231 protein-coding genes, 1 tRNA gene, 1 other RNA gene, 2 pseudogenes and 1 other annotated feature (2 of these 236 cut by a window edge) are annotated in these 230,686 nt (G+C 46.5%); of the genes and pseudogenes, 117 read left to right on the top strand and 118 right to left on the bottom strand.

Annotation, left to right across the window (positions count from 1 at the left end; genetic code table 11):
• From recN to glgA (H8Z76_RS04730), 7 genes are all read left to right on the top strand, one after another.
• A protein-coding gene (recN, locus tag H8Z76_RS04760) for a DNA repair protein RecN (RefSeq protein WP_186981801.1) crosses the window boundary here: on the top strand, positions 1–1,404 show its 3' portion. 273 nt of this gene lie to the left of the window's left edge; 1,404 of the gene's 1,677 nt are visible here — the last part of the coding sequence; its start codon lies off the left edge, out of view; it ends in the stop codon at positions 1,402–1,404.
• 79 nt (positions 1,405–1,483) lie between these two features.
• Positions 1,484–2,704 (top strand): SpoIVB peptidase, encoded by a 1,221-nt coding sequence (gene spoIVB / locus H8Z76_RS04755; RefSeq protein ID WP_186981800.1) that lies wholly within the window; start codon positions 1,484–1,486, stop codon positions 2,702–2,704.
• 20 nt (positions 2,705–2,724) lie between these two features.
• Positions 2,725–3,342: a hypothetical protein gene (locus H8Z76_RS04750; protein WP_186981799.1), complete on the top strand. Its 618-nt coding sequence runs from the start codon at positions 2,725–2,727 to the stop codon at positions 3,340–3,342.
• A 207-nt stretch (positions 3,343–3,549) separates the two neighbouring features.
• Positions 3,550–4,701, top strand: a complete 1,152-nt coding sequence (ytvI, locus tag H8Z76_RS04745) for a sporulation integral membrane protein YtvI (RefSeq protein ID WP_186981798.1) — start codon at positions 3,550–3,552, stop codon at positions 4,699–4,701.
• The gene (locus tag H8Z76_RS04740) at positions 4,685–5,101 is read left to right on the top strand and encodes a hypothetical protein (protein WP_022515060.1); all 417 of its coding nucleotides are present in this window, start codon (positions 4,685–4,687) and stop codon (positions 5,099–5,101) included. The genes ytvI and H8Z76_RS04740 overlap by 17 nt, the downstream gene beginning before the upstream one ends.
• Before the next feature lie 251 nt (positions 5,102–5,352).
• The gene (gene spo0A, locus H8Z76_RS04735; protein ID WP_022515061.1) at positions 5,353–6,150 is read left to right on the top strand and encodes a sporulation transcription factor Spo0A; all 798 of its coding nucleotides are present in this window, start codon (positions 5,353–5,355) and stop codon (positions 6,148–6,150) included.
• A gap of 91 nt (positions 6,151–6,241) precedes the next feature.
• The gene (glgA, locus tag H8Z76_RS04730; protein ID WP_186981797.1) at positions 6,242–7,699 is read left to right on the top strand and encodes a glycogen synthase GlgA; all 1,458 of its coding nucleotides are present in this window, start codon (positions 6,242–6,244) and stop codon (positions 7,697–7,699) included.
• A gap of 16 nt (positions 7,700–7,715) precedes the next feature.
• Here glgA (H8Z76_RS04730) and H8Z76_RS04725 read toward each other — a convergent pair whose 3' ends face one another.
• Positions 7,716–8,621, bottom strand: coding sequence for a DUF5688 family protein (locus H8Z76_RS04725; RefSeq protein ID WP_186981796.1), 906 nt, complete (start codon positions 8,619–8,621; stop codon positions 7,716–7,718).
• A 189-nt stretch (positions 8,622–8,810) separates the two neighbouring features.
• Here H8Z76_RS04725 and H8Z76_RS04720 point away from each other — a divergent pair, with 189 nt between their 5' ends.
• Positions 8,811–9,239 (top strand): hypothetical protein, encoded by a 429-nt coding sequence (locus tag H8Z76_RS04720; protein WP_186981795.1) that lies wholly within the window; start codon positions 8,811–8,813, stop codon positions 9,237–9,239.
• Between the two features lie 47 nt (positions 9,240–9,286).
• Here H8Z76_RS04720 and codY read toward each other — a convergent pair whose 3' ends face one another.
• Positions 9,287–10,063: a GTP-sensing pleiotropic transcriptional regulator CodY gene (gene codY / locus H8Z76_RS04715; protein WP_186981794.1), complete on the bottom strand. Its 777-nt coding sequence runs from the start codon at positions 10,061–10,063 to the stop codon at positions 9,287–9,289.
• 212 nt (positions 10,064–10,275) lie between these two features.
• Positions 10,276–10,348, bottom strand: a tRNA-Thr gene (locus H8Z76_RS04710).
• A 143-nt stretch (positions 10,349–10,491) separates the two neighbouring features.
• On the opposite strand from H8Z76_RS04710, the gene H8Z76_RS04705 reads away from it, so the two are divergent.
• Positions 10,492–10,875 carry a hypothetical protein gene (locus H8Z76_RS04705; protein WP_186981793.1) on the top strand — a complete coding sequence of 128 codons (384 nt, stop codon included), beginning with the start codon at positions 10,492–10,494 and terminating at the stop codon, positions 10,873–10,875.
• An 87-nt stretch (positions 10,876–10,962) separates the two neighbouring features.
• Here H8Z76_RS04705 and H8Z76_RS04700 read toward each other — a convergent pair whose 3' ends face one another.
• Positions 10,963–11,118, bottom strand: a complete 156-nt coding sequence (locus H8Z76_RS04700) for a hypothetical protein (RefSeq protein WP_022515066.1) — start codon at positions 11,116–11,118, stop codon at positions 10,963–10,965.
• Between the two features lie 278 nt (positions 11,119–11,396).
• Here H8Z76_RS04700 and H8Z76_RS04695 point away from each other — a divergent pair, with 278 nt between their 5' ends.
• The 7 genes from H8Z76_RS04695 to H8Z76_RS04665 all read left to right on the top strand — a co-directional run bounded on the left by H8Z76_RS04695 (position 11,397) and on the right by H8Z76_RS04665 (position 22,086).
• The gene (locus H8Z76_RS04695) at positions 11,397–12,476 is read left to right on the top strand and encodes a YibE/F family protein (protein WP_186981792.1); all 1,080 of its coding nucleotides are present in this window, start codon (positions 11,397–11,399) and stop codon (positions 12,474–12,476) included.
• The gene (locus H8Z76_RS04690) at positions 12,473–13,225 is read left to right on the top strand and encodes a YibE/F family protein (protein ID WP_186981791.1); all 753 of its coding nucleotides are present in this window, start codon (positions 12,473–12,475) and stop codon (positions 13,223–13,225) included. Before H8Z76_RS04695 ends, H8Z76_RS04690 begins: the two co-directional genes overlap by 4 nt.
• A gap of 20 nt (positions 13,226–13,245) precedes the next feature.
• Complete coding sequence (locus H8Z76_RS04685) at positions 13,246–15,105, top strand: HelD family protein (RefSeq protein WP_186981790.1); 1,860 nt, start codon at positions 13,246–13,248, stop codon at positions 15,103–15,105.
• Between the two features lie 109 nt (positions 15,106–15,214).
• Entirely contained in the window at positions 15,215–16,963 is a 1,749-nt protein-coding gene (locus tag H8Z76_RS04680) for a glycoside hydrolase family 13 protein (RefSeq protein WP_186981789.1), read from the top strand.
• A 63-nt stretch (positions 16,964–17,026) separates the two neighbouring features.
• A complete protein-coding gene (locus tag H8Z76_RS04675; RefSeq protein WP_186981788.1) occupies positions 17,027–18,895 on the top strand; it encodes an OPT family oligopeptide transporter in 1,869 nt (622 codons plus the stop codon).
• 191 nt (positions 18,896–19,086) lie between these two features.
• On the top strand, positions 19,087–21,228 hold the full coding sequence (locus H8Z76_RS04670; protein ID WP_186981787.1) for a PTS transporter subunit IIABC: 2,142 nt from the start codon (positions 19,087–19,089) through the stop codon (positions 21,226–21,228).
• A 27-nt stretch (positions 21,229–21,255) separates the two neighbouring features.
• Positions 21,256–22,086 (top strand): PRD domain-containing protein, encoded by an 831-nt coding sequence (locus H8Z76_RS04665; protein WP_186981786.1) that lies wholly within the window; start codon positions 21,256–21,258, stop codon positions 22,084–22,086.
• Positions 22,087–22,133: 47 nt separating this feature from the next.
• Here the strand turns inward: H8Z76_RS04665 and H8Z76_RS04660 are convergent, their stop codons facing one another.
• From H8Z76_RS04660 to H8Z76_RS04650, 3 genes and pseudogenes are all read right to left on the bottom strand, one after another.
• Positions 22,134–22,334, bottom strand: a complete 201-nt coding sequence (locus H8Z76_RS04660) for a DUF1858 domain-containing protein (protein WP_022515074.1) — start codon at positions 22,332–22,334, stop codon at positions 22,134–22,136.
• 61 nt (positions 22,335–22,395) lie between these two features.
• Positions 22,396–23,193 carry an ABC transporter permease gene (locus H8Z76_RS04655; protein ID WP_186981785.1) on the bottom strand — a complete coding sequence of 266 codons (798 nt, stop codon included), beginning with the start codon at positions 23,191–23,193 and terminating at the stop codon, positions 22,396–22,398.
• Between the two features lie 255 nt (positions 23,194–23,448).
• Positions 23,449–23,953: pseudogene (locus H8Z76_RS04650) on the bottom strand (ATP-binding cassette domain-containing protein); the annotation flags it as partial.
• 132 nt (positions 23,954–24,085) lie between these two features.
• Between H8Z76_RS04650 and H8Z76_RS04645 the strand changes: the two are divergent.
• From H8Z76_RS04645 to H8Z76_RS04575, 15 genes are all read left to right on the top strand, one after another.
• Positions 24,086–24,742 (top strand): epoxyqueuosine reductase QueH, encoded by a 657-nt coding sequence (locus tag H8Z76_RS04645; protein ID WP_147619688.1) that lies wholly within the window; start codon positions 24,086–24,088, stop codon positions 24,740–24,742.
• A gap of 1 nt (position 24,743) precedes the next feature.
• Entirely contained in the window at positions 24,744–26,171 is a 1,428-nt protein-coding gene (gene argH, locus H8Z76_RS04640; RefSeq protein ID WP_022515078.1) for an argininosuccinate lyase, read from the top strand.
• Between the two features lie 170 nt (positions 26,172–26,341).
• Positions 26,342–27,433 carry an aspartate-semialdehyde dehydrogenase gene (asd, locus tag H8Z76_RS04635; protein ID WP_147619686.1) on the top strand — a complete coding sequence of 364 codons (1,092 nt, stop codon included), beginning with the start codon at positions 26,342–26,344 and terminating at the stop codon, positions 27,431–27,433.
• Between the two features lie 373 nt (positions 27,434–27,806).
• A complete protein-coding gene (gene metK / locus H8Z76_RS04630; RefSeq protein WP_186981783.1) occupies positions 27,807–29,009 on the top strand; it encodes a methionine adenosyltransferase in 1,203 nt (400 codons plus the stop codon).
• Complete coding sequence (locus H8Z76_RS04625) at positions 29,000–30,250, top strand: radical SAM protein (protein WP_186981782.1); 1,251 nt, start codon at positions 29,000–29,002, stop codon at positions 30,248–30,250. The genes metK and H8Z76_RS04625 overlap by 10 nt, the downstream gene beginning before the upstream one ends.
• A gap of 11 nt (positions 30,251–30,261) precedes the next feature.
• The gene (locus H8Z76_RS04620) at positions 30,262–30,750 is read left to right on the top strand and encodes a hypothetical protein (protein WP_186981781.1); all 489 of its coding nucleotides are present in this window, start codon (positions 30,262–30,264) and stop codon (positions 30,748–30,750) included.
• On the top strand, positions 30,743–31,726 hold the full coding sequence (locus H8Z76_RS04615) for an ABC transporter substrate-binding protein (protein ID WP_186981780.1): 984 nt from the start codon (positions 30,743–30,745) through the stop codon (positions 31,724–31,726). Before H8Z76_RS04620 ends, H8Z76_RS04615 begins: the two co-directional genes overlap by 8 nt.
• On the top strand, positions 31,723–32,022 hold the full coding sequence (locus tag H8Z76_RS04610) for a hypothetical protein (protein ID WP_186981779.1): 300 nt from the start codon (positions 31,723–31,725) through the stop codon (positions 32,020–32,022). Before H8Z76_RS04615 ends, H8Z76_RS04610 begins: the two co-directional genes overlap by 4 nt.
• Positions 32,023–32,056: 34 nt before the next feature.
• Positions 32,057–32,836, top strand: coding sequence for an ABC transporter ATP-binding protein (locus H8Z76_RS04605; RefSeq protein ID WP_186981778.1), 780 nt, complete (start codon positions 32,057–32,059; stop codon positions 32,834–32,836).
• A gap of 151 nt (positions 32,837–32,987) precedes the next feature.
• Complete coding sequence (gene topB / locus H8Z76_RS04600) at positions 32,988–36,428, top strand: DNA topoisomerase III (protein ID WP_186981777.1); 3,441 nt, start codon at positions 32,988–32,990, stop codon at positions 36,426–36,428.
• Between the two features lie 48 nt (positions 36,429–36,476).
• Positions 36,477–37,145: an LbetaH domain-containing protein gene (locus H8Z76_RS04595; protein WP_147619674.1), complete on the top strand. Its 669-nt coding sequence runs from the start codon at positions 36,477–36,479 to the stop codon at positions 37,143–37,145.
• A gap of 167 nt (positions 37,146–37,312) precedes the next feature.
• Complete coding sequence (locus H8Z76_RS04590; RefSeq protein WP_147619672.1) at positions 37,313–38,005, top strand: iron-sulfur cluster assembly scaffold protein; 693 nt, start codon at positions 37,313–37,315, stop codon at positions 38,003–38,005.
• Positions 38,006–38,026: 21 nt separating this feature from the next.
• Positions 38,027–39,037 carry a GGGtGRT protein gene (locus tag H8Z76_RS04585; protein ID WP_147619670.1) on the top strand — a complete coding sequence of 337 codons (1,011 nt, stop codon included), beginning with the start codon at positions 38,027–38,029 and terminating at the stop codon, positions 39,035–39,037.
• Positions 39,038–39,225: 188 nt separating this feature from the next.
• Positions 39,226–39,363: a hypothetical protein gene (locus H8Z76_RS04580; RefSeq protein ID WP_186981776.1), complete on the top strand. Its 138-nt coding sequence runs from the start codon at positions 39,226–39,228 to the stop codon at positions 39,361–39,363.
• Positions 39,347–39,487 (top strand): hypothetical protein, encoded by a 141-nt coding sequence (locus H8Z76_RS04575; RefSeq protein WP_186981775.1) that lies wholly within the window; start codon positions 39,347–39,349, stop codon positions 39,485–39,487. Before H8Z76_RS04580 ends, H8Z76_RS04575 begins: the two co-directional genes overlap by 17 nt.
• A 2-nt stretch (positions 39,488–39,489) precedes the next feature.
• On the opposite strand, the gene H8Z76_RS04570 is transcribed toward H8Z76_RS04575, so the two are convergent.
• Positions 39,490–40,767: a sensor histidine kinase gene (locus H8Z76_RS04570; RefSeq protein WP_186981774.1), complete on the bottom strand. Its 1,278-nt coding sequence runs from the start codon at positions 40,765–40,767 to the stop codon at positions 39,490–39,492.
• Entirely contained in the window at positions 40,764–41,477 is a 714-nt protein-coding gene (locus tag H8Z76_RS04565; protein WP_186981773.1) for a LytR/AlgR family response regulator transcription factor, read from the bottom strand. The genes H8Z76_RS04570 and H8Z76_RS04565 overlap by 4 nt, the downstream gene beginning before the upstream one ends.
• A gap of 409 nt (positions 41,478–41,886) precedes the next feature.
• Here H8Z76_RS04565 and H8Z76_RS04560 point away from each other — a divergent pair, with 409 nt between their 5' ends.
• The 4 genes from H8Z76_RS04560 (at position 41,887) to ilvC (ending at position 46,389) form a co-directional block, all read left to right on the top strand.
• Positions 41,887–42,861 carry a CPBP family intramembrane glutamic endopeptidase gene (locus H8Z76_RS04560; protein ID WP_186981772.1) on the top strand — a complete coding sequence of 325 codons (975 nt, stop codon included), beginning with the start codon at positions 41,887–41,889 and terminating at the stop codon, positions 42,859–42,861.
• An 80-nt stretch (positions 42,862–42,941) separates the two neighbouring features.
• Positions 42,942–44,672, top strand: a complete 1,731-nt coding sequence (locus H8Z76_RS04555) for an N-acetylmuramoyl-L-alanine amidase family protein (RefSeq protein WP_186981771.1) — start codon at positions 42,942–42,944, stop codon at positions 44,670–44,672.
• Positions 44,673–44,844: 172 nt separating this feature from the next.
• On the top strand, positions 44,845–45,345 hold the full coding sequence (gene ilvN / locus H8Z76_RS04550) for an acetolactate synthase small subunit (protein WP_022516342.1): 501 nt from the start codon (positions 44,845–44,847) through the stop codon (positions 45,343–45,345).
• A 21-nt stretch (positions 45,346–45,366) separates the two neighbouring features.
• Positions 45,367–46,389 carry a ketol-acid reductoisomerase gene (ilvC, locus tag H8Z76_RS04545; RefSeq protein WP_022516341.1) on the top strand — a complete coding sequence of 341 codons (1,023 nt, stop codon included), beginning with the start codon at positions 45,367–45,369 and terminating at the stop codon, positions 46,387–46,389.
• A gap of 125 nt (positions 46,390–46,514) precedes the next feature.
• Here the strand turns inward: ilvC and H8Z76_RS04540 are convergent, their stop codons facing one another.
• Entirely contained in the window at positions 46,515–47,420 is a 906-nt protein-coding gene (locus H8Z76_RS04540; protein ID WP_022516340.1) for a LysR family transcriptional regulator, read from the bottom strand.
• Positions 47,421–47,606: 186 nt separating this feature from the next.
• Here H8Z76_RS04540 and leuC point away from each other — a divergent pair, with 186 nt between their 5' ends.
• The gene (gene leuC / locus H8Z76_RS04535; RefSeq protein ID WP_022516339.1) at positions 47,607–48,863 is read left to right on the top strand and encodes a 3-isopropylmalate dehydratase large subunit; all 1,257 of its coding nucleotides are present in this window, start codon (positions 47,607–47,609) and stop codon (positions 48,861–48,863) included.
• An 18-nt stretch (positions 48,864–48,881) separates the two neighbouring features.
• Positions 48,882–49,370, top strand: a complete 489-nt coding sequence (leuD, locus tag H8Z76_RS04530) for a 3-isopropylmalate dehydratase small subunit (protein ID WP_022516338.1) — start codon at positions 48,882–48,884, stop codon at positions 49,368–49,370.
• A gap of 51 nt (positions 49,371–49,421) precedes the next feature.
• Here leuD and H8Z76_RS04525 read toward each other — a convergent pair whose 3' ends face one another.
• Complete coding sequence (locus H8Z76_RS04525; protein WP_022516337.1) at positions 49,422–50,219, bottom strand: hypothetical protein; 798 nt, start codon at positions 50,217–50,219, stop codon at positions 49,422–49,424.
• Positions 50,220–50,367: 148 nt separating this feature from the next.
• On the opposite strand from H8Z76_RS04525, the gene thrC reads away from it, so the two are divergent.
• Positions 50,368–51,861: a threonine synthase gene (thrC, locus tag H8Z76_RS04520; protein WP_022516336.1), complete on the top strand. Its 1,494-nt coding sequence runs from the start codon at positions 50,368–50,370 to the stop codon at positions 51,859–51,861.
• A gap of 194 nt (positions 51,862–52,055) precedes the next feature.
• On the opposite strand, the gene H8Z76_RS04515 is transcribed toward thrC, so the two are convergent.
• On the bottom strand, positions 52,056–52,940 hold the full coding sequence (locus tag H8Z76_RS04515; RefSeq protein ID WP_022516335.1) for a hypothetical protein: 885 nt from the start codon (positions 52,938–52,940) through the stop codon (positions 52,056–52,058).
• Between the two features lie 3 nt (positions 52,941–52,943).
• Positions 52,944–53,321 (bottom strand): response regulator, encoded by a 378-nt coding sequence (locus H8Z76_RS04510; RefSeq protein WP_022516334.1) that lies wholly within the window; start codon positions 53,319–53,321, stop codon positions 52,944–52,946.
• Between the two features lie 169 nt (positions 53,322–53,490).
• Here H8Z76_RS04510 and H8Z76_RS04505 point away from each other — a divergent pair, with 169 nt between their 5' ends.
• The 9 genes and pseudogenes from H8Z76_RS04505 to queA form a co-directional block, all read left to right on the top strand.
• Positions 53,491–53,835, top strand: coding sequence for a hypothetical protein (locus tag H8Z76_RS04505; RefSeq protein WP_186981770.1), 345 nt, complete (start codon positions 53,491–53,493; stop codon positions 53,833–53,835).
• Between the two features lie 65 nt (positions 53,836–53,900).
• Positions 53,901–54,557 (top strand): deoxyribose-phosphate aldolase, encoded by a 657-nt coding sequence (deoC, locus tag H8Z76_RS04500; RefSeq protein WP_147618024.1) that lies wholly within the window; start codon positions 53,901–53,903, stop codon positions 54,555–54,557.
• The gene (locus H8Z76_RS04495) at positions 54,557–54,973 is read left to right on the top strand and encodes a cytidine deaminase (protein ID WP_207723096.1); all 417 of its coding nucleotides are present in this window, start codon (positions 54,557–54,559) and stop codon (positions 54,971–54,973) included. Before deoC ends, H8Z76_RS04495 begins: the two co-directional genes overlap by 1 nt.
• A 74-nt stretch (positions 54,974–55,047) precedes the next feature.
• A non-coding RNA gene (gene ssrS, locus H8Z76_RS04490) (6S RNA) lies at positions 55,048–55,229 on the top strand.
• A gap of 167 nt (positions 55,230–55,396) precedes the next feature.
• A complete protein-coding gene (locus H8Z76_RS04485) occupies positions 55,397–57,640 on the top strand; it encodes a SpoIID/LytB domain-containing protein (RefSeq protein ID WP_186981769.1) in 2,244 nt (747 codons plus the stop codon).
• Between the two features lie 4 nt (positions 57,641–57,644).
• Positions 57,645–58,499: a YihY/virulence factor BrkB family protein gene (locus tag H8Z76_RS04480; RefSeq protein WP_022516329.1), complete on the top strand. Its 855-nt coding sequence runs from the start codon at positions 57,645–57,647 to the stop codon at positions 58,497–58,499.
• 37 nt (positions 58,500–58,536) lie between these two features.
• Positions 58,537–58,759, top strand: a binding site (T-box leader).
• Positions 58,760–58,910: 151 nt separating this feature from the next.
• Complete coding sequence (gene pheS / locus H8Z76_RS04475) at positions 58,911–59,930, top strand: phenylalanine--tRNA ligase subunit alpha (RefSeq protein WP_022516328.1); 1,020 nt, start codon at positions 58,911–58,913, stop codon at positions 59,928–59,930.
• Between the two features lie 270 nt (positions 59,931–60,200).
• The gene (pheT, locus tag H8Z76_RS04470) at positions 60,201–62,621 is read left to right on the top strand and encodes a phenylalanine--tRNA ligase subunit beta (protein ID WP_186981768.1); all 2,421 of its coding nucleotides are present in this window, start codon (positions 60,201–60,203) and stop codon (positions 62,619–62,621) included.
• Between the two features lie 17 nt (positions 62,622–62,638).
• Positions 62,639–63,658: pseudogene (gene queA / locus H8Z76_RS04465) on the top strand (tRNA preQ1(34) S-adenosylmethionine ribosyltransferase-isomerase QueA); the annotation flags it as partial.
• A 283-nt stretch (positions 63,659–63,941) separates the two neighbouring features.
• On the opposite strand, the gene aroA reads toward queA, so the two are convergent.
• Genes aroA through aroF form a run of 3 tightly spaced genes read right to left on the bottom strand, consistent with a single transcriptional unit; the run spans position 63,942 to position 67,357 of the window.
• Positions 63,942–65,216, bottom strand: coding sequence for a 3-phosphoshikimate 1-carboxyvinyltransferase (gene aroA, locus H8Z76_RS04460; RefSeq protein ID WP_186981767.1), 1,275 nt, complete (start codon positions 65,214–65,216; stop codon positions 63,942–63,944).
• 30 nt (positions 65,217–65,246) lie between these two features.
• Positions 65,247–66,344, bottom strand: a complete 1,098-nt coding sequence (locus H8Z76_RS04455) for a prephenate dehydrogenase (RefSeq protein WP_186981766.1) — start codon at positions 66,342–66,344, stop codon at positions 65,247–65,249.
• Entirely contained in the window at positions 66,344–67,357 is a 1,014-nt protein-coding gene (gene aroF, locus H8Z76_RS04450) for a 3-deoxy-7-phosphoheptulonate synthase (RefSeq protein WP_022516323.1), read from the bottom strand. The genes H8Z76_RS04455 and aroF overlap by 1 nt, the downstream gene beginning before the upstream one ends.
• Before the next feature lie 316 nt (positions 67,358–67,673).
• Here aroF and H8Z76_RS04445 point away from each other — a divergent pair, with 316 nt between their 5' ends.
• The 3 genes from H8Z76_RS04445 to leuS all read left to right on the top strand — a co-directional run bounded on the left by H8Z76_RS04445 (position 67,674) and on the right by leuS (position 73,664).
• On the top strand, positions 67,674–69,764 hold the full coding sequence (locus tag H8Z76_RS04445; protein WP_147618029.1) for an elongation factor G: 2,091 nt from the start codon (positions 67,674–67,676) through the stop codon (positions 69,762–69,764).
• A gap of 39 nt (positions 69,765–69,803) precedes the next feature.
• Positions 69,804–71,111, top strand: coding sequence for an InlB B-repeat-containing protein (locus tag H8Z76_RS04440; protein WP_186981765.1), 1,308 nt, complete (start codon positions 69,804–69,806; stop codon positions 71,109–71,111).
• A gap of 141 nt (positions 71,112–71,252) precedes the next feature.
• On the top strand, positions 71,253–73,664 hold the full coding sequence (gene leuS, locus H8Z76_RS04435) for a leucine--tRNA ligase (RefSeq protein WP_186981764.1): 2,412 nt from the start codon (positions 71,253–71,255) through the stop codon (positions 73,662–73,664).
• 58 nt (positions 73,665–73,722) lie between these two features.
• Here leuS and H8Z76_RS04430 read toward each other — a convergent pair whose 3' ends face one another.
• The 3 genes from H8Z76_RS04430 to H8Z76_RS04420 form a co-directional block, all read right to left on the bottom strand.
• Complete coding sequence (locus tag H8Z76_RS04430; protein ID WP_022516317.1) at positions 73,723–74,022, bottom strand: hypothetical protein; 300 nt, start codon at positions 74,020–74,022, stop codon at positions 73,723–73,725.
• A 28-nt stretch (positions 74,023–74,050) separates the two neighbouring features.
• Complete coding sequence (locus H8Z76_RS04425; RefSeq protein ID WP_147618031.1) at positions 74,051–74,323, bottom strand: hypothetical protein; 273 nt, start codon at positions 74,321–74,323, stop codon at positions 74,051–74,053.
• 303 nt (positions 74,324–74,626) lie between these two features.
• Positions 74,627–74,866, bottom strand: a complete 240-nt coding sequence (locus tag H8Z76_RS04420) for a hypothetical protein (RefSeq protein ID WP_022516314.1) — start codon at positions 74,864–74,866, stop codon at positions 74,627–74,629.
• A gap of 256 nt (positions 74,867–75,122) precedes the next feature.
• Here H8Z76_RS04420 and H8Z76_RS04415 point away from each other — a divergent pair, with 256 nt between their 5' ends.
• From H8Z76_RS04415 to H8Z76_RS04325, 19 genes are all read left to right on the top strand, one after another.
• The gene (locus H8Z76_RS04415; protein WP_186981763.1) at positions 75,123–76,505 is read left to right on the top strand and encodes a beta/alpha barrel domain-containing protein; all 1,383 of its coding nucleotides are present in this window, start codon (positions 75,123–75,125) and stop codon (positions 76,503–76,505) included.
• 17 nt (positions 76,506–76,522) lie between these two features.
• Positions 76,523–77,185: a GntR family transcriptional regulator gene (locus H8Z76_RS04410; RefSeq protein ID WP_022516312.1), complete on the top strand. Its 663-nt coding sequence runs from the start codon at positions 76,523–76,525 to the stop codon at positions 77,183–77,185.
• 21 nt (positions 77,186–77,206) lie between these two features.
• Positions 77,207–78,418, top strand: a complete 1,212-nt coding sequence (locus H8Z76_RS04405) for an NADP-dependent isocitrate dehydrogenase (RefSeq protein WP_022516311.1) — start codon at positions 77,207–77,209, stop codon at positions 78,416–78,418.
• A gap of 31 nt (positions 78,419–78,449) precedes the next feature.
• Positions 78,450–80,372, top strand: a complete 1,923-nt coding sequence (abc-f, locus tag H8Z76_RS04400) for a ribosomal protection-like ABC-F family protein (RefSeq protein ID WP_186981762.1) — start codon at positions 78,450–78,452, stop codon at positions 80,370–80,372.
• A gap of 102 nt (positions 80,373–80,474) precedes the next feature.
• Positions 80,475–81,116, top strand: coding sequence for a redox-sensing transcriptional repressor Rex (locus H8Z76_RS04395; protein ID WP_147618033.1), 642 nt, complete (start codon positions 80,475–80,477; stop codon positions 81,114–81,116).
• Positions 81,117–81,137: 21 nt separating this feature from the next.
• Positions 81,138–81,779: a hypothetical protein gene (locus H8Z76_RS04390; RefSeq protein WP_186981761.1), complete on the top strand. Its 642-nt coding sequence runs from the start codon at positions 81,138–81,140 to the stop codon at positions 81,777–81,779.
• Positions 81,780–81,831: 52 nt separating this feature from the next.
• Complete coding sequence (locus tag H8Z76_RS04385; protein ID WP_186981760.1) at positions 81,832–83,328, top strand: NAD(P)H-hydrate dehydratase; 1,497 nt, start codon at positions 81,832–81,834, stop codon at positions 83,326–83,328.
• A 24-nt stretch (positions 83,329–83,352) separates the two neighbouring features.
• Entirely contained in the window at positions 83,353–84,522 is a 1,170-nt protein-coding gene (alr, locus tag H8Z76_RS04380) for an alanine racemase (protein WP_186981759.1), read from the top strand.
• An 81-nt stretch (positions 84,523–84,603) separates the two neighbouring features.
• The gene (locus H8Z76_RS04375; RefSeq protein WP_147618181.1) at positions 84,604–84,951 is read left to right on the top strand and encodes a type II toxin-antitoxin system PemK/MazF family toxin; all 348 of its coding nucleotides are present in this window, start codon (positions 84,604–84,606) and stop codon (positions 84,949–84,951) included.
• Positions 84,952–85,025: 74 nt separating this feature from the next.
• On the top strand, positions 85,026–85,952 hold the full coding sequence (locus H8Z76_RS04370) for a hemolysin family protein (RefSeq protein ID WP_022516304.1): 927 nt from the start codon (positions 85,026–85,028) through the stop codon (positions 85,950–85,952).
• Positions 85,953–85,992: 40 nt separating this feature from the next.
• Positions 85,993–86,721 (top strand): YebC/PmpR family DNA-binding transcriptional regulator, encoded by a 729-nt coding sequence (locus tag H8Z76_RS04365; RefSeq protein ID WP_147618038.1) that lies wholly within the window; start codon positions 85,993–85,995, stop codon positions 86,719–86,721.
• 228 nt (positions 86,722–86,949) lie between these two features.
• Positions 86,950–87,708 carry a CFI-box-CTERM domain-containing protein gene (locus H8Z76_RS04360; protein ID WP_186981758.1) on the top strand — a complete coding sequence of 253 codons (759 nt, stop codon included), beginning with the start codon at positions 86,950–86,952 and terminating at the stop codon, positions 87,706–87,708.
• 15 nt (positions 87,709–87,723) lie between these two features.
• A complete protein-coding gene (locus tag H8Z76_RS04355) occupies positions 87,724–89,007 on the top strand; it encodes an O-acetylhomoserine aminocarboxypropyltransferase/cysteine synthase family protein (protein WP_186981757.1) in 1,284 nt (427 codons plus the stop codon).
• Positions 89,008–89,030: 23 nt separating this feature from the next.
• On the top strand, positions 89,031–90,482 hold the full coding sequence (glgA, locus tag H8Z76_RS04350; RefSeq protein ID WP_186981756.1) for a glycogen synthase GlgA: 1,452 nt from the start codon (positions 89,031–89,033) through the stop codon (positions 90,480–90,482).
• A gap of 167 nt (positions 90,483–90,649) precedes the next feature.
• The gene (locus H8Z76_RS04345; RefSeq protein ID WP_186981755.1) at positions 90,650–91,402 is read left to right on the top strand and encodes a ClpP family protease; all 753 of its coding nucleotides are present in this window, start codon (positions 90,650–90,652) and stop codon (positions 91,400–91,402) included.
• Between the two features lie 105 nt (positions 91,403–91,507).
• Entirely contained in the window at positions 91,508–92,383 is an 876-nt protein-coding gene (locus H8Z76_RS04340) for an undecaprenyl-diphosphate phosphatase (RefSeq protein ID WP_186981754.1), read from the top strand.
• Positions 92,384–92,419: 36 nt separating this feature from the next.
• Entirely contained in the window at positions 92,420–95,092 is a 2,673-nt protein-coding gene (locus H8Z76_RS04335; protein ID WP_186981753.1) for an FtsK/SpoIIIE family DNA translocase, read from the top strand.
• Positions 95,093–95,105: 13 nt separating this feature from the next.
• The gene (gene folD / locus H8Z76_RS04330; protein ID WP_186981752.1) at positions 95,106–95,951 is read left to right on the top strand and encodes a bifunctional methylenetetrahydrofolate dehydrogenase/methenyltetrahydrofolate cyclohydrolase FolD; all 846 of its coding nucleotides are present in this window, start codon (positions 95,106–95,108) and stop codon (positions 95,949–95,951) included.
• Positions 95,952–95,969: 18 nt separating this feature from the next.
• Positions 95,970–97,193 carry a chitobiase/beta-hexosaminidase C-terminal domain-containing protein gene (locus H8Z76_RS04325; protein WP_186981751.1) on the top strand — a complete coding sequence of 408 codons (1,224 nt, stop codon included), beginning with the start codon at positions 95,970–95,972 and terminating at the stop codon, positions 97,191–97,193.
• On the opposite strand, the gene H8Z76_RS04320 is transcribed toward H8Z76_RS04325, so the two are convergent.
• Together H8Z76_RS04320 and H8Z76_RS04315 are read right to left on the bottom strand one after the other, a co-directional pair.
• Positions 97,187–97,756 carry a xanthine phosphoribosyltransferase gene (locus H8Z76_RS04320; RefSeq protein WP_022514467.1) on the bottom strand — a complete coding sequence of 190 codons (570 nt, stop codon included), beginning with the start codon at positions 97,754–97,756 and terminating at the stop codon, positions 97,187–97,189. The genes H8Z76_RS04325 and H8Z76_RS04320 overlap by 7 nt on opposite strands.
• An 82-nt stretch (positions 97,757–97,838) precedes the next feature.
• A complete protein-coding gene (locus H8Z76_RS04315; protein WP_186981750.1) occupies positions 97,839–98,504 on the bottom strand; it encodes a hypothetical protein in 666 nt (221 codons plus the stop codon).
• A gap of 137 nt (positions 98,505–98,641) precedes the next feature.
• Here H8Z76_RS04315 and rlmH point away from each other — a divergent pair, with 137 nt between their 5' ends.
• From rlmH to H8Z76_RS04170, 29 genes are all read left to right on the top strand, one after another.
• Complete coding sequence (gene rlmH / locus H8Z76_RS04310) at positions 98,642–99,124, top strand: 23S rRNA (pseudouridine(1915)-N(3))-methyltransferase RlmH (protein WP_022514465.1); 483 nt, start codon at positions 98,642–98,644, stop codon at positions 99,122–99,124.
• Positions 99,125–99,207: 83 nt separating this feature from the next.
• Positions 99,208–99,510, top strand: coding sequence for a Dabb family protein (locus H8Z76_RS04305; RefSeq protein ID WP_186981749.1), 303 nt, complete (start codon positions 99,208–99,210; stop codon positions 99,508–99,510).
• Between the two features lie 3 nt (positions 99,511–99,513).
• Positions 99,514–100,821, top strand: coding sequence for a pyrimidine-nucleoside phosphorylase (locus H8Z76_RS04300; RefSeq protein ID WP_186981748.1), 1,308 nt, complete (start codon positions 99,514–99,516; stop codon positions 100,819–100,821).
• A gap of 28 nt (positions 100,822–100,849) precedes the next feature.
• A complete protein-coding gene (locus H8Z76_RS04295) occupies positions 100,850–101,131 on the top strand; it encodes a YabP/YqfC family sporulation protein (RefSeq protein WP_022515959.1) in 282 nt (93 codons plus the stop codon).
• A 9-nt stretch (positions 101,132–101,140) separates the two neighbouring features.
• Positions 101,141–102,391 (top strand): sporulation protein YqfD, encoded by a 1,251-nt coding sequence (gene yqfD, locus H8Z76_RS04290; protein ID WP_186981747.1) that lies wholly within the window; start codon positions 101,141–101,143, stop codon positions 102,389–102,391.
• Positions 102,388–103,398 (top strand): PhoH family protein, encoded by a 1,011-nt coding sequence (locus tag H8Z76_RS04285; protein WP_022515961.1) that lies wholly within the window; start codon positions 102,388–102,390, stop codon positions 103,396–103,398. The genes yqfD and H8Z76_RS04285 overlap by 4 nt, the downstream gene beginning before the upstream one ends.
• Positions 103,399–104,583 (top strand): hypothetical protein, encoded by a 1,185-nt coding sequence (locus H8Z76_RS04280; protein WP_186981746.1) that lies wholly within the window; start codon positions 103,399–103,401, stop codon positions 104,581–104,583.
• Positions 104,580–105,074 carry an rRNA maturation RNase YbeY gene (ybeY, locus tag H8Z76_RS04275; protein ID WP_022515964.1) on the top strand — a complete coding sequence of 165 codons (495 nt, stop codon included), beginning with the start codon at positions 104,580–104,582 and terminating at the stop codon, positions 105,072–105,074. The genes H8Z76_RS04280 and ybeY overlap by 4 nt, the downstream gene beginning before the upstream one ends.
• A gap of 13 nt (positions 105,075–105,087) precedes the next feature.
• Positions 105,088–106,230 carry a DUF3048 domain-containing protein gene (locus H8Z76_RS04270; protein WP_186981745.1) on the top strand — a complete coding sequence of 381 codons (1,143 nt, stop codon included), beginning with the start codon at positions 105,088–105,090 and terminating at the stop codon, positions 106,228–106,230.
• A gap of 26 nt (positions 106,231–106,256) precedes the next feature.
• Positions 106,257–107,915: a putative polysaccharide biosynthesis protein gene (locus H8Z76_RS04265; protein WP_186981744.1), complete on the top strand. Its 1,659-nt coding sequence runs from the start codon at positions 106,257–106,259 to the stop codon at positions 107,913–107,915.
• A gap of 36 nt (positions 107,916–107,951) precedes the next feature.
• Entirely contained in the window at positions 107,952–108,374 is a 423-nt protein-coding gene (locus H8Z76_RS04260) for a hypothetical protein (RefSeq protein ID WP_186981743.1), read from the top strand.
• 142 nt (positions 108,375–108,516) lie between these two features.
• Positions 108,517–109,779: a BaiN/RdsA family NAD(P)/FAD-dependent oxidoreductase gene (locus tag H8Z76_RS04255; protein ID WP_279287669.1), complete on the top strand. Its 1,263-nt coding sequence runs from the start codon at positions 108,517–108,519 to the stop codon at positions 109,777–109,779.
• Positions 109,776–111,371 (top strand): NAD(P)/FAD-dependent oxidoreductase, encoded by a 1,596-nt coding sequence (locus H8Z76_RS04250; RefSeq protein ID WP_186981821.1) that lies wholly within the window; start codon positions 109,776–109,778, stop codon positions 111,369–111,371. Before H8Z76_RS04255 ends, H8Z76_RS04250 begins: the two co-directional genes overlap by 4 nt.
• Positions 111,372–111,416: 45 nt before the next feature.
• Positions 111,417–114,044 (top strand): DNA mismatch repair protein MutS, encoded by a 2,628-nt coding sequence (gene mutS / locus H8Z76_RS04245; RefSeq protein WP_186981820.1) that lies wholly within the window; start codon positions 111,417–111,419, stop codon positions 114,042–114,044.
• Between the two features lie 15 nt (positions 114,045–114,059).
• Positions 114,060–116,015, top strand: a complete 1,956-nt coding sequence (gene mutL / locus H8Z76_RS04240) for a DNA mismatch repair endonuclease MutL (RefSeq protein ID WP_186981742.1) — start codon at positions 114,060–114,062, stop codon at positions 116,013–116,015.
• An 11-nt stretch (positions 116,016–116,026) separates the two neighbouring features.
• Entirely contained in the window at positions 116,027–116,974 is a 948-nt protein-coding gene (gene miaA, locus H8Z76_RS04235) for a tRNA (adenosine(37)-N6)-dimethylallyltransferase MiaA (protein ID WP_022515973.1), read from the top strand.
• 10 nt (positions 116,975–116,984) lie between these two features.
• Positions 116,985–118,286, top strand: coding sequence for a methionine gamma-lyase family protein (locus tag H8Z76_RS04230; protein WP_147618049.1), 1,302 nt, complete (start codon positions 116,985–116,987; stop codon positions 118,284–118,286).
• Between the two features lie 47 nt (positions 118,287–118,333).
• Positions 118,334–119,032, top strand: a complete 699-nt coding sequence (gene radC / locus H8Z76_RS04225; protein WP_022514968.1) for a RadC family protein — start codon at positions 118,334–118,336, stop codon at positions 119,030–119,032.
• 16 nt (positions 119,033–119,048) lie between these two features.
• Positions 119,049–120,065: a rod shape-determining protein gene (locus tag H8Z76_RS04220; protein WP_022514967.1), complete on the top strand. Its 1,017-nt coding sequence runs from the start codon at positions 119,049–119,051 to the stop codon at positions 120,063–120,065.
• 21 nt (positions 120,066–120,086) lie between these two features.
• Entirely contained in the window at positions 120,087–120,959 is an 873-nt protein-coding gene (gene mreC, locus H8Z76_RS04215; protein WP_147618184.1) for a rod shape-determining protein MreC, read from the top strand.
• 35 nt (positions 120,960–120,994) lie between these two features.
• A complete protein-coding gene (mreD, locus tag H8Z76_RS04210; RefSeq protein ID WP_022514965.1) occupies positions 120,995–121,513 on the top strand; it encodes a rod shape-determining protein MreD in 519 nt (172 codons plus the stop codon).
• The gene (locus H8Z76_RS04205) at positions 121,506–124,364 is read left to right on the top strand and encodes a penicillin-binding transpeptidase domain-containing protein (RefSeq protein ID WP_022514964.1); all 2,859 of its coding nucleotides are present in this window, start codon (positions 121,506–121,508) and stop codon (positions 124,362–124,364) included. Before mreD ends, H8Z76_RS04205 begins: the two co-directional genes overlap by 8 nt.
• A gap of 14 nt (positions 124,365–124,378) precedes the next feature.
• Positions 124,379–125,062, top strand: coding sequence for a septum site-determining protein MinC (locus H8Z76_RS04200; protein WP_022514963.1), 684 nt, complete (start codon positions 124,379–124,381; stop codon positions 125,060–125,062).
• Between the two features lie 55 nt (positions 125,063–125,117).
• On the top strand, positions 125,118–125,912 hold the full coding sequence (gene minD, locus H8Z76_RS04195) for a septum site-determining protein MinD (RefSeq protein ID WP_022514962.1): 795 nt from the start codon (positions 125,118–125,120) through the stop codon (positions 125,910–125,912).
• 15 nt (positions 125,913–125,927) lie between these two features.
• Entirely contained in the window at positions 125,928–126,203 is a 276-nt protein-coding gene (minE, locus tag H8Z76_RS04190) for a cell division topological specificity factor MinE (RefSeq protein WP_022514961.1), read from the top strand.
• Positions 126,204–126,226: 23 nt separating this feature from the next.
• Positions 126,227–127,330 carry an FtsW/RodA/SpoVE family cell cycle protein gene (locus tag H8Z76_RS04185; protein ID WP_022514960.1) on the top strand — a complete coding sequence of 368 codons (1,104 nt, stop codon included), beginning with the start codon at positions 126,227–126,229 and terminating at the stop codon, positions 127,328–127,330.
• Between the two features lie 16 nt (positions 127,331–127,346).
• Positions 127,347–127,742, top strand: a complete 396-nt coding sequence (locus H8Z76_RS04180; RefSeq protein WP_022514959.1) for a methylglyoxal synthase — start codon at positions 127,347–127,349, stop codon at positions 127,740–127,742.
• Positions 127,726–128,718, top strand: a complete 993-nt coding sequence (locus H8Z76_RS04175; protein ID WP_330594948.1) for a D-alanyl-D-alanine carboxypeptidase family protein — start codon at positions 127,726–127,728, stop codon at positions 128,716–128,718. Before H8Z76_RS04180 ends, H8Z76_RS04175 begins: the two co-directional genes overlap by 17 nt.
• A gap of 57 nt (positions 128,719–128,775) precedes the next feature.
• Positions 128,776–129,195: a twitching motility protein PilT gene (locus H8Z76_RS04170; protein WP_186981741.1), complete on the top strand. Its 420-nt coding sequence runs from the start codon at positions 128,776–128,778 to the stop codon at positions 129,193–129,195.
• Positions 129,196–129,257: 62 nt separating this feature from the next.
• On the opposite strand, the gene H8Z76_RS04165 is transcribed toward H8Z76_RS04170, so the two are convergent.
• Complete coding sequence (locus H8Z76_RS04165; protein WP_022515761.1) at positions 129,258–129,470, bottom strand: DUF378 domain-containing protein; 213 nt, start codon at positions 129,468–129,470, stop codon at positions 129,258–129,260.
• Positions 129,471–129,593: 123 nt separating this feature from the next.
• On the opposite strand from H8Z76_RS04165, the gene H8Z76_RS04160 reads away from it, so the two are divergent.
• The 10 genes from H8Z76_RS04160 (at position 129,594) to H8Z76_RS04115 (ending at position 137,563) form a co-directional block, all read left to right on the top strand.
• Entirely contained in the window at positions 129,594–130,973 is a 1,380-nt protein-coding gene (locus tag H8Z76_RS04160; protein ID WP_022515762.1) for an HlyD family efflux transporter periplasmic adaptor subunit, read from the top strand.
• Positions 130,974–130,985: 12 nt separating this feature from the next.
• Positions 130,986–131,684, top strand: a complete 699-nt coding sequence (locus H8Z76_RS04155) for a YggS family pyridoxal phosphate-dependent enzyme (RefSeq protein WP_022515763.1) — start codon at positions 130,986–130,988, stop codon at positions 131,682–131,684.
• 36 nt (positions 131,685–131,720) lie between these two features.
• The gene (locus H8Z76_RS04150) at positions 131,721–132,245 is read left to right on the top strand and encodes a cell division protein SepF (protein WP_022515764.1); all 525 of its coding nucleotides are present in this window, start codon (positions 131,721–131,723) and stop codon (positions 132,243–132,245) included.
• 5 nt (positions 132,246–132,250) lie between these two features.
• A complete protein-coding gene (locus tag H8Z76_RS04145) occupies positions 132,251–133,006 on the top strand; it encodes a YlmH family RNA-binding protein (RefSeq protein WP_186981740.1) in 756 nt (251 codons plus the stop codon).
• 15 nt (positions 133,007–133,021) lie between these two features.
• A complete protein-coding gene (gene lspA, locus H8Z76_RS04140) occupies positions 133,022–133,534 on the top strand; it encodes a signal peptidase II (RefSeq protein ID WP_243240418.1) in 513 nt (170 codons plus the stop codon).
• 10 nt (positions 133,535–133,544) lie between these two features.
• Positions 133,545–134,456 carry an RluA family pseudouridine synthase gene (locus H8Z76_RS04135; protein WP_186981739.1) on the top strand — a complete coding sequence of 304 codons (912 nt, stop codon included), beginning with the start codon at positions 133,545–133,547 and terminating at the stop codon, positions 134,454–134,456.
• 94 nt (positions 134,457–134,550) lie between these two features.
• Entirely contained in the window at positions 134,551–135,186 is a 636-nt protein-coding gene (locus H8Z76_RS04130) for a cytidylate kinase-like family protein (protein WP_022515769.1), read from the top strand.
• A gap of 182 nt (positions 135,187–135,368) precedes the next feature.
• A complete protein-coding gene (locus H8Z76_RS04125; protein ID WP_186981738.1) occupies positions 135,369–135,761 on the top strand; it encodes a serine/threonine protein phosphatase in 393 nt (130 codons plus the stop codon).
• A gap of 169 nt (positions 135,762–135,930) precedes the next feature.
• Positions 135,931–137,019: a tyrosine-type recombinase/integrase gene (locus H8Z76_RS04120; RefSeq protein ID WP_186981737.1), complete on the top strand. Its 1,089-nt coding sequence runs from the start codon at positions 135,931–135,933 to the stop codon at positions 137,017–137,019.
• Positions 137,020–137,083: 64 nt separating this feature from the next.
• Positions 137,084–137,563 carry an S-ribosylhomocysteine lyase gene (locus H8Z76_RS04115; protein WP_022515772.1) on the top strand — a complete coding sequence of 160 codons (480 nt, stop codon included), beginning with the start codon at positions 137,084–137,086 and terminating at the stop codon, positions 137,561–137,563.
• A gap of 77 nt (positions 137,564–137,640) precedes the next feature.
• On the opposite strand, the gene H8Z76_RS04110 is transcribed toward H8Z76_RS04115, so the two are convergent.
• Entirely contained in the window at positions 137,641–138,585 is a 945-nt protein-coding gene (locus H8Z76_RS04110; protein ID WP_147618061.1) for an L-lactate dehydrogenase, read from the bottom strand.
• A gap of 166 nt (positions 138,586–138,751) precedes the next feature.
• Positions 138,752–139,198 (bottom strand): D-aminoacyl-tRNA deacylase, encoded by a 447-nt coding sequence (dtd, locus tag H8Z76_RS04105; RefSeq protein ID WP_186981736.1) that lies wholly within the window; start codon positions 139,196–139,198, stop codon positions 138,752–138,754.
• A gap of 150 nt (positions 139,199–139,348) precedes the next feature.
• Between dtd and H8Z76_RS04100 the strand changes: the two genes are divergently transcribed.
• On the top strand, positions 139,349–140,074 hold the full coding sequence (locus H8Z76_RS04100) for a tRNA 2-thiocytidine biosynthesis TtcA family protein (RefSeq protein ID WP_186981735.1): 726 nt from the start codon (positions 139,349–139,351) through the stop codon (positions 140,072–140,074).
• 6 nt (positions 140,075–140,080) lie between these two features.
• Here the strand turns inward: H8Z76_RS04100 and H8Z76_RS04095 are convergent, their stop codons facing one another.
• Both H8Z76_RS04095 and H8Z76_RS04090 read right to left on the bottom strand, forming a co-directional pair.
• Positions 140,081–140,818, bottom strand: a complete 738-nt coding sequence (locus H8Z76_RS04095; protein ID WP_186981734.1) for a lysophospholipid acyltransferase family protein — start codon at positions 140,816–140,818, stop codon at positions 140,081–140,083.
• Between the two features lie 97 nt (positions 140,819–140,915).
• The gene (locus tag H8Z76_RS04090; RefSeq protein ID WP_022515776.1) at positions 140,916–141,248 is read right to left on the bottom strand and encodes a LysM peptidoglycan-binding domain-containing protein; all 333 of its coding nucleotides are present in this window, start codon (positions 141,246–141,248) and stop codon (positions 140,916–140,918) included.
• A gap of 196 nt (positions 141,249–141,444) precedes the next feature.
• On the opposite strand from H8Z76_RS04090, the gene lexA reads away from it, so the two are divergent.
• Positions 141,445–142,062: a transcriptional repressor LexA gene (gene lexA / locus H8Z76_RS04085; RefSeq protein ID WP_022515777.1), complete on the top strand. Its 618-nt coding sequence runs from the start codon at positions 141,445–141,447 to the stop codon at positions 142,060–142,062.
• A 78-nt stretch (positions 142,063–142,140) separates the two neighbouring features.
• Here lexA and rsfS read toward each other — a convergent pair whose 3' ends face one another.
• The 26 genes from rsfS to H8Z76_RS03955 all read right to left on the bottom strand — a co-directional run bounded on the left by rsfS (position 142,141) and on the right by H8Z76_RS03955 (position 165,293).
• Positions 142,141–142,491, bottom strand: coding sequence for a ribosome silencing factor (rsfS, locus tag H8Z76_RS04080; RefSeq protein WP_022515778.1), 351 nt, complete (start codon positions 142,489–142,491; stop codon positions 142,141–142,143).
• A gap of 81 nt (positions 142,492–142,572) precedes the next feature.
• Positions 142,573–143,157, bottom strand: coding sequence for a bis(5'-nucleosyl)-tetraphosphatase (symmetrical) YqeK (gene yqeK, locus H8Z76_RS04075; RefSeq protein WP_022515779.1), 585 nt, complete (start codon positions 143,155–143,157; stop codon positions 142,573–142,575).
• Positions 143,158–143,165: 8 nt separating this feature from the next.
• Complete coding sequence (nadD, locus tag H8Z76_RS04070; protein ID WP_186981733.1) at positions 143,166–143,801, bottom strand: nicotinate-nucleotide adenylyltransferase; 636 nt, start codon at positions 143,799–143,801, stop codon at positions 143,166–143,168.
• 17 nt (positions 143,802–143,818) lie between these two features.
• Entirely contained in the window at positions 143,819–144,106 is a 288-nt protein-coding gene (gene yhbY, locus H8Z76_RS04065; RefSeq protein ID WP_022515781.1) for a ribosome assembly RNA-binding protein YhbY, read from the bottom strand.
• Between the two features lie 25 nt (positions 144,107–144,131).
• Positions 144,132–145,418, bottom strand: coding sequence for a GTPase ObgE (gene obgE / locus H8Z76_RS04060; RefSeq protein WP_186981732.1), 1,287 nt, complete (start codon positions 145,416–145,418; stop codon positions 144,132–144,134).
• A gap of 87 nt (positions 145,419–145,505) precedes the next feature.
• A complete protein-coding gene (gene rpmA, locus H8Z76_RS04055) occupies positions 145,506–145,796 on the bottom strand; it encodes a 50S ribosomal protein L27 (RefSeq protein ID WP_147618066.1) in 291 nt (96 codons plus the stop codon).
• Positions 145,797–145,799: 3 nt separating this feature from the next.
• The gene (locus H8Z76_RS04050; protein WP_022515783.1) at positions 145,800–146,129 is read right to left on the bottom strand and encodes a ribosomal-processing cysteine protease Prp; all 330 of its coding nucleotides are present in this window, start codon (positions 146,127–146,129) and stop codon (positions 145,800–145,802) included.
• A gap of 17 nt (positions 146,130–146,146) precedes the next feature.
• Entirely contained in the window at positions 146,147–146,455 is a 309-nt protein-coding gene (gene rplU / locus H8Z76_RS04045) for a 50S ribosomal protein L21 (protein ID WP_022515784.1), read from the bottom strand.
• Positions 146,456–146,558: 103 nt separating this feature from the next.
• Positions 146,559–147,824, bottom strand: a complete 1,266-nt coding sequence (locus tag H8Z76_RS04040) for a ribonuclease E/G (protein WP_243240417.1) — start codon at positions 147,822–147,824, stop codon at positions 146,559–146,561.
• Positions 147,825–147,858: 34 nt separating this feature from the next.
• The gene (locus tag H8Z76_RS04035) at positions 147,859–148,590 is read right to left on the bottom strand and encodes a TIGR03936 family radical SAM-associated protein (protein ID WP_186981731.1); all 732 of its coding nucleotides are present in this window, start codon (positions 148,588–148,590) and stop codon (positions 147,859–147,861) included.
• Positions 148,574–150,442 (bottom strand): TIGR03960 family B12-binding radical SAM protein, encoded by a 1,869-nt coding sequence (locus H8Z76_RS04030; RefSeq protein ID WP_186981730.1) that lies wholly within the window; start codon positions 150,440–150,442, stop codon positions 148,574–148,576. The genes H8Z76_RS04035 and H8Z76_RS04030 overlap by 17 nt, the downstream gene beginning before the upstream one ends.
• Before the next feature lie 8 nt (positions 150,443–150,450).
• Positions 150,451–150,744, bottom strand: a complete 294-nt coding sequence (locus tag H8Z76_RS04025) for a hypothetical protein (RefSeq protein ID WP_022515788.1) — start codon at positions 150,742–150,744, stop codon at positions 150,451–150,453.
• Positions 150,745–150,890: 146 nt separating this feature from the next.
• Complete coding sequence (locus tag H8Z76_RS04020; RefSeq protein ID WP_186981729.1) at positions 150,891–152,246, bottom strand: citrate/2-methylcitrate synthase; 1,356 nt, start codon at positions 152,244–152,246, stop codon at positions 150,891–150,893.
• Between the two features lie 36 nt (positions 152,247–152,282).
• Complete coding sequence (locus H8Z76_RS04015) at positions 152,283–152,723, bottom strand: MarR family winged helix-turn-helix transcriptional regulator (protein ID WP_022515790.1); 441 nt, start codon at positions 152,721–152,723, stop codon at positions 152,283–152,285.
• 126 nt (positions 152,724–152,849) lie between these two features.
• Positions 152,850–154,130, bottom strand: coding sequence for a bifunctional phosphoribosyl-AMP cyclohydrolase/phosphoribosyl-ATP diphosphatase HisIE (gene hisIE, locus H8Z76_RS04010; protein WP_022515791.1), 1,281 nt, complete (start codon positions 154,128–154,130; stop codon positions 152,850–152,852).
• A 14-nt stretch (positions 154,131–154,144) separates the two neighbouring features.
• Positions 154,145–154,732: an imidazoleglycerol-phosphate dehydratase HisB gene (gene hisB, locus H8Z76_RS04005; RefSeq protein ID WP_022515792.1), complete on the bottom strand. Its 588-nt coding sequence runs from the start codon at positions 154,730–154,732 to the stop codon at positions 154,145–154,147.
• 11 nt (positions 154,733–154,743) lie between these two features.
• Positions 154,744–156,045: a histidinol dehydrogenase gene (gene hisD, locus H8Z76_RS04000; protein ID WP_186981728.1), complete on the bottom strand. Its 1,302-nt coding sequence runs from the start codon at positions 156,043–156,045 to the stop codon at positions 154,744–154,746.
• A gap of 22 nt (positions 156,046–156,067) precedes the next feature.
• Complete coding sequence (gene hisG, locus H8Z76_RS03995; RefSeq protein ID WP_022515794.1) at positions 156,068–156,721, bottom strand: ATP phosphoribosyltransferase; 654 nt, start codon at positions 156,719–156,721, stop codon at positions 156,068–156,070.
• 3 nt (positions 156,722–156,724) lie between these two features.
• Positions 156,725–157,918: an ATP phosphoribosyltransferase regulatory subunit gene (gene hisZ, locus H8Z76_RS03990; protein WP_022515795.1), complete on the bottom strand. Its 1,194-nt coding sequence runs from the start codon at positions 157,916–157,918 to the stop codon at positions 156,725–156,727.
• Between the two features lie 111 nt (positions 157,919–158,029).
• The gene (locus tag H8Z76_RS03985) at positions 158,030–158,563 is read right to left on the bottom strand and encodes a Holliday junction resolvase RecU (protein WP_147618072.1); all 534 of its coding nucleotides are present in this window, start codon (positions 158,561–158,563) and stop codon (positions 158,030–158,032) included.
• A gap of 73 nt (positions 158,564–158,636) precedes the next feature.
• Positions 158,637–160,079: an ATP-binding protein gene (locus H8Z76_RS03980; protein WP_243240415.1), complete on the bottom strand. Its 1,443-nt coding sequence runs from the start codon at positions 160,077–160,079 to the stop codon at positions 158,637–158,639.
• Between the two features lie 39 nt (positions 160,080–160,118).
• On the bottom strand, positions 160,119–161,105 hold the full coding sequence (locus H8Z76_RS03975; protein ID WP_186981727.1) for an RluA family pseudouridine synthase: 987 nt from the start codon (positions 161,103–161,105) through the stop codon (positions 160,119–160,121).
• Positions 161,106–161,123: 18 nt separating this feature from the next.
• The gene (locus H8Z76_RS03970) at positions 161,124–163,079 is read right to left on the bottom strand and encodes a YgiQ family radical SAM protein (RefSeq protein WP_186981726.1); all 1,956 of its coding nucleotides are present in this window, start codon (positions 163,077–163,079) and stop codon (positions 161,124–161,126) included.
• Positions 163,072–163,746 carry an HAD family hydrolase gene (locus tag H8Z76_RS03965; protein WP_022515847.1) on the bottom strand — a complete coding sequence of 225 codons (675 nt, stop codon included), beginning with the start codon at positions 163,744–163,746 and terminating at the stop codon, positions 163,072–163,074. Before H8Z76_RS03965 ends, H8Z76_RS03970 begins: the two co-directional genes overlap by 8 nt.
• The gene (locus H8Z76_RS03960; protein WP_186981725.1) at positions 163,740–164,465 is read right to left on the bottom strand and encodes a pseudouridine synthase; all 726 of its coding nucleotides are present in this window, start codon (positions 164,463–164,465) and stop codon (positions 163,740–163,742) included. Before H8Z76_RS03960 ends, H8Z76_RS03965 begins: the two co-directional genes overlap by 7 nt.
• Before the next feature lie 9 nt (positions 164,466–164,474).
• Entirely contained in the window at positions 164,475–165,293 is an 819-nt protein-coding gene (locus H8Z76_RS03955) for a M23 family metallopeptidase (RefSeq protein ID WP_186981724.1), read from the bottom strand.
• 47 nt (positions 165,294–165,340) lie between these two features.
• Here H8Z76_RS03955 and H8Z76_RS03950 point away from each other — a divergent pair, with 47 nt between their 5' ends.
• Entirely contained in the window at positions 165,341–166,267 is a 927-nt protein-coding gene (locus tag H8Z76_RS03950; RefSeq protein WP_186981723.1) for a hypothetical protein, read from the top strand.
• 1 nt (position 166,268) lies between these two features.
• On the opposite strand, the gene H8Z76_RS03945 is transcribed toward H8Z76_RS03950, so the two are convergent.
• The 16 genes from H8Z76_RS03945 to H8Z76_RS03870 all read right to left on the bottom strand — a co-directional run bounded on the left by H8Z76_RS03945 (position 166,269) and on the right by H8Z76_RS03870 (position 177,750).
• The gene (locus H8Z76_RS03945) at positions 166,269–166,901 is read right to left on the bottom strand and encodes a hypothetical protein (RefSeq protein WP_022515851.1); all 633 of its coding nucleotides are present in this window, start codon (positions 166,899–166,901) and stop codon (positions 166,269–166,271) included.
• Positions 166,902–166,916: 15 nt separating this feature from the next.
• Positions 166,917–167,402, bottom strand: coding sequence for a pantetheine-phosphate adenylyltransferase (gene coaD / locus H8Z76_RS03940; RefSeq protein ID WP_022515852.1), 486 nt, complete (start codon positions 167,400–167,402; stop codon positions 166,917–166,919).
• A gap of 4 nt (positions 167,403–167,406) precedes the next feature.
• Positions 167,407–167,961 carry a 16S rRNA (guanine(966)-N(2))-methyltransferase RsmD gene (gene rsmD / locus H8Z76_RS03935; RefSeq protein ID WP_022515853.1) on the bottom strand — a complete coding sequence of 185 codons (555 nt, stop codon included), beginning with the start codon at positions 167,959–167,961 and terminating at the stop codon, positions 167,407–167,409.
• The gene (locus H8Z76_RS03930; protein WP_147618078.1) at positions 167,958–168,446 is read right to left on the bottom strand and encodes a CinA family protein; all 489 of its coding nucleotides are present in this window, start codon (positions 168,444–168,446) and stop codon (positions 167,958–167,960) included. The genes rsmD and H8Z76_RS03930 overlap by 4 nt, the downstream gene beginning before the upstream one ends.
• A 2-nt stretch (positions 168,447–168,448) precedes the next feature.
• Positions 168,449–168,991: a CDP-diacylglycerol--glycerol-3-phosphate 3-phosphatidyltransferase gene (gene pgsA / locus H8Z76_RS03925; protein ID WP_022515855.1), complete on the bottom strand. Its 543-nt coding sequence runs from the start codon at positions 168,989–168,991 to the stop codon at positions 168,449–168,451.
• A gap of 1 nt (position 168,992) precedes the next feature.
• Positions 168,993–170,315, bottom strand: coding sequence for a 30S ribosomal protein S12 methylthiotransferase RimO (rimO, locus tag H8Z76_RS03920; RefSeq protein WP_022515856.1), 1,323 nt, complete (start codon positions 170,313–170,315; stop codon positions 168,993–168,995).
• A gap of 61 nt (positions 170,316–170,376) precedes the next feature.
• Positions 170,377–170,622, bottom strand: a complete 246-nt coding sequence (gene rpoZ / locus H8Z76_RS03915) for a DNA-directed RNA polymerase subunit omega (RefSeq protein WP_022515857.1) — start codon at positions 170,620–170,622, stop codon at positions 170,377–170,379.
• A 4-nt stretch (positions 170,623–170,626) separates the two neighbouring features.
• Positions 170,627–171,250, bottom strand: coding sequence for a guanylate kinase (gmk, locus tag H8Z76_RS03910; RefSeq protein WP_186981722.1), 624 nt, complete (start codon positions 171,248–171,250; stop codon positions 170,627–170,629).
• Between the two features lie 3 nt (positions 171,251–171,253).
• Entirely contained in the window at positions 171,254–171,511 is a 258-nt protein-coding gene (locus tag H8Z76_RS03905) for a DUF370 domain-containing protein (protein WP_022515859.1), read from the bottom strand.
• Positions 171,512–171,520: 9 nt separating this feature from the next.
• A complete protein-coding gene (locus H8Z76_RS03900) occupies positions 171,521–172,399 on the bottom strand; it encodes a YicC/YloC family endoribonuclease (protein WP_186981721.1) in 879 nt (292 codons plus the stop codon).
• A gap of 80 nt (positions 172,400–172,479) precedes the next feature.
• Positions 172,480–173,304 (bottom strand): HAD family hydrolase, encoded by an 825-nt coding sequence (locus H8Z76_RS03895; protein ID WP_186981720.1) that lies wholly within the window; start codon positions 173,302–173,304, stop codon positions 172,480–172,482.
• 31 nt (positions 173,305–173,335) lie between these two features.
• Positions 173,336–174,949 carry a phosphoenolpyruvate--protein phosphotransferase gene (ptsP, locus tag H8Z76_RS03890; RefSeq protein WP_186981719.1) on the bottom strand — a complete coding sequence of 538 codons (1,614 nt, stop codon included), beginning with the start codon at positions 174,947–174,949 and terminating at the stop codon, positions 173,336–173,338.
• 17 nt (positions 174,950–174,966) lie between these two features.
• Positions 174,967–175,224 carry an HPr family phosphocarrier protein gene (locus tag H8Z76_RS03885; protein ID WP_147618081.1) on the bottom strand — a complete coding sequence of 86 codons (258 nt, stop codon included), beginning with the start codon at positions 175,222–175,224 and terminating at the stop codon, positions 174,967–174,969.
• A 33-nt stretch (positions 175,225–175,257) separates the two neighbouring features.
• Complete coding sequence (locus tag H8Z76_RS03880; protein ID WP_186981718.1) at positions 175,258–176,010, bottom strand: glucose PTS transporter subunit IIA; 753 nt, start codon at positions 176,008–176,010, stop codon at positions 175,258–175,260.
• Between the two features lie 142 nt (positions 176,011–176,152).
• Positions 176,153–176,992, bottom strand: coding sequence for a BglG family transcription antiterminator LicT (gene licT / locus H8Z76_RS03875; RefSeq protein ID WP_186981717.1), 840 nt, complete (start codon positions 176,990–176,992; stop codon positions 176,153–176,155).
• A 290-nt stretch (positions 176,993–177,282) separates the two neighbouring features.
• Positions 177,283–177,750, bottom strand: a complete 468-nt coding sequence (locus H8Z76_RS03870) for an acyl-CoA thioesterase (RefSeq protein WP_186981716.1) — start codon at positions 177,748–177,750, stop codon at positions 177,283–177,285.
• Between the two features lie 156 nt (positions 177,751–177,906).
• Between H8Z76_RS03870 and H8Z76_RS03865 the strand changes: the two genes are divergently transcribed.
• Both H8Z76_RS03865 and H8Z76_RS03860 read left to right on the top strand, forming a co-directional pair.
• Positions 177,907–179,643, top strand: coding sequence for an Rqc2 family fibronectin-binding protein (locus H8Z76_RS03865; protein ID WP_186981715.1), 1,737 nt, complete (start codon positions 177,907–177,909; stop codon positions 179,641–179,643).
• A 111-nt stretch (positions 179,644–179,754) separates the two neighbouring features.
• The gene (locus H8Z76_RS03860; RefSeq protein WP_186981714.1) at positions 179,755–179,958 is read left to right on the top strand and encodes an alpha/beta-type small acid-soluble spore protein; all 204 of its coding nucleotides are present in this window, start codon (positions 179,755–179,757) and stop codon (positions 179,956–179,958) included.
• A 76-nt stretch (positions 179,959–180,034) separates the two neighbouring features.
• Here H8Z76_RS03860 and recG read toward each other — a convergent pair whose 3' ends face one another.
• Genes recG through H8Z76_RS03845 form a run of 3 tightly spaced genes read right to left on the bottom strand, consistent with a single transcriptional unit; the run spans position 180,035 to position 184,189 of the window.
• Entirely contained in the window at positions 180,035–182,092 is a 2,058-nt protein-coding gene (recG, locus tag H8Z76_RS03855; protein ID WP_186981713.1) for an ATP-dependent DNA helicase RecG, read from the bottom strand.
• 13 nt (positions 182,093–182,105) lie between these two features.
• Positions 182,106–183,815 (bottom strand): DAK2 domain-containing protein, encoded by a 1,710-nt coding sequence (locus tag H8Z76_RS03850; RefSeq protein ID WP_022514847.1) that lies wholly within the window; start codon positions 183,813–183,815, stop codon positions 182,106–182,108.
• Between the two features lie 14 nt (positions 183,816–183,829).
• A complete protein-coding gene (locus H8Z76_RS03845; RefSeq protein WP_022514846.1) occupies positions 183,830–184,189 on the bottom strand; it encodes an Asp23/Gls24 family envelope stress response protein in 360 nt (119 codons plus the stop codon).
• A 220-nt stretch (positions 184,190–184,409) separates the two neighbouring features.
• On the opposite strand from H8Z76_RS03845, the gene rpmB reads away from it, so the two are divergent.
• Positions 184,410–184,595 carry a 50S ribosomal protein L28 gene (gene rpmB, locus H8Z76_RS03840; RefSeq protein ID WP_147618086.1) on the top strand — a complete coding sequence of 62 codons (186 nt, stop codon included), beginning with the start codon at positions 184,410–184,412 and terminating at the stop codon, positions 184,593–184,595.
• A 67-nt stretch (positions 184,596–184,662) separates the two neighbouring features.
• Here the strand turns inward: rpmB and H8Z76_RS03835 are convergent, their stop codons facing one another.
• The 18 genes from H8Z76_RS03835 to proB form a co-directional block, all read right to left on the bottom strand.
• Positions 184,663–184,800: a hypothetical protein gene (locus H8Z76_RS03835; protein ID WP_186981712.1), complete on the bottom strand. Its 138-nt coding sequence runs from the start codon at positions 184,798–184,800 to the stop codon at positions 184,663–184,665.
• 67 nt (positions 184,801–184,867) lie between these two features.
• Positions 184,868–185,329, bottom strand: a complete 462-nt coding sequence (locus H8Z76_RS03830) for a GerW family sporulation protein (protein ID WP_022514845.1) — start codon at positions 185,327–185,329, stop codon at positions 184,868–184,870.
• A gap of 26 nt (positions 185,330–185,355) precedes the next feature.
• On the bottom strand, positions 185,356–186,219 hold the full coding sequence (locus H8Z76_RS03825) for a DUF2953 domain-containing protein (RefSeq protein WP_186981711.1): 864 nt from the start codon (positions 186,217–186,219) through the stop codon (positions 185,356–185,358).
• Positions 186,201–186,554, bottom strand: coding sequence for a hypothetical protein (locus H8Z76_RS03820; protein ID WP_022514843.1), 354 nt, complete (start codon positions 186,552–186,554; stop codon positions 186,201–186,203). Before H8Z76_RS03820 ends, H8Z76_RS03825 begins: the two co-directional genes overlap by 19 nt.
• A 28-nt stretch (positions 186,555–186,582) precedes the next feature.
• Entirely contained in the window at positions 186,583–187,035 is a 453-nt protein-coding gene (locus H8Z76_RS03815; protein WP_022514842.1) for an NUDIX hydrolase, read from the bottom strand.
• Positions 187,036–187,133: 98 nt separating this feature from the next.
• Positions 187,134–188,624 carry a peptidoglycan D,D-transpeptidase FtsI family protein gene (locus tag H8Z76_RS03810; RefSeq protein ID WP_186981710.1) on the bottom strand — a complete coding sequence of 497 codons (1,491 nt, stop codon included), beginning with the start codon at positions 188,622–188,624 and terminating at the stop codon, positions 187,134–187,136.
• Positions 188,536–189,936 (bottom strand): FtsW/RodA/SpoVE family cell cycle protein, encoded by a 1,401-nt coding sequence (locus H8Z76_RS03805; protein WP_186981709.1) that lies wholly within the window; start codon positions 189,934–189,936, stop codon positions 188,536–188,538. Before H8Z76_RS03805 ends, H8Z76_RS03810 begins: the two co-directional genes overlap by 89 nt.
• 5 nt (positions 189,937–189,941) lie before the next feature.
• Positions 189,942–192,158 (bottom strand): U32 family peptidase, encoded by a 2,217-nt coding sequence (locus H8Z76_RS03800; RefSeq protein ID WP_186981708.1) that lies wholly within the window; start codon positions 192,156–192,158, stop codon positions 189,942–189,944.
• A 59-nt stretch (positions 192,159–192,217) separates the two neighbouring features.
• Complete coding sequence (zapA, locus tag H8Z76_RS03795; RefSeq protein WP_186981707.1) at positions 192,218–192,649, bottom strand: cell division protein ZapA; 432 nt, start codon at positions 192,647–192,649, stop codon at positions 192,218–192,220.
• A 65-nt stretch (positions 192,650–192,714) separates the two neighbouring features.
• The gene (ruvB, locus tag H8Z76_RS03790) at positions 192,715–193,707 is read right to left on the bottom strand and encodes a Holliday junction branch migration DNA helicase RuvB (protein ID WP_022514359.1); all 993 of its coding nucleotides are present in this window, start codon (positions 193,705–193,707) and stop codon (positions 192,715–192,717) included.
• Between the two features lie 12 nt (positions 193,708–193,719).
• Positions 193,720–194,340, bottom strand: coding sequence for a Holliday junction branch migration protein RuvA (ruvA, locus tag H8Z76_RS03785; protein ID WP_147618094.1), 621 nt, complete (start codon positions 194,338–194,340; stop codon positions 193,720–193,722).
• Between the two features lie 12 nt (positions 194,341–194,352).
• On the bottom strand, positions 194,353–194,850 hold the full coding sequence (locus tag H8Z76_RS03780; RefSeq protein WP_186981706.1) for a Gx transporter family protein: 498 nt from the start codon (positions 194,848–194,850) through the stop codon (positions 194,353–194,355).
• A gap of 5 nt (positions 194,851–194,855) precedes the next feature.
• Positions 194,856–195,242 (bottom strand): NusG domain II-containing protein, encoded by a 387-nt coding sequence (locus H8Z76_RS03775; RefSeq protein ID WP_186981705.1) that lies wholly within the window; start codon positions 195,240–195,242, stop codon positions 194,856–194,858.
• Positions 195,235–196,674, bottom strand: coding sequence for a tRNA (N6-isopentenyl adenosine(37)-C2)-methylthiotransferase MiaB (gene miaB, locus H8Z76_RS03770; RefSeq protein WP_022514355.1), 1,440 nt, complete (start codon positions 196,672–196,674; stop codon positions 195,235–195,237). The genes H8Z76_RS03775 and miaB overlap by 8 nt, the downstream gene beginning before the upstream one ends.
• Before the next feature lie 19 nt (positions 196,675–196,693).
• Positions 196,694–197,947 carry a glutamate-5-semialdehyde dehydrogenase gene (locus H8Z76_RS03765; RefSeq protein ID WP_186981704.1) on the bottom strand — a complete coding sequence of 418 codons (1,254 nt, stop codon included), beginning with the start codon at positions 197,945–197,947 and terminating at the stop codon, positions 196,694–196,696.
• A gap of 4 nt (positions 197,948–197,951) precedes the next feature.
• Positions 197,952–198,509 (bottom strand): 5-formyltetrahydrofolate cyclo-ligase, encoded by a 558-nt coding sequence (locus H8Z76_RS03760; RefSeq protein ID WP_186981703.1) that lies wholly within the window; start codon positions 198,507–198,509, stop codon positions 197,952–197,954.
• Positions 198,487–198,708, bottom strand: a complete 222-nt coding sequence (locus H8Z76_RS03755) for a DUF896 domain-containing protein (protein WP_147618189.1) — start codon at positions 198,706–198,708, stop codon at positions 198,487–198,489. Before H8Z76_RS03755 ends, H8Z76_RS03760 begins: the two co-directional genes overlap by 23 nt.
• Before the next feature lie 7 nt (positions 198,709–198,715).
• The gene (gene proB / locus H8Z76_RS03750; RefSeq protein WP_186981702.1) at positions 198,716–199,564 is read right to left on the bottom strand and encodes a glutamate 5-kinase; all 849 of its coding nucleotides are present in this window, start codon (positions 199,562–199,564) and stop codon (positions 198,716–198,718) included.
• 166 nt (positions 199,565–199,730) lie between these two features.
• Here proB and H8Z76_RS03745 point away from each other — a divergent pair, with 166 nt between their 5' ends.
• On the top strand, positions 199,731–200,753 hold the full coding sequence (locus H8Z76_RS03745) for an FAD:protein FMN transferase (protein WP_022514350.1): 1,023 nt from the start codon (positions 199,731–199,733) through the stop codon (positions 200,751–200,753).
• A gap of 61 nt (positions 200,754–200,814) precedes the next feature.
• Here H8Z76_RS03745 and H8Z76_RS03740 read toward each other — a convergent pair whose 3' ends face one another.
• The 7 genes from H8Z76_RS03740 to rsxC form a co-directional block, all read right to left on the bottom strand.
• Entirely contained in the window at positions 200,815–201,051 is a 237-nt protein-coding gene (locus H8Z76_RS03740) for an HPr family phosphocarrier protein (protein ID WP_147618098.1), read from the bottom strand.
• 293 nt (positions 201,052–201,344) lie between these two features.
• On the bottom strand, positions 201,345–202,136 hold the full coding sequence (gene rnfB / locus H8Z76_RS03735; protein ID WP_022514348.1) for an RnfABCDGE type electron transport complex subunit B: 792 nt from the start codon (positions 202,134–202,136) through the stop codon (positions 201,345–201,347).
• 13 nt (positions 202,137–202,149) lie between these two features.
• On the bottom strand, positions 202,150–202,725 hold the full coding sequence (gene rsxA / locus H8Z76_RS03730) for an electron transport complex subunit RsxA (protein WP_022514347.1): 576 nt from the start codon (positions 202,723–202,725) through the stop codon (positions 202,150–202,152).
• Positions 202,726–202,739: 14 nt separating this feature from the next.
• Positions 202,740–203,435 carry an electron transport complex subunit RsxE gene (rsxE, locus tag H8Z76_RS03725; RefSeq protein WP_022514346.1) on the bottom strand — a complete coding sequence of 232 codons (696 nt, stop codon included), beginning with the start codon at positions 203,433–203,435 and terminating at the stop codon, positions 202,740–202,742.
• Positions 203,435–204,043, bottom strand: coding sequence for an RnfABCDGE type electron transport complex subunit G (locus H8Z76_RS03720; RefSeq protein WP_186981701.1), 609 nt, complete (start codon positions 204,041–204,043; stop codon positions 203,435–203,437). The genes rsxE and H8Z76_RS03720 overlap by 1 nt, the downstream gene beginning before the upstream one ends.
• Entirely contained in the window at positions 204,036–204,977 is a 942-nt protein-coding gene (locus tag H8Z76_RS03715) for an RnfABCDGE type electron transport complex subunit D (RefSeq protein ID WP_022514344.1), read from the bottom strand. Before H8Z76_RS03715 ends, H8Z76_RS03720 begins: the two co-directional genes overlap by 8 nt.
• Before the next feature lie 30 nt (positions 204,978–205,007).
• Positions 205,008–206,327 (bottom strand): electron transport complex subunit RsxC, encoded by a 1,320-nt coding sequence (gene rsxC, locus H8Z76_RS03710; protein WP_147618099.1) that lies wholly within the window; start codon positions 206,325–206,327, stop codon positions 205,008–205,010.
• A 191-nt stretch (positions 206,328–206,518) separates the two neighbouring features.
• Here rsxC and H8Z76_RS03705 point away from each other — a divergent pair, with 191 nt between their 5' ends.
• Positions 206,519–207,616, top strand: coding sequence for a ribonuclease H-like domain-containing protein (locus H8Z76_RS03705; protein WP_186981700.1), 1,098 nt, complete (start codon positions 206,519–206,521; stop codon positions 207,614–207,616).
• A gap of 201 nt (positions 207,617–207,817) precedes the next feature.
• Here H8Z76_RS03705 and H8Z76_RS03700 read toward each other — a convergent pair whose 3' ends face one another.
• From H8Z76_RS03700 to H8Z76_RS03620, 17 genes are all read right to left on the bottom strand, one after another.
• A complete protein-coding gene (locus H8Z76_RS03700) occupies positions 207,818–208,594 on the bottom strand; it encodes a CheR family methyltransferase (protein WP_022516230.1) in 777 nt (258 codons plus the stop codon).
• A 31-nt stretch (positions 208,595–208,625) separates the two neighbouring features.
• Complete coding sequence (gene rpsA, locus H8Z76_RS03695; protein WP_147618101.1) at positions 208,626–209,708, bottom strand: 30S ribosomal protein S1; 1,083 nt, start codon at positions 209,706–209,708, stop codon at positions 208,626–208,628.
• Positions 209,689–210,546: a 4-hydroxy-3-methylbut-2-enyl diphosphate reductase gene (gene ispH / locus H8Z76_RS03690; protein WP_147618102.1), complete on the bottom strand. Its 858-nt coding sequence runs from the start codon at positions 210,544–210,546 to the stop codon at positions 209,689–209,691. The genes rpsA and ispH overlap by 20 nt, the downstream gene beginning before the upstream one ends.
• Entirely contained in the window at positions 210,543–211,214 is a 672-nt protein-coding gene (gene cmk, locus H8Z76_RS03685; RefSeq protein ID WP_022516234.1) for a (d)CMP kinase, read from the bottom strand. The genes ispH and cmk overlap by 4 nt, the downstream gene beginning before the upstream one ends.
• 23 nt (positions 211,215–211,237) lie before the next feature.
• Positions 211,238–212,479, bottom strand: coding sequence for a BaiN/RdsA family NAD(P)/FAD-dependent oxidoreductase (locus H8Z76_RS03680; protein ID WP_147618103.1), 1,242 nt, complete (start codon positions 212,477–212,479; stop codon positions 211,238–211,240).
• Positions 212,472–213,398: a MurR/RpiR family transcriptional regulator gene (locus H8Z76_RS03675; protein WP_147618104.1), complete on the bottom strand. Its 927-nt coding sequence runs from the start codon at positions 213,396–213,398 to the stop codon at positions 212,472–212,474. The genes H8Z76_RS03680 and H8Z76_RS03675 overlap by 8 nt, the downstream gene beginning before the upstream one ends.
• 81 nt (positions 213,399–213,479) lie before the next feature.
• Positions 213,480–214,139, bottom strand: a complete 660-nt coding sequence (locus tag H8Z76_RS03670) for a PilZ domain-containing protein (protein ID WP_022516237.1) — start codon at positions 214,137–214,139, stop codon at positions 213,480–213,482.
• 58 nt (positions 214,140–214,197) lie between these two features.
• On the bottom strand, positions 214,198–215,103 hold the full coding sequence (gene pfkB, locus H8Z76_RS03665; RefSeq protein WP_022516238.1) for a 1-phosphofructokinase: 906 nt from the start codon (positions 215,101–215,103) through the stop codon (positions 214,198–214,200).
• A 90-nt stretch (positions 215,104–215,193) separates the two neighbouring features.
• On the bottom strand, positions 215,194–216,612 hold the full coding sequence (locus tag H8Z76_RS03660; protein ID WP_022516239.1) for an oxaloacetate decarboxylase subunit alpha: 1,419 nt from the start codon (positions 216,610–216,612) through the stop codon (positions 215,194–215,196).
• 15 nt (positions 216,613–216,627) lie between these two features.
• A complete protein-coding gene (locus H8Z76_RS03655) occupies positions 216,628–217,779 on the bottom strand; it encodes a sodium ion-translocating decarboxylase subunit beta (RefSeq protein ID WP_022516240.1) in 1,152 nt (383 codons plus the stop codon).
• Positions 217,780–217,795: 16 nt separating this feature from the next.
• Positions 217,796–218,158, bottom strand: a complete 363-nt coding sequence (locus H8Z76_RS03650; RefSeq protein WP_186981699.1) for a biotin/lipoyl-containing protein — start codon at positions 218,156–218,158, stop codon at positions 217,796–217,798.
• A 22-nt stretch (positions 218,159–218,180) separates the two neighbouring features.
• A complete protein-coding gene (locus tag H8Z76_RS03645) occupies positions 218,181–218,897 on the bottom strand; it encodes an OadG family protein (RefSeq protein ID WP_186981698.1) in 717 nt (238 codons plus the stop codon).
• 13 nt (positions 218,898–218,910) lie between these two features.
• Positions 218,911–220,347 carry an acyl-CoA carboxylase subunit beta gene (locus tag H8Z76_RS03640; protein WP_186981697.1) on the bottom strand — a complete coding sequence of 479 codons (1,437 nt, stop codon included), beginning with the start codon at positions 220,345–220,347 and terminating at the stop codon, positions 218,911–218,913.
• Between the two features lie 104 nt (positions 220,348–220,451).
• Complete coding sequence (locus tag H8Z76_RS03635; RefSeq protein WP_243240412.1) at positions 220,452–221,693, bottom strand: D-alanyl-D-alanine carboxypeptidase family protein; 1,242 nt, start codon at positions 221,691–221,693, stop codon at positions 220,452–220,454.
• A 52-nt stretch (positions 221,694–221,745) separates the two neighbouring features.
• On the bottom strand, positions 221,746–222,315 hold the full coding sequence (gene scpB / locus H8Z76_RS03630; protein WP_022516245.1) for an SMC-Scp complex subunit ScpB: 570 nt from the start codon (positions 222,313–222,315) through the stop codon (positions 221,746–221,748).
• A 16-nt stretch (positions 222,316–222,331) separates the two neighbouring features.
• On the bottom strand, positions 222,332–223,084 hold the full coding sequence (locus H8Z76_RS03625; protein WP_022516246.1) for a segregation and condensation protein A: 753 nt from the start codon (positions 223,082–223,084) through the stop codon (positions 222,332–222,334).
• Positions 223,085–223,139: 55 nt separating this feature from the next.
• On the bottom strand, positions 223,140–223,994 hold the full coding sequence (locus tag H8Z76_RS03620; protein ID WP_186981696.1) for a metallophosphoesterase: 855 nt from the start codon (positions 223,992–223,994) through the stop codon (positions 223,140–223,142).
• 140 nt (positions 223,995–224,134) lie between these two features.
• Here H8Z76_RS03620 and H8Z76_RS03615 point away from each other — a divergent pair, with 140 nt between their 5' ends.
• Complete coding sequence (locus tag H8Z76_RS03615; protein WP_186981695.1) at positions 224,135–225,298, top strand: D-alanyl-D-alanine carboxypeptidase family protein; 1,164 nt, start codon at positions 224,135–224,137, stop codon at positions 225,296–225,298.
• On the opposite strand, the gene H8Z76_RS03610 is transcribed toward H8Z76_RS03615, so the two are convergent.
• From H8Z76_RS03610 to H8Z76_RS03590, 5 genes are all read right to left on the bottom strand, one after another.
• A complete protein-coding gene (locus tag H8Z76_RS03610) occupies positions 225,295–226,203 on the bottom strand; it encodes a S8 family peptidase (protein ID WP_147618109.1) in 909 nt (302 codons plus the stop codon). The genes H8Z76_RS03615 and H8Z76_RS03610 overlap by 4 nt on opposite strands.
• Positions 226,204–226,334: 131 nt before the next feature.
• Positions 226,335–228,446 carry a polyribonucleotide nucleotidyltransferase gene (locus H8Z76_RS03605; RefSeq protein WP_186981694.1) on the bottom strand — a complete coding sequence of 704 codons (2,112 nt, stop codon included), beginning with the start codon at positions 228,444–228,446 and terminating at the stop codon, positions 226,335–226,337.
• 192 nt (positions 228,447–228,638) lie between these two features.
• Positions 228,639–228,905, bottom strand: coding sequence for a 30S ribosomal protein S15 (rpsO, locus tag H8Z76_RS03600; RefSeq protein WP_022516495.1), 267 nt, complete (start codon positions 228,903–228,905; stop codon positions 228,639–228,641).
• 151 nt (positions 228,906–229,056) lie between these two features.
• Entirely contained in the window at positions 229,057–230,244 is a 1,188-nt protein-coding gene (locus H8Z76_RS03595) for a C40 family peptidase (protein ID WP_243240411.1), read from the bottom strand.
• A gap of 113 nt (positions 230,245–230,357) precedes the next feature.
• A protein-coding gene (locus H8Z76_RS03590; RefSeq protein WP_186981693.1) for a bifunctional riboflavin kinase/FAD synthetase crosses the window boundary here: on the bottom strand, positions 230,358–230,686 show its 3' portion. It continues 604 nt past the right edge of the window; only the last 329 of its 933 coding nucleotides appear in the window; the start codon falls outside the window, past its right edge; it ends in the stop codon at positions 230,358–230,360.

Below are 230,686 nucleotides of genomic sequence, written 5' to 3'. Positions count from 1 at the left end.
ATCATGAGCAGAAAGATCACCGGAGGGCGCAGTGTCGCGAGGATCAACGGGGAGACGGTCCCGGCGTCAAAGGTGAAAGAGGCGGCGGCACTGCTTATTGATATTCACGGACAGCATGAGCATCAGTCGCTCCTGTCTAAGAAAAAACATCTTGAGATCCTGGATGATTACGCAAAGACCGAACTTCAGTTGCCGAAGGAAACGTTAAAAAAAGATTACCGGACATACCGGGCAATCGAGGAGGAACTGGAGCAGAATTCCATGGATGAGGAGCAGAGACTGCGGGAACTCTCATTTCTGGAGTATGAGTGGCAGGAGATCGATGAGGCGGATCTGACGGCAGGTGAAGATGAGACCTTAGAGAGTGAATATAAGAAATTCGCCAATGGCAAAAAGATCGTAGAGGCATTAAGTCATGCGTATGAATATACCAAGGGCGGTGCGGATGGCGCATCGGATCTGATCTCCCGCTCGTTAAGAGAATTGTCTGCGGTTTCGGATTTTGACCGGACCGTACAGGGATTTTCGGAAGAACTGCTTGAGATCGATAACCTGCTCAGTGATTTTAACCGGGAGATCTCGGATTATCTGCAGGAGGCGGATTTTGATGAGGAGCATTTCTTTGAGACAGAAAAACGTCTGGATCTCATCAATCACTTAAAGTCCAAATATGGCGATTCGGTAGAACAGATCCTGGAAGGACAGAAAAAGCGGGAAGAGAAGATCGAACAGTTAAAGGATCATGATGCTTATGTTGCAAAGCTGCGGGCAGAGCAGAAAAAGGCGCAGGAAGTATTTCAGGCAGACTGCGCGAAGGTATCAAAGATACGAAAGAAATATGCGAAGAAGCTGACCGAAGAAGTACAAAAAGCACTGATCGATCTGAATTTCCTAGATGTCCGTTTTACCATGGAATTCAAAGAAGCGGAGAATCCAAATGCAAACGGCATGGATGATGCGGAGTTTTTGATCTCCACCAATCCGGGAGAGCCGCTAAAACCGCTCTCAAAAGTTGCTTCCGGTGGGGAACTTTCGAGGATCATGCTCGCAATGAAAGCGGTACTTGCCAAAAACGATTCCATCGGTACGCTGATCTTTGATGAGATCGATGCCGGAATCAGCGGACGGACCGCGCAGATGGTATCGGAAAAAATGAATGTGATCGGAAAAAGCCACCAGGTTATCTGCATTACGCATCTGCCGCAGATCGCGGCGATGGCGGATGTGCATTTCCTGATCGAAAAATCCGTAGTCGGAGAAAACACCGTTTCAAGGATCCGCCCGCTGGAAAAAGAGGAGAGCGTTGTGGAATTGGCGCGGATGATCGGCGGCGTGGCAATTACAGACACGGTACTGAAAAGCGCGCGGGAAATGAAAGAGCTGGCATTGCATGAAAAAAAGTAAAATCCACATACTAAAAGAAGATATGAAGATTCATATCTTCTTTTTTTTGAGAAAATACAGCTGGATAGGATGTGGATTTATGCTTGCGAGAATACAAAAGGGAATACAAAAAATTGCGGAGGCAGGACTTTTCGCGCTGATTTTTTTTGCATGGTATTCACTGGAAAATGAAATTCCGGGTGAGATCAACGTGATCGCCGGAGAGGAAGGGCAGTTTAATTTCGATGTTCCGGTCACGTTTACCGTGGAGGATGAGGTACAGGATGTTTTTGACAATATGGCACCGGTGACAGAAGGGAATCCTTCGGAATATACCATGACCTGTAAACTTTTTGGTGTCATACCGGTAAAACAGGTAGACGTACATGTTGTGGAGGAAGAACAGGTAATTCCCGGCGGACTGCCGATCGGAATATATGTAAAGACAGATGGCATTCTTGTGATCGGAACCGGGAGCATATCCGGGGCGGATGGCATAAGCCATGAACCTGCTGCGGCGCTGTTAAAAAGCGGGGACTATATCTGTTCCGTCAATGGAGAAGCGGTTTCCGATAAAAAGGAGCTTACCAGACGGATCAATGACTGCGGGGCGGAGAAACTGGATCTTGGGATACGAAGAAAGGACGAGCAGATCGATGTCTTTGTGACACCGGTACTTTCGGAGGATGGTGCCTATAAGCTTGGGATCTGGGTGCGTGATGATCTTGCGGGCATCGGGACCATGACATATCTGACAGATGAGCTTTTCTATGGAGCGCTGGGACATGGGGTAAATGACGCGGATACCAGCTCTCTGCTGACGATGCGCGCAGGTTCTTTATATCAGACAGACATTGTGGACATTGTAAAAGGAGAGCACGGAACGCCGGGAGAACTGACCGGTGTCATCAATTACCGGAAGGAGTATTACCTTGGAAATATCGATAACAATTCGGAGGTAGGCATTCACGGAAAGTTAGATCAGATTCCGGTGCAGCTTGCGGATGTACCCGCGGTTCTGGTCGGACACAAACAGGAAATCGGGGTCGGAAGGGCGGATATCATTTGTGAACTGAATGGAAAGCGGAAAAATTATGAGATCGAGATCACCGAGGTAAATTACAGTGAAACCAAAGAAAAGCGGGAGATTGTTTTTGAGGTGACCGATCCGGAGCTTTTAGCGACCACCGGAGGAATCGTACAGGGGATGAGCGGGGCACCGATTTTGCAGAACGGGAAAGTGATCGGTGCGGTGACGCATGTATATATCAATAATCCAACAAAAGGATATGGTATTTTTATCGAGGAGATGTTAAAATAGAAAAATATGGGGGAACAGCCATGATAGACAAAATTGACGGGGGAAGCCCGTATGATTATCCGAAAATAACAAATAAACGGTCTGCCGGAATCCACGCCTATGACGCGGCCTGGCAGAATGCAATTTCGGAAAAGGAAAAGCAGGAGGATCCGGGCGTGATCCTGGATATCGGCGCAAACCGTGAAAAAAAGCAGCCGGAAAAGGAACAGCCGCAGAGCCAAAAAGACCGGACGGAGACATCCGGTGGTGGATTTACCTGGGAACAGTTAAAAGCATCGGTGCGTTCCATGATTTCCTTTTTGAAAGAGACCTGGCGGACTATCTGGGAAGATGCGCCGGCAGAAGAAAAAAAGGATCCGGTGGAAACAACGGATGACGCGGAACAGATCGCGGCGCAGAATGAAGCGTGGGCAGATGAACGGATCGAGGAAGCGGAAAAGCAGGTACAGATGCAGGCTGTTTTAAAGAGCCGGAATCTCGATTCACTGGCGGCAATCTTAAGCGAAAACGGGAAAAAACATCTTGCGAAAAATACGACCCTGCTCACCACTTATGACCGGCGGGGAAGGATCGTGGCTATCGATGAAGCGGAGCGTGAGCGGATCCTGCACGGAGATAAGAATTTTATTAAGCTCTGATGATTGACAGGGATAAAAATCCTGTGTTATGATGAAACAAATACGAGGGAGTAGTTCATAGTGTAAAGCTATTATGCATGTCGTCATCACGTTGCAAAACCGGGATGCATACTGAAATAAGAACGAGACTTTTATTGCATTTTTTTGATGCAGTAAAAGTCTCGCTTTTTATCTGAAAATAATGGATAAGACAAAATGGAGGGAATCATGAAAGAAATTTACAAAAAAGCACTTGTCAATGTACTGTTTACTGTTTTCGTGGCAGCGCTGTTAATCGTTTTAATTCCAAAGATCTGGATCTATTTTCTGCCGTTTCTCATTGCCTGGCTGATCGCCGCCTGTGCATGTCCGATCGTGCATTTTCTGGAAAAGAAGATCCGCCTGAAGCGGAAAATGGGATCGGTCCTTGTGATCATCGCGGTAATTGCCGCGATCGTACTTTTGTTTTACGGGCTCATTGCGACACTGCTGCATCAGCTGCTCGGATGGATGGAGAGTCTGCCGGATCTGATGGAACAGATCAGTGATGTGATGCAGGCGTTGACCGGTCAGCTTGCGCAGTGGGGAATCTTAGAGGATGCGAATCTTTCCAATATCACAGAAAAATTTGGGAATCAGATCGTTTCCGCAATATCCGGGCTTGCGGATGGAGGAAGCAAAGTCGCGTTTTCGGCGGTCAGCGGGCTGACCAAGCAGGTGCCCATGGTGATGATCGGTCTGTTTGTGTGCCTGATCTCATCGTACTTTTTTGTGGCGGAGAAAAATGAAAATGAAGCGTTTTTAAAACAGGTGATCCCGGAATCCATACAGAAAAACTTTAAAGTATTGACCGGGAGCTCAAAAAAAGCAGTTGGCGGATACATACGGGCGCAGGTGAAGATCGAGCTGTGGATCTATCTGGTGCTTGTGATCGGCCTGTTTATTCTCCGGGTGGACTATGTGCTCGTCGTGTCTTTCATCATTGCTTTTTTGGATTTCCTGCCGATTCTCGGGGCTGGTATTGTCATGATACCGTGGGCAGTGATCGCGTTTCTCTGCGCGGACTACCGGAGAGCAGTGGGACTTTTGATCGTCTGGGGAGCAACGCAGCTGCTGCGTCAGGTGATCCAGCCGAAATATGTCGGAGAATCGATCGGCATAAGACCGCTTCCGACGCTGATCCTGCTTTATTTTGGATACTGCATTGCCGGTATGGCAGGACTGATCCTTGCCATTCCGGTCGGATATGTTTTGTTAAATCTTTATCAGGCTGGCTTGTTTAATACCCCGATCGAGAGTGTGAAGATCCTGATCCGGGGATTTAATGATTATCGAAAAATTGATCAAGGAGAGAAAAAAGAAAATGAAAAAGATAATTGATACGCTGTATCGTTTTACACATGTATTAGAACTGATCATGGGACTGTTTGTGTTGGCGGCCATTCTCATGGAGGGGATCGCGGTCATTCAGGAATTTGGGATTTTCTGGACGGGAAGAATGGAACACGGCGCGTTTATGGAATTTTTGGAGCTGGTATTAAATCTCGTAGTGGGTGTGGAATTTTTAAAGATGCTGCTGCGTCCGAGCACCGATACGATCTTAGAGGTGCTCATGTTCGTGATCGCAAGACATATGGTCGTAAAAACGACGACATCTTTTGAGGATCTGCTCTCGGTACTCAGTGTGGCAGTACTGCTTCTGATCCGAAAATACGCCGGCGGACCGCTTTTTGCGGCAAAAAAAGATAAAGATCCGGTAAGAGAAGAAAAAAGCGAATAGGATATGCAAAAAAGCAGACAGAAATTAACGACAGGATTTGACAGATTTCGTCTGCTTATTTTGTATATTTTTTTAGTAAGGGGAACAGAATCGGCGCAGGCGGACAAAATGAACGAAAAACCCGAAAAATCCGACATATGATGTCGGAAATTGAGGAAACATTTTTGTTGAACAGCCAGTTTTGGGCGCTTATAATACAAATAGTTTCGTTTTATGAGATTTTATTATCTTAAACAGCAGGAGGGGCAAAGATGGAGAAACTAAAAATAGCAATCGCAGATGATAATGAGAGAATGGTACGATTACTTGGAAAAATTGTGGAGAGTGACGACGAATTAAATGTGGTCGGCACTGCGAAAGACGGGGAAGAAGCATATGAGATCATAAAGAACAAACAGCCGGATGTTGTCCTGCTTGACATTGTAATGCCAAAGCTGGACGGGCTCGGTGTAATGGATAAAGTGAACAAGGATACAACATTGAAAAAAAGACCGGCGTTTATCATGATCAGCGCGATCGGTCAGGAGAAGATCACGGAAGACGCGTTTGATCTCGGGGCGGACTATTTTATCATGAAGCCGTTTGATAATGAGATGGTGTTAAACCGCATCCGGCATATCAAAGACAAAAACCGGCATGGAACAGAGATAAAAAAAGTAAATGCCTATGAGAAAAAGGAGGAATATGTAGAGCGGAATCTGGAAGCGGATGTCACGAACATTATTCACGAGATCGGAGTTCCGGCGCACATCAAGGGATATCAGTATCTGCGCGAGGCCATCATTATGTCGGTCAATGATATTGAGATGCTGAATTCGATCACAAAGATCCTTTATCCGACGATCGCGAAGAAATATCAGACAACGCCGAGCCGCGTAGAGCGTGCGATCCGCCACGCGATCGAGGTCGCATGGAGCCGTGGAAAGATGGATACGATCGATGAACTGTTTGGCTATACGATCAATAACGGGAAGGGAAAACCGACAAATTCAGAATTTATCGCACTGATCGCCGATAAAATCAGATTAGAGTATAAAGTCCGGCAATAAACAGTGATTTGAATGGAAAACTGCTTTAAAAATAAAATGGAATCAGTTATAATATTTTTGAAAGAAAGATTCGGGAAGGACTGAGGCTTTTATGACGAAAATATTATTTGCTGCTTCCGAGGCAGTCCCGTTCATCAAGACCGGCGGACTTGCAGATGTCGTGGGTTCCCTGCCGAAATATCTGGACAAGGATAACTACGACGTGCGTGTGATCGTTCCGAGATACACCTGCATGGATGATAATTTAAAAAAGATCCTGCGTTTCCATTCACATTTTTATGTGTCACTGGGATGGCGCAGGCAGTATGCAGGGATTCTGACGGTACAGTATGAAAATGTGATCTACTATTTTGTAGATAATGAGTATTATTTTTCAGGAGACAGGCCTTATAACAATATCTACGAGGATGTGGAGAAATTCGCGTTCTTTTCGCGGGCGGTACTGGATGCGCTTCCGGTTATCAATTTCTGCCCGGATATCATACATTGCCATGACTGGCAGACCGGGCTGATACCGGTCTATCTGAAAAATCTGTATGATGATCAGCTTTTTTACAAGAATATAAAAACAATTTTCAGTATCCATAATATGAAATTCCAGGGGCGCTGGAAGTTAAATGCCGCAGTTGACACCACCGGACTTCCGGAGGAGCTTTTCCGCCCGGGGATCGGAGGACTCGAAGCGTATGGCGAGGTGAACTATTTAAAGGGAGGGATCCTTTTTTCCGATATCGTAACGACGGTAAGTCCGACCTACGCAAATGAGATCCAGACACCTGCAGGCGGAGAGGGGCTGGATGGACTGATGCGGATGCGGAGCGGTTCCCTCTATGGAATCTTAAACGGAATCGATTATGAACTTTATGATCCCGCAACAGATCCCCATATGGCAAAACATTTCGGGACACTGGACTTTGTGCCGGGAAAGAAAGCCAATAAGGCGGCGCTCCAGGAGATGCTTCATCTGCCAAAGCGCGAGGATGTTTTTTTGATCAGCATGGTTTCGCGGCTGACCAATCAAAAGGGCTTTGACTTGGTCGCGTATGATCTGGAGGAGATCCTTGGTAAAGATCCGGTTCAGATCGTGGTACTTGGCACCGGGGAGGAAAAATACGAAAAAATGCTGCGCTATTTTGCGAACCGCTACCCGGACAAACTTGTGGTGAGCACGGATTATGCAGAGGCGCTTGCGCATAAGATATATGCTTCCAGCGATGCCTTCTTAATGCCGTCGCTGTTTGAACCGTGTGGACTGAGCCAGCTCATGAGCATGCGCTATGGAACCGTTCCGATGGTACGGGAAACAGGCGGCTTGAAAGATACCGTGGAAGCATATAATGAATATGAAAATACCGGAAATGGATTTTCGTTCTGCAATTTTAACGCGCAGGAGATGGCGGACATGATACATTATGCGATGCATGTTTATTTTGATGACAGAACGCATTGGAATGAGATGGCAGTCCGCTGTATGGAGATGGATTACTCCTGGGCAAATTCCGCAAAAGAATATGGAAAGATTTATGAACAGTTATCCGGGATGAGATGATTGGAAGATGATCCTGTCACATACGGATGGATCCCGAACTTCTGGAAAAGTAATAGACATGATCTGAGAGGATTTCTTCCGGGCTTACCTGTGTGTCGTTTACTTCCTGTACCATCTGGGACAGCTCCTGATAAGAGGTATCAGAGGTGGCAGGGATCAGAATGACTTCATGGATACTGCTCGGCAGGATATAAAGATCACAGCAGAGTCTGTCAGCAAAGTGCTCAAGAAGATGTTCATAGAGGATGCAGCTTGCGCCGTTTAATTTGTTCTGGTTCGTCAGAACATACATCGGACAGATCGCGGCATCCTCTTTTTTTATATCCGGATCGGAGAGGGTGGAATGCGCCGGTGCCAGAAGCTCTTCCATCAGGTCATTCATGTTGCGGAGATCATAGGAGAGGAGCCTTGGCGTGTTTTCTTTTGCCGCATCAAAAAGCTGTGTCGGGGAAATGTTCCAGAAACGGAGATGATCTTTGCGGATCAGGATCGTGGCACTTCCGGAAGGGGAAGAGGATACCAGACAATAAAAGACGATGGCAAGATCGAGATAGCGGAAGTGAGGCAGATCAGCAAGCAGATGCCGGTTCCTTTCATAGTGGATGAGTTTGTAGGCAATATGTGGCCTGACGTTTGCGTAATTGGTGAAAAAAGAGGTGTCGATCTTTCCCCGGGGTTTGTTGGACTGATAGGTATGGAGAATTGTATCCAGAATAGAAGAAAATTCCACGCCGTTTTGATAGGTTTCATAGAAATAGTTCAGATAGATCGTCGGCGAAAGATTGGTGCCGCCTTCCATAATGGTGAGACCATCCAGCTGCACGTTGTTGTTTTTTACAACGGACTGAATGGAAAGAGATGCGAGCGGAATCCTGGCTTTCATACCGGCAAGGATCTGCTCCTTAAAAGTGTCATAGGTCATAGAAGTCCCCCTTTAAAATAATATTTTGCGGCCGCCGGCAGCAGCCTGCGGATATAATGTATCATATCTGTTTCGCGGAAACAATGAAGAAAGTATAAAAAAATTATGATATTATTTTAAATTGCCAATCACGGACAAGTATAGTATAGTAGAACAGACATCATTTATTAGACAGGGGTTGAGATTGAAATGTCAGAATATGTTTTATATGTGCTCGCAGGACTGATCGTGTTGCTGATCGCGTTCCTTTTACTGCGGCTGATCCTGCAGCTTGTATTTATACGCCAGTGCCCGGATTGCGGGAGAACGGTTTCTCTGATAAAAACAAAAGAATGTCCCAGATGCGGACATGATTTCAGGTCACAGAGTGATCCGAAATTCCGGCTTACCGTGGTACTTTTTGTGGCGGCGATCCTTGGGATCGGAGCGTTTGATGTGTATTCTTTCCAGACAAAGACGAAAGCGTATCAGGCAGACAATCCGTATATGAGCGTCTCGCATATTACAAGAGAGGCGTTGGATGAAGCCGAAACAGAAGAAATGCAAACGGAGGAAGTCCAGACCGAAGAAGCAGGAGCAATAGAAATGCCGCTTCCGGAGGCGGCTCCTGTCGAGTGATAAAAAAAGTGCCTGTCTGATTCCTCAGACAGGCGCTTTTGCTTTTTTTACTGTTTTTTTAACCGGATCTGTTTTAATTCATCAAATATGGCAGGATTTAAAATCTTGATATAGGTTCCTTTCATGCCGGAGGAACGGGATTCTATGATACCGGCACTTTCAAACTTGCGCAGCGCGTTGACGATCACGGAACGGGTAATCCCTACACGGTCAGCAATACGGCTTGCGACAAGAATACCTTCCTCGCCCTGCAGCTCATCAAAAATATGGATGATCGCTTCAAGCTCGGAAAAAGAGAGGGTATTGATCGCAGATTTTACATTCTGGATATTGCGTTCCTCATCTTCGTTTTCTTCAAAAACAGAACGCATCATTTCAAGTCCGACCACGGTCGAACCGTACTCACACAGAATGATATCGTCGATATCGTAAGGATTCTGGTTGCGGTAGATAAACAGCGTGCCGAATCTCTTTTCCGCGATATCGATCGGAACGATGACCGCAGAGTAGTTGTTGATGTTGGTCTCAAATCCAAGAGTCTCTAGATTGACATTTTCCTTTGTGGATAAGATGCCAAGAAGACGTTCGTTTAACAGAGGATCGATGAAACCGCCAATATCATCAACGATCAGCTCCTGGAGCTCATCGGTTCCCTTACACTGGCTGGTGCCCAGAATCTTTCCTTTTTTACTGATGACAAGAATATTGGAATCCAAAATATCGGTCATAACTTTACAGATGTCATTGAATACAACTTTGGAAGAGTTGTTATTATGCAGAAAACTATTGATCTTCCGCGTTTTATCAAGCAGTTGTATGCTCATAGTCAGCCTCCTTTTCCGACAAACACACTGTCGAATTCCTAAATTTTAGCATGAAATTGAAAAATAATCAAGTCATATCAGGGAAATTGCAGAAAAGTAACAAAAAAATGCGACAATTATATGAATTGTACCACACAGAGACGGGATGCACGCGGTCATTTTCCTCGTTGCCATAACAAAAAAAGCAGATACCTGATAGATATCTGCCCAAAAGCTGGAAATCGGACTCGAACCGACGACCTGCTGATTACGAATCAGCTGCTCTACCAACTGAGCCATTCCAGCCTGTCACTCACATGCGACATATGCTATTATATATAAAAACAAAAAAGAATGCAATGTTTTTTTGAAAAAAGTTGTTCTTTTTTTGGGAACTTGATATAATGCAATCATGTGACAGAGGTATATACAAAAGGAGACAGCATACTATGAACCAGAATACAGGAAAAGACGAGATAAAAGAGTTTATGACGGGGGCGGAAAACAAAAGAAAGCGGCAGAACCGGAAGAAGAGAAGACGCAGCTCAGAGCAGTACACCGTTGCGGTTGCGGGACTGATCCTTATGGCAGTGATCTTTGTGGTAGTTGGGATCTTTGCGTGCGGGGTGTCGGTCGTTCCGGTCTGCATTCTGGCACTGCTAGAAGTGATTCTGGCGAGATGTTTTTATGATCTGCCGATCTTCGTGCATCTTTTGATCGTGGCGGCACAGATCATCGCCGGCGTGATCGGAGGAGGGGCGCTGTTCGGACTGATGGCGGCATTGCTTTATTTTGTGGCAGTGATCGTCCGCTGTTATATTTATCGTACCTGAGACAAAATGGCCTTGGATGAAAAGGAGACTAAAAAAGAAGGGACACATGCGTTTTAAATGTCTGCATGTGTCCCTTCTTTTCTGCGGTCAGGCTTTTGCCTGTGGTGTAAGTGAGGCTGTGAGCTGACGCAGCTCTTCTTTTAACTTTTCGGTCAGTGTTTTGTCGTCTTTTGCAGCCTGACTCTGTAAGATCTCCTGGATCATGCTGATACGACGGCTTTTGGAATTGTAACAGATCATCATGACAGATCGCCTCCTAGTAATGAAAATATAACACGAATTTTAGAACTACTCTCTAAGAAAATAATAACTTCTTTTTGTGGATGATACAAGAGAAAAGTCTGAAAAAGACAGATAAAATAATTGATTTTTTCTTATAAATAAAGAAAAATACATAAATGCAAGTTAATAATAAAAAATATCATGAAACGGGTAAACAATCCGGAGAGAACAAAAGGTTCCTCGGATTTGCCGGATGTGATATAATAAAAACAGAGAAAACAACAGGAGGTGTGACATCTATGAAGAAACTATATTTTTCACTGATCTATCTGGCAGTCAGTGTGATGTTACTGATCGGTCTGGCACATGATGCTTTCCTATATAAAGAGACCGTCGTAAAGATCAGGCAGGCAGAGACCGTGGTGTCGGAAGAAAAAGACGGAACGATGTATGAGCAGACGCTAGAGGCGCAGATCTTAAACGGAGCGCATAAGGGACAGACGATCACATTAAAGAATCTTTATTCCAGATCACTGACGGTCGATGAAAAGTATAAAAAGGGAGATCGGGTATTTGTGACACTTACCGGGGAAGCGGATGAACTGGAAGGCAAGATCACCGGACTGAAGCGGGACAGCTATGTACTGGCAGTGCTGCTGTTATTCGTCTATCTTTTGTGCATGATGGCGGGGAAAAAGGGGATTGCGGCCATCCTTTCTGCCGGAGTGAATATCCTGTTGTTTTACCTGGCGTTGTGCCAGTATGAAAAGGGGACGTATGTGCTTCCGGTCACGATCCTTGTGATGATCCTGTTTGCGGTGTGCTCGCTTCTTATCGTTTCCGGCTGGAACAGGGTGACTGCGGCAGCAGTGCTTGCCACACTCCTTACCGTTGCGGCGGCAGGCGTGTTTTATTTTTTGGTACTGAAGCTTGCGGGTGACCCGGAGTATTTTATGATGGAATATACGGAATATCTGAATAATACCAGCCAGTTCGGCATGCTGTTTTTTGCCCAGGTACTGATCGGCGGGCTTGGCGCGGTGATGGATGTCGCGATCTCGATCACAGCGACAGCCGGAGAACTGGTTTATGTGAATCCGGGGATCACGAAGGAGAGTCTTTATGACGGGATCCGCCATGTGGCAGATGATATTATGGGAACGATGATCAATGTTTTGCTTTTATCTTATTTTTGCGGTTCGATCCCGCTGATACTGATCAAGATGATCAATCATTACGGATTTACGGAAATCTTCAAATTTCATATTCCATTTGAACTGATCCAGTTTCTGATGGGATCGATCGCCATCCTGATCTCGATCCCGATCAGTCTTGCGGTTTCGGTTCGGCTCTTAAAGGGAAAGGAGGAGTTGGCATGATCTTGATTCTTGGAGCAGTATTTGTGATCCTTTTTGTCTTTTTGGGCGGAGACCGGGGACTTCGTTCCCTTGGCGCGCTGCTTATCAATGTCGTGGTATTTTTACTTGACATCAAGGCACTTGAGCATGGATTTCCGGCATATCTGGTGACCCTTATCACCGTTTCGCTCATGAGCGTGACGATCCTGTTTGTGCAGAATGGCTATAATCTGAAGACAAGGGCAACGCTTGTATCCCTCGCTGTGGTGACGGTGTTTATCTTTTTCCTTGCGCTTTTGGTTGCGCATGGTGCCAAGATCAGCGGCTATAATGAGTTAAATATGTATGAGGATGAGACGGCAATGCTGGCAGGGCATGTGAGCATCAATATGACGGCGGCTGCGGTGGCGATGGTGATCGTCGGGATCGTCGGAGCGGTCATCGATGTGGCGATCGCGGTTTCAAGCGCGGTCTATGAAGTGAAATGCAAAAACCCGGAACTGACGGAACGCGAGCTTCTGGCATCCGGTTTCCGGATGGGCGGAAATATTTTAGGAACTACGGTAAATACACTCCTGTTTGCGGGGCTTGGAGAATCGCTTCTCATGTATCTGGAAATGAAAGAGCTGCACTACACGTTTGGACAGTTATTAAATTCCAAGGCATTTTTCCAGATGCTGTTTCCGGTGATGATGAGTGCGGTCGGATGTGTCTGCATTGTCCCGGTTGCAGCATGGATCATGGGGAATTTTGTGAAAAAATATCAGTAACGGATAAGACGGAGGAATCTATGCAAAAAGAGGAAAGAGAACAGGAACTCGCCTATTTCGATCATACGGAGCAAAAGATCAAAGAGCAGGTAAAAGCGCTTCGGACCGTGATCGAGGAGGGAAATAAAAAGATCAAAGAGCAAAAGCAGTTTGTCTGGGACAACTCGGCGGACATGGATGAGGAGGAACTGCTTGAAAATAAAAATTCGCTGGAACAGGATGTCCTTCTGTTGGAATTTTACGGGAAAAATCTGGCGGCGCTGGAACGGCTGGAACAGACGCCTTACTTTGGTAAGGTGGGATTTACCTATGAGGAAAACGGGGAACATCTTCCGGTGTATATCGGCGTGAACGGATTTCGTCCGAAGGAGAGGAAACTTCCGCTGGTCTATGACTGGAGAGCACCGATCTCATCCCTTTACTATGCATATGAGAAAGGACCGGCAAAGTATCAGGCACCGGAGGGAACTTTCCAGGGGGTCATCGATGAGAAGAAGCAGTTTCAGATCAGAGAGGGAAAGATGCAGTATATGCTGGATACAGACCTTAGGATCGATGATGATGTGCTTCAAAGGGAACTCGGTGAGAACCATGGCAGCAAGATGAAACAGATCGCGGCAACGATCCAGAAAGAGCAAAATGAGATCATAAGAAACGCGGCGGAGGAGACGCTTGTCATTGACGGCTGCGCGGGAAGTGGAAAGACGGTGATCGCGCTGCACCGGATCGCATGGCTTTTGTATAACCACAGGGAACGGCTGAATACGCAGAATGTGATGATCCTTTCACCGAATGCTTTCTTTTCGGATTATATTGCGGAGGTACTGCCGGAGCTTGGTGAGGACAACTGTATCGAAAAGGAATTTGATGACCTTCTGGCAGATATGCTTTTCGTGGAAGATCCTTATGAGTTTAAGGGGGATCAGATCCATGCGGTGCTCGATGCGAAGAACATGGAGGCGGAGCGCGTACGGCGGATCCGTTATAAGTCGTCGATCTCATATTTTAAGTGTCTGGATGCCTATTTAAAACAGCGTCCGAAGATCAGCATGGGAGAAGAGAGACCGTTACATGTCTATCTGCGCTTCCTGCGGGAACTTGAAAAAGAATTGCCGCAGATGGCAGTTTATCAGAACGACAGGAAAGAGATCTGCTATGAGGATATTCTGGCGGTATTTTACATACAGGTACGCTGCTTTGGCGGAAGCTTTCCGCAGATCCGGCATCTGGTCATTGATGAAATGCAGGATTACAACGTATTCCAGTTTGCGGTTTTAAAAAGGCTGTTTGCGTGTCCGAAGACGATCCTTGGCGATAAGAACCAGGTGCTTTTAAGCGAAAAACCGACATTCCTTGGCTATATGTTAAGTCATGTTTTCCCGGAAGCAAAACTGCTTTCTTTAACAAAAAGCTACCGGTCCACAAAAGAGATCACAGAGTTTTGCAGCCATATCATCGGAGATACCGGGATCGTCCCGTTTGAGCGGGAAGGAAAAGAACCGGTGGTAAAAAAAGAGCGGAGCAGGGCGGCAGTCCTTTCGGATGTGCAGAATGCGGTGGCGGAACTTGATATGACAAAATACCGGACGGCAGCAGTTTTGTGCCGGAATGAAGTGGAAGCGCTCTTTGTCTATGACAGCTTGAAAAAAGACCTTCCGGTCACACTGATCAAAGAAACGACAACGGTCTACTGTGAAGGGATCCTCGTGATGCCGGCATACTTCGCGAAGGGACTGGAATTCGATGCGGTCGTTGTCTGCGATATGGGACGGGAAACAGAAAATCCGATCACGAGACAGGAATTTTACATCGCATGTACAAGAGCGTTGCATGAGCTTTTTGTTTTCCACAAGGGAAGCTTTGATGCGTATCTCAAATAATTGATTTTGATAGGATTGTACCAGTATAAAAAATAAAATGATTAGAAAAATGCCTTCTTTTTTCCTACAATATAAAAGAACGATGCAGGAAGAATGGAGGTATTTTTTTATGGAATATGGATTGATTTCACACCGCGCGGCATTAAACGAATGTTATGCGCTTGACAAAGATCATCTTGAAATAGAAATAAAGACAGGATATGAGGTGACAGAGGTGCTGCTCTGCTTTGGAGATCCTTTTTCCGCCGGTATCCTCGGAGGAGCTGAAGAATGGAGCGGAGAGACGGTGCCGATGAAGCCGGGCAGGGAACTGGAATATCAAAAGATCTGGGAGATCTCGGTAAAACCAGATTACAAGCGTTGTAAATATTATTTTGAGATCCATGCCGGTGAGGAATGTGTCTATTTCTTTGAGGATGGCGTTTATACGAAAGAGCGGATGGAAATTCCGGGAAGAAAGGAACAGTGTTTCATTTTCCCATGGATGAATCCTGCGGATATCAATGAAGTGCCTGACTGGGTGGAAGATACGGTGTGGTATCAGATCTTTCCGGATCGCTTCTGTAACGGGGATGCGAAAAGAGATCCGTGGTACGCTAAAGAATGGAAATGTGAAAAGACCGAGTATCTGGATGTCTATGGCGGGGATCTGCGCGGGATCCGAAAAAAGCTTTCCTATATCAAAGAGCTTGGGATCACCGGGATCTATCTGACACCGATCTTTGCCTCAGATTCCAATCATAAGTATAATACGTCAGATTACTATAAGATCGATCCGGCATTCGGGGATGAGGAGGAGTTAAAAGCCCTCGTGAAAGAAGCGCATGACATGGGAATCCGCATTATGCTGGACGCAGTGTTCAATCACTGCGGGGAACAGTTCGCACCGTGGCAGGACGTGGTAGAAAACGGCCCGGAGTCGGAATATTACGACTGGTTTTTCATCAATCAGTGGCCGCTTGACACGAAAAAGCATGACACAAGAGATGGCAGATATTACTCTTTTGCGTTTGCGGGCGGAATGCCGAAATTAAACACCAACCATCCGGGTGTGATCGCTTATTTTAAGGATCTTTGCAGCTACTGGCTCCGGGAGTGGGACATTGACGGGATCCGCTTTGACGTTGGAAACGAGGTTTCCCATCTGTTCTTAAAGGAACTGCGAAAGGTATTAAAAAAGATCAAACCGGAGGTGTTTCTTTTAGGAGAGATCTGGCATGACGCGATCGCGTGGTTAGGTGGAGACGAATACGATTCGGTGATGAACTATCCACTGGTGGAGAGCATCCATGACTTTTTTAATGATGAGAACCGGACAGCCGGACAATTTTCACACAGTGTCAACCGCTGTTATTCGCTCTATATGAAGCAGACGAACCGTGTGCTGTTTAACCTGTTGGATTCTCACGATACCGAACGGCTGTTTACGCGTGTCGGATCGCTTGGCAGGTTTTACGGGCAGCTTGCGCTGTTATTTACCATGGAGGGAAGTCCCTGCATTTATTATGGCACGGAAATAGCGATGGAAGGCGGATTCGATCCGGATTGCAGACGCTGTATGCCATGGAATGAGATAGAAAGCGGAACGTATGATGAGCGGATCAACGCAGTCCGGACACTGATCCGGCTGCGGAAAACAAAGAAAGCTTGTAAAAGCGAAAAGATCATATGGCAGAATACGGGGCATGCGCGCGTGATCGGCTACCGGAAAGAGATGGAGGGTGAACCGGCGGTTGAAGTGAGACTGAACGCATCGAAGGAAAAAGTAAAACTTCCGGAATGCCGGGAGATGCTCTTTTCCTATGGCGTGGAAAACGGCTGGCTCATGCCGGACGGAGTATGCATTTTTTCTGTATAGGGCAGTACCAAAATGCGCATATTAAGTAAAAAAGGAAATATGCGGCATGGAGGAAAATGCAGGATGAACGAAAAAAGAAAAAAAGGCGGGAAAAGTGAACTTACCGGAACGGCGATTGCGATCGGAGTACTGCTCGCTGTGATTTTTGGAGGAGCCAACGCGTATCTCGGACTTCGCGTCGGAATGACGGTATCCGCGTCCATTCCGGCAGCAGTGGTCTCTATGGGGATCATCCGCGTTGTATTAAGACGCGATTCCGTGCTGGAAAACAATATGGTGCAGACGATCGGTTCAGCGGGAGAGTCCGTGGCGGCGGGCGCGATCTTTACATTGCCGGCGCTCTTTATGTGGGCATCCGAAACGGGAAGTGAGCCGCCTTCTTTTTTTGAGATCGCATTGATTGCACTGATCGGCGGAGTGATCGGAGTGCTTTTTATGATACCGCTGCGCTCGGCGCTGATCGTAAAAGAGCATAAGACACTGCCGTATCCGGAGGGAAAAGCATGCGCGGAGGTGTTGATGGCAGGTGAGGAGGGCGGCGCGAAAGCGGGAACCGTTTTTGGAGGTCTCGGACTTTCTGCGCTGTATAAGCTGATCGCGGACGGCTTCCGGCTGTTCCCGAGTGAAGTGGATTTCTCCTGGAAAAAATATAAGGGAGCCGGTATTGGAATGGATGTCCTGCCGGCACTTCTCGGCGTCGGGTACATCTGCGGACCGAAGGTGACGTCGTATCTGATGGCGGGCGGCACGCTGGCATGGTTTGTACTGATGCCGCTAATTGTGCTGTTTGGCGGAAATATGATCCTTTATCCTGCGGACATTTCGGTCGGGCAGCTTTTCTTGGAACAGGGAACCTGGGGCATCTGGAGAACCTATATCCGTTATATCGGTGCGGGTGCGGTTGCGGCAGGAGGGATCATCAGTCTTTTGAAAACATTTCCTCTTATTATAAGAACATTTGGTGAGGCAGTCCGGATGTACGGAAAACGTGAAAAAGAAGGAGAGCAGAATGAAGATCTTCCCATGGCAGTCGTGTTTGGCGGGATCCTTGTTGTGGTCATTCTCATGTGGGTGATCCCGGTGATCCCAGTGACACTTCCGGGAGCGCTTCTCATTGTTGTGTTCGGTTTCTTTTTTGCGACCGTGTCTTCGCGTATGGTGGGGCTGGTTGGAAGTTCCAATAATCCGGTTTCGGGAATGGCGATCGCGACCCTGCTTTTTTCTACGATGCTTTTGAAATTTTTCGGGAAAACCGGTATGGCAGGTATGACGGCGGCGATCACGATCGGGTCGGTGATCTGTATCATTGCAGCCCTTGCGGGTGACACCTCACAGGATCTAAAGACCGGATTTCTGGTTGGCGCAACGCCGAAAAAACAGCAGATCGGAGAGATGTTCGGGATCCTTGCGGCAGCACTCGCAACGGGCGGCGTGCTCTATCTGCTGAATGCGGCGTGGGGCTACGGCTCTGCGGAACTTCCGGCGCCACAGGCAACGCTGATGAAAATGGTTGTAGAAGGGGTGATGGAAGGAAATCTTCCGTGGACTCTGGTGTTTTGCGGTGTGTTCCTTGCGATCATCGTGGAGATCTTACAGATCCCGGTTCTGCCGTTTGCGGTTGGGCTGTATCTTCCGGTACATCTGAGTACACCGATGATGGCAGGAGGTCTGATCCGGTGGTACTGCGAGCGGAAAAAGCGGGATACCGGAAGAGGCATTCTTTATGCATCCGGTCTGATCGCGGGAGAAGGACTGATCGGGATTCTGCTTGCGGTGCTCGCCATTATCCCGGCGGGAGGGGGAAGCGTCGCGGATACCATCGATCTGTCCGGGACGATAACACTCGGAAACTGGGGCGCGCTTCTTGTGTTCGCGCTGTTTTCCGTTACACTCTGGCGCGTGACTGCCGGAAAAAAGAAAGAGCAAAAATAACTGGACAAATGCAAATATGGGTGTTATACTATATGCATAGTATGTTACTGGTCAGCAGGCATTAACTATACATAAATAATTTAGGTGTTTATGTATGTTAGTGCCTTTTTTGTTATATAGAATGAACGAAAAATGCACACACTAGAAGCAAGGGCATACATAAAATGCCGAGAAGGAGTGTGTATAGAACTATGAAAGACAAAATTTTTGGAGTGCTTCAAAGAGTCGGAAGATCATTTATGCTTCCGATCGCAATTCTGCCGGTAGCAGGTCTGCTGCTTGGCATTGGTGGATCGTTTACAAATGAAACGATGCTCCAGACTTACGGACTTTTAAAGGCAATGGGTCCGGGAACTATCCCGTACATGATCTTTACGGTCATGAATGACGCGGGAAATATCGTGTTTGCCAACCTGCCTATCCTGTTTGCGATGGGCGTCGCGATCGGTATGGCAAAAAAGGAAAAAGAAGTTGCGGCATTATCCGCGGTGATCGCATTTTTCATCATGCATGCGTCGATCAGTGCCATGATCACGATCAATGGCGGAACTGAGAGCATGTTAAGCGGTGCGACAGCGGATGTCTGCGGGATCACATCCTTACAGATGGGTGTATTCGGTGGTATCATTGTAGGACTTGGTGTTGCAGCACTGCACAACCGGTTTTATAAGATCGAACTGCCGCAGGTGCTTTCGTTCTTCGGTGAAACCAGATTTGTGCCGATCATCTCAGCACTGACTTATACAGTAGTTGGTATTTTGATGTTCTTCGCATGGCCGCCGATCCAGAAAGGGATTTACAGTGTTGGTAATCTGGTACTGGAATCCGGATACGCCGGAACCTGGGTATACGGTTTCATGGAAAGAGCACTGATCCCGTTTGGACTTCATCATGTATTTTATCTTCCGTTCTGGCAGACCGGTGTCGGCGGAACAATGGAAGTTGGCGGAAAGCTGATCGAAGGTGCGCAGAACATCTTCTTTGCACAGCTTGCTGATCCGAGTGTAGAGCATTTTGCAGTTTCAGCAACCAGATTCATGTCCGGTAAATTCCCGCTCATGATCTTCGGACTTCCGGGAGCAGCACTTGCGATGTACCGCACCGCAAAACCGGAAAAGAGAAAAGCAGTCGCAGGTCTGTTGCTTTCTGCGGCACTTACTTCCATGCTCACCGGTATCACAGAGCCGATCGAGTTTACGTTCTTATTTGTAGCTCCGGTATTATACATCATCCACTGTGTATTTGCAGGTCTTGCATATATGCTGATGCATGTATTTAATGTTGGTGTCGGAATGACATTCTCAGGCGGTCTGATCGATATGTTCCTGTTTGGTATCCTTCAGGGAAACAAAAAAACCAGCTGGATATGGATTGTGATTGTCGGAATCGGTTATTTTGTGGTATACTATTTCCTGTTTTCCTTCCTGATCAAGAAATTCAATTTCAAGACACCGGGACGTGAGGATAACGACGACGAAGTAAAATTATATACAAGAAAAGACGTAGAAGCAAAGAAAAACGGTGGAAAAGCTGCGGATGGCGCACATGTGGAGGGTGAACTTTCCGCACAGATCTGCGCAGGACTTGGCGGAAAGAAAAATATTTCCGATGTGGACTGCTGCGCGACCCGTCTGCGCTGTACCGTATTTGAGGCGGCAAAGGTAAATGATGCATTGTTAAAAGCGACCGGAGCAAGCGGTGTGATCCATAAGGGACAGGGTGTCCAGATCATTTACGGACCGAAGGTTACCGTGATCAAATCGAACCTTGAGGATTATCTAGAACATGCGCCGGAAGAAGAAGTCACATTTGACGTGTCCGATGTGGAAGAACCACAGCAGGAAAACACAGTAGAAAACAGAAAAAAGAAGGCATCTTATGTGATCGCAAGCCCGTTTGACGGTATCGCGGGTGACATCACGACCGCACCGGATGAAGGATTTGCAGGAAAAATGATGGGTGACGGGGCAGCAGTGGAACCGACCGATCCGGTAGTCAAAGCACCGGCAGACGGCGAGATCAGCTTTATTTTCCCGACACATCACGCGATCGGATTTGTGACAGCAGACGGTATGGAGATGCTTTTACACATCGGTATCGACACCGTGAAATTAAACGGAGAGGGCTTTAAGATACTGGTAGAAGAAGGCGCGAAGGTGAAAAAGGGCGATGCGCTCATGAAGATCGATCTGGACTATGTGAAATCGCATGCGCCATCACTGGTTTCTCCGATCCTTTGCACCGATTTAAAGGAAAATGAAAAAGTAAGATTATTAAAAACAGGGGCGGTAAAAGCAGGAGAGGATCTTTTTGCGGTAGATATCTACGAATAAAGAAAAGCCGTCTGGAGGGGGAAGAATATGTACCGAGTGACCAAAGCACTCAATCATAACGCAGTGCTGGCGATTATGGATAAGAGCAGCAGGGAATACCTGCTGCTCGGAAAAGGGATCGGATTCGGCAGAAAGGTAAGCGAATATATCGAGCCGACGGAGGACTGCCGGATTTATTCGCTGAGCAGTGATTCCGAGCGTGGAAGCGCAAGGGAACTGCTTCGCGAGATAGAACCGAAGTATCTGGAGATCGCCGATGCGATTTTAGACAGTGCGAAACAGGAATTTGGAAAGGTTGACCGGGGCATATTATTCCCACTTGCGGATCATATTGCGTTCGCGGCAAGAAGGATCCGGAACGGAGAGCAGATCAGCAATCCGTTAAATCAGGATATCCAGGTGTTGTTTTATAAAGAGTATAAAGTTGCCACTCTGGCAAGAAAACTGTTGGAGGAGGCAGACGGGATTCTGCTGGATGAAGATGAGATCGGCTATATCGCGCTTCATGTACATTCGTCCATCTGTGATGAGAAAGTGTCCGGTGCGATGCAGATCGCGGCGGCGGTGCGGGAATGTATTTCCCTGATCGAGGCAGATGTCGGAAAAAATATTGATGTGCAGACCATCTCCTATAACCGTATGATGAACCATATCAAATATATGGCGGCGCGGGCGATGACGGGAGAAGTCTTAAAGCTGGATCTGAATGAGTATATGGAGCAGAAATTTCCTGCGTCATTTCAGATCGCGACAACCGTATGCAGACATCTGGAACAGCATTTAAATATCAAACTGGCGGATATCGAGATCGGCTATCTTGCCATGCATATCGAGCGCGTTTACGCGGATGAAAAATAAAAAAGAACTGCAGCGTTACGGCATTTTGCCGTGAAGCTGCAGTTCTTTTATGCTTCTAAAAATCCTATGATATCTTCGATCAGATCGTCTGCGTCCAAACCGTGTACATCTGCTGCCTGCTCGATCGTCTCTCTCTGGGAAGACGGACATCCGATGCAGTGCATGCCGATTCCGGTTAAAACATTAGCGATATCAGGATCAAGCTGTAATAATTCACCGATCGTGGTGTTTTTTGTTACCCGTTTCATATCTGTTGCCTCCTGTCTATGCTTGGTAGTATACAACAATTTTAGGAGGAGTGCAACGCGGTTACCGTCTTTTTAAATAGAATTTTTCGATGCCGCCGATCGCACCGTACAGAGCGGTTGCGATCACGCAGAGGATCAAAATGGAGAGGATCACCCAGTCGAGTTTGAAAACCTGGCTTCCGTATATGATCAGGTAGCCGAGCCCGCATTTTGCTGCAATAAATTCACCGATGATGACGCCGACCAGACACAGACCGATGTTGACCTTTAAAATGCCAAGAAGTCCGGGTATGTTATACGGGAGCACTACTTTAAACAGGATGTGTGCCCGGTTTCCGCCAAGTGTGCGCACCAGCTTGATCTTTTCCGGGTCGGTGTGGACAAAGCCGGTATACAGGCTTAATACGGAGCCAAAGATCGCGACAGACATTCCGGTTAAAATGATCGTTTTGTAATTGGCACCGAGCCATACGATCAAAAGCGGCGCGAGCGCGGATTTCGGCAGGCTGTTTAAGACGACCAGATAGGGCTCTAAAATCTTTGCGGCATTTTTGCTCCGCCACAACAAGATGGTGATGAGCAGTGTGAAAAAGATCACAAGCAGAAAACTAAGCAGTGTTTCAAATAATGTGATGCCGATATGAAAAAGCAGATCCTGCTGTTTTAACATGGAAAAAAAGCACTGGATCAGCCGGTGTGGACTGCTGAAAATAAATGAGTCGATCAGTCCGGTATCAGCCGAGAGCTCCCAGAAGGTGAAAAAGAGGATCAAAATCAGGATCCGGCTTACGAAAATCCGTACATTTTTTCGCTTTTCCCGGTTGATGTATGCGATTTGTGCTGCGGAAAGTTCATGCATGTTCAGTTAACTCCTTCCAGATCAGATTAAAATAAGTTTTAAATTCCGGTGTGTTCCGGCGTTCCAGCGGAGTGAGACCGGACGGAAACTGAACCGGGATGACGCGTTTTACCGTGGCGGGACGTCTGGTCAGGACAACGACCTGGCTGCCAAGGCTGACCGCTTCGGAAATGTCGTGTGTGACCAGGATCGCCGTCTTATGCTCTTTTTTAATGATGTTTCCGATATCATTTGCGGTATTTAAACGTGTCTGATAGTCCAGCGCGGAGAACGGTTCGTCTAAGAGCAGAAGCTCCGGTTTTAAGACCAGGGTACGGATCAGTGCCGCACGCTGGCGCATGCCGCCGGAAAGCTCGGAGGGCTTGGCATTCCGGAAATCAGAAAGACCATAGGTCTTTAACAGTGTCTGTGCGTATGCAAGGCTTTCCGGATTTTGTTTTTTCTGGATCTCAAGCCCGAGCAGAATATTTTTTTCGATCGTGCGCCACTCAAACAGCTGGTCTTTTTGCAGCATGTAGCCGATGGACGTAAGGTCCTTTCCGGAGAGCGGAATCCCGTCTATCTTGATCGATCCGTACTCCGGCCGGATCAGACCACAGAGCATGGAAAGAAGCGTGGATTTGCCACAGCCGCTTGGACCGACGATCGCGACAAAATCATTTCGGTTCACTGAAAAATTTATATGATGCAGAGCAGGCGTTTCTCCGCTTACGGTATGATAGGAAAAAGATACATCCTGAAATTCAATGAAAGTATTCATAGCCATTCCTCATTTACAAAAGAAAATAGTATCGGGTTATATTTTTATCTTATGCGAAAGAACAGAGATTGCTATTTCTTTTTAGATAAGGTAGAATATAAAGAATCGTATGTTATACAAAAAAGGTGAATTATGAATCAGAGAAATTATCAAAGGGAAATGGAGGGCGTGCTTCGGGAAAATCAGGAGCAAAACCGGATTCCCACGCTGCTTTTGCACAGTTGCTGCGCACCCTGTTCGAGTTATGTGCTCGAGTATCTTTCTGAATATTTTTTCATTACGGTCTATTACTACAATCCGAATATCTATCCGGATGAGGAGTACCGGAAACGTGTGGCGGAACAGCAGGAATTTATCCGGCGTTTCCCGATGAAACACGAAGTGAAATTTGTGGAGGGAAGATTCGACAAAGAGCGCTTTTATGAGATGGCGAAGGGCTTTGAGCAGGACAAAGAGGGCGGCGCACGCTGCATGGAGTGCTACAAGCTTAGGCTTGAGAGCACGGCAAAGCTTGCGAAGGAAAAGAAATTTGATTATTTTACCACGACGCTTTCCATCAGTCCTTTAAAAAATTCCGTAAAATTAAATGAGATCGGCGAGAGACTGGGCGCGGAGTATGGCATTCCGTATCTGGTGTCGGATTTCAAAAAAAAGAACGGCTATAAGCGTTCCGTAGAGATTTCAAAAGAATATGACATGTACCGCCAGTATTACTGCGGCTGTGTGTTTTCAAAAAAACAGCGCGATGAGGAGATCGCAGAAAAAAGAAAAGAAAGCGAGGAAAATTAGTATGGCACAGTTATGGGGAGGACGTTTCACAAAGGAGACCGATCAGCTGGTCTACAATTTCAATGCGTCCATTACATTTGATCAGAAATTTTACAGACAGGATATCGAGGGAAGCATGGCACATGTCTGCATGCTGGAAAAGCAGGGGATACTGACTGCGCAGGAGAAAGCAGACATTTTAAAGACGTTAAAGGAGATCCTCTCGGAGGTCGAGAGCGGAAAGCTTGAGATCTCCACAAAGTATGAGGACATTCACAGCTTTGTTGAGGCAAACCTGATCGACCGCCTTGGCGATACCGGAAAGAAGCTGCACACCGGACGCAGCAGAAACGACCAGGTTGCATTGGACATGCGCCTTTACACCAGAAAAGAGCTGTTAGAGACCGATGAACTCTTAAAAGAACTTTTAGAGACGATCTTAAAGATCATGGAAGAAAATCTGGACACGATTATGCCGGGCTTTACCCATTTGCAGAAGGCACAGCCGATCACGCTGGCACATCATATGGCGGCTTATTTTGAAATGTTTGGGCGCGACAGACAGCGCATGCATGACATCTATGAGCGTATGAATTACTGTCCGCTCGGAAGCGGTGCGCTTGCTGGAACGACATATCCGTTGGACCGTGAATATACAGCGGAGCTGCTCGGCTTTTACGGACCTACGTTAAACAGTATGGACGGTGTTTCAGACCGTGATTATCTGATCGAGTTTTTATCAGCGCTTTCCACGATCATGATGCATTTAAGCCGCTTTTCCGAGGAGATCATCATCTGGAATTCCAACGAATACCAGTTTGTGGAGATCGATGATGCGTACAGCACTGGAAGCAGTATCATGCCGCAGAAAAAGAACCCGGATATCGCTGAACTTGTCAGAGGAAAGACCGGCCGTGTCTATGGCGCACTGGTTTCTTTGCTTACCACGATGAAGGGAATCCCGCTTGCGTACAATAAGGACATGCAGGAAGACAAGGAGCTTTCTTTTGACGCGATGGATACGGCAAAGGGCTGTCTCGCGCTGTTCCGCGGCATGCTTGCCACAATGAAATTTAACAAAGACAGAATGCGTGAGAGCGCGAACCATGGATTTACGAACGCGACCGATGCGGCAGATTATCTGGTAAAACACGGAGTTCCGTTCCGCGACGCACATGGGATTGTCGGACGTATCGTTTTATACTGTCTGGACAAAAAAATCCCGATCGACGCGATGAGCCTTTCGGAATTAAAAGCGATCAGTCCGGTATTTGAGGAAGATATCTATGATGCGATCTCCATGGAGACCTGTGTCAACACCAGACTGACAATCGGTGCGCCCGGCGTGGATGCGATGAAGCAGACGATCGAAAAAGAAAAGGCATTTCTGGCAGATGACTGGCAGGATACCGTGAAAAAGGATTGGGAAGACAGGCTGCTTGCCAGATAAAATCCGAATTATTATGCAGAATTGACAAAGATTTGTATATTAAACATACAAATTTTGACTTGTTTTTTTCTCTGATATGTATTAGTATTACTTTAACGCAGACAAGTGTCCGCAACACAGAGACACTTAGAACGAAATACAGGAAAGAAAAATAGAGGAGATTAGTAGTAATGAGCGAGAAGTTAAAGGTAGGCATCCTTGGTGGAACTGGTATGGTCGGACAGAGATTTATTTCTCTTTTGGAGAATCATCCGTGGTTTGAGGTGACAACGATCGCAGCCAGCCCGAGAAGTGCAGGAAAGACATATGAAGAAGCAGTCGGCGGAAGATGGAAAATGGATACTCCGATGCCGGAAGCGGTAAAGAACATCGTTGTCATGAATGTAAACGAGGTAGAGAAGGTTGCTTCACAGGTTGACTTCGTATTCTCCGCTGTTGATATGACAAAAGAAGAGATCAAAAAGATCGAGGAAGATTATGCGAAGACTGAGACACCGGTCGTTTCCAACAACAGCGCGCACAGATGGACACCGGATGTGCCGATGGTGGTACCGGAAATCAACCCGGAGCATATGGATGTCATCAAATATCAGAGAGAAAGACTTGGCACAAAGCGCGGTTTCGTTGCAGTAAAGCCAAACTGCTCCATTCAGAGTTACGCGCCGGTTCTTACCGCATGGAAAGAATTCGAGCCGTATGAAGTGGTAGCGACTACTTATCAGGCGATCTCAGGAGCCGGTAAGACATTTAAAGACTGGCCGGAAATGCTTGGAAACATCATCCCGTACATCGGTGGTGAGGAAGAGAAATCAGAAAAAGAGCCGCTTCGTATCTGGGGTCACATCGATCCTGAGAAAAAAGCGATCGTTCCGGCAGAATCACCGGTCATCACCTGCCAGTGTATCCGTGTTCCGGTATTAAACGGACATACCGCAGCGGTATTCGTAAAATTCAAAAAGAACCCGACAAAAGAACAGCTGATCGCAGCACTGGAAAATTACAGTGGTGTTCCGCAGAAACTCGGACTTCCGAGCGCACCGAAGCAGTTTATTCGTTATATGGAAGAGGATAACCGTCCACAGGTAACCCTCGATGTTGACTACGAAAACGGTATGGGAATCAACGTTGGACGTCTGAGAGAGGATACCGTATATGACTGGAAATTCATCGGACTTTCCCATAACACAGTCCGTGGAGCAGCAGGTGGAGCGGTACTTTGTGCAGAGCTCTTAAAAGCACAGGGTTACATTACAAAGAAATAGGTCTTGCGCAATCAGTAACTGCTCCATGACGGGCAGTTCCCGATTACTTTATATCAATAAAAGAGATGCTCTCTTTCGGGCATACAGGTCAAAAATGACTTGTCTGTCGGAAAGAGGGCATCTCTTTTTGTGATGGTGACGGGAAAATGGATCTTATTTTTGTGCCGGAAACAGGGAAAAATGCGGCTGACATCGTTTTCACATATGCAAAAAAACAGGGAAGGAAAGTGAGGGCTTTGACTGGAAATTACAGGAAAAAAGCAAAATTTTAAGCAGGCACTGCAATCGGTTTCACGTTTTTGCGTTGTAAATGACCGCCCATAATTTTATAGTTTAGAAAAATCAAACAACAAAACAAAAAGGAGCAAAAATTATGGGAAAATTATTTACATCAGAATCAGTAACAGAAGGACATCCGGATAAGATCGCAGACCAGGTTTCCGATGCGATCTTGGACGCATTATTAAAAGAAGATCCGGATGCGCGTGTGGCGGCGGAGACGACAGTGGCAACCGGGCTTGCCCTGGTGGTCGGCGAGATCTCAACCAGAGCGTATGTGGATATTTCAAAGGTGGTGCGGGATACCATACGGGAGATCGGCTATGACCGGTCAGCAGGCGGATTTGATGCCGACTCGATCGCGGTATTGACCTCGATCGATGAACAGTCCGCGGATATCGCGCTTGGTGTGGATCAGGCGTATGAATCGAAGCAGGAAGGTGTAACGGAAGATTTTGGAACCGGAGCGGGAGATCAGGGCATTATTTTTGGATATGCAACAAATGAGACACCGGAATATCTGCCGCCTGCGATCTCTTTTGCGCACCGGCTGACGAGACAGCTCGCAAAGGTCAGAAAAGACGGAACGCTACCATATTTAAGACCGGATGGAAAGGCGCAGGTGACTGTGGAATTTGATGATGCGGATAAGGTAAAGCGGATTGATACGGTCGTGGTTTCCACGCAGCACAGCGAAGAAGTCACACAGGAAAGGATCCGGCAGGACATATTAAAATATGTCATTCACGAGGTACTTCCGGAAGAACTTTTCGATGAGAAAACGAAATATTACATAAATCCGACCGGACGCTTCGTGATCGGCGGCCCGCAGGGCGATGCGGGACTGACCGGAAGAAAGATCATCGTCGATACCTATGGTGGAACCGGCAGACATGGCGGCGGTGCATTTTCCGGAAAAGACGCGACGAAGGTTGACCGTTCCGCAGCTTATGCGGCGCGCTGGGTGGCAAAAAATCTGGTTGCGGCAGGGGCGGCGGATCAGATCGAGATTGAGCTTGCGTATGCTATCGGAGTGGCAAAGCCGGTATCCATTGCGGTCGATACGTTTGGAACCGGAAAGTTCACCGAAAAAAAGATCACGGAGGTCATTGAAAAAGTCTTTGATTTAAGACCAAAAGCGATCATAAGCGAACTCGATCTGAAACGTCCGATCTACCGGCAGACGGCGGCATATGGACATTTCGGAAGAACAGATATCGATCTTCCGTGGGAACGTCTGGATAAAGTGGAGGAGATCAAAAAGAATCTGGATGGAGGTGAGAGGGAATGGCAGTAGAGATCGACAAAGACTGGAGAAAAAAAGAAGAAAGCTACTGGGAGATCAAAAAGAAATATCCGACGGTGTCCCCATTTGTGATCACTCAGATCGATGTACAGCGCAGAGGCGTCGAGTACACGGACGCGGCACTGGATAAGGTGGATCCGGCGATACATCAGACCGACCCGTATGGGGAACGTCTGGCACCGGCATCGCTGCTTTTGCGGGATGGAACCAGTATCATAACGCATTTTGTTTTTTCGACCGCAAAGCGGACAAAAAACAGCAGGGAGCCATATCTGGTGGATGTGGTGGATGACCGGATCGTTCTCGTAGATGACGACCGGATCATAGATGAAGTGATCTACTGGGAAAAACCGAAATTTTATGATAAAAAGACCAGCTTTGGCACGCCGATGCAGGAAGTGGTGGATGCCAGACCCCAGAGGTTTTCTCTTTCCGTAAACAAATACTGCCACTTCTGGGATAAGCCGGGACAGGGCTGCAAGTACTGCGGGATCGGGGCAGCAGGCGCAAAGTACAAAGGATGTGCCAATGAACAGGTAAACAGTGAAGAGATCCGTGAGGTAATGCAGGAACTTAAAAAAGAAAAAGGGCGTTTTACCGGTGTGGTTTTAACCGGGGGAAGTATTTTAAGCGGAACCGAACTCTGTGAGGATGAACTGCAGGCTTATATCAATGCCTTACAGGCGGTCGGAACAGCGTTTACGACCAAAAAATTTCCGAGTCAGGTAAACAGTACGGCCCTGAACGAAAGACAGCTGACCCGTCTGTACGAGGAGACGGGACTTACCAGTTATACGACCGATCTGGAAGTGTTTGATGAGACGATCTACAAGTGGGTATGCCCGGGGAAAGCGGCGCACATTTCATTTGATGAGTGGAAGCGCCGGTTATACAAAGCGGTTGAAATATTTGGAAAGGGGCAGGTGAATACCGGGATCGTGAGCGGTGTGGAACTTGCGAAACCGAATGGCTTTGCGACGGAGGAAGAGGCATTAAAGGCAGATTTTGAACTTGCGGAAGAACTGGCTTCCCATGGTGTGGGGCTAAAGCATGATGTGTGGAACGTGGTGCCGAATTCCATCTTTTTTAAGCAGACCACGCCTTCCCTGGATTATTATGTGAAACTGACCAAAGGCTTTTATGAGATCATGCAAAAGTACGGCATCAATACGGAAATGGATAATTACAGAAAGTGCAGCATGCACGCGAGCATCAATCTGGACAGAATATAGGAGGTTTGGTCATGGCATTGCAGAAGGATATAGAAAAAATAGAAAAGCTGCTTGAAGAGAAAGAAACCATTTCTGTGATCAGCGCAGTTGGAAAAAATGGAAATCCCATCTCGCAGGTGGGCAGAAAACTTACCATGTGGGGAAAAGGAAGGATCGCTTATTATGAATTTCTCGAGAGCTCACAGATGCAGAAAAATCTTGTATACAGTATCTGGTTTGAAAAAGAAGTTTCACTCAGCCTGCTCGGAAAAAACGGTGAGATTTACCGAGTGAGCGCGAAACCGTATCAGGCACTGATTGCGGGACACCGGTTCGAGGAGGCGTATATCAATGTGCAGGAGGAATTTGGCGAAGAAACGGATCTCTCAACGGTCTGGCTGTTAGATGTGACAGCAGTAGAGGATGATACCTATGAAGCGGCGAGAGAAAAAGAGAAAAAAGAGCATCCGTATCTGATGCATATGGATCATATTTACCGGAAGGAGACGGCGTATGAATAAAAAACAAAAAAATCTGATATCAATATTCCTGATCGGAGCTGCCGTGCTTTCCATGCTGGCGGGCTGCGGGGAAAAGGCGGAAAATGAGCCGGAGCAGATCCGGGTCATGACACCGGGAAATTATCTTCCGATCATTATTGCGGATAAAAAGGGCTTTTTTAAAGAAGCCTTCGGGGAGAACGTAAATGTGGAAGTTACGGCTGCCGATTCCGGTTCGGCGATCATGGAAACCATGTCGTCCGGCGGCGTGGAGTTTGCCGCACTTGGAGATATGCCGGTTGTTCAGGCAAAAGCGAACGGACTGGACGTAAAAGTGATCTCAAGTCTGTTCCGTTCCACGAGCGGTTATCAGCTGATCGCAGCAAAAGATTCCGGAATAAAGAATATTTCGGATATCAGGGGAAAACGGGTCGCGGTGATGTCGGGAAGCACCAATCATAAACTGCTTTTAAAATATCTCGGTGCCGAGCATCTGACTGAAGATGATATCGATATTGTTTTCTTAAAGAACAAGGATCAGCTCGCGGCATTTGTCGGAAATACGGTGGATGCAGCAGTGACACAGGTGCCGACAAGTACGGCGATCGAGGCGGAGACCGGGGCATATGAGGTGGCGGATGCGGAAGGTTATGATGATATCCTTACGGTCATTGTCGGGGATGATGCCTATATGAAAGAACATCCGGAGCATGCAAGACAATTTTTACAGGCAGTTCTTGCGGCGACAGACTGGATCAAAGACAATGAGGAGGAAGCGTTTTCTATTGTGGCAGAGGAAATGGGGGACACCAGTGAGAATATAGCGCTTTATTATAATACGAGAACATTTGAATATAAGCTGGATGTCGGTGTATCAGACGCGCTTGACGATACCATATCCTATCTTTACGAACAGGGAACCATAAAAAACAGACCGGATGTGGCTGATCTTACCGATGCTTCGTATCTTGACGCGGTCAGAAAGGAACAGCCATGAGAAAACAGAAGAAAACAGACACCGTGATATTCTTTTTCGTACCGCTTGCAATACTTCTCCTGTGGCAGATCCTGGGGGATGGCGGCGCGGTCAGCGGTGCGGTCATGCCTGTCCCGACAAGGATCGCGGCAGAGATGCTTGCGGCTACCAAAGGCGTTGGCTATATGATCGAATACGCAAGGGAACTGTCGCAGCCCGAAAAACTGTTTGTGGGCTTACTGTCCATAAGCGTGATCGGGCTGGTTACCGACGCGGTCATTCTGGCAGTGCAGAAGCGCTTGATCGTCTGGAATTAGAAATAAATCATACAGGGAAAAGGACAACAGGCCTATGAAAGAGAGCGAAAATTTAGAGATTGAACATGTAAAGAAAATATTTCAGATCAAAGATGTTTCGTTTGAGGTGCTTACGGATATCGATCTGAAAATCCGTGCAGGAGAATTCATCAGTATCGTTGGGGCGAGCGGATGTGGAAAGAGTACGCTTGCGCGCATGATCGCCGGACTGGAAAAACCGACAGATGGTGAGATAAAAATCGGCGGAAAGCGGGTCGAGAAGCCGTCTGTCCATATCGGGATGGTATTTCAGGAAGCCAGGCTGTTTCCATGGCTTACCGTGGAAAAAAATATCGCGTTTGGAATCCATGAGAAACTTCCGGCGGAGGAAAAGAAAAAACTGGTCGCGGAACATATCAAAATGGTCGGACTGGAAAATTTTGAGAAGGCATTGCCCGGGCAGTTGTCCGGGGGCATGCAGCAGCGGGTCAGTATCGCAAGAGCACTGATCAATCATCCGGCGGTACTTTTGCTGGATGAGCCGTTCGGGGCTTTAGATGCGCTTACAAGGATCCATATGCAAAACGGCATACTGAAAATATGGGAGCAGGAAAAGACGACCATGATACTCATTACCCATGATATTGATGAAGCGATCTTTTTGAGTGACCGGATCTTCGTCATGGGCAAAAATCCGGGAGAGATCAAAAAGGAGATCCGGGTGGATCTGGCAAGACCGCGGGGAAGAAACAGCTATGATTTCGTGAATATCCGGAGAGCGATCTATCAGGAATTCTTTGAAAATTCAGAGGTTGAAATTGAATATTATCTGTAAACAAAAAGAACGGGAGTGCAGGAAAAAAGGCAAAAAGCCTGCCATACCTGTTCTTTTTTCGCTTTGTGGGATCCGGCGAAAAGATTTGCGGGAAAAATGGAATTGTGTTATGATTTCGTTATTGAATTTTTGGAAGAACTAAGGGAGAATTATGGGTAAAAAACTGATCATAACCGAGAAACCGTCCGTGGCACAGGATTTTGCGCGTGTGCTCGGTGTATCCGGAAGAAATAACGGCTATATTGAAAATCATGAGTTTGTCATTACCTGGTGTGTGGGTCATCTGGTGGAGATGGTCTATCCGGAGGAATATGACGAAAAATATAAAAAATGGAAGCTGGAGGATCTGCCGTTTCTGCCGCGTGAGTACAAATACGGTGTCATTGCGAATGTCAAAAAGCAGTATGAGATCGTAAACAATATGCTGCACCGTGAGGATATTGAAACGGTTTACTGGGCAGGCGACTCGGGAAAAGAAGGACAGACCATCGAGGAGAATATCAGAAATTACGGCGGCGTGCGCGAGGGAATGACGGAGCTGCGCGTCTGGATCGATTCCCAGACCGATGAGGAGATAAAGCGCGGGATCACGGAAGCAAAGAGCATGGATGCTTATAAAAATCTCGGAAAGTCCGGGATCATGCGTTCCATTGAGGATTACGCGATGGGCATAAATTTTTCCCGTGCGATGTCCGTCAAATACGGAAAGCTTTTAAATGATGCGGTCGGAACCGGACATTATGTGCCGATCGCGGTCGGCCGTGTGATGACCTGTGTGCTTGGCATGGTCGTGATCCGCGAGCGCGAGATCCGCAATTTTAAGGAGACACCGTTTTACCGTGTGATCGGAAACTTTACCGAAAAAGAGATCGAGGCGGAGTGGAAAAGTATTGCCGGTTCCCGGTATTTTGAAAATCCGCTTTTATATAAGGAAAACGGATTTAAAAAAGAGGAGGACGCCAAAAAACTGATCGGGGAGCTGGAAGGAAAAGAAGCGGTGGTAAAGACGATCGAATCGACGGTCAGCCGGAAAAGGGCACCGCTCTTATTTAATCTGGCGGAGCTTCAGGCGGAGTGCGCCAAGCTTTTTAAGATCAGCCCGGATGAGACATTAAAGGCGGCGCAGGAACTTTACGAGAAGAAGCTTACCACTTATCCGAGAACCGATGCGAGGGTGCTTACGACGGCGGTGGCAAAAGAGATCACCAAAAATCTGAATCGTCTGAAGTCGTATGAGCCGACCAAAGCGTACACCGAGCGTATTTTAAGCGAGGGGATGTACCGGAATCTGGCAAAGAGCCAGTATACAAATGACAGCAAGGTAACGGATCACTACGCGATCATTCCGACCGGACAGACCGGAAATCTCTCCTCGGTGACAGAACTGCAAAAAAGCGTATACGATCTGATCGTCCGCAGATTTTTGTCGGTATTTTATCCGCCGGCGGAATATCAGAATGTCAAGCTCGAAGTCGCAGTCGATACGGAGACGCTGTTTGCCTCAGCAAAGACTTTAAAATCCGCAGGGTATTTAGAGATCGCCGGGCGCAAAAAAGAGGATGAGGAAAACAAAGGATTGATCGAGCTTTCTGCTTCCCTGCAAAAAGGAGATGTGCTTCCGGTAAACGGTTATTCCATCAAAGAGGGAAAGACTTCCCCGCCGAAACGCTATACCTCGGGTTCCATGGTGCTTGCCATGGAAAATGCCGGTCAGCTGATCGAGGACGAGGAACTGCGTGAGCAGATCAAGGGCTCCGGGATCGGAACTTCCGCGACACGCGCGGAGATCATAAAAAAACTGGTACATATCGGGTATCTGAATCTGAATAAAAAGACACAGGTTCTGACACCGGAGCGCTTCGGAGAGATGGTGTTTGAAGTCGTGAGCCTTACCGTTCCGGCGCTTTTAAACCCAAAGATGACAGCGTCCTGGGAGAAAGGACTCGACGGGATCACGAACGGAACCGTGGCAGTGGAAGATTACCGGGAAAAGCTGGAAGAATTTATCCAAAAAGAGACCGTTGCGATCATAGACCGGGATCTGCTTTCCCAGATCGCCGGACGGATCAGCTCGTTTGCAGGCAAAAACGGCAGAGGGATTGGAGCGCGGAAGAAGCTGGGCGTGTCCTGTCCGGTCTGCGGCGGCGAGATCGAGACGACACCGTTTGGCTATGGATGCAGCAACTACAAAAAAGACGGAAGCGGCTGTAAATTTGCGATCGGTCAGATCGCCGGACGCGACTTATCGGAGGAAGAGGTAAAGGATCTTCTGGAAAAGGGACATACGGAGGTACTTTCCGGGTTCCAGTCCCAGAAGAAAAAGAAATTTTCCGCAGCGCTTCTTTTAAAGAAAGAGGACGATGGAAAAACATCCATTCAGTTTGATTTTTCCAAGAATGAGCCGACGGTTGTGGAGGGCGTCAGATGTCCGGTCTGTGGCGGAGCCATCCTGGAGCGCGGCTATGGCTTTTCCTGTGAGCATCATGGAAAAGACGGGGAAAACGGATGCAGCTTTTCGGTGGGACAGATCGCCGGGAAAGATCTGAACAAAGCGCAGCTTACGGAGCTTCTCACCGAGGGGATGACAAAGACGATCCGTGGCTTTAAATCAAAAAGCGGAAAGAAATTCGATGCCTGCTTAAAGCTTGAAAAGGATGAAAACGGAGTGACGCAGGTCAGATTTGATTTTGACCATGTGGAGGCAAAAAAAATAAAGGATGCGGTCTGTCCGCTCTGCGGGGGCGAGATCGTAAAGACACCGTTTGGATATGGCTGTGCCAATTATTCTTCCGCGGACGAGAACAGCTGCCGGTTCTCGATCGGGAAAATGGCGGGAAAAAATCTGACGGAAACGCAGGTGCGCGAGCTGTTAAAGGACGGACGCACATCGACGATCCGCGGATTTAAGTCGAAGACCGGCAACAGTTTTGACGCCCGCGTTACTTTCGCAAAAGAGGAAGACGGAAAGATCACGGGGCTTAAATTTGACTTTCAGGATGTGGAGCCAAAAAAAGTAGAAGGCGTGTTCTGTCCGCTCTGCGGCGGAGATATTGTGCATACGAAATTCGGGTTTGGCTGCGCAAATTACAGTAAGGCGGACGGAACCGGATGCAGATTCGCGATCGGGCAGATCGCGGGCGTGAAATTAAACGAAAGTCAGGTAAAAGAACTGCTTTTGCGCAAAAAAACAGGCGTGATCGAGGGCTTTATCGCAAAGACCGGTATGAAATTTGATGCGCCGTTAAAGCTTACAGAGGATGGAAGAGTCGCGTTTGATTTCCCGGAGAAACCACAGCCGGTTGAAACGGAAGTGGACTGTCCGAAGTGTGGAAAGCACCTGAAGCGTTCGCAGTGGTATTACGAATGTGACTGCGGGTTTAGGCTTCCATACCATGTGGCGCAGGTGGAACTTCCCGAGGAGACCATAAAAGAGCTGCTTACAACCGGAAAGACGAAAGCAAAAGTGAATGGATTTGTATCCAAAAGCGGAAATACCTTTGATACCTGTCTGAAATATGCGGATGAAAGGATCCGGTTTGATTTTGAAAATCCGGGCGAACCGCCACTTGTAAAAGAACCGGCGGCGGAGTAGAATGGGAACGAAAAGAATGAATTGATATCAATAGTACGAGGTGGAATAATGGAAAGAGCAAAAATTACCAGTTTATATGATCTGACACAGACGATCGCGGGGGAATACCTTGCGCGTTACACTTATCCGTGGGAGGCATTAAAGGGGATCGCGGATGTGATAAGAGAGATCGGACCGACATTGGATCCGGAAAGATTTGAACAGCGGGGCGAAGATATCTGGGTGGCAAAGAGCGCAAAGGTGGCGCCGACAGCCGCGTTAAACGGACCGCTCATTATCGATGAGGAAGCGGAGATCCGCCACTGCGCGTTTGTGCGTGGCAGCGCGATCGTCGGAAAAGGCTCGGTGGTCGGAAATTCGACCGAGTTAAAGAACGTTATCATTTTTAATTCGGTGCAGGTGCCGCATTACAATTACGTCGGCGACTCCATTCTCGGTTATAAATCCCATATGGGGGCGGGCTCCATCACCTCCAATGTAAAATCCGACAAAACCCTTGTAGTGGTAAAAGACGGTGAGGAACAGATCGCGACAGGACTGAAAAAATTCGGAGCCATGCTCGGCGATCATGTGGAAGTGGGATGCAATTCCGTGTTAAATCCGGGAACTGTGATCGGAAGAAACACCAATGTATATCCGCTCTCCATGGTGCGCGGTGTGATCCCGGCGGATTCCATCTATAAAAAACAGGGGGAAGTAGTAACAAAGGAGTGCTAGATCACGTTTGTGTCAGCAGCGCAGTTATTGTGAGTATGCACCGGGAAAAAAACATGAAATACTACTTGATGAATTGCAGAAAATGTGCGAAAATAAGTGCGGTATGTTAAATGTCTAACAAAGTTTAACAAAATACATCATTTTATATCTTTGAAAGGAGTCTTATAATGATTTACACTCAGGAAGTTGAAAACATGTGTCCGGTAGCTAAGGGCGCAAAACATGAACCAGCTCCAATCCCGGAAGAGGGAAAATGGGTTCATTCCAAAAAAATTGAAGATATTTCAGGTTTTACACATGGCGTAGGCTGGTGTGCACCACAGCAGGGTGCCTGCAAGCTTTCCTTAAATGTAAAAAACGGTGTGATCGAAGAAGCATTGGTTGAGACCATCGGATGTTCCGGTATGACACACTCTGCAGCTATGGCAGCAGAAATTTTACAGGGTAAGACCATTCTTGAAGCATTAAATACAGACCTTGTATGTGATGCGATCAATACAGCAATGAGAGAGTTATTCTTACAGATCGTTTACGGACGTACACAGAGTGCGTTCTCTGATGACGGACTTGCAGTTGGTGCAGGACTGGAAGATCTTGGTAAGGGACTTCGCTCTCAGGTTGGTACTATGTACGCAACCAAAGAAAAAGGTGTTCGTTATCTGGAAATGGCAGAAGGCTATGTAACAGGTATCGCACTGGATGCTGATAACGAAGTAATCGGATATCAGTTCGTTTCTCTTGGAAAAATGACTGACTTCATCAAAAAAGGTGATGACCCTAACACAGCTTGGGAAAAAGCTAAGGGACAGTATGGCCGTGTAGATGACGCAGTTAAGATCATCGACCCGAGACAAGAGTAGTAGGAAAGGAGAGAAACGACAATGGCTTTATTTGAATCATATGAAAGAAGAATTGACCAGATCAATTCTGTATTAAACAGTTATGGAATCAGCTCTATCGAAGAAGCTGAAAAGATTACAAAGGACGCTGGACTTGATGTATACGATCAGGTTAAGAAAATCCAGCCGATCTGTTTTGAAAACGCATGCTGGGCTTACACAGTAGGTGCTGCGATCGCAATCAAAAAAGGATGCAGAAGAGCAGCAGACGCAGCAGCAGCAATCGGTGAAGGACTTCAGTCTTTCTGTATCCCGGGTTCTGTTGCAGACCACAGAAAAGTAGGTCTTGGACATGGTAACCTTGGTAAGATGTTACTGGAAGAAGAGACAGAATGCTTCTGCTTCTTAGCAGGACATGAGTCTTTCGCAGCAGCAGAAGGTGCGATCGGTATCGCTGAGAAAGCAAACAAAGTTCGTCAGAAACCGCTTCGTGTTATCTTAAACGGTCTTGGAAAAGATGCTGCACAGATCATTTCCCGTATCAACGGATTTACATTTGTAGAGACACAGTATGACTACAAAGAAGCAAAATTAAACGTTGTATATGAGAAAGCATACTCAAACGGACTTCGTGCCACTGTAAAATGCTACGGTGCAGATGACGTTCAGGAAGGTGTTGCGATCATGCATCATGAAAACGTTGGTGTTTCCATCACAGGTAACTCAACCAACCCGACACGTTTCCAGCATCCGGTTGCAGGTACATACAAGAAAGAATGTATCGAACAGGGCAAGAAATACTTCTCCGTTGCTTCCGGCGGTGGTACAGGACGTACACTTCACCCGGACAACATGGCAGCAGGTCCTGCTTCCTACGGTATGACAGATACTATGGGACGTATGCACTCTGATGCACAGTTCGCAGGTTCTTCTTCTGTTCCGGCTCACGTAGAAATGATGGGTCTGATCGGAATGGGTAACAACCCGATGGTTGGTGCTACTGTTGCAGTTGCAGTATCTGTTGAGGAAGCTGCAAAGGCTGGTAAATTCTAAGCATTTACCGACAATAAAAACGTATTTTAATCGAACAGGGTTTGCGTACAGAAATGTATGCGGACTCTGTTTTTTTGAAAATATCCCTGCAGTTTTTACATATGGTAAGCAGCTGCAGCGATTCTTTTATGAGGGCTGGAAAGACCTTTTTGAAATCGGATGAAACAAAAACAGAAGGGACCGGTACGATGCTAGAATCGGTGGAGGAACTTTTAAACGCACCGGAGCAGCATCATCCAAAGGAGAACGCAAGATTATACGACCACACGATCGAATTGAAACATGTGACCTTTGTTAAAAGACGCGCCGGTGCTCATACTCGATGAGGCGACTGCCAATGTCGATCCGCAAAATGAGCAGCTGCTGATCCAGGCGATCGGGGAACCGGGAATCTATGCGGACTTTGTGAACGGGCGAAAGAGAGCGGATCACTGGAAGATCGCGGAATAACATCAGATCGTCAGTGAGAAACAAAGCCAGGTGTGACCGGCATCTGTTTCGTTGGACAAAAGAATCTCGCCGTGGTAATAATCGGTCATGCGCTTTAACTGGTGCAGACCGATGCCATGGCTTTTCTTTGTCTCTTTTTTGGTCGTGTATCCTTTTTGAAAGATCTTCGAGGAAAATTCCGGTGTGAGCTTCGGACCGATATTTTTGATCTGGAACAGAACCCTGTTGTCTCTGGAATCCAAAACGGCATAAACGGTGTCTCCCTCATTTGAGGCTTCGATCGCATTGTCGATCAGGACACCGAACATGGTAATGAGATCATATTCGGGCGTGTTGGTCTTTAAACAGTAATTCCGTATCTCCAGTTCAAACTTCTTTTTTAATATTTCCGCGCGCAGGATCTTGTGGTACAGGAAACCGGCGATCATTTTCATATTGATCTTTAAAAGTGCGACCGGGGCGTTCTGGCTGATCAGATAGTCCGTGTAATCGGTCAGCTCACGGGACAGCGTCTCATAATCATGGCAGGTGGCGGGAAGCATACGGATTGCCTGGATACTGTTGTTGTGCGCGTGCTGTGTCTCACGCACCTGGTCGATCAGCTGTTCCACGATCGGAAGATAGGAATGATACATTTCGATCTGCTGTTTCTGTTTGTGGATCTTTAGGGAGCCGTAAATAATGACGCCGTTGATGCATACGATAAGCAGGGATATCAAAAACAGAAAGAAAAAGTTGTGCAGAATATCCGCCGTAGACTGCTTGACATAATTTACGATACAAAAGATCAGAATAAAGCTGTTGCCGAGAAAAATTTTGGCGGTAACCCCGGCACTTACGATAAATTTGTAAATCAGTTCCAGACGTCCAAGCCGGTAATGGATGACGGAGATCAGAAGACAGAACGAATTTCCGAACAGCGGCATCAGGATGGAATCCTGCGGTATGCGGCAGAGCTGTATCAGCGGAATGGACAAAAGCTGAATGAACACGATCATAATATAGATGATCAGATAGATAAAAAGCTTGTTCAGCGGGCAGTCCTGAAAGATATACATGAAAGCGAAAAGCGAGCACGCAAAGATAATAAATACCGTAAAAAGAGCGTGATACGGAAGCAGCGTGGAAGCAGTCGAGAGCAGCAGCAGCGGAAAACAGGTGAGCACCCGTTTTAAATTCTTTTTTAAGTTGATGCTGTATATCCCGCATCCATGCAGATACAGACAGAGAAATTCAAGCAGCTGACAGAAGAAATTCCCTGATAGAAAGAAAATGATCATTTTTTCGTATACCTCTTTTCAAATTCGCTTTTGTAGGAACGCCCGACCGGAACGGATTCACTGCCGACACAGACAAAGCGGTTTGTCTTATCGTACTGGCTGGCGTGATCGAGATTGATAATATATTTTCTGTGACAGCGGAAAAACGGAAGCCCGAGTTTTTCCGTAAAAGCATCCAAAGTCATGGCACATGTCGTATAGACGCCGTCATTTGTGTGAACCTGGATCTGATGTCCGCAGGAACAAAGATAGAGAACTTCTGAGCCCTTCAGGCGGATATGGATGCCCTGCGTGTCAGAAAAGCTGACCTGCGGTTCGGGAAGATTTCCCGGAAAATGGATCTGATCCAGACAGTGGTAAAGCATCCCCCGGTCGTATGGCTTTAACAGATAGTCAAAGCAGTGTGTCTGATTCAGAGCCTCCAGGATCCGTTCCGGGATGGAGGTAAGGAAAATGATCGGCGTGTGGAGGTATTCCGGGTGCTGACGGATCTGTCTGGCGAGTTCCACACCGTCTTTGGTGTCCGTGCGGTCACAGGGGTTTAATTCTACATCCAGAAGAAAAAGCGAGATATCACTGTGTGAAAGGAGATCCAAGCCCTCCGCGTAACTGGAAGCGCATAAAAGATCATATGCCGGATTATATTCAGTTAAAAGGATCTTTAAAGCGTTTTGCTGGATCGGATCATCTTCTACGATGAGAACAGCCATAATGTCACCCCATTGATATGTAATAACTCCATTGTACAAAAAAGTTGGAGTTCCGTCAAATTTTGACAGAAAAAATTGCCGTTGGTGCATTGTTTCTTGCAGTTCAGGAGAAAAAGCGTGCGAATGCTTGCGGGAAAAGGTGTAAAATGTTATACAATATCTGAGGGAGATGTATTGGGAAAGGAAACTGACCGGATACAGAATGGGAGAATATGAAAAATTGAATTGGCTTTCGGGATATAGAAAAAGGATACCGTAGCAGGGGGGGGGCTGCGGTATTTTTTTGTGCTTTTTTACTCTGCAATAGCGAAAAATTTAAGAAATAATTCATAGATTCTTCATTGGCATTTCAGGAAATACACACAGGATTTTAATATATTTCCGGTAAAATCATCATTGGGTGATAATGATGAAAAAAATTTACGGATGGACAACAAACCTGTTTCGATATATTTATATCCTGCTTGTGGCGGTATGGCTTTGTTCGAGACTTTATGTCATGCGGCAGAGTCTTTTTGGAAAAACGGTGCTGATCCAGGTCGCATTTAGCCTGATCGTACCATTTCTGTACGCCATTCTGACCGGGCTGTTCTTAAAAGGAAAACGCATAGGAAAACTCAGACCGGCGGGGGCACAGAGAAATGGACGCATGACACTGATCCTTGGGATTCTGGCTGGAGTGCTGGTACTTTTTTGCGGGATTATGATACACAGACAGCCCGTTTTCCTGCCACGGACGACCGGAGAGATCCTAAACTGGATAAATGGACGGATGATGGCGCTTGGCATGCGTCCTGGGACATTTTTTATATTTGCGATCCCGTTTGCCGCCTGCCTTACCCAGAGAAAACTGGGAAAAGTCAGTGACCTGCGCGCGTTATTCCTTCTTATTTCAGCAGACGCGTTCGGTGTGGCGGCACTGCTTAGCGGTTATACCAAAGTATGTTCCTATGGATTTTTCGTGCTCTCGCTTTTGTTCGCACTCCAGTATGTCCGGATCTGCTATCGGGAGGCATATGGGGATGCCATATTCCGGGCACCGAAACAGAAAGAAAAACTACAGTGGATCAAAGCAGGAAAAAGGAAAAAAGGAAGATCAGGCACGGCAAGGGGAAAGAAACAGCCGGTCAGAAGAAAAAGAAGCGGGAAGAAGTTGAGCGCACCGCAGCCATTGCGGGAATTTGGGAATAAAAAGAGCAGAAGAGATACCGGAGCGGAAAGAAAAACGGATCGGCCGGTGGAAGAACAGAAAGCACCGGAGCAGGAGACCGGGATGGAGGATGAACTGATCAATATTGAACAGATGCTGGAACTGGAAGCGGAAAAAACGAGAGAAGAGATCCTCTCAGATTTTGACAGAGAAAATTCTGAAAAAAAGAAATGATTTCCTTTTACTATTGCAGGTGGTTTGTATTATAATAGACAAAGAGTAAAAAATTTGAAAAAACAGGTATGGACATATAAATGAGTGGCACAAATGGATATCAGAGCACAAAATTAAATAAGAACAGGGATGTGCGAAAGCGTTCCGGGATAAAAACGGATCTGACCGGTATGCAGCATCCGGGAGCGGCAGGACAGCATAGCAGAACTGCAAGTTCCGATGCGGCACAAAGACAGAGGAGCAGAACTGCAAGTTCCGATGTAGCGCAGAGACAAAAAAGAGCCGGCGATGGCAGGGAGCAGACAGAATACAGACGGTATGAGAACGGAAGCGGAAAGCGCACACAGATGCCGCGAGACAGCAGACGGGCACGGGAACGTTATCGCAGAAGACGGAGAAAAGTGCTGCTCATGCAGATCTCATTTCTTCTTATTTCAGTTGCGATTCTGACGGCACTGGCATTGCTGATCCGGCATACGATCGAAAAGAAAGAAGCGATGGAACCGGCTGCGGCGGCAGTTGAGGAAGAAATCAAAAATGTTCTGGCTGATGTGACAGACGACCGTGTCAGTGTGTCAAAATATTATGTATACGGCACGCATCTGAATCTGGAGGGAACGCTGACGGCGGAAAAGGAGATCCAGTCGATGGAACTGCTTCTTGTGGATGACGCGAAGGGCGTTTCGAGCGAAGAGACAGATGATACATCATCCTCTGCATCTGCGGTGGATGAGGCGGAGCGGATCTATACGCTGACAAAGACGATCGGTGAGGATGGAAGTTACGCGTTCCAGACCTCTGCAAATATCAATGATGGCGTTAATCTGGAAAATATTCCGGACGGTAACTACTGTATGCTGCTGCGGGCTGCCTATTCCGACGGTACGCATGCGTACTATTCATTGACTGATGCGTCGGGAGAACAGGCGATCACCTATTACACGCTGACCAAGGATAACAGCAACCAGAAGATACAGATGTCTTTTGCGCAGGATACGGATGGGACAAACTTAAATTATCTGGAAGTGAATGTGGCAAAATCGGCGCTTCCGGATGATGTCTATGATATCGTGATCGACGCCGGACATGGCGGAAAGGATACGGGAGCGAGCGGCAACGGATATACAGAGTCGGAACTGACGCTTCAGTATGCGAAGGCATTAAAAAGCGCACTGGAAGACAAGGGCTATAAGATCAAGCTGACCAGGGACGGCTCTGAGCCGGCGGATGAGAATATGGCATACACGATGTACGATGAAGACGGCAGAGTGAGCATTGCCTGCCGCTCCGGCGCAAAGTATTGTCTGTGTCTGCATTTGAACAGCAATGCGGAGAAACTGACGCGCGGCGGCGTACAGATCTACTGTTCCATACGGGGAAATGGTGATTTCGCGAAACTGGTTGCGGACGGTATTGTGGCGGACGCCGGAACTGGATATTCCAATATGCAGTCCGACCGTGTGACCGATGGTGTATACGCGGCTCCGTACAGCGAAAAAGGGATCAGCAAAAATGTGGCGACAGCGGAAAAATACGGTTATACGCCATATGATTATTCCGGCGTGGATTCCCTGTTTATGATCCGTGAGCTTGGAGGGATCGCGACCGGTGCGTTTGTGGATGGAAGAGATACCAGATATGGCAGCAACGAATACCGGAATTCCAATACCGGAGTCGAAACGCTTCTGATCGAGCTTGGATACATCAGTATCGATGAAGATCTGAAAAATATCATTTCCAATCAGAAGGGATATGTCAAAGGAATCGTCGATGCGGTGGAAACACAGGTTGAAAATCAGAAGACATCGTAAGCGAAAGGGAAAAACAGAACACAGATATGAATTTTTTGCCCTATAACCATAACTGAATGTTATAGGACAAAAATTTTATATTACTTTAATGCATTTTTGTATTGACAATTAAAGGAGATATGCTAGAATAATTTTAACGTGAGCAAGCGTAAAAAGTAAAGGATGGTTTTCGATGAGAAGACAGGTATTATCCATTTTGGTGGAGAACACTTCCGGTGTTCTAAGCCGTGTATCCGGGCTTTTCAGCCGCAGAGGATACAATGTAGACAGCATCACCGCAGGCGTGACGACAGATCCGCGTTATACCAGGATGACGATCGTTACTTCAGGTGATGAGCTTATTTTGGAACAGATAGAAAAACAGCTGGCGAAGCTGGAAGATGTGATCGATATCAAGCAGCTGCGGGACGGAGAGTCGGTGTGCCGTGAACTGATACTGGTGAAGGTACATGCGGGCGAGGAAGACCGTCAGGCAATCGTGTCGATCGCGAATATTTTCCGCGCAAAGGTTGTAGATGTAAGCCGGGATTCCATGGTGATCGAACTGACCGGAGGTCAGGGAAAGCTGGATGCTTTTTTGGAGCTGATGGCAGGCTATGAGATTCTCGAACTGGCAAGGACAGGTATTACCGGACTGACCAGAGGGTCGGCCGATGTTACTTATTTAGATTAACTTTTTTAGGAGGAATTAAAAATGGCAGCAAAGATTTTTTATCAGCAGGACTGTAACCTTTCCTTATTAGATGGAAAGACGATCGCTATCATTGGATATGGTAGCCAGGGACATGCACATGCATTGAATTTAAAGGATTCCGGATGCAATGTCATTATTGGACTTTATGAAGGAAGCAAATCATGGGCAAAGGCAGAAGCACAGGGATTTAAAGTATACACGGCTGCAGAAGCGGCAAAACAGGCTGACATCATCATGATCCTCATCAATGATGAAAAACAGGCTGATCTTTACAAAAACGAGATCGAACCGAATCTGGAAGCAGGAAATATGTTAATGTTCGCACATGGATTCAACATCCATTTCGGAACGATCGTACCGCCTAAGAACGTAGACGTTACCATGATCGCACCGAAGGGACCGGGACATACCGTTCGTTCTGAGTACCAGGCAGGAAAAGGTGTTCCATGTCTGATCGCTGTTGAGCAGGATGCAACCGGAAAGGCTCAGGATATCGCATTGGCATATGCACTTGGTATCGGCGGAGCAAGAGCAGGTGTTCTTGAAACTACATTCCGTACTGAGACAGAGACAGACCTTTTTGGTGAGCAGGCAGTTCTTTGCGGTGGTGTTTGCGCACTGATGCAGGCAGGTTTTGAAACCTTATGCGAAGCTGGATATGATCCGAGAAACGCATACTTTGAATGTATCCATGAAATGAAACTGATCGTAGACCTGATCTACCAGTCCGGTTTCGAAGGAATGAGATATTCTATCTCCAACACTGCTGAGTATGGTGATTACATTACCGGACCGAAGCTTATCACAGAAGAGACAAAGAAGACCATGAAGAAGATCCTTTCCGATATCCAGGATGGTACTTTTGCAAAAGACTTCTTATTGGATATGTCTCCGGCAGGACGTCAGGTTCACTTCAAAGCTATGAGAAAGAAAGCAGCAGAACATCCGTCAGAAGCAGTTGGTAAGGAAATCCGTAAATTATACAGCTGGAACAACGAAGAAGATAAGCTGATCAATAACTAAAAAATACATATACGCAATAAGAAATCCCTGATCGGTTTTGCGATCAGGGATTTTGTGTAATAGCGAGAGAAAAATGGATGCCGTGCCTGCGCAGACATCCATTTGACGGATAAAAGCAGAAACTTTTAAGAATGCAAAAGCTCGTGGGATTTGTAGAAATCCACAAAAAGCTCTAACGATTTTGATGGCTTGACCGATTTCTTATAGGCAAAACCGACTTCACGTTTGTGGATCGGAAAGCCGAGCGGGATTTCGATCAGAGAGCCGTCCGCAAGCTCTTTTTTTACAAATTCACGGATGACGCAGGCAACACCAACGCTGATCTTGGCAAACTCGATCAGAAGATCCATGGAGGAGATATCGATCGAGTCCTGAACCACAATGTGGTTTTCCTGGAGGTAATCGTCGATATACTGTCTGGTCATGTTGTTTTTATCAAGCAGCATGATCGTGGAGCTCTGCAGGATGCGGTCTTCCTTGACACCTCTTGCTTTTAAGTTGCGCAGATAGTCTTTGGTTGCCACAAAAATATCCTTGATCTCGGCGAGATAATAAAAATCAATGTTTTTTAAACTTTCCGGCTTTCCGATCAGTCCGACATCGATCTTGTTTTCTTCCAACAGCTTTAAGGTGTCATTGGTAGACTGACAGGTGATGGAGATGTTGATGTGCGGATACAGCTTGATGAATTCTTTCAGATAGGGAAGCAGCATGTATTTACAAAGCGTGGAACTGACACCGATCTTTAAATGGCCGACCCCAAGCTCGATGGAATTGCGCAGACGGTCTTCGCCAAGCGCGAGCGTCTCAAACGCGACTTTGACATGGGAGTAGAGCAGTTCGCCCTCCTCGGTCAAACTGACCCCTCGGGAACTGCGCCGGAAAAGTTCACAGTTCATGCTTTCTTCCAGCTTCTGGATCGATTTGCTGATCGCAGGCTGGCTGATATAGAGTTCTTTGGCGGCTTTTGAGATATTGCCGGTTTTCGCGACCGTGTAAAAGATACGGTAGCAGGATAGACTTTGAATCATAAAAAAAACATCCTTTCGTAAAGCAAAATTCATTGGATAAGTATGGCATATGCCATAACCGGTATGCATGATAAACATATTTATTATGTATTACTATTATATCACTACTTATGTTAGAATAGCAACAAAAGATAAAATATTCTTGATTGCTCACGTTATATTTTAAAGTGTAGGAGGAAAATTGAAATGGGAATGACGATGACACAGAAAATTCTTGCGGCGCACGCAGGACTTGACTCAGTCTGTGCGGGACAGCTGATCGAGGCGGATCTGGATCTGGTGCTCGGAAATGATATCACATCTCCGGTCGCAATTCATGAAATGGATAAAATGAAGGTGGATGGCGTTTTTCATAAGGATAAGATCGCGCTGGTTTTGGATCATTTTGTTCCGAATAAAGATATCAAGTCGGCAGAACACTGCAAATGCGTGCGTGAGTTTGCCTGTAAGCATGATATTACCAATTATTTTGATGTTGGAGAGATGGGGATCGAGCATGCGCTGCTTCCGGAAAAAGGACTTACCGTTGCCGGTGATGTGATTATCGGAGCGGATTCACATACCTGTACCTATGGGGCGCTCGGAGCATTTTCCACCGGTGTGGGAAGTACGGATATGGCAGCCGGTATGGCGACCGGAAAAGCATGGTTTAAGGTTCCGTCCGCGATCCGTGTAAATATCACCGGAAAGCCGGGCAAATGGGTCAGCGGAAAAGACGTGATCTTACATCTGATCGGAATGATCGGTGTGGACGGCGCACTGTACCGTTCCTTGGAGTTTGTCGGAGACGGAATTAAAAACTTAAACATGGATGACCGTTTCACGATCGCGAATATGGCGATCGAGGCAGGAGCAAAAAACGGAATCTTCCCGGTGGACGAGATTGCGGAAGCATATATGAAAGAACACAGCAAACGCCCGTATCAGGTATATGAGGCAGATGCGGACGCAGAGTATGATGAGGAATATACGATTGATCTTAGTACATTAAAATCAACCGTATCATTCCCGCATCTTCCGGAAAATACACATACCATCGATGAAGTCGGGGATATCAGGATTGATCAGGTCGTGATCGGTTCCTGTACAAACGGACGTCTGGAAGACTTAAAGACTGCGGCTGAGATCTTAAAGGGCAAAAAAGTGGCAAAGGGACTTCGTGTCATCGTGATCCCGGCAACACAGCAGATCTATCTGGATGCAATGGCAGCCGGATATATCCGTACCTTTATCGAGGCGGGAGCGGTGGTAAGCACACCGACCTGCGGACCATGCCTTGGAGGATACATGGGAATCCTTGCGGCAGGGGAACGCTGCGTATCCACCACAAACCGTAACTTTGTCGGAAGAATGGGACATGTTGATTCCGAAGTTTATCTTGCGAGCCCGGCTGTGGCGGCGGCAAGTGCGCTGACCGGAAAAATTTCCGCACCAGTTGATTGATAGGAGGTAAGTAGATAGATGAAAGCACATGGAGACGTATTTAAATTTGGAGATAACGTGGATACCGATGTCATTATTCCTGCGCGGTATTTAAATTCTTCCGAGCCAAAAGAACTGGCGGCTCACTGCATGGAAGATATCGATAAGGATTTTGTGAAAAAAGTAAAAAAAGGCGATCTGATCGTTGCAAATAAAAACTTTGGCTGCGGTTCTTCCAGAGAACATGCGCCGATCGCGATCAAGGCTGCTGGGGTAAGCTGTGTGATCGCGGAGACTTTCGCACGTATTTTTTACCGGAATGCGATCAATATCGGACTGCCGATCATTGAATGCAAGGAAGCGGCAGAAAATATTGACGCGGGAGACGAAGTGGAAGTTGATTTTGACAGCGGCATGATCTATGACAAGACCAAAGGAACCTCCTATCAGGGGCAGGCGTTCCCGGAGTTTATGCAAAAGATCATTAAAGCTGAGGGACTGATCAACTACATCAATCAGAAAAACTAAAGAAAAAAGCTGCCAAAAAGGAGGAATCCTTTTGACAGCTTTTTCACTGTTTTATGAAAAAGAGGCAAGATAAGTGAGGTATTTTTCCGGCAAAACCAGGTCTGCATAAAGTTCCGCGTACTGGCTTGGCGAGAGAAAATCGATGTAATTGACCGGAAATTCCCGGTGAATCCCCGCATCTTTTGCGAGATCGCATGCCTTGTTATATGCGATGGCGGCGAGATAGTCGCTTTCATAGGTGCCGAGAGAAAAGTATCCGTTGATATGTATCTTCGCCTGATAAGAGATCTTTCCGCCTGCCTGCAGCATATTCACACCGGCGTAGGGGTTGATGATCATGATATTGGAATACCGGTAATCGGAGAAATCTTCATTTACGAACCGGAAATCTTTTCCGGGAACCCCGTGGCTTTTGATGCCGTAGCGGGAAAGAATATTATACTGCATCCCATAATCGCTTACGAACAGATGACCGCCACGTTTCTGGATCCGATGGCTGGAATAATAAAACAGATCATCGATATCGAACTTTAAGATCAGTGTGGGCGAAAGAAAATATTCAAAATAATTTCTGCGCAGGTAGATCGGTGTCTTGATGTAGACCCCGTTATCCCGGAAATTCATAAGGGTGACCGTCTTGTCGAAAGATAAAACACCACGGTGCGCAAGTGCGTGCTCGAAAGAGACCGACGGATCCCGCAAAAGGGCGTCGGCTTTCTGATAAGCCTGGTTTGCGGTATCTTCGGACGCGTAACTGCCGAGACTGATATGCTTGTTCTGATAGGTGATGCTGGAACGGTAATAGATGGTTCCGTCTTTTTTTGTCGCGGTATAAACGCCTGGGAGCATAAGGTTAAAGTTCCTCCTTGGTAGTATCTTTGGTTATTATTATACCACACATTTTAGGTTTTTGGATTGACAGAAGAAAAGCCTTTATTTATAATGAAAAACAGTACGAATATTTAGAATAATACTTAGGAAAGAAGAGGATGAGAGAATGGATTTAATTTATTCAAGTACACGAAATGCAAAGGAAAAGGTAACTGCTTCCCAGGCTATCTTAAAGGGACTTGCAGATGACGGCGGATTATTCGTGCCGGATCGTATCCCTTCTTTGGATGTGACGATAGATGAACTTGCTGATATGAATTATCAGGAGACTGCATACGCGGTCATGAAACAGTTTTTAACAGATTTTACCGAGGAAGAGTTAAAGGACTGCATTCAGAAAGCATATGACAGCAAATTCGATACAAAAGAGATCGCTCCGCTTGTAGAATCAGACGGCGCCTATTATTTAGAGCTGTTCCACGGCCCGACGATCGCTTTTAAGGATATGGCATTATCCATTCTGCCTCATCTGCTGATCACAGCGGCACGCAAGAATCAGGTAAAGAACGATATCGTGATCCTGACAGCGACTTCCGGAGATACCGGTAAGGCAGCGCTTGCAGGTTTCGCGGATGTCAAGGGTACCAAGATCATCGTATTTTATCCGAAGAACGGTGTGAGCCCGATCCAGGAAAAACAGATGGTGACACAGAAGGGTGACAATACCTATGTAGTCGGCATTCATGGAAACTTTGATCAGGCACAGACCGGTGTGAAAAAGATGTTCCAGGATAAGGAACTTGCCGCGCAGATGGATGCTGCGGGCTTCCAGTTCTCATCCGCAAACTCTATCAATATCGGACGTCTGGTTCCTCAGATCGCTTATTATGTATATGCATACGCAAAACTGTACAAAAAAGGTGAGATCGCAAAGGATGAAAAGATCAATGTGGTAGTACCGACCGGAAACTTCGGAAATATTCTCGCTGCGTTCTATGCAAAGAATATGGGACTTCCGATCGCAAAACTGATCTGCGCATCCAATGAAAATAAAGTACTGTTTGATTTCTTCCGCACCGGAACTTATGATAAGAACCGTGAGTTCATGCTGACATCTTCTCCGTCCATGGACATTCTGATTTCAAGCAACCTGGAGCGTCTGATCTACCGTATCGCCGGAAATGACGCGGCAAAGAATAAAGAGCTGATGACTGCACTGACTTCTGACGGCGCTTATGCGATCACAGAAGAAATGAAAGAACAGCTTGCTGATTTCTACGGAAATTATACAAGTGAAGCGGAGACAGCAAAAGTGATCTGTGACCTGTATGACAAGACCGGATATGTGATTGATACCCATACCGCAGTAGCAGCTGGTGTTTATAAGAAATACAAAGAAGAGACCAAAGACACAGAGACAAAGACGGTGATTGCTTCCACAGCCAGTCCGTTCAAATTTACCAGAAGCGTTATGGATGCGATTGATAAGGAAAAATACGATTCCATGACAGATTTCGAGCTGGTAGATGAGCTGAGCCGCATCGGACATGTCGCAGTACCGAAGGCGATCGAAGAGATCCGTACCGCGAAAGTGTTACATGATACTGTATGCGAAGTGGCTGAAATGCCGGAAGTTGTAAAGAAGTTCCTTGCAATTTAATAAAAGGTGAGCGTTGAAACAGAGACGAAATACGCTTTGCGCATTCCGCTCTGATCAGCGGCCGTCAAATGGACGCTCGTACAAGCACCGTGTCCATTTTCCTCGTCGCCATTACAAAAGATAACCCCTGTGATTCCAAAGAAGCGGAATCACAGGGGTTTCGTTTACGTCTCTATTTTTATTTAAAATCTGTGTTAGAAAGAAAACAGAAAATTTATCGTTCCAAACGGATAAATGACCGGAAACAGATAGGCGTTCTGGCTGAGAGAGAGTACGTCGTAATGATGGATTTCCGGTGGATCCAGTGTCAGTTCGATTGAAAAATCATTGGAAAGATTTACGTTGTAAAGTCCGTTGTGCAGGTTCAAGAAATCCTCCAGTGAAGCTTTTACATATTCATCAAAGTCCTCAAACTGCTCGTCTACATAGCGGGAAGCAAAAGCAACCGCGGTGTTCGGATCGATATCAAGCGCAGAAGTCATAGAGAGTGTATCATTGTGTGTCTTCTGGCTGATGCAGTAGTTGGTCGGATATTCCGGACAAGGGATCGGATTTAACGTGGTAAAATCCTCGCCGATAAAACGAACCAGATTGTTGAACAGGAGATAGAGGTAATGGATCGCCTTGTCTGCCTGCGGATGGTTGGAAAAACTGCAGTAGTTTTTCAGCATATTCGTGACAACTTCTTTTTTCTCGGTTGCCATATCAAGGTCGTAGATCTCATATTCCGACTGATAGTCCACAATCAGGTTCTCAAAATCTGTGTTGGTCAGAATGCCCTGTTCGATCAGGATCTGTCCCAGAAGAAGATAGTCCGGTTTTTGCATCTTTAACAGGCTGTTTACCTGTTCCTCGGTCATATAACCGCCCTGTACGGCGAGTTCACCGAAGCGTTTGTCTTCATGGGTCTGCATGATGATAATGTTGTCAGCCTCGCTGGCAGTCATATAGCCGGCGTGGATGGCAAGAGTTCCGAGTTTTATGTGCGTGGTAGATTCTTCCTTGATCGCATTGATGAGCTGTTCTGAAGTGACAACTCCGCGGCTGAGAAGAAAATTACCGAAAAATTGTGTATACATAACTTATCTCCCTTCAAATTTTACGGAAAGAATCGATTTTATCTGATCCGTATTCAGAGGCTTCTGGATGAAATCTCGTGCGCCTGCCTCAATCGCGTTTCGAAGCTGAGTCTGGGTACCAACCGAAGATACAATGATGATATATGCATCCGGATCAATTCTGCAAATTTCAGAAACAGCGGAAATACCGTCCTTCTGTGGCATAACAATATCTAAGAATACGATATCCGGTTTTTCAGCTTTAAATTTTTCAATTGCTTCCTGCCCATTTGCAGCTTCGAAAAAATGCTTGCCGCCAAATGTAGTCAAAACGTCTTTTAACTGTTTTCTCGCAAGAATAGAATCGTCTCCGATTAAAATTTTAGCATCTTCAAGTTTCATGTAGATATCTCCTTCAAATATAGTCAAAATACTTTCTGATATGTAAGTATTTTACAATAAAATCAGAAAAGTTTCAATCTTTATATCGAAATAAAAATAAGATTGCAACCCATGGTGACAGAGATTATAATAGAATTCGAAATGTGAGAGAAGAGAGGGCGGAAGAAATATGGAAGGAATCAATGTCGGATTGCTGCTTGATGTTTTTCTGATCGTGTTTGGCGGGTACCTGGTCTACGTAGCACGAAACATGAAAAAAACAGGAAAACCGGGAAACATGCTGTTAGATGCGGAGGAGCTTGCCAGATGCCGTGACAGCAGAAAAATGGCAGAAGAAGTGGCGCGTTATATGCTTCCGTTCGGGGCAGAGACGGTTCTCTGCGGGATAGCCGGTACCGTCAATATGATTTTTTATAAGAGCAACCGGTTAAATACCGTGATATTATTTGCATTTTTGATCGTGTGCCTGTGGTTTGTCACAAAATTCCGGCATATCAGGGAAAAATTTCTATAAAGAAACCGCTGGAAAAGAGAATGGAAATATTATAGAATAGTAAAACAGGCGAAAGGAGATTGGAAATGAACAAAGAAGAATTATACCGTTATGTGGATCATACAGCTTTAAAGGCATTTACTACCTGGGAGGAGATCGAGAAACTCTGCGACGAAGCGGTTTCTTATCATATGGCATCCGTGTGTATCCCAAGCTGTTACATTAAGCGGGTACATGATAAATATGGGGACAAACTGCCGGTCTGTACGGTAGTGGGATTCCCGCTTGGAAACTGCAACACCGAGAGCAAGGTGGCGGAGACCAGACAGGCACTTGCAGATGGAGCTTCGGAGATCGATATGGTCATCAATATCGGGGATGTAAAAAACGGAGCATACGATAAAGTAGAACAGGAGATCGCACTGTTAAAGAAGACCGTCGGCGATAAAGTGTTAAAGGTCATCATTGAGACCTGTTACCTGACGAAAGAGGAAAAGATCGCGATGTGCCATGCCGTAACAGAGGCAAAGGCAGATTTCATCAAGACTTCTACCGGATTCGGAACGGGCGGAGCAACGTTTGAAGATGTTGCGCTGATGGCAGAGCATATTGGAAAGGATGTAAAGATCAAGGCTGCGGGCGGTGTGCGCTCCAAAGAAGATATGGAACGTTACATTGCGCTTGGATGCAGCAGGATCGGAACAAGTTCGGCGATCAAGATGTTAGAAGGAAGCGAAGCATAATGAACAATTCTGTGATATCGCGTGAAACGCTGATCGAGGAAGCGTATGAGGCAAAAAAGAATGCCTATGTTCCGTATTCCAATTTTCCGGTCGGAGCTGCGCTTCTGACAGAAGATGGAAAGATCTACCGTGGCTGCAATATTGAAAATGCGGCATACACGCCGACAAACTGCGCGGAACGTACCGCTTTTTTTAAGGCAGTATCGGAGGGAGAACGGAGATTTCGTGCCATTGCGGTGGCTGGAAATACCGGAGATTATCTGTTCCCATGCGGAGTATGCAGACAGGTTATGATGGAATTCTGTGATGAGGCTTTTGAGATCATTGTCGCACGGGACAAAAGTGATTATAAGGTCTTTACGCTTGCGGAGCTGTTCCCGGGAAGTTTTTCTGCGGATGATTTGAAAAAAATATAAAAGGAAGCAGAAATTCCCACGAATTTCTGGTTGCGAAAATACACATATTAAAGTATAATAAGAGCAACAAAAGACAATGCCTGGGATGTGCGATACCCCTGCTTTTTTGAACCTACATTTACTTTTATGGGACTCTTATATTACTGACCGGATGTCAGGCCGCCTCGTATCAGTGGAAGGCAGAACGTCAGCTGCGGATACCCACCTAGCGTTCGCTAGGAGTCAAAATTGCAGGAAACGGCATTTTGGGTTTTTGAAAAAACATAAGAAAAAGCAATCAAGAGACACAAATGATGGCATAAAGTACGAAAGAGATCATATAGATTACAAAAGAAGTTGTACAAAAGATAACTTACACAGGATAAAAGAAGCTGCTTGTCATAAAGCAGCTTCTTTTCATGTAATGTGGGTGTGAGGAGTTTTATGGGAAGAATAGGGAATATCGGGCGAAATGGCAGAGTGGACGCAAAAAAGGTGAAACTTTGCATACTTTTGGCAGGATGTGCGTTTTTACTGCTTGCCGTGTTAAAGACAGAATACAAAGAGAGAGATCTGAGTCAGTGGAATGATGCGTATCTTGGAGCAGATGAGGCAATACAGATGCTCACTTTTTCGGGCTACGAAAAGAGTGAGTGGGAAGAACTTCTGGATATGAAGCAGGACCGTGAACTGAAATTCGTGGATGTGAAAAAAATACTGGAACATCTTGGAGCCACGGAGTATGTTACATATCAGAAAGAAGGGGATGCGAAAGCAATCGATCGTAAGACGTGGTATGACATTTACGATCAGCTTCTGGAGCTTTTGGATACAAATCAGAAGGTGAACTGCACGCCATGCCTGATTTTGAAGAAAGACAGCAAAGAACAGCAGGTACAGACGCAGGATGGAAGTTATTCTTATCTGGTGCCGGATGACTTCCTGGAGGAAACGGAAGGATATCTCTGTTATCTCTACGAAAATACGATCATCGGGCTGAAACGGGAGAAAGGGCTTGAGGTTGTTCTGCCCAATGTATATTTCGAAGGCGTTTCACAACAAAAGGCGTCGGTAGTTTTTGGCGGTCAGACCTATGAATTCCCGTTAGAAGAAGCGGGGGAAGATCTTTCTGGTACAGTCTGTGATATGCACTTTAGGGACGGAGAGATCTTTAAAATAGACAGAAAGCAGGAGACGATCACCGGAAATCTTCTGACGGTGGATGAACAGAAAATCGAGATCGATGGCTATGGCCCATTGAAACGGGCGAAAGTGCTGCCGGTCTATAAGACATATGGAACCATAGAGCAGAAGGATGTTTCGGATATCGTGATCGGAAATATGAATGTCACCTATGTTGTGGCGGGGGATGAGGTGTGCGCGATCCTGTTAAATCAGCCGGCGAATCTTTCCAATATCCGTGTCCTGCTCTTAGACGGGGACGGAACCGTTTACCGGGACGGCGTGTGGATCACCTGTGACGGAGAATACCAGGTCGTTTACGGTGAGAATACGGCGGCTTACGGCGGAGGAACACTCTTTGACGCCGCGTCATGTCTTACGGAGGCGGGGGATGGCTATGTGCGTATCGATGCCGTGAATGGAAATGAGATGTATCTTGCGGATGCGTCCGGCAGCCGGATCTCCTACGGATATGAGGGCGGTTTTGAGGTGCGCCGCTATGCGGAGGGCTTTGTGGTGATCAATGATGTGCCGATCGAAAATTACCTCTACCAGGTGGTGACGAGTGAGATGCCGGCCAATTATCAGCCGGAGGCATTGAAGGCACAGGCGGTCTGCGCGAGAAGCTATGCCTACCGTCAGCTTTTGCAGAGTGAGTATGCGCAGTACGGAGCGCATGTGGATGACAGTACCAATTATCAGGTGTACAACCGGCAGGAACATACTGACATTGCAAGAACCGTAGTAGATGACACCTGCGGGGAAGTCATGACCTGCGGCGGGGAGATCATAGAAGCGTTCTATTTTTCCACGTCCTGTGGCATGACGCAGGATGACTGTGTGTGGAATAATGTGATCGCGGATGATTATCCGTTCCTCAAAGTGACACGGGTATCCGCCGATCAGACGCCGCTTGCGCTTTCGGATGAAGCGGCCTTTTATCAGTATATTACAGGCATCGATGATTCCTGCTTTGATGTGAGCAGCCATTTTTTCCGCTGGAGTACGACCGCGAAACTGACGGATGAGCGCATGGAGCAGGCAAGACAGGTGCTTGCGGTGCGAAAAGAGATCAAGCCGGAAAATATTCTGCTCTATGACAGCAGTGGAAATCCGACGGATACAGTGTCCGGACTTGGAAAACTGTTTTCCATGCAGATCAAAGCAAGAGGAAACGGGGGCGCGGTGTTAGATCTGGTGCTGACCTACGAAAACGGAACCGCGGAAGTGCTTTCCGAATATAATATACGCAAAGTGCTCGGTTGTCTGGTGGATGATGTGCATCTTCTCGACGGGACAACACAGAAGATGGCGATTCTTCCAAGTGCCTGCTTTACCTTTTCGTATGATGAAACAACAGGAACATATACCATATACGGAGGCGGTTACGGTCACGGCGTCGGTATGAGCCAGAACGGAGCGGAAGGAATGGCAGAGCTTGGATACAGCTATAAAGATATCTTAAACTTCTTTTTTAAGGATATCGAAATTGAACCGAAAGGATAAAAACATGATTTGGAGTATCATAAAAAATGTACAGTATTTTCTGAAAAAGGCGCGGGATGATCATATCAACGCGTTTGCGGCGCAGACGGCATTTTTCATCATTCTGTCGTTCATACCGTTTATGATGGTGTTCAGCTCCATGTTAAGGTATACACCGATCACGGAAGCGATGCTGTTAGAAGGGATCACACGAACCATGCCGGACTATATCGCTCCGCTTATCCTGACGGTGGTAGATGAAGTTTACGGAAATTCGATGGGACTTATCTCGGTGACGGCAGTGGCGGCGATCTGGTCGGCCGCGAAAGGGATCCAGTATCTTTCGGACGGACTCAATTCCGTAAACGGGGTGGATGAGACGAGAAACTGGCTCGTGCTGCGCATCCGGGCGATCTTTTATACGTTTATATTTCTGATCCTGATCCTGGTCATGTTACTGATCCTGGTGTTCGGAAGTTCGGTAAAGCGGATGGTGGTGCAGTATGTTCCGGTTACGGAAGAGATCGCGAATAAGCTTTACCCGTTCCGCTTTCTGATCATTATCTTTACGTTGATCGCAATGTTTGCGATGGTATATAAAGCGCTGCCGAACAACAAACCGGCACTCTGGGCACAGCTTCCGGGTGCGGCGATCAGTGCAGTGGCATGGTATGTCTTTTCGCTTGGACTTTCGATCTATGTGAAATATTTTAACGGATTTTCGATGTATGGAAGTCTGACGACGATCGCGCTTTTGATGCTGTGGCTTTATTTTTGTATCTACATTTTCCTGCTCTGTGGAGAGGTGAATGCTCTTTACGGTAGATATTTTTCCGCATGGGTCCGTATGCGCAGGGAGCGGAGAGCGAAAAGGGGTTGAAGTTTCTTTTTTCATGTGATACACTAAAATATGTATGAAAAAGGCTTGGAAGGAGACCACGTAGTCTGCTAAACATTCGACAGAGAGGGAATATCACTGGCTGGAAGTATTCCCGGGATCAGGTGGCAGATGAATTTCACTCTGGAGCCGTGCCGTTGAACCTTGCAGTAGGCGGTGCCGTGTCGTGCGCGTTAAGCATATGCTAAGAGTCTGAGTATTCAGGAAAAAGGGTGGTAACGCGGAGCATCTTCGTCCCTAGCGGGGTGAAGCGTGCTCCGCTTTTTGTAATGGCGATAAGGAAAATGGACGCCGTGGCTGCATGACCGTACATTTGAGATCGCCGATCAGAGAGAAATGCGTAAAGCGCATTTCATTGCTGTATGGCAGAGAAAAGAAAAAAGGAGAACTATTATGAAAGAAAAACTTCAAAAGATTAGAGAAGAAGCGATTCGCCAGATCGAAGGATCCGATGAACTGGGCAAGTTAAATGATGTGCGTGTCGCATTCCTTGGAAAAAAAGGAGAACTGACCGCAGTATTAAAAGGTATGAAGGACGTAAGCCCGGAAGAACGTCCGGCTGTAGGACAGCTGGTAAATGAAACCAGAGAGAGCATTGAAAAGAAACTGGAAGAGACCAGAAAGAGATTGGAAGAAAAGGAACTGGAACTTCGTCTGAAGCATGAAGTGATCGATGTGACACTGCCGTCCAAAAAGAATCTGGTCGGACACAGACATCCGAATACCATTGCGCTTGAAGAAGTAGAACGCATTTTTACCGGTATGGGATATGAAGTTGTCGAGGGACCGGAAGTAGAATATGATTACTATAACTTTGAAGCGTTAAATATTCCGGCAAATCATCCGGCAAAAGATGAGCAGGATACCTTCTATATCAATGACAAGATCCTGCTGCGTACCCAGACTTCTCCGGTTCAGGTGCGTATGATGGAACAGAAGAAACTGCCGATCCGTATGATCGCGCCGGGAAGAGTATTCCGTGCGGATGAAGTGGATGCGACACATTCACCGTCTTTCCATCAGATCGAGGGAATGGTCATTGACAAACATATTACATTTGCGGATTTAAAGGGAACCCTGCAGGAGTTCGCAAGACAGCTGTTTGGCGCGGATACAAAAGTAAAATTCCGTCCGCATCATTTCCCGTTCACCGAGCCGAGTGCCGAGATGGATGTGACCTGCTTTAAATGCGGCGGAAAAGGATGCCGTTTCTGCAAAGGAGAGGGATGGATCGAGATCCTGGGCTGTGGTATGGTACATCCGAAAGTCCTGCGCATGAGCGGAATAGATCCGGAAGAATATTCCGGCTTTGCGTTTGGTGTCGGTCTGGAGCGAATTACATTATTAAAATACGAGATCGATGACATGCGTCTTCTTTACGAAAACGACGACCGCTTCTTAAAACAATTTTAGCGAGCAACGAGCAGGGCAGACCCGCAGCGTATTTTGAAAACCGGCGCAGATTTATCTGCAGGCGTTTTCAAAATGCGCTGTGGGAAGGGTTGTCCGGCGACTGCCGGACAACCCCGGAAGATTTCAAAGAAAGATTCCGGGGACTGCGCGAAGGATAGAAGAGCAGGAAGATTTCGAAGAAAGATTCCGGGGGCTGCCTGAAAGGTGGAAGAGCAGGAAGATTTCGAAGAAAGATTCCGAAAGAAATAGAAAAACAAGGAGAGAACCAAAATGAATACATCATTAAAATGGATCAAAGATTTAGTGCCGGGACTTGACTGTACCGCACAGGAATATATGGATGCCATGACATTATCCGGCTCAAAGGTAGAAGGATACACCAGACTGGATGAAAATCTGGAAAAGATTGTGGTTGGCCAGATTAAAAAGATTGAAAAACACCCGGATGCGGACAAACTGATCATCTGCCAGGTGGATATCGGACAGGGAGAGCCAATCCAGATCGTGACCGGAGCACCGAATGTCAGAGAAGGGGACAAGGTGCCGGTTGTCTTAGACGGCGGACGTGTTGCCGGCGGACATGACGGAAGCGTGACCGAAGGCGGGATCAAGATCAAAAAAGGCAAACTGCGTGGCGTGGAATCCAACGGCATGATGTGCTCGATCGAAGAACTCGGATCCAACCGTGATATGTATCCGAAAGCACCGGTAGAGGGAATTTATATTTTCGATGACACCGCAGTTGTCGGCGCAGATGCAGTAAAGGAACTCGGACTGGATGATGTTGTCGTTGAATATGAGATTACATCCAACCGTGTGGACTGCTTTTCCATGCTTGGAATCGCAAGAGAAGCGGCAGCAACCTTTGGAAAAGAATTTGTACCGCCGGTTGTGGAGAAAACCGGAAACAGCGAAGATGTCAATGATTACATCAAAGTTACGGTAAAGGATTCGGATCTTTGTTCCCGTTATACCGCAAGAGTGGTAAAAAATATCAAGATCGCTCCGTCACCGGAATGGATGCAGCGCAGACTTGCGGCACAGGGCATCCGTCCGATCAATAATATCGTAGACATCACAAACTATGTCATGGAAGAGTATGGACAGCCGATGCATGCCTATGATCTGGATAAGATCGAGGGAAAAGAGATCGTAGTGCGCCGTGCCGAGAAGGACGAAAAGTTCGTGACCCTCGACGGACAGGAACGCACGCTGGATGATTCCGTGCTGATGATCTGTGATGGCAAAAAGGCCATCGGCATGGCAGGTATCATGGGAGGAGAAAATTCCATGATCACGGATGATGTAACAACCATGCTTTTTGAGGCGGCATGCTTTGACGGAACCAATATCCGTCTTTCCGGAAAGAAAGTCGGAATGCGTACCGATGCGTCTGCAAAATTTGAAAAAGGACTGGATCCGAACCTTGCGATGGAAGCAATGGACCGTGCGTGCCAGCTCATCGAGGAACTGGGTGCCGGTGAAGTGGTAGGCGGAGCAGTTGACATTTATCCGGTCAAAAAAGAAGGCACAAGGATCCCGTTTGAACCGGAAAAATATAATCGTCTGCTTGGTACGGATATCGCACCGGAGACGATGCTTTCCTATTTCAAAAAGATCGATCTGGGTTATGATGAGAGCACCAACGAAGTGCTGGCTCCGTCCTGGAGACAGGATCTCGCGTGTGACGCGGATCTGGCAGAGGAAGTGGCAAGATTCTTTGGATATGCCAACATTCCGATGACACTGCCGAGTGGCGAAGCAACGACAGGAAAACTTCCGTTCAAGCTCCGCATTGAGAGCATGGCGAGAGAGATTGCGGAATTCTGCGGATTTTCCCAGGGAATGACCTATTCATTTGAAAGCCCTAAGGTATTTGATAAGCTGTTATTACCGGAAGACTCCAAACTGCGTCAGACCGTAACGATCGCGAACCCGTTAGGAGAGGATTTCAGTATCATGCGCACAAGTTCTTTAAACGGTATGCTGACATCCCTTTCTACCAACTATAACCGCAGAAACAAAAATGTACGTCTCTACGAGCTTGGAAATATCTATCTTCCGAAGCAGGTTCCGGTTACGGAACTGCCGGATGAACGGATGCAGTTTACACTTGGTATGTACGGAGACGGTGATTTCTATACCATGAAGGGCGTCATCGAAGAATTCCTGTACAAAGTAGGAATGAGAAAGAAACCGGAGTATGACCCGAATGCAGGCAGACCGTATCTCCATCCGGGACGTCAGGCAAATGTTATTTATGATGGAACAGTCATCGGTTATCTCGGGGAAGTACATCCGACCGTAGCGGCAAACTACAATATGAAAGACCGTGTTTATATCGCGGTGATCGATATGCCGGAGATCGTAAGCCGTGCAACATTTGACCGCAAATACGAGGGAATCGCAAAATTCCCGGCAGCTACCCGTGACATCAGTATGCTGGTTCCGAAGGAGATCCTTGCCGGAGACATCGAAAAGGTATTTGATGAAAAGGGCGGAAAGAACCTGGAAAGCTATCAGCTGTTTGATATTTATGAAGGAGCACAGATCCGGGGTGGTTATAAATCAGTTGCATATTCTCTGGTATTCCGTGCAAAAGACCGGAATCTTGAGGAAGCAGACATTTCCGGTGCAATGGATAAGATCCTGAAAGCTCTGGAAAATATGGGCATCGAGCTTAGAAAATAAAGAAAGAGTAAGGGAACATGGACGTAAAGGAATTTGATTATGATCTTCCGAAGGAACTGATCGCGCAGGATCCTCTGGAAGACCGTTCCGGTTCCCGGCTTCTTGTGTTAAAAAAGAAACCGGGAGAAATGGAACACCGTATTTTTAAGGATATCAAAGAGTACTTAAAGCCGGGGGACTGTCTGGTGATCAACAATACCAAGGTAATTCCCGCAAGGCTTTATGGTGTGAAAGAAGGAACTGAGGCAAAGATCGAGATTCTGCTTTTGAAGCGCCGGGAAAATGATATCTGGGAAACACTGGTAAAGCCTGGAAAAAAGGCAAAGCCGGGTACAAAAATATCTTTTGGAGACGGAATCCTGACCGGAGAAGTTATTGATATCGTAGAAGAGGGAAACCGTCTGATTCAGTTTCATTATGAGGGGATTTTTGAAGAGATCTTAGACCGGCTCGGACAGATGCCGCTGCCGCCTTACATCACTCATCAGCTCAAAGACCGCAACCGTTACCAGACTGTGTATGCAAAGTATGACGGATCTGCGGCTGCACCGACAGCGGGGCTTCATTTCACGAAGGAACTGCTTGCGGAAATAAAAGAGATGGGGATAGAGATCGCGGAGGTGACGCTTCATGTCGGTCTTGGTACTTTTCGGCCGGTCAAGGAGGATGATGTGCTGGAGCATCATATGCACTCTGAATTTTACCGGATCGAGCAGAAAGAGGCAGATAAGATCAACCGTGCGAAAAGAGAGGGACATCGCGTGATCGCGGTTGGAACGACCAGCACACGGACGATGGAAGCAGCAGCGGATGAGCAGGGCTTTCTTACCGAAAAGAGTGGCTGGACGGAGATTTTTATTTATCCGGGCTATCGTTACAAAGTGATCGACGGACTTATCACAAACTTCCATCTGCCGGAGTCGACGCTTGTCATGCTTGTCGCTGCACTGACCGGGCGTGAGAACATTTTAAATGCTTACCGTGTGGCGGTAAAGGAAAAATATCGTTTCTTCAGTTTTGGTGATGCCATGTTTCTGGAAAACCGGGAACTTTTGTACAATCCGGACGCAACATACAATTCCTGTTTCTTTGATGAACAGGGAGAACTCTGTGTACCGGAAGAAGAGTATGAAAAAGCAGCAGCGGATTATAAAAAGCAGAAGCTTGTTGATACGAAGGCCGCGTGGGATGCTTATCATAAACCGGAATGGAGTTATGACAGATCCAAAGCGTGGTGTGAAGAACACTCGGCAAATCATAGATTTTAAAAAAAGAGCAGTTTCCTTTTTGGGAAGCTGCTCTTTTTAGCGATAAGAAAAATTATAACCGGTTTAAGTCGTGATAAAATTCCGGATAGGAAATATTGACACATTCTCCGTCTTCAATCTCACAACTTCCGCCACAGGCGAGTGCCGCAACCGCAAAAGACATGGCAATGCGGTGATCCAGATGGGAATGGATCTGTGCCGGATGAAGCGCACGACCGCCGCGAATGATCATTCCGTCTTCGGCAGGGGTGACATCACCGCCCATAGCCAGCAGATTTTCGGTAACAGTATCGATACGGTTGGATTCCTTGACTTTTAATTCTGCCGCGTCACGGATCGTGGTCGTACCGTCGGCAAAGGCAGCCATGACGGCGATGACCGGAAGCTCATCGATCAGTGTCGGGATGATCTCCCCTTCGATCGTGGTTCCGTGCAGGGAAGAAGTGCGCACAAGAAGATCGCAGACCGGCTCGCCGGAGACCGTACGGCAGTTTAATCGTTCGATATTGCCGCCCATAGCGTCCGCTACCCGTAAAATACCGTCTCTGGTCGGATTGATGCCGACATTTTTGATCAATACTTCAGAATTCGGTACGATGAGTCCTGCGGCAATGAAATAGGCAGCAGAAGAGATGTCTCCCGGGACTTCGATCTTCTGACCGCTTAAAACCGGCTCAGGCTGGATGGATGCGGTAGTTCCATGGGAGGAAATATCCGCGCCGAAAGCTGAGAGCATAAGCTCGGTATGATTCCGGGAAAGCACCGGTTCGGTAACAGAAGTTTCGCCATCTGCATAAAGACCTGCCAGAAGTACACAGGATTTTACCTGCGCGGAGGCAACCGGGGAATCGTAGTGGATCCCTTTTAATTTTTTTCCGTGGATCGTAAGCGGCGCACAGCCGTTTCCGTTTTCGTTCGTGATATCTGCGCCCATCCGGGTGAGTGGGGTAATGATCCGGTTCATCGGACGGGATTCAATGGAAGCATCTCCGTCCAAAACAGAAGAAAAGTCCTGACCGGCGAGGATCCCGGAGATCAGTCTGGTTGTTGTTCCGCTGTTTCCGACATCGAGTGTCTGCGCCGGCGCTGTAAGGCCATGCAGTCCTTTTCCGTGAATGCGGATCGTATCGTGGTCACGCTCTATCGCGATTCCCATATTCTGAAAACAGGCGATCGTAGAGAGGCAGTCGGCACCCTCTAAAAAATGGGTTACCTCTGTCATGCCATCTGAGATAGAACCGAACATAATAGAACGGTGTGAGATGGATTTGTCACCTGGGATCGTTACTTCTCCGTGAAGGGAAGATTTTGCGTGGATTTCTATCATATCAGTGTATCCTTTCCATTCGATAAAACATTAACGTTCGTAAACAGTATAATGATATTTTTTTAACAGGTCAATGGCTGTGTTTAAGGCGTCCTGTTCATACATCTCAATATGGAGAACGCCGTTTTCAAATTCCCTGTTATGGAGAATGCCAATATTTTTGATACTCAAATTGTTGCTTGCGAGGATCGTTGCGATCGTGGCAATACCGCCTGCCTCGTCGATCAGGTCACAGTAAAATTCGTATACTTTTTTGATCGGGCCGGATTTTGCGATCGTAATGGAATCGCGGTAATCTTTGGCGGCGGAAAAGAAATCGAAGATCTTTTCGGTATCCTTATTTTCAACCAGAGCGCGTATATCCCCAAGAGCATCTGTGTAGCGGTCGATCAGCTTTAAGATCTGATCCCGGTTGGAAAGACAGATATGCTGCCACATGACAGGAGAAGAGGATGCGATTCTTGTAATATCACGAAAACCGCCCGCCGCGATCGTTTTCATCGTCTCATCGTCATTATCGATCGAAGAGATAAGATTGACGAGTGTGGCGGCAATGACGTGCGGCAGATGACTGATGGACGCGGTCGCGTAATCGTGTTCCTCGTAGCCGAGGATCAGCGTCTGCGCACCGAGTGACGCAATGTACTGCTGAAAAGCGTGCAGCGTATCCGGCGCAGTCTTTGCCGTCGGGGTCAGGATATAATATGCGTTTTCCAAAAGATAGGAAGTGGCGTTTGCGTATCCGGTCTTTTCCGAACCGGTCATGGGATGTCCGCCGATAAAAACGTCTTCCATATCAAGTTCACAGACTGCACGGTGAATGTCGCCCTTGACACTTCCGACATCCGTGATAATGCAGCCCTTCTTTATGACAGACTTCAACTGCTTCAAGTAAATGAGATTCTGTTTGACCGGACAGCATAAAAAGATCAGATCGCAGTCCGAAAAATCGGAGACAGGAAGCAGCTCATCATTTTTTATTGTGTGATCTGCATATGCTTCCGCGACCGTGGAGCGATGTCCTGCGGTCGCGATCATTTCTGTGTCCGGATAAATACGTTTGATGGTCTTTGCAATGGAGCCGCCGATCAGGCCGAGTCCGATAAAACCGATCTTCGAAAACTCCATTACAGTGTCCTCCCGGCGAGTTTCGCGTATGGACGGATGTGTTCCATAACAGAGTCAAACTGTTCAAAAGTAAGAGACTGCGGACCATCGGAAAGCGCGTGAGCCGGATCATTGTGAACTTCGATCATAAGTCCGTCCGCACCGCAGGCAACAGCTGCCTTCGCAAGCGGCTCTACATAGGAGCGCACACCGGTGGCATGGCTAGGATCTACGATGACCGGAAGATGGGTGCGTTCTTTTAATACGCATACCGCGCTCAGATCCAGTGTGTTTCTGGTGGATGTCTCGTAAGTACGGATACCGCGTTCGCAGAGCGCAACATTCTGGCTTCCGGAAGCCATGATGTACTCAGCAGCATTCAGCCATTCATCGATGGTGGCAGAGAGACCGCGTTTTAAGAGAACCGGAAGACCGGTTTTTCCGACTTCTTTTAACAGTTCGAAATTCTGCATATTTCTTGCGCCGACCTGAAGCATGCTGACATATTTTACTGCAGATTCTACTGCATGCGCGCTTGTAACTTCACAGATCGTTGCAAGACCGGTCTCATCGGAAGCGGTCTTCATGTATCTTAAACCTTCTTCCTCAAGTCCCTGGAAAGAGTACGGGGAAGTACGCGGTTTGTATGCGCCTCCACGCAGAATGGTGGCACCGGCTTTTTTTACCGCTCTTGCGATGCACAGTAACTGTTCTTCTGTTTCAACGGCACATGGGCCGGACATGATCGTGAGGTTGTCCGGACCGATAAAAGTATTCTTCACTGCAAAGGATGTCGGTTCCGGATGGAATTTCTTGTTTGCGAGTTTGTAGCTTTCGGTGATCGGAACGACCTTCTGAACAGAGTTCTCGGCTGCGATCGCGTCAACATCGAGCTTTGTCTTGTCACCGATCACACCGACGATCGTAACTTCCTCGCCGACGGAGAGATGGGTCTTTAATCCTGCATTTTCAATTTTTGCGACAATCTTTGTGACATCGTCTTTTGCTGCATCCTGTTTCATTACAATAATCATGATATATATACTCCTTTAACATTTCGTAGTCTTTTGTCAGTTACTACTATACGGATTTTTATTTCGTAAGTCAACACTTTAAAGTGAAAAAGTATTGCGCTTGACGTTTACAGATTGTTCATAATGTAGCAATACGGAGGAAAGAAATAAGTAGTATTCTACATAATAGATAGAGAAAAATTATTCACCAAAAAATAAAATTAGATATTTTGCATAATTATATTGAAAAAGTATCTGGAATTTAGTAAAATATACACATAAAATAAATGATAGAGATGGATATCATATATCATGAAATATGTGGGAGGTATTTACTATGAATGTTTACACAACGGACAAAATCAGAAACGTAGTTTTACTTGGACACGGCGGATGCGGAAAAACAAGTCTGGTAGAAGCGATGGCGTATCTTTCCGGAAAAATTACCAGAATGGGAAAAGTTGAGGATGGGAATACCATAAGTGATTATGATAAAGAAGAGATCAACAGACTTTTTTCGATCAATACATCGATTGTTCCGATTTTATGGGAAGACAATAAGATTAATATTTTAGATACACCCGGATATTTCGATTTTATCGGAGAGACGGAGGAAGCAGTCAGCGTCGCGGATGCCGCGATCATTGTTGTATCCGGAAAAGCCGGGATCGAGGTCGGCACCAGAAGGGCATGGGAGATCTGTGAAAAATACAGACTGCCCCGGATGTTTTTCGTAACGGATATGGATATTGACAGCGCAAGCTTCAGACAGGTAGTGGAAGATCTGCAGCAACTCTACGGAAAACGTATTGCACCGTTCCACCTGCCGATCCGAGAAAATGAAAAATTTGTCGGTTATGTCAATGTTGTGACAAAAACGGCAAACCGCTGGAATGAAAAGGGCGATGTACTGGAATTCGAGGTTCCGGATTATTCCATGGCAAATCTGGATATCTGCCGCGACGCGCTGATGGAAGCGGTTGCGGAGACCAGCGAGGAATTTATGGATCGCTATTTTAATGGTGAGGAATTCTCGGAAGACGAGATCCGGCAGGCACTCCGTGTCAATGTTTCGGACGGAAGCATTGTTCCGATCTCCATGGGATCGAACCTTCTGGCACAGGGTATGTATACACTGTTAGACGACATCATAAAATATCTGCCGAGCCCGGATAAACGGGTCTGCACCGGAATCAATGTAAAGAACAATGAAGTTTACAATGCGGATTATGATTTCGCGAAACCGAAATCAGCGTATGTGTTTAAAACGATCGCGGATCCGTTCATCGGAAAATATTCTCTGATAAAAGTAAATTCCGGTGTGTTAAAACCGGATGATGTGCTCTATAACCACCACAAAGACGCGGATGAAAAGATCGGCAAGCTGTATGTGATGAACGGCAGTAAGCCGGAAGAGGTAAAGGAGCTGCATGCAGGAGATATCGGAGCACTGGCGAAACTTACGGTTACGGCAACGACGGATTCCCTTTCTACCCGCGCAAATCCGGTAGTATATTTAAGAACCAGCATTTCAACGCCGTATACGGCAAAACGTTATCTGGCGAAAAACAAAGGGGATGAAGATAAGATCTCCCAGTCACTCCAGAAACTGATGGCGGAGGATCTGACGTTAAAGGCAGTCAATGACAGCGAGAACGGACAGACGCTTTTATATGGAATGGGAGATCAGCATTTAGAGATCGTAGCTGCAAAACTCAAAAACCGTTACAAAGTGGAGATCGAACTGAAACGGCCGAGAGTTGCGTTCCGTGAAACGATCTTAAAGAAAGCGGATGTGGAATACAAATATAAAAAGCAGTCCGGAGGACATGGCCAGTACGGACATGTAAAGATGACCTTTGAACCGTCCGGCAACCTCTCGGAGGCATATGAGTTCTCACAGACCGTAGTCGGAGGAGCGGTACCGAAAAATTATTTCCCGGCTGTGGAAAAGGGAATCGAGGAAGCGGTTAAAAAAGGACCTCTTGCAGCTTACCCGGTAGTCGGGGTCAAAGCGGTACTGTATGATGGCTCCTACCATCCGGTAGACTCTTCGGAGATGGCATTTAAGGTTGCGGCAGGCCAGGCGTTCAAAAAGGGCTTTATGGAGGCGTCTCCGGTTCTGTTAGAGCCGATCGCCACATTAAAAGTGGTTGTGCCGGAGATCTTCACCGGAGATATCATGGGAGATCTGAATAAACGCAGGGCAAGAGTGGTTGGAATGAATCCGAAGGAGGATGAAAAACAGGAGATCGTAGCGGAGATCCCGTATATGGAACTGTATGGATACAATACCGATTTACGTTCCATGACCGGAGGACGCGGAGATTACTCCTATGAATTCGCAAGATATGAGAAAGCACCGGCGGATGTACAGCAAAAAGAAGTAGAGGAAAGAGCAGGAAAGGCAGAAACAATGGAATCATAAAACAAGTTCCGGCATCATAGGAAAGGCAGGCGCATGGATATGAAAAAAGAAAGATCTTTATTCGCAGTATTTCTGATCATGGTATTTTTACTTGAAGCGGCAGACACTGTCCAGGCATGTGACGTGACACCGTCCGTTGCTTTCGGGGAAGACTATGGGATTGAAATCTGCACCGATGGAAATGCGTCTGCCGAAGATGGAACTTACCGGGTAAACTACATATTAAACGGCGGAGTCAACATCTGGATGAACCCGGATTTCTACGAGGAAGAAGATCTGCCGATCACACTGCATGTACCGGCGCGAAGCGGTTACAATTTCGCAGGCTGGTATCTGGAAAGCAATTACCGGACAAAAGTGACACAGCTGACCGAAGATACCCTCGGAGATGTGACACTGTTCGCGAAATGGACCAGAACGATCGATGATGAGAGCAGTGTGCAGATGTATTCCTATAATACCGGATCTTCCATAAGCGGTACGGATCGTGAGTTAAAAAACTGCGAATATTCTTTTTTACAGCAGATCGAAATTCCGGGAATGCCGTCAACCAGAGAGGAAGACTGGATCAGTAACCGTATTTCCGACACGAACCAGTGTCCGCAGGGCATCTGTATGACCGATGATTACGTTATGGTGACAGCGTACAGCGTTGGAAAAAAAGAAGTGGGATCGTTACATGTGTTTGACCGGGAGACCGGAGAATATCTCGTCACTCTCGGCATGAAAAAGGAAAGCCATCTGGGGGGTATCACATTCGACGGAAACAGCCTGTGGGTATGCCATTCCGACAATCAGACCTTAGAGCGGATCCCGTATGGATTCGTCAAACGTCTGGCAGACCAGAAGCTCCAGTCGTGTGTGGATTGCAGTGACTCGATCACAGCATATAAAGTGGCAAACCGCCCGTCCTGCATCACTTATTATGACGGAAGACTTTATGTCGCGACGGAAACGCGTTTCTTTAATTCCAAAATGATCGCTTACCAGTTTGACGGCGAAAAATTACAGCAGAAGGAAGAATACCGGATCCCGAACAAAGTGCAGGGGGTTGCGTTTGATGAGGATGGAACGGTGTTTATGAGCACTTCCCATGGCAGAACAAAATCCTCTTATTTAAAGGTATATGATTCACTTCGCACCATGGACGAAAAACCTACAAAGCCGTATGTCAAGGTGGAAATGCCACCGTGTTCCGAGGAGATTGAGATCGCGGACGGAAACATTTATGTATTGTTTGAATCTGCCGGAGGAAAGTATTTTGAAGGAACGGACGGAAACGGAACGAGTATTTCACCGATTGACAAGATTCTTGCGATAAACGCAAGCTCTTTCTTGACAAATTGATTCGGTGTGATAAAATTTGAAAGGTGTACATGGATTGTCATGTACACCTTTTGTGTGAGTATTTCCTGACGGCAGAAAAGAGTGCTGCTGCCAGAAAAAAGAAATATACAAATTCCGAAAAAATGCAGGAGGAAGTTAAAAATGGCAGAACCTTATAACCACAGAGCGGTGGAACAAAAATGGCGTAAGATCTGGGAAGAACATCCGGTCAACGTCAATGATGGCAAAAAGCCGAAATATTATTGTCTGGATATGTTCCCGTATCCGTCCGGAAACGGATTACATGTCGGACACTGGAGAGGATATGTGATCTCTGATGTGTGGAGTCGTTACAAGCTCTTACACGGATATTATGTGATTCATCCGATGGGATGGGATGCCTTCGGTCTTCCGGCAGAAAATTACGCGATCAAGATGGGCGAACATCCGTCGAAATCCACAGCGGACAATATCGCGAACATCAAGCGTCAGATCAAGGAGATCGCGGCAGTTTACGACTGGGATATGGAAGTAAATACCACAGATCCGAATTTCTATAAATGGACACAGTGGATCTTTGTACAGATGTTCAAAAAGGGACTTGCCTATGAGAAGGAAATGCCGATCAACTGGTGCCCGTCCTGTAAGACCGGTCTTGCAAATGAAGAAGTTGTAAACGGAAAATGCGAACGCTGCGGCGCGGATGTTACCAAGAAAAATTTAAAACAGTGGATGCTCAAGATCACAGCATACGCGGATCGTCTGCTTGCAGATCTTGACAAGCTTGACTGGCCGGAGAAAGTAAAGAAGATGCAGACTGACTGGATCGGAAAATCTCACGGCGCAGAGGTTGATTTTAAAGTAGACGGAACCGACAAAAAGATCACGGTCTACACGACAAGACCGGATACCCTGCATGGCTGTACCTTTATGGTTATGGCACCGGAGCATGCAATGGCAAAAGATCTGGCAACGGATGAGACGAGAAAAGCGGTTGAGGATTATATCTATGAGACTTCCTTAAAGTCTTCCGTAGACCGCTTACAGGGCAAGGAAAAGACCGGTGTGTTCACAGGCTCCTATGCGATCAACCCGATCAACGGAAAGAAGATCCCAATCTATCTTGCAAACTATGTACTTGCGGATTACGGTACCGGCGCGGTAATGTGTGTACCGGCGCATGATGACCGTGACTTTGAATTCGCGACAAAATATAATATTCCGATTATTCCGGTTATTTCAAAAGACGGAAATGCAATGGAAAATATGACAGAAGCGTACACAGATGCTTCCGGTATCATGATCAATTCCGGTGACTGGAACGGCATGGAATCAGCGGTACTGAAAAAAGAAGCACCGATGATGATCGAGAAGATGGGCATCGGAAAGGCAACAACCAACTACAAGCTGCGTGACTGGGTATTCTCCAGACAGCGTTACTGGGGAGAACCCATCCCGATCGTACACTGCCCGGACTGTGGTTGCGTGCCGGTACCGGAAGAAGAGCTTCCGCTGCTTTTGCCGGATGTAAAATCCTATGAACCGACCGGAACCGGAGAATCACCGCTTGCGGCGATCGATGAGTGGGTAAATACGACCTGTCCGAAATGTGGAAAGCCGGCGAAACGTGAGACCAATACCATGCCTCAGTGGGCTGGATCTTCCTGGTATTTCCTGCGTTATGTAGACAACAAGAACGATAAGGAACTGGTTTCCAGAGAAAAAGCGGACAAGTATCTGCCGGTTGACATGTACATCGGTGGTGTGGAACATGCGGTACTGCATCTTCTGTACTCCAGATTCTACACAAAATTCCTGTGTGACATCGGAGTGATCGATTTTGATGAACCGTTTATCAAACTCTTCAATCAGGGTATGATCACCGGAAAGAACGGAATCAAAATGAGCAAGTCCAAGGGAAATGTCATTTCCCCGGATGATCTGGTCAGAGATTACGGCTGTGACGCGTTAAGACTGTATGAGCTTTTCGTTGGACCGCCGGAACTCGATTCCGAATGGGATGACAGAGGTATCGATGGTGTATACCGTTTCATTACCCGTTTCTGGAAGCTTGTGATGGAACAGAAAGATGCCGGAGTCGAAGAGACAAAGGAACTGGTAAAGATCCGTCACCGTATGGTTTACGATATCACAACCCGTCTGGAGAGCTTCAGTTTGAATACCGTTATTTCCGGTTTCATGGAATATAACAACAAGCTCATCGATATGGCGAAAAACGGCGGCGTAGATAGAGAAACTTTAGAGACCTATGTAATTTTACTTGCTCCGTTCGCACCGCATATCGCAGAAGAACTGTGGAGCCAGCTCGGTCATACGGATTCCGTATTCCATACTTCCTGGCCGGCATATGATGAAGCGGCAATGGAAGATGATGAAGTTGAGATCGCGGTTCAGATCAACGGAAAGACCAAAGCGACCGTTACACTTGCAAAGGATGTGGCGAAAGATGAGGCGCTTGCGGCAGGAAAGGCTGCACTGGGCGACAAACTGACCGGAAATATCATAAAAGAAATTTATGTACCGGGCAAGATCATCAATATCGTAGCGAAATAAAAATAAAAGATAAAAGAGCTGTGGAAATGCGAGACTTATTTTCACAGCTCTTTTTCTGTCAGCGTTTCTTCATCTGCTGCATCATTAGGAACTGCTGCGCCATTTTTAACATTTTGTCGGTGCGCGTGGCTTCTTCCTTTGACATATTCTGCTTTAACACTTCGATCAAAAGAGAGCTTTCTTCTTTGGAAAAGGAAATGTTTTTTCCCTTTGCCGTCTGGATCGCCTGCATAAGGCTCTGCGCGGCGGAGTTCGCGTTGTTTCCGTGATCCGCCATCGCGAATTCGATCAGAAACTGCTTTTTTTCTTCGGAGAGCTGCTGAAACTGTGGCAGCATGGTGAGAAATGAGATATCCATAATTGATTTCCTTTCTGATAGATCTGTTTTAGTTGAAGAGCACCTCGTAAGTGGAGAGCATCTGGATCATATTGAGTGCCATATCGATGTTCTCCTGCTCTTTGGGTGTGCAGTAGCCACGAATGTCAGCGAGCATCTGCGATATCCGCTCCTGTGGGTCGGTGGAGGAGCATACCTGCATGGAGGGAGCTTTTCCGTTAAACAGAGAAGCTGTTTTCTGCAGTTCCATAAATTTTATCATGAGCGCGAACATACGCTGCTGACCGGGCATGAGATAGGGAATCATTGTCTTGAAGATCATAAGTTCCCTGCTTTGCAGCTCCCGGTCGAAAGGAGTAAAGGTAGATTCATTTTCCATAAAGTTGTCTTGGACCATCCTTTTTTGTTTTATTCTATGAGACAGATGGAATGCCTATGCCCAAAACCGGAAGACGGCATATAATAAAAAAGGAGGGAAAAATATGAAAAAACTTGTGATCGAAGGCAATGATGTCTATGAAATAGATGAGGAGTGCATCCGGCAGAAGCAGAAAGAGAAAGAAAGTGGAAAGGAAAAAGAGGACTTGAAATAAGCCCTCTTTTTCCTGCTTTAAGACTGACCGGATCAGCAGCCGAAGCCACAGCCGTTTCCGTTGCCACATCCGCCACAGCAGAAGAGCAAAAGGATGATCCAGATGCAGCTGTTGTTTCCACCACAGCTGTCGTTTCCGCAACCGCCGAAGCCATTGCCATTACCACAGCAGCAGAAGAGTAAAATCAGGATAATGAGCCAGGAACAGTTGTTTCCATTGCCACATCCGCTTTCACATCCACATCCACAGTTTGTTGCTGCTAAATCACTCATATTGTAACCTCCAGGTTTTGATTTACAATTCATCATATGTGGGCTGCTTGTATGTGTTTCCGGTACCAAATGCAAAAATAGAAAACTTTTCGGGTGACGGAAGAATATGCGCCAAAACAGTCGGAAAAACCGGAGAAAAATAAATAAACATACACACAACGTGCATAAAAATAAAATAATTCAAATCTCGTATTGACAAATACAAGTATAATTGTATACAATAATACAAGAAGCAAAGGCAAAGGAGATTGTTGATATGAGAGAAGTTGTAATGAACGATAAGACGAATCTGCTTCAGTTAGAGGAGCATTTTTACCAGCTTGCAGACGTAACAGAGCCGAATACATTCCGAAATCTGTTTCCATATACGGAGATTCCGAAGATTGCATTCAATGACCGTATTGTGCCGCATAATATGCCGGAGGAGATCTGGATCACGGACACAACCTTCCGTGACGGACAGCAGTCGAGAGCACCGTATACGACAGAGCAGATCGTGACGATTTACGATTATCTCCATAAACTTGGCGGACCGAAAGGAAAGATCCGTCAGAGTGAGTTTTTCCTTTACAGTAAAAAAGACCGCGACGCGGTATATAAATGTCTGGAACGCGGATATAAGTTCCCGGAAGTTACAAGCTGGATCCGCGCGAGCAAACAGGATTTCCAGTTGGTAAAAGATCTCGGACTGCGTGAGACCGGTATCCTGGTCAGCTGCTCGGATTATCATATTTTCTATAAGATGAAGATGACGAGACGCGAAGTTATGAACCTGTACTTGAGTGTCATCCGTGAATGTCTGGAGACCGGGATCAGCCCACGCTGCCATCTGGAGGACATCACGCGTTCGGATATCTATGGTTTTGTGATCCCGTTCTGTCTGGAACTCATGAAACTGATGGATGAGTATAAGATCCCGATCAAGGTGCGTGTCTGTGACACGATGGGATATGGCGTGAATTTCCCGGGTGCCGTGATACCGAGAAGTATCCCGGGCATCATTTACGGACTTACCACACATGCCGGTGTGCCGAGCGAACTGATCGAATTCCACGGACACAATGATTTCTATAAGGCAGTCAACAACTCGACGACTGCATGGCTGTATGGCGCGTCCGGCGTCAACTGCGCACTGTTTGGAATCGGTGAGCGTACCGGAAATACACCGCTTGAGGCAATGGTATTTGAGTATGCGCAGCTGCGTGGAACGCTGGATGGCATGGACACCACGGTCATCACAGAACTTGCGGAGTATTATGAAAAAGAACTGAATTACCATATCCCGGATCGTACGCCGTTTGTCGGAAAGAATTTCAATGTCACAAGAGCCGGCATTCATGCGGATGGCCTGTTAAAGAATGAGGAGATCTACAATATTTTCGATACCGAAAAATTCCTAAACCGTCCGGCACTGGTATCGGTATCCAATACCTCCGGACTTGCTGGAATCGCACACTGGATCAATTCCTACTATCGTCTGAGCAAGGACAGATGGGTGGATAAGAATTCCGAGCTGGTAAAGATGATCAAAGAATGGGTAGATAAGCAGTATGAAGAAGGCCGTGTAACTGTTCTTACAGACAATGAACTTGTAGTTGAGATTACGGACTGCTGCAAGAAGCTGGGTATTGTATTATAAAAAAGGGAGGCTATGATGTGGCTGATGACAGATACTCTTTGAGTACCAAAGTATTTCATACGATAAGAGAGGACATATTATCAGGAAAATACCGCTATAATGAGGAGTTAAAGGAAAAGACGATCGGGGATGAATTAGGTGTCAGCCGTACGCCGGTGCGGGAAGCGCTGCGCCAGCTGGAACTGGAAGGACTGGTAACGATCATTCCAAACAAGGGAGCCTATGTGGTCGGAATTTCCAAAGAGGATATCCAGGATATCTATGAGATCCGTTCGAGGCTGGAAGGGCTGTGCGCGAAGTGGGCATGCAGCCATATCACGAAAGAACAGCTGGATGAACTGGAGGAAAACATCTATCTCTCGGAATTTCATGCGGGAAAAGAGGGGCATGCGGAGCAGATCTTAGAGCTGGATAATAAGTTTCATGAGATCTTATACGAGGCATCTGAAAGCCCGGTATTAAAACATACGCTGTCAGATTTTCACCATTATGTGCAGCGGGTGCGCAAGATCACGCTGGCAGATCCGAAACGGGCGGTCGCGTCCAATGAGGAGCACCGCAAGATCGTTGAGGCATTAAAGGCGAAGGACAGCAAAAAAGCGGAGGAACTTGCAACGATCCATATGATGAACACGATCCAGAACATGGATCAGTATGGATGGGATAATTTATTAAAATAAAAAATATTGGAGGAAGCGAACATGGAAAAAATCAAGATGAGCACACCGTTGGTAGAGATGGATGGAGATGAAATGACCAGAATTCTCTGGCAGATGATCAAGGATGAATTACTTCTTCCGTTCATTGATTTAAAGACGGAATACTATGACCTTGGACTGGAACACAGAAACGAGACAAACGATCAGGTCACCGTGGATTCAGCCAATGCCACAAAGAAATACGGCGTTGCGGTAAAATGTGCGACCATCACACCGAATGCGGCGCGTATGACCGAATATAACTTAAAAGAAATGTGGAAGAGCCCGAACGGAACGATCCGTGCCATCCTTGACGGAACCGTATTTCGCGCTCCGATTCAGGTAAAAGGCATTGAGCCGTGTGTAAAGAACTGGAAAAAGCCGATCACGATCGCGAGACATGCGTATGGTGATGTATATAAAAACGTGGAAATGAAAGTGCCGGGTGCAGGTGTTGCGGAACTGGTGTTTACTGCGGAAGATGGAACCGTGACAAGAGAGACCATCCATGAATTTAAAGGACCGGGCGTGATCCAGGGTCAGCATAACTTAGACGGCTCGATCGAGAGCTTTGCAAGAAGCTGCTTTAAGTACGCGCTCGATACCAAACAGGATCTGTGGTTTGCAACCAAAGATACTATCTCTAAAAAATACGATCATACGTTTAAGGATATTTTCGCGGATGTTTTTGAAAAAGAGTTTAAAGCCAAATTTGATGAGGCTGGAATTGAGTATTTCTATACACTGATCGATGACGCGGTTGCCCGTGTTATGAAATCAGAGGGGGGATTTATCTGGGCTTGCAAGAACTATGACGGAGATGTCATGAGCGATATGATCTCCTCCGCGTGCGGCTCACTTGCCATGATGACTTCCGTACTGGTTTCCCCGCAGGGCTACTATGAATATGAAGCGGCACACGGAACGGTTCAGCGTCATTATTACAAACATTTAAAAGGTGAGGAAACATCCACAAACTCCGTTGCCACCATTTTTGCATGGAGTGGAGCACTCAGAAAGCGCGGAGAATTGGATCAGATCCCGGAACTTGTGAATTTTGCAGATAAACTGGAAAAGGCTTGCCTTACCACCATTGAATCTGGTAAAATGACAAAGGATCTGGCACTGATCACCTCATTGCAGGATCCGACCGTATTAAACAGCGAGAATTTTATTAAAGCAATAAGAGAAACATTAGAGGCATCCCTTTCCTAACTGGAAGGGATGTCCCTTTTAGGAGGAAATTATGATCTTAGCCTGTCAGAATATCAGTAAATCCTTTGGGACAGACGAAATAATAAAAAACGCGTCTTTTCATATCGAGGAAAATGAAAAGGCGGCGATCGTCGGGATCAACGGCGCCGGAAAATCAACCATGTTAAAGATCATCATGCAGGAGATCGATGCGGATGAGGGAACGGTGACGGTTGCGAAGGGAAAGACGATCGGTTATCTGGCACAGCATCAGGAACAGGATTCGGACAAAACGATCTACGAGGAAGTGCTTTCCGTCAAACAGCCGGTGATCGAGATGGAAAAACGCCTGCGGGCGATGGAAGATGCCATGAATGGCTGTGACGCGGATGAGATGGAAAAACTGCTTGCCGATTATAATAAACTGAACCATGAATTTGAACTGCAGGAAGGCTATGCGTATAAAAGTGAAGTAACGGGCGTCTTAAAGGGACTCGGCTTTGGAGAGGAAGATTTTGACAAGAAAATGTCGGAACTTTCCGGCGGACAGAAGACCAGAGTCGCTTTGGGACGTCTTTTGGTGACAAAACCGGATATCATTCTCCTCGATGAGCCGACCAACCACCTGGATATGAATTCAATCGCATGGCTGGAAACCTATCTGATGAATTATAAAGGGGCAGTCATCATCGTATCGCATGACCGGTATTTCCTTGACCGGGTCGTGACAAAGGTGATCGAGGTGTTCCAGCACCGGGTTTCGGTCTTCCTTGGAAATTATTCCGACTACGCCGTAAAAAAGAAAAGCGCCAGAGAGGCACTGCTGCGGCAGTATTACAATCAGCAGCGTGAGATCAAACATCAGGAAGAAGTGATCACAAAATTAAAATCCTTCAACCGTGAAAAATCCATCAAGCGGGCGGAAAGCCGTGAAAAAATGCTCGATAAGATGGAACGCCTGGAAAAACCGGTCGAAGACAACACGGATATCCACATTACATTAGAGCCGAATATCGTAAGTGGAAATGACGTGATGAAAGTGGAAGGACTGGCAAAGCAGTTTGACGGCAATTACCTGTTTTCCGGAATCGATTTTGAAATCAAGCGCGGAGAGCGTGTGGCGCTGATCGGCAATAACGGAACCGGAAAGACGACGATGTTAAAGATCATAAACGGTCTGATCGCGCCGGATGGCGGAGAAGTACGGCTTGGAACCAATGTTCACATCGGCTATTACGATCAGGAGCACCATGTCCTTCATATGGAAAAGACACTGGTGGAGGAGATCTCGGATGATTATCCGTATCTGAACAATACGCAGATCCGCAATGTCCTTGCCGCTTTCCTTTTTACCGGGGATGATGTGTTTAAGCGGATCGGTGACCTGAGCGGTGGAGAACGCGGACGGGTGTCCCTTGCGAAGCTGATGCTCTCGGAAGCCAATTTCCTGATCCTCGATGAGCCGACCAACCATCTGGATATCACATCAAAGGAGATTCTGGAATCTGCACTGAATCAATATACCGGAACCGTGTTTTTCGTATCGCATGACCGTTATTTTATCAATCAGACCGCAACGCGTGTCCTGGATCTTACGGGAAAAACAGTGATCAATTACATTGGAAATTACGATTACTATCTGGAAAAGCGTGAGGAACAGACGGCGTTCCATGTAACTGCCGGGCAGGCGGAAGCGCGTGTGCCGGAAAAAACAAGTGCCGTGAAAATGGACTGGGAACAGCAGAAAAAAGAGCAGGCAAGGATCCGCAAACAGGAAAATGCAATCAAAAAAGTAGAGGCGGACATTGAAGCAAAAGAACAGGCAATCGCAGAGATCGATGAGAAGCTGGCAGATCCGGCAATCGCAACCAATTCGGCAAAATTAAATGAACTTGGCAGCCTGCGCGCAAAGGAGCAGGAGGCTTTGGATGAACTGTACGAGCAATGGGAGACATTGTCCTCAGAGCTCGGATAAACAAATTGTGAAAAAATTGTCGTTAAATTTTTGACACATTGACAGTCCGACCGGAAAAACATATAATAAGTACATCAATGGAATGACCAGTCAGGGGGTACTATCGTGGGAAAAGAGATTTCACAGGCAGTAATTCGCAGAATGCCGCGATATTACAGATATTTGGGAGAACTGCTCGATGAAGGCGTGGAACGTATTTCTTCCAATGAGTTGAGTTCCAGGATGCAGGTCACCGCTTCCCAGATCCGGCAGGATCTGAACAATTTTGGCGGTTTTGGACAGCAGGGCTATGGCTATAACGTGAAATATCTTTACGAAGAAATCGGAAAGATACTGGGATTGAATGAAAAACACAATATCATTGTGATCGGTGCCGGAAATCTGGGTCAGGCACTGGCAAATTATGTAAAATTTGAAAAACTCGGTTTTGTGATCATCGGACTGTTTGACGTAAACCCGGCATTAAAGGGCACGCTGGTCCGTGGGATCGAAGTGCGTATGTTAGATGAACTGGCAGATTTTGTGAAAGATCACAAGGTGGATATTGCGACGCTTACCATGCCGAAAGAGGCTGCGGATTCGGTGGCGGATCTGGTAGTCAGCCTTGGCATCCATGCAATATGGAACTTCGCGCATGTGGATCTTCAGGTGCTGGATGAGAATGTTGTAGTAGAGAATGTACATCTCTCCGATAGCCTGATGCAGTTGTCTTATAACATTGTAAAGAGTCATACGAAAGAATAAAACATAAGGTGCAAAAGATATATGGGGGACAAAAAAGAATTTAAAGAAGCATTGTCCGGCAAAAAAGTGCCGTTACTTACCCTGGATCAGAAGTGGCATCAGTTGTTTGAACGAAACGGAAAACCTATCCGGGTACAGAGGCTTGAGGATAAGATCAAGGGGCTGTTGACGAAACAGGCGCGGGCAAATCAGAAATATCAGGATCTGAAAAAATTAAAAAATACGCTGATGGACAATATCGTTTTGAATATGAAGGGAACGGAAGAAAATCAGGGAGATACGGTATCGGCAAAACGACTGGAGGAGGATCGCAGGCTGATCGATGAGATCAACGGAAAGATTGCGGCCTGCGAAAAGGAGCTGGACGAGATCCCTGAAAAAATAGACGAACTGAACCGTACCCTGATGTTGGAGACGATGGATTATTGTTACCGCGAGATGAAAAGCAATGCGGAGCAGATCAAATTTTTGTCAGACTGGCTTGCAAGAACAAGGCGGGAGATCAAAAAGAATGTCGTGATCAAGCAGAACAGGGAGATCATGAACCGGCAGCTTTATGCGTATATGCATGATATCTTCGGTGCGGACGTGATCGATATCTTTGATCTGAAATACCACAGTCCGGGGGGAGATTTTGACGATGACCCGGAAGAAAAAGAATGATCGATGGAGACGCTTCGCCGGAGGGCGGGGCGTTTTTTAAAGAGGTGACAGGATGGAATACCTTGTAAACGCGCGGGAAATGAAAAACTGCGACAAAAATACGATTGAATTTTATAAGATGTCATCTGACGTGCTGATGGAGCGGGCGGCGCTTGCGGTTGTGAAAAAGATCAGACAGCAGGGGTATGACACGACACAGGTGCTTGTGGTATGCGGGACCGGAAATAATGGCGGCGACGGAGTAGCCGTTGCGCGCATTCTGTATGAACAGGGCGTTTCGACGCGTATCCTGCTTGCAGACGCGTCACACGCATATTCGGATGGCATGAAAAACCAGCTTGCCATAGCAGAAAACTATGGAGTCCCGATACTGACGGAATGGGAAGAAGCTGCGGATACACTGATCGTTGACGCAATCTTCGGGATCGGGCTTTCGAGACAGATCGAGGGAAAGACGGCAGATCTGATCCGGAAGATAAATGAAAAAAATGTGCCGGTTGTCGCGGTGGACATTGCGTCCGGGATCTCTGCGGACAATGGAGCGGTACTTGGCTGCGCCGTGAAAGCGGATATGACGGTCACATTCGCGTTTAAAAAGTTAGGGCAGCTGTTATATCCGGGAGCAGACTATACCGGAAAGCTTTTTGTATGTGATATCGGGATCACAAAAAAGAGCTGGTTAGAGAAAAAGCCCTCTTATTTCGCACTGGAAAAAGAGGATTTAAAGAATCTTCCGAAACGCGAAAACAGATCCAATAAAGGAAGTTATGGAAAGGTGCTTCTGATTGCAGGATCCTCGGATATGGGAGGAGCGGCGGTCTTCGCGTCTGCGGCGGCGTATGCGTCGGGCTGCGGACTGGTCAAAGTAGTTACCGCGGAGGAAAACCGCACGGCACTGCTTACCAAAGTCCCGGAGGCAATCCTTTCCACCTATGCGGGAAAGAAGCTTGACCGGAATGAACTGATAACGTCTGTGAAATGGGCAGATGTGGTTGCGATCGGCCCCGGGATCGGGACAGATACCGTGGCACGGGAAATGGTAAAGACCGTGCTTGAGGTGGCTGCCGTCCCGATCGTTATGGATGCGGATGCCTTAAACATCCTTTCGGAAGATATCAATGTCCTGTTAAGACCACACACCGAGCTTATCGTGACACCGCATCCGGGCGAAATGGCAAGGCTTGCCTGCGCGTCGGTATCGTATGTCAAAGATAACCTGATCGCGCAGGCGGAGGAATTTGCGCGCGCGTACAATGTCATATGCGTGTTAAAGGACGCGAGGACGGTATGTGCCATTCCCTATGGAAAGACATATTTAAATCTGACCGGGAACCATGGCATGGCGACGGCGGGAAGCGGGGATGTGCTCTGCGGACTGATCGCCGGGCTTACGGCACAGGGGATACAGCCGGAATCGGCGGCACCGCTTGGTGTCTGTATCCACGGGCTTGCAGGGGATATCATGGCAAAAAAGACCGGGTATCACGGCCTGATGGCGGGTGATCTGCCGGCAGGAATCAAAAAAGTAATGAAAAAATTCGAAATATAAGAAATGAAATCGAGGATGAGAAAAGTGAAAATGTATAGCAGAGTATATGCAAAAATTGATCTGGATGCGATCCACCACAATATGGAAGCCATGCACGCGTTATTGAAAGAAGATACTAAGATATTTGCCGTGATCAAGACGGACGGCTACGGACATGGCGCGGTTCCGATCGCAAAAGAAATAGAATCCCTTGATTATCTGTTCGGTTATTGTACGGCAACCGTGGAAGAGGCACTGATCCTGCGCAATCACGGGATCAAAAAGCCGATTCTGATCTTAGGATATACTTTCCCGGAGGAATATGAGGACATCGTGAAAAATGATCTGCGTCCGGCGGTATTTACGCTTGAAATGGCACAGGAATTATCGGACGTTGCCGGGCGGCTTGGCAAAGACGTCTATGTACACATCAAGGCGGATACCGGCATGAGCCGGATCGGTTTGCAGGTAAACGAAGAAAGCGCAAAGACCGTTGCAAAGATCGCGGCAATGCCGCATATGATAATGGAGGGGATCTTTACGCATTTCGCAAGAGCGGATGAGCGGGATAAGACCTCCGCACATCACCAGATGGATGAGTTCAACCGTATGATCGAGCTGTGCAAAAAAGAGGGCGTTACCTTTTCCTACCATCACTGTTCAAACAGCGCAGGTATCGTAGATATGCCGGAAGCGAATATGGATATCGTGCGCGCGGGCATTACGCTCTACGGACTCTGGCCGTCCGATGAGGTGGAAAAAGAACGCATTGATCTGCAGCCGGTTCTCTCCTTAAAGAGCCATGTCGCGTTCATCAAAAAGCTGGAAGCGGGACGCGAGATCAGCTACGGCGGGATCTACACGACAAAAGCGGAGCGCGTGATCGCAACGATCCCGGTTGGCTACGGGGACGGATATGCCAGAGGACTTTCCAATAAGGGAGAGGTGCTGATCCACGGACAGAGAGCAAAGATCTGCGGCAGAGTCTGTATGGATCAGTTTATGGTGGATGTGACGGATATCCCGCAGATTCAGGCGGGGGATGAAGTCACTCTGGTCGGAACAGACGGAACGGATGAGATCACCCTGGAGGAACTCGGAGATCTTTCGGGACGTTTTAATTATGAGTTCGCTTGCTGCCTTGGCAAACGTATTCCGCGCGTATTTTATAAGGATGGAAAGATCCTGGCGCAGAAGGATTATTTTGAAGAATAAATAAAAACACACAAGAATCTGTATACGCTCGATAAAATTGGAAATACTGCTAGTATAACCTGATATTATGGAGTGATGAAAATAATGATTCGACGTGGAGATATCTATTACGCAGATTTAAGACCGGTGGTCGGTTCGGAACAGGGCGGGATAAGACCGGTTCTGATCGTCCAGAATGATATGGGAAATAAGCACAGCCCGACCGTGATCTGTGCTGCGATCACATCGCAGATGCACAAGGCGAAGCTGCCAACGCATGTGGAGCTGGACTGCCATAAATGTGAGATCGTCAAAGATTCCGTGGTTTTGCTGGAACAGCTTCGCACGATCGACAAGCGGCGGCTGAAGGATAAAGTATGTCATCTGGACAACGAAATTTTATTTAAAGTGGATAAGGCACTGGAGATCAGTCTGGAGCTTTATACATAGATTCCTTGACTTATATGCCATAAAATGGTATATTTCAGATGTTTGTATACAAAATTGATAAAGGAGTACAGGAGATGGACGATGGCGCGAATCCCCATTTGGGAATAATCGGTCGTATAGTAAAATTTTTAAAAGAAATGTGGCACAGACTCCCGTTTGTGCAGAAAGAAGATGTGACAGAGGAAGAGATCATTTCCATGGTCAATGAAGGCCATGAGCAGGGCGTGCTTTTGGAAAGCGAAGCCGAGATGATCCATAACATCTTTGAGTTTGATGAAAAAGAAGCAAAGGATATCATGACGCACCGGAAAAACATTGCGGCACTGGATGATAAGGCAACACTGGAAGATGCCATTCATTTTATCGTGGAAAGCCGCTTTTCCCGGTGCCCGGTATATCAGGAGAGCATTGACAATATTGTCGGTATCTTACATATCAAAGAAGCGCTTGCTTTCAGCCTGAATGCTTCGCTGTACCACACACCGATCTCGGAGATCAAAGGACTGGTGCGCGAGGTGCATTTTATCCCGGAGACGCGAAACATTAATGCGCTGTTCCGTGAAATGCAGTCGGCGAAAAACCATATGGTTGTTGTCGTGGACGAATACGGACAGACGGCAGGTATTGTGGCAATGGAGGATATTTTAGAGGAGATCGTCGGAAATATCCTGGATGAACATGATGAAGAAGATATCATGATCGAAAAACAGGCGGATGGCACTTATCTTATGAACGGCATGGCGCCGCTTGAAGATGTGGCGGAAACACTGGGTCTGGAACTGGATACCGATGATTACGATACCTTAAACGGATTTCTCATTTCACTGATCGACAAGATCCCCGGGGATGATGAGGTATTTGGCGTGAAATACGGCGGATATGAGTTTGAGGTAAAACAGGTGGAAGATAAGATGATAAAATCTGTAAAAGTGCGCCGCCTGCCGGATGCAGAGGCGGATACGGATACTTCTTGTCAGCAGAACGAAAAGATGATAGAATAGTATAATACAGGAATAAATTATTAGAAAAGAGGAATTATATATGTCAGGACATTCCAAGTTTGCCAATATCAAACATAAGAAAGAGAAAAATGATGCGGCAAAAGGAAAAATCTTTACCATAATTGGAAGGGAGATCGCGATCGCGGTAAAAGAAGGCGGATCGGATCCGGCGAATAACAGCAAACTGCGTGATGTCATCGCAAAGGCAAAAGCAAACAATATGCCGAATGATACCATTGACAGAGGAATCAAAAAGGCAGCGGGAAGTGCGGATGCCGTAAACTACGAGACAGTTACATACGAAGGTTATGGACCGAGCGGTACGGCAATTATCGTAAAAGCACTGACGGACAATAAAAACCGTACAGCAGCGAATGTAAGAAACGCATTTACCAAGGGTCAGGGAAGCATTGGTACACAGGGCTGCGTTTCCTATATGTTCGATGAGAAAGGGCAGATCATCATCGCCAAAGAAGAATGCGATATGGACGCGGATGATCTTATGATGCTCGCACTGGATGCCGGAGCAGATGATTTTAACGAAGAGGACGAGGATTACGAGATCCTCACTGCGCCGGATGCATTCAGCCAGGTACGCGAGACACTGGAAAAAGAGAATATTCCAATGGCAAATGCAGAGGTTACGATGCTGCCACAGACCTATGTGGAACTTTCCGATGAAAAAGATCTTACCAATATTCAGAGAATCCTTGATCTTCTGGATGAAGATGATGATGTTCAGGAAGTATATCATAACTGGGATGAATAAAAAGTACCCGCACCCGGTATCGGGATAGATTCCTGATACGGGTGCTTTCTTGAATCATAGGAAATTCCTTCCTATGATTCAAAAACGCTCAGCGGGGATGCGCAGCTCGCGGAGATGAAGTTTATGTTGAACATACCGCTCGCGCGCGAAAGTGTGCGGTAAGCGCACACTTTATTTATTTTAGGGGGATAAAACAGATATTGTTTATCTTCTGGAGGCTTTTCATACATGGATGAAACAATTACCGGCTTTATGGATGCACTGCATGCCGTGGAAGATCCGATAAAAAATTTTAAAAAGAACACTTACGAGGCACAGTTCCGTCAGTTTGAAAAAGAACACGGAGTCTGTTTTAAAGATCTGGAGCAAAGCGTATTATCCGGCGAAGACGGCGGAACGCGAAAGCTTTCACAGATGGCGGAAATGATCGCAGAGAAAGTGGCGGAGGAGCTGCGCGCGCTTGCCAAAGAACGGTTTCGCCAAAACCGTCTGATGGATTACAATATGGTGCTCGTAACCTATTATTTCCCGGCGGCACTTGATCTGATGCCGCAGAGTGGAACGCAGTTTGTGGATCATATGATCCTGGCGTGGAAAGAGCAGTTCCCGCAGACCGATTTAAAGCCTGCGACCTTTGAGGAGATCAATGCCGGATTCCGGCAGCGCTACTGTTATATTACAACGGCAGTCTGTAAGAGCCTTGGCAAGACGGACGAGTGCTATGAGTTAAACCTGCTGCGGAATTACCGGGATGATTATCTGAGCAGACAGAAAAATGGAAAAGAACTGATCCGCCGCTATTATGATATCGCACCGACGATCGTGAAAAGGATCAACCGGAGAGAAGACTGCGCGGTGATCTATCAGGATATCTGGCAGACATACTTAAAACCATGTATTGCATATATTGAGCATGGAAAAAAGAAGGAATGTATGGATCTGTATACGAATATGGTATATGATCTGCAGGAAAAATATTTCATGTGACCAAAGGAGAAGAAAATGGGAGACAATTACAGTATTGAGACAAAATGTATCCAGTCAGGCTGGAAGCCAAAGAAGGGGGAGCCGCGGATCCTTCCAATCTATCAGAGTACAACGTTTAAATATGATACCAGTGATCAGATGGGCAGACTGTTTGATCTGGAAGAGGAAGGATATTTTTACACAAGACTGCAGAATCCGACCAACGATGCGGTCGCTGAAAAGATCGCGGAACTTGAGGGCGGCGTTGCCGCAATGCTGACATCTTCCGGACAGGCAGCCAATTATTACGCGATCTTTAATATCTGTGAGGCGGGAGATCATATCGTTGTCTCCAATTCTGTTTACGGAGGCACGTTCAATCTGTATGGCACGACGTTAAAAAAACAGGGGATTGAATGTACCTTTGTCAATCCGGATGATCCGTATGAGACGCTGTGTGAGGCATTTCGGCCGAACACCAAAGCGGTATTTGCGGAAACGATCTCGAATCCGTCACTGGTTGTACTTGATATCGAAAAATTCGCGCGGCTCGCGCATGAGCATGGCGTTCCGCTGATCGTTGACAATACGTTCGCAACTCCGATCAACTGCCGCCCGTTTACCTGGGGCGCGGATATCGTAACACATTCCACGACAAAGTATATGGACGGACATGCAATGACTGTGGGCGGCTGTATCGTTGACAGCGGAAATTTTGACTGGATGGCGCACAAAGACAAATTCCCGGGACTTACGACGCCGGATGAATCCTATCACGGCATCGTTTATGCGGAAAAATTCGGAAAGAAAGCGTACATAACAAAGGCAACCGCCCAGCTGATGCGTGACCTCGGATCGATCCCGTCTCCGATGAATGCGTTCCTCTTAAATGTGGGTCTGGAGACACTGCATCTGCGTGTGCCGAGACACTGCGAGAACGCGACAAGAGTTGCGGAGTTTTTAAACGCGCATGAGAAAGTTGCGTGGGTAAATTATGCAGGGTTAGAAGATAACAAATACCATACGCTTGCGCAGAAATATATGCCGAACGGAACCTGCGGAGTTATTTCTTTTGGTTTAAAGGGCGGCAGAGAAGTAGCGGTTCGTTTTATGGATCATTTGAAACTGGTTGCGATCGTGACGCATGTGGCGGACGCAAGAACCTGCGTGTTAAATCCGGCGAGCCATACTCACCGTCAGATGACAGACGAACAGTTAAAAGAAGCGGGAATCGAACCGGATCTGATCCGTCTTTCCGTCGGAATCGAAAACGCGGATGATATCATTGCGGATTTAAGCCAGGCAATGGAAACGGTATAACAAGATAAAGGGGGAAGCGTTCTATGAAAAAAATATTATTTGCCGCATCAGAGTGTGTGCCATTTATCAAAACAGGGGGGCTGGCAGATGTCTGCGGAGCACTGCCGAAAACATTTGACAAAAAGGAATGGGATATCCGGGTGGTAATCCCGAATTATACCTGTATCCCATGGGACTTCCGCAGCCAGTTTTCGTATGTGACACATTTTTATATGAGCTGTGGATCCTATATCCGGGACAAATATGTCGGAGTGCTGGAATATGAGCTGGATGGGATCACTTATTATTTCATCGATAACGAAGAATATTTTAACTGCCAGGTTCCTTACGGAGATATCCGTTACGATATCGAGAAATTCTGCTTCTTTGACAAAGCAGTGCTTTCCATGCTTCCGCTGATCGGCTTTCAGCCGGATATCGTACACTGCCATGACTGGCAGACCGGACTGATCCCGGTTTTCCTGAAAAACGAGTTTATGGGTGATCCGTTTTTCTGGAGCATGAAGTCGATCCTTACCATTCACAACCTGAAATTCCAGGGCGTGTGGGATATTGAGACATTAGAAGGCTGCACCGGTTTCCCGAAAGATCTTTTCACACCGGACAAACTGGAATACAAAAAGAACGGAAATATGTTAAAAGGCGGTCTGGTTTACGCGGATTATATCACCACAGTGAGTGATTCCTATGCGATAGAGATTCAGTCTCCGGAGTACGGAGAGGGATTAAACGGTCTTCTTTACGCGCGCAGACTGGATATGCAGGGAATTGTAAACGGAATCGATTATGACGTTTACAATCCGCGCACGGACGGAAAGCTCTATGTCAACTATGATGCATCGGATTTCCGGAAGAAGAAATGGCAGAATAAGACGAAACTGCAGCAGGAACTCGGACTTACCGTGGACAAGAAGAAATATATGATCGGACTGATCTCAAGACTGACCGATCAGAAGGGATTAGATCTGATCCGTTATGTCATGGATCGGGTTACGGACGAATTTACACAGTTCGTAGTGATCGGAACCGGAGATCCGCAGTATGAAAACATGTTTCGTTCCTACGCATGGAAATATGGAGACCGCATTTCCGCGAATATCTGTTATTCCGATGACCTTGCGCATAAGCTGTATGCGGCGGCAGACGCGTTCCTCATGCCTTCGCGTTTTGAGCCGTGCGGACTGACACAACTGATCTCGTTCCGCTATGGAACCGTTCCGATCGTCCGCGAAACCGGCGGCCTGCGGGATACCGTAAGGGCATACAATGAGTATGAAAACAGTGGAGACGGATTTTCCTTCCGCAATTACAACGGCGAGGAAATGCTTAACATCATCAATTACTCCAAACATATCTATTTTGACAAGAAAAAACAATGGAACCAGATGGTGGACCGCGGAATGGCAAATGACTATTCCTGGAACCGCTCGAGAGGACGCTACGAAGAGATCTACGATTATCTGATCAACCGTTAGTCTGTCGTATAATTTTAGAAAAAATGGAAAAGACTAGAAGTATCATGCTTCTGGTCTTTTTTTATTTATCATGACAGTGGGAGAAATGGAACCGCGCCTGCATGGGTATCCATTTGACGGCTGCGGATTGGAAGCGGGAAAAATTAAAATAGCAGGAGGAAATTTTCATGGACGATCAGAGCTGTCACAGAACAACGAAAACGGAAAAGACAAAAACCACACCGGAAGAAAGGCTTAAGGAGGAGGCGGCAAAAGAGGAAAAAATAAAGGAAAGCGGTCAGCTGGAGCTTACGAATAACCAGGAAGACCATATTTTATACCTGCTTTCGATCATCGGAGAGATTGAGGGACATGAGAGCCTTTCCTCGAACGCGAAAACGACCAAGTATGAGCATGTGCTGCCAAAGCTTGCGGAGATCGAGGATTCCAGGCGGATCGAGGGCGTACTCATCATTTTGAATACCGTCGGCGGAGATGTGGAATCCGGTCTCGCGATCGCGGAGATGATCGCTTCCCTCAGCAAACCGACCGTGTCGCTGGTGCTTGGCGGCAGTCATTCGATCGGAGTGCCGCTTGCGGTTTCAACCGACTATTCCTTTATTGTTCCATCCGGAACAATGGTCATTCATCCGGTGCGAATGAGCGGGACGGTGATCGGAGCGCAGCCGACCTACGATTATTTTAAACAGATGCAGGACCGCATTCTGCATTTTATCGCGTCACACAGCCGGGCGAAAGAGGAAAGGCTTGAAGAAATGATGATGAACACCGGTATGCTCACCAAGGATCTCGGCACGATACTGATCGGGGAACGCGCGGTGGAAGAGGGGCTGATCAATGCGGTCGGCGGCATCAAAGAGGCGTTTTTCAAGCTGCATGAACTGGTGGAAGATAAAGAAAGTTTTAAGAAAAGGAGCTGATGACAAATTTTTGGAAATATGCTAATATAGATTAGTATGGAAAAAAATATGCGGAAATTCAATAGATAAAAATAATGGAAATACGGATAAGAGGAGGCTTTCAATATGTCGTTATTGGAATCGATTTTAATGGGAATCATTCAGGGAGTGACGGAGTTCCTTCCGGTCAGCAGTTCCGGTCATCTTGCGATCTTTAAGGCGTTATTTCATATAGAAGAACCGGGAATGTTGTTTGACGTGCTGCTGCATATCGGTACACTGGTCGCGGTGTTCATTGTATATTTTAAGGATCTGTGGCGGATGATCGCAGAATTCTTTTTGATGCTGCGGGATTTCTTCTGCAATGTTGGGATCTTTTTCAAGAATCATTTCGGGAAGGAAAAGGATGCTTATATCCGACTGGTGTCGAATGGTTATCGGAAAATGGATCTTCTCATCATTGTGGCTACGATACCGACCGGAATCATCGGGATCGTGAATTCGGATTTCGTTGAAATGGCATCGGAACTGTTGATCGTACCGGGAATCTGTCTGATCATCACAGGTATACTGCTTTTGATTGCGGATCATACCAAAGGAGGCAGCAAGACCCCGAAGACGGTGACTTATTCCAACGCGTTTATTGTCGGGATCTGTCAGGGAATTGCGACGCTGCCGGGACTTTCCCGTTCCGGAACTACGATCACGGCGTGTCTTGTCAGCGGTTTTAACCGTAAATTCGCAGTGAAATTTTCCTTTATTTTATCCATACCGGCCATTTTAGGCTCCCTGGTCTTTGAATTAAAGGACATTGACCTGTCGCTCATCACATCTGCGGATATGGTGAATTATCTGGTAGGCATGGTGGTAGCGGGTGTCGTAGGCTTTATCTGTATTAAGATGATGCTTCTTGTCGTTCGCGAAAAGAAATTTACCGCATTTGCGATCTACTGTTTCATCATCGGGGCGATCTCGGTTGGAACCTATTTCTATATGGCATAAAAAATAATCACGAAAATAATTGGAGGCAGATAAGATATGGCATCGGGAACCGGAAAAAGATCAACAAAGCGGAAGAGTCCCGGACGCAGGAATAACAGGAGTAAAAAGAAACAGCAGGAAGCGTTTCGAAATGAAGTCATTTTATGGATCGCACTCGCGGTCGCAATCATTTTGTTCGTGAGCAACCTCGGCTTTGGCGGCGTGGTAGGCGGCATGGTCAGTGACTTCTTTTTCGGAGTGTTCGGGCTGTTGTCCTATATTGTCCCTATTCTGCTGTTTGTGGGGACAGCGTTTCTTATTTCAAATAAGAAAAACCAGATTGCAGGCATTAAGTTCTTTTCGGGCATTATGCTTGCTGTCTTTTTGTGCCTTTTTTTCCAGCTGGTTCTGGACAGGGAGGATGTATATTCAGCAAAGGCAGCGTTTGTTTACGCGAGAGCCAATAAGTCCGGCGGCGGATTTATCGGAGGCCTGTTAGAGGCATTGCTCTGCCCGAACATCGGACTGATCGGTACATATGTGGCAGACATCGCGGTTTTGATCATAAGTTTTGTCCTGCTCACGGAAAAATCGCTGCTGTCTCCGATGAAAAAAAGCGGACAGGTTATATATGACAGTGCGAGAGAAGATGCGGCAAGACGCCGCGAACTGCATGAGCGGAGACGGGAAGAACAAAAAGAACGGAGAGAGGAAAAGGCACGCCGTATGGATAAAAAGGCGGTCGGTGTTGCCGTGGATACCAGAGTGCTTCCGAAAAAGGCGGCAGCTGTCTCCGATGAAGTAAATGAGATCCGCATGGATGATTATCCGGATTTCCCGGAGGTAAAAGAAGAGGAGCGTATCCCACTGGTATCGGCACAGAAAGCGGAAAGCGATCAGATGCAGGAACTGATCCGGAGAGCGGAAGCGGATGCTGTAGCGCCGGCAGAAGATGTCTTTTCGCATATGACGATCTCATATGAAGAACCGGCAGAGGAAAGATTGGAAGATCCGGTTCCTGACAGTGATTTTATGCAGGAGATCCGCCCGGAATTTGCCGATGCATTTCCGGAGGAAGAGATGCCGCAGGAGCCTTTTGTGCCGGAACAGATAAAAGCGGAGCCGGAGCCTGTTTATGCGGAAGAACCAGCTGCATCCGTTGAGCACAAAAATCCGAAACAGTCCGCGGAAGAGATCAACGAGAATATAGAAAAGATCGAGCAGGAGATCCAGGCGAAACCGGTCGAGAAAAAGTATGTATTTCCGCCGGTATCACTGTTAAAATACGGCGACAAGAATGCTTCGGGAGATTCCAAAGCATATTTGCAGGAAACAGCGATGAAGTTACAGCAGACGCTTAAAAATTTCGGCGTCAATGTAACAATCACAAATGTAAGCTGTGGGCCAACCGTTACCAGATATGAACTTCAGCCGGAGATGGGCGTGAAGGTAAGTAAGATCGTAAACCTTTCCGATGACATCAAGTTAAACCTGGCGGCGGCGGATATCCGTATCGAGGCGCCGATCCCTGGAAAAGCGGCGATCGGTATCGAGGTTCCGAACAAAAAGAGCGTTCCGGTTATGTTCCGGGAGCTGATCGAATCTCAGGAATTTGTAGAGAATAAATCAGCGATCGCGTTTGCGGCGGGTAAGGACATCGGTGGAAAAGTCATCGTCACGGATATTGCGAAGATGCCGCATCTTCTGATCGCCGGTGCGACCGGTTCCGGTAAATCGGTTTGTATCAACACGATCATTATGAGTATTTTGTACAAAGCGCACCCGGATGATGTCAAACTGATCATGATCGATCCGAAGGTGGTAGAGCTGAGTGTCTACAATGGCATTCCGCACCTGCTGATCCCCGTCGTCACAGATCCGAAAAAAGCTGCCGGGGCGTTACACTGGGCGGTTACGGAAATGACCGAGCGTTATCAGAAATTTGCGCAGTACAATGTGCGTGACATCAAAGGCTACAATCAGAAGGTGGAAGGAATTTCCGATATCGAGGATGAGACCAAGCCGCAGAAGATGCCGCAGATCGTGATCATCGTGGACGAGCTTGCGGATCTTATGATGGTTGCGCCGGGTGATGTGGAGGACGCGATCTGCCGTCTGGCACAGCTTGCGCGTGCGGCTGGTATCCATCTGGTCATTGCGACACAGCGTCCGTCGGTCAATGTCATTACCGGTCTGATCAAGGCGAACATGCCTTCGCGTATTGCGTTCTCGGTGACTTCCGGGGTGGATTCCAGAACGATCTTGGATATGAACGGGGCGGAAAAACTGCTTGGAAAAGGCGATATGCTGTTTTATCCGCAGGGGTATCCAAAGCCGATCCGTGCGCAGGGCGCGTTTGTGTCGGATCGTGAGGTTTCCGATGTTGTTTCGTTTTTGACGGAAAATAATGGGGCGGGTGGTGCGTATGACACCAGCATTGAAGAAAAGATGAATTCCGCAAGTGAGAATCCGACCGGCACCATTGATTCCGGTATGCCATCGGATGACAGAGACAGTTATTTTGTGGATGCTGCAAAACTTCTGGTAGATAAGGAAAAGGGATCAATCGGAATGTTACAGCGTTATTTTAAAGTCGGCTTTAACCGTGCGGCACGCATTATGGATCAGCTGGAAGAAGCGGGAATTGTGGGACCTGAGGAGGGAACCAAACCGCGTAAAGTGCTGATGACGGAAGAAGAACTGGCGAATTACATAGAGGAATGTTTATAAGGGAGGAAAAGGAATGGCAAAGTTAATTGATGGAAAGAGGATCTCGGCAGAGATCAAAGACGAGTTGAAGCGCGAGGTCGCGGAATGGAAAGAGAAAGGAAAAGAAGCGGCGCTTGCAGTGATCCAGGTGGGGAATGATCCTGCGTCCAGCGTTTATGTGCGGAATAAAAAACGCGCCTGCGAATATATTGGAATAGGATCTTTAAACTATGAGCTTCCGGAGGAGACAACAGAGGCAGAGCTGTTAGATCTGATTGCGGAACTCAATGCGAAAAAGGAAGTGAGCGGTATTTTAGTACAGCTTCCACTGCCGAAACATATGGATGAAGACAAAGTGATCCGTGCCATTGACCCGGCAAAGGACGTCGATGGTTTCCATCCGCAGAATGTGGGTGCGCTTGTGATCGGACAAAAAGGATTTGTTTCCTGCACACCGGCAGGGATCATCGAGCTGCTTAAAAGAAACGATATTGAGATCGATGGAAAGCACTGTGTGGTAGTTGGCAGAAGTAATATCGTAGGAAAGCCGATGGCGCTTCTGATGTTACGGGAAAACGCAACGGTCACCGTTACCCATTCCCATACCACAAACTTAAAAGAGATCTGCAAACAGGCGGATATCTTAATTGTCGCGATCGGAAAAAATCAGTTTATTACCGCAGATTATGTAAAAGAGGGCGCGGTAGTCATTGATGTCGGAATCCACCGGGATGAAAACAACAAACTTTCCGGAGACGTGAAATTTGATGAGGTAGAACCGCTTGCGTCTGCGATCACGCCGGTTCCGGGAGGCGTCGGCCCGATGACGATCGCAATGCTTATGAACAACTGTGTAGAAACTATGCGTTATACGATATAAAAAGAAGGATGCCTGAATATGAAATGTGCAAAATGTGGAGCTGAAATCAAAGAAGGCTGTCTGTATTGTTCGGTATGTGGTCATGAAGTACAGATCGTTCCGGATTATAATGTACTGGAAGAAGAATTACTGGCGGATATCCTGGATCAGGAAAGCCGAAAAAAAGCAAAACCGGAGGACGCGTCCGCAGAGCGTGAGCGCGTGAAACGACAGCCAAAACCGGTACGCGTGGAACATGTGGCACACGGGGAACATAATGAACACAATGGAAAACAGCAGAAGAAGAAAAGCCGGCTGGCACTGATCGTTGGAATTTCATCTACGGGAGCAGCAGTTGCACTGATCGTCATGTTTGCGCTTATGTCATATAATAACAAACATTCGTTTACTTATCAGTATAATCAGGGACTTGCGGCGGAAGCGACCGGAGATCATGCGCAGGCGTTAGACTATTTTATCAGGGCAGAGGAAATGGAGCCGGATAATTTAGATGTAAAATTCGAGATTGCGGATATCTATCTTTCCATGGATCAGAAAAGCAGGGCGATCACCGTATTAGAGGGGATCATAGCGACAGATGACTCGAATAAGAAAGCGTACAAGGAGCTGATCGGATTGTATGAAGAGGATTCGGATTATGATGCGATCATGGCACTGTATCAGACCGCGGACAGCGACAGTGTCCGCTCGCTGTTTTCAGATTATCTGGTGTCGGAACCGAAGTTCGGGAAAAAGTCCGGGAATTACGAAGAGAGCATAAAAGTCTCAATCACGGCAGAGGATCAGGCAAAGATCTATTATACCATGGATGGAACATCTCCGGAAAAGTACGGAAAACTCTACAGTGAACCGATCGTTTTAAAAGAAGAAGGGGATTATGAGATACAGGCGGTATGCGAAAATGAGAAGGGATTTTCCAGTGACGTGGTGACCGCAGAGTATACGATCACCTACACGGCACCGGACCGTCCGACACTGCTGCCGGAAGGCGGTACCTATGAAGGGGAAGGCCAGATGATCACGATCCAGGTTCCTGCCGGATGTAATGCATATTATATCTGGAATAACGCGGAAGACGATTCTTCCTGGGGACGGAGTGAAGTGACTTCACGATGTACCATGTATATCGAACCGATTCCGATGGCGCCTGGAAACAATGTCCTTGAAGTGTTCACAGTCAGTCCGAACGGAAAGATCAGCAGTCCGGTAAGACAAAATTATATCTATAACGTAAATCAATAGAACTCGATGAGATCCTTCTCAAGTCTGGCAATGCGCGCGAGCGCGTAAACGTCGATTCCCTGGGCTTCCAGTTTCTGACGGCCGGGCTGGAAGGATTTTTCGATCAGGACACCGAGACCTGCGATGGTCGCATTTGCCTTGTGGAGCAGGCGGATCGCGCCGGTAGCGGCTTCGCCGTTTGCAAGGAAGTCATCAATGATCAGGACATGGTCAGCTTCACTGATAAAATCCTGGGATAACGTCAGTTCGTAGCTGGTACCTTTGGTGTAGGAAGTTACGACGGTCTGAAACAGGTTTTCGTTTAAAACTTTGGATGGCTCCTTTTTTAAAATGATCATCGGAACGCCCAGTGCCTTGGCAGTCATAAGTGCCGGCGCAATTCCGGAGCTTTCGATCGTTACCACCTTGGTAACACCACTGTCTTTAAAATGGGATGCAAGTTCTGCGCCAAGCTGTTCCATCAGCATGGGATCTACCTGATGGTTGATAAAACTGTCTACCTTTAAAATATTTTCGTTTACGGCTTTTCCCTCAGCGAGAATTTTTTCTTCTAATAATTTCACTCTAATCACCTCATATGGTTTGTAGTCAAACAGGCAGCGCAGTCTGGAAGATCACAGATGCACTGTGCATTGCTTATATTCATTATATCATGTCAGGAAATAAACTGGTATAGATTTTTTCAATCAGATCCTCCATATAATCCTCGGCAAGACCGGGATGATCTTCGGACAGGATACGCTTGATCTGTTCGTAGCGGTAAAAATACAGCTGCTCATTTTCCATTGCTCCGGCGTCGGAAATGGAAGCGTCGATGGAAGCCGCCGTATGGCCGTCGAGAAAGGAGGTGAGAATTTCGTTCGTCAGCGTTTCCTCGCTGTCTGCCTCGCCGGAAAGCCCCTTCATTTTCCGGAAGGACTGCACACCGATAAATAAAAAGAAGAGAAAAAGACCACCCATTACGATCGCCATGATCACACGCATATAGGCAGCCATATGTAATGGAATGATGTCGAGCGCGATCAGTATCATGGCAAGAATGCCGAGTACCCCGACAAAAAGAAAGGTGTAGGCAGAAGATTTCATCTCTTCATACTGGCTTCGCTTGTCGATATACCGTGTACTGCCTTCTTTTGGGTTTAACGTGCTTTTGCTTTCCTCTACGGCTTTGATGTGCGAGAGTTTTTCTCTGGTTTCACCGGAAAGGTCATCGTAGGATGTGGCTGGAAGCTCTTCCACAAGATCAACGCCGCAGTCCGCACATTTGGTTATGCCGTCAATATATTCTGTTTTACATTTGGGACACCACATAAATCGTTACCTCACTTATTTTTGTTTTGTACATCATTATACGGGATTTCGCGGCGGATGACAAGAAGGGGCGGGCATGATATACTTAAAACAGACGTGCGCGGATGCGCATGGATGATTTGAATTCTGGAGGGATTATGAAGATCACACTGCTTGTTGTCGGAAAAATAAAAGAAAAGTTTTATGTAGAGGCGATTGAGGAATATAAAAAAAGACTGAGCCGCTACTGCAAAATAGAGATCATTGAGAGTGCGGATGAAAAGACACCGGATCATGCCAGCGAGGTACAGGAAGAACAGATCCGGCAAAAAGAGGATGAACGGATCGTGAAATATTTAACGGAAACAGACGCGTACCGGATCATTCTGGCGATCGACGGAAAAATGCTGGATTCCGTGGAACTTTCGGAAAAAATCGAAAAACTCGGGGTTTCCGGAAAGAGCCATATCGTATTTGTGATCGGCGGGTCGCTCGGACTTTGCAGGGAGGTACAGCGTCTGGCGGACTATAAACTCAGTTTTTCCAAAATGACATTTCCGCACCAGCTGATGCGGATCATTTTACTGGAACAGATCTACCGCAGCTATCGCATTTTAAATCACGAACCGTATCATAAATGACTGCTTTTTTGAATAAATAAATGTGCTATAATAAAACTATGCCTGTATACAGGAAAGAAAAAGAAACAGGAGGATTTTTAAATATGGTACATCATATTGTTATGTGGAAATTTAAAGAAGAGATCAAAGAGGAACAGAAGGCGCAGTTAAAGCAGGACATGGCGAAGAACTTAAAGAGTCTGGTCGGAAAAGTTCCGGGACTTCTGACAGCGGAATTTGTTGAGGAACCGATCCCGTCCAGCACGCATGATATGGCGCTTGTGACAACGTATGAAAAGGCGGGAGATATCGCAATCTACGCAAAGCACCCGGAGCATGTGAAGGTAGCGGACACTTATGTGAGACCGTATGTGACGGAACGCGCATGTCTGGATTATGAGGACTAGCATATGCGGATGTATGATCTGATCGATAAGAAGAAAAACGGCGGAGCACTTTCGGCGGAGGAGATCCGCTTTATGGTGCAGGGATTTACCTGCGGGAATATCCCGGATTATCAGATGTCTGCCATGCTTATGGCGATCTGTTTTTCCGGAATGGATGAAACAGAAACCTTAGAGCTCACCCTTGCCATGAAAGACAGCGGCGACACGCTGGATCTTAGCGGGATAAAGGGAGTAAAAGTGGACAAACACAGCACCGGAGGGGTCGGGGATAAGACATCGCTTGTCCTGACGCCGATGGTGGCGGCGCTCGGTGTTCCGGTAGCAAAAATGTCCGGCCGCGGGCTCGGACATACCGGAGGGACGATCGATAAGCTGGAATGCTTTCCGGGCTTTTGTACCGCGCTCCCGGAAGAAAAATTCATGGAAAATGTCAACCGCATCGGGATCGCCATTGCCGGTCAGACAGCAAATCTGGCGCCGGCGGATAAAAAGCTTTACGCACTCCGTGATGTGACCGCGACCGTGGCACAGAGATCTTTGATCGCAAGCAGTATCATGAGCAAAAAGCTGGCATCCGGCAGCGATGCGATCGTGCTTGACGTAAAGACCGGAAACGGGGCATTCATGAAACAGGAAGCGGATGCAGCCGCACTGGCGGAGACGATGGTAAAGATCGGAAATATGGCAGGAAAAAAGACGGCTGCGATCATCACGGACATGGAACAGCCGCTCGGAAATGCCGTTGGAAATTCCCTGGAAGTGATCGAGGCATTGCAGGCGCTTCGCGGAGAAGGACCGGATGACCTTATGGAGGTGACCTACGCGCTTGGCGCGCAGATGCTTTTATTTGCGGGTGTCACAGAGGATCGCGCCCATGCGGTGAAACTCTTAAAGCAAACGATCACATCCGGAAGCGCGCTGCATAAATTTGCCGAATTTGTCAAAGCGCAGGGTGGTGATCCGGAGGATGTCATGATACCGGGAAGGCTTCCGGTCGCCTCAGAGAAAATAGAGGCCAAAGCTGCCGCAGACGGATTTGTCACGGATATCCTGGCAGAACAGATCGGCGTTGCCTGCATGACCTTAGGCGGCGGAAGAGAGACTAAAGAAAGCGCGATCGATCTTTCGGTTGGTATTTGTTTAAAGAAAAAGATCGGAGCCCCGGTTTCACGCGGAGATGTGATCGCGGAAATTTACGCGAATGACAAAACGCGGGGAGCCGATGCAAAAAAACTGGTAGAGGATGCTTACCGCTATGGAGAGATTGCGCCGGAGAAGCGTCAGATGATCCGGAAAATTATTACCGAATAGGATGTGCGTATCTGTCATATAGTATGATATGGGAAAATTAAAACGGCATCCGGTGGGAAGACAGCTTGTGGAGACGCTTGAACTGCCACGGGATCTTTTCTTTGGCTCGGTCATCTTAACGGTGACCGGACAGGAAGAGATCATCGTGGAAAATTACAAAGGGATTCTGGAATACACGAGGGAATCCATACGGCTTCAGACCAAGACCTGCAGACTGTTTCTCAGCGGAAAAAATTTAAAGATTGTCTATTACACGAATGATGAGATGAAAATAACAGGATTTTTAGAACAAATAACGTATGAACCATAGGGGGCTATTTTGTTATTATCGATCATCAAGTTCTTTCGTGGTTTTGTCTGTGTAAGATTGAGCGGATACGCGCCGGAGCGCTTTTTGAACCTGTGCGGAAACCGCGACATTGTCATATGGAATCTGGAACGGGACGGAGACGACTACGAGTTTTATATCAGTGTGCAGGCATTCCGGACACTGCGGCCGATCGCGAAAAAGACACGGACAAAACTGGTGGTAAAAAAACGTTTTGGTTTTCCGTTCTGGCTGCACCGTTACCGCAGGCGGAAACTGTTTTTTGGCGGGATACTGCTTTTCTTTTTGATCCTCATTCTTTTGTCACAGTTTATCTGGAATATCGAGATCAACGGAAATTCCTATATCACGGATGAAACCGTTCTTGCCTATTTAAAAGAGCAGGATCTTTCTTTTGGTACGCCCAAAAAGAAAATCGATGCGGAAAAGCTTGAGGAAAGCTTTCGTATGGCATTTGATGACGTGATCTGGACTTCGGTAAAAATAAGCGGAACCAAAATGACCATCGATCTGCAGGAAAATATAAAGAATAAAGAGAGAGAACGCCCGAACGACGGAAAAGCGTATGATATCATCGCAGAGAAAGACGCGGTGATCGATACGGTGATCACGAGACAGGGCGCGCCGCAGATCACGGCGGGAACGCAGGTCAAAAAGGGAGATGTCCTAATCCTCGGCAGGCTTGAGATCTTAGGAGACGGCGGCGAGGTGACAAACTATCAGTACTGCGTTTCGGATGCGGACATCACAGGCGTCACAACCTATCCGTATGAGGACAGCTTCCCGCTGGCGTACGAAAAGAAAGTTCCGACCGGAAATGTCAAAAAGCAGTACGCCATCAGCGCGTTCGGCTATTATCTTTTCATTCCTTCCTTGTCACACGGATATGAACATGCGGAAAAATATACCTCGGAATACCAGATACATATCTGTTCCGATTTTTATCTGCCGTTTTATTTTGAGACAAATGAATATCGGGAATATGTGCCGGAAGATGGGATTTATAAAGAATCGGAAGCAAAAGAACTTGCGGCGTCACATCTTTTGACATATTTGGAAAAATTAAGAGAAAAAGATGTTCAAATCATACAAAAAAATGTTATGATAGAAATAGATGAAAAAAATTGCCGGGCAAGCGGGAATATAACCGTGAAAGAAAAGATCGGAACGTACGCGCCGACCGAGGTGCTTGCGGTACCTGCGCCTGAAATACCGGCAGACGAAGGGATTAACACACAATGAGTCTGACAGAAATGACACTTAATGTACCAGTAGAACATATGGCAAATGTGTTTGGACAGTTTGATTCTTATATCAAAAAAATTGAGCGGGCGTTAAATGTAACGATCGTGATCCGGGATGGAACCATGAAATTTCTTGGAGAGGACGCAAACATCAAGAGCGCCGCAAATGTTTTCTCAAAACTGATCGAGCTTTCCAGACGGGGAAATGAGATTACCGAACAGAATGTGGACTATATCCTGTCCCTTTGCGAGACCAGTGAGGAGGATGCCGTTTTAGAGATCGACAAGGAGATCATCTGTCACACTATAGCCGGCAAACCGGTCAAACCAAAGACGCTGGGGCAGCAGAACTATGTAAAAGAGATCCGGGATAAGATGATCGTATTTGGCATCGGGCCTGCGGGAACCGGAAAAACATACCTTGCGATGGCGATGGCGATCACCGCGTTTAAGAACGAAGAAGTAGGAAGGATCATTCTGACGAGACCGGCGATCGAAGCGGGTGAAAAGCTGGGATTCCTGCCGGGCGATCTCCAGAGCAAGATCGATCCGTATCTGCGTCCGCTGTATGATGCGCTCTATCAGATCATGGGAGCGGAAAGCTTCCAGCGGAACATGGAAAAAGGCCTGATCGAAGTGGCACCGCTTGCCTACATGCGCGGACGCACGTTAGACAACGCGTTTATCATCCTCGATGAGGCGCAGAATACAACGCCCGCGCAGATGAAAATGTTTCTGACGCGTATCGGTTTCGGCTCGAAGGTAGTCATCACCGGAGATGCCACACAAAAGGATCTTGCGCCGGGAACCAAGTCCGGGCTTGATGTCGCGCTGCGTGTCCTGCGCAAAGTGGACGAGATCGCGATCTGCAAACTCACCAGCAATGACGTGGTACGGCATCCGCTGGTACAAAAGATCGTTCAGGCATATGACGCGTACGAAAAGAAATCCGGCGATGACAAAAAGACTGCTGCCGCGAAAAGAAAAACACAGGGAACAAGGTAAATGGAAGAACGAAAATTTTCTGAAAAACGAGTGAAAAACATCATGTTGATGCTTGCGGCAACCGCAGGACTGGCCGCGGCATTGCCTGTGACGTTCGGATTTGCCGCAGACCAGATCATTACCGGTATATTTTTAAGTGTCCTGTTCTTTTTACTTTTTGTGCTCAGCCTGATACACGCAAGAGCGGACGGAAGCATCGCGGGAAACCGCGCGGTGGATTATACCCTGATAAGAAATGTCTATATCGTGTTCTGTATCCTGACCTACGGCTTTTCTTTTCTGCCGGAATATACCGCACCGGTCGTTCTGGTTTCTGTTTTTCTCGGAGTGGTTTCGGCACAGCTCCCGGCACTTGCCGTTAGTATCTGTCTGAACATTCTTTTGTGCATTACGGTACATGCGAATTTCTATGAGCTGTGCGCGTATGTATTTCTTTCCCTGGCGGGCTGCCTGTTTACGGAGCTTTTAAAACAGGAAAAGAACCGGATCGGAATCCTGGTGATCCTGCCGTGTATGGAGGTCGTGACCGCGGCGCTTTTCCATTATCTGGCAGATTATACCTTTGACCGGAATACGATCCTTTATGCCGCCGCAGGCGGACTCATTACGGATTTGCTTATTTTGCTGTTATTTGGTAAAATAAAAAAGTATGCACAAAACGGAAAGACCAGGAGTCTTGCGGCGATCATGGAAGAGGATTATCCGCTGCTTGCGGAGATACGCAAATATTCAAAAGCGGATTACGAGCATGCAAAGAAAGTTTCGAATCTGTGTGAACGCTGCGCACCATCCATTGGCGCTGATCCAGCAGTCGCGAAGGCTGCGGGATTTTATTACCGGCTTGGAAAGATCGAGGGAGAACCCCCGTATGTGGAAAATGGCGTGCTGATCGCGCAGAGTAGCTGTTTCCCGCGGGAGGTGGTAGATATCCTTGCGGAGTATAACGGGGAAGATGCTTTGCCAAGCACCAAAGAATCCGCACTGGTACATATGGTAGAGGCGCTGGTGACCAGATTTGAGATCCTGGACAAGAATACGGTTTCAAGCACATGGAATTATGAAGTGGTCATCTATCAGACGATGAATGAGACTTCCGCGACCGGAATTTATGACGCATCCGGACTTACCATGAATCAGTTTTTGAAGATCCGGGAATTTTTTGTGAAAGGAGAAAATCTGTTTTGACGATCACAGTAGAGACAGAAACGGAAGTCGATTTTCCGTTTGATTATGAGGAACTGGCAAGGCGGGTCATTACATTTACGACAGATCATGAAAATTTTCCGTTCGAGGCGGAAGTAAATCTGCTTTTGGTAGACAATGAAGCGATCCACAGGATCAACCGGGAATACCGGCAGATCGACCGGCCGACGGATGTTTTGTCATTTCCGCTGCTTTCCTATGAAGAGGCAGGAAATTTTGACGCAGTGGAAGACTGCGATGATAACTTTAATCCGGATACCGGAGAAGTGATGCTTGGAGATATCATCATTTCGGTGGACAAGGTAAAAGAACAGGCCGAGGCTTACGGCCATTCGGAGATGAGGGAATTTGCTTTTTTAATCGTACATAGTATGCTGCATTTATTCGGTTACGACCACATGGAACCGGAGGAAGCGGCATTCATGGAAAATAAACAAAAACAGATCTTAAAGGAACTAAACATTTTAAGATAACAGGAGGTACAGAATGAAAAAATATGTAAACGCAGTTCTTTTGGCAGCGCTTGGCTGTACAGTTCTTTCGGGGTGTGGCAAGTCAGAGGCGAAGCCGCAGGAGACCACAGAGACAGTGGCGGCGGAAACAAACGCAGAATCTGACGCAGAACCGGAGACAGAAGCAGAAGCAGTATCGCCGGAAGGAATGGCGCGGAATAATCTGACCGGAGAATGGATCTCTGCAGATGCCGCAGCAAAGAGACCGCTCGCACTTATGATCGAAAACACCCGCGAAGCATGGCCTCATTACGGTATTGAAAACGCAGACATTGTATACGAGTGTCCGGTAGAAGGTTCCATTACCAGATATATGGCACTTTTCCAGGATTATTCCGGAATGGACCGTATCGGAAATGTAAGAAGCTGCAGACCGTATTATGTTGATTTTGCTTCTGAATACGACGCGATCTATGCACATTTTGGAGAATGTATCTTCGCGTTTGACATCCTCGAAAAGATCGATGACCTCGACGCACTTGAGGGCCAGGTAGAAAATCTCGCGTTTTACCGTACCAGCGATATGAACGCTCCGCATAATGCTTATGTGAGCGCGGACGGTATTGACGCTGCGATCGCGTATAAGGGTTACAGCACGACAATGGCAGACGGATTCGGTGAGCATTACAACTTCGCGAACGATGACGAAACGGTTTCTCTGGATAACGGATATGACGCAGTTGTCGTAGAGCCTGGATACCGGATCGATAAACCGTGGTTTGTATATAATCCGTCAGATGGTTTATACTATCGTTATGCGTTCGGAAGCGAAGAAAAAGACGCAGTGACCGGAGATCAGCTTGCATACAATAATATCATCTTACAGGGCGTAAATTATACCATGTATACCGGAAGCGGTACACAGTTTGACGATAAATACTTAAACATCGACTGCTACTCCGGCGGAACCGGACAGTATGTAACGAATGGAAAAGCCATTGACATTACATGGAGCAAGGATTCCCTTACATCTCCGACAAGATATTTTGACGCGGATGGAAATGAGATCAAAGTCAATCAGGGAAAGACCTGGGTATGTGTCGTGTTAAACGAAGATGCGGACAGAGTACATTTTTACGGCAGTGAGGATGAATTCAACAACCGTTCCGCAGAATAGAAATAGAATTTGAGGTTTGATCAGTTATGGGCAGTAACAAGAAAAAGAGCAATTCCAATTTTTTAGTACAGGGTACGATCCTTGCAGTGGCATCTATCATCAGCCGCATGATCGGGCTGGTTTACCGTATTCCGCTGCGGTCGATTCTGGGCGATATCGGAATGAGCTATTACAGCTGTGCCTTTGAAATTTATAATATGCTGCTTTTAATATCATCCTACAGTCTCCCGACCGCGGTTTCCAAACTGGTTTCCGCGAGGGTGGCGAAGGGAGAAAAGAAGAATGCCTACCGTGTTTTTAAGGGGGCATTCCTTTTTGCGGTTGTATCCGGTTCGGTGGCGGCAGTCATCATTTATTTTGGCGCGTCTTATATCACTGGGACATTGTTAAAAACGCCGCTCAGTATTTTCGCGGTAAAAATTCTGGCACCGACCCTGCTTGTTGTCGCGATCCTCGGCGTTTTGCGCGGATTCTTCCAGGGACTTGGAACCATGATGCCAAGTGCGGTTTCACAGATCATTGAGCAGATCATAAACGCGATCGTCAGCGTGTGGGCGGCATATTATCTGTATTCCTACGGTGCGAAGATCGGCGGAGTCCTTGGCAACAAAGAAAACTATGGTGCGGCATATGGCGCGGCAGGCGGAACACTCGGAACGAACCTCGGCGCGCTTTCGGCATTACTGTTTCTGGTATTCTTGTTTTTTGTATACCGTGCGGTGTTTAAACGGCAGATGCGCAGAGAACGCGGAGCGAGAACGGAAGCGTATCCGCATATTTTCCGGGCGCTTCTTTTTACGATTGTTCCGGTGCTTTTGAGCACTACGATCTACAATATCAGTTCGATCCTGGATCAGGGTGTATTTAAGAATATCGTATTGCTGCAGGGATACGCGGAAGACCAGATGGATACCTGGTGGGGCATTTATACCGGTGAGTATAAGCTGCTCATCAATGTGCCAATCTCCATAGCGTCCGCCATGGCAGCATCCTGTATTCCGAGTCTGACCGGTGCGTTTGCAAGTAGGGATATGCGGAGCGTGAAATCACAGATCAATTCATCGATCCGTTTTATCATGGTCATCGCGTTTCCGTGTACCGTAGGAATCGGCGTACTTTCTTCCCCGATCCTTCAGCTTTTGTTCCATGACGCGAGAGAACTTCCGGCAAACATGCTGCGCGTGGGTGCGGTTGCAATCCTGTTTTACTCGTTATCGACGCTGTCAAACGGACTGTTACAGGGCATCAACCGTATGAAAGTTCCGGTGCGGAACGCGGCAGTTGCACTGGTTGCGCACATTATCTTTTTGCTGGCACTTTTATATGGATTTAAGTTAAACATTTACGCGGTCGTCTACGCAAATGCGTTTTTCGCCTTTTTGATGTGCGTGTTAAATGGATATGCGCTCAAAAAGTACAGCGGTTACAATCAGGAGATCAAAAAGACCTTTGTGATCCCTGCGATTGCGGCGCTTATCATGGGCGTTGCGGCGGGACTCTGCTACAAGGGCGTATATGCCGTGTTAAAGATGAACGCGGTGGCAGCTGCGTTTGCGATTTTAGTCGCAGTTCTGGTATATGCGGTAGCGCTTCTTGCAATGAAGGGGCTCAGCGAAGAAGAGATCCGGAAATTCCCAAAGGGCTATGTGCTGGTGCGCTATGCAAAAAAATTCCATCTTTTATAAAAAAAGTGAATAATTGAGAAAAAACAGACGGATACTATGACTGGTGATGTAATGATGAAAAAAGTCAATCGTATCCGTCTGTATTTTATTCTTGGAACTGTTTTTGGAATTACAGGATATTTTGCCGGATACCGTTATGTGACAGGGAAATTCCCGGAGGAGATCACGGTGATGCCGGAAACTGCCACAGAACCGGAAACAGATCAGGGCCGGGGAGCAGAGGAACCAGACACGGAACCGGTGGCAGAGAGCGCACTGATCCAGAAAAGTTATGAATATGTGATCGTGGCGGAGGATGGATATCTTTCCGTGTACCGCGCGGATCAAAAAACCAAATATATGGATACGGATATATCCGTAAAGGAACTGAATGATGACATAAAAGAAGAGATCCGGCACGGAAAAAAATTTGAAAACGCGGAGGAATTATACGGGTTTCTTGAGAATTATTCCAGTTAAGACAGGCAGAAGCCGGTATTGATTGTTAATTCCGGTTATGATACAATTCATAGGGATTGCAGAGACTGCGATTCTTATGAATTTTAGTCTATAACATACATATAATACATATGCCGTGGCAGCGGGGATGGGACGATAGGATTTGAATACAAAAAAGATTTATGACGTTGTTGTCGTGGGCGGAGGAGCCGCAGGAATGACAGCAGCGATCTTTGCGGCAGAACGCGGAGCCGGCGTGCTGCTTTTAGAACACATGGAACAGATCGGCAAAAAGATTCTGGTAACCGGAAACGGAAAATGCAATTATACCAATCGGATGCAGGAAGTCTCTCATTATCGTGGGGACGAACCTGCTTTTGTCATGTCGGCATTTGCGCAGTTCGGATTAGAACAGACGCTTGCTTTTTTTGAGGAGCTTGGCATTTATCCAAAAGAAAAGAACGGATATTTCTATCCGGCGAGTGAACAGGCCTCTTCGGTTTTGGAAGTGATGAAGATGCGGCTGCAAAGACTCGGGGTGACCATACACTGCGGAGTCGGCATACGGTCGATCGAAAAAACGGATGGAAGCTTCTGTTTTGACACCAAAAGCGGATGCTATTTCGGGAAAAACTGTATCCTTGCGACCGGTGGCTATGCGGCAAAAAAGACCGGAAGTGATGGAAGCGGTTTTATCTACGCGAAAAAATTCGGTCATCACCTTTCCGAGCCGGTTCCCGCACTGGTTCAGCTTGTTGCGAAGCCTCCGTTTGAAAAAGAAATGGCCGGCGTGCGCACGGCGGCAAATGTGAAGCTCTTTGCGGATGGCGTGCTGCTGCATCAGGACACCGGGGAAGTGCAGCTGACCGATTACGGCATATCCGGCATACCGGTCTTTCAGGTGAGCCGTTTTGCTGCAAAAGCGCTTGCCGCAGGCAAAGAGGTATGCGCGTATCTGGATTTCTTCCCGACGGCGGATGAGACAGCGCTTACCAGAATCTTAAAGAACCGGTTTTATCAATCGGGGATCGGAAAGTCCGCAAAAGAGGCTCTGGTCGGCCTCTTTGCGGATAAGCTTTCCGGTGTTTTCTTAAAACGCAGTCAGATCGCATGGGATATGCCGGCAGAACGTGTTACGGATGCGCAGTTAGCGGAGTTAAACCTAAAGATCCGGCAGTTTGAAGTAAAAATCGCGCGAACCAATAAATTTGACGCGGCACAGGTGACAGCGGGCGGCATACTTACGAAAGAGTTAAACGATAAAAGTATGGAATCCAGACTGGTGCCGGGGCTTTTTTTTGCGGGCGAAATGATCGATATTGACGGAGAATGCGGCGGCTATAATTTACAGTGGGCATGGTCGAGCGGAGCGGTGGCTGGATGCGCGGCGGCAGAACGTGCCGGAAAGGAATGCAAAAAGAGATGATAAGACTTTCGCAGGTCAAGGTGCCATTGCAGCACCATGACGATGATATCAGAAAAAAATGCGCGAAACTGCTTCGAATCGCGCCGACGGATATTGAAGCCATGCGTATTGTGAAAAAATCGATCGACGCGCGGAAAAAACAGGAGATTTCTTATGTGTATACGGTCGATGTGAAGGTGAAGCAGAATGAAACGAAAGTGATCGCGCATACAAAAGGGCAGTCTGCCACGATCGCGGTGGATCATCCCTATCGTTTCCCGGAAAAAGGAAGTGAACCGCTTGCAAAAAGACCGGTCGTGATCGGGCTTGGACCGGCAGGACTTTTTGCGGCTTACGCACTTGCACGGCATGGCTATTCCCCGCTTGTGTTTGAGCGCGGGCAGTGCGTGGAGGAAAGAACCAAAGATGTCCTGCGTTTCTGGGAGAGCGGCGTGTTAGATCCGGGTTCGAACGTACAGTTCGGCGAGGGCGGCGCAGGTGCGTTTTCCGATGGAAAATTAAATACGCTGGTAAAAGATCCTCTCGGACGCAACCGCAGGGTGCTGGAACTTTTTGTGGAAGCCGGAGCGCCATCGGAGATCCTCTATGACGGCAAGCCGCATATCGGGACAGATATTCTGGTCAGCGTGGTTGCCAATCTGAGAAAAGAGATCATCCGTCTTGGCGGGGAGATCCACTTTGAATCGGAAGTGACGGATTTTGAGACGGCGGATGGAAAGATCGTTTCTGTTACGGTAAACGGCGTGGAACGCTATCCGGCGGACGCAGTGATCTTTGCCATTGGACACAGCGCAAGAGATACGTTTGCGCTGTTAGAGCAGAAACAACTTGTCATGGAAGCAAAGGCATTTGCGGTCGGATTCCGTGTGGAACATCCGCAGAGCATGATCAACCATGCGCAGTACGGGGACGCGGATATGCGATATCTCCCGACAGCGCCTTATAAACTGACCGCACAGACTCCGGTCGGACGGGGCGTATACTCTTTTTGTATGTGTCCGGGCGGCTTTGTGGTCAACGCGTCTTCCGAGGAAAACCGGCTGGCGGTCAATGGCATGAGTTATTATAAAAGAGACAGTGCCAATGCAAACAGCGCGATCATCGTTTCGGTCACACCGGCAGATTATCCGGGAAGCGGAGCGCTTGCCGGCGTGGCATTTCAGCGGGAACTTGAGGAAAAGGCATATAGGCTCGGAAAAGGCGGCATCCCGCAGCAGCTTTTCGGAGATTATAAGGAAAACAGGGCATCTGACGCGTATGGTGCGTTTGAAAGCTGCACGAAAGGCAGGACGACTTTTGCCAATCTGCGCGGACTGTTAAAAGACGAAATGGAACAGGCGTTTTTGTCCGGAATGGAACGATTCGGGCAGAAGATCCGGGGATTTGACCGGGCAGATGCAATCCTTTCGGGCGTGGAGAGCCGGACCTCGTCACCGGTGCGCATTACAAGAGATGAGTTATTTGAGAGTAATATAAAGGGAATCTATCCCTGCGGAGAGGGCGCTGGTTACGCGGGCGGCATTATGTCCGCGGCAATGGACGGACTGAAGGTTGCCGAAGCGATCGCAGGCAGATATGATCCGAAATTTTAACAGATACATTAGGAAGGAAGTAAAAAAGTGGCAGAATTTACACCGATGATGCAGCATTATCTAAAAACAAAAGAGGAAAACAAAGACTGCATCCTGTTTTATCGTCTCGGGGATTTTTATGAGATGTTTTTTGAGGATGCAAAGATCGTGTCAAAGGAACTGGAACTGACACTGACCGGGAAAAGCTGTGGCATGGAGGAGCGGGCGCCGATGTGCGGGATCCCCTACCATGCGGTAGACAGTTATTTAAACCGGCTGGTCAAAAAGGGATACAAAGTTGCGATCTGCGAGCAGGTGGAAGATCCGAAGCTCGCAAAAGGCATGGTAAAGCGTGAGGTTACAAGGATCGTCACGCCGGGAACCAACATTGACGCGCAGGCGTTGGATGAGACCAAAAACAATTATCTGATGTGCATTGTCTATATGGCGGATAAATATGGGGTATCCACTGCGGATATCACGACCGGCGACTATTATGTGACAGAGGTGGAGACCGAGCGGAAACTGATGGATGAGGTCAACAAATTTTCTCCATCGGAGATCATCTGCAATGAACCGTTTTATATGAGTGGCGTGGATATCGACGATATGAGAAACCGTCTCGGCATCTCGGTATCTGCACTGGAATCCTGGTACTTTGCGGATGAACAGGCAAAGCGGACGCTGCTAGAGCATTTTAAAGTGGCATCACTGGAAGGTCTCGGACTGAACGATTATGACTGCGGAGTGATCGCTTCCGGCGCGCTTCTTTCGTATCTTTACGAGACACAGAAAAATTCGTTGGACAATCTGACTGCCATACATCCTTATTCCACTGGAAAATTCATGATCATCGACAGCTCTACCAGAAGAAACCTGGAACTTGTAGAGACTTTACGGGAAAAGCAGAAGCGCGGATCCCTGCTCTGGGTGCTGGACAAGACAAGAACGGCAATGGGTGCGCGCATGCTGCGTTCTTTTGTCGAGCAGCCACTGATCGACCGCGCGGAGATCGAAGCCCGTTATGACGCGGTTGGAGAGCTGAACAAAAACGCGATCACAAGAGAAGAGATCCGCGAATACTTAAATCCGGTCTATGACCTGGAACGCCTTGTAACACGGGTGACTTATCAGACAGCAAGTCCGAGGGATCTGATCTCTTTTAAAAATTCGATCCGTATGCTTCCGCCGATCCGTACACTGGTCGGTGATTTCGCCTCACAGGAACTGAAAATGCTTTATGAAAATCTGGATACTCTGGATGATATCTTTGCGCTGATTGATGCGGCAATCGATGAAGAGCCACCGCTCACCGTCCGGGAAGGCGGCATTTTAAAAGAGGGTTATAACGAAGAAGTGGACAGACTCCGCAAGGCAAAGACAGACGGGAAATCCTGGCTGGCTGATCTTGAGAGCAAGGAGCGGGAAAAGACCGGGATCAAGAATTTAAAGATCAAATACAACAAGGTATTTGGCTACTATCTGGAAGTGACCAATTCCTATAAAGACCTTGTGCCGGATTACTATATGCGCAAGCAGACACTAACAAATGCCGAACGGTATATCACGCCGGAATTAAAAGAGATGGAAGATACTATTCTTGGAGCGGAAGACCGTCTGGTTCAGTTGGAATATGAGCTGTTCCGTGAGATACGGGATAAGATCGCCGCGGAAGTGGTAAGGATCCAGAGAACGGCAAAGGCGGTGGCAAAACTCGATGTGTTCGCGTCACTTGCCGTAGTGGCGGAGCAGAATAATTACTGCCGTCCGAAACTCAATGAAAACGGAACGATCGACATCAAAGACGGCAGACATCCGGTAGTGGAAAAAATGATCAATAACGATATGTTCATATCGAATGACACCTATCTGGACAATGGAAAGAACCGGATCGCCATTATCACCGGACCGAATATGGCAGGGAAATCCACCTATATGAGACAGACGGCGCTGATCGTTTTGATGGCACAGATCGGAAGCTTTGTTCCGGCAAAGTCAGCGAAGATTGGGATCGTGGATCGTATCTTTACCCGTGTCGGAGCATCGGATGATCTTGCGAGCGGACAGAGTACGTTTATGGTAGAGATGACCGAAGTCGCCAATATTTTAAGGAACGCGACATCAAACAGCCTCCTGGTCTTAGATGAGATCGGCCGTGGAACCAGCACGTTTGACGGACTGAGCATCGCGTGGGCGGTTGTGGAACATATCAGCAATCCAAAACTGCTCGGTGCGAAGACACTTTTTGCCACACATTATCATGAATTGACCGAGCTTGAGGGAAAACTGGACAATGTACATAATTATTGTATCGCGGTAAAAGAAAATGGCGATGATATCGTATTTCTGCGCAAGATCGTACAGGGCGGCGCGGATAAGAGTTACGGTATCCAGGTCGCAAAGCTTGCCGGGGTTCCGGATTCCGTGATCGAGCGCGCAAAACAGATCGTGGAAGAGCTGATTGCAAACGATATCAGCGAAACGGTAAAAAATATTCAGGTCGATCACGCATCTGCCAGAAAAAAGAAAACCAAATTAGACGAAGTGGATTTGGAACAGATCTCGTTGTTTGATACGGTAAAAGACGATGATATTTTAGAGGAATTAAAAAATCTGGATCTTGGAAATCTGACACCGATCGACGCGTTAAATAAATTGTACGAATTACAGCATAAAATAAAAAACCGCTGGTAAAAGGAGGAAAAAGTGATGCCGAAAATTGAACTGCTCACACAGGAGACGATTGACAAGATCGCGGCTGGAGAAGTGATCGAAAGACCATCCTCCGTGGTCAAGGAGCTGGTGGAAAATGCGCTGGATGCCGGAGCAAATGTGATCACCGTTGAGATCAAAGACGGCGGCATCAGCTTTATCCGGATCACAGACAACGGCTGCGGGATCGAAAAAGACCAGATCCCGCTTGCGTTCCTGCGTCATTCCACCAGCAAGATCCGCTCCGTGGAAGATCTTCTTACCGTATCTTCCCTGGGGTTCCGTGGAGAAGCACTCTCCAGTATCGCAGCAGTCGCGCAGGTCGAGCTGATCACGAAACCTGTGGGTGCGCTGATGGGTGTGCGCTATGTGATCGAGGGATCCAAAGAAAAAGCGAAAGAAGAGATCGGGGCACCGGACGGAACGACATTTTTGATCCGAAATATCTTCTATAATACACCTGCGCGCAGAAAGTTTTTAAAAACCGCGCAGACGGAGGGGTCGTATATCAGCGGCCTGATGGAACATATGGCGCTTTCGCATCCGAATGTAGCGTTTAAATTCATAGCCAATAATCAGACGAAACTCCAGACCTCCGGAAACGGAAATATCAAAGAGATCATCTACCATATTTACGGACGGGATATCACGGCTGCGCTTATGGAAATCCATGGCGGAAATGAAGAGATAACTATCCATGGTTTTGTCGGAAAACCGGTGGTCACCCGCGGAAACCGGAATTTTGAAAATTATTTCATCAACGGGCGCTATATCAAAAGCCGTCTGATCTCAAAAAGTATTGAGGATGCGTACAAAAACTTTATGATGCTGCATCAGTATCCGTTTACGGTGCTGTACCTCGAGATGGATGGCCAGCTTTTGGATGTGAATGTACATCCGGCAAAAATGGAACTCAGATTCCAGAACGGCGAGGGGGTCTATGACTGCCTGCGCAGGACACTGGAAGATGCGCTGTATCACAAAGACCTGATCCCGAAAGTACCGGTCGCGGAAGAAAAACCGCCGGTAAAACCGGTTGTACTGCAGCATGCGCCGGAACCTTTTGAGAAAAACCGTATGCCGAAACGGCCGGAGCCTTCTGTGCCGCAGCATATACCGCAGGCAGTGCATGTGCCGGAACCGGCATTAAAGGAAAAAGAAGCGGATACGGAAAAAACGCGTCCGGTGCAGCAGATCACGCGCCCTGACGTAGAACAAAAACCAGAGCAGAGACCGGAACCAAAACCGGAAGAACCCGATGAGAAAAAAATAACAGAACAAAAGCCCGAAGAAGTGCCGGCGGCAGCAGTGACGCATCAGATGACGCTCGCGGAGGATGTTACCTATGGAGCGCAGTTCCTGCAGGAGGATACAAAAGCCAGAAGAAAGATCATCGGACAGCTGTTTGATACCTACTGGCTGATCGAATTTGAGGACAAGCTGTTTATCATCGACCAGCATGCGGCACATGAAAAAGTGCTGTACGAAAAGACAATGGCGACTTTAAAAACAAAAGAATTTTCTTCCCAGCAGCTCAGCCCTCCGGCAATTTTATCCTTAACCATGCCGGAAGAAGAAATTCTTAAAAAATATTTAAATGAGTTTGAAAAACTGGGTTATGCGGTTGAACATTTTGGTGGAAGAGAGTATGCTGTATGTGCTGTTCCCGCGAACATTTTCGGGGTGGACGTCAAACAGCTTTTTATGGAAATGCTTGGAGATCTGGAAAAGATAAGCGGAAAGCTGACACCGGATATCATTCTTCACCGGGTGGCAACGATGTCCTGCAAGGCAGCCATCAAAGGAAACCAGAAGATCACGGTAGAGGAAATGGAACAGTTGTTTGATGATCTGATGAAGTTGGAAAATCCGTATAACTGTCCGCATGGAAGACCGACGATCATTTCCATGACCAAATATGAGATCGAGAAAAAATTCAAACGAATCGTTTAGGAAAACAGAAAATGAAACGACCATTAATTGTGCTTGCCGGACCTACGGCAGTTGGAAAAAGTGAATTATCCATTGCGCTTGCAAAACAGATTGGCGGAGCCGTGATATCGGCGGATTCCATCCAGGTATACCGCTATATGGATATCGGTTCCGCAAAGATCACAAAAGAGGAAATGCAGGGGATCGACCATTATCTGGTGGATGAGTTTCTGCCGGATGAAGAATTCCATGTGGTGAAATTCCAGACCTATGCAAAGAAATATATTGAGGAGATCTACCAAAAAGGACAGATTCCGATCTTAGTCGGCGGAACCGGCTTTTATATCCAGGCGATCTTAAAAGACATTGATTTTTCCGAGCAGGAGTGTGATGAAGCTTACCGCGCAGAATTAGAACAGCTCGCGGAAGAAAAAGGAACCGCCTTTTTACATGACATGCTGCGCCAGGTGGATGAAAAGGCAGCCGGAGAAATTCACGCGAACAATAAAAAACGCGTGATCCGCGCGCTGGAATACTATCATCTGTCCGGGGAAAAGATCTCGGAACACAATGAACGGGAACGAAAGAAACAGTCTCCTTATAATTTTGCGTACTTCGTTTTAAATGATGACCGGGCGAAGATTTATGAAAAGATCGACCGCAGGATCGACCAGATGCTGGAACAGGGACTGGTGGACGAGGTGGCACATTTAAAGGAAATGGGTTACGGGAAAGATCTGGTCTCCATGCAGGGACTGGGCTATAAAGAGATCCTTGCCTACTTAAACGGGGAGATGTCCTACGAAGAAGCCGTTTATATCTTAAAACGGGATACGAGACATTTCGCGAAAAGACAGCTCACCTGGTTTAAACGGGAAAAGGATGTCATCTGGGTGAACAAACCGGATTTTGATTACGACAATTCAAAAATTCTGGCATATATGGATCAGATGTTACAGGAAAAACAAATTATTAGTTAAGAGGGATAAGATGAACGAACAGATATTGGAAAAACAGTATGAATCACTTGGAATTTCAAAGGAAGTCTATGCTTTCGGGAAAAAGATCGAGGATTCTTTAAAAGAGCGCTTCGCAGCGATCGACGCAACGGTGGAATACAATCAGATGAAAGTGATCCGTGCGATGCAAAAAAACAAAGTGAGCGCGGAATGTTTTAATATTTCGACCGGATACGGATACAGCGATCTTGGAAGGGACACCTTAGAGCAGGTCTACGCGGACTGCTTTCACGGAGAGGATGCGCTGGTGCGCCCGCAGATCACCTGTGGAACCCATGCGCTTGCGCTTGCACTGATGTCCAATCTGCGCCCGGGCGATGAACTGCTTTCTCCGGTCGGCAAACCATATGATACCTTAGAGGAAGTAATCGGTATCCGCCCGTCCAAAGGATCGCTTGCGGAATACGGAGTCACCTACAAACAGGTGGATCTGCTTGCGGACGGCGGCTTTGACTATGAGGGTATCCGGGCGGCGCTTAACGAAAAGACAAAACTTGTGACGATCCAGCGCTCCAAGGGATATCAGACCAGACCGACGCTTTCGGTTACTAGGATCGGAGAGCTGATCTCCTTTATCAAGGGCATCAAACCGGACGTGATCTGCATGGTGGACAACTGCTATGGAGAATTTGTAGAAGAAAAAGAACCGCTCGAAGCCGGCGCGGATATGATCGTCGGCTCCTTGATTAAAAATCCGGGCGGCGGACTGGCACCGATTGGCGGTTACATTGTCGGAAAGAAAGAATGCGTCGAGAATGCGGCGTACCGCCTTACGTCTCCGGGACTTGGGAAAGAAGTCGGCGCGTCACTCGGTGTGATCCAGTCTTTTTATCAGGGATTTTTCCAGGCACCGACTGTGGTCGGCGGAGCATTAAAAGGCGCGATATTTGCCGCGAATATCTATGAACGTCTCGGATTTCCGGTTATTCCAAACGGAACGGAGAGCCGTCACGACATCATTCAGGCAGTTACCTTAAATTCCCCGGAAGGCCTGATCGCGTTCTGCGAGGGGATCCAGGCGGCAGCGCCGGTGGACAGCTATGTGACACCGGAACCGTGGGATATGCCGGGATACGACAGCAAAGTAATTATGGCGGCAGGTGCGTTTGTACAGGGATCATCGATCGAATTGAGTGCGGATGGCCCGTTAAAACCGCCGTATGCGGTCTATTTCCAGGGCGGACTTACCTGGTATCATGCCAAACTTGGTATTTTGATGTCTTTACAAAAACTTTATGAACAGAATCTTGTTAATAAAGATTTGTTGTGTTAATATTATAGATATGCCTTTCATGCCAAAGAGAGAGCGGAAAGGTCGTTATGTATCCAGATACAATGATGAAAAATTTACCGGAAACCGAGAAACCGTATGAGAAATGCAGCCGGTATGGCGCTGAGGTTTTATCCGACGCAGAGCTGATCGCAGTCCTTTTGCGCACCGGCACAAAAGGGATCTCTTCGGTGACACTCGCCAGAGAGATCTTAAACTACGAACAGGGCGGGATCTTAAACCTGTACCGCATGAACCGCGAGGAACTGATGCATATTCCGGGGATCGGAAATGTAAAAGCTGTGCAGTTAAAGTGCATGGCGGAGCTATCCAAACGGCTTGCCGTGGCGGATCGAAGCCATCAGCTGAAACTTACGGATGCGGCATCTGTTGCAGGCTATTACATGGAACAGCTGCGGCATGAGCAGAAAGAAAAACTTATGGTCTGCATGTTTGACTCCAAGTGTGCCCTGCTCGGTGATGAAGTGATATCCGTAGGAACCGTGAACGCGTCGCTTACTTCGCCGCGTGAAGTTTTTCTCGCCGCGTTAAAGCGGGGCGCTGTCCAGATCATCTTACTGCACAATCACCCAAGCGGTTCGCCGTTACCAAGCAGACAGGACGAGGAAGTCACAGAACGCATTCGGCTGTGCGGAGCACTTCTCGGGATCCGTTTATCCGATCACATTATCATTGGTGATAACAGATATTACAGCTTTAGAGAGGAAGGACTTATCAAACAGGTCTGAAGGGAGCAGAATTATTATGAATAACAATGTTTATGGAATTGATTTGGGAACCTGCAATCTGAAAGTATACTGCAAGGCGACCGGCAAAGTCTTAAATGAGAAAAATACCATCGCAATAATCAATAAAAACCAGATGTACGCATACGGCGACGCGGCATACGCAATGTATGAGAAAGCGCCGGAATCCATCAATGTCACTTTCCCGATCGTAAACGGAGTGATCGCGGATTTCAACAATATGCAGACGATGATCTTTGAGTTTATCGAAAAGAACGCCAAAGGGAAAACCCATGGCGCGGAATATATCGTTGCGGTGCCTACCGACATTACAGAAGTGGAAAAGAAGGCTTTCTTTGATATGTTCTTCAAGAGCAAGATGAAACCGAAGAATGTCCTGCTCTGTGAGAAACCGATCGCGGACGCAGTCGGACTCGGTCTGGATGTCAATGAACCGACCGGTATCATGGTCGTTGATATCGGAGCGGATACCACAGAGATCTCCGTGATCTCTCTTGGCGGGCTGGTGCTCAGTGACCTCTTACACTTTGGAGGAAACCGCCTGGACGAATCCATCATCAGCTACATCAAGAAGAATTTCAATCTGGTCATCGGACAGAAGACTGCGAAACAACTGAAGGAAGAGCTTGGTGCCGGCGTTGCCGGAAGCAGTGACACCATGGTCATTGTCGGACGCGATGTCGTGAGCGGGCTTCCGATCGAGATGGAGATCTCCGCTCAGATCGTATACGAGGCGATCAAGGACAATTTGAGCTCTATCTGCAATTCCATAAAAATGATCTTGGAGAAGACCCCGCCGGAACTGGCAAAGGATATCATCCATTCCGGTATTTATATCACCGGAGGCGCGTCACAGATCAGACAGCTGGATGATCTCTTTACACAGATCACAAACATCCGTGTAAACCGCTGCGATGAACCGGAAGAGAGTGTCGTAAGAGGACTTGTAAAGATCGTTTCCGACGAAAAATACAAGCATCTTGCATTTAGCTTAAAAACCAAGAACTATAAATAACAGAGGTAAAACATGAGACGCATAAAACGTAAACCACAATTTACATTACCGACAAAATATATCCTGCTTGGCATGACCGTGCTGTGCGTCACCGTCATGTTCCTTAGTTTTACATTCAATCTGTCCGGCGGTCCGCTAAACGCGGTTGCCGGATATGTGTTTGTCCCGATGCAGAAAGGAATCAACGCAGTCGGCGGCTGGATGTCTGAAAAAGCGGATAATTTAAAAAATCTGAATGATGTCATGCAGAAAAACGAAGAACTGCAGGCGCAGGTGGATGAGCTGACAGCCGAATTAAATACCATAAAGCTGGAACAGTACGATCTGGACAATTACCGTGCGCTGTTGGAACTGGATGATAAATATCCGAGCTATAAAAAAGTTGCCGCAAACGTGATTGGAAAGGATTCCGGGAACTGGTTCAATACGTTTATCATAGACAAGGGATCGAAAGACGGGATCGAAAAGGATATGAACGTGATCGCCGGAAGCGGACTTGTCGGGATCGTGACAGATGTGGCTCCGAATTATGCGAAGGTAAAATCGATCATCGATGATACGAGCAGTGTCAGCGGCATGGATCTTGCCACATCGGATAACTGTATTATCCGGGGAAATCTCCAGATGATGAATGAAAATCAGGAGATTGAATTAAGCGACTTAAAAGATACGGATGACCAGGTGCAGGCCGGGGATCAGATCGTTACGTCCTACATCAGTGACAAATATTTACAGGGAATCCTGATCGGATATATCAAGGATGTTTCCGTGGATTCCAACAATCTTACCAAATCGGGAACCATCACACCGGTTGTTGATTTTGAACACATTCAGGAAGTTTTGGTCATCCTGGATAAAAAGGAAGATGTTTCCGGAGAACTTTCCGGACAGTAAATAAGTGCGAAGAAGAGACAGACAAGAGGTAATTTATGAGACGTAAAGTAGTTGTAACCGTAATTATTATGATATGCTTTTTGCTGCAGACGACAGTGTTTCAGGCACTTTCGTTTGCTTCGATTTCGCCAAATCTTCTGATTGTGGCAGTGTCTTCTTTTGGATTTATGCGTGGAAAAAAAGAAGGAATGTTTATCGGCTTCTTTTCCGGGCTTTTGATCGATCTGTTCTTTGGAGATGTCCTGGGCTTTTATGCGCTGCTTTATATGTATGTCGGCTATGTGAACGGATTTTTCCGTGCCATCTTTTTTCAGGACGATATTAAGCTGCCGATGCTGCTGATCTCGGCGAGTGATCTTGCATGTAATCTGTGCATTTATTTTTTCCGTTTTCTGTTCCGCAAACAGTTTGATATCGGATATTATTTTTTACATCTTATGATTCCGGAACTTGTCTATACACTGTTGGTCACAATTTTGCTGTACTGGCTGATCTTAAAGATCAATCAGTGGCTGGAAAAATCTGAGAAAAGGAGTGAGGCAAAGTTTGTTTGAGAATTTAAAAGAGTTTTTAAAAAATTTCTTCAAATCAAGATTATTTGTTCTTGCAGTGGTTATGATCTTATTGTCGGTCATTCTTCTGGAACGCCTGTTCTCACTGCAGATCATAAACGGCGAAGAATATCAGAAAAATTATACCTTAAAGATCAAACGCGAAAAAGTGCTTCCGAGTACGCGTGGAAATATCTATGACCGTAACGGCGAACTTTTGGCGTACAATGAACTTGCGTATTCGGTGACGATTGAAGATAATGGAAGTTATGATTCCTTAAAAGAAAAGAATCAGTCCATCAATGAGGAGATTGCTTCGGTTTTAAAAGTGCTCGATAAGAATCATGACGTGATCCAGAATGATTTCAATATTGCGCTGAATGCAGACGGAACCTATGCTTTCACAGTAGAGGGAAAAACGCTCCTCCGTTTTCTTGCGGATGTTTACGGACATAACAAGACCGATGAATTAAAATACAATAAAAAGCTTGGCTATAATGAAGCGGAGGCGACACCGGATCAGGTCATTTCCTATCTTTGCAGGGAAAAGGGATTTGCGTTATCCGAGGATACCTACGCAAGGGAAGATCTGTACCGCATCCTGGTCATCCGCTATGCAATGTCGGAAAACAGCTATCAGAAATACATCGCGACAACGATCGCAACGGATGTGAGCGATGAAACGGTTGCTTATGTCAGCGAGAACGCGACCAGTTTGCAGGGAATGGCGATCTCGGAAGATACCGTCCGCAAATATGTGGACAGTGAATATTTTTCACATATCATCGGGTATACCGGAAAGATCTCAGAAGATGAGTATAACAGCCTTTCCGCATCGAGTGACAATTATACCAAGACCGATGTGGTCGGAAAATCCGGCATTGAACAGGTGATGGATCTGCAGCTTCAGGGAACTAAGGGATACGAGACGGTATATGTAGACAACCTGGGAAAAGTTGTCGAAACGACGGATACGACAAACCCGTCCGCCGGAAATGATGTGTACCTCTCCATCGACAAAAATCTGCAGGAAGCGGTTTATGATCTGTTAGAGCAGGAGATCGCGGGAATCGTATATTCCAAGATCATCAATGCGAAAGATTATATTGCGTCGGAGAACAGTACAGCTTCCGACATAAAAATACCGATTTATGATGTATACTTTGCTTTGATCAATAATAATGTCATTGATATTGACGCGTTTGCGGATGACAACGCAACAGCAACGGAGAAAAATGTATATCAGAAGTTCCTGACCAAACAGGATCAGGTGCTGTCGTCCGTTCAGACACAGCTCACCTCGGACCGGCCTGCCGCGTACAAAGATCTTGACGAGGAGACACAGGCATATTTAGGTTATATCGTGACCATGCTTTCCACGGATAAGGTTCTGCTTTCCGACAGCATTGATACCAGTGATGAGACATACACCGCATGGAAAAACAATACGATCAGTTTAAAAGAGTATCTGTATCACGCGATCGAGAGCAACTGGATCGATATCACCAAATTTACAGTCAACGAAAAATATTCCGACTCTTCTGAAATATATGACGCGCTTGTCAGCTATATTCAGGAATCCTTAAAAACAGACCGGGGATTTTCCAAGCGGATCTACAAGTACATGATCCATGATGATCTGATCGGCGGAACACAGCTTTGCCTGATCCTCTATGACCAGGGTGTGCTTGCCTATGATGAAAATCAGGTAGCGGCGCTGGAAAGGGGAAATGTCAGCGCATTTGATTTCCTGCGTGGAAAGATACAGGATCTTGAGATCACACCGGCGCAGCTGGCGCTCGATCCATGTACCGGCTCCTGTGTTGTTACGGATACAAAGACCGGGGAGCTGCTTGCCTGCGTGACGTATCCGGGCTATGACAATAACAGACTTGCCAATACCGTAGATTCCGCATACTATGCGGCATTAAATGAAGACCTGTCCCTGCCGCTTTACAACAATGCGACACAGCAGCGTACCGCACCGGGATCTACCTTTAAAATGGTGACGGCTACCGCCGGACTGACGGAGGGAGTGCTTTCCTCGCCTTCAGAACAGATCCTGGATGAAGGACAGTTTACAAAAGTAACTCCTAGCCCGAAATGTTGGGTATATCCGAGCAACCACGGTCTTATCAATGTCTCTGAGGCGATCCGCGACTCGTGTAACTACTTCTTCTACGAAGTAGGATACCGTCTGAGCAGCACCGGAGATACCTACAACGAGACCAAGGGAATTACTGCGATCCAGAAATATGCTGAAATGTATGGACTGGGAGACACGACCGGAATTGAGATTCCGGAAAATGAGCCTCAGATCGCGACCAAGGTACCGATCCTCGCAGCGATCGGACAGAGTGATAACAACTACACCACAACCGAGCTGGCGCGCTATGTGACAGCGGTCGCAAATTCCGGTACTGTATATAATTATACGCTGCTTAGCAAGGTAACGGATTCGGATGGAAATCTGATCGAATCCTATGAACCGACGGTCAAAAACCAGATTGAGGGGATCAGCCAGTCTACCTGGGATGCCATTCATTCCGGTATGCGCATGGTGGTGGAAAGCCACAAGGAATTTGATGGATTTCCGATCGCGGTTGCCGGAAAAACCGGTACGGCGCAGCAGATCCTGACCAGACCGAACCACGCGCTGTTTGTCGGTTACGCACCGTATGAAGACCCGCAGGTGTCCATTGCAACAAGAATCGCATATGGATACACCTCAAGCAATGCCGCGGATCTGTCTGCAAAGGTTTTATCGTATTATTTCCATGTTGCAGACGAACAAACATTACTAAATGGCCAGGCAATGTCCGTAAGCGATACGGCAAATGGCTTTGGCGATTAAGAAAGGAAGGCTTTATGGGAATGTCGCAACCGGTAGTTTTAAAAAGTAACCGATATGGAATCAATCTGATCCTGGATGCGGATATGCCGTTCGGCCAGTTAGAGGAGGCAATCCTCGAAAAATTCCGGGAATCCGAAAAGTTTTTTAAAAACGCGAAGATTGCAATTTCTTTTGAGGGGCGCAGGCTCTCGCAGGAGGAAGAATTTTCCATATTGGATATGATCGCAAAAAATACCTCCATACAGGTCATCTGTGTCGTAGATCAGGATGAGATGCGGGAGCAGATGTACAAGGAAAAGATTGACAGCTATTATCAGGATGTGGCGGACAATACCGGAGAGTTTTACAAAGGAACGCTCCGCTCCGGTCAGGTATTAAAATGTGATACCAGCATCGTGATCATCGGAGATGTCAATCCGGGCGCCAAAATCATAGCAAAAGGAAACATTGTGATTCTTGGTTCCTTAAAGGGAAACGCCTACGCGGGTGCTGCCGGGGATGAGAGCTGTTTTGTCACGGCGCTTGATATGGATCCGGTGCAGATCAAAATCGGAAATGTGATCGGAAGAAGCGCGGACCGCGGGCCGTGGGAAGCGATACGGAACCGCCATCGGACGATGGATCCACAGATCGCGCTGGTTTCCAAGGGAAATATCATGATCGAGCCGATCACCCATGGATTGCTAAAAAAAATATAAAATCATCTTTATAGAATCATAGAACAGAAATGAAAAATCAGGAGGATATTTCAAAATGAGTGAAGTAATTGTTGTTACATCAGGCAAAGGTGGCGTAGGAAAAACAACCACCACTGCAAACGTAGGTACCGGACTTGCGCAGCTGAACAAAAAAGTGGTACTGATCGATACCGATATCGGACTCCGTAACCTGGATGTTGTTATGGGACTGGAAAATCGAATCGTATATAACCTGGTAGATGTTGTGGAAGGAAACTGCCGCATCAAACAGGCGCTGATCAAAGATAAAAAATACCCGAATCTGTTTTTGCTCCCGTCTGCACAGACCAGAGACAAGACATCCGTAAATCCGGAGCAGATGAAAAAGCTGGTGGACGAGCTGCGTGAAGAATTCGACTACATACTGTTAGACTGTCCGGCAGGTATTGAACAGGGATTCCAGAATGCGATCGCAGGTGCGGATCGTGCGCTTATCGTTACCACACCGGAAGTTTCTGCAATCCGTGACGCGGATCGTATCATCGGCCTGTTAGAGGCACATGAGATCAAAAAGACAGAGCTTATCGTAAACCGTCTGCGTATGGACATGGTAAAACGCGGCGACATGATGTCGATCGAAGATGTACAGGAGATCCTTGCAATCGACCTGATCGGTGCGGTACCGGATGATGAGCAGATCGTTATTTCAACTAACCAGGGAGAACCGCTTGTCGGAAATCATAACTCACTGGCAGGACAGGCTTATGAAAATATCTGCCACCGTATCATGGGTGAAGAAATTCCGTTACTTGACCTGGAAGCCAAAAACGGTGTCTGGGAAAAATTTGTCGGATTATTCAAGAAAAATTAAGGGGGAGAACGAAACATGGGATTCATGGATTTCTTTAAGAAAAAGAGCTCCGGTGATGTCGCGAAGGACCGATTGAAGCTGCTTCTTATTTCGGATCGCGCAGACTGTTCTCCGGATGTCATGGAAATGATCAAAAATGATATTATCCAGGTCATTTCCAAATATATGGAAATTGATGCGGAAGGGCTTGATATTCAGATCACCCAGACCGAATCGGACGGAAATAACGGCAGTGTTCCGGCACTTTACGCCAATATTCCGATCAAGGACTTAAAACATTCCGGGAACTAACCGGATCAGCATAGGAAATAGTGATGTTTAAACAATATAGTATAAGAAATTATCATTTTCGCCTGGTATGTTATGTGCTTGCCCTGTCGGTGATCGGCATCCTGGTCATCGGCAGCGCAAAAGCTTCAGTGCAGAAAACACAAATCGTCGGTTTGTTCCTGGGACTCATTGTGATGGCAGTTGTTTCCCTCGTGGATTACAGCTTTATCCTGCGTTTCAGCTGGCTGTTTTACTTCTTGAACCTGGTGCTTCTGGCGCTGGTAGAAGTGATGGGAAGCGACGCGAACGGTGCGACCCGCTGGGTATCGATCGCCGGGCTGCGTTTTCAGCCGTCCGAGTTATCCAAGATCATTATCATTATATTCTTCGCGTACTTTTTTATGAAATATCAGGAGACGCTCAACACGATAAAAATACTGGCGGCATCGTTTATTCTGGTTGGGATCCCACTGGTTTTAGTTGTGACACAGCCGGATCTTTCCACGACGATCGTAACCGCATTAATTTTTGTATCCCTCTTGTTTATTGCGGGATTAAGTTATAAAATAGTGTTGGGAGTCCTTGCAGTTTCGGTTCCGTCAGCGATCATATTTTTGAGTCTGATCCTGCAGCCGGGACAGAAGATTTTGAATGATTACCAGTACCGGCGGATCATGGCGTGGTTAAATCCGAAAGCCTATGCAGATGATGCCTATCAGCAGCAGAATTCGATCATGGCAATCGGTTCCGGAAGACTATGGGGCAAAGGATTGAATAACAATGATATCGCTTCTGTAAAAAACGGCAATTTTATTTCCGAACCGCAGACAGATTTTATCTTTGCTGTGGCAGGAGAGGAACTTGGGTTTGTCGGAGCAGCGCTTATCGTGATCCTGTTATTTCTGATCGTGATCGAGTGTATTCTGATTGCGCGGAAGGCAAAGGATCTGTCGGGAAGGCTGATCGCCTGTGGAATGGCATCCCTGATCGGATTTCAGGGATTCGTAAACATCTGTGTTGTTACCGGGCTCATGCCAAACACCGGCTTACCGCTTCCGTTCGTCAGTTACGGTCTGACGTCACTGACTACATTATATATTGGCATTGGACTGGTCTTAAATGTCGGACTTCAACCGAAAAAATATTGAATGGGGGAATCACATCATGAATATAGGCTTGATTGCACATGATTCAAAGAAAAAACTGATGCAGAATTTCTGTATCGCGTATCGCGGTATTTTATGTAAAAATGAGTTGTTCGCAACCGGAACAACGGGAAGACTGATCGAGGAAGTCGCGAACCTTAACGTTCACAAATATCTGGCAGGACATCTGGGCGGCGCACAGCAGCTTGGCGCACAGATCGAACACAATGAGATCGATCTGGTGATCTTTTTGCGCGATCCGCTGACACCGAAGTCCCATGAGCCGGATGTAAACAGTGTTGTCCGTCTCTGTGACGTGCATAACATTCCGCTTGCGACCAATCTCGCTACGGCAGAACTTCTGATCAAGTCATTAGACAGAGGAGATTTAGAGTGGCGTGAGATGTATAAATAAACATGCCCTTTGCGGGCTTTTAACCGCCGCATTGCTTGCGGTGTCCGGCTGTGGGAATAAGGCGGCCGAAATCAAAAATCCTTATCCGGTATACAGCACGGCGGTCACCGATTCACTGATCGCGGCAAGCGGCGAGGGCAGTAATGTATTGTCCTATTTTGCCACCAATCTGTGTGTCGGAGGACTGGAAAATACAGGGCTGGAAAATACCGATGAGCAGGTATGCGAGGGTGCCGGTCTCTTTAACACGGCAACCCACGAGATCCCTTATGCAAAAAACATATATGAGCAGCTGTATCCGGCAAGTACCACAAAGATACTGACCTGTTATCTTGCGTTACAGTATGGCAATCTGGATGATGTGGTTACCGTCAGTCAGGATGCTGCGAATATGGCGAGTGATTCTTCCGTCTGCGGCTTAAAAGCCGGAGACCAGATTACACTGCGTGATCTGCTCTACGGACTTATGATGCGCAGTGGAAACGACGCGGCGGTCGCGATCGCGGAATATATTTCCGGAGATACCGATACGTTTGCGGGACTGATGAATACAACGGCAGCTTCGCTCGGCGCGACCGGCAGCCATTTTGTAAACCCGAACGGATTACCGGATGACAATCATTATACGACCGTATATGATCTTTATCTGATCTTTAACGCGGCAATCCAGAATGAAACTTTTCTTGAAATATTAAAAACAACAGATTATACTGCGAATTACACAGATGCAGCCGGGACACCGGTTTCACAGGAATGGACTTCCACCAATAAATATCTTGCCGGAACAGAAACTGCGCCGGACGGGATCACGGTACTTGGTGGAAAGACAGGAACCACGGGCGAGGCGGGGTACTGCCTGGTTTTGTTGAGCCAGAACGCAAGCGGTCAGAATCTGATCTCCATTGTGCTCAAAGCGGACTGCAGAGATAACCTTTATCTTTTAATGAACGAGATGTTAAGACAGTACGGGAACTGACCGTTTCCATGTATGGTCTGACATTAGTATAAAACGATATACCGGGAGGAGACGCCAATGATAGAAATTATCGCAGGAGAAAAAGGAAAAGGAAAGACCAAATATTTACTGGACAAAGTCAATCGGACGGTAAAAACAGCAAAGGGCAGCATCGTGTATCTGGACAAAAGTCCGAAACATATGTATGAACTGAACAATCGGATCCGTCTGATCGATGTGGCAGAATATCCGATTTCAAATTGTGATGAATTTATGGGATTTCTCTGTGGTATTTTATCTCAGGATCATGATATGGAAGAAATGTATCTGGACAGCTTTCTTACCATTTCGTCCTTAAAAGAAGATGAAATGACATACGCGATCAAAAAGCTGGATATCATCAGTGAAAAGTTTTCCGTAAAATTTGTGCTCAGTGTGTCAAAGGACGAAAAGGATTTACCGGAATGTGCGCGGGCAAGAATTATTCTTTCTCTGTAACAGGTATATCTGCATAAAGGAAGGTGTCTTAAGCGTTGGCCTAAGACACCTTTTTTACCGGATTATGCTTCGTTTACGGCACGAATGCGTCCGTAGGCACTGAGCAGATACAGACCGCTGATGCCGACAATTCCGTAAACAATACGGGAAAGCCATGACATGTTTCCAAACAGAAACGCTACCAGGTCAAAGCGGAAAAATCCGATCAGTCCCCAGTTAATGGCACCGATTAGCACAAAGGTAAGTAACGTATAGTCTAATCCTCTTGAACTCATAAGTGTATCCTCCTTTTGGAATAGTATGTCACCTTTTTCCCAAATCATACATGGGAAAAACATTGTATTCTAATTTGGAAAATGCTAAAATGGACAGGAGTTCATGATAAAGGCGGTATTATTTTGTCAAAGAATAAAAAAATTGTAAATTACAAAAAACCGTTCAGCTTAAATATCGGTGTTGTGATTTTTGTTATTATTTTTATCTATATTCTTTTTAATATATTCAGTTATTTTACAAAAACGCGCATTTCCGTGTATGAAGTGGAGCAGGGAACGATCGCGGAAAACAATACCTACAACGGACTTGCGCTCCGCAGCGAGAATGTGGTGTACGCGGATACGGCGGGCTATGTCAATTATTATCTGAAGGACGTGCGAAAAGCCAGCTATAACACGTTGGTCTATTCCATTGATGAGAGCGGAGATATTGCAAACCAGATCAAGGAAGCTTCTTTGGGACAGAGTGAACTCTCAAAATCAAATTTAAATGAGATCGGTGAAGTGGTCGGTGAATTTGATAAAGCCTATGATGCCAATTCTTTTTATAATGTATATTCCTTTAAAGAGAATGTAGACGCGCAGATCATGGAAGCACTGAATCTGAACGCTTTGGATACGATCGGAGATTATACGGCATACGCACAGGCAAACAATACGTTTCACTTGGGCTACGCGCAGATCCCCGGGATTGTTGCGTATTATACCGATGGTTATGAAAATGTCACCGTGGACACGTTTGAGCCGGATATGCTAAATGAACTGGATTATAATAAAAATAATCTTAAGATGAAAGAAAAAGTTGCAGCCGGAGATCCGCTTTATAAACTCGTGACGGATGAAACCTGGAATATCATAGTTCCGGTGACACGGGATGTCTATGAGCGGCTGACCGATGAATCAGCAGTCCAGATCGAATTTACCGAAGATGGCAGGACACTGTGGGTAAATTTTGAGGAGCGGCAGATCTCGGATGGCTATTATCTGTTCCTGAAACTGAACAACTCCATGGTTCGTTATGTGCAGGAACGTTTTATAGAAATCGAGCTTCTTTTAAATAAGGAGAGCGGACTGAAGATCCCGAACACCGCCATTACCGAAAAAGAATTTTTCAAAGTGCCGAAAGAATATTTCGCAAAGGCACAGGATTCTTCCGGCAAGGGCGTGATGATCAAAGATCCCGCAACCGGCAGTATCAATTTTATCGCGACATCGCTTTATTACGAGACCGAGGATTCTTATTATATCGATGAAGATGAAGTGCATGCAGGAACCGTGCTGCAGCGGCCGGATTCCAATGAAACCTATACCGTGGGTGAAACCGCGAAATTGCAGGGCGTTTACAACATCAACAAAGGATATGCCGTGTTCAAGCAGATCAGCATTCTGTATCAGAATGAGGAATATTCCATTGTGGAGACCGGAACAAGCTACGGTCTTTCCCTGTATGACCACATCGCATTAGATGGCAGCAAAGTAAATGAAAATGATTTAATAAATTAGAGGTGTTAGATTATGTTAAAAGACAATTTAAAGGAAGTAGAAGCAAACATCATGACCGCCTGCGAAAAGGCAGGCAGAAACCGTGAGGATGTAACACTGATCGCGGTGAGCAAGACCAAACCAGTCTCCATGCTTGAAGAAATTTACGCGGAAGGGATCCGTACCTTTGGCGAAAACAAAGTGCAGGAGCTGACGGAAAAATACGATCAGCTTCCGGCTGACATCAAATGGCATATGATCGGTCATCTTCAGCGCAACAAGGTAAAATATATTGTGGGCAAGGTAAGCCTTATCCACTCCGTAGATTCTTATCGCCTCGCGGAGGAGATCAATATCCAGGCGAAAAAGCATCAGGTTACAGTGCCGATCCTCATTGAAGTAAATGTGGCAGGCGAGGATACCAAATTCGGAGTACGTCCGGAAGAAACGCTGCGGCTTGTAGAGGAGATTGCTTCTCTTGAAAATGTGCGCATCCAGGGACTGATGACGATCGCTCCGTTTGTGGAAGATCCGGAAGAAAACCGCGTGCATTTTCGCAGACTGAAACAATTATCTGTTGACATTGATTCCAAAAACATTGATAATGTACATATGGAAATTCTGTCTATGGGAATGACCAATGATTATATGGTTGCGATTGAAGAGGGAGCGACCATGGTACGCGTCGGTACCGGCATTTTCGGTGCAAGAAATTACGCAAATGCCAACTGATGGTGAAATATTTTTGAAAGTGATAGGAGATTATTCATGGGACTGTTTGATAAATTTTTAAATGTTATGCGTCTGAATCCGGATGACGAGGATGATTTTTATGATGACGATTACTATGACGAGGAAGAGGACGAAGCGCCGAGAAAGAAGCTGTTTTCCAAGTCGGAGGATGATTTTGCGCCGGATAATGAAGTGCGTGAAAAGCCGGCAAGAACTTCTCAGAAGATCACGCCGATGCGTCCGTCCAGAAAGCAGATATCCGCAGCCGGCATGGAAGTCTGTGTGATCAAGCCGACTTCGGTAGAAGACGCAAGAGAGATCACCGAGACACTTCTTATGAACCGCACCGTTGTATTGAATGTAGAGGGACTTGATGTGGAGATCGCACAGCGTATCATTGACTTCACCTCCGGATCCTGCTTTGCGATCAGCGGTAACCTGCAGAAAATATCCAACTATATCTTTATCATCACACCGTCTACGGTAGATATTTCAGGTGATTTCCAGGATATTATGGATTCTTTTGATCTGCCGGGAATCCAGACGACAGATTACAGGTAAGAAATATGACAGAAGAAGAACAACTGCTTCAGAAGCGTTTTTTGGATCTGTCCAGACAGGCAGATTACAAGGGAATCGTTCTGTTTTCGGATTTCCTTGGTTTAAATGAACAGAATATTTTCCGTCAGACAGAAGGAATGCTTACATCTGGGTTTCAGATGTCTGGCGGATATGAATACGCGGAGCGTCAGATGGTAGCTTTTTGTCCTGACGCTCTTTATTATGAATGGGAATATCCTTTTTCGTGCCTGAAAATAGAACCGGCATATCCCAAATTTTCCGATAAGCTGGGACATCGTGACATCTTAGGCGCGGTGATGAACCTGGGGATTGAGCGGGGGAAGATCGGTGATATTCTGCTAAAGAACAACACCGCATATCTTTTTTGTGCGGATTCCGTAAAACCTTATGTGACAGAGCAGCTGGAAAAGGTAAAACATACAGTTGTCAAAGTTACGGAAACGGATGTTTTGGACAACCCTGATATTCAACCGGAATTTGAACATTTAAGCGGGATCATCACATCGAACCGGCTGGATGCATTTCTTGCATGTATCTGTAAATTATCGCGTTCCGCGGCGTCTTCGATGATCACCGGCGGGAAAGTGTGCATCAATGGCAGGGAAACACTGCACAATACCTATGTCTGCAAACCGGGAGACATTCTTTCGGTCCGTTCCTATGGCAAATTTATTTTTGATGCTGTTTCAGGAGAGACTAAAAAAGGAAGAATGAAGGTCGAATATCGAAAATACAAATAGTAAATGGAGGCTTTTATGAAAAAAATGTCTACAAAATATCTGATCCGCGTAAGTATAAGCGTGATCTTACTGATCCTGCTTGATCAGCTCACCAAGATCTGGGCGGTGGTGCGTTTGAAGGATCAGCCGGCGATTTCACTGATCCGTGGAGTATTTGAACTGCAATACCTGGAAAACCGCGGATCCGCATTTGGGATGATGCAGGGCGCAAGAGTCTTTTTTATCATCAGTACGATCGTTTTATTCCTTCTCGTATGCGTCATATACATCAGGATCCCAAAAGAAAAAATGTATCTGCCGCTGCGCGTGATCGCGGTATTGTTTCTTGCCGGCGCGGCAGGGAATTTCATCGACCGTGTGCGACAGGGCTTTGTCGTGGATTTCTTTTATTTTTCACTGATCAATTTCCCGATATTTAATGTCGCGGATATCTATGTGACGACCGCAACGATCGCCCTGATCGTTTTCATTCTGTTTTATTACAAAGAGGCAGATCTGGAACGGATTTTTTCTAAAAAGAAAGGATAAGAGAGGATCGATGGAGTTACAGACTTTTGAGGTCGGGGAACCGTATGACGGGGAACGGCTGGATAAATTTCTTGCAACGATTTATCCGTCACAGTCCCGGACCTTTTTTCAGAAACTGATCAAAGAAGGTCAGGTTACGGTAAATGAACATGCCGAAAAGAGCAATTTCAGACTGCAGCCGGACGATATTGTCACCGTGCGTATTCCACCTGCGGTATCGGTTGAAATACTGCCGGAGGACATTCCGCTTGACATCTTATACGAGGATGCGGATGTCCTTGTGGTAAACAAGCCAAAGGGCATGGTGGTCCATCCGTCGGTCGGACATTATTCCGGTACTCTGGTAAATGCGGTTTTATTTCACTGCAAAGACAGTCTTTCCGGAATCAACGGAGAAATACGCCCGGGGATCGTACACCGGATCGACAAAGATACGACTGGCTCTCTGATCGTGTGCAAAAATGATGAGAGCCATATAAAGATCGCAGAACAGATCAAAGCACATTCCGTTACCCGCCGTTACCGCGGGATCGTAAACGGGATTGTGAAGGATGATGAGGGAACCATCACCGGCGCGATCGGCAGACATCCGACAGATCGAAAAAAAATGGCGATCAATGAAAAGAACGGAAAACCTGCCGTCACGCATTATAAGGTTTTGGAACGCTTAAAAAAGCACACCTACATGGAATTTGAACTGGAAACCGGGCGGACACATCAGATCCGTGTACATATGGCGAGCATCGGGCATCCGCTGCTTGGTGATACTGTTTATGGCGGAGAGAAGAACGCGCATGGTTTACAGGGACAGACGCTGCATGCGATGACGCTTGGCTTTATCCATCCGACAACAGGAGAGTATCTGGAAGTAAGCGCGCCGCTACCTGAATATTTTGAAAATTTACTGAGAAATCTAAAATAAAACTAAAATAAAGGATTTCATATGTACTTTCCGAAAAAAATATATTATAATAATCCTATACAAAAAAGAACAAGGCTTACAAAGGGGTGGTTTTATGCGTGATTATGTATATACAATCGGACGTGAATTTGGAAGTGACGGAAAAAATGTTGGATTTGCACTGGCAGAAAAGCTCGGAATCAACTGTTATGATAAGGAACTTTTAACAGAAGCTGCAAAACAGAGTGGCTTTTGTGAGGAAATATTTGAGAATCATGATGAAAAGCCAACAAACAGCTTTTTGTATTCACTGGTTATGGATACCTATTCGATCAATGGCTATTCATCTGCACCGTTTTTGGATATGCCACTGAATCACAAAGTATTCCTGGCACAGTTCGAAGCGATCAAAAAGATTGCTTCAGAGGGACCGTGTGTATTGGTTGGACGCTGCGCGGATTACGCACTGTCAGACAATCCAAACTGCATCAATGCGTTTGTACATGCGGATCTGGATTACCGTATCGAGAATATGAAAAAGCGTTTTGGCATGAATGAGAAACAGGCTAAAGACACACTTGCAAAAAAAGACAAACAGCGTGCAAGCTATTATAATTATTATACCAGCAAGAAGTGGGGCGATTCCAGAAGCTACCATCTGACGCTTGATATCAGTGAACTTGGCATTGACGGATGCGTGGATATGATCATCCGTTACCGTGATCTTTTAGAGGCACAGAGAAATAAATAACAGGGAAGAGGAGCTGTCACAGATCCGTTTCTGTGGCAGCTTTTTTAAATCATAGGAAATTCCTTCCTATGATTTAAAAAAGCTCCGCGGGGATGCGCAGCTCGCGGAGATGAAGTTTATGTTGAACATACCGCTCGCGCGCGAAAGTGTGCGGTAAGCGCACACTTTATTTTGGAGGAAATATGGGACAATATCAGTCAGCAGCAGATTTTGAAAAGTTTTTTCATACGAATTACACACCACTGACATACGAAGACGTCAAAAGTGATTTTGAGACTTTCTATAAAGAACAAAACGGTAAAATCTTCCATGAAGATTATGAAAAAGCCGCGCAGATCTCCAGGGATGATTTTCGTGAAAATCTTTCCAAAACGGCGCTTTTTACATTCCAGGATACGTTGACGGAACTGTTTTATGAAAAGAATCCTGCAATTTACGAAGAGGCATTTGCTATTTTCGAGGAAAACGGCGGCACCAAATCAGAAATCACAAAGATTTTTGATGATACCTATCAATCGCTGTACGAAGAATTTTTAAATCAGTTTTTTGATGAAGTGATCGCGGCAGCCATTTAAATCAATTAGAAAAAAGCCTGTGGATGCTGCCAGATCCGGTAAAAAAACGTAAACTGTACGGTCAAATGTAGCAGCACAGGCTGTTATTCGGTTATGTGTATCTATCGGATAAATATCAGTTTTTCCGATAGATAGCACAGATAGTATCAGGAAAGGAGGATTTCCGGCTATGGGCAGGGATTCCCAATATTATAAGGATAAAAAGAAACAACAAACATTAAAACTCCGGGAACTGATTTCGGAGCTTCCGGGCTTCGCAACGGATTATCTCTATGATAAGGAAGTTTCTTCGCAAACCAGCACATTGATTTCCTATGCATATGATCTGCTTACGTTTTTCCGTTATATTAAGGAAATGAATCCACGTTTTAAGGATGTTGCGGTAAAAGATTTTCATTTAGAGGACATCGAACGACTTACTTCCGAGGACATTGTTGAATATCAACGTTATCTGGAACTGAATGATAAAGGCGAAAAACACGAAAACGGGAAAAAGGCGATCGCCCGGAAAATGTCTCCACTGCGTGGTATGTTTCAGTATCATTTTGAGCATGGATATATTGAAAATAATCCCATGGCGCTGGTGAAACTGCCGCGGATCAAAAAGGATAAGAACATCATTCGGATGAATTCTGAGGAAATTGCGGCTCTGTTAGACGCGATCGAACACGGAAATGAACAAATGAGTGAACGCCAGCGTAATTATTGCAAACGCACAATGCAGCGTGATCTGGCCATTCTGACTTTGATGCTTGGAACCGGGATCCGCGTTTCGGAATGCGCGGGGCTTGATATCAATGATATTAATTTTACGGATAATTCCATGACGATCGTCCGAAAAGGCGGCGGTCAGGACGTTTTATATTTTGGCGCTGAAGTCTGTGATGTCCTGAAAAATTATATTGATGGAGAACGTGCCCGTGTCATCCCGGAAAAAGACCAGGAGCACGCCCTCTTCTATTCGCTGCAAAATAAGAGGATCAGTGTGGATGCCATTGAAAATCTGGTAAAAAAATACGCAAAGATGGCGGTGCCATCGAAAAAGATCACACCGCACAAGCTGCGCAGCACCTATGGCACTGCCCTCTACCGCGAAACCGGAGATATTCGTCTGGTTGCAGATGTACTTGGACATGAAAATGTAAATACCACGATCGATTACTATGCGGCGATCGAGGATGAACATAAGCGCCGGGCTGCGAATGCGGTTTCCGTTCGGAAATCTGCTCCCGAAAAAAACGATATTGACAATGTGTAATGTTCCCGATACAATAAATAAAATTGGACAAAGATAAAAAAAGAAACTGGAGGACTTTTATATTATGGAAAAAATAGCAAGTTTCACGATTGATCATATCAAATTAGAGCCGGGGATATATGTTTCCCGCAAAGATCATATCGGACAGGAAGTCATCACCACGTTCGATCTTCGTATGACCGCACCGAATGATGAACCGGTCATGAATACTGCGGAGGTTCATACGATTGAACATCTCGGAGCTACTTTTTTACGCAATCACGCAGAATTTAAGGACAAAACCGTATACTTTGGGCCAATGGGATGCCGTACCGGTTTTTATCTGCTTCTTGCCGGTGATTATGAATCGAAAGATATTGTAAAACTCGTGACGGAAATGTTTGAGTTTATCCGCGATTTTAAAGGTGAAGTACCGGGTGCCAGTCCACGCGACTGCGGAAATTATCTGGATATGAATCTCGGAATGGCAAATTATATCGCCAAACGTTATCTGGATCAGACACTTTATACGATCGACACTGCGCATCTGATCTATCCGGAATAAAAAAGAAACATCTTCTGCTCCTTTTCCCATCACGGGATTGAACAGAAGATGTTTTTCTTTTTCCGATTTGCACCGGACTAAGCTAAAACATCATCCAGGACTTTCTTTAACGCAGCCGCTGAATCTTTTAACTTTTTCAATTCGTCATCATTTAACGAGATCGGCACGATCTTTTCTACCCCATTGGCGCTCACAATGGCAGGAAGACTCAGGCAAACATCCTCAAGTCCGTATTCACCGTGTGTCAGGCTTGATATCGGAAGAATGGAATGTTCATTCCGTACAATGGATTCACAGATTCTTCGCACCGCCATGGCTACTCCATAATAGGTTGCGTGCTTCTTTTCGATGATCTTATATGCGCTGTCACGCACATCTTCATAAATACGCTGCATGGATTCTTCGTGATTATAATATCCGCGCATCTCACAAAACTTATTTAAGTTGATCCCGGATACATTTGCGCTGCTGAATGCGGCAAGCTCGCTGTCTCCGTGTTCTCCGATGATAAATGCGTGGACACCACGGTTATCGATCTTTAAATGCTCACCCAGCAGATATTTTAAACGTGCGGTATCCAGTACGGTTCCGGAGCCAATGACACGGTTTTCCGGAAAACCGGATAATTTTAAAGCGGTATAGGTGAGAATGTCCACCGGATTGGATACGATGAGCAAAATGCCTTCGCAGCCAACACGCACCAGTTCCGGGATAATATGTTTGTAGATGCCGACGTTCTTGGCTACAAGATCTAAACGGGTCTCATCCGGTTTCTGATTTGCACCTGCTGTGATGATAACGATTGCGCAGTCCGCAATATCCTCATATTCACCTGCATAGATCTTCATAGGTGTCTCAAACGGCAAACCATGGCTCATATCCATCGCTTCACCCTCTGCCCGGTCTTTGTCTACATCTATCAGTACCATTTCCGAAAAAAGATTACTCTGCATCAATGTAAATGCGCAGCTTGAACCGACAAATCCACAGCCAATCACTGCAATCTTTCTCATATTTACCATATCCTATTTACCTTCCTTTCCTACTTCTTATTTATCGTTTCCAGTTTCAGTGAAAATTATCAAAGGCCTTTGTTTCTTTCACTGACAGTATGCCATAAAATTCCTAATAAGTCGATAGGAATACTGAAGTATGGTTGGATTTTTTTGTATACAAGATTTTACCATTTTAAAGTTCTGCGGAATCTAAAAGAATCGTGAATGGGCCATCATTTAAGAGTTCTACCTTCATATCTGCTCCAAATTCGCCCTGTGCCACATTCGGAACACTTTTTTTGCATTCCGCAATAATATACTCATACAGTTCTTTCGCCATTCCAGGTTCGCCTGCCCGGATAAAAGACGGGCGATTTCCTTTTCTACAGTCCGCATAAAGCGTAAACTGGGATACCAGAAGAATACTTCCGTTTACATCCGCAAGTGAAAGATTGGTTTTTCCGTTCTCATCTTCAAAAATACGCATACCGATCAGCTTTTTTATCATTTTATCCGCTATTTCTTTCGTGTCCTCCCCGGATACTCCGATCAATACCAAAAAGCCCTTCTCAATGGCTCCAATCTGTTTGTTATCTACCGTAACAGATGCCTGTGTCACCCGCTGTATTACAAAACGCATAAGACATTTCCCTCTCTTTTTTATTTATGATATATTCGTAATTTTAAAGAAATCAAGCCAAAAATGCAACCCAATATTTGCTTGCAGAATCTGTCTGCCTGGCGTAAACTTATAACCGTATGACAAACGACAAGAAAGTGGGAAACAAAATTGAAACTACAAAGACTTCTCAGCTTTACCCGAAAAGCAGTGGATGATTATGAAATGATACAAAGCGGAGATAAAATCGCAGTGGGAATCTCCGGTGGAAAAGACAGCCTGACACTTCTCTATGCCCTGCATGGGCTGATGCGCTTCTATCCAAATCGATTTTCGCTTATAGCGATTACCGTAGATTTAGGTTATCCTGATTTTCATCTGGATGCGGTAAAACAGCTGTGTCAGGAACTGGAAGTTCCTTATTATGTGGTAAAAACAGAAATTGCCAGGATCGTATTTGAAAAAAATGCGCTGGAAAATCCATGTTCTCTTTGTGCAAAACTGCGCAAGGGTGCTTTGAACCAAAAGGCACTGGAACTGGGCTGCAACAAGATTGCGTATGCCCATCACCGGGATGATATTTTAGAGACGATGCTTCTTTCCATGATATTTGAAGGAAGATTTTACGCGTTTTCTCCCAAGACATATCTGGAACGTACCAGGCTTACCGTGATCCGTCCGCTTATGTACGTTGCGGAAGCCGATGTGATCGGATTTATGCACAAGAACCGGCTGCCGGTAGTAAAAAATCCATGTCCGGTTGACGGAGCAACAAAAAGGCAGTACGCCAAGGATCTTCTGCGTCAGATCAATCGTGACAATCCGGGAGCAAAAGATCGCATGTTTACTGCCATTTTAAGCGGAAAAATAGACGGCTGGCCGCCACACAGAACTTAACGGAAATCAGGCATCCTGCGCCGCTGCAGATCCGGTAATCTCATTCATTTTCTGCTCGATCCGCTCTTTTACAACCTCTGCGATCTGATTTGTCTTCAGATCCTTATAGTCTTCATAATAAAGCGGGGGCAGAAAATGTACCTGTGTTTTTACACTCCCAAGATGAAATGTATTAAATACTTTGTAGGAATCGATCAGAACAACCGGAACAATCGGAGCTTTCGCCCGAACCGCGCATTTGAAGCTGCCGGCTTTAAAGTCACACACTTTGTTTTTGTTGTTAAACTCATAACCGCCTTCCGGAAACAGGATATATTTCATTCCATTTTTTACATCTTCACTCACTTCAAGAATAATCTGCATTCCCTGACGCACATTATCTTTTTCCAGTCTTTTTCCCTGTACCAGATCCACAAATTCACTGACCAGAATGGTATTGGATTTGGCTTTATCCATCACCAGGGAACAGGGCGTGGGATGTGAGATCATAATTCCAAGCGCATCATATTTTCCCTGATGGTTCGGATACATGACATACCCCTGATCCTTTGGGAGATTCTCCTGACCGAAACATTCGGTCTCGATCTTCCCGGAACGCATCATAAGCGTAATCGCATGGCGTACCAGCCGGTAACGCTCCTCTTCCGTAAATTTTTCCGGATGATCCGCCTCATAACGCATACGGGGAATCATATAAGGTGCACGAAATAAATTTCGTAAAATCACATAAAGAAATTTAAACATAAAGTAACTCTCCTATCTCTTTCCTATTATATCCGCATTTTAGAAAAAAGACAACCGGGAGCTTGGCACCAGCGTGCTTATTCAAATATTTTTTCGATTACAGATATTCGGAAGAATAATAAGGAATCAAAAGATATTCCCCTGCATGGATATCGTCACTGTCCAAGTGATTGAGGTCCCTTACTTCTTCCATATAAGCGTCACGATCCGAATAATCGGAAGACATATAATGACCGGCGATCGACCAGAGGGATTCGCCCTGCTTTACCTGTATGCTGGTGTAATACTTGTAGCTTTGCTGATCGGAAGTCATGCTGGATGCCTCGATCCGGTCGCTGATCAGAAACGCCGCAAGAAAAAATACGATCAGTGCGGCACCAAATACCAGAACACTTCTTTCCATAACACAAACATTTCTTCTTCTGTTCATAAAAAATCCCTCCATATCCTATCGCAATCCGCATATATCGAACATTCGTTGCGAACATCTGTTTTCTTTATGCTTGTATTATAGGACAGGAACGTTTGTTTGTCAACAGAAAATTCGAACAAATTTTCGGAATATGTGTTTGCTTTTTCCCGGCAGATATGATACAATTTTTATATTAAACAAGGAGGATCACAATATGCCAAATGGAAAAATCAGTGAAAAGCAAAAAGAAATTTTAGAATATATCAAACAGGAAATCTTAAACAAAGGATATCCGCCGGCTGTTCGTGAAATCTGTGAAGCTGTTCATCTAAAATCAACATCTTCTGTTCACTCTCATCTTGAGACCCTTGAGAAAAACGGTTATATCAGAAGAGATCCGACCAAGCCGCGCGCGATCGAGATCATGGATGATACCTTTAATCTTACACGCCGCGAGATGGTAAATGTGCCGGTCATCGGCAATGTAGCCGCAGGTCAGCCGCTCCTTGCCGTACAGAACATCGAAAATTATTTCCCGATTCCTGCGGAATATATGCCGAATCAGGAAACCTTCATGTTAAAGGTAAAAGGCGAAAGCATGATCAATGCAGGTATCCTTGATGGAGATCATATTCTGGTAGAACGCCAGTCAACCGCTTCAAACGGAGAGATCGTTGTTGCGCTGGTGGATGATTCCGCAACAGTAAAGACTTATTATAAGGAAGACGGACATTATCGCCTGCAGCCGGAAAACGATACGATGGATCCGATCATTGTGGATGAATGTTCGATCCTCGGAAAAGTATTCGGAGTTTTCCGTTTCTTCTCTTAAAGCAAAAAGGTAAGTGCAGATGTCATATTCTGCACTCACCTTCTTCTATCTTTTCATTCCCATATCAGAATGGGATCCTTACAGATCTGCCACACTGATCTCTTTTCCGTCTTTCCAGATACGTTCCAGATCATAAAACAAACGATCTTCCTTGGAGAATACATGAACAATAATGTCACCGTAATCCATCAATATCCAGGTGGAATAAGAATTTCCTTCGATCTGCTTTGCGGTATAACCTGCTTTATATAATTCCTCATCTACTGCATCACGCATCGCCTGCAGCTGATTCTGGTTTGATCCGTTTGCAATGATAAAATAATCCGCAATCGTTGACACATCACGGATATCGATCACTTTTACATCTTCTGCCTTCTTTTCTTCCAGTGCCGTTACAGCAAGTTTTGCCATTTCCTTTGCCTGTTCCATAGAATGCCTCCTTTTTTATACTTTATGTTCTTCACGTTATCTTTTATTTTCAGCCCCACACAGACCTGATGGGAATATATCTTATTTTTCTTCCGCTTTTGCTTTATAATACTGACACGTCTGTTCCGTCAGCGGATCGATCTCCTTACCGGTGCTCTTTAAGTAATCGAGAGTATCGCTGAGGATCTTTAACAGTGCCGCATCCAGATCTCGAAAGCAAAGCGGCCGGACAACCGGGAGATTTTTCGCTTTGTCACGTCCCGGCTCAATATAATCTGCAATATAAATGATCTTATCGAGCAGGTTCATGCCTGGCTCACCGGTCGTGTGTACCAGGATCGCATGCAAAACCTCCTCATCTGTCACATGATATTTTTTTCTGGCAAGAAACGCGCCGAGTTTTGCGTGGATCAGTGCCGGATTATCGATCTCCGCCTGTGTCAGTTCGATATGATATTTTTTACACAGTTCCATCTTTTCCTCATTTGGAATACATTTTGCGCAGTCGTGAAGAAGTCCGGCAAGCATCGCTTTTTTCTGATCCGCACCATGCGCCATGGCAAGCGCTGCCGCCGTATACATCACACCCATGGTGTGTTCGTATCTGGATTTGTCCAGTTCTTTTTTTAAGCTTTTTCTGATTTCGTCCATCGATGTTTCTGACATTTTTGTATTCACTCCTTCTTTGCACCGCAATATAAGTTATTTGCGGCAATATATTCCCTCACGCGATCCGGCAGCAGATACCGTATGGAAGTCTGCTCGGCACACCGCTTTCTGATATTATGGGATGAGATGGAAAAATTAGGCGTCTGTATACGAAAGATCTCTGCCTGATATTTTTCGGTCAGATGCCGGATCTGATCCTGCAATGCTCCATCATCGGTCAGGTCACGAACCGCCGCAAGGATCACCGCATTCTGACAGATGATATCCGGATTTCTCCAGCTTTCAAATTCCGACAGGGAGTCCGCTCCCATGATAAAATAAAACCGGTCATCCGGACACTCTTCGTGCAGGCTTGCCAGGGTTTCATAGGTATAACAGACACCGTCTGCATCCACTTCACGTCTGCTTAACGTAAAGCGCAGATTTCCCGCGATCGCAAGTTCTACCATGGCACACCGGTGTTCGGCAGATGTAATATTGCTGTTTCTTTTGTGCGGCGGATTTCCGTTTGGCATAAACCAGATCTGATCCAGTCCGAATTGTTCGGCTGCATTTTCTGCAATCATCAGATGACCGTAATGAATCGGATCAAAGGTACCGCCCATAATACCGATTTTTAATCCATCCGGCTTTGTATCCATACGCCAGTCCTTCTTTCTTATTTCGGAAGTTCGATCTTTGGCTTCTTGGCAGGACGATAGAATACCATCTTTTTACCAATAACCTGAACGACTTCAGAATGGGTCCGTTCACCGATCACTGCCGCGATCTCATTCGGATCATCGATACAGTTTTTTAATACATTTACTTTAATCAGTTCACGTTTTTCAAGAGCCTCATCCAAAGCGGCAACGATTTCCGGTGTCAGAGAGGATTTGCCGATCTGAAAAAGCGGATTCATCGTGCTTGCAAGGCTCTTTAAATAAGAACGCTGTTTGCTCGTCATCGTTATTCGTTCTCCTTTCACGAATTTAAGACTGATAATAGTCAAATTCCATACCGTACATACGGACGGTATCTCCGTCTTCAATTCCCATTTTTTCCAATTCTTTTAAGATTCCCTGTTCTTTTAAGAAACGCTGGAAAAACATAAATCCCTTCTCGGAATCGATATTGGTATAACCCAGCATTTTTTCGATCTTAGGGCCTTCCAGTTCGAAAGCACCGTCGTCTGCACGGGTGATCGTATATGCGTCATTGTTCAGGAAATGCAGTTCCGGGAAAAATTCCTGCTCATAGATGATCGGTTTGTCATCCAGACCGGAAAGGAGCTCCTCTACATGATATAAAAGCTCTTTTAAGCCCTTTCCGCTGACTGCGGAAATAGGGAACAGCTTCATTCCCTTCGGTTCAAATTCTGCTCTGAGCTTGTCTAAGATCTCATTCTCACCGTTTGGAATGGCATCGATCTTATTGGCTGCAATTACCTGCGGTTTCTTTAAAAGTTCCGGATTATATGCTTCAAGTTCCTTGTTGATCGCATAAATGTCCGCGATCGGATCACGGCCTTCCGTTCCTGCCGCATCCACTACATGGATCAGCACTTTGGTACGCTCAATGTGTTTTAAAAATTCATGTCCAAGACCAATTCCTTCCGAAGCGCCCTCGATCAGTCCTGGGATATCTGCCATGACAAATCCCCTGCCATCACCAAGATCCACAACGCCGAGGATCGGATTTAATGTTGTAAAGTGATAGTTTGCGATCGTCGGTGTTGCGTTGGTCACATGAGAGATCAGTGTTGATTTTCCGACATTCGGAAATCCGATCAGTCCGACATCCGCGATCACCTTTAATTCCAGGCGAACCTCAAGCTCAATAGCTTCCTGTCCGGGCTGCGCGTATTTCGGTGCCTGCATGGATGAAGTCGCAAAATGTTGATTGCCAAGACCGCCGTTTCCGCCTTTTAACACGATCTGGCGTCTGTTATCACCGGACATATCCGCAATGACCTGATCGGTCTCGGCATCCCGGATGATCGTTCCTTCCGGAACTTTGATGATAAGGTCTTCGCCCTTTCTTCCGTGACAGTTGCGCTTCTTGCCTTCTTCACCGCTCTGGGCAGCGTATTTGCGCTTGTGACGGAAATCGTTTAGGGTATTCATTCCCTCATCAACGACAAAAATGATGTCTCCGCCTTTTCCGCCGTCTCCGCCATCCGGACCGCCGTTTGGTACATATTTTTCACGACGGAAACTGACATGACCGTCTCCGCCCTTTCCTGATTTGATAATTATTTTTGCGCTGTCGGCAAACATAATATTTTACCTCAATTCTAACGATAATATTCTATGATTTTAAAATGAGGCTGTTAAACAATAATAACAGCCTCATAAAAGTAATTCTTATTCGTTTGTAGATACTGGATAAACGGAAGCTACTTTCTTGTCTCTTCCTTTTCTCTCGAATCTTAATACACCGTCTGTCAGTGCGAATAAAGTATCATCTCCGCCGATTCCTACGTTCGTTCCCGGATGAATCTTTGTTCCACGCTGTCTGTATAAGATGTTTCCAGCTTTTACAAATTGTCCGTCTGCTCTTTTTGCTCCTAATCTCTTGGACTCGGAATCTCTACCGTTCTTGGTAGAACCAACTCCCTTTTTATGAGCAAAAAACTGAAGGTTCATATTTAACATGACCTACACCTCCTTGATCTTGAGAACGAGATAATTGTTCCCGTAATTTACCTGTATTCCCTCTAAGCCTAAGACCAGGGAATCCATGAGAAGTTTTCCGTTGGCATCCGCCTGTCCTTTGAACCGGAACCGGATCTCACCGGTTTCCTCATCTGACTCGGCTTCTGCGGCGTTCTCTGTTAAATTTTCAACAGAATTGATCGTATTGATGACAAGAGCCGAAACTCCCGCACAAACGATATCCTGACCGACATCCGCGTAACGCGCATGACCGGTACAGTCAAAACCCTCATACCGTCCGTCTGGATCTTTGTAAATCGTTACTTTAACCATAACAATTCCCTTATCGATTAGCCATTAATTTTTTCGATCTTAACCTGAGTGAACGCCTGTCTGTGACCGTTTTTCTTGTGATATCCAGATTTTCTCTTGTACTTGTAAACGATAACTTTCTTTGCTCTTCCTTCTTTTACAACGGAAGCAGTAACGGTTGCGTTAGCGACTGTCGGATCTCCAACTACTAATTTACCGTTGTTTACAGCTAAAACCTGATCAAATGTTACAGTCTCTCCGGCTTCTGCACCAAGTTTTTCAATGGTAATGATATCGCCTTCGGATACTTTGTACTGTTTACCACCTGTTGCTATAATTGCGTACATATGGCACCTCCTATTTATCATTACTCGCCAGTTGCGGTGCTGTATTTCTACAGACTTATAACCTCACTGTGCGGCATACTATTAGAGAATAGCATACAAGCCCCTATTCGTCAACACTTTTTTGAAAATTAATTTGTTCGCGCAATGTTTTTTGTACTTTCTTTCGGGTTAGCTCCACAAGCCCGAGTTTTGTAATATCGATAAGCTGAACCGGCACCGGATCTTTTTTTAACTCCGTGCGGAATGCATGCATCAGTTCTGCTTTTGCTTCCTCACTGTCCATATTGATGAAATCCACAATACAGATACCGGATATGTTGCGCAGCCTGAGCTGTCTTGCAATCTCTCCTGCCGCCTCAAGGTTGATCTTTTTAAAATTCTCGGCAGCAGATTTTTTGGCGATATTCTTTCCGCTGTTGACATCAATGACGGTCAGAGCCTCGGTTGGCTGGATCACAAGATAGGCACCGGACTTCAGCCATACCCGCTCTCTTAAGGCGTCACGGAGTTCCCGTTCCAGTGAATAGAGCTTAAAAAGCGGCAGCATGGGATCCTCATACATTCTTACCTGCCCGGCAAAATTCGGATTCTTCTCATAATAGGAAGTGATTGAAAGATACGCTTCCCGGTCATCCGTTACGATCTCTGTGAGGGAGGCGAGATCGGCATCCTGCAGGGTCTTTCGAAACCCATGCTCCGGCTGATGGATCAGACTGAAACAGGTCTTATGCACCGCAGTCTCCTTTATATGCATAAATTCCTGCTCCAGTTCTTCCAGTTCCTGCAATATTTCATTGTCAGCTGCATTTTTCGCGTTTGTTCGAACAATTAAGCCATATTCATCCTTTTTATGCGCTTCCAGCAATTCACGGAAATGCAACCGGGCATCGTGCTCTAATTTGGATGAGATCCCGAGTTTTGTATTTTCCGTAGTCAGCACCAGATAATTTCCGGTAAAATTCAGATTGGTGGACAGAACCGGATCTTTCGTCTTCATGGCTTCTTTTTCCACCTGGACTAAGAGTTCATCCCCGATGCAGAGCGGTTTCTTCCCGATTTTTTTTGTAAATATCGGATTTTTTTGCTTCTCCATCGGATAATAGCCCTGCCCGCCATCCGCGGTGATCTGAATGAACGCGGCATTTAGATTTTTTACCACGTTGGAAACTCTTCCTATATAAATGTTGCCGAGAATGGACATCTGGTCTGCCGGAATGCAGGACAGCCCCCGCAGCACATCATCTTCATAGGTCGCAGTGATCCAGTAAGAAACGCTTTTATCCTCGTTCCGCAACTGTGCCGGTACGCCTGCAAGCGCAAGCAGTTCCGGTGAAAGCGTCTGTCTGGTGAGCACCAGTTTTTTTTTCATCTGTTTCTCCCCCTTTCATCACGCATCACAGGTTTTAAATGTCGGAAGCCGTAATATCTTCTCCCAGCGCGCCAAGCGGCAGGAATCCCTGTTTTTCATCCTGCGCATACACATCCAGACGATGGATCTGGAACGCAAACTCTTGATATTCTAAGGAAAGGAATTCATAGAACGCCTGTAAAACGAGTTCCGGCTTCAAATTATTCGTACTGCCGGTACAGACTTTAAGATAAAAAACAGGTTTCCCCTGTTCTTCCAAAATCTTAAAATCGTAAACCAGCTGCTTTAGATCCATGACTTTTTCACTTTTTTTCGTTTTTTTCGTGATCAACACTTCTGCTCTGTCATAAAAAAATGTATTTAACCGGCTGCGCCATTCTTCGACAGAACAGGGATTCTCGTAGCCGTCCTTGATATAAATCTTATAATCTGCCGCCGCGACAATGGACATGGCGTTCTTCGCAGGATCCGGAAGCTTTTTATATTCTAAGATTTTGACGCCGTCAACCATCGCGCTATTCAGGTTTACGATCGACTGTTCCGTGGTTTCCGTTGAATTCACCTCGATATCGAGATATTCACCGTCACTGGTAATACCGACACCGAGCGGTGCTGCAAAAGACATGATCTGATGCGGCGAAAAGCCTTCGGAATATTTGATATCGATGTCTGCCCTGCGCATTGCCTTCTGGAAATAACGCATCATATCCAGATGTCCGATAAATTTCATGACACTGGATTTTGCAAATTTAATTCTTACCTTCAAAGCAGACACCTCCTTTATAATTCATAGCGCCGCAGCCGGAACACTGCATCCGGCAGTTTGGCGTGACTTTCTCCTCCATTGCGGTCTTCCACTGGCGGATCATAAATTCTTTTGTAACACCGGCATCGATGAAATCCCATGGGAACACTTCATCCAACGAGCGTTCCCGCATTGTGTAAAAATCAGGATCCATTCCGATCTCTTTAAACGTTTCGATCCATCTGTTGTTGTCAAAAAATTCGGACCATGCGTCAAAGATACATCCGTTTTCATAGGCTTTTAAGATTGCCTGTCCGACTTTTCGGTCGCCTCTTGCAAAGATTCCCTCAAGAACCGTGACATCCGCCTCATGCCAGTTATATTTGATACTCTTACGGTTCAGCTGCTCTTTTACCGCGTCATTTACGATCTTTGCCCTGCCAAGGTAATTATCCTTATCGTACATTCTCGCCCACTGGAACGGGGTGAACGGCTTTGGAACAAAGAAGGAAGTACTGATCGTGATCTGACATTTTCCGTTTCGCTGATCCTTCGGGATCTCATAATAACGAACCGCGATCTTATTGGCAAGTTCCGCGATCGCACGCATATCCTCAGGAGTCTCCGTCGGCAGTCCAAGCATGAAATACAATTTCACCTTCTGCCATCCGCCTTCAAATGCCATTCCCGCGCCATGCAAAATGACATCCTCCGTCAGTCCCTTGTTGATCACGTTTCTAAGGCGCTGTGAGCCGGCTTCCGGCGCAAAGGTCAGGCTGCTTTTTCGGATATCCTGTACTTTTCCCATGACATCCAGCGAAAACGCATCGATACGCAGGGATGGAAGCGAAATGTTAACTCCCTTTTCTTTGAAGTTATCAATCAGGAAATTCACCAGTTCTTCTAACTGTGAGTAATCACTGGAGCTCAGCGAGCTGAGCGATATCTCCTCGTGTCCGGTATTTTTTAACATTTCGTAAGCGTGCTTTTTTAAGACCGAAATATCTTTCTCGCGGTTTGGCCGGTAGATCATCCCCGCTTGACAGAAACGGCACCCGCGGATACAGCCGCGCTGGATCTCTAAAACCACACGATCCTGCGTCACCTTGATAAAAGGTACGATCGGCTTTTCCGGGTAAGGCGCATCAGTCAGATCCATGACGACCTGTTTTTCCACCTTTGCCGGTACATCCTCAAATACCGGTTTCATTTCCTCTATCGTGCCGTCTTCCTTATAACTCACTTCATAGAGGGACGGAACATACATACCTGGAATTTTCGCGGCTTCATGTAAAAACTCAGCTCTCGAGGAACCGTTCTTTCGACAGACTTTGTAAAGCGCAAACAGCTGATCGTACCGGATCTCGCCCTCTCCAATATAAAAAAGATCAAAGAAATCCGCTAACGGCTCCGGGTTGTAAGTACATGGTCCGCCACCGATCACGACCGGGACATCCCAGTCCCTGTTTTTCGCGTAAAACGGAATCTGCGCCAGATCAAGGATCTGTAAAATATTGGTATAACACATCTCATACTGGATCGTAATTCCAAGGAAGTCAAAGTCTTTCACTGCATCCTGGGTTTCCAGCGCGAAAAGCGGGATCTGCTGCTCTTTCATGATCTTATGCAGATCCGGCCACGGTGAAAACACGCGTTCACAGTAGACATCTTCTCTCTGATTGAACATATCATACAGGATCTGCATGCCCAGATGTGACATTCCGATCTCATATACATCCGGAAAACACATCGCGAAACGTATGTCCACCTGCGTTGGATCTTTTTTTACCATATTTAATTCATTTCCTATATAACGGGCGGGTTTGTCCACCGTCAATAAGATTTCATCCGATAATGCTAATTTTGTATTCATTCTCTACCTCACAAATTGATGGAATCGAATATCATCATAACATATTTTTCAAGATTTGTATAATCATAGTTTTCTTCTATCTTTTCAATGATCTCATCCGTGGAAAGCCCGAAAATATGCAGATCACTCTTTTGTGCCGCAAAAAATAACGCAAAGAGCGAAACGGCAAAAAAGAGCCGCAGACGGATTCCCGGGGACGCGACAGCTTTTGGCGGTTCCGGCGTTTCAATCCCACACTCCGGAAAGGAATTGCGTACCTCCTCAATATATCTTTTTCGGTTTTGGATGTCTTCTCCTGTCATACTGCCTCCATTATCCAGAAAGTTTACATAATATTTTTATGTCAACTTCACATTTTTTCCTGCTTTATATCAGGATATGAGACGCCTCCCTCTTCCATAACAAAAAATAGAAGCAAATAAAAGCTTCTATTTTTTGTGACATCGTTCTATCTTGCGTCACGCTCGATATATTCTTTTTTATCAACGAGGCTCCGATATGCCGGACGGATAATACGATCTGCGGAGATCAGTTCCTCGATCCGGTGCGCGCTCCAGCCGACAATTCTTGCGATCGCAAACAGCGGCGTATACAGCTCAACCGGTATGCCAAGCATGTCATAAACAAATCCACTGTAAAAATCGACGTTTGGGCTTACTCCTTTATAAATCTTGCGTTCTTTGGCGATCAGTTCCGTGGCGATCTTTTCTACATTGTTATAAAGTGCCATATCCTCTTCCCTGTCTTTGTTTTTCGCAAGCCGCTCAACAAAGTCCTTAAAGATCACTTCTCGCGGATCGGACAGCGAATATACCGCATGCCCCATACCATAGACAAGTCCCTTGTGATCGAATGCCTGTTTATTTAAGATCTTATCCAGATACTCTCTCAGCTGCGATTCGTTTTCCGCGTTCGGTACATGTGCGCGGATATCTTCCATCATTTTCATAACCATGATGTTTGCGCCACCGTGTTTCTTTCCTTTCAAGGAAGAAAGCGCTGCCGCGATCGCGGAATAGGTATCGGAACCGGATGACGTTACCACACGCGTGGTGAAGGTGGAGTTGTTACCGCCGCCATGCTCCATATGAAGCAGCAGCGCAACATCCAGTACATTTGCCTCAAGATGTGAGAACTGCATATCCGGGCGCAGCATACGCAGGAAATTTTCCGCGATCGACAGATTCGGATCCGGACGGTGGATATACATACTGTCGTTATTCTCATAATGGTTATACGCGTGATAAGCATATACCGCCATCATCGGAAACAGACTGATCAGCTGAATGCTCTGGCGTAAGACATTGCTGATCGAGAGATCTGCCGTATGGTCATCATAGGAAGCAAGCGTCAGTACGCTTCGTGTCATCGAGTTCATGATATCATGGCTTGGTGCTTTCATGATAACGTCTCTCGTAAAGTTCGTCGGCATTTCCATACAATCCGCAATGATCTTGCGAAATTCATTGAGCTGTCTGGTTGACGGCAGCTCTCCGAAAAGCAGAAGGTAAGCACCTTCCTCGAAGATAAAGCGCCGGTTTTTGCTTCCCTTTACCAGATCTTTTACATCATAGCCACGATACAGAAGCTGACCGTCGCACGGAACCTGTTTTCCATCCACATTTTTAAAAGCCGTGATCTCCGAAATATTGGTAAGTCCGGTCAGAACCCCCTTTCCGTTTTCGTCACGCAGACCGCGCTTTACGCCATACTGCTGATACAGTTCCTTTGAAACTGCGTCATTTCGCATACACAGGCCTTCTAATTTTTTCGCATAGTCAATAGCATTGTCACGATTTCCCATTTGTCACCCAATCCTTTCTAGTCGATTACCTCATAGTTACAATTTCCTCAATTCCTCCGTAATATTCTGCTGCATCCTGCCGCAGATCTGGTCCAAAAAGATCCTCTCTTCCTCGCTGATCCCGTGTAACAGGACATGCCAGCATTCTTCATGTACTTTCAAAAAATCTTTGATGACCGCGTCTGATTTCTCCATCAGGAAAATATGGTTGAAACGGTGGTCTTCCCGATCCTCATGCAGCCGGATAAACCCAAGCGCCTTTAAGTTATCAATGGATTTTGACACATGTGCTTTTGAAATGTGTTTCTGTCCCATGATGTCTTTGGCGGTATCACCATAATGCCCGCTCGCCAGATATGCCAGGATATCCAGCTCGATCTTGCGCAGACCGTATTTTTGCATCAGCGGTTCTGATTTTTTCTCCAGGAGCTTTTTCAATTCCGCTCCTAACGTAAGCACTTCGTATTCTTTATACATTTCCGTAGTCTCCGTCGTTTGGTTCACTTGTGAACTATCTAAAATTATAACGTTCGGACACAAGGATGTCAAGAAAAACTGCACACCGCTTTTGATCGCTGGTGTGCAGTTTCTTCTGTAATCGCTTTATCGCTGTGATAATTCCGCAGTGATCTCCTCCCATGTAACGCCCTTTTCTACCATCAGAACCATGACATGATAAAGGAAATCCGAAATTTCGTATTTAATTTCTTCCGGATCCGGATTTTTTGCGGCGATCACGATCTCCGTGCATTCCTCTCCGCATTTCTTTAAGATCTTGTCGATCCCCTTGTCAAACAGATAATTGGTGTAGGATCCCTCTCTCGGATGTTCCTTCCGGTCAGCAATCACATTGTAGACCGTCTCAAACACCTTGAGCGGATTTTTCTCCACATACTCTTTTTTGATGATCTCATTGAAAAAGCAGGTACGGTTTCCGGTATGGCACGCGGCACCGATCTGTGAAACTCTTGCGAGCAGGGTGTCATAATCACAGTCCGCCGTTAAAGATTTCACATACTGAATGTGACCGGATGTCATGCCCTTGATCCAGAGTTCCTGTCTGCTCCTGCTGTAATAGGTCATCTTTCCGATATTGATCGTAGTGTTAAATGCCTCCTCGTTCATGTAGGCAAGCATCAAAACATCGTTTGTCTTATAATCCTGCACAATGACCGGAACCATGCCGTCTGAATTTAACTTTAAGTCCGACCACTGAACCGAAGGCTCAAAATTATCCATCTTGATCCCGGCAGCTCTGCAGTCTGCCTTTAACTCCATCACGTCGATCTCCGGGTGTCCGATGAAATCGCCCATAATCCCGCGCACATTGACTTTCCGCAGTGTTTCTATGATCTCATCTGCCTCATAGCTGTCCGTCTGCACAATATAAGGGATCGGGGTCATGCTCTCAACTGCTTCTACGATCGCCGGATCCACGACAACCAGTTCATGGAACATTTCCGTCATTTCCGCGGAATGCTTAAAAATGTAATCCACATTCTCAATGGATAAAAGCATTTTTTCCTTTCCGAACCGCTTGCTTCCCTCATCCGCGAGCTGTGCCGTTTCCGGCTTGGAAGCGTTTAACACGACCTGTTTACATCCGGCATAAAGTATTTTCTTAATATCTTCAAGCCGGTTGATGTTTCCGCCCGCGCAGATCGGAATCTCGATATTCTGCGCCAGCTTTTTTATTGTCTGGATATTCTTTTCATGCTCTTTGTCATCTTCTGAAAGATCATAGATGATGATCTTGTCAATCCCGCTGTCGTTATACAGACGTACTTTGGAGTACAGATTCCCGGCAGACGTAAAATCCCGGAATCCGTTTACCGCAGCTCCGTCCTTTAAATATAATGTTGATACAATGGTCTTTTTTTCCATAAAATACTACCTTACTATAAACTGCCTTTCGTCGATAAAATATCCGTGATCCTCGGATCAAAACCGGTTGCCTCATCCAACGCCCTTGCAAATGCCTTAAACATTGCCTCGATCATGTGATGGTTATTTCCACCGGAAAGCACTTTGATATGGAGGTTCATGCCGGCGGTATACGAAATGGCATAGAAAAATTCCTTTACCATTTCTGTATCCATATATCCCACACGATCTGTCGTAAACTCTCCGTCAAAGGAAAGATATGGCCTGCCGGAAAGATCAACGGCACAGAGCACCAATGTCTCGTCCATGGGCAGAATACAGCTTCCGAAGCGCTTCATGCCCTTCTTATCTCCCACAGCTTCCTTGATCGCTGTTCCAAGGACAATGCCGGTGTCCTCGATCGTATGATGACAATCCACGATCAGATCTCCCTTTACCCTCAGGTTAAGGTCGAACATGCCATGACGGGAAAAGCCGTCCAGCATATGATCGAAGAAACCGATCCCGGTGTCAATATCTGCTTTTCCGCTGCCGTCTAAGTTAAGTGTCAGCGCGATATCTGTCTCTTTTGTTGTTCTTTTACAGTCTGCGATACGTTCCATGGCCGCTCTCCTTAATTCTTTTTGTCTTCAAATCTCACACGGATCGAATTTGCATGCGCGGTAAGCTGCTCACACTCCGCAAACTGTACGATGTCACGGTAGATCGGCTGCAATGCCTCTCTGGAGTAAGAAATGATACTGGATTTCTTTACAAAGGCATCCACGCCAAGCGGTGAGAAGAATTTTGCGGTTCCGTTGGTCGGAAGTACATGGTTTGGCCCCGCGAAATAATCGCCGAGCGGTTCACTGCTGTATTCGCCAAGGAAGATTGCTCCGGCGTTACGGATCTTTGTCATTGTCTCAAACGGATTTACCGTGATGATCTCAAGGTGTTCCGGTGCGATCTCATTCGCTGTCGCGACCGCGGTCTCCATATCATCGGCAACAAGAATATATCCAAACTGATCGAGGGATTTCTGGATGATCTCTTTTCTGGAAAGCTCTGCTACAAAGCCGTCCACTTCCTTTGATACTTCCTCTGCCAGTTTCTGGCTCGTGGTCACAAGGATCGCGGAAGCCATCTCGTCATGTTCCGCCTGGGAAAGCAGATCTGCCGCAACATAACGCGCATTCGCAGTCTCATCTGCCAGAACAAGGATCTCGCTCGGACCTGCGATCGAATCAATGCTGACATAACCGAACACTGCTTTTTTAGCCAGTGCAACATAAATATTTCCAGGTCCTACGATCTTGTCTACTTTCGGAATACTTTCGGTTCCAAATGCGAGCGCTGCGATCGCCTGTGCGCCGCCGACCTTGTAGATCTTATCTGCGCCTGCTTCTTTTGCCGCAACCAGTGTGGAAGGATTTACCTTTCCGTCACGTCCCGGCGGTGTTGTCATGATGATCTCATCCACGCCCGCGACTTTAGCCGGAACAATGTTCATGAGTACCGAAGAAGGATAAACCGCTTTCCCACCCGGAACATAAACGCCGACACGTTGAAGCGGTGTCACCTTCTGACCTAAGATCGCTCCGTTATCCTCGGTTGCGATCCAGCTGTTCTGCTTTTGCTTTTCATGGTAGGAACGGATATTGACGAGTGCCTTACGCATTACATTAAGAAGCGTTTCATCCACTTTCTCATAGGCTTCTTTGATCTCTTCCTCCGTGACTAAAATATTGTCTGCATTGATGTCAGCCCCGTCAAATTTCTTTGAATATTCAAAAATAGCTTCATCCTTGTTTTTTCGAACATTTGCAACAATTTCAGCCACGCTGCCTTCAAAGTCTCCATAGTTGTTCGGACTGCGTTTTAATAAATTTTCCAGAATGTTTTCTGTAGCTTCTTTGGTTAAGTTTACAATTCTCATATCAGATCAAACTTCCTTTCCTTTAATTCTCCCTTAATACCTGCTTTAAGTCGGTGATCAGTTTTGTAATACGTTCGTTCTCCATCTTCATGCTGACCTGGTTTACCACCATACGGGCAGACAGCGGGCAGACCTCCTCTAAGACTACAAGTCCGTTTTCCCTTAACGTAGAACCGGTCTCCACAATATCGCAGATGACCTCGGAAAGTCCTACGATCGGCGCAAGCTCGATCGAACCGTTTAACTTGATGATCTCAACAGTCTGATGCTTTTTGTTATAGAAATAATCTTTTGCGATCCGCGGGTATTTTGTCGCGACACGGATCTGCTCATGATGCTGCAGCAGTTCCTTTGCTTCCGCCGGGCCGCAGATGCACATACGGCATTTTCCAAATCCAAGATCAAGCACTTCATAAATGTTTCTGGCTTCTTCTAAGATCGTATCCTTTCCGACAATACCGATATCAGCCGCGCCGTACTCCACATAAGTCGGCACATCCGGTCCCTTTGCCAGGAAGAAACGCAGTTTGTACTCCTCATTTACGAAGATCAGCTTGCGGGTATTTTTGTCTTTCATTTCCTCACAGGTGATCCCGATCTTTTCAAACGTCTCCAGTGTTTTATTTGCAAGACGTCCCTTACCTAAAGCGAACGTTAAGTATCTCATGTCTTCCATCTTTTATTCCCCAATCTTATATGTAATATGCGTAATTCCGGTTCTCTTTGCATAAGCCTCATAATCTGCCTTCGCGTGCGCGGTATCATAAGGGATCAGTTCTACGGCCTTTCCCTTTTTCCGCAGCGCGCCCGCCTGTTCGATCGACTCTTTCTTATGCGCTTCATCATAAACCAGAAGCTGTGTCTCGTTTTTAGTCTCAACCTCGATCTTCTGTCTGGACAAAGCAGCTAAAAGCTGGTCGATCACGACCGCGAATCCGATCGCCGGTGACTCCTTGCCGAAGTGTGTTAAAAGCGCGTCATAACGTCCGCCCTTTACGATCGGTTCTCCGCTTCCAAACGTATAGCCTGCGAAGATAATGCCGGTGTAGTAATGATACTTGCTGATCACGCTGAGTTCATAGGAAACGTATTTATCCACACCGTAAAGTTTTAAGACTTCATCCAGTTTCTCAAGACGTTCCAGCGCATGTAAGATCTTGTCATATCCTGCCGCCAGCTGCTTTACTTCTGCCAGATCCTCCGCAGAATTGTAAAACGTTCCGATCTTTCCAAACATCTGTTTTAATTCCGGTGCCAGTGAAAGGTTTGCGACAAACTCCTCCACGCCAAAGAAATTTTTGTTCGAGATCAGATCCTTTAACTCTTCCTCACGTTCCTCATCAAGCCCTGCGGCATCCATGAGACCCTGTAAAAATCCCACATGTCCGATTCCAAGCTGAAATTCCTTTAACCCGGAAGTGAGCAGGCACTCCACAGCCATTGCAATGATCTCAGCGTCCGCATCCACAGAATCCGCTCCGATCAGTTCCGCGCCAAGCTGGGTATTTTCCTTTAAACGCCCCTGATAGCTGTTATTATTGATGAATGTATTTCCCATATAGCAGAGCCGGATCGGCAGATCCTCATCCATATAGTATTTTACCGCACACCGCGCAATGGATGGCGTCATATCCGGGCGTAACACCAGTGTATTGCCCTCCCGGTCAAAGAACTTATAAAGCTCTCTCGACGGAATCGTTCCGATCTCTTTTCCGAATATATCAAAAAACTCAAAGGTCGGGGTCTCTATGAAATGATATCCGTAGTTCTTTAAGGTACTGCGCAGATGATCCTGCAGCACCATTTTCTTCTCACATTCCCCGTTGTAAATATCCCGGACTCCCTCCGGTGTATGAAGTAACTGCTGTCTCATAAAATCCTCCAAATCCCTTTTGTAATTATACTTTTTCGCTTCCACTTTAGCGTGCTACCATGCTACCACGCCAAAATGCTTATCCTATTATATCCAGTAACCGCTAAAATGTCAATCCCTCATATCCAAATCCCTCTGCAATCCGGTCAGATACGGCACTAAAACGCCCCGTTCCACCGAAAGAAAGAAGGAGGGATCCAGTTCCTCGCGCCGGAAACTCTTGCGTCCGCCTTCCTTTGCGCGGTTCCAGAACTTTAAGAGTTCGGCAAGCCGCAGGTAATAAAATTCGTCCCTTGCCGTAAAAGACACAAGAAAAAATGCGATACCGCCCTGCTTTTCAAAATCCTCCATGAACTTCACCTGATGTTCATGGATGTTCTGAAGCGGGAATGTGTCGGTATTGCATTCTTTCGCGTCAAAGCAGACCGGAATGCCCTGCACGGCTCCGATATAGTCTACCGTACTTCTCTGGTCAAAATAAGCCAGTGTGATATGCCTGGTCTGCTTGTCAATATTGATCGGTGTGATCGGAGTCGGCACTTTCTGGATCAGTGCCAGTCCGTTTTCCAGATATTTTTCATTGGTGCGGTTAATAAATTCCTCTAAGGTGGAACCTCTTAAACCTCTTGAATTCCAGGTTGCCATACTATCCCCCAGTGTCTTTGTCATTCTAAGGAAAATTATACCGCAAGGAGAACATTTGTGCAACCGGGTGAGGCTACTTAACGGTTGTTATATAACGCTGATTCTGGCTGTTTGGTTTATCGGGAATAGTCATTGTAATAAGTCCCTGATCCATCAGCGGTTTTAAATATTTTTTCGTAAAACTTTTTGCATTTTTATAACCGCAATATGCCATAATTTCTGATTTTTTTCGTGGTTCCTTACAGTACGCAGTAATTTTATCGGAAATATCGACTTGGGTGGTGACTTGGGTGGCGACTTGGGTGGCGACTTGGGTGGTGTCCACGGCATGCTCCACATACTTCCTGTTTTTTAACGTTGCGTGAAGCATAAAAGCTTCCATATAGTATTCCGGAGACGGCAGTCCGGCTTCTTTCATTTCATTATATAACCGGTCGACACCTTCCCCATATTCACGCACATATTCATATTCATGAAGCACTTCTGCAATTTTCGGATTTCTTGAGAAATGAACCTGCCGCATATTATTGATCCTGACAATCCCGGGCAGAGTGCCCGGACTTTCCACTGTAAAATGATCATCAAACATTTTTATCTGAATATCAGTGCCTTTAATGCTGTAATCCCTGTGAGCGATCGCATTCACAATGATTTCTTTCCATGCAAATTCGGGATATTCGGATTCCGTAACGAATTTTCCCTCTCTTCCAAGATAAGTATGTTCTTTTATCTGGTCACGGACAAAATCTATAGACTGTTCCACAATCTGAAGAATTCTTCCTTCAAAAATTTTATCCTTAACCACGTTCATTTGTGCACCAACCCTGGCTTCTGTTCCCTCATAACGGATAAAACGTACCCGCGCACGCTTAAAATATTGCTGTGGTTCTTTACCAAACAACAAAATCGCCGCGCCACTCAACTCTTCCCTGCCGTTGGCTGACACCAGAAAGCTTTTATTTTGACGGATATACTCCTCCGGTGTTTTTCCATAGCCGATTCTTTTGCAATATGCAGCAACTTCGTTCATATCAAGATCGTTTATGGATGTGCCATATACCGGTTCATCTTCAAAATACCTTGCTCCTTTTGCATACATAAGCTGCATGCGTTCATCAAATGTAAGTTTTTTTGATTTATCACCAACACGTAAATACACTTCATCTCTGTGATTTGCATGCAGTTCACTGCTCTGTGGAACATAGATCAGCAAAATATGGTTCTTTTTTCCATTATCATCCACACATTCGATCGTCTGTGTTTCAATACGAATTGTCGGTACGCAAAAATCAAACGGAGCCCGCAGAATCTCATTGATATTCGGTAAATAGTCATCAATTCCCGTAATTTTTCCATTGTCTTCAATGCCAATCGCCAGCAGTCCACCATCGGCATTCGCAAACGCTATCATTGGTGTTGCAATCGTCGCTGCAGTAATCCTCGCACTTTTACGATCAAATTCCTGTTTTTCTGTTGTAAAACACATATCTTCAATCGTCATTTTTCGAATATTCATATAACGAAGCGGCTCCTTTCATTTCTATATTTTTTGCTGTCACCGCTGTTCATATTCCCTTTGAAAAATTTTTCTGTCAACTCCTGCCAGCTTTTCAAAGCTCTCCGGCACCGGCGCTGTCACTTTTCTCCCATCCGGGAATTCCAAGCGGTAAGCATGCAGCATCTGCCCACGGATGCCGTACTTTTTCTTTAACGTCAGGTTCCAGTTATGGTCTCCGTATTTTTCATCTCCGGCAATCGGATGGCCGATGGATGCCAGGTGCGCACGGATCTGATGGGAACGTCCGGTGATCAGATGGACTTCAAGGAGCGTAGCGTCCGGAAACGTTTCAACCGGCGTATATTCGGTTTCGATATACCTGCTGTCCGGAACTTCTTTCGAATAAATCTGAACCTGATTGCTGCCTTCATCCTTTTTCAGATAGCCGGTGATCTTCTTTTTCTCCGCAACGGTTCCCTTTACGATACAGCGGTAATATTTTTTCATGCTCCGGTCTTTTAAGCATTCTGCCACCTCCTGCAGCCCGCGCAGACTTTTTCCTGCGATCAGAAGTCCGGATGTGTTACGATCTAAGCGGTTGCAGATGGATGGCCGGAAAGTGCGCAGATCCTCCCCGGTCAGTGCGCCGGTGTCAAGCAGATACTCCATAATATATTCATTGGCGGAAACATCCGATGGCTTTGCCTTCTGGGACAACATCCCCTGCGGTTTATTGATGATCAGAATATCCTCATCTTCATAAACAACTGAAAGGGAGACCGGCTTTAACTTCACGTTCGCTTCATCCTTATGCACAGACGGCTGACCCGCGAATTTCAGGAAAGTCTCATCCGAGAGAAAAAGCTTTACATGATCCCCCTCCTGTAATTTCTCAACACCCTCAGCTTTCTTTCCGTTTAAGGTAATGTTCTTCTTTCGGAGCATCTTGTAAAGGAAACCGTTTGAAGCCTCTTTCAGCAATTTGTGAAGGTATTTATCCAGTCTTTGATTTGCCTCATTTTTCCCAATAATATATTCTTTCATGATTTCTCCAACATTTTGTTATTTCTGCTTCTTTTTGTGTACGTTGCGGATCGGTTTACGCCCGGTACTTTTTTTCTTTGCGCCATTGGAATTGCCCGCCGAATTTCCGGAATATTTTGGCTTCGTGCGCCCGGACTGCGTTCTTGCCTGTGGCTTTCCGCTTTTTTCACTCTTTAACTTACGCGGACGGATCAGACATTTTTCGTCAAATCCGATCAGATCCTCACGCCCCGCCTTGATCAGTGCCTCATGTACCAGATCATAATTTTCCGGATTCCGGTACTGGATCAGCGCACGCTGCATCGCCTTCTCATGCGGATTGGTCGCAACATAGACCGGCTGCATGGTTCGCGGATCAAGCCCAGTGTAGTACATGCAGGTCGAGATCGTGGACGGCGTCGGGTAAAAGTCCTGCACCTGCTCCGGCATATAGCCGAGATCCCGCAAAAACTCCGCAAGCTCCACGGCTTCCTTTAATGTGGATCCCGGATGGGAACTCATCAGATACGGCACAAGATACTGCTTTTTCCCGAGTTTCTCGTTCATGGCTTTGTACTCTTTCACAAATTCACGGTAAACCGCAACCGGCGGTTTCCCCATCTTTTCCAGCACGGCATCTGAAATATGCTCCGGTGCCACCTTAAGCTGCCCGCTCACATGATGCTCACAGAGCTCCCGCAAAAATGTGCGGTCTTTGTCCGCCAGAAGATAATCAAATCGGATTCCCGAACGGATAAAGACCTTCTTTACTTTTGGAAGCGCACGCAGTTTGTGCAGCAGTTCAATGTAATCTTTGTGATCTGCGATCAGATTTGCGCATGGTTTCGGGAACAGACACTGTTTGTTCGGACAGGCGCCTTTGGTGAGCTGCTTTTTGCATGCCGGTGCGCGGAAATTCGCGGTCGGCCCGCCGACGTCATGGATATAACCTTTAAATCCCGGATCTTCCGTGATCATTTTTGCTTCTTTTAAGATAGACTCCTGACTGCGCGCCTGTATGATCCGTCCCTGATGAAATGTCAACGCGCAGAAACTGCATCCTCCAAAGCAGCCCCGGTTGCTGATCAGGCTGTATTTCACTTCGGAAATGGCAGGTACGCCGCCCGCGCTCTCGTAACTCGGATGATACGCCCGCATATACGGAAGGTCATATACCTGATCCATTTCAAGTTTTGACAACGGGTTCTGCGGCGGATTCTGCACAACGAACATTTTTTCGTCATACGTTTCAAAGAGCCGCTTGCCGGAAAACGGATCGGTATTGCAGTACTGTGTATAAAAGCTTTTCGCATAGGCGCGCTTGTCCGACTTGATCTCCTCAAAGTGCGGCAGCTCAATGGCATCGTAGATATCCTCACGGTTTCTGGTCTTGTAAACCGTACCGTCAATAAAGGTAATATCTTTGACCGCAAGTCCGCTGTCCAGAGCTTCTGCGATCTGTACGACACTGCGTTCGCCCATGCCGTACATGATAAGATCCGCACCGGAATCTAAAAGGATCGAACGTTTCACCCTGCCCGACCAGTAATCGTAATGTCCGAGTCTGCGCAGGCTCGCCTCGATGCCGCCAATCAGGATCGGGGTATGTTTATAGGTCTGCCTTATCAGGTTGCAGTAAACGATCGTCGCATAGTCCGGGCGTTTTCCCATCACACCGCCCGGGGTAAAGGAATCCATGTTCCGTCTGTGTTTGGACACCGAATAATGATTTACCATGGAGTCCATGTTTCCCGCAGTCACAAGAAAACCGAGACGCGGCTCACCAAGGATCGAAATGCTGTCCTTATCCCGCCAGTCCGGCTGTGAAATGATGCCGACCGTATAGCCATGCAGCTGCAAAATGCGGCTGATAATGGCATGTCCGAACGAGGGATGATCCACATAGGCATCCCCGATCACATACACAAAGTCAAGCTGCGTGATGTGTTCCCTTTCCATATCTTCTTTTGAAATTGGTAAAAATCCGTTACTCATTTCTCAAATCCTCATACGAATGATCCAGTACCTGCTCATAGGACGTAATATAAAAATCCGCCAGTTTCTTTTTGGTGTCGATAAGATCCTCAGAATATTGATCCGCGACCGCGCATACCGTCATCCCCGCGTTTTTTCCTGCCAGAATGCCGTTTGGAATGTCCTCAAATACCAGACAGTCCGCCGGGTCAACCTTTAAATGCTTCGCCGCACTTAAAAACACATCCGGCGCCGGTTTGCCTTTTTTGACTTCATCCGAGGTCTGAAACACCTCAATGTAGGAATACAGATCGTGTGCCGTGGCAACCGCGTTTAAAAGGTCTCTCGAATTGCTGGTCGCGATCCCGGTCCGGATCCCGTTCGCCTTTAAGTACTGCAAAAATTTCAGCGCACCAGGTTTAAAAGGAACTTCCTTTTCGTATTTTTCCCGGGCCATATTATTCCAGATCACTTTTAATTCTTCCGGTGTCTCTGGGATTGGAAATGCTTTTGCAAAGTACTCCGCCGTCTCATCAAAACTCATGCCCTCGATCTTTGCTTCTAAATCTTCCGGATAGGCAAGCCCTTTTTTTGCCAGAAATTCTATGTCAATGCCCTTCCACATCCACATGGAATCCACCAGCGTGCCGTCCAGATCAAATATCACCGCTTTTTTATTTTTTAACATGTCTGATTTCCCTTCAAATCTTCGATTTCTTTTTCTGTGAGCGGCCGGTACTGTCCGCTCTCTAACGTCTCATCCAGTGTGAGTGTTCCCATGGAAAGCCGCTTTAAATAAAGGACTTCCTTCCCGACTGTCTCAAACATCCGCTTTACCTGATGGAATTTTCCCTCCGTGATCGTAAGCATGATCTCCGATATGTCACCCGCCTTTAAGATCACAAGTTCTGCCGGAAGTGTCGGCCGTTTTTCACCGATATCCAATCCTTCATTCATCTTTGCTGCATCCGTCTCATCCACGCATCCCCGGATCCGGGCAAAATAAGTTTTTGCCACATGCTTTTTCGGGGCAAGCAGGCGGTGCGCGAGTTCCCCGTCATTGGTGATAAGGAGCAGCCCTTCGGTATCGATATCGAGCCTGCCAACCGGGAACAGATCTTTTTTGCCCGGTTCATCAATGAGATCGAGCACCGTCTCATGTCTTAAGTCCTCGGTAGCGGACACGCAGCCCGCCGGTTTGTTTAACATATAGTAGGAAAATGTGGCATAAGAGACCACCACACCGTTTACCGTGACCTGATCTTCTCCCGGCGTCACCCTGACTTCCGGTCGCCCGGCGGTTTCCCCGTTTACCGTAACCAGTCCTTTTTTTATTTTTTCCTTGATCTCACTTCTTGTTCCGATCCCCATATCGGCAAGATATTTATCCAGTCTTAAACTTTTCATTTTTATCCTTTAATAATCATACACTAATTTTTTGTCATCGAGCGCGCACAGGACCCAGTATGGATTTACACTGACCTCATTTCCATCCGCATCATTGATATAGATCCCGATATGCAGATGCACCGGGAAATTTCCAACGGTTCCGGGCGTATCACCATACCCGCTGTCTCCCATAAAACCAAGGAGCTCTCCGGCATTTATCTCTTCTCCGACTTCAAAGTCCGCAGCATATTCCGCAAGATGCGCATAATAGAAATATCCTCCGCTCGGACTTCGGATCCCGATGCGCCAGCCGCCAAGCTTAAGCCAGCCGACCGCTTCCACTACGCCGTCCGTCATGCTGACAACGGGATAGACACCCCGCGTATTGACCGATGCCATGATATCGCAGCCTTCATGTCCCCGCTTTCCGCCGAACGTCCGGCTCTGCATCCAGGAATCGCAATAACTCACATCCATCTCTTCCCTGGTCTGTGACTGCGGTATCGGAAAATATGTGACATCCTGCCAGACCGCATCGATATAGGAAGTAAATTCATCCAGGATCGGACTTTTCTTTCGTTCCAGCTTCTTTTGCAGATGCCCGGCGGCATCCGATCCGGTGTCCCCGGTAATAAAATAGCAGAACATTCTTTCCGAAAATTCCTCTTTCTTCCCATCCGCGATCGTCTCATAGACTTCAAGCGGAACCTGTTCATCCCGAAAAGCCGTATACAGGCGATCACGGTCGATCACACAGGCAAACTCCGCCTCCTGCCTTACATGGGAAAAAAGCTGAACATCCAGACAGAGTATTCCGATCAACAGGAAAAATCCGATTTTTTTCATTTTCACACACTTGTCATATCATTTCTTCCTTAAAAATATATTGAAGTATGAGAAAAACTATTTCCGTCATTTGTGTATTTGTTTTTATTCTTTTTATATTGCTGTTCCCGGAAGTAACCGTTCATGCCGCTGCCGACGGGCTCTTGCTCTGGTATACCTCACTGCTTCCCACGCTCCTGCCGCTTGGCATTTTATCGAACATCCTGATCGCATCCGGTTATTTCCATTATATCACAAAATATCTCTATGCAGTGATAAAACCGTTTTATCCGATCAGCCGCGCCGGCGTGTTTCCTCTTTTTGCCGGCCTGCTGTTCGGCTTTCCTCTGGGCAGTAAGATCACCGCAGATCTCGTGAGCAGCCATGAAATGTCCAAAGCCGAGGGCAATATCCTGATCTGCATCTGCAATAACCTAAGCCCGGTATTTCTAAACGGCTATGTATTTTGTACCTGCTTAAAGCGCCCGGATCTTTTGCCGGTCGGAATTGTTTCTCTTTACCTTCCGCCGCTTTTTTATGGCTTTTTCGGGCTGCTCCGCTGTAAAAAGGGAACCGTTTTTTCTCCAGATACAAAAAAACCGACATCACGATCTCAACTGAATTTCAAAATCATTGACGCCGGTATTCTAAATGGGTTTGAAACCCTGACCAAACTCGGTGGCTATATCATGTTTTTTTCCATTTTGACCGCCTTCATTCGTATGTTCCCGTTCGGCAGTGAACTGACCCAGACGCTCTGCGCGGGCATCCTTGAAGTAACGACCGGGATCCATAAGACTTCCGCCATCCGTTCCTTTCCGCTGCGCTTTGGGCTCGCCCTTGGTTTTACTTCCTTCGGCGGGATCTGCGGACTGGCTCAGACTTCTTCCATGATCAAAGACGCCGGGCTTTCTACCACGCATTATCTCAGGATGAAAACGGTCTTTGCCATAAGCAGTGTCTGTATCGGTATGCTTCTTCTTTCCGGTATGTGATCTAAGAAAGCATATCGGTATTCAGATTTGCTTCACCGCTTTCAGTTTTCTCCTGTGCCTCGGAGGCAGGCTTGTCTTCTTCTGCTTCCTCGATCTCCTGCGGCATAAGCTCCGCGCGGTTCGCAGTCACAACATTCATGCAGTCCTGAAGGGAATTGATCAGGTTGTCATATCTTGCATGGGAGGAATCGATCGCATGGGAAAGGATCTCCTCTGTATTTTTTAACAGTTCATCGGTATAGCCGATCGCACCCATACGGATATCATTCGCGTCACTGGTCGCCTTGTCAAGGATCTCCTGTGCCTGCTTGGTAGCGATCATAACAACTTCATTTGCCTGCGCATACGCCTGCTGCATGATCTGATGCTCATTGACCAGTTCAGTTGTCTGCACCTGCGCCTGTGCGATGATCGCGTCCGCCTTCGCCTGCGCATCGGCAAGGATCGCTTCTTTATTGCTGATGATCTTCTGGTAACGCTTGATTTCTTCCGGTGTCTTCATACGAAGTTCTGTCAGCAACTCTTCCAGTTCTTCCTTATTGACTAATATCTTGGTACTGGATAATGGCTGAAATTTACAGCTGTCTATGTATTCTTCGATTTCCTCTATGATCTGTTCCATCCTGCTGCTCATGTACACCGCTCCTTTTTATTTTGTTATATGATATTTTGCATAAATTTTATCGATAAGCTGCTTCGGGACAAACTGGGAAATGTCGCCGCCGTAAGAAGCAAACTCTTTTACAATGGTAGAACTCAAATATGCATACTCCAGACTGGAGGTCAGAAAAACCGTATCTACCTTCGGATTGACCTTATGGTTTGTCTGTGCGATCTGAAGCTCATATTCGTAATCGGAGATTGCGCGCAGTCCGCGGATAATGATGGTCGCATCGATCTGCTCCATGAAATCCACCAGAAGTCCGTCAAAGGATGCCACCGTCACATTCGGCATCTCCCGCGTCATCTCTTTTAACATACTAACACGTTCTTCCACAGAAAACAACGAATTTTTTGCACTGTTGTTCAGCACGCCGACCACCAGTTCATCTACCATTTTTGAAGATCTCTCGATAATATCAAGATGTCCGTTTGTAATCGGGTCAAAGCTGCCCGGATAAATCGCTCTTGTCATAATTTCACTTTTCCTTTTGTAAAAACACATGTTTATTGGTTTTATAGCATTTTTCCTTCAAAACGGTATAACCAAGCTCCTCCGCGTAGGAAAAATCGGTTTCCAGCGCTGCCTCTACAATGATCTTCGCGGATGGCTTTACCAGTGAGGAATGACTTAAAAAAGTAAGTACTTCCTTTTCCAGTTCCTTTTTGTAAGGCGGATCCATAAAGATCAGATCAAACCGGTATTTGCCTTCCAGCGTACGAAGTCCCGATATCACATCGGTCTGAAGAAGTGTACACGCATCCTCAAATTTGGTAAAACGGATATTGTCCTGTATACAGGCCGCCGCGTTTTTCGCGTTTTCGATAAAAAAAGCCTTTGCGGCGCCGCGGCTCACTGCTTCCAGTCCGATCTGTCCGCTTCCCGCAAACAGATCCAGAAAATAACAGTCCGGGACATCCTGCTGGATCATATTAAACAAGGTCTCCTTGATCCGGTCCGTGGTCGGTCTGGTATCCAGACCATCTATAGTTTTTAACGGCAGACTTCTTGCCGTTCCTGCGATAATTCTCATTTTGTTTCCTCATCCAACTCTAAAATCTTTTCTTTCACAAAACATAACGCTTCTGTAACCGCATGTTTTCTTACCGTCTGGCGGTCTCCCTCAAATACGAAACGCTTTGCGGAAACCTCATCGTTTATGGCGCATCCGATGTATACAAGTCCCACCGGCTGATCCAGGCTGCCACCGTCCGGTCCCGCGATCCCGGTTGCCGAAACACAGATATTGCTGCCTGCCGCCTTTGCACCGCCGTACGCCATCGCCTCGGCTGTCTCCCGGCTGACCACCGTATAAGTCTCAATGATCTTTGGATCCACACCGAGCAGTTTTTCCTTTGCTTCATCCGAATAGGTGATATATGCCTCTTTTAAGTACTCCGATACGCCGGCCACATTGATCAGTGTTCCTGCGATCAGTCCGCCGGTACAGGATTCTGCTGTCGTAATCGTAAGATGATGTTCTCTTAACAGGGATACGACTTCTTCTTCCAGTGTCATTTTTACTTCTGCTCCTTTAATACCTGCTTATTTTTTACGATATAGTCGATCAAGGATACGACCGTTAAGATCAGCGCCACATAGGTTAAGATCACGCCGAGTACCTGGAATCCCGCATTCTGGATATCAAGGATCAGCACAATGATCATAAGCATCTGAAATACGGTTTTGAATTTGCCCCAGTAGCTTGCGGCGATCACGATCCCGTTGTCCGCAGCGATCAGACGGAATCCGCTGATGATAAATTCACGGCTGATGATGATGATGACGATCCAGCTTGCCAGCTGACCGGTCGCTACCAGACAGATCATCGCAGAGCAGACCAAAAGCTTGTCCGCAAGCGGATCCATGAATTTTCCGAAATTGGTGACCAGGTTATATTTTCTCGCGATCTTTCCATCCAGCATGTCGGTCAGACTTGCTATGATAAAGATGGCTACCGCAATGTATTTTCCGTTATCCGGGAAATAAGGTGCCAGCATGAAAAATACAAAAAACGGGATTAATATCACACGAAAAATCGTTAATTTGTTTGGTAAATTCATTTTAGATTATCTCTCCTATCAGATCATATTCATATGCGCCGGTAACTCTTACTTTCACAAAAGCACCGGACATCAGTTCTTCCTCTGTATTAATAAAGATATAGCCGTCCACACCCGGAGCATCGCGGTACGTTCTGCCCACATAAGCGTTTTCATCCGCAACCTTGCCCTCAATGAACGCCCAGATCTCCTGTCCCTTCAACTCCTCATTCTGTTCAAAGATGATCTCCTGTTCCAGTTCCATGACATCATCTTTCCAGGTGAGTTTTGTCTCCTCGTCCAGCTGATCCGGAAATTCCGCCGCCGGTGTTCCCTCTTCCGGAGAATAGGTAAACGCTCCGAGGCGCTCAAATTCCATATCATTGACAAACTGCATCAGTGTCTCATGCTGTTCCGCCGTCTCTCCCGGGAACCCGCAGATCAACGTTGTGCGCAGCGCGATATCCGGTATCTCGGTGCGCAGTTTTTTTATGATGCGCTCAAGATCCGCACGATCCGTTCTTCTTCCCATACGTTTTAAGATCGTATCATCCGCGTGCTGGATCGGCATATCCAGATAATGACAGACTTTGCTGTTGCGCTTGATGGACGCGATCAGCTCGTCGTAAATTTCTTCCGGATAGCAGTAAAGGATACGGATCCATACCAGACCCGGAATCTTATTTAACGCGTCGAGCAGCCGGTGCAGGCTCTTTTCACCATAGAGATCCACGCCGTAAAGAGTCGTCTCCTGTGCGACCAGGATCAGTTCCTTTACGCCAGAAGCCGCAAGCTCTTTTGCCTGCGCAACCAGATCTTCCAACGGTACACTGCGGTAATTTCCACGGATAGACGGGATGATACAATACGTACAATGCTTGTTGCATCCTTCCGCGATCTTAAGATACGCGTAATGCCCGCCGGTGGTAAGGATACGTCCGGCATCCGCCTTCGGCAGTCCTTCGAGTGCGGCAAAACGCTCGTATTTTTTTCCTTTTAACGCTTCGTTGACCGCGTTTACAATGGCATCATAGGAATTCGTTCCCAAAATAGCATCCACTTCCGGGATCTCTGTCTCGATCTCTTCCCGGTAGCGCTCTGCCAGACATCCGGTCACCAGAAGTGCCTTACATTTTCCCTCTGTCTTTAACTGCGCCATCTCTAAAATGGTATTGACGCTCTCTTCTTTTGCGTCATTGATAAAGCAGCAGGTATTGACCACGATAATATCTGCGTCATTCTCATCATCTGTAATTTCAATGCCGGCCTTTTCAAGCATACCGAGCATATATTCGCTGTCGACCAGATTTTTATCACAGCCAAGTGAAACAAAAAGCAGTTTCATGAAAACCTCCATATTGTGAAAAAGGGGAGCCAAATCTTTTTGGACACCCCTCCTTGTTTTTTTACTGTTCGCTTTCTTCGTCGCTCATGATCTTGACTTTTCCGGTGTAAAGCTCCTCTACCGCGATAGAGAGAGGTTTCTTTCCTTCCGGATGCGGAACTAACGGTTCGTCTCCTCCGATGATCTGTCTTGCGCGTTTCGCAGTTGCGATCACGATCGAGTAACGGCTGTTTACTACCGGTTCCTCACCGATTTCAACGTCATGGTTTACTACTTTCATAAGTTCTACATAAGATGGATGTATCATAAATTCATTCTCCTTTCAGTTCTGATTTGATCTCATTGATAAAATTTATATTTCGTGATACACGAAGTTTTTCCGCCTGGATAATGGAATGTACTTCCTCCACACAGGTATCCAGATCATCGTTTACCACAAGATAATCATACTCTTCTACGCCATCCGCTTCCTCAATGGCTCTGCCCAGACGTTTTTTGACCGTCTCGGCGTCTTCCGTTCCCCGCCCGATCAGGCGCTCCCGTAAGACATCCACCGAAGGCGGTGTCACGAAAAGGAGCAGGGTATCCGGGAACTTTTTCTTTACTTTCAAAGCGCCCTGTATCTCAATTTCCAATATCACATCTTTTCCTGCCGCAAGCTGCTGCTCAACATATGCTTTCGGCGTGCCGTAATAGTTGCCGACATACTGTGCATACTCGATCAGCGCATCCTGTCCGATCATTTTCTCAAACTGCTCTGTGGTACGGAAAAAATACTCCCGTCCGTCCACTTCTCCCGGACGCGGCTGTCTGGTCGTTGCCGAAACGGACAGCGCATATTGTTCTTCATATTTTTTCAGCAGTTGTTTCATGATCGTACCTTTTCCGGAACCGGAGAACCCGGAAACAACGATCAAAAGTCCTTTTTTCTTCATTTTTTATTCCTCTGTTTCATTTTCCCTGCCGTTAAAACGACCTGCCAGTGTATCCGGCTGGAGTGCGGACAGGATCACCTTATTTCCATCTACCAGAATGATCCCTCTTGTACGCCTTCCCTGTGTCGCATCGACAATTCGGTCTTCTTCTTTCGCCTTCTGGATCAGCCTTTTGGCCGGAGCCGAATCCGGCGTGATGATCGAAACGATCTTATCCGTATTGACTACATTTCCAAAACCGATATTTAAAAGTCTTGCCATCGTATTTTCCTATTCTATGTTCTGGATCTGCTCTCTTACTTTTTCGATATCGGTCTTTAAATTGATCCCGGTATCCGAGATTGCCAGATCATTTGCCTTGGAAAGGATCGTATTTGCTTCACGGTTCATTTCCTGCGCGATAAAATCGAGTTTTCTTCCGATACAGCCGCCTTTTTTCAATTCTTCTTCCATATTATTGATATGGCTGCGCAGCCGCACGGTCTCCTCGTCTACACAGATCTTATCGGAAAAGATCGTAACTTCTGTCGCGATCCTCGCCTCATCCATACTGGTATCCCCGAGTAATTCCGTTACTTTGGCTTCTAACTTTTCACGGTAATCACGCATGATCTCCGGGGAGCGCTCCTCGATAAAATCCACATAGGAAAGCATGACATCCAGCTTTTCCAGCAGATCCTTCTTTAAATGTTCCCCTTCTTTTTTGCGTGATTCCACGAACTGTACGGCAGCACCACGGATCGCACGCTCCAAAAGCGGCCAGACGGTATTTTCATCGATCTCCTGTTCCTCCAATGTAAAGACTTCCGGGTAACGGGAAAGCGTGCTCGTCTTGATGTCATCCTCAAGCCCGAACTGTTCCGCCATACGCTTTAAATGTGTTAAATATTCCGCGGCAACTGCCTCGTTGTAATTCAATGTGAAATTATTCTCCGTATAGTCTTCATAAGTAAAGAACACATCCACTTTTCCTCTCTGGATATATTCTTTTAACAGACTGCGGATCGCTCCCTCAAACAGATTTAATTTTTTCGGAAGCTTTATGTTCATATCGAGATAACGATGATTTACTGATTTTAGCTCTACGGCGATCTTGCGGTTGCCCTCTAAGATCTCACATCTTCCAAATCCTGTCATACTCTCAATCATCGTGTTCACCTTCTTATCCTGTATTCTACTTTCATGCACAGATAAGGTATATTATAGATGATAAATTTATATTCGTCAAATCAAATTAACTGAAGCTTTAAAAAAGCTTTATAAATGCCATCTTCATCGACAGCATCTGCCACCATGTCCGCCCGCGCTTTCAATGCTTCGATCGCATTTCCCATCGCAACACCGCATGCGGCAAAATCGATCATTTCCATATCATTCGCGCTGTCTCCAAACGCGATGGCATCCTCTTTTGTCTGCCCCACATGAGAAAGATATGCCTGCATCCCGGTTGCCTTATTGATCCCCGCGATCCCGATCTCTCCACTGTTTCGCTCGGTCTGCTTAAAGCTCATATCCGTAACCGAAAAATCCGGGGCAAGATCCTTTTGCACCTGCGCAACCGTAAACGGCGCCAGCTGATACACCACTTTTTCGGATCTTTCGTAATTTACGATATCCTCGCGCACCATCAGTTTCCCCTCGAGATCCGCGCGCTGTTTTTCTGTCAGTTTCATAATCTCGCGATACACCCGCTCTGCCTGCTCGTGGCACCGGTTGTTGATCAGTGTACCGACATCCGTCTGCACTGTATAGAAAAATTTATTTTCCTCAAGATAAGAAATGAGCCGTTTTCTCGGCTCAGGTTTGATATAGTGATGAAATAATTCTTTTCCATCCGCGATCACAAAAGCTCCGGCTCCTCCGATCATTCCGTCAAACGGCAGCGACCGGATCTCCTCGGATATCTGATAGCGGCTCCGGCCGGTGCAGACCACCAGCCGGTGGCCTGCCTGTTTTGCCAGAGTAAGTGCTTTCTTCGCAGATTCCGGAATTTTTCCGCCAAAGTCTGTCAGCGTTCCGTCAATGTCAAGAAAAATCACTTTCTGATTACTCATTGTTCTGTTCTGCACTCCTTGATCCCTTGTCTTATTCCGCTTCACGGATCGCCTTGCGGACCGGAAGGATGCATCCCGGAGATACGGACAGTTCATCCAGTCCCATCTGAAGGAAGCGCTCTGTCAGTTCCGTATCCGCGCCCAGCTCTCCACAGATGCCTGCCCAGATGCCTGCCGCATGCGCATTTTTAACTACGCGTTCGATCAGGCGGAGCACTGCCTCGTGATGTGGATTGTAGAAGCGGTCCAGCTTGCTGTTCTGCCTGTCGATCGCCAGTGTATACTGTGTCAGATCATTGGTTCCGATACTGAAAAAGTCTACTTCTTTCGCAAGTTCGTCACTCATCACTGCTGCCGCCGGTGTCTCGATCATGATTCCCTGTTCTACTTCACCGAACGGAATGTTCTCCGCAGTCAGTTCCACTTTTACTTCCGCAACGATCTCTTTGATCTGGCGTACCTCATCCACGGAAATGATCATCGGATACATGATCGCGATATTTCCGTAATTGCTTGCGCGGAACAGCGCGCGTAACTGTGTTTTGAAAATTTCCGGCTGTGTCAGACAGATACGGATCGCACGGTAGCCAAGTGCCGGATTGTCTTCTTTTCCGAGATTGAAATAATCTACCTGCTTGTCCGCTCCGATGTCTAACGTACGGATGATGACTTTTTTGCCCGCCATGGTCTCTGCCACTTTGCGATATACGGCAAACTGTTCTTCTTCTGTTGGGAAATCATCCTTTTCCAGATACAGGAACTCGCTTCGGAACAGTCCGATTCCGCCCGCGTCATTTTCCAGTACGCTTGCAAGATCGGATACATTTCCGATATTGGCATAAAGATTGATCTTCTGTCCGCTCTTTGTCACATTCTCTTTTCCTTTTAAGGTGAGCAGCAGTTCCTTCTGTTCTTCGTCTTTCTTTTTCTTTTCCTCATATTCGGCAAGTGTCGCTGCATCCGGATCTACAATGATCTTTCCTGCATAGCCATCCAGGATCGCCATCTTACCATTCCAGGAAGTCTCGATATCCACACTGATGAGCGCCGGGATACCCATGGTTCTCGCAAGAATTGCCGTATGGGAGTTTGCGGAGCCAAGATGTGTTACAAATCCGAGAAGTTTGCTCTTATCCATCTGTACCGTTTCACTTGGTGCAAGATCTTCCGCAACAATGATAACCGGATCTTCTCCGATATCGGATGCGGTATCATTTCCGTTTAAGATCGTGATCACGCGTTCGGAAATATCCTTGACATCCACGGAACGTGCCTTGAAATATTCATCATCCATATCCGCGAACATTTTCGCGAAATTATCACCGGTCTGCGCAACCGCGTATTCCGCATTTACATTCTGTCCTTCGATCAGGTTATGGATGGAATCAATGTAATCGCCATCATCCAACATCATGGCATGTACATCGAAGATCTGTGCGTTTACTTCGCCAACTTCCTTGAGTGCCTTCTCATACAGTGCATGCAGCTGATCGATCGCTTTTTGTTTCGCGTCCTCAAAACGCGCTACCTCCACCTGGGTATCTTCGATCTTTCTTCGTGATACCTGGTTTTCCGTCTTTGCGAACACACGAACTTTTCCGATCGCGATTCCATGGAAAACTTTCTTTCCTTCTCTAATTTCCATCTTTGGATTCTCCTTACTTACAGATTTGCTTCAAAAAACTGTTTTAAAGCTTCGATCGCTTTTTCTTCATCAGCGCCTTCTGCGGATACGGTTACCTCGTCTCCACATTTGATTCCCATGCCCATAACTGCCATCAGTCTTGTAACATCTGCTTCTTTTCCTTTTGCTGCAAGTGTGATCTTTGACTCAAAAGCTTTTGCTTCTTTTGCGAGCATTCCTGCCGGTCTTGCGTGAATTCCGATTTCGTCCTTGATTACATAATTGAATGATACCATAATGTTGTCCTCCTTATTTTTGACTCATTTGATTTATAATATTTTTATTAATGTTTCTCCTGCTTCCACAGTTGGCAAAGCAGTTGGAACAATGTTTCCATATTGATCTGAATTGGTGACGATCACAGCCGTCGTTGTTGCGTAACCGGCGGATCGCAATGCTTCAAGATCCACTTCAAGGAGCAGCTCTCCGGTTTTTATCCGGTCGCCCTGTTTCTTTTTGGGGGAAAATCCCGTTCCGCTTAACTGAACGGTGTCCACACCGACATGGATCAGTATCTCGGGTCCCGCTTCTGCCGTCAGGCTGATCGCGTGTCCCGTCGAAAAAAATGTGGTGATCGTTCCATCTGCCGGCGCATAAATTTTTCCATCCGATGGAAGGATCGCGGCTCCCTGACCAAGCACGCCGCTTGCGAACGCTTCGTCTTCGATCTGTGAAAGAGCGATCACCCGGCCGGATACCGGCGCCGCAATGTGGATTTCCTTTTCTCCCGGCTGTCCCGGCTTTTGCCTGGTCCCCGGTTCTTCTCCGGGAACACCCGCACAGCTTACAAGTTCGGCAAAAACTTCTTTTACCTGACTGCCGATCATGATCTGCAGCTGTCCGCCGCGCCAGAACGTTCCGGCGATTCCATCCATGGCGTTTAACGCATCCAGATCCGCTTTTTTATCATCCTTTAATTCCAGACGCAGCCTTGTCACACAGTGTGTCATATGGATGATATTGTCTTTTCCACCGATGTGAGAAAGAATGTTTTCTGCCAACGCGGCATACTTACGTTCCATAGTTTTCCCCTCCATTCCCAAAATTATTTTTCTTCTTACTGAATATAGGAAAACCCGAACGAAATCAAGACTACTGCCTTTTCATTTCATCCGGGTTTTGCCGACCAAACGTAACAATCCCAATTCTATTTATTTAACGATTCTAATCCGAACTGTTCCTTCGGATAATTCTCGCGATGTGCATCGTAAGATAGGTAAGTTCCTCTTCTTCCACCTCATACTTCATACGCTTTTTCATATAAGTGCGGATCTTATCCGCACAGGCATATTCCTTCGGATAGCGTGTCCGTATGATCTCGTCCAGTTCCGGGTCTTCATTGTCATAGCTGGCATTCTGCACCGCGCGCTGTAAGAAAAACTTCAGATGCGTGACGAAGCGTTCGTAAGAGAGCTCGCTCTCATCAATCTCAACGTTAAAGGTGTAACGGACAATATTTAAAATGTCCTTTATCATCTCCGGGACAGTTCCCGCTTTGCGGATATCACCATCCATCTCCGCGTTCACAATGTGGAGTGCGATAAATCCTGCCTCATCCTCCGACAGCTCCACACCGGTCTTCTCTTTGACCAATGCCACCGCCCTGCATCCGATCTGGAATTCCTCTTCATAGAATTTGCGGATCTCCCAAAGCAATGCATTCTGGAAAACCGTTCCCTGTTTCTGGCGCTCGATCGCGCAGTCCAGATGATCGGTCAGCGTAATGTAAATGTTCTTATTTAAATGACGCTTTAATGTCCTGGCTGCATACTGAATGATCTCCTCCGCCATCTTAATATGCTCATACGGCATATCGCTGACCAGACGCTCATACTGATTGGTGTGTTCTTTGGGAAGCTGGAAAATCTTTTCAATCCTGGATGCATCTACCAAATCTCCTGCTTTCTTCTGAAAGCCGACGCCCTTTCCCATCACAACCACTTCACGTTTTTCATCATCCAGTGAACTGATCACATTGTTATTAATGACTCTCAAGATCTGCATGCCAAAAACCCCTTACTGCCAGCTTCTTACCCATTGTCACACAGCCGCAGACATATTTGTCGAACTCTGTTGCCTTCCAAAGCAAAAAAGCTGGTATTATACCTCCTATTAACGATTTCAATAAATCCATTCATAATAAAAAAGTATAACCCAGTCTTGCCTCGTATGAGTAACAATCTGTTCTTGTTTTCTATGGGTACATCATACTATGATTTTTTCCGTTCGTCAATCACAATTTGAAATATTGTACACTCAACATAATTTCATGCAGCCGTTTTTGTACAACTTTTCTAAAATCCTTCCTTTTTTCTCTGGATCCGCAGCTCCCTGCGTCTTTTTCCGGCTTCCCACTCGGCTTTTTCACTCTCCGTCTCCAAAATGACCGACGGTACTTTCGTTGGACTCCCGTCCTTGTCCACTGCGACCAGTGTCAGATACGCGCGGTTGATCGGTCTCCGTATTCCGTCTAACGTCTCCACATAGGTGTCCACGCGAACCTCCATGGAAGTCGTTCCGACGTAAGTAAGTCTTCCCGCAAGCACCAGCAGATCATTCTGATATGCCCCACGGATGAAACGGAGATTGTCCACGGACGCCGTGATCACATTGCACTGGGAATGGCGGATCCCCACCAGCCCGGCGGCTTCATCGATCCATTCCATCAGCCGTCCTCCGAAAAGTCTTCCCGCCCCGTTCAAATGCTCGGGTCTTACCTGATACACCTGTTCTATTTTCGAATCCGAAATCTTTTTTTCCATAAATAACTTCAATCCTTTCCGTCTGTTTAGTATAGCACAAAACATCCGGCGCCATCCATATCTTTTACATTGTATTTTTCCCCTGCTATCGTGTATAATAAATGTTTAGATACTGCGGCAGTAAACCTTCCGCAGAGAACTGGAGGTACAATAATCATGGCTTTGGATGGAATTGTCATTGCCAATCTGGTACATGAATTAAACGAAACGGTTTTAAATACAAGGATCAGCAAGATCGCGCAGCCGGAAACGGACGAATTACTTTTTACTTTAAAAGGAAAGGACGGACAGAAGCGTCTGCTCCTCTCCGCAAGTGCTTCCCTTCCGCTCATTTATCTGACCGGGAACAACAAGCCAAGTCCGATGACTGCGCCGAATTTCTGTATGCTGCTGCGCAAGCATATCGCAAACGGACGCATTACAAAGATCTGGCAGCCGGATATGGAGCGTATCATCAATTTTGAGATCGAACATTTAAACGAACTCGGCGATCTGTGCCGTAAAACACTGATCGTAGAGATCATGGGAAAGCACAGCAATATCATCTTCTGTGATGACACCGGAAGGATCATCGACAGTATCAAACATATTCCGGCGCAGGTAAGCTCCGTCCGTGAAGTCCTTCCCGGGCGCGACTATTTCATTCCGAAAACACAGGAAAAATACAATCCCCTGCATACCGATCTGGATTTTTTCCGCTCGCATGTATGTAAAAAACCGATGAGCATCTCAAAGGCGATCTACTCTACATACACCGGGATCAGCCCCGTCATCGCAAACGAGATCTGCCACCGCGCTTCCATTGACGGAGATCAGGCGACCGATGCGCTGAGCGAGGATGCCGCACTGCATCTGTACCACAATTTTTCCTGGATGATGGAGGATGTCACCGCATGCAACTTCTCTCCGAATATCATTATGAACGGAAAAGAACCGGTTGAATTCAGTGCCTTCCATCTTTCGATCTATGAGGATTCCACCTGTGTGGATTACCCTTCGATCTCCGCTGTTTTGGAACAGTATTATGCAAAAAAGAACGAATACACCCGTATCCGCCAGAAATCCGTGGATCTGCGAAAGATCGTATCCAACACCCTCGAGCGGGAACGGAAAAAATACGAGCTTCAGAAAAAGCAGTTAAAGGACACCGAAAAACGGGAAAAATACAAAGTATACGGCGAACTGCTCACAACTTACGGCTATCAGGCAAAGGAAGGTGACAAAAGCCTTGAGGCGATGAACTATTACACCAACGAGATGATCAAAATCCCACTTGATGAGACACTCTCCCCTTTGGAAAATGCGAAAAAATATTTTAACAAGTACGCGAAATTAAAACGGACTTACCAGGCTTTGACCGAACTCACCACGGAAACCGAAACCGAGATCGAGCACCTCGAATCCATCGCCACCTCACTCGACATCGCGACACAGGAGGATGATCTTTCCGAGATCCGCGAGGAACTTGTCGCTTACGGTTATCTCCGCAAAAAGAGCGGCGAAAAGAAGAAAAAGTCCAAAAGCAAACCGCTTCACTATGTTTCCTCCGACGGCTATCATATGTATGTGGGCAAAAATAATTACCAGAACGATGAACTCACCTTTAAATTTGCTGTGGGAAACGACTGGTGGTTCCACGCCAAGGGCATGCCGGGATCACATGTCATTGTAAAGACCAACGGAGATGAACTCCCGGACGCGACTTTTGAGGAAGCGGCAAAGCTTGCCGCCTACTATTCCAAGGGCAGGGAAAATCCAAAAGTTGAGATCGACTATCTGGAAAAGAAAAATGTGAAAAAGCCAAGCGGAGCCGCTCCCGGTTTTGTGATCTACTACACGAACTACTCGATGCCGATCGAACCGGACATCACAGGGATCACACAGATCGAGTAATAAAATTTTTGTAAAATTATAAGAACTTTCCAGTTTAAACTTCGGATTTTGTCACATACTATTCCTGTAACAAAAGGTTACAATCCATTCAACCACAAGGAGGAATATGATATGACATCATCTAACAGAACTGCTGTACCGGAAGCAAAAAGCGCACTGAATAGATTCAAATACGAAGTAGCAAGTGAACTGGGAGTTCCACTTTCCGATGGGTATAATGGTGATCTGACCTCCCGGCAGAATGGCTCTGTCGGCGGCTACATGGTCAAAAAAATGATCGAGGCCCAGGAAAGACAGATGGCAGAAAAAGAATAATCTCTTTTTGCCCGTAAAATAAAAGAAAAGCTGTTGCCAGAACTTGGATAAAATTCCCGCTTCAGCTTTTCTTTTTTTAAAGATTTAACATTCCGCTCTGCTCCTGCCAGTAGCTGTCGATCCGTTCTTTCAATCCACGGTTCTGCTCTGTTTCCAGCAAAAAATCAGCCTTTAAGATCGCATCGCATTCCTCGGACGCCTGTTTTAACACTTCCGCGTCCTGATAAATATCGCCGAGTTTAAAATCCATCACACCGCTCTGACGGATCCCGAAAAAGTCTCCGGGCCCGCGCAGCTTTAAATCTTCACTTGCAATATAAAATCCGTCATTTGATTTGTTTAAGATCTGAAGGCGTTTGGATACCTGTCCACTGTCCGATCCGTTCACCATAATGCAGTAAGACTGCGCGTCTCCTCTGCCCACACGTCCTCTGAGCTGATGCAGCTGCGCAAGTCCGAAGCGTTCCGCGTTTTCGATCATCATCACCGTCGCGTTCGGCACATTCACGCCGACCTCAATGACGGTAGTGGAAACTAACACCTGGATCTCGTTTTTTAAAAACTGTTCCATGATCCTGTTTTTCTCATCTGCTTTCATTTTTCCATGCAGACAGGCGACCACGATCCGCTCATCCAGCTGTGACCGGAGTTTTTCGGTATAATCGGTCACATTTTCGCAGTCCGAATTTTCACTTGCCTCCACCAGCGGACAGATCAGGTAAACCTGATGTCCAGCCGCCACTTCCTTCTGGATAAAATTGTAGGCTTTGGGACGGTACGCCGTGTTGACCACACAGTTTTTGATCGGCAGGCGCTTTGCCGGCACTTCATTCATGACAGAAATATCCAGATCCCCGTAAAGAATGATCGCGAGCGTACGCGGTATCGGTGTTGCGCTCATGACAAGGATATGCGGATGACAGCCTTTTAATGCCAGCCGCTCCCGCTGTTTCACACCAAAGCGATGCTGTTCATCGGTAATGACCAATGCAAGGTTCTGATAGATCACTTTTTCCTGGATCAGCGCGTTTGTCCCGATGATCATCGCATTCGGAAACAGCTGAATGCGCTCATAGGCATCTCTTTTCTGCTTTGGCGTAAGGGAACCTGTCACCAGAATCACCGGTATGTCAAGCCCGAACTGCCTGCAGTTTTCCAGAAACGTCTCATAGTGCTGTCTCGCAAGCACTTCCGTCGGTGCCATGATCGCAGACTGCAGTCCGTTGTGCGCCATCTCCGCCATTGCAAGGAATGCCACGATCGTCTTTCCCGATCCGACATCTCCCTGAACCAGACGCTGCATCACATAGTTTCCGTGTACATCCGCGCGGATCTCCTCCAGTGTATGCTTCTGCGCCCCTGTCAGCGGATACGGAAGCTGGCCGATCAGCTGTTCCACGAAATCATCATCGACCAGTGTAAACGGATTTTCCTCTTTCTGCGTAATTTCTTTCTGCTTACGCATATTTAAGATAAAAAGGAAAAACTCATCAAAGACCAGACGGCGTCTTGCCACGATCAGATGGGCCATATCATCCGGGAAATGGATCTGCCGGATTGCCTCGGCATACGGGATCAGATCATATTTTTGCAGCAGTTCTTCCGGCAGATACTCTTTTAACAGTTCATCCGACGCAAGTGCCTGGCGCACCGCCTTTTGCACCGCGTGATTGGTCAGCCCGAATGCCAGCGGATACACCGGAGTCAGGTTGTTCTCCACACTGTCATATTGTTCTGCCGTATAGATAGTCGGCTGTTCCATTGCAAGATCCTTGTTTTTTGCAATGACTTTTCCATAGAAAACATAGACGTTTCCAGGTTTTAACATATTTTTGATATAAGGCATCCGAAACCAGATAAACTGCATCGTCACCCCGTCCGCCTCCGCGTGTGTGGTGGTGATCTGCATCCTCCGTGTCTTTCTCACAAGCGGCGTGTTCTGTATCCGCACCACAACTGCCGCCGTCTCGCCGACAGCCACCTCGCTTATGTATTTTCTCTCTGGAAATTTTACATAATCCCGGGGATAATGAAGGAGTATATCACGCAAGGTGTATACTCCTATCTTTTGAAACAGTTTTTCTGTTTTTTCGCCAATGCCTTTGAGTTCCCGAATCGGCGAATTTAATTCCATTCCTGTTCTCCTGTTATTCTACTGAAATCACATAGTAATAGATCGGCTGTCCGCCAAAGTGAACCTCGATCTCTACATCCGGATTGTCTTCCTGAATGTCCTCTGCCAGCTTATTTGCCGCTTCTTCGTCTGTCTCAGCGCCATAGTAGATGCAGATAATGGAAGATTCTTCGTCTAACATCTGCGCAACCATATCCTTGGTCACCGCTTCCATATCAGCTCCGACAGAGAGGATCGTCTTATCGCCGATTCCCATGTAATCGCCCTGTCTGATCTGCTTGTCATCGATCACGGTATCTCTGACTGCATAAGTCACCTGACCGGTCTTTACATTATCAAGTTCCTCTGTCATACGTTTCGCATTGTCCTCCGCGGATGACTCCGGAATATAATTGATGAGCGCGGTAATACCCTGCGGTACGGTTCTGGTCGGAATGACAAAGATATTTTTATCTTCTACCAGAGAAACTGCCTGATTCGCCGCCAGAATGATGTTCTTATTGTTCGGCAGGATAAAGATGTTCTTTGCGTTTACTTTCTCGATCGCATTTAACATATCTTCCGTACTCGGGTTCATGGTCTGACCGCCTTCGATGATATAGTCAACGCCCAGTCCACGGAAGATCTCATTGATCCCTTCTCCGATCGATACAGAGATAAATCCCATCTCTTTTGGCTCTTCCTGTGTCTTTTCTTCTGCTGTCTCTTCCGTTTTGTCTTCCGGGAGACCTGCCGCCTGCATTTCTTTTTCTTTCATGGCGGAAACTTTCTCATCCCGCTCAAGCTTCATGTTTTCGATAATGATCGTAGTCAGGCTTCCATAGGTCAGCGCACGCTGCATTGCCATACCCGGATCATTGGTATGTACATGTACCTTTACGATCTCATCATCCGCTACCACAACGATAGAATCACCGATGGATTCCAGATAGGATTTGAATTCATTTTCTTTCTTGCTGCTAAACGGTTTATCCAGCATGATCAAAAACTGTGTACAGTAAGTAAATTTGATCTCCTGATTTGCCTGTGCGTCAATATAAGGATTCGATGCACTCTCAGCCGTCTGCTTCTTTGGTGCGGCACCTTCGATCGTATAGTCGATCTCCTTGCCGAGCAGTGCGTCCAGTCCGCCCTTTAAGACCTGAACGAGTCCCTGTCCGCCGGAATCCACTACACCTGCCTGTTTTAAGACCGGAAGCATATCCGGGGTCTTTGCGAGTACCAGGTCTGCCTCTTTGATCACTTCTTCGATAAAGAATACCAGATCATCGGTCTCATCGACCAGCTCTAACGCCTTATCCGCTCCGCCCTTTGCAACGGTAAGGATCGTACCCTCCTTCGGCTTCATAACCGCCTTGTAAGCAGTCTCGACTGCTTTCTGAAGTGCGTCACAGAGTACATTGACATCGATCACGTCATACTCCGCGATCACCTTGGCGAATCCACGGAATAACTGGGATAAGATTACACCGGAGTTACCTCTGGCTCCTCTTAAAGAACCGGATGAAATTGCCTTTGCAAGGGATTTCATGTCCGGATTCTCAAGTGCGCTCACTTCCTTTGCGGCAGACATGATCGTCATCGACATATTGGTTCCGGTATCACCATCCGGTACCGGAAATACATTCAATTCATTGATCCATTCTTTCTTTGCATCCAGATTTTTGGCTCCAGCCAGAAACATCTTCGCCAGAACGGACGCATCTATTGTATTGATTTCCAACTTAAAAATCCTCCTTAATCAATTACTCTGACACCCTCTACGAAAATGTTGATCTTCTCAAGCTCCATTCCCGTAAATTCTTCTACTTTATATTTTACTGTCTCAATCAGGTTATCAGATACGGTACTGATGCTAACGCCATAAGAAATGATCACATGAAAATCAATCGTGATTTTGTTGTCTGCATTTACAACTACATTGATACCGTGTGTGAGATAGTCTCTCTTTAACAGTTTTACAAGGCCATCTTTCATATTTACAGCAGCCATACCGACAATTCCGAAACACTCTACTGCCACTGAGCCGGCATAAGTCGCGATTACGTCTGGATCGATTACGATTTTTCCATACTGAGTTTCCATTTGTCCTCTCATAATTTGCCCTCCATATATCTTACCGGTTGCACAATGCCCACTGCACTGAATCCAGTATGTGATATATTATAACCTGTTTTTTGCAAAAAAGAAACAGCAATTTCAGGATTTTATAATTTTTTCAAATTTTTCCTTGCATTTTATATTGGTTTCTGTTATTATATACACGTTGTGAGCCTGCGCGACAGCAGGTTTAGTATATTCCAAGGAGGTGCTGGCGATGGCAAAATGTGCAGTTTGTGGAAAAGGCGCTCATTACGGAAACAATGTGAGCCATTCTCATAGAAGATCGAATAGAATGTGGAAATCAAACATCAAATCTGTAAAATGTAAAGTAAACGGAACTCCGAAGACACTTTATGTATGTACTTCCTGTTTGAAATCCGGAAAAGTTGAAAGAGCTTAGAAAATTAGAACTGTCGATTGCGGCAGTTCTTTTTTAGTGCTTATTTTTCCGCTCTTCTCTTCTTATCTTAACAGCAGAACAGATTATATCCGATCACCAGACAGGCACAGATCATCAGTATCCCGATCATCTCGTTGGCGATGAGAAGCATGAGGATCATTCCTACCGCCACGAAGAACAATGCAAAACCACAGACTCTTTTCATGACATTACACCAAATGGGCATATCTTATTACTAAGATATGCCCATTCTTATTTTCTGATACCGGCTGTTATGCGTTTTTGGGATCGGTCTCTTTTCCGGATACCGCGTCCGATAAGATCTCTTCCATCTCATCTCCCGCTTTCTTTTTTGCGTCCTCATCTACGATCGCATCATTTGCGGAATTGCTTTCTTCTTTTTTTCCGGTAAAACGGTTTACAAAATCCGGCACCATATCAAGCACTTTTGTGATGCCATCCTGATTTTTGATATTCACCAACTTTGTGGTTCCATTCTGGATCACCAAAACCGCGCTCGGTGTGATCTTTCCGCCCATTCCGCCGGCTCCGTTGTTTTTCTTCTCCTGCGTGAGCGCCCCTGCCGCAACACCGAAAGAGACATCCACCAGCGGCAGAATGATCGTATCTCCAATATGGATCGCGTCCCCGACTACCGTTTTTGTTGTAATAAAGCTGTCCATTCCTTTGAATAAGGATTCTACTGTCTGATTAAATGTATTATTTTCTGCCATGTTGTTTTCCTCCTGTTTCCTGCTTACTATTTTCTGATCTTTCGAATGATCTTTCGTATGTTTTTATCACGCCAGATGCGGATTCCGCTGCCAAGCGCATGTATCAGGCGGATCCGCCCTTTTACTGAAAACGTCCCCCTGATGTAAAAATCGTCTGTCTCAAAATCCGGCACGATGCTGACCTCATTCCGATATATCACCGGGAAAATACAGATCACGCCGAGAAGCTGTCCCGTCCGCGCGGGATCTCCTGTCGCAAATGTGAGATCCGCTTTTAGCTTCCTCGGTCCAAAGTGGCGCAGCAGATACCGGATCTCTGCGCATCCGTGGGAAAAAGCCGACCGGTTACTTTCATCATAAATCATCTCTTTTATATGTGCAAGATTTTTTATGATCTGTTTTAGTTTCTGCCATATTTCTGTCAGCATACGCCGGAAATCTCTTTTTTTCCGATGCTTCGCTTTTTGTTTTTTCTTCTGTTCTTTTGGATCATTCTCCGGAAGCTCCGGGAGCTTCGGGACACTGTCCGCATCGCTTTTCTTTTCTTCTGTGAAATATGCGATTTCTTTTTCTATTTCTGTTGTTTCATCTGGAAGCTTGGTATCTGTCTGTTTTTCTTTCTGTTTTTTCCGCTTCGGATAAATAAATACCGGTATCCCGAACAGCCGCACACACGCTGTGACCTCACCGTTTTTTATACTGCATGCCACGCGCAGCACAAAAAGCAGCCAGTTTGCCGAAATATCCGCTTTCTTTTTCTCAAGAAGCGTCCCGTCTGCCCGGTAACGGACAGGCGCAAAAAGCACCGCCAGAACAAAAAGGAGCAAAAGTCCGAGAAGGATCAAAAGCAGGATCCCGATGATCTTTAAGATTAAAAGGAGGATGTGCATTGCGTCTCCTCCTTTTTTTTGGTCTTGTTTTCTCCGAGATAGTCCGCCACACAAAAACTTCCCGTTTTCGCGTAAGCCTCACAGACGATCATTGCCGCAAGTGTGACTGCCTCATCATAATCTCCCGCAAGTCCTATGATATAAAGCTGCTTTTTCGGATAATGTTTCTGCATCAGTTCCCACGCGGGGATCAGATCTAACAGATTTTTTTCATTGGACGGTAGCGCGATCACATAGATCCCGATCTGTCCCGCATTGTGGATGATCTTCCATTTGATGCGGTTTTTCCTGTGCGCAACGCTCTCTCCCGTATATAAATTTTTATACCATTTCATGAAAAGTCCTCATACCCACGAACCTGTTTTAAAAATATTTATGGTTTCCCCATAAATTATTGCGTTTCAATTCCAGATACTCCTGATACGCCTGCTCCAAAATCTGCTTTTCATTCGCGAACTTGAGCAGATGATATGCCTCATGGAACTTATAATATCCGGAATCCACAAAAAATTCTTCCCGCTGTGGCTTGCTGTAATAACTGTCTGCCATCATCAGATACCAGTGAACATCTTTCTCCACGGTATCTTCCGGAACCGTAAAGGAATAGCGGCTCTTTCCTACATATTTAATAATGGAAGCACTGACCCCTGTCTCTTCCCGCACCTCGCGGAGCGCAGTATCTTTATACTCTTCGCCCTGCTCTACGGTTCCCTTGGGCAATACCCATCCTTCGTATCGGTTCCGGTAATTTTTGTAAAGAACCAGTATCTTTCCCCGAAAGATTACCACACCACCACAGCTTGTTGCTTCGATCATTGCAATTCCTCCTGATGTGGTTAAAATAGATAAACTAAGGTTAGTATACCTCTTTTCCGGTTATCTTGCAAGGAAACAAACCGTTTCCGGTCAACCGCCTATCTGCTGTAATATGCGTCAAAGATCTGCTTTGCCGCAGGAACCGCATAAGTGCTTCCGGCGCCTGCGCCCTCCACTACGACCGCGAGCGCGATATCGGTCTTATCTTCTCTGTGCGCGTAACCGACAAACCATGCGTGGCTTGAATCATCCGCGTCGCTGTATTCCGCCGATCCTGTTTTTCCTGCCGCCGTATAACTCTGTCCTTTTAATTTCCGCCCGGTTCCTTCCTGCACGACCGTCTGCATAAAATTCTGCATGGTCTCGGCTTCCTCTTTTTTTAAAAGTGTTCCATATTCAGAGGGAGAATATTCCTTTACCGTTTTTCCCTCATAGTTCTCGGTATGATCAATCAGGTATGGCTTCATCAGCACACCGTCGTTTGCGATCGCAGACACGACAAGTGCCATATGAAGCGGCGTGACAAGCGTCTCCCCCTGCCCAATGGCAGTTTCCATGATGTCATGCGTGGAAGCGTCTTTTTCCAGTGAAAAACTGCTCTGTTTATAACCATACGCATACGGAAGCTTCTGATTGAACAGCAGCGAGTCACAGGTGTCCGTAAATTTCACCGGATTCAACATAAGTCCCAGATTTGCATAGGAGGAATTACAGGAATTGGAAAATGAGGAAAGCAGATCTTCCTCTCCATGTACATCATTGTTATAACAGTGGATCACGGTATCTTCTTTTTCGAGTTCCCCGTCGCAGGTAAACCGGTAGCTGGTATAATCTGAATTTTCACGGATATATTCCAGTGTAGTAAAGATCTTAAAGGTAGATCCCGGCGGATACAATCCCTGTGTTGCTCGGTTTAAAAGCACCGACTCTGTGTTGTCCGGCGAAGTGATGCTATCCCACTTCTCCGCTATGGTATTCGGATCATAATCCGGTTTTGAAACCATCGCGAGTATTTTTCCGGTTGACGGCTCTAATACGATCACTGCGCCGTTGTGGCTTCCAAGTGCATCGTAAGCCGTCTGCTGAAGATCTAAATCCAACGTTGTCACCACATTGTCACCGGTATTTTTTTCTCCTTTGAACTCATTGCCGAGCCGCTCCAGGATGAATGCGTGGGACGTAAGAAGCCGGAAATTCATATACGACTCGATCCCGGATTTTCCGTTTGTCGCATATCCGACGACATGCGCAAAAATCTTTCCGTACGGATATTTACGCGTCTCCGTTCCGTCTTCCCCCACAACTGTTTTCGCAAGCACTTCTCCGTTTCGGTCTAAAATTTCACCGCGGACTACGGTCTTTGCAAACAGATCCTGCCTTTTGTTATAGGAACTGTTGATAAAGACTTCGCTTTTTACTGCCTCAAAATAAACAAAATATCCGATCAGCGCCACAAACAGAGCGACGAACAGATAGGTGACCACGACCAGTTCCCGGTTTTTAGAATTCTTCCAGCTCCCGGTCGAATCCTGTTTTCTTCCGTTTTCTCTTCGTGGTCTGCGCTTTGTATTCCCTCTGTCTTTTTTCATGGTATTCACCTTCATCTTCTTTCTTTAAATAGAGCCCCTGAATGATCGCAAAGATAATAAATGTAGATAATAAGGAGCTTCCACCGTAACTGACAAACGGTAATGTGACACCGGTGGACGGGATGAATTTCGTCACACCGCCAAGTGTCAGAAATACCTGGAAACCGTAGACGGTTCCAAGTCCGACCGCCACATATTTGTAATAAACGTCACGCATCTGCATGGCTATGTTAAAAAACATCAGCACACAGCTCACGCAGATCAAAATCAGACACAGCGCAAAGAGCCCGCCGAGTTCTTCCGCAATGGCAGAGAACACGAAATCCTGCTCTACCACCGGGATCGTCCCCGGCACTCCCTGATACAGTCCCATTCCAAACCATCCGCCGGTTCCGATCGCAAACAGGGACTGGCAGATCTGATAGCCTTCATTGTCGATCACTCCAAGCGGATTTTTCCATGCCACGACACGGACACGGACATGGCGGAATATTTTATAGGACACTGCTGCCGCAGCCGCTCCCGCCGCCAGGCCGCCCGAAAAATAAAGGAGTCTTTGGGTTGCCACATAAAGCATGACCAGATAGACCATAAAAAAGATCAATGCTCCTCCGAGATCTTTTGATACCACAAGGATCAGCACATGCAGCGCCGCCATCACGGTTGTCTTTACCACCTGTGAAAATTCGGTTGACTCATAAAACATTCCGGCGATAAAAAACACATAAAGGATCTTGATAAATTCGGATGGCTGCAGGGTAATGCCCGCAACCGTAAAGGAGATCTTGGCACCGTAACTGACCGCGCCCGCGATCGCCACAACTCCAAGCAGGGCAATACCGATCCCGGCATAGATCCAGGTAAATTTGCGCAGTGCCCGCGCTTTCCTTATGATGAGCGGAATGAAAAACGTAATTCCGGCTGAGATCACCGCGATCAGGAACTGCTTTTTCGCCTTGTCAAAATTTAACCTGGTCAGGATGACGAAGCCCGCCATCAAAAGCATGCACATATTGTTCAGCACCAGACGGTTGCTGTTTTTATAGACCACGGTATAACCGAAATGTAACGACAGGAAAAAAATCAGCTGCACCAGATACATTCCGATCATTTCCAGATTGAGCGTTGCCGCAAACAGTACGAGAAACGCGTCCAGATGGATGAGATATACGCACGCCATCTGCCTTTTATATATTTTTTTCCGCTCAAAATCACCATATTTTTTCCGAAATACCGCAAAACATTCATAGGTGTAAAATGCCGCCAGACATATGATCAGATATTTTGAAATTTCTGTAATCAGATTTAACATAACTTTTATTCTACTCCACGTTTAAAATGCCCGTTTGTATAATCCGAAAGATAAGGGATATCCTCCGCTTTTTTCCCTTCCATCCACAGCTTTTGATACATCACGAGCACTTCTTTTACCTGTTTTTCTGTCTCATTGGTAAAGCAGAGACGATAGCCCGCAAATCCCATGCGGTCGATCTCCCGCTTCTGATGGATCAGTGACAGGGGGCTTGAATTATAAAGAACCATATAACAGTCATTACAGTTATTTTTCACCGCAAACCGCTTATGATACCGGTCTTTTAAATAACGGACGCATCGCGTATGGTCACATTTTTCCGTATTGGCATGTACGCACTGCGCACTGACCATCAGCGGCAGATAGCCGTACAGGATCAGCTCACTTCCGGCATTTACGCGCTCTGAAAGCTCATGCCTGTTTAATTCCACCGGCGCGGTATCATATCGTATCCCGTCACTGCGGTATGCCGCTCTCGCGGCTGTTGACCAGGTATACATATTATGGTCGAGGATCATCTTTTCTGCCGGAACACCCTGTTCTCTGCAAAATCCAAGCGCATCATAGCTTTTGATCAAAAATCCATCGAGACCGGCACTTTGTATCGTTTCCCAGTTTGCGGCAAACCGTTCTTTCGTGCGTTTCCGGAAGATCATCGGAAATACATAGTATGCCTCTTTCCCGGCATTCCTGATCTGTCTTACCGCACGCTGCAATGCTTTCCCGTCTTCCGGCGGAAACAGCATGCCGCCGTCAAGGTAGATCCGCCGGATGAAGTCCGTATGCAGTGCCGCCTCAAGCGCCTGTTTTTGTTCCACCGAAACCGCGAGATACGGTGCGTTTCCGGATTCATATTCCGCCGCTTCTTCCCCGACACCCGCTGTAAATGTCTGATAAGAAACCTGTGCCGGCGCTTCTCTCCGGTCTTTTGCCGTCTCCGCAGCCATAAGCTGTTCTAACGCCTCACGCCTTAACTGGTTTAACGCCACGACCGGAAGAAAGATATCGGGATCCATCGTAATTTCCAGTTCGTCAAACTGATATGGCGTATTTCCGGTCTTCTTTATTTTCTCCCGGACCGTATCTTCTGTCATCGGTCTTTTTACCGCCTGCTGGACGATTTCGCCGGATACCGTTACCGTATGCTCCTTTGTCCCCACCGTGAGACAGGCAGGATGCTCCTTCTTTAATACCAGTTTTCCAGAGATTGCTTCTTTTTTATCGGTTTCGATATAAGTCTTTCGGATCTGCTCCTGTAACTTTTCGCCGCCCTTGGTATGTCCCGGCCGGTCAAAAGTGATCATCTCTTTTCCGTTATGTCTGAGGTAATAACCATCTGTAAATCCACTGCGGTTTCCAAAATCAAAGAGTTTCTGTTTATCCTCTTTGGATACCAGGTAGCCCTCTTTTCCATAGGAAAGATATCGATCCATGTATTTCCGGTAAACACTTACCACACCCGCCGCGTACTCTGCCTGTTTCATACGGCCTTCGATCTTAAAAGAATACAGGCCACACTCCGCAAGCTCCGGGATATGGTCGATCGTACACAGATCCTTTGGACTTAAAACATAATTTTCCGCTTTTCCAATACGTCTGCCCGCCTCATCCAGCACTTCATAGGGAAGCCTGCATGGCTGTGCGCAGCGTCCGCGGTTTCCACTCCTTCCGCCGAGCATACTGCTTAACAGACACTGACCCGAATAGCAGTAACAGAGCGCGCCATGCACAAAGCCTTCGAGTTCCACATCCACCGCTTCATGTATCTTTTTTATCTCCGCAAAAGAAAGTTCACGCGCCATCACGATCCTGGATACCCCGTGCTCCACCAAAAGCTTTGCGCCCTCCGCACCGGTAACCGTCATCTGCGTGCTGGTATGAAGCGCAAGATCCGGGAACTGTGCATGCAAAAAGTCCATCACGCCAAGATCCTGCACGATCAGCGCATCGATCCCGTACTCATAATAGGGAAGGATATAATCGTATAACTGATCCTTTATCTCTTCTTCCTTTAACAGCGTATTTACTGCCAGAATGACCCGGCTGCCATGGCGATGTCCATAATCAATCCCCGCAAAAAGCTCCTCTTTTGTAAAATTATTGGCATAGGCTCTCGCCCCAAACATCTCGCCTCCGAGATAGACCGCATCCGCCCCGGCGTTTACCACCGCCTTTAATGTTGTAAGCGATCCCGCAGGAGCCAAAAGTTCCAGTTTTTCCATAAAATATCTCCATAACAAGAAAGAGACAGACGCATTCCGATTTCTGTCCCCTTTTTGTTTTATTCTTTTTCTTCTTTATTTTCTGTCGCAGCATTCTGCTCCAATGCCGCTTCCAGCTTTGTTTTTTCCAAAAGAAGCCTGCGGTTCTCCGCCTCAAGTTCCTCATATGCCTTGGTATTTCGTTCCTGTTCGATCTGTCTGGATACCAGTTCGTTTTTCAGATCACTGCTTTCGTCTTCTTTCTGCTGTAGTTCACGCTCAAGGCGTTCTACCTGTGCTTTTGCCTTAAAGTAATCATCCGCGATATTCAGTTCCAGCAAAACGGATTTCATGTCACCGGACAGCTTTGTGTAATCCGGCATTCCCTTAAACTCCTCAAGCTTACCGTTTAAATAGGATGCCACCTTCTGCAGATACGCTTCTTCCTCGTAACCGCTTAATGTATATACTCTTCCGCCAATGATAACCTGCGCACTCGTTTTGGATGACATAAAAAGCCCCCTTTATTTTCCATATTGTATTATTATAAAGTGTTTTCCCCGGAAAGACAACTCTTTTATCTTGTCATCCCGAAATGGCGGTAAGCCAGATCCGTCACGACACGCCCCTTTGGTGTCCGGTTGATAAATCCGTTCTTTACCAGATACGGCTCATACACATCTTCGATCGTACCGCCGTCCTCACCGATCGCCGCCGCAAGCGTATCGAGCCCCACCGGCCCGCCGGAAAATTTTTCCATGATCGTGAGCAAGATGTTGCGGTCATTCTGATCCAGCCCCAGCTTGTCCACTTCGAGCAGATCCAGTGCAAAAGATGCCACCTCTCTGGTGATCACGCCGTCATATTTGACCTGCGCGAAATCACGCACCCGCTTTAACAGACGGTTTGCCAGCCGCGGCGTTCCACGGGAACGTCTGGCAAGCTCATACGCGCCATCCGGCTCGATCTCCACCTCCAGCTTATGCGCCGAGTGTTCGATGATCGTGGTGAGTTCCTCCACATTATAAAATTCCAGATGATGTACCACGCCGAAACGATCCCTTAAAGGTGCCGATAAAAGTCCTGCCCTGGTCGTTGCGCCCACCAGCGTAAACTTCGGCAGATCCAGACGGATTGAACGCGCGGTCGCGCCCTTTCCGATCATAATATCGATCACATAGTCCTCCATTGCCGGATAAAGCACTTCTTCTACCTGACGGTTCAGACGGTGGATCTCATCCACAAAGAGGACGTCTCCCTCCTGGAGATTACTTAAGATCGCCGCCATCTCGCCCGGTTTTCCGATCGCCGGCCCGGAAGTGATCTTGATATGTGTTCCCATCTCGTTGGCGATGATCCCCGCAAGCGTCGTCTTACCAAGTCCCGGAGGTCCGTAAAACAGCACATGATCCAGCGGCTCTTCCCGCTGCTTTGCTGCTTCAATATAGACTTTTAACTTTTCTTTTGTTTTTTTCTGTCCGATGTATTCATCCAGCGTCTGCGGGCGGAGATTGGTTTCAATCTTAATATCTTCATCCTGCAGCTGTGTTGAGATCACTCTTTTTTCCATGTAAAACTCCTTTTATAGGAACGCCATCTGTTTTAATGCCTGTTTCAGCACGGTTTCCACGTCCATACCATCCGTAATTTCCACGTTCTGCAGCGCCTTTAGGGCCTCACTCGAAGAATAGCCCAGTGCTGTAAGCGCCTGTACCGCCTCGTTTTTCACCGCATTGGTACCCTGTCCCGGCGCACTGCCGCTTTCTCCATTATGTTCAAGGGCACTCTCAAACGCATCCTCCAGCTTTAATTTATCCTTCAGTTCCAGGATCAGGCGTTTTGCTGTCTTTGCCCCGATTCCGGGAGCCTTGGCGATCGTCTTTTCATCATCCCCGAGCACTGCAAAACGCAGGTCATCCGTCGTCATGACCGAAAGGATCGCAAGCGCTCCCTTAGGTCCGATACCGGATACCCCGAGCAGCAGTTTAAACACATTCAGGTCATCTCTTGTCAGAAATCCGTAAAGCATCATGGCGTCTTCCCGTATGTAGAGATAGGTATAAATCTTTACCTCACTTCCACGCTCCGGCAGATAGGATAATACCTGTCCCGGCACATGGATATTGTAGCCGATATTATTCGCCTCTACGACGATCAGATCTTCCGCGATCTCAACCAATTCGCCTTTGATATAGGAATACATAGTTTTTCTCCTTTAAAAATGAAACTGTTTTTCAAAACGCAGGATAAATTCCTGTGCCAGCATGCCGATCACAAACCCGGTCGCAACACCGGCGATCAGAAGCAACGGCATGTAATAAAAGATATCGTAGGTTTCCACCACGAATGCCGCCGCGATCAGCTGACCGATATTATGTGAGATACCGCCCGTGACGCTGACCGAGATCACATGGAATCTGCCCGTTTTTTTGAGCAGACACATTACGATAAAACTGAGCACGCCGCCCGCCAGACTGTAAAGGATGCTAAACAGGTTTCCAAACAGAAACCCCGCCAGCAGTATCCTCGCCACGGAAACACCAAACGCCTCCTTTGTCCCGGTGCAGTAAAGCATGACCACCACGATCAGGTTGGTAAGCCCCAGTTTGACACCCGGTATGCCAAAGTAAAACGGGATCAGTGATTCCACATAGCTTAAGATCAGCGCAAGCGCCAGAAATACCCCAAGGTATGCAATTTTTCTTGTCTTCATAGTTATCACCCTGCGACAGAGTCCAGATCACTCTTTTGTTTTGCTCCAACGACCTTTACGACCACCTTGTTCGGCAGGCATACGATCGTTTCATCTTCTTTGTCGATTGCCCTCTGGTGTACGCACAACAGATCCGGGCAGTCCGCATCTATCATATCCGCTTTTCCGTCCTTTATCGTGAGTGTGTTTGTCACTCTGCCATTCTGTCGGATCAAAACTTCCTGATCTTCCTTTAATGCGTATGTTCCATACACATCCCCGTTTACGGTCACTTCCACATATGCGCCCGCGGTTCCATGAAAGATCCCCCGGATCAAAAAGAGCACAACCGCTGCCGCGATCAGTCCCCCGATCAGCAGCAGATCATTTTTTCCAAAACGTTTTTTATTCAACTGCCTCACCCAGATAATAAAATCCTTTACATTCTTTTAAGTATACCGGGATCAGTTTTCCGATCATATCTTCGGTTCCCGGCAGATGCACCGTAGAATTATTGGATAATCTTCCCGTCACCAGATGGGAATCCTGCTCATTGATATGCTCCACCAGCACCTCCATGGTCTTTCCGGTAAGTGCTCCGGCTTTTTGTGCCGCGATCGTCTGTACCCGCGCAAGCAGGCGGTCAAAACGCGCCTTCACCACTTCCTCCGGTACCTGATCTTCCATCTCCGCTGCCGGTGTTCCGGTACGTTTGGAATAGATAAAGGTAAACGCGCTGTCATAGCCGACTTTTTCCACGACATCCATGGTTTCCATGAAATCTTCATCGGTTTCACCCGGAAATCCTACAATGATGTCTGTGGTAAGCGCGATATCCGGCACTGCCGCACGGATCTTTTCTACCAGCTCCAGATACTGCTCTTTGGTATAGTGGCGGTTCATGATCTTTAAAAGTCTTGAACTGCCGGACTGCAACGGAAGATGCAGATGTTTACAGATTTTTTTCGAATGTTTCATCACTTCGATCAGATCATCCGAGAGATCCTTCGGATGCGAGGTCATAAAACGGATCCGCTCGAGTCCCTCGATTTTTTCCACTTCCTGTAAAAGCTGCGCAAACGTAACCGGATGCTCTAAATTTTTTCCATAGGAATTGACATTCTGCCCAAGGAGCATGACCTCAACAACGCCGTCCTCCACCAGATGTTCGATCTCGCGGATGATGTCTTTCGGCTCTCTGCTCCGCTCTCTTCCGCGGACATACGGAACGATGCAGTAACTGCAGAAGTTGTTGCAGCCAAACATGATATTGACACCGGACTTAAAGGAATATTTCCGTTCCACTGGAAGATCTTCCACGATCTTGTCCGTATCCTTCCATACATCCACGACCATCCGGTCTGCTTCTAACGCCTGTACCAGCAGTTCTGCGAATTTATAGATATTATGTGTTCCGAAGATCAGATCCACAAAACGGTAACTTGACCTTATCTTTTCAACGACCTTTTCTTCCTGCATCATACAACCACAGAGTGCGATCATCATGTCGTGATCCTTTTTCTTAAACCCGTTCAAATAACCAAGTCTTCCATACACCTTGTTATTCGCGTTTTCCCGCACCGTACAGGTATTATAGATCACAAAGTCCGCCTCTTCGGTATCTGTCTCCACATACCCGATCGTTTCGAGGATACCGGTCAGCTTTTCGGAATCTCTCGCGTTCATCTGACATCCGAACGTCGAGACATGAAAGGTCAGTTTTCTGCCCTTTTTTTCCTCTAACTGCCGCACATATTCCTTTGCGACCTCCATATAGTAGAACTGGCGCTGCGGCTCCATTTCCGGAACCGGAGTACTCATTTTTACTTCTGTTAATTCCCTCATAAAATCCTCTTTCTATTTCTTACTTTCTGACCTGACCATTTCCATAAATGATATATTTTGTACTGGTCAGCGCAAGCAGTCCCATCGGTCCTCTTGCGTGAAGCTTCTGCGTACTGATCCCGATCTCAGCACCAAAGCCAAATTCAAATCCATCCGTAAACCGGGTGGACGCGTTTACATAGACCGCAGCCGCATCGACTTCATTTAAAAACTTCTCGGCATTGGTATAATTTTCTGTAATGATCGCTTCCGAATGTCCGGTGTTGTATTTATTGATATGGGCGATCGCCTCATCTACCCCGGCAACGGTCTTTGCCGAAATAATATAATCCAGGTATTCCGTTCCCCAGTCTTCCTCGGTTGCTTTCTTTACATCTTCCTGCCCGGCAAGCGCCTGCATAACCCGCTCATCCCCACGGATCTCAACATGCTTTTCTTTCAAACGCTCCGCAAGCACCGGCATAAAGGCATCCACGATCTTTTCATGGATCACGATCGATTCACAGGCATTGCAGACCCCGATACGCTGTGTTTTTGCATTGTAGATGATGTTGACTGCCATGTCAAAGTCCGCGCTCTCGTCCACAAAAATATGACAGTTTCCGGTTCCCGTCTCAATGACCGGAACCGTCGCATTCTTCACCACGGTACGGATCAATCCGGCGCCTCCGCGCGGGATCAGGACATCCACATAGCCATTCATCCGCATGAATTTTTCCGCCGTCTCATGGCTTGTATCACAAATTAACTGGATCGCTGTTTCCGGAAGAGAAAGTTCACCCAGTGTATGCTGGATGCTCTCTACGATCGCCTGATTGGAATGTAACGCATCACTGCCGCCCTTTAAAATAACGACATTTCCCGTTTTAAAGCACAGCGCAAACGCATCTGCCGTTACATTTGGTCTTGCTTCATAGATGATCCCGACAACTCCGAGCGGAACGCGTTTCTGTCCGATCAGAAGACCGTTCGGACGTTTTTTCATAGAAAGAACCTCTCCGATCGGGTCTTCCAGGGCAGCGACCTGACAAAGACCTTCTGCCATCTGGGCGATCCTTGCTTCGGTCAGCAAAAGACGATCCAGCAAACCGTCTGACATTCCCTTTTTTCTGCCGTTTTCCATATCGACCGCATTGGCGCTCAAGATCTTTTCTTTATCTTTTTTCAGATTCTCTGCCGCTTTCTGCAATACCTCATTCTTCGTGTTGGTATCGAGTACACGCATCACACTCTCTGCTTCTTTTGCCTTTTTCCCAATCTCTTCCAACTGCATTCCCTTATCCTCCTATTTTTGTTATTCCATCCTCCGTCACCAGATACTGCATACGGACATCCTGTGGTTCTGCCGGTATCTGACCGGTCACCTGCATCCGGTACGCGATCCCTGCTCGGATACAATCCGGATGTGCCGTAAGATAACGGTCATAATATCCTTTTCCGTAGCCTGCCCGGTTTCCAAATCCGTCAAATACCACGCCGGGAATTAAGATCAGCTCCGGCACTACGGGTTCTTCACAGGATTCTACCGGTTCCATCACATGAAAGCATCCTTCTTCCAGCTGCGAGAAATCCGAAATCTCATAAAATTCCATATTTTCTCCGCTCACTCTGGGGAAACAGGTCTTTTTTCCCGCCGCCCACGCTTTTGTTACCAGACCGGTCAGCTGTACTTCACTGCCAAGCGGATAATAAAATCCTACGCGCTCCGCCTCATGATACCATGCGCTGTTTTCAACCGCGGCACAGATGGCTTCTGACATCACCCGCACGCTTTCCTCGTTTAGCATTGCCCGCTTTTGTTTGTAACTTTTTCTAATTTGCGCTTTTGTTTCCATATTTTTCTCCGAGATTTTCCACGGAGCCATCCGCATTCTGGATATCAATATTGTCCAGCTGACTCTTTAAATTTTTCCGGACACTCGCGACGAACTCCTGTCTTAAGATTGCCTGTTCCTCGCGTTCGGCCTCTGTAAGTCCTTCTGCTTTTGATTTTTTATACAATTCATTGATCCTTGCGATCTTGCTGTCGTTCATCATTTCTTTACCCTATACTTTCTTCAATATAATCCGCAATATAAAAATCTTCATTTTTATTTGCCCGGAACAAGGTTCCTACATAATCATCCTCAAATATCTTATGGATGATCCCGACATCCTCACCGTTTGCGATGACCATGTCCGCTCCGGAAAGTGTCGCGATATGTGCCGCTGTCAGCTTGGTCGCCATACCGCCTGTCCCGACATCACTGCCTGTCGATCCCTTTGCCATATGTAAGATCTGATTATCCAGTTTTTCCACCACACGAACCAGTTTTGCGTCTTTATTCTTGTGTGGATCATCGGTAAACAACCCGTCAATGTCCGATAACAGAATCAGAAGATCCGCGCCCACCAGCGATGCCACGATGGCGGAAAGCGTATCATTGTCACCAAAGCACATTTCATAGGTAGATATCGTATCATTCTCATTTACGATCGGGATCACGCCAAGATGAAACAGCTCCTCAAACGTATTCTGCGCATTCTTGCGTGAAACATTGTTGATCATTGTATTCTTCGTCATCAGAACCTGTCCGACCATCTGGTTGTATTCCGCAAACATTTTCTGATAGATCATCATGAGCTTTGCCTGCCCCACTGCGGCACACGCCTGCTTGACCGAAATGTTTTTCGGCCGTTCCGTCAGGCCGATGGTCTTTCTTCCGGTTGCGATAGCTCCGGAAGATACCAGGCAGACATCCATTCCCTGATTGCGCAGATCACACAGTTCTCTCGCAAGATGCTCCATCTTGATCAGGTTCATGTCCCCGGTTTCGGGATGCTGTAACGAAGACGAACCGATTTTTACAACGACACGCCGATTTCTGGTTTCCTGTTTTTTATCTTCCATTTTATAAGGCCTCATTATTTTCTTAATATTCACTAACTATATACTTTACCATATCTCCCCCGAAAAATCATCTCCTATTTCATTTTTATCGCATCTTGTCTACTCCGCGCGGTTGTGCTATCTTAGATAGGTGTAAAACAAATGAATAGAAAAGGAATTATAGCTTATGCGTAAAAAAATATTGTCTGTTCTCGGCATTCTCGTTTTCGCGGGGCTGATCTATGGTGTCTACCGGAATTCTTCTGTCGAAGAGACCGATACCTCTATCTCCAAAACAGGATTTTATTTTGATACTGTGATCAAGATCACGCTCTATAATTCGGATGATGCCGACTACCTCGATGGATGTTTTGCATTGGCGGACAAATATGAAAATCTGCTCAGTGCCACGATCGAATCAAGCGATGTTTCAAAGATCAACGCCGCGAACGGATCTCCGGTCACCGTCTCCCCCGAGACAGCAGAACTGATCCGGGAAGGGATCGATTACGGCACTTTAAGCAGCGGACAGTTTGACATCACGATCGGAAAGCTTTCCTCTCTCTGGGATTTTTCCGAAAATCCGGGTATCGTACCGGATGCCGATGCCATCGCCTCTGCGGTATCCACCATCAACTATCAGAACATAACGGTGTCCGGAAATACCGTTACCTTAAATGATCCAGACGAAGCGATCGACCTCGGCGGCATTGCCAAAGGCTTCATCGCCGATAAAATGAAGGCCTACTTGAACGAGAACGGGATCACAAGCGGCATTATCAATCTTGGCGGCAACGTTTTAATCATTGGGCCAAAAGAGGACGGTTCTGACTACCGGATCGGCATCCAAAAGCCATTCTCGGATACCGGAACCGCACTTGCCACCGTATCCATCCCGGATGGTACCGTAGTCAGCTCCGGCGTCTATGAACGGTATTTCAAAAAAGACGGTGTGTTGTATCACCATCTTTTGAATCCGAAAACCGGATATCCTTATGAAAATGATCTGACCGGCGTCACGATCATCTGCTCCCGTTCTGTTGACGGGGACGGACTGAGCACCACCTGTTTTTCCCTCGGACTGGAAGACGGAATGAAACTGATCGAATCACTTCCTGACACCGAAGCAATCTTTATCACGTCCGATGGAGAGCTTCATACTTCTTCCGGTATCGGAACCACCATTCCATTCCAAATGATGCAGGAATAACAAAAAACGCTGTTACAAAAAGGACTTTCACCCCAAAGGTAAAAGTCCTTTTTGATACAGTCTATTCTACCACATAGTCCTGTATATTCTGAATGATCTTTCCCGCCTCAGCATCATCCGCATGTATGGATAACTGCGCACACTTTTTCAGATTCAGGCTCATCACGCCGATCATTGACTTTGCATCCACACATCCGCGTCCGGATTCGAGATCAAAGTTGCAGTTAAATTTTTGCAGAATCTGAATAAATTTTCCCACTTTTTCCGGGGAATTCAATAATACATTCACCTTTTTCATAACATCCAATACCCTTTTCCTACATAAATTCATTACTTAATAAATATACACTGAAACATATCTATTTACAACCACTGCTCAAAGATTTGTCAGTATGGCAATATTTTCCGATAAATATGTGCTTTTCTGACATTTTTCCCGTTTTTTCTGCATGTTTTTGGAAAGTGATGTTGTCATATGTATGAAAACATTTTCATATATTCCACTTTTTTCAGTCACATTGCTGCCCATTGCTGTAATACAAAAGAGGAATGCACTTTCATGCATCCCTCTTTTTCGTTTTCCAATTTTTACTATAAAATGATCTTCTTCGGGCACTTCTGCGCACATACGCCACAGCCGGTACACTTTGTCTGATCAATATAAGCAACATTGTCAATCACATGAACCGCGTCGCTCGGGCAGTTCTTCTCACAGAGATGACAGCCGATACATCCGACAGAGCATGCTTTCATAACGTCTTTACCTTTATCTTTGGAACTGCACTGTACCAGATGTTTTGCATCATACGGTACCAGTTCGATCAAATGTTTCGGACATGCCGCAACACATTTACCACAGGCTTTACATACTTCTTTGTCAACCTTTGCGATACCGTCTACGATATGGATCGCGTCAAACGGACAAGCCTTTACACAGCTGCCATATCCAAGACAGCCATAGTTACAGGATTTTGGTCCGCCATTCGGTACGAATGCCATTGCCGCGCAATCTTCCACACCGGTATACTCATAATCACGATTTGCCTTTTCACAGTTTCCTGCACATTTTACAAAGGCAACCTGTTTTGCGCCTTCTTCTGCCTTGACGCCCATGATCTCACCAACTTTAGCGGCAACCGGAGCTCCACCGACCGGACACTGATTGACCGGAGCTTCACCCTTTACGATTGCAGCAGCAAGACCGGAACATCCGGCATAACCACAACCACCACAGTTGTTTCCCGGAAGAACGCCAAGAATGGCTTCTTCTCTCTCATCTACTTCTACTTTGAACTTTTCTCCGGCGATTCCAAGGAAAAATCCAATAAGAATACCTACGCATCCAACTACAATGGCTGCAGTAATAATCGCTGTTACGCTCATTTTATTTTCCCTCCTAAATCATACCTGAAAATCCCATAAATGCGATTGACATCAGGCAAGCTGTGATCAAAACGATCGCTGTTCCCTGAAATGTCTTCGGGATATCATTATATTCAATCTTTTCACGAAGTCCAGCCATAAGTACAATAGCAATGAAAAATCCGAATGCTGTTGCAAAACCGTTGATCACGCTTTCCAAGATACCATATTCCTTTGTAACGTTGGTCAGGCAGACACCAAGTACCGCACAGTTTGTTGTGATAAGTGGCAGATATACGCCCAATGACTCATACAATGGAGGCATTGATTTTTTCAAAAACATTTCTACAAACTGAACGAGTGCCGCAATCACAAGGATGTATACGATTGTCTTCAGATAATCAATATTTAACGGTAACAGGATAAACTTGTAAATCAGTGCCGTGATAAAGGACGAGATCGTAATTACGAAAATTACCGCTCCGCCCATGCCGGCAGCTGTCTCTGTTTTCTTGGATACACCTAAGAACGGACAGATACCAAGGAACTGACTTAATACAACGTTGTTTACGATTGCAGCTCCAACTGCAAGTAAAATTAATTCTTTCATCTGTATCTATCCCCCTATTCTGCTTTTTTGCCGGTACACATTGCAGACTGACCACAGGATGCACAATCTCCTGTCAGGCAGCCAGACGGCTCTGCAAGCGGTTTTCCCTTTGCATCCATCTTCTTACGGATGATGTTCATTCCTGCTACGAGGAAAGAAAGTACAAGGAATGCTCCAGGTGCCATTACGAAAATTGTGATCGGTGTAAACCAGCTTAAAGAAAGTACCTGGAAACCGAAAAGCTGTCCGGCGCCAAGGAACTCTCTGACAAGACCGATACTGGTAAGTCCTACGGTAAATCCAAGTCCCATTCCAAGTCCGTCAAAGATAGACGGTACTACCGGGTTCTTGGATGCATAGCTTTCCGCACGTCCAAGGATGATACAGTTTACTACGATAAGTGGAATGTAAACACCAAGGGATGCTGACAGGCTCGGCGTATAAGCTTCCATGATAAACTGTACCACGGTAACCAGTGACGCAACGATCACGATGTATGCCGGCATACGGACACCGCCCGGGATCACCTTACGGAATGCTGAGATCAAAAGGTTTGATAAAATAAGTACTACGGTTGTGGAAAGTCCCATTCCGAGTCCGTTGATCGCTGAGGATGTAACCGCAAGTGTCGGACACATACCAAGCATCAGTACGAAGGTCGGGTTTTCCTTAATAATACCGTTATACAGACGTTCTACATTTTTATTCATTACTGTGCACCTCCCAAATCACTGTTGAAATATGCAAGTGCAGCATTTACACCATTTGCCATTGCTCTGGAAGTAATGGTCGCACCAGAGATGGACTCAATCTGATTATCAGAAGAAGGTGCCTGTTTTACTACTTCAAAAGAATCTACTTTTTTGTTCTGGAACTGTGAGTAGAAATCTTCATCTTCCGCTTTCATACCAAGACCAGGTGTCTCACTGATACTTGTAATGGAATAACCGTTTACGGTTCCATCGCTCTGGATACCAACGGAAAATGTGATGTTTGCCTGGCTGGCATCTTTGGCTGTTACGGTAATAACATAACCGATGACATTGCCGCTTGTGTCCAGTGCTTCCTGTGCATCATCAACAGAATCTTCATATCCCTGTGCCACAACTGTTTCGGTAGCGGCATCTTTGTCAAATCCGTCTACTGCCTGGAAAGAATCCGCATCTTCAAACACTTTCTGATATGCTGCCTGTGTTGTAGCCAGGTTTGCAGCTTCGATCGGTGCCTTTGTAATTTCATGTACGAGTCCGAGGATCAGACCGAGAACCAATGTGAAAGCCGTTAAAATAAGGGCATCATGAACAATTTTCTTATTCATTCTTCTTTCCCTCCTTTACCTGACCAAATGCTCTTGGTATTGTAAATTTCTCAATGATCGGTACAAACAGGTTGCATAAGATGATCGAGAAGGATACACCTTCTGCGTTTGCACCACAGACACGGAAAAGTCCGGTCAGGATTCCAAGACAGATACCGAAGATAATCTGTCCTCTCGGTGTGATCGGTGATGTCACATAATCGGTTGCCATGAAGAATGCACCAAGCATCAGACCACCACCGCAAAGCTCTGCTACGATGTAATTCCAGTCAAAGCCATGTCCGCCAAATAACAGCAGGAAGATCACAAATGTTACGATGTAAGTTCCCGGGATGCGAAGATCAATGACGCCCATGAGGATCAAAAAGATCGCTCCGATCAGGATGCAGATCACAGATGTCTCACCGATGGTTCCAGGGATACGTCCGATCAGCATGTCCATAACATTTACTTCTTCACCGTTTCTGATCTGTGCAAGCGGAGTTGCTCCGGTCACACCATCATAAGCGAATTTTGTCATATCTGCCGCAAACGCGATCAGAAGGAAACATCTTGCGCCAAGCGCCGGGTTCATGAAGTTCTGTCCCAGTCCGCCAAACATCATTTTTACGATCGCGATCGCGAACACACCGCCGATCACTGCTTCCCACCAAGGAAGTGTCGGCGGAAGGTTCAGTGCCAGGAGAAGTCCGGTCACAACCGCACTCAGGTCATTTATTGTACTCTTTTTATGTATTATTTTCTCAAAAACCCATTCTGTAGCCACACAGCTTGCAATGGTTACCAGAATCAGGACCAAAGCATGAAGTCCGAAGTTAATGATACCAAAAACGCTGGCTGGTAATAATGCGATAATCACATACAACATGATCTTGCTTGTTGTATCTTTGTCCCGCACATGTGGTGATGAAGAAACATGATATAAATCACTCACAAATATCCACCTCTTTCTATTGTATTTAAGTTATTTCTTTTTTCTTTCTGCGATAATCGTCTTTTTCATTGTCTTGATGGACTGTGCAAGCTGTCTCTTTGCCGGGCAGATAAAACTGCAGCTGCCGCATTCAACACATTCCATACCATTCCATTTTTCAAACATATCGGACAGACCGTTGTTTGCGAATTTGGCAAGTCTGGATGGAACTAACAGCTCCGGACAGGCCTCTACGCAGCGTCCACAGTTGATACACGGAGATTCCGCGAACTCTGCCACTTCGTCTTTGGTCAGACATAACAGCGCAGATGTTGTTTTGGTCGTCGGGATATTAAGATCAAACAGGGCAAATCCCATCATAGGACCACCTGCAATGATCTTTTCCGGCTGCTCTTTGAATCCGCCTGCCGCATCCAGAAGTTCCTGGAAATTCATACCGATACTGAAACGGAAATTACAAGGTTCGCTCACTGCGTCACCTGTTACGGTAAAGATTCTTTCCATAACCGGTTTACCAAGTTTTACTGCATTGTAAACAGAAACAAGTGTCTCTACGTTGTCTACGACACAGCCTGCATCTGCAGGAAGCATCTTGGAATTGATCGCGCGTCCTGTGACAGCGTAGATCAGCTGACGCTCACCACCCTGCGGGTACTTTGTCATCAGTTCCGCTACTTCCATACGCGGTTCGTCTTTTACCAGTTCTTTTAACTTTTCAATACAATCCGGTTTGTTGTTCTCTACACCGAACACACCCTTTGCATTGTCAAACAGCTTGAGTGCGATGCGCATACCTTCTACTAATTTTTCCGGATCTTCCATCATTCTGCGGTAATCCGATGTCAGATAAGGCTCACATTCCGCGCAGTTTGCAATGACATAGTCGATCTTGTCCGGTTCTTTCGGTGATAATTTTACATGGGTCGGGAAACCTGCGCCACCCATACCTACAACACCTGCGTTTTTAATACGCTCAATGATCTCTTCTTTTGAAAGTGAATCAATGTCGTCAACCGGTGTATAGGAAACCTCCTTGTATTCACCGTCATTTTCAATGATAATGGAATTCACCATATCACCTACCGCAACGCGGCGCGGCTCGATTGCTTTTACCGTTCCGGATACCGATGAAAATATCGGAGACGATACAAAGCCTCCTGCTTCTGCAATCATCTGGCCTTTCAATACCGTATCGCCAACAGCAACAATCGGTTTTGCCGGTGCCCCGATATGCTGAGATACCGGATAGACCAGTTCGCCTTTGGGTAATAATTCACGTGTCGGCGTATCTTTGGATAAGTCCTTTCCTTCATAGGGATGGACACCGCCTTTAAATGTCAATAAACCCATTTTTCGTGCCCCACTTTCTCTTAAAATTGTTATCTCTTTCACTTGTACAATACCACTGTACTAACGTAATAATTATAACACAATATTGCTGTGAAGCCACATCAAATTTGTATTTTTTTTGTATTTTTTCCAGAAATATCAACAATTTTATGCTATAATTACTCTCACAAAAACAGGAAAAGAGGCATTTTATGATTACAAAAAAAGACAGCATTTCCTATCAACCGGCCAACCGGCTCGAAGAAAAATATTTTACGCAAAACAGTATTTTTTTTGACATTGAAACTACCGGATTTTCCGCAGTCCGGAATGATCTTTATCTGATCGGATGCGGGTATCGTGATGATAAAGATTTTCATATTGTGCAGTTTTTTGCTGAAAATCCAAAGGAGCAGTCCGCGGTTTTAAGCGAATTTTTCTCATTATTGTCCCGTTTTGATACGATTCTGTCCTTCAACGGACTTGGTTTTGACATTCCGTTTTTAAAGGCGAAATGCAGTCAGCTTGAGCTCTCTGATCCTTTCCCTGATTTTACCTATATTGATATTTTCAAATCTGTTTCCAAATATAAAAAAGTTCTCGGGCTTCCGAATTATAAGCAGAAAACCTTAGAGGCATTTTTAAATATCAGCCGGGACGACGAAAAAAGCGGCGGGGATCTGATTCCGGTCTATGAGGACTATAAAAAATCGCCCTCTGATGCCGCACTTTCGCTCCTGCTCCTGCACAACCACGACGATGTGCTCGGTATGCTGCCGTTGATCCAGCTTATGGCATATGATGAGTTTTTCTGCGGCAATTACCACATCACCGGCGCAGCTCCGCACGCCTACACCGATGTGGACGGCAGACCTGCCAGGGAGCTTCTGATCCAGGGAACGGCAGCACACCCGTTTCCAAGCCAGTTATCCATCCGAAAGGACGATCTTTTCCTGCGTCTGGCAAACGATCAGTTTGCGCTTTCCGTTCCGCTCTACGAAGGTTCTCTGAAATATTTCTATCCGGATTATAAAAACTATTATTATCTCCCTGTGGAAGATGTCGCGATCCACAAAAGTGTAGCGGTATATGTCGAGAAAGAATACCGCACACAGGCGAAAGCATCTACCTGTTACACAAAAAAGGAAGGAACCTTCCTGCCGCAATACCGGGAACTGTTTTCTCCTGCTTTTTTTCAGAAATACAAAGAAAAAACATCTTACTTTTCCTACGACCCGGATGCTTTTTCCTGCGATGGCAAAGCACAAAGCAGCTATACCGCTCATCTGCTGTCCCATTTTCTCGCATAACTGACATCACAGCCAAAATAAAGTGTGCGCTTACCGCACACTTTCGCGCGCGAGCGGTATGTTCAACATAAACTTCATCTCCGCGAGCTGCGCATCCCCGCGGAGCGTTTTTAAATCATAGGAAGGAATTTCCTATGATTTAAGAAAAGAGGCATTGCATCCGGTGCAGATGCAATGCCTCTTCTTGCTTCATACGTTTTTTTAAATTTTCTGGAAAAAGAAAGACTGATTCCGCTTGTAGTTCAAATCCTTGTAGTTCATGATCTGTTCCGTGCTTCCGATAAAAAGCATGCCATCGGTCACGAGTGCCTGATTGAACTTCTTATAAATCTCATCCTTGGCTTCTTCCGTAAAATAGATCACGACATTCCTGCAGACGATCAGATGACATCCACTCGGATACGGATCCTTCAGGAGATTATGTTCCTTAAATTCAACCCGTTTCTTGATCTCATCTGAAATCTGATAAGATGTTCCGATCTGCTTAAAATATTTCTTTTTAAACTCTTCCGGAACGGACGCAATGCTCTTTTCATTGTAGAGACCCATGCGTGCCTTATCTAAGACCTGCTTATCAATATCTGTCGCTATGATCTTGATCTGGTTTAACGGCACATGCTTTGACAACGCCATGACCAGTGAATACGGTTCATCGCCCGTCGAACACGCCGCGCTCCAGATCTTAAGATTTTTTCCAAACCGCTGTACCAACTGAGGAAACACTTCCTTATCCAAAAACCCCCACTGTTCCGGATTTCTGTAAAACTCTGAGACATTGATCGTCAGAAAATTGACGAACTGCTCAAACTTGGACTTATCCTTTTTGATAAACTCGACATAAGCATTATAAGAGTCTATTTTATTTTTTGTGATGAGCGTATCGATTCTGCGTTTCATCTGCTTTTCTTTGTAGCAGTTCAGATCAATGCTCGTCAACGCATAAACATCCTTTTTAAACTTTTCGTATCCGTCCAACATGTATCGCTCCTCGGTATGGTATATTTATTTTTTATTCCTCGGTATCCGCAGCATCCTCTGCATCATCGTTCAGAGCTTTTACGCTGAGGCTGATCTTCTTTTCTTCTTCGTTGAAATCAACGATCTTTGCTTCGATCTCCTGTCCGACTTTTAATACATCAGACGGTTTTTCTACATGTTCTCTTGAGATCTGTGATACATGAAGTAATGCATCTACGCCCGGTGCAAGTTCAACGAATGCGCCGAAGTCTGTCATTCTTGCAACTTTTCCGGTTACTACAGTTCCAACTGCATATTTCTCAGCAGCATTGTTCCAAGGATTTGTCTCCTCAAATTTCATGCTGAGTGCGATCTTGTCATCGTTGATCTCTTTTACAAATACTTTGACAACGTCTCCGACTTTAAATACTTTCTTCGGATTTTCAACTCTGCCCCAGGACATTTCGGAAATGTGAAGCAGTCCGTCTGCTCCGCCAAGATCAATGAATGCGCCAAAGTCTGTTACATTCTTTACGGTACCTTCTACTACATCATTTACATGAAGACGTTCGAAAAGTTCTTTTCTCATTTCTTCTTTCTTTGCGGTAAGAAGCTGTTTTCTGTCACCGATGATTCTTCTCTTTCTCGGGTTGAACTCAGTGATGACAAATTCGATCTCCTGTCCTTCGTATTTGCTTAAATCTTTTTCATAGGTATCAGAAACCAGGCTTGCCGGGATAAACACTCTTGTCTCATCCACAACAACACTCAGTCCGCCTGCAAGTACCTGTGTTACTTTTGCTTTTAAAACTTCCTGGCTTTCAAAAGCCTCTTCCAGACGTTTGCTGCCTTTTTCTGCTGCAAGACGTTTGTAAGAAAGGAGCACCTGTCCTTCGCCATCGTTTACCTTTACAACTTTGGCTTCCATTGTATCACCTACGGATACAACTGTGGTAAGGTCTGTGTTCGGTTCGTTTGTATATTCATTACGGCTAATTATACCGTCTGCTTTGTAACCGATATTCAAGATAATCTCATCCGGTTTCACGTCGATAACAGTACCTTCAACCACCTCTCCATTTCTTATTGTTTTAAATGATTCGTCTAACATTTGTTCAAAACTCATTTCTGACATTCGTTTGAACCTCCTCAATAATATTATTTGGGGTTGAAGCCCCTGCGGTAATACCTACATTATCAACTGAATTAAATTCGGATAAATCTAAATCTTTATAGGTTTGCACATAGTAAGTATTTTCACATTCGTTTTTACATATTTCAAATAGCTTCTGCGTGTTCGAACTGTGCCGGCCGCCGATCACGATCATGGCGTCTACCTCCCCGGCAATCCGCCTCGCTTCTGTCTGCCGCTCCTCTGTCGCATTACAGATTGTATTTAAAACATTTATATTGTAACCTTTTTTTTGAATAATTTCAACTAATTCTTTAAATTTATTGTTGTTAAATGTCGTCTGCGCCACAATGCAGATCCGGGACTGATCCGAAACCGCAAATTCTTCCGCTTCCGCCACGGTCTCGATCACCGTTGTCCTGCCCGGATCACACCACCCGCAGATCCCCAAAACCTCGGGATGGCTGCTGTTTCCGATGATCACGATATGATATCCTTCGAGACTGTATTTTTCTACAATTTTATGAATTTTTAATACAAAAGGACAGGTGGCATCCACGATCGTATGACCGAGTTTTTTGATCTCCTCGTAAACTGCTTTTTCCACACCATGGGAACGTATGATGACGGTTCCCTTTTTTGCCGTGCGCAGTTCCTCAACCGAATGGATCACGATCACTCCGCGTTTTTCCAGATCTTCCACAACCGCTTCGTTGTGAATGATTGGTCCATAAGTATAGATCGGTTCCTTTTCTTTTTTTGCCTGTTCATATACGGTATCCACCGCCCGCTTTACGCCAAAACAGAATCCTGCGCTTTTTGCCACGATCAGATGTTTCATACTATTCCCTTCTCTTTGCAGATTTTTTCTATTGCAAGAACCACTTCATCTATATTCAGTTCGGATGAATCGAGAAGCACCGCGTCCTCTGCCTGTTTTAACGGAGACATTTCCCGGTGCATATCACGGTAGTCACGGTCTTCGATGTCTTTTTGGATCTCTTCTATATTACAGGAAACTCCTTTTTCTTTCAGTTCATCATATCGTCTTTTCGCACGCGTCTGCACACTGGCGGTCAGATAGATCTTTACCTGCGCATCCGGGAGCACACAGGTTCCAATATCCCGGCCGTCCATGATGACATTGCTTTTCTTTGCGAGTTCCTTTTGAAGTTCCACAAGTTTTTCGCGTACTTTCGGATAAACACTGGTCGCGGATGCCATGTTTCCCACTTCTTCTTTCCTTATATAAGCAGTCACATTCTCTCCGTTTAAGATCACCTGCTGTTCCCCGTTCTGATAGGCGATCGAAATTTCGGCATTTTTGCATTCCTCCGAGATCTTTCCCTCATCTTCCGGTGAAATTCCTTTTTGCAGGAAATAGTATGCCATCGCGCGGTACATTGCTCCGGTATCTACATAAATATATTCCAGTTCTTTCGCCACTCTCTTTGCTATGGTACTCTTTCCCGCTCCCGCAGGTCCGTCAATCGCAATATTGATACTCATATTCTTCCTCTTTTCTTTTACCCTTATTTTTTATTCTGCGCGCTGTTTGCTCCGGCGAGATACCCGGTGGACCAGGCAATCTGCAGATTGAAGCCTCCGGTCAGCGCATCCACATCCAGAACTTCTCCCGCAAAGTAAAGTCCCTCTGTCTTTTTTGATTCCATCGTTGAAGGATTTACATCCTTTACGGACACACCGCCTCTTGTGATGATCGCCTCATTATAATCACGCCGTCCGGTCAGTGTCAATGGAATTTCTTTGATACAGCGGACAAGAGCGCTCCGCTCATCCTTTGTGATCTCATTTACCTTTTTGTCCGGATGGATTCCGCTCAATTCCACGATGACCGGAACCATCTTCGCCGGCATAAGCTTTTGAAGGGAATTTTTAAACTGGCGGTTTTTATTTTCATCAAAATCACGCAGGACCCGTTTGTCCAGCTGTTCTTCCGACAGCGCCGGTTTTAAGTCGATCTCCATATGAAGTTCCGCGGTTTCATCTTTTCCACCGATCCTGCTGCTTGCGCTTAAGATCAGAGGGCCGCTGACGCCGAAATGTGTAAATAACATCTCACCGAAATCTTCATATATTTTTTTGTTTTTCCGGAAAATTGAAACATTCACATTTTTTAAAGAAAGTCCTTGCATTTCTTTCACATAACTCTCTTTTGTATTGAACGGAACCAGCGACGGCTGACGCTCCACCAGCGTATGCCCCGTCTCTTCCGCGAAGCGGTATCCGTCTCCGGTCGATCCGGTACTCTGGTAGGAAAAACCGCCTGTCGCAACGATCACCGCATCCGCATATAACTTTTCTCCGTTTTTCAGGCATACACCCTGCACCGTCTGCTGACCGGTTATGATCTGTTTTACTTCCGTAAAAAGGCGGATCTCCACGCCCGCCTGCTTTAACGCATTCTGCAGCGTCCGTATCACATCGGAGGAATGATCCGACTCCGGGAACACCCGGTTTCCACGCTCTGTCTTTAATTTCAGTCCGTGTTCTTCAAAAAAACGCATCACCTGAAAGTTGTCAAACGTATAAAACGCGCTGTACAAAAATTTGGCATTTCGCGGCACATTCAAAAACAGTTCTTCGGTATCACAGGCATTTGTGATATTACATCTTCCTTTTCCTGTAATATAAAGCTTCTTTCCGAGTTTTTCGTTTTTTTCCAGCAAAATCGTTTTTGCGCCTTCTTTTGCAGCTGCAAGCGCTGCCGCCATACCTGCGGCTCCACCGCCGATCACAATTACTTTATTCATCTGTTTCTCCTAAATTTGCATAATGCATCCGCACACCGTCTTCCATATAATCAATCTCATCGTTTCCGAAAACCTGATAGTCATCCCAGATCCGCTCCAGGGTATCCAGCGTTCTTACAACATCCTGCTGTTTTTTCATGCAGAGTGCAACCAAAAGCGCGTTGATCACACTGAGCGGTGCCACAAGGGAATCCAGTATGGAAGACATATCGCTCTTTGCAAGCAGATTGCAGGAAGAATACAGATTCATCGGAGAGTGAATGCTGTCCGTGATCGTGATCACCCTCGCATTCCGGTTGTTGGCAAATTCCAGTGCCTTTAACGTGCGCATCGAATACCTCGGAAAGCTGATACCAATGATCACATCCCTTTCTCCGATATGTACCATCTGTTCAAACAGCTCCGACGCGCTGGAGGTATGAAGCACCTTTACATGTTCAAACATCATGTTCAGATAAAAGCCCAAAAATTCTGCCAGCGGCGCACAGCTCCTGAGGCCTGCAACATAGATCGTATCCGCCTGCAAGATCGTGTCCACCGCAGACTCAAACGCATGGGCATCGATTTCCTCCAGTGTATTTTTGATCCGCAGCGCATCTGACCTTAAAATGTTGTCTAAGATCTCGGACTGGCTGCTCCCGCCATAGACCGCTTCCATCTTATGCACCGCATCCAGTTTTCCGCGCACCATTTCTTCCAGTGCCCTCTGAAACTGCGGATACCCTTTGTATCCCAGCATGGACGCAAAACGAACGACGGTTGACTCACTGACACCAACTTCTTCACCGAGTTTCGCCGCCGTCAAAAACACTGCCCTGTCATAATGATCTGTAATATATGCCGCCAAAAGTCTCTGCCCTTTGCTCATTCCGCCATAATGTTCATTGAGCCGGCTGCCAAGATCGTTTGTATGATTCATTCTTCCACTTCCCCGCACTTCATTTCCAGTTCATGCAAAACCGAATGCATCATTTTGCTGATACATTCGGCTTTATTTTCTTTATTCTTCCCGCGCCTCTTTTAATCTGCGGCGCTTGGCTTCTTTCTTTTGTTTATGTGCGATATAGCTTCCTATATTTAAACTCGTCTCCACGATACGACAGCCATAAAGCGTTCTCGTATCCGGCAGTTCCTCGATCCGCACAACTTCACCGGACACCTGCACCGGGATTCCGAATTCCTCATCCGTATAATTCAGATGAAAGAGTCCGATATCTTTTTTCTCATATTTTTGAACCGACACAAAAGATATTCCGGTCACGCTGATATCTTTTACTGTAACGTCAATGGTTTTCCGGTTCGGTCCAAGCTGGAGGATCGCGTTGTATCCCACATACTGACGATACGTTTCTCTGCGGTTGATATGTTTTCCTTCATGCACACAGTAAAGAATGTGATAGCGTTTTCCGCCATAAACAATGTCTTTTACCGTACAGCCTTTCCACAAAACCGGCATCTCATCTTTCGGCACATAGGTGACCATAATACGGAGATTTTCTCCCTTAAAACTGACAAGTCTGTCATTTACACGGATCGGATCAATAAACAGAATATCCTGCTTGCAGAACAATACCTGCGCGCGGTATTCGATCTCCGCATCCTCTTTATTCTTTACCGTAATTACGATCGGTTCGCCTTCTTTTATCTCTTGTAATTTCATTTTGAACACCCAATCTCAGATTTCATACTTCAAATATAACAGACTGCCAAATAAATGTCTATATCTTTTCTGCAAGCATTTTCTCTACCTGCGCGCCGGTCGCAAGACCCTCTCCGCAAGCCGATGCGCTTCCCGCGCACAGTCCGTACCACAGCGCTTTCTCGTAGTCTTTGTACTTCTCATAACCCGCAAGAAATCCCGCTACCATGGAATCACCGGCTCCGACTGAATTGACTAACGTCCCACCCGGCGCGTCTTTCTCCAAGATCTGTCCATCTTCGGTCAGAAGAACCGCGCCTTTTGCGCCCATGGATACCAGTACATTCCGTGCGCCTGCCTGCTGCAGTTTTTCCCCATATACCGCAGCATCTTTTTTGGTATCTATTTTCACGTCAAACAGTGCTCCGAGTTCATGATGGTTCGGTTTTACTAAAAATGGATGGTAGCTTAATACATTTCGCAGTAATGCTCCGGTCGCGTCAACCACGGTCCGGATCTTTTTTCCTTCCAGTGTACGCAGTATTTCCTGATATACATTTTCCGGCATCCCGGCAGGAATACTGCCCGCAAGCACAAGGGTATCTCCCTCTTTTAAAAGTGCAAGTTTTTCATAAAGCCGGCTCATTTCATCAGTTCCGATCACCGGTCCGCTGCCGTTGATCTCTGTTTCCACGCCGGAACGCATTTTCACATTGATCCGTGACATACCCTCCGGTACCCGGATGAAATCCGTCCGGATCTTTTGTTCCTTCAACCGCCTTTCAATTTCATCCCCGGTAAATCCGCCTAAAAATCCAAGCGTCGTACTGGGCATCCCGAGGTTTTTTAACACGATGGATACGTTGATCCCCTTGCCGCCCGGATAGATCTGCTCCCGGACTGTCCGGTTGATTGTTCCGGTCTTAAAATCTTTTACTACGATACAGTAATCCAGTGACGGATTGAATGTTATGGTATAGATCATTTTATTTCCTCTGTTTCTATCTGAAAAAGAGATCACCGTTTCTTTACGGCAACCCCTTTTTCTGATTGGATTTATTTTCTTTTTCTTTCCTTAAACCGGATACGCTCCGTTTGCGGTATCTGCCACCGCAGGATCGATCTTTGTCTGCTGTGCCTGACGGTATTTGAAAAATTCCGTAGCAACCTGCGGGAACAGTGCGTAGGTCAGAACATCCTCATCCTGCTCTTTCCACTGTTTCATCTCAGATTCGATCTTTGCAAGTTCCGGCTCAAGCAGATCTGCCGGACGGCAGGTGATCGCGTTCTTCTTTTCATCTCCGAGTACTTTGTCTACGATCTCCGGATTGAACGGTTTTGCTGTCTGACCATATTTTCCAAGCAGAATATCCTTGGTCTCTTTGGTCGCAACTTTGTAACGCTCGCCCATCAGCACGTTAAATACAGCCTGTGTTCCCACGATCTGGGAAGACGGTGTAACAAGTGGCGGCTCTCCGAGGTCTTTTCTTACACGAGGTACTTCTTCGAGTACTTCCTGGAATTTGTCTTCCTTGCCCTGTTCCTTCAACTGGGACAGCAGGTTGGATAACATACCACCCGGAACCTGATACAGTAATGTCTTGATGTTGACACCTAATACCTTTGGGTTCATCAGTCCGCTTTCCAGTGCCTCTTCACGCATCGGGCGGAAATAATCCGCGATCTCCGCCAACAGATTCTGATCCAGTCCGGTATCATATTCAGTGCCTTTGAACGCCTCTACCATAACCTCAGTTGCCGGCTGGCTGGTGCCAAGTGCGAACGGAGACATTGCGGTATCGATAATATCGCAGCCTGCCTCAACCGCCTTCATATAGGTCATGGATGCCACACCGGAAGTATAGTGTGTATGAAGGTCGATCGGCAGAGATGTCGCACACTTTAATGCCTGTACAAGCTCGGTCGCTTTCGCCGGAACCAAAAGTCCAGCCATATCCTTGATACATAATGAGTCAGCACCCATATCTTCTACACGTTTTGCCATATCGGTCCAGTAATCCAGTGTATACGCATCTCCGAGTGTATACGCCAGTGCTACCTGCGCATGTCCTTTTTCCTTGTTGCAGGCAGTAACCGCTGTCTGAAGATTTCGAATATCATTCAGGCAGTCAAAGATTCGGATAATATCGATTCCGTTTGCGATGGATTTCTGAACGAAGTATTCCACCACGTCATCCGCATACGGACGATATCCCAAAATATTCTGTCCACGAAACAGCATCTGCAGTTTTGTGTTCTTAAATCCATCTCTTAATTTACGTAGTCTGTCCCACGGATCTTCTTTTAAGAAACGTAAGGACGCGTCAAATGTTGCGCCACCCCAGCACTCTACTGCATGATAGCCAACCTTGTCCATTTTATCTATGATCGGAAGCATCTGTTCCGTTGTCATTCTTGTGGCAATCAGAGACTGATGCGCGTCACGTAATACCGTTTCGGTAATTTTTAAAGGTTTTTTCACCTGTTCTGCCATTTTTTCATACCCTCCTTAAATTCCAAAGATTGCCATAAATGTTCCTGCCGCTACTGCCGTACCGATTACCCCGGCAACGTTCGGTCCCATTGCATGCATGAGCAAGAAGTTGGTCGGATCTTCTTCCGCGCCCACCTTCTGAGAAACTCTTGCTGCCATCGGCACTGCGGAAACACCGGCTGATCCGATGAGCGGATTGATCTTTCCGTGTGTAATGTGGCAAAGCAGTTTACCAAGCAGTACACCACCTGCGGTTCCGATTACAAACGCAACCAGTCCGAGGATTACGATCTTGATCGTGCTGACATTTAAGAATGCCTCCGCACTTGTAGATGCTCCGACCGAAGTTCCAAGCAGGATAACGACGATATACATCAGTGCGTTGGAAGCTGTCTCAGAGAGCTGTCTTACCACACCACTCTCGCGGAACAGGTTTCCGAGCATCAGCATACCAACAAGCGGTGCTGTCGTCGGAAGGATCAGGCACACGATCGTAGTAACGATGATCGGGAACAGGATCTTCTCCAGTTTGGAAACCGGACGCAGATTGTCCATATGGATCGCGCGTTCTTTTTTCGTAGTCAATAACTTCATGATCGGAGGCTGAATGATCGGGACAAGGGACATATAAGAATATGCTGCGACCGCGATCGGCCCCATCAGTCCCGTCTGCCCGAGTTTTCCGGCAAGGAAAATAGATGTAGGTCCGTCCGCCCCTCCGATGATAGAGATCGCTGCTGCCGCCTTGTCATTAAATCCAAGAAGGATTGCGATCAGATACGCCGCGAAAATACCAAACTGTGCCGCAGCTCCCATCAGGAAGCTGATCGGATTTGCGATCAGAGGTCCGAAGTCCGTCATCGCTCCTACTCCAAGGAAGATCAGGGACGGTAAGATCGACCATTCATCCAGCTGATAAAAATAATACAGTAAACCACCGACACCGTTGCTTGTCTCCTCCGGGCTTGCGATGATATCCGGATAGATATTTACCAAAAGCATACCAAATGCGATCGGAACTAAAAGCAATGGTTCGTATCCCTTGGCAATCGCCAGATAAAGGAATACGCACGCAACCGCGATCATGACATAGTTACCCCATGTCAGATTCAAAAAGGCTGTCTGATGAAGGAGGTTTCCCATTGTTTCTGCAATGTAACTCCACATAAGTTCATCCTCCTAATTAGTTTAATGTAGCAAGTAAAGCTCCCGCTTCCACCATATCTCCTGCTTTTGTATCAATGCTTGCAACCGTACCGTCTTTTGGTGCAACGACCGGTGTCTCCATTTTCATAACTTCAAGCACTGCGATAGAATCTCCTGCTTTTACCGCATCTCCGACATTTACCTCAATGCTTAATACTTTCCCGGCTGCTCCGGCTTCTACTTTAATGCTTCCTGCGCCCTGCGGAGCTGCCGCTTTAGCAGGTGCCGGCGCTGCTGCTCTCGGAGCTGCTGCAGGTGCCGGTGCTGATACAGCGCCTCCCTTTTCCTCTACGGTAACATCGTAAACATTTCCATTTACTGTGATAGTATAATTCTTCATTTTATATCCTCCTGCTCTTTGCTTATCTTCTTCTTTTAATGGATCTTACCACAAAATCATCCGTAGATGTTCCGGTTGCCGCTGCGATCGCCGCCGCGATCACTGCCACAAGTTCCAGATCATCTTTCTTTTCTTCCATCTTTTCAATCTGTTCCACCGCTTTTTGCGCTCCGTCTGCCGGAACTTCTTTCTCCTTGCGGAATTTCTTTTCCAGGAACGGAATGATACGGAATGCGTAGATGACCAGACAGATCACGATCAGCACGACAAATACCGTCACGATACAGATCAGGGTGTTAAGTCCTGCCTTTGACATCTTCTCTCCGGTTGTGTATACCTGATCCACCGTCACGTCCGTTACTTCCATGCTGTTATAATTAAACACATAGGTCAGAACCAACGGTCTTTTCTCATAATTTACTGTCTGCGCAGCTGTCAGCGTTTTTCCGGATTTTACGACCTCGCAGTCTCCAAATCCTTCAAAGTTTCCGAGATCCTTGCGGGATTCCTGCCAGCCCGATACCATGCCAACCGTAATATCATCACCGCTCGCAAGATATTTCTGCATATCCTCATCCGACATTTCCTCTAACTGCTGAACTGTGTTCTGGCAGGCTGTTTTCAGCTGATCGTATGTATATCCGTTATAATCCACGTCAGTCTGATCTTTCTTTCCGCATGCGGTAAGGCAAAACAGGCAAAGGCACATGCAGACAAGCAGTCCTATTTTTTTCTTCATACTCTTCACCTTTCTATTTCGTTCCATGTTTCTTGAACGGTCCGTCCATACGTTTGGTATAAAGCATTTCGAATGCCGCAACCATATATTTTCTGGTATCCTGCGGTTCTACCACAAGATCCACATAGCCTCTCTTTGCTGCGGAAAGGACGCTGTCCTGCAGTGCGTCGTATTCTTTTGCTTTCTTTTCGATCACATCTGCGGATTCGCCTTCATACATGATACCTGCCGCAAGCTTGGCATCCATCATTCCGACTTTAACATCCGGCCATGCATATACAAGATCCGCACCGATCGATTTTGCATTCATGATCACGGAAGCGGAACCAAAGACATCACCTGTGATCAGATTCACCTTCGGTACTGTCGCGCTCGCAAACGCATAGGTCAGGCGGCCCATTGCCTTCGCAAGTCTCTTTTCTGCGCACTTGCATGCCTTAAATCCTGTCACATGTGCCATGGAAAGCACCGGGATCTCAAATGCGTCACAGAACGCGATGAACTCAGCCGCCTTGTCACAGCCTCTTGCGGTCAGTACCGGCTCAAATTCTTCTTTCTTGCTTCCGGTCTCGTCATAGACTTCCGTGCAGTTTGCAACCGCGCCAACCGTCATGCCATTTAATTTGATAAAACCTGTCACCATGTCTTTCGCATAGTCTTCCTTGGTCTCAAAGAATACATGTCCATCCGAAATCTCTGCCAGCAGATAACGCGCGTCTCCACGCATATTCTCCATGCTCTCGCAGGCACGGTTTAAATCATCCGTGCATTCTCCGGTATAGACATCCGCCTGATTGTTCTCCGGCAGAATGGAAACGAGGCTTCGGATCTTCGCAAAGATCTCATCTTCCGTTCCGATGCCGTCGACGATACCGGTTTCACTGCTCTGAAATTCTGCCGCTGAAGTGTCGCATTTTTCCGCGCGGTTTCCTTCGATCGCATTCGGTGAATTTACAAATACTTTTCCGCCATCCTTCTCCACGAAAGCGAAATCACATAATGCAGGAACTACGGAAAGTCCGCCGCCACAGGTTCCAAATACCGCACAGATCTGCGGGATCACTCCGGATGCCTGTGCCTGCTTTGCGTAAATCTGTCCGAATCCATCCAGTGCATCCACGGATTCCTGCAGACGGATTCCCGCACAGTCAAGGAAACCAATGACCGGTGCCCCCATTTTCATTGCCATATCATACACAGACGCAATTTTCTTTGCATGCATCTCGCCGATCGTGCCGTTTAACACAGATACGTCCTGGCTGTATACAAATACCAGGCTTCCATCGATAAGACCATGTCCTGTGATCACACCATCGGAAGGTGTCTGGGTCTGTGACAGATTGAAATCTGTACTTCTTGCCGTCACAAGAGAACCAAGCTCCACGAAACTGTTTTCATCCAGTAATCTGGAAATTCTCTGTGCTGCCAAGCAATCTTTTCTGTTACTCATTTCTTAGCCCTCCATCTATTTTTGAAAATATAAAACTTTCCATAAATAATTGTATTCTATTTACTACCTTTTTTCAATAGCATTGTTAATTTTTTCACTAGGTGTCAGAGCCTATAGCGTTTCCATACAAAGGTGAAAAACCACAAAAAATCACGGCTTTCCACTGTTTTTCCGGCCGTGACCGGAATTTCATCCACGCATTCCCCCTCCAGATAATATTCCGCCTGCCCGAGGATCTCTCCTTTCTGTACCGGCGCATTTAAGCTGCGCGGATAATCATAAATGACCTCTGTTTTTTCCCAGTCCGCCTTTAACACACATACCGGCCGGCTTTCCATGAGCGCCTGAAGTTCCATATCCGGTTTTAGCTGAAAAGAAGGATCCGCGCCGTTTTTCACACACACGGTTTCCAGTCTGACATCCGGCTCCGCGATGTCCATATAGTGATAATTGGAAAACGCGAATTCCATCAGCTTTTTCATATCCGACCACTTGTAAGTTTTGTTATTGGGCCATCCACAGCCGAGGAGCGCCGCGACAAAGGTCCGATCATCCTGCTTTACCGCGCCGACATAACAGTACCCGGCATCTCCGGTAAATCCGGTTTTTCCGGTCAGCGCCCCCTCCATCATATTCAAAAACACATTGTGATTGTTGCAGGTAAAGCTCCGTTTGCCGGAAAGATCCGTAAAACTGTAGGTCGGTGTTCCCGTGATCTCCAAAAAAGCGTCCTTTTTTTCAGATTTTTCGATACAGTAACACAGGATATGCGCAAGATCCTCCGCCGTTGTCCCGTGGAATCCTTCCCCGTCCTCCGCATCCAGTCCGTTTGGCGTCACGAAATGTGAATTGGTGCATCCGATCTGTGCCGCTTTCTCGTTCATGAGCTTTGCAAATCCCTCCACGCTTCCGCCAACATGTTCGGCGATCGCAACTGCGGAATCGTTATGCGATTCCAGCATGAGCGAATAGCAGAGATCCCGGAGCCGGTACTCCTCACCGGTACATATATTTAACTGCACATCCGGCTGTCTCGCCGCGTACTCCGAAACGGTGACCGTCTCATCCAGATCCGCATTTTCGAGCGTCACGATCAGCGTCAGTATCTTGGTCGTGCTTGCATTCGCGCGGCGCACATCTCCTTCTTTTTCAAATAAAATACGCCCGGAATCGGCATCCACAAGACATGCCGACAGGGCGTACAAAGAGCCTGGCTCATTTTTATTTTTTCCTGTTTCTTCACTCTGCGCGGCACAGACTGCCGGACATACCATGCCCGCAACCGGCGCAGCCGCAATCATTAAACACAGACAAAAGATCAGATGTTTCCTTTTTTTTCGTTTCATATTCCATCCGCAAACCAGATATATTCTCTGTATCCTATTTTATTTTGCGGTATTATATTCCAAGTTTTAACTGCATTTCCTCTTCTGCCTGATGTTTAAACTCTTCCACCTGATCTTCATTTAATACTGGAAGCTCATCGACCGATTCCACGCCAAAACTGCGCAAAAATTCTTCTGTTGTGCCAAAGAGCATCGGTCTGCCCGGTGCGTCGAGCCGTCCGAGTTCACAGACCAGATTGTATTCCACCAACTTGTTGACCGCGTGATCAGAGGACACGCCACGGATCTTTTCCACTTCCGCTTTGGTGATCGGCTGCTTATAAGCAATGATCGAAAGCGTTTCCAAAAGCACGTCTGTAAGCACCCGCTTTTTCGGCTGTTTCGCGATCTTGATCAGATATTCATAATATTCCGCTTTGGTACACATCTGGTACGCGCCATCCAGTTCGATAATCTTCATCCCGCAGGTATCTGATTCATACCGTTTCCGCAGATGCTCCACGAGCGTTTTGGTTTTTTCTTTGTCTAATTCCAACACTGCGGCAAGTTTTTCCAATTCTACCGATTCCCCCACCGTAAAGAGAATTGCCTCTATGATTGCCTCTTGTTTTTTTTCTTCCATTTTTCAAACTCCATTTTTACGCCGCGACTTTGGATTCGATCAAGATCGTATCAAACGTTTTTTCCTGATAGATCGTGATCTTTCCGGTTTTCATCAGTTCCAGGATCGCAAGAAATGTGACGATGACCTCCATCTTGCTGCCCTGTTTTTCCAAAAGACTTTCAAAGCCAAATCTTTTATGTTCCGCCGCATATGCTTCGAGATACTCCATTTTGTCGTTCAGGGAGATCTCCTCTTTCTCGATCTTTCCAAACTTTGACCGGATCGGATCGATCTTATTCTCCTGCTTTGCCATGACCGACTGAAAGATCGCGTTTAATTTTTTTAAAGTCATATCACCGATCAGCTCTGCCAGATCGACCGGTTCTTCGTATGCCGCCACCTCATCCGGGATCGTCGGCTTTTTAAACATCGTCCGTCCCGCATCCATCTGCCGGTCTTTTAATTCATAGGAAATGCATTTAAACATTTTGTATTCCAGAAGCTGCTGTACCAGTTCCGCACGCGGATCTTCCGGTTCCTCTTCTTCATCCGACGCCCGTTTCGGGAGCAGCATCCTGGATTTGATATCCAAAAGCGTCGCCGCCATGACTAAAAATTCACTCATAATATTGAGATCCCGCCGCTGCATTTCCCGCATATATTCCATGTACTGGTTTGTGATCTCAACGATCGGAATGTCATAAATATTTACTTTATTTTTTTCAAGCAGGTGCAAAAGCAGATCCAGTGGTCCCTCAAACACCTCAAGTTTTACAGATATTCCCATTTTTTCCTCCACAGACACTTTGTATATTTTAACTGTTCGAAAAAAAAATGGCAAGTTATTTTTCCGGCAGCACGCGGATAAACACCAGTTCTGCACGGTTAAAGATGCGGATATGAAATGTATGGGTGCCAAGTCCCCTTCCGATAATGACCTCTCTTTGGCCGAAGGAAAATCTCCCGGCATCATATTTCGGGAAAAGCACAAACTGCGGCGAGATCAGGCTGCCGATCCCCGGTATCCGCACCAGACCTCCGTGATTATGCCCGCACAGCGAAAGATCCGCTCCCCATGCCGCATACTTTGGACTGTGCGCCGGGTTATGGGCAAGCAGAATATTATAACTGTCTCCCGCTTTTCCAAGATGCTCCTCAAGAAAGGAGTCCGCTAACGGGACTTTTTTCCCCTTCGCGTAACACGCCATATCGATTTCCGCCCCGTAAATATTTATTTCATCCGCCCCGTGCCGGACAGTTTCGGATGCGTTGTTTAGGATATGCACCCCGAGTTTTTTTACTTTTTTTTCATACGCAAAAAAGTCCGGGCTATACGGAAGATTCTTTCTTGCCGGCTTGCTCTCATGGTTTCCATTGGAGAAATATACCGGTGCGACCGGCACCAGCCCCTCAAACGCGCGGTACGCAGTTTCGTAAGACGCCGGCTTTTTCCCGACGATCATATCGCCCGGTATCAGGATAAGATCCGGCTTTTTTTCTCTCACCGCCGAAAAAAGAGGCTCATTATCCTTTCCATACACATGCGCGTGCAGATCCGAGATCATAACGATCCGCAGTTCTTCCGTCACTTTTTTACTGTGAAGTTCATATTCCGTCACTTCAAATTTTTTCAGTTCCTGATACTGCCAGATCAGATAACACAAAAGCAGACACAGGATTATGATCATAAGCTTCATAAAAATCCCCTTTTTCTTTTCACTTCTTCCATCCTATCATGTTTTTTCCATGATTTACAGTAAAAAGTGAATATCTGACAGGCTGCCGTCTTAAAATGAACTAAAGCTTCACAGAAAAACCGCACCGAAAGGGAATTCTTATGAAATTGTTTTTGCCATTTCTCTTAAGCATATCACTGTTTTCCGGAAGTCTTTCTTCCGCCGCCCCGCCTCCGGCAGACACGGACACACTCGGTCTTTCTGCGCCCTCTGCCATTTTGATGGAAGCCTCGACCGGAACCATCCTCTACGAAAAGGACGCCAATACCAGTCTGCACCCGGCAAGCATCACCAAGATCATGACCATGATCTTAATCTTCGACGCGCTCTCCTCCGGCTCCATCCAGCCGGATGATACGGTGACGGTATCCGAACATGCCGCCAGTATGGGCGGATCTCAGGTCTTTTTAGAACCGGGGGAAACCCAGACCGTAGACACCATGCTCAAATGCATCAGCGTTGCAAGCGCAAACGATGCCTGCGTTGCCATGGCGGAACATATCGCAGGAAGCGAGGATGAATTTGTCGCCCGCATGAACGAACGCGCCAAGGGACTCGGGATGAACGACACCAATTTTATTAATTGCTGCGGTCTGGACACGGACGGACATATGACCACTGCGCATGATGTCGCTCTGATGTCAAGGGAACTCATCACAAAATACCCGCAGATCCACGATTACTGTACAATCTGGATGGATAATATCACACACGTGACCAGGCGCGGAAGTTCGGAATTTGGTCTTTCCAATACCAATAAGCTGATCCGCCAGTACGAATATGCCACCGGTTTAAAGACCGGTTCCACCGGACTTGCAAAATTCTGCGTTTCCGCAACCGCAAAAAAGGATGACATCGAACTGATTGCAGTCATCATGGCTGCCCCGGATCCGAAAGGACGTTTTGCAGATGCCACCGCTCTTTTAAATTACGGATTTTCCAAATGCCAGCTTTACACAGACCCGCAGGAAAAATCTCCGGAAGCACTGCCGGTAAAACGCGGTACCGAGCGTTCCGTCGCGCTCGTCTATGAGGGGCCGTTCCGGTATGTGGATACCACCGGCGCAGATCTTTCCGATATCACCAAGGAGATAAAACTTCCAGAAGAAGTCTCTGCCCCCATAAAAGCGGGTGACGTTGCCGGAAAAGCCATTTACAGACAAAACGGAACCGAGATCGGCTCTGTTCGGATCTTATACCGCGATTCTGTGAAAGAAGCAACGTTTTTGGACTATTTTTCCGAAGTTTTAGCGTTCTACCTTTAGGAAAAAGGACGGCTTTTTAAGAGCATACGCGCAACATCCAGTTTTCCCCACGCTTTTTTCTTCCCCTTAAGCGCCGTTGGCACCGCCGAATCGTGCAGGATCAGTTTGACTTCTGCCGGTCGGAGTCTGGGATGCGCGGATAAAAGCACTGCGATCGCGCCGGTGACAACCGGGGTTGCCATGGATGTTCCGCTCTTCATCTCATAAAGCTTTCCCCCTGCGGAGCAGCTGATGATATTGGTTCCCGGCGCGAGGATCTCCGGTTTTACAATACACTGATCCGTCGGTCCTCTCCCGCTGTAACCGGGCATCAGACCATGCTGTTTTGCCGGAAGCCCCTCATCATCCGAGCTTCCCACGGTAATGATCGTTTTTAAAATGCCCGGTATGGTGACACTGCCGGCATCCGGGCCGTTGTTGCCAGCCGCCGCGACCACCACGATCCCATGGTTCCATGCCCGCTCCATTGCCGCGATCAGCCGTTCCTTTTCTTCTTTTTTCGCGCTCGGAAGCATACCCACCGAGATATTTAAAATCCGGATGTTATAACGCTCCTTATTCTCGATCATCCATTCGGTCGCTTCCAGAACCTCTTTCGTATTTCCGTTTCCATAGCGGTCGAGCGCTTTTAACACGATAAGATTGCATCCCGGTGCAATTCCACGGTATCTCCCACGGCTTGCGCTCCCGTTTCCACCGATGATCCCGGAGACGTGCGTTCCATGCCCGTTATCGTCATAGGGGTATTGTTTCTGCTCGCAAAAATCGCGGAACACCAAAATTCTGTGATCAAAATCCTTGTGTTTTATAATTCCGGTATCCATGACCGCCACACCAACGCCGGAGCCGATATACCCGGCTCTGTGTGCAAAATCCGCATGGATTTCCCTCACTGTCCGATCCATCTTGTAGCCTTTCCCGTCACTGCCTTTACTTTTATTTTATGCGCATGGAAAAGATACCGTCACCAAACCCGGTAAAATCAAAAAAGGATGCCGCCTTTTATAAAGACAGCATCCCTTATTCTTTTTATTGATTAAGCGTTTGCACTCTTTCCTGCATCTGCCGGTACATCCTTGATAGAAAAGCTGATTCTTCCCATCTTGTCTTTTCCAAGGCAGATAACGGTAACTACATCGCCCAGTGTGAGGACATCTTCTACATGGTTGATTCTTTCTTTCGCAATCTTGGAAATATGAACCATACCTTCTTTTCCCGGCGCGAACTCCAGGAATGCGCCGAATTCTTTGATGCTTACGACTTTTCCGGTAAGGATCTGTCCTTCTTCAAAGTCTGTCGTGATGATCTTCACCATATCGATGGCTTCTTCGATCTTTGCCTTGTCCGTACCACAGATAGAAACAGCACCGTCATCATTGATATCGATCTTGACACCGGTACGGTCAATGATCTCGTTGATGGTCTTTCCTTTCTGTCCGACTACATCACCGATCTTGGACGGATCGATCACGATCTGCTCGATCTTCGGTGCGTACACGTTTACTTCTTTTCTCGGCTCTGCGATCGCCTTGGACATAACCTCATCCATGATGTAAAGTCTTGCCTCTCTGGTTCTGCGGATCGCTTCCTCTACGATCGGTCTGGTCAGTCCGTGGATCTTGATATCCATCTGGATCGCTGTGATACCGTCATGTGTTCCGGTTACCTTAAAGTCCATATCACCGAAGAAGTCTTCCAGTCCCTGGATATCGGTGAGTACCAGATAATCGTCATCGGTTTCTCCGGTCACAAGACCGCAGGAAATTCCGGCTACCATTTTCTTGATCGGTACACCGGCTGCCATCAGTGACATACAGGACGCACAGGTGGAAGCCATGGAAGTAGAACCGTTGGATTCGAAGGTCTCGGAAACCGCACGGATCGCATACGGGAACTCGTCCACACTCGGAAGTACCGGGATCAGCGCACGTTCTGCGAGCGCACCATGACCGATCTCACGTCTTCCCGGTCCTCTGGAAACCTTGGTCTCACCAACGGAATATGACGGGAAGTTGTACTGATGCATATAACGTTTCTCTGTGATATTTTCATCCAGTCCGTCGATTTTCTGTACTTCAGAAAGCGGAGCAAGCGTAACAACGTCACAGATCTGCGTCTGTCCGCGCTTGAACATTGCGGAACCGTGTACTCTCGGGATCAGATCCACTTCTGCGGACAGCGGGCGGATTTCATTGATCGCACGTCCATCCGGGCGTTTGTGATCCTTTAAGATCATCTTGCGCACGGTCTTTTTCTCATACTGATAGATTGCCTCGCCAAGGATCGCAAGCCACTCCTCGTTCTCCGCGAATGCCTCTTCCAGACGTTCTGTGATCTTATTGATATTTTCTTCTCTTACCTGTTTTTCATCGGTAAATACCGCTTCTTCCATCTCTTCCGGCGGAACCAGTTCCTTGATCACCGCGAACATTTCTTCCGGAATCGCGCAGGAAGTATATTCATGCTTCGGCTTTCCGACTTCCGCAACGATCTGGTTGATAAATGCGATCAGTGTCTGGTTTACTTCATGGCATTTGTAGATTGCCTCGATCATCTTATCTTCCGGGATCTCATTTGCTCCCGCCTCGATCATAATGACCTTCTGGGAAGTAGATGCAACGGTCAGTTTCAAATCGCCTTCATCCCACTGTTTCTGGGACGGATTTACGATAAATTCTCCATCGATCATACCCATCTGTGTCATTGCGCACGGACCGTCAAACGGGATATCGGAAATCGTCGTCGCGATCGCAGCGCCAAGCATGGCAACGATCTCCGGACGGCATTCCGGATCTACGGACATGACCATATTATTTAATGTGACATCATTGCGGTAATCCTTCGGGAAAAGCGGACGCATCGGACGGTCAATAACACGGGAAGTAAGCACTGCATTTTCGGATGCCTTTCCCTCTCTCTTATTGAATCCACCCGGGATCTTTCCAACTGCATACATTTTTTCTTCAAATTCCACGCTGAGCGGGAAAAAGTCGATTCCCTCTCTCGGTTTCTCCGATGCGGTAGCGGTAGATAACACTGTGGTATCACCATAGCGCATAAAAGCCGCTCCGTTCGCCTGTGCGCAGACCTTTCCGATCTCTACCGTAAGGGTTCTGCCTGCAAGTTCCATAGAAAAACTCTTAAACATATCTTTTCTCCTTTTCGCCTGTTCTGTCTGTTTTATTCTGACAGAAGTAACCGAAACTACTGAACAACCCATGACGTTCATACACTGTTCAGTGGTCTCGGAACTGTACTTCTGCCGTATATAATAAAGGATCTCTCCTATATTATCAAAACGAAAACAGGGCGGAAAAACTCCGCCCTATCTACCGGTCTATTATTTTCTCAGACCTAAACGTTCAATTAAAGAACGATATCTTTCAATATCGGTTTTCTTTAAGTATGCCAGTAAACCACGTCTCTGACCTACCATCTTTAAAAGACCTCTTCTGGAATGATGATCCTTCTGGTTCTCTTTTAAATGCTCGGTAAGCTCATTGATTCTGGCTGTTAAAAGCGCTACCTGTACTTCCGGTGATCCGGTATCTCCAGGTGTTCTTCCGTATTCAGCAATAATAGCCTGTTTCTTTTCTTTTGCTAACATGTGTTAGTCCTCCTTATGATTTGATCGCCCGTCTTACGCATGATACTCAGTAAAAGGTCGGAGTGTCCATCTACCGAATATGGGCTGTAAACTCATGCCAAATTATTGTAACATAGTTATATTTCGTTGTAAACAAAAATTTTATCGGATCCTAATTTAAAATGCGCACAACACACACCGGATTCCGGTAACTTGCATTAGAGATCTTGATTCCGGTCTTCGGTGAGCTGGCATGTACGACCTGACCGTTTCCGATATAGATACCGACATGATTGATGCCTCTGCCATTGCCGTAGAAGAAAAGATCTCCCGGCTGTGCCTCCGAAGCACTGATCTTCGTTCCGCATCCCGCCTGTGAAGCCGCATGGTGCGGAAGTGAGATTCCGTATTTCGCATAGACAGACAGAACAAAGCCCGAGCAGTCCGCTCCGTTTGTAAGGCTTGTCCCACCCCAGACATACGGATTACCGACAAACTGTGTCGCGTATGAAACCAGTGATACCCGGACATCGGAAACACCCTGTCCGTATTTTACCTCCGTCATGGTCATTGCTTTCTGCAATTCTGATGAAATAGATACATATTCTTTGCTGACGTATCCCTCATCTCCGTCCATGTCGACCTTTACCCAGTCCCCGAGATCTTCCAAGACCTCAAGTTCCTCCCCCATCGGCATCAGGGAAAGGATCGTACACTCGGTATTCGGCTGTTCTCTGACGTAAAGCGTCTCTGTTGTAACCGTTGCCACGGTGGACATGACCTCGGCCGCTCTCGCCTTTGCCGCGTCTCCGGTCATCAGGTATTCACCCTTGACATAACCGTTTACATCTCCGGACTGGATCTGATACCACTCGCCCTCAACCTGTAAGATCTCACATCCGGCGTCCTTTGGCATCTTTCCGACGATGTCGGAAGATTCATCCGCAGATGCTCTGACATTTAAGGTAGAGTCTACATTCGCGATACCAAGATTGGTATATCCACAGACCGGATCGGCCGCTGCCGCTGCCTCTGCCTGTTCTGCTGTATCCTCAGAAGCCTCCGCTGTCTGTGTCTGTTCCGCTTCATCCGTCACTGCATCTGCCGCATCCGTCTCTCCGCCTGCGGCTTCCGCCTGTGCCGCCATAGCCGGCAACGCACGCACATCTGCTGATGTAACCGTATCGATCCCGGACTTTGTGACGTTCACCTCATCCTCTTCCATATATGTCGAAAGCTGTGCGCAGATCCCGGCATTCAATCCTGTTACCGGTGCGGCTCCTGCCGACATGGTTCCAGACATAAAAAAAATGGAACCTGCACATCCGATTGCTATCACTCTTGCAAATCTTTTTTTCATGAATAAAAGCCTCCTGTAAAACATTACGCTATTTTCATTTTACTTTACTAATTTAAAAGTATAGCAATCTTTTTTAACACCGTCAACATATTTTTGTAACATTTATGTAACAATTATTCAGAAGCCGCCGAATCACCCAGAAACGACCGGCAGAAAGCAATGTCTTTTTCCATCTGCACTTTTAATTCCGAAACGTTCTGAAATTTCTGTTCCTCACGCACCCATTTGAGCAGGCTGACCTTTGCGTGTTTTCCATAAAGATCCCCATAAAAATCAAACAGGTTGGTCTCCACACCAACCGGATTGTCTCCGGCGATCGTTGGCTTGCATCCGATATTGGTGATCCCGTTGTACCGCTTTCCATCGATCTCAACCCGCGCGGCATATACGCCAAACGGCGGCAGCAGTTTTTCCTGCGGCGGCAGCAGATTGATCGTCGGAA

This window comes from Roseburia yibonii (assembly GCF_014297335.1).
GTDB lineage: Bacteria > Bacillota > Clostridia > Lachnospirales > Lachnospiraceae > Roseburia_D > Roseburia_D yibonii.
The sequence above is the reverse complement of the archived record's forward strand: the minus strand, read 5'-3'. Positions and strand labels throughout refer to the sequence as shown.

What these genes read in the sequence shown, in the direction of transcription:
- H8Z76_RS04360 (WP_186981758.1), top strand. Translation starts at nt 86,950, where the DNA reads ATGGATGAAACAATTACCGGCTTTATGGATGCACTGCATGCCGTGGAA.
- ilvN (WP_022516342.1), top strand. Translation starts at nt 44,845, where the DNA reads ATGAGAAGACAGGTATTATCCATTTTGGTGGAGAACACTTCCGGTGTT.
- ispH (WP_147618102.1), bottom strand. Translation starts at nt 210,546, where the DNA reads ATGAAACATCTGATCGTGGCAAAAAGCGCAGGATTCTGTTTTGGCGTA.
- rpsA (WP_147618101.1), bottom strand. Translation starts at nt 209,708, where the DNA reads ATGTCAGAAATGAGTTTTGAACAAATGTTAGACGAATCATTTAAAACA.
- H8Z76_RS03635 (WP_243240412.1), bottom strand. Translation starts at nt 221,693, where the DNA reads ATGAAACGAAAAAAAAGGAAACATCTGATCTTTTGTCTGTGTTTAATG.
- miaB (WP_022514355.1), bottom strand. Translation starts at nt 196,674, where the DNA reads ATGAGGGAATTAACAGAAGTAAAAATGAGTACTCCGGTTCCGGAAATG.
- H8Z76_RS04720 (WP_186981795.1), top strand. Translation starts at nt 8,811, where the DNA reads ATGTCAGAATATGTTTTATATGTGCTCGCAGGACTGATCGTGTTGCTG.
- glgA (WP_186981797.1), top strand. Translation starts at nt 6,242, where the DNA reads ATGACGAAAATATTATTTGCTGCTTCCGAGGCAGTCCCGTTCATCAAG.
- argH (WP_022515078.1), top strand. Translation starts at nt 24,744, where the DNA reads ATGGCACAGTTATGGGGAGGACGTTTCACAAAGGAGACCGATCAGCTG.
- H8Z76_RS04095 (WP_186981734.1), bottom strand. Translation starts at nt 140,818, where the DNA reads ATGTTTAAATTTCTTTATGTGATTTTACGAAATTTATTTCGTGCACCT.
- rsmD (WP_022515853.1), bottom strand. Translation starts at nt 167,961, where the DNA reads ATGAGAATTATCGCAGGAACGGCAAGAAGTCTGCCGTTAAAAACTATA.
- H8Z76_RS03645 (WP_186981698.1), bottom strand. Translation starts at nt 218,897, where the DNA reads ATGAAGAAAAAAATAGGACTGCTTGTCTGCATGTGCCTTTGCCTGTTT.
- H8Z76_RS04260 (WP_186981743.1), top strand. Translation starts at nt 107,952, where the DNA reads ATGACTGGTGATGTAATGATGAAAAAAGTCAATCGTATCCGTCTGTAT.
- zapA (WP_186981707.1), bottom strand. Translation starts at nt 192,649, where the DNA reads ATGTCATCCAAAACGAGTGCGCAGGTTATCATTGGCGGAAGAGTATAT.
- pheT (WP_186981768.1), top strand. Translation starts at nt 60,201, where the DNA reads ATGAATACATCATTAAAATGGATCAAAGATTTAGTGCCGGGACTTGAC.
- H8Z76_RS03740 (WP_147618098.1), bottom strand. Translation starts at nt 201,051, where the DNA reads ATGAAAAAGGTGAATGTATTATTGAATTCCCCGGAAAAAGTGGGAAAA.
- H8Z76_RS03895 (WP_186981720.1), bottom strand. Translation starts at nt 173,304, where the DNA reads ATGAGTAATCAGAAAGTGATTTTTCTTGACATTGACGGAACGCTGACA.
- H8Z76_RS04270 (WP_186981745.1), top strand. Translation starts at nt 105,088, where the DNA reads ATGAAAAAATATGTAAACGCAGTTCTTTTGGCAGCGCTTGGCTGTACA.
- H8Z76_RS03640 (WP_186981697.1), bottom strand. Translation starts at nt 220,347, where the DNA reads ATGAGTAACAGAAAAGATTGCTTGGCAGCACAGAGAATTTCCAGATTA.
- H8Z76_RS04420 (WP_022516314.1), bottom strand. Translation starts at nt 74,866, where the DNA reads ATGAGTGATTTAGCAGCAACAAACTGTGGATGTGGATGTGAAAGCGGA.
- H8Z76_RS04565 (WP_186981773.1), bottom strand. Translation starts at nt 41,477, where the DNA reads ATGGCTGTTCTCATCGTAGAAGATGATCCGATCCAGCAAAACGCTTTA.
- H8Z76_RS03830 (WP_022514845.1), bottom strand. Translation starts at nt 185,329, where the DNA reads ATGGCAGAAAATAATACATTTAATCAGACAGTAGAATCCTTATTCAAA.
- H8Z76_RS04440 (WP_186981765.1), top strand. Translation starts at nt 69,804, where the DNA reads ATGAAAAAAGAAAGATCTTTATTCGCAGTATTTCTGATCATGGTATTT.
- yqeK (WP_022515779.1), bottom strand. Translation starts at nt 143,157, where the DNA reads ATGTCAGAAACATCGATGGACGAAATCAGAAAAAGCTTAAAAAAAGAA.
- leuS (WP_186981764.1), top strand. Translation starts at nt 71,253, where the DNA reads ATGGCAGAACCTTATAACCACAGAGCGGTGGAACAAAAATGGCGTAAG.
- ruvB (WP_022514359.1), bottom strand. Translation starts at nt 193,707, where the DNA reads ATGGAAAAAAGAGTGATCTCAACACAGCTGCAGGATGAAGATATTAAG.
- H8Z76_RS04170 (WP_186981741.1), top strand. Translation starts at nt 128,776, where the DNA reads ATGATAGAAATTATCGCAGGAGAAAAAGGAAAAGGAAAGACCAAATAT.
- H8Z76_RS04315 (WP_186981750.1), bottom strand. Translation starts at nt 98,504, where the DNA reads ATGTGGTGTCCCAAATGTAAAACAGAATATATTGACGGCATAACCAAA.
- H8Z76_RS03835 (WP_186981712.1), bottom strand. Translation starts at nt 184,800, where the DNA reads ATGAAAAGAGTCTGTGGTTTTGCATTGTTCTTCGTGGCGGTAGGAATG.
- H8Z76_RS04665 (WP_186981786.1), top strand. Translation starts at nt 21,256, where the DNA reads ATGTACCGAGTGACCAAAGCACTCAATCATAACGCAGTGCTGGCGATT.
- H8Z76_RS04335 (WP_186981753.1), top strand. Translation starts at nt 92,420, where the DNA reads ATGGCATCGGGAACCGGAAAAAGATCAACAAAGCGGAAGAGTCCCGGA.
- H8Z76_RS04015 (WP_022515790.1), bottom strand. Translation starts at nt 152,723, where the DNA reads ATGTATAAAGAATACGAAGTGCTTACGTTAGGAGCGGAATTGAAAAAG.
- H8Z76_RS04570 (WP_186981774.1), bottom strand. Translation starts at nt 40,767, where the DNA reads ATGATCATTTTCTTTCTATCAGGGAATTTCTTCTGTCAGCTGCTTGAA.
- H8Z76_RS04230 (WP_147618049.1), top strand. Translation starts at nt 116,985, where the DNA reads ATGAACGAACAGATATTGGAAAAACAGTATGAATCACTTGGAATTTCA.
- rplU (WP_022515784.1), bottom strand. Translation starts at nt 146,455, where the DNA reads ATGTACGCAATTATAGCAACAGGTGGTAAACAGTACAAAGTATCCGAA.
- H8Z76_RS03825 (WP_186981711.1), bottom strand. Translation starts at nt 186,219, where the DNA reads ATGCACATCCTCCTTTTAATCTTAAAGATCATCGGGATCCTGCTTTTG.
- pgsA (WP_022515855.1), bottom strand. Translation starts at nt 168,991, where the DNA reads ATGAATTTACCAAACAAATTAACGATTTTTCGTGTGATATTAATCCCG.
- H8Z76_RS04130 (WP_022515769.1), top strand. Translation starts at nt 134,551, where the DNA reads ATGCGTGATTATGTATATACAATCGGACGTGAATTTGGAAGTGACGGA.
- H8Z76_RS03970 (WP_186981726.1), bottom strand. Translation starts at nt 163,079, where the DNA reads ATGAGTAACGGATTTTTACCAATTTCAAAAGAAGATATGGAAAGGGAA.
- H8Z76_RS04250 (WP_186981821.1), top strand. Translation starts at nt 109,776, where the DNA reads ATGATAAGACTTTCGCAGGTCAAGGTGCCATTGCAGCACCATGACGAT.
- H8Z76_RS03820 (WP_022514843.1), bottom strand. Translation starts at nt 186,554, where the DNA reads ATGAAATGGTATAAAAATTTATATACGGGAGAGAGCGTTGCGCACAGG.
- H8Z76_RS03620 (WP_186981696.1), bottom strand. Translation starts at nt 223,994, where the DNA reads ATGAAGCTTATGATCATAATCCTGTGTCTGCTTTTGTGTTATCTGATC.
- H8Z76_RS04285 (WP_022515961.1), top strand. Translation starts at nt 102,388, where the DNA reads ATGAGTCTGACAGAAATGACACTTAATGTACCAGTAGAACATATGGCA.
- rimO (WP_022515856.1), bottom strand. Translation starts at nt 170,315, where the DNA reads ATGAAACTGCTTTTTGTTTCACTTGGCTGTGATAAAAATCTGGTCGAC.
- H8Z76_RS03975 (WP_186981727.1), bottom strand. Translation starts at nt 161,105, where the DNA reads ATGAAAGAATATATTATTGGGAAAAATGAGGCAAATCAAAGACTGGAT.
- H8Z76_RS03800 (WP_186981708.1), bottom strand. Translation starts at nt 192,158, where the DNA reads ATGGAAAAACTGGAACTTTTGGCTCCTGCGGGATCGCTTACAACATTA.
- H8Z76_RS04695 (WP_186981792.1), top strand. Translation starts at nt 11,397, where the DNA reads ATGAAGAAACTATATTTTTCACTGATCTATCTGGCAGTCAGTGTGATG.
- obgE (WP_186981732.1), bottom strand. Translation starts at nt 145,418, where the DNA reads ATGTTTGCCGACAGCGCAAAAATAATTATCAAATCAGGAAAGGGCGGA.
- H8Z76_RS04625 (WP_186981782.1), top strand. Translation starts at nt 29,000, where the DNA reads ATGGCAGTAGAGATCGACAAAGACTGGAGAAAAAAAGAAGAAAGCTAC.
- H8Z76_RS04670 (WP_186981787.1), top strand. Translation starts at nt 19,087, where the DNA reads ATGAAAGACAAAATTTTTGGAGTGCTTCAAAGAGTCGGAAGATCATTT.
- H8Z76_RS04110 (WP_147618061.1), bottom strand. Translation starts at nt 138,585, where the DNA reads ATGGTAAATATGAGAAAGATTGCAGTGATTGGCTGTGGATTTGTCGGT.
- H8Z76_RS04515 (WP_022516335.1), bottom strand. Translation starts at nt 52,940, where the DNA reads ATGTATACACAATTTTTCGGTAATTTTCTTCTCAGCCGCGGAGTTGTC.
- H8Z76_RS03615 (WP_186981695.1), top strand. Translation starts at nt 224,135, where the DNA reads ATGAAATTGTTTTTGCCATTTCTCTTAAGCATATCACTGTTTTCCGGA.
- H8Z76_RS03930 (WP_147618078.1), bottom strand. Translation starts at nt 168,446, where the DNA reads ATGACACTGGAAGAAGAAGTCGTATCCCTGTTAAGAGAACATCATCTT.
- H8Z76_RS03905 (WP_022515859.1), bottom strand. Translation starts at nt 171,511, where the DNA reads ATGGCAAGACTTTTAAATATCGGTTTTGGAAATGTAGTCAATACGGAT.
- ytvI (WP_186981798.1), top strand. Translation starts at nt 3,550, where the DNA reads ATGAAAGAAATTTACAAAAAAGCACTTGTCAATGTACTGTTTACTGTT.
- H8Z76_RS03945 (WP_022515851.1), bottom strand. Translation starts at nt 166,901, where the DNA reads ATGAGCAGCAGGATGGAACAGATCATAGAGGAAATCGAAGAATACATA.
- H8Z76_RS04590 (WP_147619672.1), top strand. Translation starts at nt 37,313, where the DNA reads ATGATTTACACTCAGGAAGTTGAAAACATGTGTCCGGTAGCTAAGGGC.
- radC (WP_022514968.1), top strand. Translation starts at nt 118,334, where the DNA reads ATGTATCCAGATACAATGATGAAAAATTTACCGGAAACCGAGAAACCG.
- H8Z76_RS03805 (WP_186981709.1), bottom strand. Translation starts at nt 189,936, where the DNA reads ATGTTAAATCTGATTACAGAAATTTCAAAATATCTGATCATATGTCTG.
- hisIE (WP_022515791.1), bottom strand. Translation starts at nt 154,130, where the DNA reads ATGGAAAAAAAGACCATTGTATCAACATTATATTTAAAGGACGGAGCT.
- H8Z76_RS04585 (WP_147619670.1), top strand. Translation starts at nt 38,027, where the DNA reads ATGGCTTTATTTGAATCATATGAAAGAAGAATTGACCAGATCAATTCT.
- spoIVB (WP_186981800.1), top strand. Translation starts at nt 1,484, where the DNA reads ATGCTTGCGAGAATACAAAAGGGAATACAAAAAATTGCGGAGGCAGGA.
- H8Z76_RS03955 (WP_186981724.1), bottom strand. Translation starts at nt 165,293, where the DNA reads ATGAAAAAAATCGGATTTTTCCTGTTGATCGGAATACTCTGTCTGGAT.
- leuD (WP_022516338.1), top strand. Translation starts at nt 48,882, where the DNA reads ATGAAAGCACATGGAGACGTATTTAAATTTGGAGATAACGTGGATACC.
- H8Z76_RS03705 (WP_186981700.1), top strand. Translation starts at nt 206,519, where the DNA reads ATGATTACAAAAAAAGACAGCATTTCCTATCAACCGGCCAACCGGCTC.
- H8Z76_RS03860 (WP_186981714.1), top strand. Translation starts at nt 179,755, where the DNA reads ATGACATCATCTAACAGAACTGCTGTACCGGAAGCAAAAAGCGCACTG.
- H8Z76_RS04145 (WP_186981740.1), top strand. Translation starts at nt 132,251, where the DNA reads ATGACAGAAGAAGAACAACTGCTTCAGAAGCGTTTTTTGGATCTGTCC.
- thrC (WP_022516336.1), top strand. Translation starts at nt 50,368, where the DNA reads ATGGATTTAATTTATTCAAGTACACGAAATGCAAAGGAAAAGGTAACT.
- H8Z76_RS03810 (WP_186981710.1), bottom strand. Translation starts at nt 188,624, where the DNA reads ATGAAAAAAGACAGAGGGAATACAAAGCGCAGACCACGAAGAGAAAAC.
- H8Z76_RS03655 (WP_022516240.1), bottom strand. Translation starts at nt 217,779, where the DNA reads ATGTGGAGTTACATTGCAGAAACAATGGGAAACCTCCTTCATCAGACA.
- H8Z76_RS04150 (WP_022515764.1), top strand. Translation starts at nt 131,721, where the DNA reads ATGGGACTGTTTGATAAATTTTTAAATGTTATGCGTCTGAATCCGGAT.
- H8Z76_RS04200 (WP_022514963.1), top strand. Translation starts at nt 124,379, where the DNA reads ATGGGAATGTCGCAACCGGTAGTTTTAAAAAGTAACCGATATGGAATC.
- yhbY (WP_022515781.1), bottom strand. Translation starts at nt 144,106, where the DNA reads ATGACGAGCAAACAGCGTTCTTATTTAAAGAGCCTTGCAAGCACGATG.
- H8Z76_RS03765 (WP_186981704.1), bottom strand. Translation starts at nt 197,947, where the DNA reads ATGCAGTTGGAAGAGATTGGGAAAAAGGCAAAAGAAGCAGAGAGTGTG.
- rpsO (WP_022516495.1), bottom strand. Translation starts at nt 228,905, where the DNA reads ATGTTAGCAAAAGAAAAGAAACAGGCTATTATTGCTGAATACGGAAGA.
- folD (WP_186981752.1), top strand. Translation starts at nt 95,106, where the DNA reads ATGGCAAAGTTAATTGATGGAAAGAGGATCTCGGCAGAGATCAAAGAC.
- hisZ (WP_022515795.1), bottom strand. Translation starts at nt 157,918, where the DNA reads ATGAGACAGCAGTTACTTCATACACCGGAGGGAGTCCGGGATATTTAC.
- H8Z76_RS04680 (WP_186981789.1), top strand. Translation starts at nt 15,215, where the DNA reads ATGGAATATGGATTGATTTCACACCGCGCGGCATTAAACGAATGTTAT.
- H8Z76_RS04280 (WP_186981746.1), top strand. Translation starts at nt 103,399, where the DNA reads ATGGAAGAACGAAAATTTTCTGAAAAACGAGTGAAAAACATCATGTTG.
- H8Z76_RS03720 (WP_186981701.1), bottom strand. Translation starts at nt 204,043, where the DNA reads ATGAATAAGAAAATTGTTCATGATGCCCTTATTTTAACGGCTTTCACA.
- H8Z76_RS04655 (WP_186981785.1), bottom strand. Translation starts at nt 23,193, where the DNA reads ATGCATGAACTTTCCGCAGCACAAATCGCATACATCAACCGGGAAAAG.
- abc-f (WP_186981762.1), top strand. Translation starts at nt 78,450, where the DNA reads ATGATCTTAGCCTGTCAGAATATCAGTAAATCCTTTGGGACAGACGAA.
- minD (WP_022514962.1), top strand. Translation starts at nt 125,118, where the DNA reads ATGAGTGAAGTAATTGTTGTTACATCAGGCAAAGGTGGCGTAGGAAAA.
- H8Z76_RS04345 (WP_186981755.1), top strand. Translation starts at nt 90,650, where the DNA reads ATGGACGATCAGAGCTGTCACAGAACAACGAAAACGGAAAAGACAAAA.
- H8Z76_RS04525 (WP_022516337.1), bottom strand. Translation starts at nt 50,219, where the DNA reads ATGCTCCCAGGCGTTTATACCGCGACAAAAAAAGACGGAACCATCTAT.
- nadD (WP_186981733.1), bottom strand. Translation starts at nt 143,801, where the DNA reads ATGGATACAAAGCCGGATGGATTAAAAATCGGTATTATGGGCGGTACC.
- gmk (WP_186981722.1), bottom strand. Translation starts at nt 171,250, where the DNA reads ATGAAGAAAAAAGGACTTTTGATCGTTGTTTCCGGGTTCTCCGGTTCC.
- H8Z76_RS03675 (WP_147618104.1), bottom strand. Translation starts at nt 213,398, where the DNA reads ATGAATCATACAAACGATCTTGGCAGCCGGCTCAATGAACATTATGGC.
- H8Z76_RS04390 (WP_186981761.1), top strand. Translation starts at nt 81,138, where the DNA reads ATGGGGGACAAAAAAGAATTTAAAGAAGCATTGTCCGGCAAAAAAGTG.
- rpmA (WP_147618066.1), bottom strand. Translation starts at nt 145,796, where the DNA reads ATGTTAAATATGAACCTTCAGTTTTTTGCTCATAAAAAGGGAGTTGGT.
- rsxA (WP_022514347.1), bottom strand. Translation starts at nt 202,725, where the DNA reads ATGAAAGAATTAATTTTACTTGCAGTTGGAGCTGCAATCGTAAACAAC.
- H8Z76_RS04135 (WP_186981739.1), top strand. Translation starts at nt 133,545, where the DNA reads ATGGAGTTACAGACTTTTGAGGTCGGGGAACCGTATGACGGGGAACGG.
- H8Z76_RS03885 (WP_147618081.1), bottom strand. Translation starts at nt 175,224, where the DNA reads ATGGTATCATTCAATTATGTAATCAAGGACGAAATCGGAATTCACGCA.
- H8Z76_RS04125 (WP_186981738.1), top strand. Translation starts at nt 135,369, where the DNA reads ATGGGACAATATCAGTCAGCAGCAGATTTTGAAAAGTTTTTTCATACG.
- H8Z76_RS04090 (WP_022515776.1), bottom strand. Translation starts at nt 141,248, where the DNA reads ATGAACAGAAGAAGAAATGTTTGTGTTATGGAAAGAAGTGTTCTGGTA.
- rsfS (WP_022515778.1), bottom strand. Translation starts at nt 142,491, where the DNA reads ATGGAACAGGCAAAGGAAATGGCAAAACTTGCTGTAACGGCACTGGAA.
- H8Z76_RS03845 (WP_022514846.1), bottom strand. Translation starts at nt 184,189, where the DNA reads ATGAGAGGACAAATGGAAACTCAGTATGGAAAAATCGTAATCGATCCA.
- H8Z76_RS03865 (WP_186981715.1), top strand. Translation starts at nt 177,907, where the DNA reads ATGGCTTTGGATGGAATTGTCATTGCCAATCTGGTACATGAATTAAAC.
- H8Z76_RS04220 (WP_022514967.1), top strand. Translation starts at nt 119,049, where the DNA reads ATGAATAACAATGTTTATGGAATTGATTTGGGAACCTGCAATCTGAAA.
- lspA (WP_243240418.1), top strand. Translation starts at nt 133,022, where the DNA reads ATGAAAAAAATGTCTACAAAATATCTGATCCGCGTAAGTATAAGCGTG.
- H8Z76_RS04540 (WP_022516340.1), bottom strand. Translation starts at nt 47,420, where the DNA reads ATGATTCAAAGTCTATCCTGCTACCGTATCTTTTACACGGTCGCGAAA.
- H8Z76_RS03745 (WP_022514350.1), top strand. Translation starts at nt 199,731, where the DNA reads ATGCGTAAAAAAATATTGTCTGTTCTCGGCATTCTCGTTTTCGCGGGG.
- dtd (WP_186981736.1), bottom strand. Translation starts at nt 139,198, where the DNA reads ATGCGTTTTGTAATACAGCGGGTGACACAGGCATCTGTTACGGTAGAT.
- H8Z76_RS04595 (WP_147619674.1), top strand. Translation starts at nt 36,477, where the DNA reads ATGGAAAGAGCAAAAATTACCAGTTTATATGATCTGACACAGACGATC.
- H8Z76_RS03950 (WP_186981723.1), top strand. Translation starts at nt 165,341, where the DNA reads ATGAGAAAAACTATTTCCGTCATTTGTGTATTTGTTTTTATTCTTTTT.
- H8Z76_RS03780 (WP_186981706.1), bottom strand. Translation starts at nt 194,850, where the DNA reads ATGAAGACAAGAAAAATTGCATACCTTGGGGTATTTCTGGCGCTTGCG.
- H8Z76_RS04040 (WP_243240417.1), bottom strand. Translation starts at nt 147,824, where the DNA reads ATGAAAAAAAAACTGGTGCTCACCAGACAGACGCTTTCACCGGAACTG.
- rpmB (WP_147618086.1), top strand. Translation starts at nt 184,410, where the DNA reads ATGGCAAAATGTGCAGTTTGTGGAAAAGGCGCTCATTACGGAAACAAT.
- H8Z76_RS04370 (WP_022516304.1), top strand. Translation starts at nt 85,026, where the DNA reads ATGGACGATGGCGCGAATCCCCATTTGGGAATAATCGGTCGTATAGTA.
- aroF (WP_022516323.1), bottom strand. Translation starts at nt 67,357, where the DNA reads ATGATTATTGTAATGAAACAGGATGCAGCAAAAGACGATGTCACAAAG.
- H8Z76_RS04505 (WP_186981770.1), top strand. Translation starts at nt 53,491, where the DNA reads ATGGAAGGAATCAATGTCGGATTGCTGCTTGATGTTTTTCTGATCGTG.
- H8Z76_RS04155 (WP_022515763.1), top strand. Translation starts at nt 130,986, where the DNA reads ATGTTAAAAGACAATTTAAAGGAAGTAGAAGCAAACATCATGACCGCC.
- H8Z76_RS04580 (WP_186981776.1), top strand. Translation starts at nt 39,226, where the DNA reads ATGCTAGAATCGGTGGAGGAACTTTTAAACGCACCGGAGCAGCATCAT.
- aroA (WP_186981767.1), bottom strand. Translation starts at nt 65,216, where the DNA reads ATGATAGAAATCCACGCAAAATCTTCCCTTCACGGAGAAGTAACGATC.
- H8Z76_RS04645 (WP_147619688.1), top strand. Translation starts at nt 24,086, where the DNA reads ATGAATCAGAGAAATTATCAAAGGGAAATGGAGGGCGTGCTTCGGGAA.
- codY (WP_186981794.1), bottom strand. Translation starts at nt 10,063, where the DNA reads ATGAGCATACAACTGCTTGATAAAACGCGGAAGATCAATAGTTTTCTG.
- proB (WP_186981702.1), bottom strand. Translation starts at nt 199,564, where the DNA reads ATGGAAGATAAAAAACAGGAAACCAGAAATCGGCGTGTCGTTGTAAAA.
- H8Z76_RS04605 (WP_186981778.1), top strand. Translation starts at nt 32,057, where the DNA reads ATGAAAGAGAGCGAAAATTTAGAGATTGAACATGTAAAGAAAATATTT.
- H8Z76_RS04340 (WP_186981754.1), top strand. Translation starts at nt 91,508, where the DNA reads ATGTCGTTATTGGAATCGATTTTAATGGGAATCATTCAGGGAGTGACG.
- H8Z76_RS04675 (WP_186981788.1), top strand. Translation starts at nt 17,027, where the DNA reads ATGAACGAAAAAAGAAAAAAAGGCGGGAAAAGTGAACTTACCGGAACG.
- H8Z76_RS04430 (WP_022516317.1), bottom strand. Translation starts at nt 74,022, where the DNA reads ATGGATATCTCATTTCTCACCATGCTGCCACAGTTTCAGCAGCTCTCC.
- H8Z76_RS04725 (WP_186981796.1), bottom strand. Translation starts at nt 8,621, where the DNA reads ATGACCTATGACACTTTTAAGGAGCAGATCCTTGCCGGTATGAAAGCC.
- H8Z76_RS04485 (WP_186981769.1), top strand. Translation starts at nt 55,397, where the DNA reads ATGGGAAGAATAGGGAATATCGGGCGAAATGGCAGAGTGGACGCAAAA.
- spo0A (WP_022515061.1), top strand. Translation starts at nt 5,353, where the DNA reads ATGGAGAAACTAAAAATAGCAATCGCAGATGATAATGAGAGAATGGTA.
- H8Z76_RS04115 (WP_022515772.1), top strand. Translation starts at nt 137,084, where the DNA reads ATGGAAAAAATAGCAAGTTTCACGATTGATCATATCAAATTAGAGCCG.
- H8Z76_RS03985 (WP_147618072.1), bottom strand. Translation starts at nt 158,563, where the DNA reads ATGGCAACCTGGAATTCAAGAGGTTTAAGAGGTTCCACCTTAGAGGAA.
- miaA (WP_022515973.1), top strand. Translation starts at nt 116,027, where the DNA reads ATGAAACGACCATTAATTGTGCTTGCCGGACCTACGGCAGTTGGAAAA.
- H8Z76_RS03900 (WP_186981721.1), bottom strand. Translation starts at nt 172,399, where the DNA reads ATGATTGAGAGTATGACAGGATTTGGAAGATGTGAGATCTTAGAGGGC.
- H8Z76_RS04495 (WP_207723096.1), top strand. Translation starts at nt 54,557, where the DNA reads ATGAACAATTCTGTGATATCGCGTGAAACGCTGATCGAGGAAGCGTAT.
- H8Z76_RS03680 (WP_147618103.1), bottom strand. Translation starts at nt 212,479, where the DNA reads ATGAATAAAGTAATTGTGATCGGCGGTGGAGCCGCAGGTATGGCGGCA.
- rnfB (WP_022514348.1), bottom strand. Translation starts at nt 202,136, where the DNA reads ATGAGCGTAACAGCGATTATTACTGCAGCCATTGTAGTTGGATGCGTA.
- H8Z76_RS03610 (WP_147618109.1), bottom strand. Translation starts at nt 226,203, where the DNA reads ATGGATCGGACAGTGAGGGAAATCCATGCGGATTTTGCACACAGAGCC.
- scpB (WP_022516245.1), bottom strand. Translation starts at nt 222,315, where the DNA reads ATGGAAGAAAAAAAACAAGAGGCAATCATAGAGGCAATTCTCTTTACG.
- H8Z76_RS04025 (WP_022515788.1), bottom strand. Translation starts at nt 150,744, where the DNA reads ATGACAGGAGAAGACATCCAAAACCGAAAAAGATATATTGAGGAGGTA.
- H8Z76_RS04690 (WP_186981791.1), top strand. Translation starts at nt 12,473, where the DNA reads ATGATCTTGATTCTTGGAGCAGTATTTGTGATCCTTTTTGTCTTTTTG.
- ilvC (WP_022516341.1), top strand. Translation starts at nt 45,367, where the DNA reads ATGGCAGCAAAGATTTTTTATCAGCAGGACTGTAACCTTTCCTTATTA.
- H8Z76_RS04295 (WP_022515959.1), top strand. Translation starts at nt 100,850, where the DNA reads ATGGGAAAATTAAAACGGCATCCGGTGGGAAGACAGCTTGTGGAGACG.
- H8Z76_RS03960 (WP_186981725.1), bottom strand. Translation starts at nt 164,465, where the DNA reads ATGAAAAGTTTAAGACTGGATAAATATCTTGCCGATATGGGGATCGGA.
- recG (WP_186981713.1), bottom strand. Translation starts at nt 182,092, where the DNA reads ATGGAATTAAATTCGCCGATTCGGGAACTCAAAGGCATTGGCGAAAAA.
- H8Z76_RS04705 (WP_186981793.1), top strand. Translation starts at nt 10,492, where the DNA reads ATGAACCAGAATACAGGAAAAGACGAGATAAAAGAGTTTATGACGGGG.
- pfkB (WP_022516238.1), bottom strand. Translation starts at nt 215,103, where the DNA reads ATGATCTATACCATAACATTCAATCCGTCACTGGATTACTGTATCGTA.
- H8Z76_RS03650 (WP_186981699.1), bottom strand. Translation starts at nt 218,158, where the DNA reads ATGAAGAATTATACTATCACAGTAAATGGAAATGTTTACGATGTTACC.
- H8Z76_RS04120 (WP_186981737.1), top strand. Translation starts at nt 135,931, where the DNA reads ATGGGCAGGGATTCCCAATATTATAAGGATAAAAAGAAACAACAAACA.
- pheS (WP_022516328.1), top strand. Translation starts at nt 58,911, where the DNA reads ATGAAAGAAAAACTTCAAAAGATTAGAGAAGAAGCGATTCGCCAGATC.
- ptsP (WP_186981719.1), bottom strand. Translation starts at nt 174,949, where the DNA reads ATGGAAATTAGAGAAGGAAAGAAAGTTTTCCATGGAATCGCGATCGGA.
- H8Z76_RS03595 (WP_243240411.1), bottom strand. Translation starts at nt 230,244, where the DNA reads ATGAAAAAAAGATTTGCAAGAGTGATAGCAATCGGATGTGCAGGTTCC.
- H8Z76_RS03700 (WP_022516230.1), bottom strand. Translation starts at nt 208,594, where the DNA reads ATGTTGGACGGATACGAAAAGTTTAAAAAGGATGTTTATGCGTTGACG.
- asd (WP_147619686.1), top strand. Translation starts at nt 26,342, where the DNA reads ATGAGCGAGAAGTTAAAGGTAGGCATCCTTGGTGGAACTGGTATGGTC.
- mutS (WP_186981820.1), top strand. Translation starts at nt 111,417, where the DNA reads ATGATGCAGCATTATCTAAAAACAAAAGAGGAAAACAAAGACTGCATC.
- hisG (WP_022515794.1), bottom strand. Translation starts at nt 156,721, where the DNA reads ATGGAAGACATGAGATACTTAACGTTCGCTTTAGGTAAGGGACGTCTT.
- rlmH (WP_022514465.1), top strand. Translation starts at nt 98,642, where the DNA reads ATGAAGATCACACTGCTTGTTGTCGGAAAAATAAAAGAAAAGTTTTAT.
- H8Z76_RS04510 (WP_022516334.1), bottom strand. Translation starts at nt 53,321, where the DNA reads ATGAAACTTGAAGATGCTAAAATTTTAATCGGAGACGATTCTATTCTT.
- H8Z76_RS04560 (WP_186981772.1), top strand. Translation starts at nt 41,887, where the DNA reads ATGAAAAAAATTTACGGATGGACAACAAACCTGTTTCGATATATTTAT.
- H8Z76_RS04615 (WP_186981780.1), top strand. Translation starts at nt 30,743, where the DNA reads ATGAATAAAAAACAAAAAAATCTGATATCAATATTCCTGATCGGAGCT.
- mreD (WP_022514965.1), top strand. Translation starts at nt 120,995, where the DNA reads ATGAGACGTAAAGTAGTTGTAACCGTAATTATTATGATATGCTTTTTG.
- H8Z76_RS03980 (WP_243240415.1), bottom strand. Translation starts at nt 160,079, where the DNA reads ATGAATATTCGAAAAATGACGATTGAAGATATGTGTTTTACAACAGAA.
- H8Z76_RS04020 (WP_186981729.1), bottom strand. Translation starts at nt 152,246, where the DNA reads ATGGGAAATCGTGACAATGCTATTGACTATGCGAAAAAATTAGAAGGC.
- H8Z76_RS04740 (WP_022515060.1), top strand. Translation starts at nt 4,685, where the DNA reads ATGAAAAAGATAATTGATACGCTGTATCGTTTTACACATGTATTAGAA.
- H8Z76_RS03755 (WP_147618189.1), bottom strand. Translation starts at nt 198,708, where the DNA reads ATGAACGACAGCAAGATCGCAAGGATCAATGAATTGTATAAAAAATCA.
- H8Z76_RS03870 (WP_186981716.1), bottom strand. Translation starts at nt 177,750, where the DNA reads ATGGAAAAAAAGATTTCGGATTCGAAAATAGAACAGGTGTATCAGGTA.
- H8Z76_RS04265 (WP_186981744.1), top strand. Translation starts at nt 106,257, where the DNA reads ATGGGCAGTAACAAGAAAAAGAGCAATTCCAATTTTTTAGTACAGGGT.
- H8Z76_RS04455 (WP_186981766.1), bottom strand. Translation starts at nt 66,344, where the DNA reads ATGGAGTTTTCGAAGATCGGTTTTATCGGACTCGGCCTGATCGGCGGC.
- deoC (WP_147618024.1), top strand. Translation starts at nt 53,901, where the DNA reads ATGAACAAAGAAGAATTATACCGTTATGTGGATCATACAGCTTTAAAG.
- H8Z76_RS04050 (WP_022515783.1), bottom strand. Translation starts at nt 146,129, where the DNA reads ATGGTTAAAGTAACGATTTACAAAGATCCAGACGGACGGTATGAGGGT.
- H8Z76_RS04185 (WP_022514960.1), top strand. Translation starts at nt 126,227, where the DNA reads ATGTTTAAACAATATAGTATAAGAAATTATCATTTTCGCCTGGTATGT.
- H8Z76_RS04165 (WP_022515761.1), bottom strand. Translation starts at nt 129,470, where the DNA reads ATGAGTTCAAGAGGATTAGACTATACGTTACTTACCTTTGTGCTAATC.
- H8Z76_RS03815 (WP_022514842.1), bottom strand. Translation starts at nt 187,035, where the DNA reads ATGATCGAAGCAACAAGCTGTGGTGGTGTGGTAATCTTTCGGGGAAAG.
- rsxE (WP_022514346.1), bottom strand. Translation starts at nt 203,435, where the DNA reads ATGAATAAAAATGTAGAACGTCTGTATAACGGTATTATTAAGGAAAAC.
- hisD (WP_186981728.1), bottom strand. Translation starts at nt 156,045, where the DNA reads ATGAGAATTGTAAACTTAACCAAAGAAGCTACAGAAAACATTCTGGAA.
- H8Z76_RS03880 (WP_186981718.1), bottom strand. Translation starts at nt 176,010, where the DNA reads ATGGAACGTAAGTATGCCGCGTTGGCAGAAAACATTCTTTCTCACATC.
- cmk (WP_022516234.1), bottom strand. Translation starts at nt 211,214, where the DNA reads ATGAGTATCAATATTGCGATTGACGGACCTGCGGGAGCGGGAAAGAGT.
- topB (WP_186981777.1), top strand. Translation starts at nt 32,988, where the DNA reads ATGGGTAAAAAACTGATCATAACCGAGAAACCGTCCGTGGCACAGGAT.
- H8Z76_RS03965 (WP_022515847.1), bottom strand. Translation starts at nt 163,746, where the DNA reads ATGTTAAAAAATAAAAAAGCGGTGATATTTGATCTGGACGGCACGCTG.
- ruvA (WP_147618094.1), bottom strand. Translation starts at nt 194,340, where the DNA reads ATGTATTCCTATATCAAAGGCGAATTGGTTGAGATCGCGGAAGATCTG.
- lexA (WP_022515777.1), top strand. Translation starts at nt 141,445, where the DNA reads ATGCCAAATGGAAAAATCAGTGAAAAGCAAAAAGAAATTTTAGAATAT.
- rsxC (WP_147618099.1), bottom strand. Translation starts at nt 206,327, where the DNA reads ATGGGTTTATTGACATTTAAAGGCGGTGTCCATCCCTATGAAGGAAAG.
- leuC (WP_022516339.1), top strand. Translation starts at nt 47,607, where the DNA reads ATGGGAATGACGATGACACAGAAAATTCTTGCGGCGCACGCAGGACTT.
- H8Z76_RS04030 (WP_186981730.1), bottom strand. Translation starts at nt 150,442, where the DNA reads ATGAATACAAAATTAGCATTATCGGATGAAATCTTATTGACGGTGGAC.
- H8Z76_RS04305 (WP_186981749.1), top strand. Translation starts at nt 99,208, where the DNA reads ATGGTACATCATATTGTTATGTGGAAATTTAAAGAAGAGATCAAAGAG.
- H8Z76_RS04660 (WP_022515074.1), bottom strand. Translation starts at nt 22,334, where the DNA reads ATGAAACGGGTAACAAAAAACACCACGATCGGTGAATTATTACAGCTT.
- H8Z76_RS04180 (WP_022514959.1), top strand. Translation starts at nt 127,347, where the DNA reads ATGAATATAGGCTTGATTGCACATGATTCAAAGAAAAAACTGATGCAG.
- H8Z76_RS03660 (WP_022516239.1), bottom strand. Translation starts at nt 216,612, where the DNA reads ATGGCAGAACAGGTGAAAAAACCTTTAAAAATTACCGAAACGGTATTA.
- H8Z76_RS03670 (WP_022516237.1), bottom strand. Translation starts at nt 214,139, where the DNA reads ATGAAATTACAAGAGATAAAAGAAGGCGAACCGATCGTAATTACGGTA.
- H8Z76_RS04685 (WP_186981790.1), top strand. Translation starts at nt 13,246, where the DNA reads ATGCAAAAAGAGGAAAGAGAACAGGAACTCGCCTATTTCGATCATACG.
- H8Z76_RS04620 (WP_186981781.1), top strand. Translation starts at nt 30,262, where the DNA reads ATGGCATTGCAGAAGGATATAGAAAAAATAGAAAAGCTGCTTGAAGAG.
- licT (WP_186981717.1), bottom strand. Translation starts at nt 176,992, where the DNA reads ATGCAGATCTTGAGAGTCATTAATAACAATGTGATCAGTTCACTGGAT.
- H8Z76_RS04415 (WP_186981763.1), top strand. Translation starts at nt 75,123, where the DNA reads ATGAGAGAAGTTGTAATGAACGATAAGACGAATCTGCTTCAGTTAGAG.
- H8Z76_RS04365 (WP_147618038.1), top strand. Translation starts at nt 85,993, where the DNA reads ATGTCAGGACATTCCAAGTTTGCCAATATCAAACATAAGAAAGAGAAA.
- metK (WP_186981783.1), top strand. Translation starts at nt 27,807, where the DNA reads ATGGGAAAATTATTTACATCAGAATCAGTAACAGAAGGACATCCGGAT.
- H8Z76_RS04300 (WP_186981748.1), top strand. Translation starts at nt 99,514, where the DNA reads ATGCGGATGTATGATCTGATCGATAAGAAGAAAAACGGCGGAGCACTT.
- H8Z76_RS04480 (WP_022516329.1), top strand. Translation starts at nt 57,645, where the DNA reads ATGATTTGGAGTATCATAAAAAATGTACAGTATTTTCTGAAAAAGGCG.
- H8Z76_RS04445 (WP_147618029.1), top strand. Translation starts at nt 67,674, where the DNA reads ATGAATGTTTACACAACGGACAAAATCAGAAACGTAGTTTTACTTGGA.
- H8Z76_RS04700 (WP_022515066.1), bottom strand. Translation starts at nt 11,118, where the DNA reads ATGATGATCTGTTACAATTCCAAAAGCCGTCGTATCAGCATGATCCAG.
- H8Z76_RS04425 (WP_147618031.1), bottom strand. Translation starts at nt 74,323, where the DNA reads ATGATCTTCAAGACAATGATTCCCTATCTCATGCCCGGTCAGCAGCGT.
- glgA (WP_186981756.1), top strand. Translation starts at nt 89,031, where the DNA reads ATGAAAAAAATATTATTTGCCGCATCAGAGTGTGTGCCATTTATCAAA.
- hisB (WP_022515792.1), bottom strand. Translation starts at nt 154,732, where the DNA reads ATGGAACGTATCGCAGACTGTAAAAGAACAACAAAAGAGACAGATATC.
- mutL (WP_186981742.1), top strand. Translation starts at nt 114,060, where the DNA reads ATGCCGAAAATTGAACTGCTCACACAGGAGACGATTGACAAGATCGCG.
- coaD (WP_022515852.1), bottom strand. Translation starts at nt 167,402, where the DNA reads ATGACAAGAGCGATTTATCCGGGCAGCTTTGACCCGATTACAAACGGA.
- H8Z76_RS04610 (WP_186981779.1), top strand. Translation starts at nt 31,723, where the DNA reads ATGAGAAAACAGAAGAAAACAGACACCGTGATATTCTTTTTCGTACCG.
- H8Z76_RS03625 (WP_022516246.1), bottom strand. Translation starts at nt 223,084, where the DNA reads ATGGGAATATCTGTAAAACTTGAGGTGTTTGAGGGACCACTGGATCTG.
- H8Z76_RS03605 (WP_186981694.1), bottom strand. Translation starts at nt 228,446, where the DNA reads ATGTTTAAGAGTTTTTCTATGGAACTTGCAGGCAGAACCCTTACGGTA.
- H8Z76_RS04325 (WP_186981751.1), top strand. Translation starts at nt 95,970, where the DNA reads ATGAAATGTGCAAAATGTGGAGCTGAAATCAAAGAAGGCTGTCTGTAT.
- H8Z76_RS04750 (WP_186981799.1), top strand. Translation starts at nt 2,725, where the DNA reads ATGATAGACAAAATTGACGGGGGAAGCCCGTATGATTATCCGAAAATA.
- H8Z76_RS04385 (WP_186981760.1), top strand. Translation starts at nt 81,832, where the DNA reads ATGGAATACCTTGTAAACGCGCGGGAAATGAAAAACTGCGACAAAAAT.
- H8Z76_RS03760 (WP_186981703.1), bottom strand. Translation starts at nt 198,509, where the DNA reads ATGGAAACAAAAGCGCAAATTAGAAAAAGTTACAAACAAAAGCGGGCA.
- H8Z76_RS04355 (WP_186981757.1), top strand. Translation starts at nt 87,724, where the DNA reads ATGGGAGACAATTACAGTATTGAGACAAAATGTATCCAGTCAGGCTGG.
- minE (WP_022514961.1), top strand. Translation starts at nt 125,928, where the DNA reads ATGGGATTCATGGATTTCTTTAAGAAAAAGAGCTCCGGTGATGTCGCG.
- rpoZ (WP_022515857.1), bottom strand. Translation starts at nt 170,622, where the DNA reads ATGATACATCCATCTTATGTAGAACTTATGAAAGTAGTAAACCATGAC.
- H8Z76_RS04555 (WP_186981771.1), top strand. Translation starts at nt 42,942, where the DNA reads ATGAGTGGCACAAATGGATATCAGAGCACAAAATTAAATAAGAACAGG.
- H8Z76_RS04405 (WP_022516311.1), top strand. Translation starts at nt 77,207, where the DNA reads ATGGAAAAAATCAAGATGAGCACACCGTTGGTAGAGATGGATGGAGAT.